This window comes from Natronomonas halophila (genome assembly GCF_013391085.1).
GTDB lineage: Archaea > Halobacteriota > Halobacteria > Halobacteriales > Haloarculaceae > Natronomonas > Natronomonas halophila.
Window position 1 is genome coordinate 2,415,867 of record NZ_CP058334.1, and the last position, 220,539, is coordinate 2,636,405.

Annotated in this window: 227 protein-coding genes and 6 tRNA genes (1 of these 233 cut by a window edge); 146 read left to right on the top strand and 87 right to left on the bottom strand. The window is 64.4% G+C overall.

The features are described 5' to 3' along the window. Positions 1–293: 293 nt before the first annotated feature. On the top strand, positions 294–599 hold the full coding sequence (locus HWV23_RS12880; protein WP_246282685.1) for a hypothetical protein: 306 nt from the start codon (positions 294–296) through the stop codon (positions 597–599). Between the two features lie 152 nt (positions 600–751). Here HWV23_RS12880 and HWV23_RS12885 read toward each other — a convergent pair whose 3' ends face one another. Continuing rightward, positions 752–1,591, bottom strand: a complete 840-nt coding sequence (locus HWV23_RS12885; protein ID WP_178290803.1) for a M48 family metalloprotease — start codon at positions 1,589–1,591, stop codon at positions 752–754. A gap of 284 nt (positions 1,592–1,875) precedes the next feature. Between HWV23_RS12885 and dapA the strand changes: the two genes are divergently transcribed. From dapA to HWV23_RS12900, 3 genes are all read left to right on the top strand, one after another. Then, positions 1,876–2,760, top strand: a complete 885-nt coding sequence (gene dapA / locus HWV23_RS12890; RefSeq protein ID WP_178290804.1) for a 4-hydroxy-tetrahydrodipicolinate synthase — start codon at positions 1,876–1,878, stop codon at positions 2,758–2,760. After that, on the top strand, positions 2,757–3,497 hold the full coding sequence (gene dapB / locus HWV23_RS12895; RefSeq protein ID WP_178290805.1) for a 4-hydroxy-tetrahydrodipicolinate reductase: 741 nt from the start codon (positions 2,757–2,759) through the stop codon (positions 3,495–3,497). Before dapA ends, dapB begins: the two co-directional genes overlap by 4 nt. Positions 3,498–3,575: 78 nt before the next feature. Next, entirely contained in the window at positions 3,576–4,412 is an 837-nt protein-coding gene (locus tag HWV23_RS12900; protein ID WP_178290806.1) for a 2,3,4,5-tetrahydropyridine-2,6-dicarboxylate N-succinyltransferase, read from the top strand. 3 nt (positions 4,413–4,415) lie between these two features. Here HWV23_RS12900 and HWV23_RS12905 read toward each other — a convergent pair whose 3' ends face one another. Beyond that, positions 4,416–4,682 carry a hypothetical protein gene (locus HWV23_RS12905; protein ID WP_178290807.1) on the bottom strand — a complete coding sequence of 89 codons (267 nt, stop codon included), beginning with the start codon at positions 4,680–4,682 and terminating at the stop codon, positions 4,416–4,418. A 711-nt stretch (positions 4,683–5,393) separates the two neighbouring features. Between HWV23_RS12905 and lysA the strand changes: the two genes are divergently transcribed. Then, a complete protein-coding gene (gene lysA, locus HWV23_RS12910; RefSeq protein ID WP_178290808.1) occupies positions 5,394–6,650 on the top strand; it encodes a diaminopimelate decarboxylase in 1,257 nt (418 codons plus the stop codon). A gap of 33 nt (positions 6,651–6,683) precedes the next feature. On the opposite strand, the gene HWV23_RS12915 is transcribed toward lysA, so the two are convergent. Continuing rightward, on the bottom strand, positions 6,684–7,889 hold the full coding sequence (locus HWV23_RS12915) for an MFS transporter (RefSeq protein WP_178290809.1): 1,206 nt from the start codon (positions 7,887–7,889) through the stop codon (positions 6,684–6,686). A 106-nt stretch (positions 7,890–7,995) separates the two neighbouring features. Continuing rightward, positions 7,996–8,904 (bottom strand): DUF7351 domain-containing protein, encoded by a 909-nt coding sequence (locus HWV23_RS12920; protein ID WP_178290810.1) that lies wholly within the window; start codon positions 8,902–8,904, stop codon positions 7,996–7,998. A 129-nt stretch (positions 8,905–9,033) separates the two neighbouring features. Between HWV23_RS12920 and HWV23_RS12925 the strand changes: the two genes are divergently transcribed. After that, positions 9,034–9,447 (top strand): PaaI family thioesterase, encoded by a 414-nt coding sequence (locus tag HWV23_RS12925; protein ID WP_178290811.1) that lies wholly within the window; start codon positions 9,034–9,036, stop codon positions 9,445–9,447. A 3-nt stretch (positions 9,448–9,450) separates the two neighbouring features. On the opposite strand, the gene purB is transcribed toward HWV23_RS12925, so the two are convergent. After that, complete coding sequence (gene purB, locus HWV23_RS12930) at positions 9,451–10,836, bottom strand: adenylosuccinate lyase (RefSeq protein WP_178290812.1); 1,386 nt, start codon at positions 10,834–10,836, stop codon at positions 9,451–9,453. 81 nt (positions 10,837–10,917) lie between these two features. Then, positions 10,918–12,489 carry an acyl-CoA carboxylase subunit beta gene (locus tag HWV23_RS12935; protein ID WP_211693257.1) on the bottom strand — a complete coding sequence of 524 codons (1,572 nt, stop codon included), beginning with the start codon at positions 12,487–12,489 and terminating at the stop codon, positions 10,918–10,920. Between the two features lie 203 nt (positions 12,490–12,692). On the opposite strand from HWV23_RS12935, the gene purH reads away from it, so the two are divergent. The 4 genes from purH to HWV23_RS12955 all read left to right on the top strand — a co-directional run bounded on the left by purH (position 12,693) and on the right by HWV23_RS12955 (position 15,914). Beyond that, positions 12,693–14,264, top strand: a complete 1,572-nt coding sequence (gene purH / locus HWV23_RS12940; RefSeq protein ID WP_178290813.1) for a bifunctional phosphoribosylaminoimidazolecarboxamide formyltransferase/IMP cyclohydrolase — start codon at positions 12,693–12,695, stop codon at positions 14,262–14,264. A gap of 120 nt (positions 14,265–14,384) precedes the next feature. Continuing rightward, entirely contained in the window at positions 14,385–15,368 is a 984-nt protein-coding gene (locus HWV23_RS12945) for a DUF7544 domain-containing protein (protein WP_178290814.1), read from the top strand. Positions 15,369–15,427: 59 nt separating this feature from the next. After that, complete coding sequence (locus HWV23_RS12950; protein WP_178290815.1) at positions 15,428–15,580, top strand: hypothetical protein; 153 nt, start codon at positions 15,428–15,430, stop codon at positions 15,578–15,580. Further along, positions 15,573–15,914, top strand: coding sequence for a DsrE family protein (locus HWV23_RS12955; RefSeq protein WP_178290816.1), 342 nt, complete (start codon positions 15,573–15,575; stop codon positions 15,912–15,914). Before HWV23_RS12950 ends, HWV23_RS12955 begins: the two co-directional genes overlap by 8 nt. Here the strand turns inward: HWV23_RS12955 and HWV23_RS12960 are convergent. The 3 genes from HWV23_RS12960 to HWV23_RS12970 are packed head-to-tail and all read right to left on the bottom strand — an operon-like array spanning position 15,911 to position 18,504. Beyond that, on the bottom strand, positions 15,911–16,678 hold the full coding sequence (locus tag HWV23_RS12960) for an ABC transporter ATP-binding protein (RefSeq protein WP_178290817.1): 768 nt from the start codon (positions 16,676–16,678) through the stop codon (positions 15,911–15,913). The two genes, HWV23_RS12955 and HWV23_RS12960, sit on opposite strands and share 4 nt — an antisense overlap. After that, entirely contained in the window at positions 16,669–17,469 is an 801-nt protein-coding gene (locus tag HWV23_RS12965) for an ABC transporter permease (RefSeq protein ID WP_178290818.1), read from the bottom strand. Before HWV23_RS12965 ends, HWV23_RS12960 begins: the two co-directional genes overlap by 10 nt. Positions 17,470–17,481: 12 nt before the next feature. Beyond that, positions 17,482–18,504: an ABC transporter substrate-binding protein gene (locus tag HWV23_RS12970; protein ID WP_178290819.1), complete on the bottom strand. Its 1,023-nt coding sequence runs from the start codon at positions 18,502–18,504 to the stop codon at positions 17,482–17,484. Between the two features lie 240 nt (positions 18,505–18,744). Here HWV23_RS12970 and HWV23_RS12975 point away from each other — a divergent pair, with 240 nt between their 5' ends. After that, positions 18,745–19,866 (top strand): pyridoxal phosphate-dependent aminotransferase, encoded by a 1,122-nt coding sequence (locus HWV23_RS12975; protein WP_178290820.1) that lies wholly within the window; start codon positions 18,745–18,747, stop codon positions 19,864–19,866. 101 nt (positions 19,867–19,967) lie between these two features. Here HWV23_RS12975 and HWV23_RS12980 read toward each other — a convergent pair whose 3' ends face one another. Beyond that, positions 19,968–20,975 carry a CPBP family intramembrane glutamic endopeptidase gene (locus tag HWV23_RS12980; protein ID WP_178290821.1) on the bottom strand — a complete coding sequence of 336 codons (1,008 nt, stop codon included), beginning with the start codon at positions 20,973–20,975 and terminating at the stop codon, positions 19,968–19,970. A 234-nt stretch (positions 20,976–21,209) separates the two neighbouring features. On the opposite strand from HWV23_RS12980, the gene HWV23_RS12985 reads away from it, so the two are divergent. From HWV23_RS12985 to HWV23_RS12995, 3 genes are all read left to right on the top strand, one after another. After that, the gene (locus HWV23_RS12985; RefSeq protein WP_178290822.1) at positions 21,210–21,419 is read left to right on the top strand and encodes a hypothetical protein; all 210 of its coding nucleotides are present in this window, start codon (positions 21,210–21,212) and stop codon (positions 21,417–21,419) included. Positions 21,420–21,462: 43 nt separating this feature from the next. Continuing rightward, positions 21,463–22,311: a UbiA family prenyltransferase gene (locus tag HWV23_RS12990; RefSeq protein ID WP_178290823.1), complete on the top strand. Its 849-nt coding sequence runs from the start codon at positions 21,463–21,465 to the stop codon at positions 22,309–22,311. 73 nt (positions 22,312–22,384) lie between these two features. Then, positions 22,385–22,879 (top strand): hypothetical protein, encoded by a 495-nt coding sequence (locus HWV23_RS12995; protein WP_178290824.1) that lies wholly within the window; start codon positions 22,385–22,387, stop codon positions 22,877–22,879. A gap of 49 nt (positions 22,880–22,928) precedes the next feature. Here HWV23_RS12995 and HWV23_RS13000 read toward each other — a convergent pair whose 3' ends face one another. The 3 genes from HWV23_RS13000 to HWV23_RS13010 all read right to left on the bottom strand — a co-directional run bounded on the left by HWV23_RS13000 (position 22,929) and on the right by HWV23_RS13010 (position 26,024). Then, complete coding sequence (locus HWV23_RS13000; protein WP_178290825.1) at positions 22,929–24,110, bottom strand: redox-regulated ATPase YchF; 1,182 nt, start codon at positions 24,108–24,110, stop codon at positions 22,929–22,931. Positions 24,111–24,155: 45 nt separating this feature from the next. After that, entirely contained in the window at positions 24,156–24,740 is a 585-nt protein-coding gene (locus HWV23_RS13005) for an HAD family hydrolase (protein WP_178290826.1), read from the bottom strand. 63 nt (positions 24,741–24,803) lie between these two features. After that, the gene (locus HWV23_RS13010; protein WP_425487430.1) at positions 24,804–26,024 is read right to left on the bottom strand and encodes a polymer-forming cytoskeletal protein; all 1,221 of its coding nucleotides are present in this window, start codon (positions 26,022–26,024) and stop codon (positions 24,804–24,806) included. A 132-nt stretch (positions 26,025–26,156) separates the two neighbouring features. On the opposite strand from HWV23_RS13010, the gene HWV23_RS13015 reads away from it, so the two are divergent. After that, positions 26,157–26,354 carry a DUF5800 family protein gene (locus HWV23_RS13015; RefSeq protein WP_178290827.1) on the top strand — a complete coding sequence of 66 codons (198 nt, stop codon included), beginning with the start codon at positions 26,157–26,159 and terminating at the stop codon, positions 26,352–26,354. Here the strand turns inward: HWV23_RS13015 and HWV23_RS13020 are convergent. After that, complete coding sequence (locus HWV23_RS13020; RefSeq protein ID WP_178290828.1) at positions 26,351–27,601, bottom strand: FAD-dependent oxidoreductase; 1,251 nt, start codon at positions 27,599–27,601, stop codon at positions 26,351–26,353. The genes HWV23_RS13015 and HWV23_RS13020 overlap by 4 nt on opposite strands. A gap of 127 nt (positions 27,602–27,728) precedes the next feature. On the opposite strand from HWV23_RS13020, the gene HWV23_RS13025 reads away from it, so the two are divergent. The 3 genes from HWV23_RS13025 (at position 27,729) to HWV23_RS13035 (ending at position 30,238) form a co-directional block, all read left to right on the top strand. Further along, positions 27,729–27,953 carry a hypothetical protein gene (locus HWV23_RS13025; RefSeq protein ID WP_178290829.1) on the top strand — a complete coding sequence of 75 codons (225 nt, stop codon included), beginning with the start codon at positions 27,729–27,731 and terminating at the stop codon, positions 27,951–27,953. Positions 27,954–28,049: 96 nt separating this feature from the next. Further along, complete coding sequence (locus HWV23_RS13030) at positions 28,050–29,228, top strand: threonine synthase (protein ID WP_178290830.1); 1,179 nt, start codon at positions 28,050–28,052, stop codon at positions 29,226–29,228. A 338-nt stretch (positions 29,229–29,566) separates the two neighbouring features. Beyond that, the gene (locus tag HWV23_RS13035; protein ID WP_178290831.1) at positions 29,567–30,238 is read left to right on the top strand and encodes a LysE family translocator; all 672 of its coding nucleotides are present in this window, start codon (positions 29,567–29,569) and stop codon (positions 30,236–30,238) included. Between the two features lie 3 nt (positions 30,239–30,241). Here the strand turns inward: HWV23_RS13035 and HWV23_RS13040 are convergent, their stop codons facing one another. Beyond that, entirely contained in the window at positions 30,242–30,952 is a 711-nt protein-coding gene (locus HWV23_RS13040; RefSeq protein WP_178290832.1) for an HD domain-containing protein, read from the bottom strand. A gap of 208 nt (positions 30,953–31,160) precedes the next feature. On the opposite strand from HWV23_RS13040, the gene HWV23_RS13045 reads away from it, so the two are divergent. After that, positions 31,161–31,766, top strand: a complete 606-nt coding sequence (locus HWV23_RS13045) for a metal-dependent hydrolase (protein WP_178290833.1) — start codon at positions 31,161–31,163, stop codon at positions 31,764–31,766. 134 nt (positions 31,767–31,900) lie between these two features. Further along, the gene (locus tag HWV23_RS13050; RefSeq protein WP_178290834.1) at positions 31,901–32,623 is read left to right on the top strand and encodes a GNAT family N-acetyltransferase; all 723 of its coding nucleotides are present in this window, start codon (positions 31,901–31,903) and stop codon (positions 32,621–32,623) included. A gap of 306 nt (positions 32,624–32,929) precedes the next feature. Here HWV23_RS13050 and HWV23_RS13055 read toward each other — a convergent pair whose 3' ends face one another. The 5 genes from HWV23_RS13055 to HWV23_RS13075 form a co-directional block, all read right to left on the bottom strand. Further along, the gene (locus HWV23_RS13055) at positions 32,930–33,922 is read right to left on the bottom strand and encodes a hypothetical protein (RefSeq protein WP_178290835.1); all 993 of its coding nucleotides are present in this window, start codon (positions 33,920–33,922) and stop codon (positions 32,930–32,932) included. Between the two features lie 97 nt (positions 33,923–34,019). Continuing rightward, positions 34,020–34,126 (bottom strand) — tRNA-Gln (locus HWV23_RS13060). A gap of 42 nt (positions 34,127–34,168) precedes the next feature. Continuing rightward, entirely contained in the window at positions 34,169–34,909 is a 741-nt protein-coding gene (locus tag HWV23_RS17240) for an HNH endonuclease (RefSeq protein ID WP_178290836.1), read from the bottom strand. Positions 34,910–34,966: 57 nt separating this feature from the next. Continuing rightward, complete coding sequence (locus tag HWV23_RS13070) at positions 34,967–35,404, bottom strand: metal-dependent transcriptional regulator (RefSeq protein ID WP_178290837.1); 438 nt, start codon at positions 35,402–35,404, stop codon at positions 34,967–34,969. Then, positions 35,401–35,886: a ferritin-like domain-containing protein gene (locus HWV23_RS13075; RefSeq protein WP_178290838.1), complete on the bottom strand. Its 486-nt coding sequence runs from the start codon at positions 35,884–35,886 to the stop codon at positions 35,401–35,403. The genes HWV23_RS13070 and HWV23_RS13075 overlap by 4 nt, the downstream gene beginning before the upstream one ends. Positions 35,887–36,003: 117 nt before the next feature. On the opposite strand from HWV23_RS13075, the gene HWV23_RS13080 reads away from it, so the two are divergent. Next, positions 36,004–36,993: a DUF7972 family membrane protein gene (locus HWV23_RS13080; RefSeq protein ID WP_178290839.1), complete on the top strand. Its 990-nt coding sequence runs from the start codon at positions 36,004–36,006 to the stop codon at positions 36,991–36,993. 66 nt (positions 36,994–37,059) lie between these two features. Here HWV23_RS13080 and sufD read toward each other — a convergent pair whose 3' ends face one another. The 4 genes from sufD to HWV23_RS13100 all read right to left on the bottom strand — a co-directional run bounded on the left by sufD (position 37,060) and on the right by HWV23_RS13100 (position 43,662). Further along, positions 37,060–38,277: a Fe-S cluster assembly protein SufD gene (gene sufD, locus HWV23_RS13085; protein WP_178290840.1), complete on the bottom strand. Its 1,218-nt coding sequence runs from the start codon at positions 38,275–38,277 to the stop codon at positions 37,060–37,062. 1 nt (position 38,278) lies between these two features. Further along, positions 38,279–39,703, bottom strand: coding sequence for a Fe-S cluster assembly protein SufB (gene sufB, locus HWV23_RS13090; protein ID WP_178290841.1), 1,425 nt, complete (start codon positions 39,701–39,703; stop codon positions 38,279–38,281). Between the two features lie 57 nt (positions 39,704–39,760). Next, a complete protein-coding gene (locus HWV23_RS13095; RefSeq protein ID WP_178290842.1) occupies positions 39,761–40,675 on the bottom strand; it encodes an ABC transporter ATP-binding protein in 915 nt (304 codons plus the stop codon). A gap of 200 nt (positions 40,676–40,875) precedes the next feature. Beyond that, complete coding sequence (locus HWV23_RS13100; protein ID WP_178290843.1) at positions 40,876–43,662, bottom strand: DNA-directed DNA polymerase; 2,787 nt, start codon at positions 43,660–43,662, stop codon at positions 40,876–40,878. A 153-nt stretch (positions 43,663–43,815) separates the two neighbouring features. On the opposite strand from HWV23_RS13100, the gene HWV23_RS13105 reads away from it, so the two are divergent. Together HWV23_RS13105 and HWV23_RS13110 are read left to right on the top strand one after the other, a co-directional pair. Next, a complete protein-coding gene (locus tag HWV23_RS13105) occupies positions 43,816–44,007 on the top strand; it encodes a DUF7331 family protein (protein WP_178291672.1) in 192 nt (63 codons plus the stop codon). A gap of 135 nt (positions 44,008–44,142) precedes the next feature. Then, the gene (locus HWV23_RS13110) at positions 44,143–44,931 is read left to right on the top strand and encodes an NAD+ synthase (RefSeq protein ID WP_178290844.1); all 789 of its coding nucleotides are present in this window, start codon (positions 44,143–44,145) and stop codon (positions 44,929–44,931) included. 18 nt (positions 44,932–44,949) lie between these two features. Here the strand turns inward: HWV23_RS13110 and HWV23_RS13115 are convergent, their stop codons facing one another. Together HWV23_RS13115 and HWV23_RS13120 are read right to left on the bottom strand one after the other, a co-directional pair. Next, complete coding sequence (locus tag HWV23_RS13115; protein ID WP_178290845.1) at positions 44,950–45,483, bottom strand: PH domain-containing protein; 534 nt, start codon at positions 45,481–45,483, stop codon at positions 44,950–44,952. Beyond that, positions 45,480–46,292, bottom strand: a complete 813-nt coding sequence (locus tag HWV23_RS13120; RefSeq protein ID WP_178290846.1) for a hypothetical protein — start codon at positions 46,290–46,292, stop codon at positions 45,480–45,482. Before HWV23_RS13120 ends, HWV23_RS13115 begins: the two co-directional genes overlap by 4 nt. A gap of 208 nt (positions 46,293–46,500) precedes the next feature. Here HWV23_RS13120 and coaBC point away from each other — a divergent pair, with 208 nt between their 5' ends. From coaBC to hpt, 5 genes are all read left to right on the top strand, one after another. Beyond that, positions 46,501–47,664, top strand: a complete 1,164-nt coding sequence (gene coaBC, locus HWV23_RS13125; protein WP_178290847.1) for a bifunctional phosphopantothenoylcysteine decarboxylase/phosphopantothenate--cysteine ligase CoaBC — start codon at positions 46,501–46,503, stop codon at positions 47,662–47,664. Between the two features lie 103 nt (positions 47,665–47,767). Continuing rightward, positions 47,768–48,169, top strand: a complete 402-nt coding sequence (locus tag HWV23_RS13130; RefSeq protein ID WP_178290848.1) for a type IV pilin domain-containing protein — start codon at positions 47,768–47,770, stop codon at positions 48,167–48,169. 57 nt (positions 48,170–48,226) lie between these two features. Then, complete coding sequence (locus tag HWV23_RS13135; RefSeq protein ID WP_178290849.1) at positions 48,227–48,700, top strand: hypothetical protein; 474 nt, start codon at positions 48,227–48,229, stop codon at positions 48,698–48,700. Further along, positions 48,697–50,550, top strand: a complete 1,854-nt coding sequence (locus HWV23_RS13140; protein WP_178290850.1) for a hypothetical protein — start codon at positions 48,697–48,699, stop codon at positions 50,548–50,550. Before HWV23_RS13135 ends, HWV23_RS13140 begins: the two co-directional genes overlap by 4 nt. A 62-nt stretch (positions 50,551–50,612) precedes the next feature. Then, positions 50,613–51,182: a hypoxanthine/guanine phosphoribosyltransferase gene (hpt, locus tag HWV23_RS13145; RefSeq protein WP_178290851.1), complete on the top strand. Its 570-nt coding sequence runs from the start codon at positions 50,613–50,615 to the stop codon at positions 51,180–51,182. 591 nt (positions 51,183–51,773) lie between these two features. Here hpt and HWV23_RS13150 read toward each other — a convergent pair. The 3 genes from HWV23_RS13150 to HWV23_RS13160 form a co-directional block, all read right to left on the bottom strand. Then, positions 51,774–51,848 (bottom strand) — tRNA-Met (locus HWV23_RS13150). A gap of 60 nt (positions 51,849–51,908) precedes the next feature. Next, positions 51,909–52,382, bottom strand: a complete 474-nt coding sequence (locus HWV23_RS13155; RefSeq protein WP_178290852.1) for a GtrA family protein — start codon at positions 52,380–52,382, stop codon at positions 51,909–51,911. Then, complete coding sequence (locus HWV23_RS13160) at positions 52,379–53,137, bottom strand: glycosyltransferase (RefSeq protein ID WP_178290853.1); 759 nt, start codon at positions 53,135–53,137, stop codon at positions 52,379–52,381. Before HWV23_RS13160 ends, HWV23_RS13155 begins: the two co-directional genes overlap by 4 nt. A gap of 92 nt (positions 53,138–53,229) precedes the next feature. On the opposite strand from HWV23_RS13160, the gene HWV23_RS13165 reads away from it, so the two are divergent. Next, the gene (locus HWV23_RS13165) at positions 53,230–55,482 is read left to right on the top strand and encodes a DUF2298 domain-containing protein (protein ID WP_178290854.1); all 2,253 of its coding nucleotides are present in this window, start codon (positions 53,230–53,232) and stop codon (positions 55,480–55,482) included. A gap of 155 nt (positions 55,483–55,637) precedes the next feature. On the opposite strand, the gene HWV23_RS13170 is transcribed toward HWV23_RS13165, so the two are convergent. Next, positions 55,638–55,904 carry an HAH_0734 family protein gene (locus HWV23_RS13170; RefSeq protein ID WP_178290855.1) on the bottom strand — a complete coding sequence of 89 codons (267 nt, stop codon included), beginning with the start codon at positions 55,902–55,904 and terminating at the stop codon, positions 55,638–55,640. Positions 55,905–56,048: 144 nt separating this feature from the next. Between HWV23_RS13170 and HWV23_RS13175 the strand changes: the two genes are divergently transcribed. Genes HWV23_RS13175 through HWV23_RS13205 form a run of 7 tightly spaced genes read left to right on the top strand, consistent with a single transcriptional unit; the run spans position 56,049 to position 59,251 of the window. Further along, positions 56,049–56,330: a 50S ribosomal protein L44e gene (locus HWV23_RS13175; RefSeq protein WP_178290856.1), complete on the top strand. Its 282-nt coding sequence runs from the start codon at positions 56,049–56,051 to the stop codon at positions 56,328–56,330. Positions 56,331–56,332: 2 nt separating this feature from the next. Continuing rightward, on the top strand, positions 56,333–56,506 hold the full coding sequence (locus HWV23_RS13180) for a 30S ribosomal protein S27e (protein WP_178290857.1): 174 nt from the start codon (positions 56,333–56,335) through the stop codon (positions 56,504–56,506). A gap of 57 nt (positions 56,507–56,563) precedes the next feature. Continuing rightward, complete coding sequence (locus tag HWV23_RS13185) at positions 56,564–57,364, top strand: translation initiation factor IF-2 subunit alpha (protein WP_178290858.1); 801 nt, start codon at positions 56,564–56,566, stop codon at positions 57,362–57,364. Positions 57,365–57,378: 14 nt separating this feature from the next. After that, entirely contained in the window at positions 57,379–57,561 is a 183-nt protein-coding gene (locus HWV23_RS13190) for an RNA-protein complex protein Nop10 (protein ID WP_178290859.1), read from the top strand. Between the two features lie 49 nt (positions 57,562–57,610). Continuing rightward, a complete protein-coding gene (locus HWV23_RS13195) occupies positions 57,611–58,366 on the top strand; it encodes a proteasome assembly chaperone family protein (protein ID WP_178290860.1) in 756 nt (251 codons plus the stop codon). A gap of 49 nt (positions 58,367–58,415) precedes the next feature. Continuing rightward, complete coding sequence (locus tag HWV23_RS13200) at positions 58,416–59,045, top strand: J domain-containing protein (RefSeq protein ID WP_178290861.1); 630 nt, start codon at positions 58,416–58,418, stop codon at positions 59,043–59,045. After that, positions 59,042–59,251 carry a hypothetical protein gene (locus HWV23_RS13205; protein ID WP_178290862.1) on the top strand — a complete coding sequence of 70 codons (210 nt, stop codon included), beginning with the start codon at positions 59,042–59,044 and terminating at the stop codon, positions 59,249–59,251. The genes HWV23_RS13200 and HWV23_RS13205 overlap by 4 nt, the downstream gene beginning before the upstream one ends. A gap of 53 nt (positions 59,252–59,304) precedes the next feature. Here HWV23_RS13205 and HWV23_RS13210 read toward each other — a convergent pair whose 3' ends face one another. Beyond that, complete coding sequence (locus tag HWV23_RS13210) at positions 59,305–60,078, bottom strand: DUF7839 domain-containing protein (RefSeq protein ID WP_178290863.1); 774 nt, start codon at positions 60,076–60,078, stop codon at positions 59,305–59,307. A gap of 115 nt (positions 60,079–60,193) precedes the next feature. Between HWV23_RS13210 and HWV23_RS13215 the strand changes: the two genes are divergently transcribed. Beyond that, positions 60,194–60,886 carry a metallophosphoesterase gene (locus HWV23_RS13215; protein ID WP_178290864.1) on the top strand — a complete coding sequence of 231 codons (693 nt, stop codon included), beginning with the start codon at positions 60,194–60,196 and terminating at the stop codon, positions 60,884–60,886. Between the two features lie 70 nt (positions 60,887–60,956). Beyond that, a complete protein-coding gene (locus HWV23_RS13220) occupies positions 60,957–61,100 on the top strand; it encodes a hypothetical protein (RefSeq protein WP_178288266.1) in 144 nt (47 codons plus the stop codon). A gap of 608 nt (positions 61,101–61,708) precedes the next feature. Here the strand turns inward: HWV23_RS13220 and pan1 are convergent. Beyond that, the gene (gene pan1, locus HWV23_RS13225; protein ID WP_178290865.1) at positions 61,709–62,923 is read right to left on the bottom strand and encodes a proteasome-activating nucleotidase Pan1; all 1,215 of its coding nucleotides are present in this window, start codon (positions 62,921–62,923) and stop codon (positions 61,709–61,711) included. A 170-nt stretch (positions 62,924–63,093) separates the two neighbouring features. Here pan1 and HWV23_RS13230 point away from each other — a divergent pair, with 170 nt between their 5' ends. Next, on the top strand, positions 63,094–63,357 hold the full coding sequence (locus tag HWV23_RS13230) for a MarR family transcriptional regulator (RefSeq protein ID WP_178290866.1): 264 nt from the start codon (positions 63,094–63,096) through the stop codon (positions 63,355–63,357). Positions 63,358–63,411: 54 nt separating this feature from the next. Here the strand turns inward: HWV23_RS13230 and HWV23_RS13235 are convergent, their stop codons facing one another. Beyond that, positions 63,412–64,092 carry a hypothetical protein gene (locus HWV23_RS13235; RefSeq protein ID WP_178290867.1) on the bottom strand — a complete coding sequence of 227 codons (681 nt, stop codon included), beginning with the start codon at positions 64,090–64,092 and terminating at the stop codon, positions 63,412–63,414. 54 nt (positions 64,093–64,146) lie between these two features. Here HWV23_RS13235 and HWV23_RS13240 point away from each other — a divergent pair, with 54 nt between their 5' ends. The 4 genes from HWV23_RS13240 to rad50 are packed head-to-tail and all read left to right on the top strand — an operon-like array spanning position 64,147 to position 69,239. Continuing rightward, positions 64,147–64,800 (top strand): helix-turn-helix domain-containing protein, encoded by a 654-nt coding sequence (locus tag HWV23_RS13240; protein ID WP_178290868.1) that lies wholly within the window; start codon positions 64,147–64,149, stop codon positions 64,798–64,800. Between the two features lie 55 nt (positions 64,801–64,855). Beyond that, positions 64,856–65,188: a DUF7966 family protein gene (locus tag HWV23_RS13245; protein WP_178290869.1), complete on the top strand. Its 333-nt coding sequence runs from the start codon at positions 64,856–64,858 to the stop codon at positions 65,186–65,188. Beyond that, positions 65,185–66,579, top strand: coding sequence for a DNA double-strand break repair protein Mre11 (gene mre11, locus HWV23_RS13250; RefSeq protein ID WP_178290870.1), 1,395 nt, complete (start codon positions 65,185–65,187; stop codon positions 66,577–66,579). Before HWV23_RS13245 ends, mre11 begins: the two co-directional genes overlap by 4 nt. After that, entirely contained in the window at positions 66,576–69,239 is a 2,664-nt protein-coding gene (gene rad50, locus HWV23_RS13255; RefSeq protein ID WP_178290871.1) for a DNA double-strand break repair ATPase Rad50, read from the top strand. Before mre11 ends, rad50 begins: the two co-directional genes overlap by 4 nt. On the opposite strand, the gene HWV23_RS13260 is transcribed toward rad50, so the two are convergent. Then, complete coding sequence (locus HWV23_RS13260; protein ID WP_178290872.1) at positions 69,236–69,652, bottom strand: DUF7346 family protein; 417 nt, start codon at positions 69,650–69,652, stop codon at positions 69,236–69,238. The two genes, rad50 and HWV23_RS13260, sit on opposite strands and share 4 nt — an antisense overlap. Continuing rightward, positions 69,652–70,074, bottom strand: coding sequence for a DUF7322 domain-containing protein (locus HWV23_RS13265; protein ID WP_178290873.1), 423 nt, complete (start codon positions 70,072–70,074; stop codon positions 69,652–69,654). The genes HWV23_RS13260 and HWV23_RS13265 overlap by 1 nt, the downstream gene beginning before the upstream one ends. Positions 70,075–70,179: 105 nt before the next feature. Between HWV23_RS13265 and HWV23_RS13270 the strand changes: the two genes are divergently transcribed. Together HWV23_RS13270 and HWV23_RS13275 are read left to right on the top strand one after the other, a co-directional pair. Further along, positions 70,180–71,550, top strand: a complete 1,371-nt coding sequence (locus HWV23_RS13270; protein WP_178290874.1) for a geranylgeranyl reductase family protein — start codon at positions 70,180–70,182, stop codon at positions 71,548–71,550. A gap of 7 nt (positions 71,551–71,557) precedes the next feature. Next, entirely contained in the window at positions 71,558–72,148 is a 591-nt protein-coding gene (locus HWV23_RS13275) for a DUF6517 family protein (RefSeq protein ID WP_178290875.1), read from the top strand. Here the strand turns inward: HWV23_RS13275 and HWV23_RS13280 are convergent. The 3 genes from HWV23_RS13280 to HWV23_RS13290 are packed head-to-tail and all read right to left on the bottom strand — an operon-like array spanning position 72,114 to position 73,771. Continuing rightward, the gene (locus tag HWV23_RS13280) at positions 72,114–72,860 is read right to left on the bottom strand and encodes a tRNA (adenine-N1)-methyltransferase (protein WP_178290876.1); all 747 of its coding nucleotides are present in this window, start codon (positions 72,858–72,860) and stop codon (positions 72,114–72,116) included. The two genes, HWV23_RS13275 and HWV23_RS13280, sit on opposite strands and share 35 nt — an antisense overlap. Further along, on the bottom strand, positions 72,857–73,261 hold the full coding sequence (locus HWV23_RS13285; RefSeq protein ID WP_178290877.1) for a nascent polypeptide-associated complex protein: 405 nt from the start codon (positions 73,259–73,261) through the stop codon (positions 72,857–72,859). Before HWV23_RS13285 ends, HWV23_RS13280 begins: the two co-directional genes overlap by 4 nt. 48 nt (positions 73,262–73,309) lie before the next feature. Further along, the gene (locus HWV23_RS13290) at positions 73,310–73,771 is read right to left on the bottom strand and encodes a PUA domain-containing protein (RefSeq protein ID WP_178290878.1); all 462 of its coding nucleotides are present in this window, start codon (positions 73,769–73,771) and stop codon (positions 73,310–73,312) included. A gap of 118 nt (positions 73,772–73,889) precedes the next feature. Between HWV23_RS13290 and HWV23_RS13295 the strand changes: the two genes are divergently transcribed. The 6 genes from HWV23_RS13295 (at position 73,890) to HWV23_RS13320 (ending at position 78,530) form a co-directional block, all read left to right on the top strand. After that, a complete protein-coding gene (locus tag HWV23_RS13295; protein ID WP_178290879.1) occupies positions 73,890–74,069 on the top strand; it encodes a hypothetical protein in 180 nt (59 codons plus the stop codon). A 64-nt stretch (positions 74,070–74,133) separates the two neighbouring features. Next, on the top strand, positions 74,134–75,129 hold the full coding sequence (gene sppA / locus HWV23_RS13300; RefSeq protein WP_178290880.1) for a signal peptide peptidase SppA: 996 nt from the start codon (positions 74,134–74,136) through the stop codon (positions 75,127–75,129). Between the two features lie 49 nt (positions 75,130–75,178). Beyond that, on the top strand, positions 75,179–76,306 hold the full coding sequence (locus HWV23_RS13305; RefSeq protein WP_178290881.1) for a DUF373 family protein: 1,128 nt from the start codon (positions 75,179–75,181) through the stop codon (positions 76,304–76,306). A gap of 43 nt (positions 76,307–76,349) precedes the next feature. Further along, positions 76,350–77,069, top strand: coding sequence for a diphthine--ammonia ligase (locus HWV23_RS13310; RefSeq protein ID WP_178290882.1), 720 nt, complete (start codon positions 76,350–76,352; stop codon positions 77,067–77,069). Positions 77,070–77,237: 168 nt separating this feature from the next. Continuing rightward, entirely contained in the window at positions 77,238–78,209 is a 972-nt protein-coding gene (locus tag HWV23_RS13315) for a nucleotidyltransferase family protein (RefSeq protein ID WP_178290883.1), read from the top strand. Positions 78,210–78,239: 30 nt separating this feature from the next. Then, complete coding sequence (locus HWV23_RS13320; protein WP_178290884.1) at positions 78,240–78,530, top strand: transcriptional regulator; 291 nt, start codon at positions 78,240–78,242, stop codon at positions 78,528–78,530. Positions 78,531–78,555: 25 nt separating this feature from the next. Here HWV23_RS13320 and dnaJ read toward each other — a convergent pair whose 3' ends face one another. After that, positions 78,556–79,701: a molecular chaperone DnaJ gene (gene dnaJ / locus HWV23_RS13325; protein ID WP_178290885.1), complete on the bottom strand. Its 1,146-nt coding sequence runs from the start codon at positions 79,699–79,701 to the stop codon at positions 78,556–78,558. Positions 79,702–79,825: 124 nt separating this feature from the next. Here dnaJ and HWV23_RS13330 point away from each other — a divergent pair, with 124 nt between their 5' ends. Both HWV23_RS13330 and HWV23_RS13335 read left to right on the top strand, forming a co-directional pair. Next, entirely contained in the window at positions 79,826–81,565 is a 1,740-nt protein-coding gene (locus HWV23_RS13330) for a Rieske (2Fe-2S) protein (protein ID WP_178290886.1), read from the top strand. A 39-nt stretch (positions 81,566–81,604) separates the two neighbouring features. After that, positions 81,605–81,763: a DUF7557 family protein gene (locus HWV23_RS13335; protein ID WP_178290887.1), complete on the top strand. Its 159-nt coding sequence runs from the start codon at positions 81,605–81,607 to the stop codon at positions 81,761–81,763. A gap of 141 nt (positions 81,764–81,904) precedes the next feature. On the opposite strand, the gene dnaK is transcribed toward HWV23_RS13335, so the two are convergent. Further along, the gene (gene dnaK / locus HWV23_RS13340; RefSeq protein ID WP_178290888.1) at positions 81,905–83,860 is read right to left on the bottom strand and encodes a molecular chaperone DnaK; all 1,956 of its coding nucleotides are present in this window, start codon (positions 83,858–83,860) and stop codon (positions 81,905–81,907) included. Between the two features lie 186 nt (positions 83,861–84,046). Further along, on the bottom strand, positions 84,047–84,694 hold the full coding sequence (locus HWV23_RS13345; protein ID WP_178290889.1) for a nucleotide exchange factor GrpE: 648 nt from the start codon (positions 84,692–84,694) through the stop codon (positions 84,047–84,049). 122 nt (positions 84,695–84,816) lie between these two features. On the opposite strand from HWV23_RS13345, the gene HWV23_RS13350 reads away from it, so the two are divergent. Genes HWV23_RS13350 through HWV23_RS13360 form a run of 3 tightly spaced genes read left to right on the top strand, consistent with a single transcriptional unit; the run spans position 84,817 to position 86,865 of the window. Further along, positions 84,817–86,169, top strand: coding sequence for a DEAD/DEAH box helicase (locus tag HWV23_RS13350; protein ID WP_178290890.1), 1,353 nt, complete (start codon positions 84,817–84,819; stop codon positions 86,167–86,169). Positions 86,170–86,206: 37 nt separating this feature from the next. After that, positions 86,207–86,554, top strand: a complete 348-nt coding sequence (locus tag HWV23_RS13355; protein WP_178290891.1) for a hypothetical protein — start codon at positions 86,207–86,209, stop codon at positions 86,552–86,554. 44 nt (positions 86,555–86,598) lie between these two features. After that, positions 86,599–86,865, top strand: a complete 267-nt coding sequence (locus tag HWV23_RS13360; protein ID WP_178290892.1) for a DUF7538 family protein — start codon at positions 86,599–86,601, stop codon at positions 86,863–86,865. A gap of 323 nt (positions 86,866–87,188) precedes the next feature. Here the strand turns inward: HWV23_RS13360 and HWV23_RS13365 are convergent, their stop codons facing one another. Beyond that, entirely contained in the window at positions 87,189–89,108 is a 1,920-nt protein-coding gene (locus HWV23_RS13365; RefSeq protein WP_178290893.1) for a beta-CASP ribonuclease aCPSF1, read from the bottom strand. 217 nt (positions 89,109–89,325) lie between these two features. Here HWV23_RS13365 and HWV23_RS13370 point away from each other — a divergent pair, with 217 nt between their 5' ends. The 15 genes from HWV23_RS13370 to nth all read left to right on the top strand — a co-directional run bounded on the left by HWV23_RS13370 (position 89,326) and on the right by nth (position 107,520). Beyond that, positions 89,326–89,805: a DUF7984 family protein gene (locus tag HWV23_RS13370; protein ID WP_178290894.1), complete on the top strand. Its 480-nt coding sequence runs from the start codon at positions 89,326–89,328 to the stop codon at positions 89,803–89,805. An 85-nt stretch (positions 89,806–89,890) separates the two neighbouring features. Continuing rightward, positions 89,891–90,373 carry a cupin domain-containing protein gene (locus HWV23_RS13375; RefSeq protein ID WP_178290895.1) on the top strand — a complete coding sequence of 161 codons (483 nt, stop codon included), beginning with the start codon at positions 89,891–89,893 and terminating at the stop codon, positions 90,371–90,373. 60 nt (positions 90,374–90,433) lie between these two features. Further along, the gene (locus tag HWV23_RS13380; protein WP_178290896.1) at positions 90,434–91,009 is read left to right on the top strand and encodes a DUF4382 domain-containing protein; all 576 of its coding nucleotides are present in this window, start codon (positions 90,434–90,436) and stop codon (positions 91,007–91,009) included. Between the two features lie 79 nt (positions 91,010–91,088). After that, entirely contained in the window at positions 91,089–91,817 is a 729-nt protein-coding gene (locus HWV23_RS13385; protein WP_246282688.1) for a DUF4382 domain-containing protein, read from the top strand. Positions 91,818–91,892: 75 nt separating this feature from the next. Further along, the gene (locus tag HWV23_RS13390; RefSeq protein ID WP_178290898.1) at positions 91,893–92,579 is read left to right on the top strand and encodes an AzlC family ABC transporter permease; all 687 of its coding nucleotides are present in this window, start codon (positions 91,893–91,895) and stop codon (positions 92,577–92,579) included. Next, on the top strand, positions 92,576–92,896 hold the full coding sequence (locus HWV23_RS13395; RefSeq protein ID WP_178290899.1) for an AzlD domain-containing protein: 321 nt from the start codon (positions 92,576–92,578) through the stop codon (positions 92,894–92,896). The genes HWV23_RS13390 and HWV23_RS13395 overlap by 4 nt, the downstream gene beginning before the upstream one ends. Before the next feature lie 144 nt (positions 92,897–93,040). Next, a complete protein-coding gene (locus HWV23_RS13400) occupies positions 93,041–93,262 on the top strand; it encodes a DUF2061 domain-containing protein (RefSeq protein WP_178290900.1) in 222 nt (73 codons plus the stop codon). 73 nt (positions 93,263–93,335) lie between these two features. Beyond that, positions 93,336–94,796: a proline--tRNA ligase gene (gene proS / locus HWV23_RS13405; protein WP_178290901.1), complete on the top strand. Its 1,461-nt coding sequence runs from the start codon at positions 93,336–93,338 to the stop codon at positions 94,794–94,796. Positions 94,797–95,041: 245 nt separating this feature from the next. Then, on the top strand, positions 95,042–95,557 hold the full coding sequence (locus tag HWV23_RS13410; RefSeq protein ID WP_178290902.1) for a GNAT family N-acetyltransferase: 516 nt from the start codon (positions 95,042–95,044) through the stop codon (positions 95,555–95,557). 145 nt (positions 95,558–95,702) lie between these two features. Beyond that, positions 95,703–100,232: a glutamate synthase large subunit gene (gene gltB / locus HWV23_RS13415; protein WP_178290903.1), complete on the top strand. Its 4,530-nt coding sequence runs from the start codon at positions 95,703–95,705 to the stop codon at positions 100,230–100,232. A gap of 514 nt (positions 100,233–100,746) precedes the next feature. Beyond that, entirely contained in the window at positions 100,747–104,058 is a 3,312-nt protein-coding gene (locus HWV23_RS13420) for a M14 family metallopeptidase (protein WP_178290904.1), read from the top strand. Between the two features lie 61 nt (positions 104,059–104,119). Further along, positions 104,120–105,115, top strand: a complete 996-nt coding sequence (locus tag HWV23_RS13425) for an NAD-dependent epimerase/dehydratase family protein (RefSeq protein ID WP_178290905.1) — start codon at positions 104,120–104,122, stop codon at positions 105,113–105,115. Between the two features lie 66 nt (positions 105,116–105,181). Next, a complete protein-coding gene (locus HWV23_RS13430) occupies positions 105,182–106,240 on the top strand; it encodes an NAD(P)-dependent glycerol-1-phosphate dehydrogenase (protein ID WP_178290906.1) in 1,059 nt (352 codons plus the stop codon). Between the two features lie 91 nt (positions 106,241–106,331). Then, on the top strand, positions 106,332–106,787 hold the full coding sequence (locus tag HWV23_RS13435) for a hypothetical protein (RefSeq protein ID WP_178290907.1): 456 nt from the start codon (positions 106,332–106,334) through the stop codon (positions 106,785–106,787). 49 nt (positions 106,788–106,836) lie between these two features. Further along, a complete protein-coding gene (gene nth / locus HWV23_RS13440) occupies positions 106,837–107,520 on the top strand; it encodes an endonuclease III (RefSeq protein ID WP_178290908.1) in 684 nt (227 codons plus the stop codon). A 27-nt stretch (positions 107,521–107,547) separates the two neighbouring features. Here nth and HWV23_RS13445 read toward each other — a convergent pair whose 3' ends face one another. Next, positions 107,548–108,030 carry a DUF7321 family protein gene (locus HWV23_RS13445; RefSeq protein ID WP_178290909.1) on the bottom strand — a complete coding sequence of 161 codons (483 nt, stop codon included), beginning with the start codon at positions 108,028–108,030 and terminating at the stop codon, positions 107,548–107,550. 111 nt (positions 108,031–108,141) lie between these two features. On the opposite strand from HWV23_RS13445, the gene HWV23_RS13450 reads away from it, so the two are divergent. From HWV23_RS13450 to HWV23_RS13485, 8 genes are all read left to right on the top strand, one after another. Continuing rightward, positions 108,142–109,047 (top strand): DUF7319 domain-containing protein, encoded by a 906-nt coding sequence (locus HWV23_RS13450; RefSeq protein WP_178290910.1) that lies wholly within the window; start codon positions 108,142–108,144, stop codon positions 109,045–109,047. 136 nt (positions 109,048–109,183) lie between these two features. Then, on the top strand, positions 109,184–109,840 hold the full coding sequence (locus HWV23_RS13455; protein ID WP_178290911.1) for a halocyanin domain-containing protein: 657 nt from the start codon (positions 109,184–109,186) through the stop codon (positions 109,838–109,840). Between the two features lie 2 nt (positions 109,841–109,842). Continuing rightward, entirely contained in the window at positions 109,843–110,241 is a 399-nt protein-coding gene (locus HWV23_RS13460; RefSeq protein ID WP_178290912.1) for a DUF7318 family protein, read from the top strand. Positions 110,242–110,244: 3 nt separating this feature from the next. Continuing rightward, on the top strand, positions 110,245–111,090 hold the full coding sequence (locus HWV23_RS13465) for a QcrA and Rieske domain-containing protein (protein WP_178290913.1): 846 nt from the start codon (positions 110,245–110,247) through the stop codon (positions 111,088–111,090). Between the two features lie 2 nt (positions 111,091–111,092). Further along, a complete protein-coding gene (locus HWV23_RS13470; protein WP_178290914.1) occupies positions 111,093–111,896 on the top strand; it encodes a cytochrome b in 804 nt (267 codons plus the stop codon). A gap of 2 nt (positions 111,897–111,898) precedes the next feature. After that, a complete protein-coding gene (locus HWV23_RS13475) occupies positions 111,899–112,657 on the top strand; it encodes a cytochrome b family protein (protein ID WP_178290915.1) in 759 nt (252 codons plus the stop codon). A gap of 51 nt (positions 112,658–112,708) precedes the next feature. Continuing rightward, positions 112,709–113,095 (top strand): DUF7315 family membrane protein, encoded by a 387-nt coding sequence (locus HWV23_RS13480; protein ID WP_246282689.1) that lies wholly within the window; start codon positions 112,709–112,711, stop codon positions 113,093–113,095. Then, positions 113,088–113,351, top strand: a complete 264-nt coding sequence (locus HWV23_RS13485) for a DUF7314 family protein (protein WP_178290916.1) — start codon at positions 113,088–113,090, stop codon at positions 113,349–113,351. Before HWV23_RS13480 ends, HWV23_RS13485 begins: the two co-directional genes overlap by 8 nt. A 203-nt stretch (positions 113,352–113,554) precedes the next feature. Here HWV23_RS13485 and HWV23_RS13490 read toward each other — a convergent pair whose 3' ends face one another. Together HWV23_RS13490 and HWV23_RS13495 are read right to left on the bottom strand one after the other, a co-directional pair. Further along, positions 113,555–113,992 (bottom strand): DUF7313 family protein, encoded by a 438-nt coding sequence (locus tag HWV23_RS13490; protein WP_178290917.1) that lies wholly within the window; start codon positions 113,990–113,992, stop codon positions 113,555–113,557. A 70-nt stretch (positions 113,993–114,062) separates the two neighbouring features. Further along, entirely contained in the window at positions 114,063–115,124 is a 1,062-nt protein-coding gene (locus tag HWV23_RS13495) for a polyprenyl synthetase family protein (RefSeq protein WP_178290918.1), read from the bottom strand. Positions 115,125–115,241: 117 nt separating this feature from the next. Here HWV23_RS13495 and HWV23_RS13500 point away from each other — a divergent pair, with 117 nt between their 5' ends. From HWV23_RS13500 to HWV23_RS13510, 3 genes are all read left to right on the top strand, one after another. After that, positions 115,242–115,961 (top strand): NAD(+)/NADH kinase, encoded by a 720-nt coding sequence (locus HWV23_RS13500; protein WP_178290919.1) that lies wholly within the window; start codon positions 115,242–115,244, stop codon positions 115,959–115,961. 51 nt (positions 115,962–116,012) lie between these two features. Beyond that, the gene (locus HWV23_RS13505; RefSeq protein WP_178290920.1) at positions 116,013–117,071 is read left to right on the top strand and encodes a M42 family metallopeptidase; all 1,059 of its coding nucleotides are present in this window, start codon (positions 116,013–116,015) and stop codon (positions 117,069–117,071) included. 463 nt (positions 117,072–117,534) lie between these two features. Then, on the top strand, positions 117,535–118,146 hold the full coding sequence (locus HWV23_RS13510; protein WP_178290921.1) for a halocyanin domain-containing protein: 612 nt from the start codon (positions 117,535–117,537) through the stop codon (positions 118,144–118,146). 6 nt (positions 118,147–118,152) lie between these two features. Here HWV23_RS13510 and HWV23_RS13515 read toward each other — a convergent pair whose 3' ends face one another. Both HWV23_RS13515 and HWV23_RS13520 read right to left on the bottom strand, forming a co-directional pair. Then, positions 118,153–118,647: an SRPBCC family protein gene (locus tag HWV23_RS13515; RefSeq protein WP_178290922.1), complete on the bottom strand. Its 495-nt coding sequence runs from the start codon at positions 118,645–118,647 to the stop codon at positions 118,153–118,155. A gap of 38 nt (positions 118,648–118,685) precedes the next feature. After that, a complete protein-coding gene (locus HWV23_RS13520) occupies positions 118,686–119,627 on the bottom strand; it encodes an ArsA family ATPase (RefSeq protein WP_178290923.1) in 942 nt (313 codons plus the stop codon). A gap of 85 nt (positions 119,628–119,712) precedes the next feature. On the opposite strand from HWV23_RS13520, the gene HWV23_RS13525 reads away from it, so the two are divergent. The 3 genes from HWV23_RS13525 to HWV23_RS13535 all read left to right on the top strand — a co-directional run bounded on the left by HWV23_RS13525 (position 119,713) and on the right by HWV23_RS13535 (position 121,847). Beyond that, positions 119,713–120,495, top strand: coding sequence for an FAD-binding protein (locus HWV23_RS13525; protein WP_178290924.1), 783 nt, complete (start codon positions 119,713–119,715; stop codon positions 120,493–120,495). Positions 120,496–120,566: 71 nt separating this feature from the next. Next, entirely contained in the window at positions 120,567–120,905 is a 339-nt protein-coding gene (locus tag HWV23_RS13530) for a 2Fe-2S iron-sulfur cluster-binding protein (RefSeq protein ID WP_178290925.1), read from the top strand. A gap of 81 nt (positions 120,906–120,986) precedes the next feature. After that, positions 120,987–121,847 carry a rhomboid family protein gene (locus HWV23_RS13535; RefSeq protein WP_178290926.1) on the top strand — a complete coding sequence of 287 codons (861 nt, stop codon included), beginning with the start codon at positions 120,987–120,989 and terminating at the stop codon, positions 121,845–121,847. Here the strand turns inward: HWV23_RS13535 and HWV23_RS13540 are convergent, their stop codons facing one another. From HWV23_RS13540 to HWV23_RS13550, 3 genes are all read right to left on the bottom strand, one after another. Further along, complete coding sequence (locus HWV23_RS13540) at positions 121,848–123,290, bottom strand: amidase (protein ID WP_178290927.1); 1,443 nt, start codon at positions 123,288–123,290, stop codon at positions 121,848–121,850. It lies immediately after the preceding gene. Positions 123,291–123,372: 82 nt separating this feature from the next. Continuing rightward, entirely contained in the window at positions 123,373–123,876 is a 504-nt protein-coding gene (locus HWV23_RS13545; RefSeq protein WP_178290928.1) for a DUF8162 family protein, read from the bottom strand. A gap of 76 nt (positions 123,877–123,952) precedes the next feature. After that, positions 123,953–126,256 carry a heme-binding protein gene (locus HWV23_RS13550; RefSeq protein WP_178290929.1) on the bottom strand — a complete coding sequence of 768 codons (2,304 nt, stop codon included), beginning with the start codon at positions 126,254–126,256 and terminating at the stop codon, positions 123,953–123,955. 268 nt (positions 126,257–126,524) lie between these two features. Here HWV23_RS13550 and HWV23_RS13555 point away from each other — a divergent pair, with 268 nt between their 5' ends. Further along, on the top strand, positions 126,525–126,770 hold the full coding sequence (locus HWV23_RS13555) for a DUF8028 family protein (RefSeq protein WP_178290930.1): 246 nt from the start codon (positions 126,525–126,527) through the stop codon (positions 126,768–126,770). Further along, positions 126,767–127,024 carry a DUF7123 family protein gene (locus tag HWV23_RS13560; protein ID WP_178290931.1) on the top strand — a complete coding sequence of 86 codons (258 nt, stop codon included), beginning with the start codon at positions 126,767–126,769 and terminating at the stop codon, positions 127,022–127,024. The genes HWV23_RS13555 and HWV23_RS13560 overlap by 4 nt, the downstream gene beginning before the upstream one ends. Positions 127,025–127,105: 81 nt before the next feature. On the opposite strand, the gene HWV23_RS13565 is transcribed toward HWV23_RS13560, so the two are convergent. From HWV23_RS13565 to pyrH, 3 genes are read right to left on the bottom strand one after another with little or no spacing between them, the layout of a single operon-like run. Then, a complete protein-coding gene (locus HWV23_RS13565) occupies positions 127,106–128,887 on the bottom strand; it encodes a site-2 protease family protein (protein ID WP_246282690.1) in 1,782 nt (593 codons plus the stop codon). Positions 128,888–128,941: 54 nt separating this feature from the next. Continuing rightward, a complete protein-coding gene (gene lysS / locus HWV23_RS13570; RefSeq protein WP_178290932.1) occupies positions 128,942–130,591 on the bottom strand; it encodes a lysine--tRNA ligase in 1,650 nt (549 codons plus the stop codon). Next, the gene (gene pyrH, locus HWV23_RS13575; protein ID WP_178290933.1) at positions 130,584–131,270 is read right to left on the bottom strand and encodes a UMP kinase; all 687 of its coding nucleotides are present in this window, start codon (positions 131,268–131,270) and stop codon (positions 130,584–130,586) included. Before pyrH ends, lysS begins: the two co-directional genes overlap by 8 nt. A 90-nt stretch (positions 131,271–131,360) precedes the next feature. On the opposite strand from pyrH, the gene HWV23_RS13580 reads away from it, so the two are divergent. From HWV23_RS13580 to HWV23_RS13590, 3 genes are all read left to right on the top strand, one after another. Then, positions 131,361–132,146 carry a molybdopterin synthase gene (locus tag HWV23_RS13580; RefSeq protein WP_178290934.1) on the top strand — a complete coding sequence of 262 codons (786 nt, stop codon included), beginning with the start codon at positions 131,361–131,363 and terminating at the stop codon, positions 132,144–132,146. Positions 132,147–132,421: 275 nt separating this feature from the next. Then, positions 132,422–132,658, top strand: coding sequence for a DUF7123 family protein (locus HWV23_RS13585; protein ID WP_178290935.1), 237 nt, complete (start codon positions 132,422–132,424; stop codon positions 132,656–132,658). Between the two features lie 90 nt (positions 132,659–132,748). Further along, positions 132,749–133,921, top strand: coding sequence for a site-2 protease family protein (locus HWV23_RS13590; protein WP_178290936.1), 1,173 nt, complete (start codon positions 132,749–132,751; stop codon positions 133,919–133,921). Here the strand turns inward: HWV23_RS13590 and thiL are convergent. After that, on the bottom strand, positions 133,918–134,787 hold the full coding sequence (thiL, locus tag HWV23_RS13595) for a thiamine-phosphate kinase (protein ID WP_178290937.1): 870 nt from the start codon (positions 134,785–134,787) through the stop codon (positions 133,918–133,920). The two genes, HWV23_RS13590 and thiL, sit on opposite strands and share 4 nt — an antisense overlap. 73 nt (positions 134,788–134,860) lie before the next feature. Between thiL and HWV23_RS13600 the strand changes: the two genes are divergently transcribed. From HWV23_RS13600 to HWV23_RS13630, 7 genes are all read left to right on the top strand, one after another. Continuing rightward, positions 134,861–135,874 carry a lysylphosphatidylglycerol synthase transmembrane domain-containing protein gene (locus HWV23_RS13600; RefSeq protein ID WP_178290938.1) on the top strand — a complete coding sequence of 338 codons (1,014 nt, stop codon included), beginning with the start codon at positions 134,861–134,863 and terminating at the stop codon, positions 135,872–135,874. 61 nt (positions 135,875–135,935) lie between these two features. After that, positions 135,936–136,391 (top strand): 30S ribosomal protein S19e, encoded by a 456-nt coding sequence (locus tag HWV23_RS13605; RefSeq protein ID WP_178290939.1) that lies wholly within the window; start codon positions 135,936–135,938, stop codon positions 136,389–136,391. A 497-nt stretch (positions 136,392–136,888) separates the two neighbouring features. Further along, a complete protein-coding gene (locus HWV23_RS13610; protein ID WP_178290940.1) occupies positions 136,889–137,245 on the top strand; it encodes a DNA-binding protein in 357 nt (118 codons plus the stop codon). Then, positions 137,246–137,833 carry a DUF7411 family protein gene (locus HWV23_RS13615; RefSeq protein ID WP_178290941.1) on the top strand — a complete coding sequence of 196 codons (588 nt, stop codon included), beginning with the start codon at positions 137,246–137,248 and terminating at the stop codon, positions 137,831–137,833. Positions 137,834–137,877: 44 nt separating this feature from the next. After that, positions 137,878–138,534, top strand: coding sequence for a potassium channel family protein (locus HWV23_RS13620; RefSeq protein ID WP_178290942.1), 657 nt, complete (start codon positions 137,878–137,880; stop codon positions 138,532–138,534). Between the two features lie 250 nt (positions 138,535–138,784). Beyond that, the gene (locus HWV23_RS13625; RefSeq protein ID WP_178290943.1) at positions 138,785–139,855 is read left to right on the top strand and encodes a putative sulfate/molybdate transporter; all 1,071 of its coding nucleotides are present in this window, start codon (positions 138,785–138,787) and stop codon (positions 139,853–139,855) included. Between the two features lie 139 nt (positions 139,856–139,994). Then, a complete protein-coding gene (locus HWV23_RS13630) occupies positions 139,995–140,477 on the top strand; it encodes a DUF7384 family protein (protein ID WP_178290944.1) in 483 nt (160 codons plus the stop codon). Here HWV23_RS13630 and HWV23_RS13635 read toward each other — a convergent pair whose 3' ends face one another. Together HWV23_RS13635 and HWV23_RS13640 are read right to left on the bottom strand one after the other, a co-directional pair. Further along, positions 140,478–141,260, bottom strand: coding sequence for an SDR family NAD(P)-dependent oxidoreductase (locus tag HWV23_RS13635; RefSeq protein WP_178290945.1), 783 nt, complete (start codon positions 141,258–141,260; stop codon positions 140,478–140,480). It lies immediately after the preceding gene. A 93-nt stretch (positions 141,261–141,353) separates the two neighbouring features. Then, positions 141,354–142,004, bottom strand: coding sequence for a non-canonical purine NTP pyrophosphatase (locus HWV23_RS13640; protein ID WP_178290946.1), 651 nt, complete (start codon positions 142,002–142,004; stop codon positions 141,354–141,356). 124 nt (positions 142,005–142,128) lie between these two features. Between HWV23_RS13640 and HWV23_RS13645 the strand changes: the two genes are divergently transcribed. Beyond that, a complete protein-coding gene (locus HWV23_RS13645; RefSeq protein ID WP_178290947.1) occupies positions 142,129–142,518 on the top strand; it encodes a hypothetical protein in 390 nt (129 codons plus the stop codon). A 163-nt stretch (positions 142,519–142,681) separates the two neighbouring features. After that, positions 142,682–143,326, top strand: a complete 645-nt coding sequence (locus HWV23_RS13650; protein WP_178290948.1) for a hypothetical protein — start codon at positions 142,682–142,684, stop codon at positions 143,324–143,326. Between the two features lie 95 nt (positions 143,327–143,421). Here the strand turns inward: HWV23_RS13650 and aceB are convergent, their stop codons facing one another. Next, a complete protein-coding gene (aceB, locus tag HWV23_RS13655; protein WP_178290949.1) occupies positions 143,422–144,735 on the bottom strand; it encodes a malate synthase AceB in 1,314 nt (437 codons plus the stop codon). 129 nt (positions 144,736–144,864) lie between these two features. Then, entirely contained in the window at positions 144,865–145,932 is a 1,068-nt protein-coding gene (gene aceA / locus HWV23_RS13660) for an isocitrate lyase (protein WP_211693259.1), read from the bottom strand. 352 nt (positions 145,933–146,284) lie between these two features. Here aceA and HWV23_RS13665 point away from each other — a divergent pair, with 352 nt between their 5' ends. Further along, on the top strand, positions 146,285–146,932 hold the full coding sequence (locus HWV23_RS13665; RefSeq protein WP_178290950.1) for a helix-turn-helix domain-containing protein: 648 nt from the start codon (positions 146,285–146,287) through the stop codon (positions 146,930–146,932). A 30-nt stretch (positions 146,933–146,962) separates the two neighbouring features. Here the strand turns inward: HWV23_RS13665 and HWV23_RS13670 are convergent, their stop codons facing one another. Both HWV23_RS13670 and HWV23_RS13675 read right to left on the bottom strand, forming a co-directional pair. Further along, positions 146,963–149,053: a type II secretion system F family protein gene (locus tag HWV23_RS13670; protein ID WP_178290951.1), complete on the bottom strand. Its 2,091-nt coding sequence runs from the start codon at positions 149,051–149,053 to the stop codon at positions 146,963–146,965. Next, positions 149,053–150,918 (bottom strand): type II/IV secretion system ATPase subunit, encoded by a 1,866-nt coding sequence (locus HWV23_RS13675; protein ID WP_178290952.1) that lies wholly within the window; start codon positions 150,916–150,918, stop codon positions 149,053–149,055. The genes HWV23_RS13670 and HWV23_RS13675 overlap by 1 nt, the downstream gene beginning before the upstream one ends. Before the next feature lie 104 nt (positions 150,919–151,022). On the opposite strand from HWV23_RS13675, the gene HWV23_RS13680 reads away from it, so the two are divergent. Then, positions 151,023–152,273, top strand: coding sequence for an archaellin/type IV pilin N-terminal domain-containing protein (locus tag HWV23_RS13680; RefSeq protein ID WP_178290953.1), 1,251 nt, complete (start codon positions 151,023–151,025; stop codon positions 152,271–152,273). Positions 152,274–152,433: 160 nt separating this feature from the next. Here the strand turns inward: HWV23_RS13680 and HWV23_RS13685 are convergent. The 5 genes from HWV23_RS13685 to HWV23_RS13705 form a co-directional block, all read right to left on the bottom strand. After that, positions 152,434–152,505: transfer RNA gene (locus tag HWV23_RS13685), tRNA-Thr, on the bottom strand. 101 nt (positions 152,506–152,606) lie between these two features. Further along, a complete protein-coding gene (locus tag HWV23_RS13690; protein WP_178290954.1) occupies positions 152,607–153,275 on the bottom strand; it encodes a DUF7114 family protein in 669 nt (222 codons plus the stop codon). Positions 153,276–153,321: 46 nt separating this feature from the next. Beyond that, on the bottom strand, positions 153,322–153,756 hold the full coding sequence (locus HWV23_RS13695) for an SRPBCC family protein (RefSeq protein WP_178290955.1): 435 nt from the start codon (positions 153,754–153,756) through the stop codon (positions 153,322–153,324). Positions 153,757–153,805: 49 nt separating this feature from the next. Further along, the gene (locus HWV23_RS13700) at positions 153,806–154,930 is read right to left on the bottom strand and encodes a hypothetical protein (protein WP_178290956.1); all 1,125 of its coding nucleotides are present in this window, start codon (positions 154,928–154,930) and stop codon (positions 153,806–153,808) included. Between the two features lie 85 nt (positions 154,931–155,015). Continuing rightward, positions 155,016–156,332, bottom strand: coding sequence for a cytochrome P450 (locus HWV23_RS13705; RefSeq protein ID WP_178290957.1), 1,317 nt, complete (start codon positions 156,330–156,332; stop codon positions 155,016–155,018). An 82-nt stretch (positions 156,333–156,414) separates the two neighbouring features. Here HWV23_RS13705 and HWV23_RS13710 point away from each other — a divergent pair, with 82 nt between their 5' ends. Together HWV23_RS13710 and HWV23_RS13715 are read left to right on the top strand one after the other, a co-directional pair. Then, positions 156,415–157,131, top strand: a complete 717-nt coding sequence (locus tag HWV23_RS13710; protein ID WP_178290958.1) for an enoyl-CoA hydratase/isomerase family protein — start codon at positions 156,415–156,417, stop codon at positions 157,129–157,131. A gap of 56 nt (positions 157,132–157,187) precedes the next feature. After that, positions 157,188–157,775 (top strand): hypothetical protein, encoded by a 588-nt coding sequence (locus HWV23_RS13715; protein ID WP_178290959.1) that lies wholly within the window; start codon positions 157,188–157,190, stop codon positions 157,773–157,775. A gap of 13 nt (positions 157,776–157,788) precedes the next feature. On the opposite strand, the gene HWV23_RS13720 is transcribed toward HWV23_RS13715, so the two are convergent. Further along, positions 157,789–158,616, bottom strand: a complete 828-nt coding sequence (locus HWV23_RS13720; protein WP_178290960.1) for an NAD+ synthase — start codon at positions 158,614–158,616, stop codon at positions 157,789–157,791. 177 nt (positions 158,617–158,793) lie between these two features. Between HWV23_RS13720 and HWV23_RS13725 the strand changes: the two genes are divergently transcribed. After that, a tRNA-Gly gene (locus HWV23_RS13725) sits at positions 158,794–158,864 on the top strand. A 107-nt stretch (positions 158,865–158,971) separates the two neighbouring features. Here HWV23_RS13725 and HWV23_RS13730 read toward each other — a convergent pair. After that, on the bottom strand, positions 158,972–159,523 hold the full coding sequence (locus HWV23_RS13730) for a hypothetical protein (RefSeq protein WP_178290961.1): 552 nt from the start codon (positions 159,521–159,523) through the stop codon (positions 158,972–158,974). 73 nt (positions 159,524–159,596) lie between these two features. After that, a complete protein-coding gene (locus HWV23_RS13735; protein WP_178290962.1) occupies positions 159,597–160,319 on the bottom strand; it encodes an Nmad3 family putative nucleotide modification protein in 723 nt (240 codons plus the stop codon). A gap of 79 nt (positions 160,320–160,398) precedes the next feature. Between HWV23_RS13735 and HWV23_RS13740 the strand changes: the two genes are divergently transcribed. Beyond that, on the top strand, positions 160,399–161,724 hold the full coding sequence (locus tag HWV23_RS13740; RefSeq protein WP_178290963.1) for an arylsulfotransferase family protein: 1,326 nt from the start codon (positions 160,399–160,401) through the stop codon (positions 161,722–161,724). A gap of 9 nt (positions 161,725–161,733) precedes the next feature. Here the strand turns inward: HWV23_RS13740 and HWV23_RS13745 are convergent, their stop codons facing one another. Continuing rightward, entirely contained in the window at positions 161,734–162,639 is a 906-nt protein-coding gene (locus tag HWV23_RS13745) for an acyltransferase (protein ID WP_178290964.1), read from the bottom strand. 243 nt (positions 162,640–162,882) lie between these two features. Between HWV23_RS13745 and HWV23_RS13750 the strand changes: the two genes are divergently transcribed. The 3 genes from HWV23_RS13750 to HWV23_RS13760 all read left to right on the top strand — a co-directional run bounded on the left by HWV23_RS13750 (position 162,883) and on the right by HWV23_RS13760 (position 165,202). Next, positions 162,883–163,677: a hypothetical protein gene (locus tag HWV23_RS13750; protein WP_178290965.1), complete on the top strand. Its 795-nt coding sequence runs from the start codon at positions 162,883–162,885 to the stop codon at positions 163,675–163,677. A 73-nt stretch (positions 163,678–163,750) separates the two neighbouring features. Further along, the gene (locus tag HWV23_RS13755) at positions 163,751–164,809 is read left to right on the top strand and encodes an aldo/keto reductase (protein WP_178290966.1); all 1,059 of its coding nucleotides are present in this window, start codon (positions 163,751–163,753) and stop codon (positions 164,807–164,809) included. Between the two features lie 69 nt (positions 164,810–164,878). Continuing rightward, on the top strand, positions 164,879–165,202 hold the full coding sequence (locus tag HWV23_RS13760; protein WP_178290967.1) for a DUF5811 family protein: 324 nt from the start codon (positions 164,879–164,881) through the stop codon (positions 165,200–165,202). Between the two features lie 26 nt (positions 165,203–165,228). Here the strand turns inward: HWV23_RS13760 and HWV23_RS13765 are convergent, their stop codons facing one another. Next, positions 165,229–166,401: an NAD-binding protein gene (locus tag HWV23_RS13765; protein ID WP_178290968.1), complete on the bottom strand. Its 1,173-nt coding sequence runs from the start codon at positions 166,399–166,401 to the stop codon at positions 165,229–165,231. A 129-nt stretch (positions 166,402–166,530) separates the two neighbouring features. Here HWV23_RS13765 and HWV23_RS13770 point away from each other — a divergent pair, with 129 nt between their 5' ends. From HWV23_RS13770 to HWV23_RS13835, 14 genes are all read left to right on the top strand, one after another. Continuing rightward, positions 166,531–167,739, top strand: coding sequence for a potassium channel family protein (locus HWV23_RS13770; RefSeq protein WP_178290969.1), 1,209 nt, complete (start codon positions 166,531–166,533; stop codon positions 167,737–167,739). Further along, entirely contained in the window at positions 167,736–168,926 is a 1,191-nt protein-coding gene (locus HWV23_RS13775) for a DUF8167 domain-containing protein (protein ID WP_178290970.1), read from the top strand. The genes HWV23_RS13770 and HWV23_RS13775 overlap by 4 nt, the downstream gene beginning before the upstream one ends. A gap of 37 nt (positions 168,927–168,963) precedes the next feature. Further along, entirely contained in the window at positions 168,964–169,305 is a 342-nt protein-coding gene (locus HWV23_RS13780; RefSeq protein ID WP_178290971.1) for a ferredoxin, read from the top strand. Positions 169,306–169,381: 76 nt separating this feature from the next. After that, positions 169,382–169,466, top strand: a tRNA-Leu gene (locus HWV23_RS13785). Between the two features lie 642 nt (positions 169,467–170,108). After that, positions 170,109–171,974 carry an ABC transporter substrate-binding protein gene (locus HWV23_RS13790; protein WP_178290972.1) on the top strand — a complete coding sequence of 622 codons (1,866 nt, stop codon included), beginning with the start codon at positions 170,109–170,111 and terminating at the stop codon, positions 171,972–171,974. Positions 171,975–172,131: 157 nt separating this feature from the next. Beyond that, complete coding sequence (locus tag HWV23_RS13795) at positions 172,132–173,208, top strand: ABC transporter permease (protein WP_178290973.1); 1,077 nt, start codon at positions 172,132–172,134, stop codon at positions 173,206–173,208. Next, on the top strand, positions 173,205–174,917 hold the full coding sequence (locus tag HWV23_RS13800) for an ABC transporter permease (protein WP_178290974.1): 1,713 nt from the start codon (positions 173,205–173,207) through the stop codon (positions 174,915–174,917). Before HWV23_RS13795 ends, HWV23_RS13800 begins: the two co-directional genes overlap by 4 nt. Then, positions 174,917–176,266 (top strand): ABC transporter ATP-binding protein, encoded by a 1,350-nt coding sequence (locus HWV23_RS13805; protein WP_178290975.1) that lies wholly within the window; start codon positions 174,917–174,919, stop codon positions 176,264–176,266. The genes HWV23_RS13800 and HWV23_RS13805 overlap by 1 nt, the downstream gene beginning before the upstream one ends. Further along, positions 176,263–177,597: an ABC transporter ATP-binding protein gene (locus HWV23_RS13810; RefSeq protein WP_178290976.1), complete on the top strand. Its 1,335-nt coding sequence runs from the start codon at positions 176,263–176,265 to the stop codon at positions 177,595–177,597. Before HWV23_RS13805 ends, HWV23_RS13810 begins: the two co-directional genes overlap by 4 nt. A gap of 6 nt (positions 177,598–177,603) precedes the next feature. Further along, entirely contained in the window at positions 177,604–178,056 is a 453-nt protein-coding gene (locus HWV23_RS13815; RefSeq protein WP_178290977.1) for a DUF7555 family protein, read from the top strand. A 79-nt stretch (positions 178,057–178,135) separates the two neighbouring features. Next, positions 178,136–178,669, top strand: a complete 534-nt coding sequence (locus HWV23_RS13820; RefSeq protein WP_178290978.1) for a DUF7529 family protein — start codon at positions 178,136–178,138, stop codon at positions 178,667–178,669. Between the two features lie 71 nt (positions 178,670–178,740). Further along, the gene (locus HWV23_RS13825; RefSeq protein WP_178290979.1) at positions 178,741–179,271 is read left to right on the top strand and encodes a DUF5813 family protein; all 531 of its coding nucleotides are present in this window, start codon (positions 178,741–178,743) and stop codon (positions 179,269–179,271) included. 172 nt (positions 179,272–179,443) lie between these two features. Beyond that, positions 179,444–181,249 carry an ATP-binding protein gene (locus HWV23_RS13830; RefSeq protein ID WP_178290980.1) on the top strand — a complete coding sequence of 602 codons (1,806 nt, stop codon included), beginning with the start codon at positions 179,444–179,446 and terminating at the stop codon, positions 181,247–181,249. 65 nt (positions 181,250–181,314) lie between these two features. Next, positions 181,315–181,731 (top strand): universal stress protein, encoded by a 417-nt coding sequence (locus tag HWV23_RS13835; protein WP_178290981.1) that lies wholly within the window; start codon positions 181,315–181,317, stop codon positions 181,729–181,731. Positions 181,732–181,939: 208 nt separating this feature from the next. Here the strand turns inward: HWV23_RS13835 and HWV23_RS13840 are convergent, their stop codons facing one another. Beyond that, entirely contained in the window at positions 181,940–182,779 is an 840-nt protein-coding gene (locus tag HWV23_RS13840; RefSeq protein WP_178290982.1) for a KaiC domain-containing protein, read from the bottom strand. 159 nt (positions 182,780–182,938) lie between these two features. Here HWV23_RS13840 and HWV23_RS13845 point away from each other — a divergent pair, with 159 nt between their 5' ends. Both HWV23_RS13845 and mptA read left to right on the top strand, forming a co-directional pair. Beyond that, positions 182,939–183,751, top strand: a complete 813-nt coding sequence (locus HWV23_RS13845; protein WP_178290983.1) for an NAD(+)/NADH kinase — start codon at positions 182,939–182,941, stop codon at positions 183,749–183,751. Between the two features lie 505 nt (positions 183,752–184,256). Next, a complete protein-coding gene (mptA, locus tag HWV23_RS13850; RefSeq protein ID WP_178290984.1) occupies positions 184,257–185,186 on the top strand; it encodes a GTP cyclohydrolase MptA in 930 nt (309 codons plus the stop codon). Here the strand turns inward: mptA and HWV23_RS13855 are convergent. The 3 genes from HWV23_RS13855 to HWV23_RS13865 form a co-directional block, all read right to left on the bottom strand. Further along, positions 185,183–186,574 carry a PAS domain S-box protein gene (locus HWV23_RS13855; RefSeq protein WP_178290985.1) on the bottom strand — a complete coding sequence of 464 codons (1,392 nt, stop codon included), beginning with the start codon at positions 186,572–186,574 and terminating at the stop codon, positions 185,183–185,185. The genes mptA and HWV23_RS13855 overlap by 4 nt on opposite strands. 139 nt (positions 186,575–186,713) lie before the next feature. Beyond that, positions 186,714–187,520, bottom strand: a complete 807-nt coding sequence (locus HWV23_RS13860) for a TrmB family transcriptional regulator (RefSeq protein ID WP_178290986.1) — start codon at positions 187,518–187,520, stop codon at positions 186,714–186,716. Between the two features lie 97 nt (positions 187,521–187,617). After that, positions 187,618–189,237 carry a DUF255 domain-containing protein gene (locus tag HWV23_RS13865; protein ID WP_178290987.1) on the bottom strand — a complete coding sequence of 540 codons (1,620 nt, stop codon included), beginning with the start codon at positions 189,235–189,237 and terminating at the stop codon, positions 187,618–187,620. 111 nt (positions 189,238–189,348) lie between these two features. Here HWV23_RS13865 and HWV23_RS13870 point away from each other — a divergent pair, with 111 nt between their 5' ends. After that, complete coding sequence (locus HWV23_RS13870; protein WP_178290988.1) at positions 189,349–190,371, top strand: hypothetical protein; 1,023 nt, start codon at positions 189,349–189,351, stop codon at positions 190,369–190,371. A gap of 293 nt (positions 190,372–190,664) precedes the next feature. Here HWV23_RS13870 and HWV23_RS13875 read toward each other — a convergent pair whose 3' ends face one another. Both HWV23_RS13875 and secF read right to left on the bottom strand, forming a co-directional pair. Further along, the gene (locus HWV23_RS13875) at positions 190,665–192,263 is read right to left on the bottom strand and encodes a preprotein translocase subunit SecD (protein ID WP_178290989.1); all 1,599 of its coding nucleotides are present in this window, start codon (positions 192,261–192,263) and stop codon (positions 190,665–190,667) included. Next, complete coding sequence (secF, locus tag HWV23_RS13880) at positions 192,260–193,138, bottom strand: protein translocase subunit SecF (RefSeq protein ID WP_178290990.1); 879 nt, start codon at positions 193,136–193,138, stop codon at positions 192,260–192,262. Before secF ends, HWV23_RS13875 begins: the two co-directional genes overlap by 4 nt. Positions 193,139–193,421: 283 nt before the next feature. On the opposite strand from secF, the gene HWV23_RS13885 reads away from it, so the two are divergent. From HWV23_RS13885 to HWV23_RS13900, 4 genes are all read left to right on the top strand, one after another. Continuing rightward, positions 193,422–194,225: an MOSC domain-containing protein gene (locus HWV23_RS13885; RefSeq protein WP_178290991.1), complete on the top strand. Its 804-nt coding sequence runs from the start codon at positions 193,422–193,424 to the stop codon at positions 194,223–194,225. Positions 194,226–194,354: 129 nt separating this feature from the next. Beyond that, positions 194,355–195,353: a thiamine pyrophosphate-dependent dehydrogenase E1 component subunit alpha gene (locus tag HWV23_RS13890; RefSeq protein ID WP_178291676.1), complete on the top strand. Its 999-nt coding sequence runs from the start codon at positions 194,355–194,357 to the stop codon at positions 195,351–195,353. Further along, positions 195,353–196,381: an alpha-ketoacid dehydrogenase subunit beta gene (locus HWV23_RS13895; RefSeq protein WP_178290992.1), complete on the top strand. Its 1,029-nt coding sequence runs from the start codon at positions 195,353–195,355 to the stop codon at positions 196,379–196,381. The genes HWV23_RS13890 and HWV23_RS13895 overlap by 1 nt, the downstream gene beginning before the upstream one ends. Continuing rightward, positions 196,378–196,635: a lipoyl domain-containing protein gene (locus HWV23_RS13900; protein WP_178290993.1), complete on the top strand. Its 258-nt coding sequence runs from the start codon at positions 196,378–196,380 to the stop codon at positions 196,633–196,635. The genes HWV23_RS13895 and HWV23_RS13900 overlap by 4 nt, the downstream gene beginning before the upstream one ends. A gap of 18 nt (positions 196,636–196,653) precedes the next feature. Here the strand turns inward: HWV23_RS13900 and HWV23_RS13905 are convergent, their stop codons facing one another. Beyond that, entirely contained in the window at positions 196,654–197,118 is a 465-nt protein-coding gene (locus HWV23_RS13905; protein WP_178290994.1) for a DUF5812 family protein, read from the bottom strand. A 73-nt stretch (positions 197,119–197,191) separates the two neighbouring features. Beyond that, positions 197,192–197,722 (bottom strand): DUF8056 family protein, encoded by a 531-nt coding sequence (locus HWV23_RS13910; RefSeq protein ID WP_178290995.1) that lies wholly within the window; start codon positions 197,720–197,722, stop codon positions 197,192–197,194. Between the two features lie 113 nt (positions 197,723–197,835). Here HWV23_RS13910 and HWV23_RS13915 point away from each other — a divergent pair, with 113 nt between their 5' ends. Next, complete coding sequence (locus HWV23_RS13915; RefSeq protein WP_178290996.1) at positions 197,836–199,125, top strand: glucose-6-phosphate isomerase; 1,290 nt, start codon at positions 197,836–197,838, stop codon at positions 199,123–199,125. Between the two features lie 11 nt (positions 199,126–199,136). Here HWV23_RS13915 and HWV23_RS13920 read toward each other — a convergent pair whose 3' ends face one another. Beyond that, entirely contained in the window at positions 199,137–199,886 is a 750-nt protein-coding gene (locus tag HWV23_RS13920) for a CPBP family intramembrane glutamic endopeptidase (protein WP_178290997.1), read from the bottom strand. A 99-nt stretch (positions 199,887–199,985) separates the two neighbouring features. Between HWV23_RS13920 and HWV23_RS13925 the strand changes: the two genes are divergently transcribed. After that, positions 199,986–200,117, top strand: a complete 132-nt coding sequence (locus HWV23_RS13925; protein ID WP_178290998.1) for a CopG family transcriptional regulator — start codon at positions 199,986–199,988, stop codon at positions 200,115–200,117. Here the strand turns inward: HWV23_RS13925 and HWV23_RS13930 are convergent. Beyond that, the gene (locus HWV23_RS13930) at positions 200,114–200,569 is read right to left on the bottom strand and encodes an NOB1 family endonuclease (RefSeq protein ID WP_178290999.1); all 456 of its coding nucleotides are present in this window, start codon (positions 200,567–200,569) and stop codon (positions 200,114–200,116) included. The genes HWV23_RS13925 and HWV23_RS13930 overlap by 4 nt on opposite strands. A 6-nt stretch (positions 200,570–200,575) precedes the next feature. After that, positions 200,576–200,815: a PRC-barrel domain-containing protein gene (locus HWV23_RS13935; protein WP_178291000.1), complete on the bottom strand. Its 240-nt coding sequence runs from the start codon at positions 200,813–200,815 to the stop codon at positions 200,576–200,578. Positions 200,816–200,951: 136 nt separating this feature from the next. Between HWV23_RS13935 and HWV23_RS13940 the strand changes: the two genes are divergently transcribed. From HWV23_RS13940 to HWV23_RS13960, 5 genes are all read left to right on the top strand, one after another. Beyond that, complete coding sequence (locus HWV23_RS13940) at positions 200,952–201,455, top strand: plastocyanin/azurin family copper-binding protein (RefSeq protein ID WP_178291001.1); 504 nt, start codon at positions 200,952–200,954, stop codon at positions 201,453–201,455. A gap of 68 nt (positions 201,456–201,523) precedes the next feature. Beyond that, a complete protein-coding gene (gene infB, locus HWV23_RS13945) occupies positions 201,524–203,332 on the top strand; it encodes a translation initiation factor IF-2 (protein WP_178291002.1) in 1,809 nt (602 codons plus the stop codon). 43 nt (positions 203,333–203,375) lie between these two features. Next, a complete protein-coding gene (locus tag HWV23_RS13950) occupies positions 203,376–203,555 on the top strand; it encodes a DUF7987 family protein (protein ID WP_178291003.1) in 180 nt (59 codons plus the stop codon). A 120-nt stretch (positions 203,556–203,675) separates the two neighbouring features. Then, positions 203,676–203,864, top strand: a complete 189-nt coding sequence (locus HWV23_RS13955) for a DUF8015 family protein (protein ID WP_178288268.1) — start codon at positions 203,676–203,678, stop codon at positions 203,862–203,864. A 236-nt stretch (positions 203,865–204,100) separates the two neighbouring features. After that, positions 204,101–205,345: a DNA double-strand break repair nuclease NurA gene (locus HWV23_RS13960; RefSeq protein ID WP_178291004.1), complete on the top strand. Its 1,245-nt coding sequence runs from the start codon at positions 204,101–204,103 to the stop codon at positions 205,343–205,345. Here HWV23_RS13960 and HWV23_RS13965 read toward each other — a convergent pair whose 3' ends face one another. Beyond that, positions 205,346–205,687 (bottom strand): cupin domain-containing protein, encoded by a 342-nt coding sequence (locus HWV23_RS13965; RefSeq protein ID WP_178291005.1) that lies wholly within the window; start codon positions 205,685–205,687, stop codon positions 205,346–205,348. Between the two features lie 101 nt (positions 205,688–205,788). On the opposite strand from HWV23_RS13965, the gene HWV23_RS13970 reads away from it, so the two are divergent. Both HWV23_RS13970 and HWV23_RS13975 read left to right on the top strand, forming a co-directional pair. Continuing rightward, the gene (locus HWV23_RS13970; protein ID WP_178291006.1) at positions 205,789–206,295 is read left to right on the top strand and encodes a DUF5817 domain-containing protein; all 507 of its coding nucleotides are present in this window, start codon (positions 205,789–205,791) and stop codon (positions 206,293–206,295) included. Between the two features lie 54 nt (positions 206,296–206,349). Then, positions 206,350–206,679, top strand: a complete 330-nt coding sequence (locus HWV23_RS13975) for a hypothetical protein (RefSeq protein ID WP_178291007.1) — start codon at positions 206,350–206,352, stop codon at positions 206,677–206,679. A gap of 11 nt (positions 206,680–206,690) precedes the next feature. Here HWV23_RS13975 and hmgA read toward each other — a convergent pair whose 3' ends face one another. Then, complete coding sequence (gene hmgA / locus HWV23_RS13980) at positions 206,691–207,899, bottom strand: hydroxymethylglutaryl-CoA reductase (NADPH) (protein WP_178291008.1); 1,209 nt, start codon at positions 207,897–207,899, stop codon at positions 206,691–206,693. Positions 207,900–207,993: 94 nt separating this feature from the next. Here hmgA and HWV23_RS13985 point away from each other — a divergent pair, with 94 nt between their 5' ends. The 6 genes from HWV23_RS13985 to nadC all read left to right on the top strand — a co-directional run bounded on the left by HWV23_RS13985 (position 207,994) and on the right by nadC (position 215,459). Next, on the top strand, positions 207,994–209,499 hold the full coding sequence (locus tag HWV23_RS13985) for an amidohydrolase (RefSeq protein WP_178291009.1): 1,506 nt from the start codon (positions 207,994–207,996) through the stop codon (positions 209,497–209,499). Between the two features lie 6 nt (positions 209,500–209,505). Beyond that, positions 209,506–211,344 (top strand): rhomboid family intramembrane serine protease, encoded by a 1,839-nt coding sequence (locus HWV23_RS13990; protein WP_178291010.1) that lies wholly within the window; start codon positions 209,506–209,508, stop codon positions 211,342–211,344. A 54-nt stretch (positions 211,345–211,398) separates the two neighbouring features. Beyond that, a complete protein-coding gene (locus tag HWV23_RS13995; RefSeq protein WP_178291011.1) occupies positions 211,399–211,806 on the top strand; it encodes a DoxX family protein in 408 nt (135 codons plus the stop codon). 200 nt (positions 211,807–212,006) lie between these two features. Further along, on the top strand, positions 212,007–213,143 hold the full coding sequence (gene nadA, locus HWV23_RS14000; protein ID WP_178291012.1) for a quinolinate synthase NadA: 1,137 nt from the start codon (positions 212,007–212,009) through the stop codon (positions 213,141–213,143). Positions 213,144–213,145: 2 nt separating this feature from the next. After that, positions 213,146–214,654, top strand: coding sequence for an L-aspartate oxidase (locus HWV23_RS14005; protein ID WP_178291013.1), 1,509 nt, complete (start codon positions 213,146–213,148; stop codon positions 214,652–214,654). After that, positions 214,647–215,459, top strand: a complete 813-nt coding sequence (gene nadC, locus HWV23_RS14010; RefSeq protein WP_178291677.1) for a carboxylating nicotinate-nucleotide diphosphorylase — start codon at positions 214,647–214,649, stop codon at positions 215,457–215,459. The genes HWV23_RS14005 and nadC overlap by 8 nt, the downstream gene beginning before the upstream one ends. Here the strand turns inward: nadC and gpmI are convergent, their stop codons facing one another. After that, positions 215,460–216,974: a 2,3-bisphosphoglycerate-independent phosphoglycerate mutase gene (gene gpmI / locus HWV23_RS14015; protein WP_178291014.1), complete on the bottom strand. Its 1,515-nt coding sequence runs from the start codon at positions 216,972–216,974 to the stop codon at positions 215,460–215,462. A 494-nt stretch (positions 216,975–217,468) separates the two neighbouring features. Here gpmI and HWV23_RS14020 point away from each other — a divergent pair, with 494 nt between their 5' ends. Next, complete coding sequence (locus tag HWV23_RS14020; RefSeq protein ID WP_178291015.1) at positions 217,469–218,071, top strand: FxsA family protein; 603 nt, start codon at positions 217,469–217,471, stop codon at positions 218,069–218,071. Between the two features lie 80 nt (positions 218,072–218,151). Beyond that, a tRNA-Ile gene (locus HWV23_RS14025) sits at positions 218,152–218,226 on the top strand. 186 nt (positions 218,227–218,412) lie between these two features. Here HWV23_RS14025 and HWV23_RS14030 read toward each other — a convergent pair. The 3 genes from HWV23_RS14030 to HWV23_RS14040 form a co-directional block, all read right to left on the bottom strand. Next, the gene (locus HWV23_RS14030; protein ID WP_178291016.1) at positions 218,413–218,844 is read right to left on the bottom strand and encodes a hypothetical protein; all 432 of its coding nucleotides are present in this window, start codon (positions 218,842–218,844) and stop codon (positions 218,413–218,415) included. A gap of 45 nt (positions 218,845–218,889) precedes the next feature. Continuing rightward, complete coding sequence (locus HWV23_RS14035; RefSeq protein ID WP_178291017.1) at positions 218,890–219,915, bottom strand: tyrosine-type recombinase/integrase; 1,026 nt, start codon at positions 219,913–219,915, stop codon at positions 218,890–218,892. A 318-nt stretch (positions 219,916–220,233) separates the two neighbouring features. Next, positions 220,234–220,539, bottom strand: partial view of a GNAT family N-acetyltransferase gene (locus tag HWV23_RS14040; RefSeq protein WP_178291018.1) — the final stretch only. It continues 426 nt past the right edge of the window; the window shows 306 of its 732 coding nt (coding positions 427–732); its start codon lies off the right edge, out of view; the stop codon is at positions 220,234–220,236.

Here is a 220,539-nt window from a genome sequence, read left to right on the forward strand (position 1 = left end):
GCTCACCCTCGATTGCAGGATGCTCCGGTAAGTGCGCAAGCGCGTTCTCACGGGTGATTTTGCATCGTCAATCTGGAAATGTCCCAAATTGGTTGATACAGGCGGTATATGTGGATATCCCGGGGATTTTAGTGAGTTTGACCGTAGTTATAAATGATATGCCCTCCATAAATCGGCGGACGTTTATCGCCAGTTCGAGTGCGGCCCTCGTGGGTGCCAGTGGTTGTACCGCTGTTGGTTCTTTGGAACGGCCTGCCCACACAGTATCAGTATATCTTGGCGATCGTGACAAAATGTATGACGTGACTGTCACGGTCGAAGCCGAGGATGGCAGTGTACTCTTCGAAAATGAGTATCGGCTCTCCGATAGCAACGAAGCCGATGAAGACGCAACGTTTCCAGAATCAACCGATCCAGAAACTGTCATCGTGACCGTCGATGGGACTCGATATGAACACGACTGGCCGGGAACCGATTACCCGCAACTCCCCTGCGAGAGCGGGAATTGGACAGGTGTTGAAGTGTGGGTTGAACAGAGCCCGGATGGAACACCGAGTATTCGAATGGAAGCAAACTGCCAGCACGTTATGATGGACTGATGCTCAATAAGCACACTCGTACTTGCAGCTGATTCAATCAAATACTGGTAGAATAAACGGAGTCATGCTGCTGCATGCAGCCTCTATATTCAGCACGCTATTCCTATCAGGTGCTGAGGGTTTCAACAGTGCCGTATAGAAAGGATTTCGGTTCAGTAGAACTCTTTTTCGACGCTCCGAACCGCCTCGATACGCTTCTCGATGGGCGGGTGGGTTGCGAACAGTTTTTCGAGGCCGCCGCGGTCGCCGCCGAAGATACACAGCGCGGCGACGTCCGAATCGAGGTCCGCATCGCGACCCTTGCCGGCGGCGCTAATCTTCTGGAGGGCACTGGCCATCGCGTCGCCGCCGACGTGGCGGGCCGCGTCGGAGTCGGCGACGTACTCCCGATAGCGGGAGATGGCCAGCACGAACACCATCGTCACCGACTGGACGAGCATGGAGGCCATGTAGCCGATGATGATGTTGCCGATGCCGCCCTCCCGGGAGAAGGCGATGGCGAAGTAAGCCGCCAAGCCGAGCATGGAGGCGATAGACTGGCCCATCACCATCGTGATGACGTCGCGGTTGTCGATGTGGGCGAGTTCGTGGGCGAGGACGGCTTCGAGTTCGTCGTGGCTCAGGGTAGCCATGAGTTCCGTCGAGACCACGACGACGCCGGCGCCACGGCGGCCGACGGCGAAGGCGTTGGGGACGCCCATATCGGCGACCATCAGGCGCGGCTTGTCGAGGTCCATCTCGTCGGCGATGCGCTCGACCGAGCGATGGACTTCGGCGTAGCGGTCCTCGTCCATGTCCTCGGCGCCGGAACTCCGTATCGCGGCCCACTTGCCGAACTTGTACTGGAAGCCGGCGAAGGCGATGGTGCCCAGGAAGACGATGGGCAGGCCGACGCCGTAGACCTGCACGGCGATGATGGCGACGAGCGCGTAGAAGCCGAAGAGCACGCTCCCGACGAATGCCATCCGGGCTTTGAGTCCTAGGTGTCTCATACGTCCGCCGGTTAGGGGTTTTTGGGGATATGGCTTCCGGCCCTAGTGCTAGCAGGGGGCACGGAAAACTCACAATACCTAAGTTGGTTCGCGCCGCGTTGACGCGTATGCGAAGCCACGTGCTCGTCGGTGGGTCGGCAGCGACTACCCGCGAGCACGCCGGTTCGGTCGCTTTCTCGAAAAAAGGCAAACGTCCGTAGTCAGGTCTCCGGCGGGCGTGGCACCCCCGTCGGAGGTCGCCTCCGGACGCACCGCCTTCGACTACCGACTCCCAGACACCACCAATGACACACGACACGTTCACCGGCGTCTTCCCCGCGATGACGACGCCGTTCCACGACGACGAGAGCATCGACCACGAAACCCTCCGCGACCACGCCCAGCGACTCGAAGCCGCGGGCGTCGACGGCCTCGTGCCCGTCGGCACCACCGGCGAATCGGCGACGATGACCCACGACGAACACATCGACGTCGTCGAAACGGTCATCGATGCCGTCGACGACGTGCCCGTTATCGCGGGCTCGGGCTCGAACAACACTCGCGAGGCGCTGGAACTCTCCGAGCGGGCCGCCGACGCCGGCGCCGACGGCCTGCTGCTCATCTCGCCGTACTACAACATCCCCGAACCCGACGGGATGGAGCATCACTTCCGGCAAATCGCGGACGCCGTCGACCTGCCGCAAATCATCTACAACGTTCCGGGTCGAACGGGCCGCAACATCGCCGTCGAGACGGCCGTCTCGCTGTCCGAACACGAGAACATCGTCGGCTACAAGGCCGCAAGCGGCGACCTCAACCGAACCAACGAGGTCATCGAGCGCACCCGCGAGGAGAACTTCGCGGTGCTGTCCGGTGACGACGCACTGACCCTGCCCATCATCGCACAGGGCGGTTCCGGGTGTATCTCCGTCTCCGCGAACGTCGAACCCGAACGGACCGTCGCGCTGGTCGGTGCGGCCCTCGAAAACGACTTCGACCGTGCCCGTGACCTCCAGTACGAACTCGGCGACCTCTTCCGGACGCTGTTCATCGAGACCAACCCCATCCCCATCAAGGAGGCCATGGAGATTCGGGACATCCACTCCTCGACGATGCGCTCGCCGCTGAGTCCGCTCCAGCCCGAGAACCGCGAACGGCTCCGTGAGGTCCTCGACGACCTGGAACGATGAAACTGGTCGTCATCGGCGCGACGGGCCGGACCGGCAGCGAAATCGTCGCCGAGGCCAGCGGCCGCGGCCACGACGTCGACGGTATCGCCCGCTCGGAGGATACCATCGAGGACGTGCGCGTCCACACCAGCGATGCCCTGCCCGACCTGCTCGAAGACGCGGATGCGGTCATCGATTTCACCGTCCCGAGCGCCACGCGGGAGTACGCCGAACTGGTCGCCGAGGCCGGCGTCCCCTACGTCGTCGGCACGACGGGCTTCAACGAGCAGGGCATCGACGCCCTCCGCGAAGCTAGCGAGTCGACGGCCGTCCTCAAGGCCTCGAACTTCGCGAAGGGCGTGCAGGCGCTCATGCGGGTCGTCGAGGCCGGCGTCGAGGCGCTGCCGGAGTACGACATCGAACTCACCGAAACCCACCACAACGGCAAGCGCGACGCGCCGAGCGGCACCGCGAACACCGTCTTGGATGTCATCGACCAAGCCCGCGACGAGGAACTCGACCGAACTCACGGCCGCGAGGGCGAGCATCTGCGCGAGGAGAGCGAGGTGGGCGTCCACGTCCGTCGGGCCGGCAACGTCCGCGGCGAACACGAGGTCATGCTCGCTGGCAACGACGAAGTGCTAACGTTGACCCACCGAGCGGAATCCCGGCGGGTCTTCGCCGCCGGCGCCGTCGACGCCGCCGAATGGCTGGCCGACAAGGAGCCCGGCTGGTACGACTTCGCCGACGCGCTGTAGGCTTCTCTTTTCTACTCCTCCCGCCAGCACGCGCCCGTTCCAACAGAGCCAAGTCCCGCGTTTCCGAGCACACAACTAATGAGTGCGCTCGAAAACGACATCGCCGAACTGCAGCAGCGCAAGGAAGACGGACTGACGGCCGAAGACGTGGGCTCCGAGGAACTCGCGGTCCTCGAAGAGTTCCTGCAGGCCCTCGAAGCCGGCGAGGTTCGCGCCGCCGAGAAACGCGACGGCGAGTGGCAGGCCAACGAGTGGGTCAAGCAGGGCATCCTACTGAACTTCACGCTCCGCGACATCCAGAGCCACAACTACGGCGGCGTCGACTACCACGACGTCCTGCCGCTCCGCGAGACCGAGGACCTCCCCGAACGGGGGACCCGGAACACGCCCGACGGGACGGTCATCCGCCGCGGCGCCTACGTCGGCAGCGACGCGATTCTCATGTCCCCGGCGTTCGTCAACATCGGCGCCCATATCGGCGACGGCACGCTCGTCGACTCCTGTGACACGGTCGGGTCGGCCGCCCAGATTGGCGACGACGTCAAACTCGGCGCGAACACGCTCATCGGTGGCGTCCTCGAACCCGTCGAGGCCGCGCCGGTCATCGTCGAGGACGGCGTCTCCCTTGGCGCCGGCTGTCGGGTCACCTCCGGCTTCGTCGTCGGCGAGAACAGCATCGTCGGCGAGAACACGCTCCTGACCCCGCGCATCCCGGTCTACGACCTCGTCGAGGAGGAAGTCCTCTACGGCGAACTGCCGCCCGAGCGGCGGGCCTTCACCCGGTTCGTGGAATCCAGCGTCGGCGACCACGACCTCTTCGAGGGCGGCGCCTACAAGCCCGCCGTCGTCGCGACTGACGTCGAAGAGGAGACCCTGGAGGCGACCCAGCGCGAGGACGCCCTGCGCGATAACTAAACCTCAGTCGGCGGTTTCTTCGGCCTCTTCGTCGGCTTCTGTCTCGGAGTCGGTGTCTTCGGTTTCGTCCTCAGCGTCGGCTTCCTTGTCTTCGATTTCGATAGTCGTCGCGTCGTTCATGCCATCATCGTCGGCGCCCGTTCCGACCGAGAACTTGAACGCGAAGCGGTCCTCGTCAACGACGGCGCCGACAGCGGCACCAATGGGACCGAGGCTCGCCCCGAGCATCGTGCCGACGGGTTCGGTCTTGTTCCGGTTTTGGTCGCTCATATCCGTTCTTCCGCGTTCCGATGGCTGAAACGTTTCGGTCCGCGTGAGTGTTGCTAGCTGATGGTGGCGTTTCTTTATAAATCGAGCTTGGGAACTGGTCCGACTGCCCCGCGTGCGAAGCCCTCGGCCGGCTGGCGGTCGCTCAGCGACATATTCGACGGACGTAGTTGCGTCGAATAGGGGTCGCTGAGACGACCACGCAAGCGCCAGCCGGCCTCGCCCTTCGATTCCGCCGAGGACCGCAACCACACGCCTCCCCAGCCGACTCCCTCGCTTCGCTCGGTCGTCCCTCGCACGGTGTTGTCCGACCGCCGCTCACGAACGCGTTCGCGGCGGTCGGGCAGCGCGCACCATATTTAAAGGTTCAATTGGCCGGGAGCGCGGGCGGCCGAAGGCCGTCGCGCGACCCGGGGAAGGGCAGGCGCGGTCCTGGTGAACTGAAAGGGCGAGGCGCGCGAGACGCGAACGAAGTGAGCGTCTCGGTATGGCCGAACGGAGAGCGAAGCGACCCGTGAGGCCGCCTGGCGTTCATATAGTCGCTACGCAGGCACTACCCGAGCGAAGCGAGGGTATCCTGCGTAGCGACCGCCAGCGCGCCGAGGGCTTTCCGGTTGTTTGCGGTCAAGAGGCCGCCAAGCTCGGCTTATAAACGAACACCAAACAGTCCTAGAAGCGGAACTCTTGTTATCGACGGTCCCCCGAATAGTGCCAATGAGTGACGCCGATTCGCCTGCCGTCAAGCGCCTCGCCGAGTGGGACGGCGAGCGGCTGGAACGGCTGGCCGAGGAGCACGGCACGCCGCTGTACGTGATGGACCACGACCGCCTGCGGGAGAACTTCGCGCGGTTCGACGCGGCCTTCGATTTCGCCCACGTGATGTACGCGGCGAAGGCGAACACGGGCCGGGAGGTCGTCCGCACGCTCTACGACGCCGGCGCGGACGTCGAGTGTGCGGCCGCCGGGGAACTCGACCGCGCGCTGAAAGCCGGCGTCGCGCCCGAGGACCTCCAGTATACGGCGGTCAATCCGCCGGACGCCGACCTCGATTACGCGGTCGACCTGTGGGAGGACACCCCTGAGCTAACTATCACGGCGGGCGCCGAGATGACGCTGGACCGCCTCGAAGCCCGCGGCTTCGACGGCCGCCTTTCCCTCCGAGTCAATCCGGGCATCGGGACGGGCCACCACGAGAAGGTCGCGACGGGCAAGGACGCGAAGTTCGGCTTACCGTACGACGAGGTACCACGAGTCGCCGAGGAGGCCCGCGAGCGGTTCGATTTCGTCGGCCTGCACGCCCACGTCGGCAGCGGCGTCCTCTCGGAGGACCTCGACGACCACCGACGCGCCCTCGGGAAGGTCGCGGACCTCGCCGAGCGAGTGGGCGACCTCGAATTCCTCGACCTCGGTGGTGGTTTCGGCGTGCCCTACCGCCCCGACGAACCGGCGCTCGACATTGAGGGGGCCGCCGAGATGGTTCGGGAGGTCACCGCCGACGTCGACGCGACCATCGCGCTGGAGCCAGGTCGCTACCTCGTCGCCGACGCCGGCGCCCTCCTCACGCGGGTGAACACCATCAAGCAGACGCCCGAGACGCGCGTCGTCGGCGTCGACGCGGGCCTGACCGACATGATTCGGCCGGCGATGTTCGATTCGTATCATCACATCCGCAACGTCACGGGCGGCGACCGCGAGGCCGTCGAATCGAGCGTCGGCGGCCCGCTCTGTACCAGCGCGGACGTCTTCTGTACCGACCGGCCGATTCCGCGGCCCGAGGCCGAGGACCTGCTGGCTATCGGTAACGTCGGCGCGTACGGTATCAACCTCACCAGTCAGTTCCACTCCCAGCCCCGACCCGCGGAGGTCGCCATCGAGGGGGACGAGGCGCGCGTGACGCGCCGTCGGGAGACCTTCGAGGACCTGACGCGACTCGAAGACGAGGCGCCGGGAACGCGTTCTTCCGAGAAGTAGCGATACCTACTGTCAACGGGTCCGCCTTTTCAGTCAGTCGTCGGCTCTACTTCCGGCAACAGCGCCGCTTTCCGACCGCAGGCGAACCGGGTTCGTCCCGACCCACAGCAGCGCCGCGAGCGAAGCGACGACGATTCCCGCGCGGGGCAGGAACGAAAGCGGCCCCATCGCCTCCGCGACAGGGCCGAAGACGGCCGCACTCACGCCGCTTGCGAGCGTCAGGGTCATCGAGACGCCCGACAGCATCGTCGCGCGACTAAACCCATCGAAACGGTCGTTGAGATACTGGTCCCGGAGCGGGCCGACGACTCGGGCCAGCACCCGTCGAAGGTAGACCACGGGGACCACGAAGGCCGGCACGACCGCGACGAGACCGTACGCGACGCCGACGAGGGGTGCGAGAAGCAGGAAGAACCGCTTCGCGCCGAGCGAGTCCTGCAGCCACCCGGTCGTCCACGTGCCGGCCGCCGAGACCAGTTGGAACGACGCGTAGAGCGCGCCGAATCCGGCCAGCGGCACCCCGGCAGCCTTCAGCGCCGGCTGTTCGAGCCAGCGGGTCATCGACAGCAGCAGATTGAACAGCGCCGTGTAGACGACCAGCCACCGGACCTCCGGCCGGCCCGCCTGCACCCGGAGCATCCGAACCGCTCGTCGGACCGAGAAGGTCGTTTCCTCGTCACCGCGAGTCGCCGGCAGCGCGGCGAGCACCGCGATTCCGACCGCGCTCAGCAGTGCGTTTGCCAGGAACGGCAACGCGGGGTCGACCCAGTACAGCGGCGTGGCCGCCAGCGCACCGCCGGCGGAGGCCAGTAGCGAGGCCGTCTCGCTGCGGCCGCTCACGCGGGCGAACTCGTCGGTCCCATCGTCGCGTCCGTCCAGCAGGTCGTAGAGCCACGCTTCGCCGGCCGCGGAGTGGAACGCGTAGCCGACGCCCCACACCGCGAACAGGGCGACGACCTGCGGTGTGCTTCCGACGGAGGCGTGGAGGCCGAACACGACCGTCGCAAGCAGGTTGCCGGCGCCGAGACTGACCCGTCGGCCGAGTCGGTCGCCGACGTAGCCCGCCGGAATCTCGGCGGCGACCATCGTGAACAGGAACGCCGCGTTCGCGAACCCGAACGTCGCCTCGCCGAAGCCCAACTCCAGCAGGTATACGTAGGCGTACGGTATCCAGAACCCGTTCGCGGTGGTCGCCCGGTAGGCGTAGTAGAGGCGGACCGTTCGGCTGTTCTCTGACACTGATAGGAAGAACAGCCGCTATATAGATGGTTTTTCTGAGAACATAATTTTTGTATGAAATGTTTCAGAACTTTGTTTCTCAAGAAAATTCGACAGGTTTGCGGTGTCACTCGTCTGCCGCGGCTTCGACCGATAGCTCAACCACGTCGAGGGTATCGTCGAACGCGACCGCACAGACGTCGCCGTCGGCACGGAACGTGACCCGGTACCGGAACGGTTCCTCGGAGACGAGGGTGGCGTGGCGGTCGGTCATCGCCTGTTCGACCGCCCAGTACGGCCGCTCGAGGAGCGACGGGTCGCGCTCGCGGAGGAACGCCTCGACGTCCTCGTGCCACAGTGCCAGCATGCCGAAGTAGGAGACGGTCCGCCGGTCGCAGACGGTACAGTCGAAGACCGCCTGCAGGTCGATATCGAGGGTGTCCCGAATCGGTTCGCTGAGTCCCGGCTCCATCGGCCCGGTACAGACCGGACAGACGCCGCGCTTTGCCTGTTCGGTCCGGGTTCGGGCCCACACTTCGTAGGTATCGACGAACTCCGCCGGGTCCCGTCCGCGGGCAGCACTCGGCGGGACGCCGACGTTCAGGACCCGATTATCGCAGTCGCGGCAGTCGATGCGGAACCGGCCACCGACGTACTCACCGCGGAGGTCGGCGGCGCCGCAGTCGTAGCAGGACCCTCGGACGTCGAAGTCCTCCATCTCGGTGTTCTCCGTGTAGATGCCGGCGTTAACCGCGCGAGCGACGCGCTCGCCGGCCTGCGTCAGTCGGTAGCCGTCCTCCGATTTCCGAACGTAGTGCGGGACGAGTTGCTGGCGGTGGTAGTTGAACTTGCCCGTATCCGAGACGTCGACCCGGTCGTACAGGTCCGAAAAGGGAACGGCGTTCCCGCGGCCGGCCTCCCAGAGCACTCGGATGATGTCGAGTCGAAGCGAATCGCCCAGCAGCGAGAAAGCGTCCGCGGCGTCCAGTTTCTCGGCCTCGGGATGGGCATCGAACTCCTCGCGTCGGTCGGTCATCGACGGACGTTCCGGAGCGACGATAATAATACTCGCGCCGCTGCCTCAGTCAAGTTCGTCACCGAAGCGCCGGGCACCAGATACCGCCCCTTCACCAGCGATTTTAAGCCAGTCGGTGCAACGCACCCCATGACCGACGTGAACCGCCGATTTCTGACCGACCACGACCACCTGCAGGACCTCGGTATCGCCATCGAGGCACAGGAGGAGGGATATGTCCGCCTCTCGTTGCCGTTCGACGAGTCGCTCGCGAACCCCGGTAGCGGGGTCATGCAGGGCGGCGTCGTCGCGACGCTTATCGACCACGGGGGCGGTGCCGCGCTTCGGACGACGCTGGACGAGCCCGCCGAGACGCCGCACGCGTCGACCGAACTGAACGTGAGCTACGTTCGTCCTGCCTCGGGTGATTTGACGGCCGAGGCGACGGTCGTTCGCTCCGGGACGTCGATGGCCGTCGTCGAAGTCGAGGTGACGACGGAGTTCGGGGGCGAGGAGAAGACGGTTGCGGTCGGTCGCGTCTCGCTGCATATCGACCGCGAATAGGAGTCAGTCGAGTTCGTCGACCAGTTCGTCGCCGAGGCCGGTGTAGGTCGCGGGGGTCAGAGCGCGCAGTTCTTCCCGAACGGAGTCGTCGACGTCGAGTTCGTCGAACAACTCGCGGAAGTCGGCCAGCGTCGCGCGCTGACCGCGGGTGAGGTCCTTGATGCGCTCGTAGGCCTCGGTGTCACCCTCGCGGCGGAGGATGGTCTGGACGGCCTCGCCGATGACTTCCGGGTTGGCCTCCAGTTCCTCGCGCATGACATCCTCGTTGGGCGCGACCTTCGCGAGGCCGTTTTGGGTCTTGCCGTAGGCGATGAGACAATGGGCGAAGGCGGCGCCGATGTTGCGCTTGACGGTCGAATCCGAGAGGTCTCGCTGGAGGCGCGAAGTGGTGATGTAGTCGCCGAGGAACGTGAGGTCGGAGTTGGCCTTCGTCAGGTTCCCCTCGCTGTTCTCGAAGTCGATGGGGTTGACCTTGTGGGGCATCGTCGACGAGCCCGTCTCCCCTTCGACAGTCTCCTGGCCGAGATAGCGGTCGGAGACGTAGAGCCACATGTCGAGGTCGAGGTCCCGGAGGACGTTGTTGACGCCACGGAGGGCGTCGAAGACCGCCGCGAGGTCGTCACAGGGGTTGACCTGCGTCGAGAGGGCGGTGTGTTCGAGGCCGAGCGACTCGACGAACTCCTCGGAGAAGGCTCGCCAGTCGACCTCGGGGTAGGCGGCGTGGTGGGCGGCGTAGGTGCCGGAGGCGCCCGCGAGTTTGCCCGAAATCTCCTCGGCGGCGGCCTCAAGACGGGCCAGCGCCGTGCCGAGTCGTGAGGCGTAAACGGCCAGTTCCTTGCCGTAGGTGGTCGGCGTCGCGGGTTGGCCGTGAGTACGCGCGAGCATCGGCAGGTCGCGGTACTCGCGGGCTTCAGCAGCCAGCGTGTCCCGAATCTCACGGATTTCAGGGGCCAGTACCTCCTCGACGGCGGGCTTGACTAGCAGGCGATGGGCGAGGTTGTTGGCGTCCTCGCTGGTGAGGCCGAAGTGGACCCACGGGCCCTGCTCGTCCTCGTCGGGCAGGTGCATGCGGATGAAATACTCGACGGCCTTGACGTCGTGGTTCGTCGCCGAATAGCCGTCGTAGCCCTCGGTTTCGAGCCGTTTGATGACGTCGGCGTCCTCGGCGTCGAACTCCTCGTAGAGGGCGCGGAGGTCGGCCCGGATGTCGTCGGCCAACTCCAGCGGCGTCGCATCGAGATCGGCGAGGGCGATGAGGTACTCGACCTCGACTTCGACGCGAGCGCGCATGAGGGCGGCCTCGCTGGCGTAGTCGGTCAGCGGTTCCGTATAGCGGGCATAGCGGCCGTCCAGCGGCGAGACGGCGAAGAGTGGGCCCCGGTCGGTCATACGCGATGGTGGGGCGAGGTGTTGAAAAAGGGTGTCGATACTCGGGGATTAGTTGGCAGTTCTATGCACGAACGTGTGTTGTCACCACGGGTTGATACTGTGTTTCTTCGGCGGCCAGTCCTCCTCGCGCGGTTCGTCGTAGCGGTCCAGCGCGCGGCGAATCCAGCCGTAGGTGTCGGCGGGTTCGATGACGGCGTCCATGCCGACGCCCTCGACGGCGCGGATGGCGTCGGTGCGGTCCTTGTAGAACTCGACCAGTTCCGCGCGCTTGGCCTCGGGGTCCTCGGCGGCCTCGATCTCCCGGCCATGGACCACGTCGACGGCACCCTCGATACCCATCGCGGCCACCTCGGCGGTCGGCCAAACGGCGGTGAGGACGTTCTGGACCGATTCGCCGCCGCCCATGGCAACGTGGCCGAAGCCGTAGCCGCGCCGGAGGACGACGTTGAGGATGGGCACCGTCGCCCGGTTGAGTTCGTAGGGGAGTTTGCCGGCCGCGCGGGCGACGCCGTCCGTCTCGGAGTCGGGGCCGGGGAGGATGCCGGGGACGTCCTCCAGCGTGAGGATGGGGAGGTCGAAAGCGTCGCAGAGGGAGGCGAACCGGGCGGAGGCAATCGAGGCGTCGGCGTCGATGGTCCCCGCCATCGCTCGGGGGTTGTTCGCGATGACGCCGACGGGGTTGCCGTCGATGCGGGCGAAGCCGGTGACGATGTTGCGGGCGAAGTCGGGTTTGAGTTCGAAGAAACTGTCCTCGTCGGTGACGCCCTCGATGATGGCCCCGATGTCGTAGCCCTTCTTCGGGTCGGCGGGCATCACGTCTTCGAGGTCCGTCCGGGTGGCTTCGGAGGGCGGCGCCGCGTCGACCGCGGGAGGCTCGCGGCGGGCGTTCCGCGGCAGATACGAGAGGAACTCGCGGATGCCGTCGAGACAGGCCTCGTCGTCCGGGAAGGCGCGGTCGGCCATGCCCGTCTCGGCGGTCTGGACGTCGACGCCACCTAACTCCTCCTTCGAGAGGTCGACGCCCAACGCGGCTTTCACGAGTGACGGGCCAGCGACGCCGAGCGTGGAGCCGTCGACCATCGGCACGAAATCGGCCATCGCCGAGAAATTGGTCGGCGCGGCGAAGCCGGGGCCCATCATCGCCGAGACGATGGGCACCCACCCCGAGAGTTTCGTCTGCGTGCGGAAGATGCCGCCGTCGCCCTGCGCGGTCGGGCGGGCGTCGAGACCCTCCTGAATCCGGTGGCCGCCGCCGTCGTGCAGGAGGATTAGGGGAAAGCCGCGTTCGAGGGCCAACTCCATGACGCGCCGCATCTTGGCGCCGCCCGTGTGGCCGATGGAGCCACCCTTGACGGTGAAGTCGGTGGCGGCGACGGCGACCGGTCGTCCGTCGACGTCCCCCACGCCAGCAATCACGCCGTCTGCCGGGGCGTCCTCCCGTTCCCAGTCGGCGGTTTCGGGCGTCGTCGGCGCGGGTGCGGCGAGTTGCCCGATTTCGTCGAAGTCCTCACAGAGGTAGTCGACCCGCTCGCGGGCGGTGAGTTTGTCCTGTGCGTGCTGTTTCTCGACGGCCTCGGGCCGGCCTGCGTCCTCGACGGCGCGTTTCGCCTGCCGGACCTTCTCGATGAGGTCCGCCATGCTCTCATCTGTCATGTGGCGACGCTTGGCCCGCTTGGTGTTAACATTGTTTGTCGAGGGCGTGGTACGAGTAGGGTACGTTAAGACTGCTTGTTTAAGCACGTACGTGCATACTAGAACGAGAAGTATCGGTTTTAAAACCATATTTAAGCATGAATGTGCATAGGATACAGCCTACAACCGCAACTACTTTGCCCGCGGCGGGGCGCCTCTTCGATATGAAACTCGCCGGTATGGCCTCGAACCGCGGCCGGAACCTGCTGCATCTCGCGGACGCCGCACCGGGCGGCGCGGAGTTTTCCGTCATCCTCTCCAACGAGGAGGGCGCACCCGTGTTGGAAGACGCTGCCGAGCGCGGCATCCCGACCGAAGTCGTCGAGAAGTCCGACGAGGAATCACGGGCGGAACACGAACGGCGAATCCTCCAGCGCCTCGAAGGCTACGACGTCGACCTCGTCTGTCTGGACGGCTACATGCGCATCCTGACAGAGGAGTTCCTCGACCAGGCGCCGACGACGCTCAACGTCCATCCGTCCCTGCTTCCCTCCTTCCCGGGCATGGACGCCCACGAGCAGGTACTGGAGGCCGGCGTCTCCGTCACCGGCTGTACCGTCCACATCGTCGACGAGACCGTCGATGGCGGCCCCATCGTCACGCAGGAGCCGGTCCCCGTCTACGACGGCGACGACGCCGCTGATTTGAAAGAGCGCGTGCTCCACGAGGCGGAGTTCACCGCCTACCCGCGCGCAGTCAAGTGGTTCGCCGAGGACGCAGTCACCATCGAGGACGGCGACGTTGCCGTCGAGGGCGACGACGGCGGCCAGTTCCCCGCCCGCCGCTTCGTCGGCGAGGACCGCGGCCGCGAACTCCGCTACGGGGAGAACCCCCATCAGGACGCCGCTGTCTACGTCGATGGCTCCGCCGAGGAGGCCAGCGTCGTCGCCGCCGACCAACTCAACGAGGGCGCGAAAGCGCTGTCGTACAACAACTACAACGACGCCGACGGCGCCTTGAGCCTCATCAAGGAGTTCGACGAACCCGCCGCCGCCGTTATCAAGCACACCAATCCCGCCGGCTGTGCGACGGCCGACGACCTCGCGACCGCCTACGAGAACGCGCTGTCGACGGACCCGATGAGCGCCTTCGGCGGCATCGTCGCCCTCAATCGGGAGTGCGACGCCGCCACTGCCGAGCAGATTACCGATTCGTTCAAGGAAGTCGTCGTCGCGCCCGGATACACCGAGGCCGCCCTCGACGTCCTCTTCGAGAAGGACAACCTCCGGGTCCTCGACGTGGGCGACCTCGACGAAATCACCGAGACGCTCGTCGAGAAGGACCTCGTCGGCGGCCGCCTCGTCCAGGAGCGGGACCTCCAGAAACTCACCGCCGACGACCTGGAGTTCGTCACCGACCGCGAACCCACCGACGAGCAGGTCGAGACGATGCTCTTCGCCTGGCAGACTATCAAACACGTCAAATCCAACGCCATCCTCTTCGCGAAGGGCACCGAGACGGTCGGCGTCGGCATGGGACAGGTCTCCCGGGTCGATGCCGTCCGCCTCGCCGCGATGAAGGCCGACGAGCACGCCGAAGGCAAGGATGCCGAGGGGGCTGTCATGGCCTCTGACGCCTTCTTCCCGTTCCCGGACGGCATCGAGGAGGCCGCCGAGGCCGGCATCGAGGCCGTCATCCAGCCCGGCGGCTCCGTCAACGACGAGGACGTCATCGAGGCCTGCAACGAACACGACATCGCGATGGCCTTCACCGGCAATCGCGCGTTCCAGCACTAAGCCGTCCGTCTCAGCCGGCACTCGTAGGCCGACCCCACTTTTAAAACCCGCCGAAGCGCCCTGTCATCATGGCTACTTTTACGCTGATGTTTTATCAGGCCGCTCGTCGAACGCGACGATATGGCCCTCCATGCCGCCCAGAACGTCGGTGATGCGATAGACGCGACGCGCGAGTTCCTCTTTCCGTTCGAGTTGCGTCGCTGGTTGAAACTCGCCGTCGTCGCCCTGTTTATCGGCGGCGGCCTGAACGCCCCGTCGGGACAGTTCGGCGGCTCCGGTAGTACGCCCGACCCCAACGGTGGCGGCGAACTCCCCGCCACGCTTCCGGCCGACTTCGTCACGATTCTCGCCGTCGTCGCAGCGGTCGCCGTCGCCTTCGCGCTGGTGTTCGGTATCATCGGCGCCATCATGGAGTTCGTCTTCGTCGAATCGATTCGCACCGACGAGGTCCGACTCCGCCGATACTGGAGCGACCGATGGCGACAGGGGCTCCGGCTGTTCGGCTTCCGGGTTCTCATCGGTCTGCCCGTACTCGCCCTGTTTTTGGGCTGGGTGGCGCTGTTCTTCGCACCCCTCCTGATGTCCGTCCAGCTCCCCGAGATTTCGGCCGGCGTCTTCCTGCTCGGCCTTCCGGTCCTGCTCGTCGTCGGCGTCGTCGTCGGTGCCGTCTACAGCTTTACGACCCTCTTCGTCGTCCCGCTGATGATACAGAACGACTCGGGCGTGCTGGCCGGCTGGCGTCGACTCTGGCCCTCCATCAAGCGCGAGTGGAAGCAGTACGGGGCCTTCGCGCTCATCGGGGCCGTCCTCACGTTCGTGGTCGGCCTCATCGCCTCGATGGCCGTCGGAATCGCCGCCATCGTTCTCCTCATCCCCTTCGCTATCGTCGGCGTGCTCGTCTACCTGGCCCTCTCGTTTTCGTCGGCCGGAACGGCCCTGATAGCCGTCCTCGCCGTGATTTTCGCCGTCGTCATGTTGGTCGTCTGGGCGCTCGTGCAGGTGCCAATCGTGGCCTATCTCCGTTACTACGCCCTGCTCGTGCTCGGGGATATCGAAGCCGAGTTCGACATCATCCCCGACCAGCGCGAGGCGATTCGGGACTGACGGACGCCGCGGCCGGGGTCCTCGCTGGCCTTATCAGGGCTCCGGTCGATTTTCCCGCTATGACTGACACCGACGATGCCGTTGACGCGTTCCTACAGAAGGCCGACACCGCATACGACGAGTACGACCAGGGGTACGCCGACGCGGACGCGACGCTGCGGCGCCTGAAACGGCACATCGAGGACCTGCGGGAGACCCACGAGGATGACTGAAAAGACCGTCTTCCATCTGCCGGAGGGCGATGAGTCCTACGGCAAGCGCGTCTTCCGGAACGCCGCCAATCTGCTCGCCGACACTACCGTCGATTCGACGGTCGCGGTCGTCGTCAACGGCGGCGGCATCGAGCACGTCCTGACCGACGCGCCAGCCGCCGAGCAGGCTCGGCAGTTGCTCGATGCCGGCGTCGAACTCTGCGTCTGTCAGAACACGCTGGAAGGGACCGACTACGCGGTAGCGGACCTCCTCGATGGGGTCCGCATCGTCTCCTCGGCGATGGCCGAACTGACGCGAAAACAGAACGACGGCTACGCCTATATCAGGCCCTAACTCCGGATGAGGTCGAGAACGCGCTCGTAGTATTCGCCGAACTCGGCGTCCGAACGAGTGCGCGGCCGCGGCAGGTCGACCTCGACGGTTTCGAGGATGCGCCCCGGCTCTTTGGCCATCACGACGATGCGGTCGGCGAGTTTGACCGCCTCCTCGACATCGTGGGTGACGAAAAGCACCGTTTTCTCCGTCTCCTGCCAGATGTCGAGCAGTTCGTTCTGGAGCATCTCGCGGGTCTGGGCGTCGACGGCGCCGAACGGTTCGTCCATGAGCAGGAGTTCGGGGTCGGCCGCCAGCGCGCGGGCGATGGCGACCCGTTGTTTCATGCCGCCGGAGAGTTCCTTCGGGTAGCTCTCGGAGAAGCCTTCGAGGCCGACGAGGTCGACGAGGTGGGCGACGCGCTCGCGGCGCTCGGCCTTCGGTGTTCCCTGTTTTTCGAGGCCGAAGGCGACGTTGCCGCGAACGGTCCGCCACGGGAAGAGGTGGTACTCCTGGAAGACGACGCCCATGTTCGGTGTGGGTTCGTCGACCCGCTCGCCGCTCAGATACACCTCGCCATCGGTGGCCGATTCCAGTCCCGCGATGATGCGGAACAGGGTCGTCTTCCCACACCCGGAGGGGCCGACGATACAGACGAACTCGCCGTCCTCGACGTCGAAGGAGACGTTCTTCAGGGCCTGCACCGGCCCGTTCTGGCCGGAGTACTGCTTGGAGACGCCATCGACCCGGACGCGGGCGTCCAGCGAGGGGTCGTTCAGCGCCATACGAGCACCCTCCGTTGGACGGCCCGGAAGGCCACGTCGACCAGCAGGAACATGAGGCTCAACACGAGGATGTAGGCGATGACTGCGTCGACCTGCAGGTTGTTCGAGGCCCGGAGGATGCGCCGGCCGATGCCGGGGACGCCGAATATTTCGGAGGCGACAACGAGCATCCAACAGCGGCCGATGCCGGTCCGGGCACCGGTCAGGATTTCGGGGGACGCAGCGGGCACGACGACCGACCGCAGGAGTTCGAGGTCGCCATCGACGCCGAGGCTCCGGGCGACGTCCAGCAGGTCGTCGGAGACGCCCTCGACGCCGCCGTAGGCGGCATAGAAGTTGATCCAGAAGCCGCCGACGGCGATGATGAAGGCGGCGCCGGCGTGGTTGATGCCGAACCACGCGATGGCGAAGCCGATGAGCGCCAGCGGCGGGACGGGCCGGAGCAGGCGGACCAGCGGCGCGGAGACGTCGTCGGCGATGGGGCTCCACGCCAGGCCGACGCCGGCGGCGATGCCGAGGACCGTGCCCGCGACGACGCCCGGAATCCAATGGAGGATGCTTTGCTGAATGGCCGTCAGCATCTCGCCGCTTGCGGCCTCCGCGTAGAACGTTTCGGCGACCGCCAGCGGCGACGGCAGGATGTAGGCGGGTTGGAACAGCGACGCCACCCACCACAGCGCGACGAAGCCGGTGATGCCGGCGATACCGAGAAGCGCCCGCTGGGGGTCCAGGTCCTCTATGAAGGACTCGACGGGTTCGTCGTCGAGCCCAACGTCGGTTTCGGTTGCCATCTTCCTTGCTCCTTAGAGGTTCTCGTAGACGCTGTAATCGAAGATGTCGTCGAGCGTCAGTTGCTGGTCGATCTGGCCGTTGTCGTAGGCGAACTCGGCGAAGATTTCCGTCCCGTTCTCGATTTCGGCGGGGTCAGTCACGAAGTTCGAGAGCGGGCTGTCGAGGGCCTGTCGGGCGAGGTCGCGGTCCATGCCGATGCCGCTTTCGACGATGTCGGCCGTCGTGTCGGGGTTCTCGTTGATGAAGTCGGTCGCCCGGACGTGCTGTTCGAGGAACTGGGTCGCGAGGTCGGAGTCGCGGACCTCGTCGCTCATGAGCGTGACGGCGGCGGGCTGCCCGGGCATGATTTCGGCGGCGGTTCGGAACATGCTCACCGGCGAGTCGGTACTCGACACGCGGGTCGGCACCGGTTCCATGATGGAGGTGCCGTTGATTTCGTCGTTGACGATGGCCTGGAAGACGGCGTTCGCGCCGCCGATTTCGGTGATTTCGACGGCCGACTCGGGGTCGACGCCGACTTTATCGGAGAGCCAGTACCGGAGGAGCACGTCGGGCACCGAGCCCTGCGGGAAGGTGCCGAACTGGAACTTCTCGCCTTTCTCCTCTTCCCAGACGCCGAAGGCGTCGGCGCCGTGTTCGTCCCACATCGCCTGCAGGTCCTCGTGGACCATGATGCCCATCGGCTCCTTGATGTTGGTCGCGGTCACCTTCGCGGGCAGGCCGCGGTCGATGACGATCATCGCGGGGACGATGCCGAACATCGCGATGTCGATGTCGCCGCCGCCGTAGGCCTGAATGATGGCGGGGCCGTCGGTGAACTCCCGGCCGTCGATGCTGGCGTCGATTTCGTCGAAGTAGCCCTCGCCTTCCATCACGTAGTACTGCAGGTCGGGGAAGATGGGCATGTGCGCGACGGTTAGTTCGTCGAGGCTGCCACCGCCGTTGCCGCCGCCGAGACAGCCGGCGAGGCCAGCGGTCGCTGCGGCACCGATACCGCCGAGATACGCGCGTCGAGAGGGAGTGAATTCCGTCATTACCGTCGTTAGTCGGTGTGGCCTTATTCCAAGCCAGTTGGCGGTAAGTTCGGCCCGGAGGTACAACGGTTCTCTGTGGGGTTTACGGCCGGATACGGCCCATATCCCGCGGTTTACGTTTACAACCAGGTCTGTGGGTGTCACTGATGGAGGAAACATAAGCCGCTATCTGTGTCAGACGATAGCGTGGTTTCGGCCGGACACGGCAGAATTATGGCGACGGCGGCCCGCCGATTGGCTATGCCACAGTTCTCATCGCGCGTCGAGCAGGTTTCCATCAGCGGCATCCGCGAGGTGTTCGAGGCGGCCGGCGAGGACGCCATCAACCTCGGGTTGGGCCAACCCGACTTCCCGACGCCGGAGCACGCTCGGCAGGCAGCCATCGAGGCCATCGAGGCCGGCGACACGGACGCCTACACGTCGAACAAGGGCACGCTGGAACTCCGGGAGGCAATCGCGGCGAAACACGACCGGGACAACGCCTTCTCCGTCGACCCCAACGATGTCATCGCCACCGCGGGCGGCAGCGAAGCCCTCCATATCGCCATCGAGGCCCACGTCGATGCGGGCGAGGAGGTCATCTATCCGGACCCCGGCTTCGTCTCCTACGAGGCGCTGACCCACCTCGCCGGCGGCGAACCCAACCCTGTCGAATTGCGCGAGGACCTGACGATGGCGCCGGAAGCCGTCGAGGAGGCCATCACCGACGACACCGCCGCCTTCGTCGTCAACAGTCCCGCCAACCCGACGGGCGCCGTCCAGAGCGAGGAAGACATGCGGGAGTTCGCCCGCATCGCCGACGAGTACGACGTGCTGTGTATCTCCGATGAGGTCTACGAGCCGTTCGTCTTCGACGGCGAGCACTACTCGCCGATGGATTTCGCCCAGACGGACAGCGTCGTCGTCGTCAACGCCTGCTCGAAGGCCTACTCGATGACCGGCTGGCGCCTCGGCTGGGTGACCGGCTCCCACGAGCGTATCGAGCGGATGCTCAGAGTCCACCAGTACGCACAGGCCTGCGCCTCCGCGCCGGCCCAATACGCCGCCGAAGCCGCGCTGAACGGACCGCAGGACCACACCAAGGAGATGCGGGAAGCCTTCGAGGAACGCCGCGACATCCTGCTGGAGGGCTTGCAGGACATGGGTCTGGACGTGCCGACGCCGCAGGGGGCCTTCTACGCGATGCCCCGCGTGCCCGACGGCTGGGTCGACGAGGTCATCGACCGCGGCGTCGTCGTCGTCCCCGGCGAGGTCTTCGGCGAGAACGGCGAGGGCCACGCCCGCATCTCCTATGCGACCGACGTCGAGACGCTGAAGGAAGCACTCGAAATCATGCGCGAGGCGACCGAGGCCGTCCAGTAACGAGTCGATACGGTCGGGCGAGCTTTCGCCAGTTATCTACTCCTCTCGCGGTAACCGCTGTGTCCTCGGGCGACCGACCGTTTTGGATGCCCGTCTTCAACTCACTCATCCAGCGTGTCGTCTGTCGGTTTCCAGCGGAGGGTCGGACAGTGGAGGGTTGGAGCGACTCGGAGTGGGCCACGTACGGCGTGGTACCAAGCGACCAGCAGACCGATTCCGAGTACGGCGCCGACCAGTCGGACGAAAACTGCCTCGACAGGAAGCGCAATTGACTCCTGGATGGTCGTGCTACTCGTTAGCCGGAGAAGGCTAGCCGGTTGAACGTTCGTGCCGGCCAATACACCGGCGAAGTTGAAGCCGAAGTGGATGCCGATGGGGACGGACAGATCACCGCTGAACACGTACGCGAGGCCGAGCAAGATGGATATCCCACCGGCCATCCCCCCGTAGGTCGTCCCTTTTCCGGCGGCATGTGTCAGGTAGAACACGCCTGAGGACGCGAGTATGCCGATACCGACAGCCACCCATCGCGGAATCCGCTGAACGCTATCGAGGTCCTCGGTTACGTTGGTGATGAGATATCCGCGGACGAACAGTTCCTCCGGGACGACGAATATCAGTTGGAACACGGCGCCGCCGGCCGCGAGGAAGGGCCAAACAAGGGGGCGATGGGTCCGTACGGTGCCTGCGAACTCGTAGTAGCCCATACGGAGCCCGATGACAATCGAGAGAAGGGTGATGCCCGCGCCGAGTATGGTCCCCCCGACGATGCCATGCCACCAGCCCTGGTCGATTCGTAACCCGAAATCGGTGAGACGCCGCCGGTCGATCACGAGAGCAGCGATGACGGTTGCCAGAGCGAGGCCGACCGCATTCGGGAGTTGTCGCCCGAGCATGTTGATGGTCCGGACGAGCGGGGTATCACCGGAGAGAAGCGTCGGCCGGAACTGGTTTCCTGCCCCTGCCAGCGCGATGAACAACGCGAACGCCAGCGTGAGGCGGATAAGGAGTTGCGGCCGTCGGTCAGTGTCGTTCCAGACGAGGCGGAACGGCCACCGTAACCGCTGGTTCTCGTCACGAAGTACTGTTCGGATGGAGGGCTTTCGCATAGTAGTGGGCGCTAGCCCGTGTTAATAAAGGCCATGGCGCTTCCGAGCGACGTCGGGTTACGGCTCGACGGACGAGCGGGCGCGTTCTCACGGCGAATTCAGTCAGCAGGGCGAACGACACCGCACAGCGGACGTGGCTCGGTTTATGTCGCGCAAATACTAGCTGCGAGACACGATGTAATCGGGAACGTGTACCCACCTTTATTTGGCGAGCGAAGCGAGTGGGGTGATAGCATGGCGAAGTTAGGGCTGGTAACGAACGCGGTCGGACTCGTGATTAGTCTCACAGGAACCGTGTTACTGTTCCTGCATGTGACCGACGAGTACCATTCCGCCATTCAGGACATCGGGTCGATAGCCATCGGATATCTCGGGTTAATCCTCCTCGGAGTATCCGTCTCAGTCACGGGAATCGCACTTCTGCTGAGGGCTAACGTCGATTGACCGTCGCCCGTAGAATAATAGTTCTCCCGGCCATTGATAACACATGGCAATCGCACGCCACGGCACGGGGCTGCGGGCGGACGTGGGCGCACTCGCATCGCAGGTGCATCCGGTGTTCATGCTGCCGCCGCTCGCAGCGTCGGCCTTCGGCGCAGTGTTGGCCGACCGACTCGACGTGCTCTTGCTCGCTCTCCATCTCGTCGCCGCCTTCGCGGGGCTGTACACCGCTCACATCAAGGACGGATACGTCGATTTCCACCAGCGCGGCGAGGACGACGACCACCCGCTGACCGCCCTCGGCTGTCGGGCCGCCTTGGCGGGTGCGACGGCCCTCTTTTTTGCCTGTATGGTGGCTATCGGCCTGCTCGTGAACGTGTGGGCGGCCCTCCTCACACTGCCGGGTTGGATTATCGGCTATCTGCACGCGCCACAACTGGACCTCAATCCCGTCGGTGCGACGGCGGGCTACCCCGCGGGTATCGCCTTCGCCCTCCTCGGTGGTTACTACGTGCAGGCCGAGGCGCTGTCGGCGACCGTCGCCGCCTTCGCAGCCATCTTCTTCGTCGTCCTCGCGGGCATCAAGACCATCGACGACGCGACGGACTACGAGTACGACCGCTCGATTGGCAAGCGAACGGTGGCGGTCGTGTTGGGTCGTGAAACGGCCCGCCGCTTTGCTTACGGATTGATGGGCGCCGGGATGGCCGCGGTCGTCGCGCTCGCTTTCCTCGAGACCTTCCCGCCAGCGAGCGTCTTTGCCCCCGCCGTCTTCGCCGCCGTCGCCGCCTTCGCGTGGCGGGCCGGCGAGGACGACGGCCTCGCGACGAAACTCCTGATTCGAGGTTCGTATCTCTTTCTCGCGGTGCTGGTCGCGGCGGTGTGGATTGGGTGACCCCCTCGGCGGCCGACCGTGCCTCGAAGATGTTCGCCGGAAGAATAATCCGCCGCCGTCCGCGGATAGACGTATGTCCCTCCGTCGATACTTCTGGGTAGTTCGCGCCCTCCTGCTGTTGGTTGGGGTTGGGCTGTTCGCGGCCGGCCTCGACGCCGTCGCTTCGACGTCCCCTTCGCCGCCCGAAAGCGACGGGTTCGTCGAGGGCCTGGCATACATCTTCGCCCTGATTTCGGGCGTTTCCGGTCTGGTCGTCGCTCAAATCGGCTACGCGTTGCCGGCCGGAACCGGGCGGTTCCGCGTCGGGCCGCTGGCTGACCGGGGCGCGGGGGTTCGCAGCGGCGCCGTCGTGGTCCTGTATCTCCTGATAGCCATCGTGATGGTGTACGGCATTCCCGTGGTCGTCCCGGGGGTCACCGAGAGCATGACCTACGCGACAGCGCTCTTCGTCTTCGCTATCGCGGCCGTCGTCGGCGCCGTGGTCACCGGCATCGCAGCCCTCTCCGACATACTACTCGATTTATACCGGCGACACAGTGGGAGCGACGAATCGTCTCCGTCGACGTAGCCCGGATCTTCGACTCCCACAAGCGGTCTCGGAAACGGCTGAGTAATCCTTAGCTCGCCGTCGAGACGATTTTGATGACGTCGCCCTCGTCGAGTTCGTGGTCCTCGCCGATGCGGCGGTTCTCGCGGGCGTCGACGGCGTGGAGGTACCCCTCGCCGATATCGGAGTGGACGGCGAAGGCGAGGTCCTTCGGCGTGGCGTCCTCGCGCAGCAGGAAGGCGTCCGGCAGGACGTTGCCCTGTCCGTCGGTCCACTTCGAGCCGTCCTGCACGGGATAGACCGTGATGCGGTCCAGCAGGTCGTAGATGGCTTCGTTGAGCGACTGCTGGAGGCCCGTGCCGCCCCATTCGGTCATCACGTCGCGGATGCGATTGAGGCCCTCCTCCTGCGAGTCGGAGATATCGCCCGTAATCTCGAAGTCCTCGTCGCCGGGGTCGTAGTCGACAACGCCGGCCTCGACGGCCTGGCGGAGGGCGAGTTCGCCTTCGGCGGTACAGGGGATGACGTGGCCTGCGGCCTCTTCGAGGCGCTCGATGTTCTCCTCGGGCGCGATATCTGCCTTGTTGGCGACGACGACGATTGGCTTGGTGCGCTCGCGGACGAGGCGGGCGAGTTCCTCCTTGTCCTCGTCGCTCCACTCGAAGGGGTCGGAGGTGTAGTCGATTTCCCGGAGGACGGCCATCACGTCGTATTCGGTCGCGCCGACGCCGGTGAGCATCTCGGTGAGGACCTCCTCGAAGTCGAACTCCGGCGAGCGGGACTGCCGCTCGACGGCCTCCCAGTTGCCTTCGATGATGGACGCCAGCCACAGGTCCATCTCCTCCTGAATGAACTCGATGTCCTGAACGGGGTCGTAACTGCCGACCTCGACGGGTTCGCCCTCCGCGTTCGTACCGCCCGAGGCGTCGACGACGTTGAGGATGACGTCGGCGTTCGACAGCGCGTCGAGGAACTGGTTGCCGAGGCCCTTCCCCTCGTGGGCGCCGGGGACGAGGCCGGCCACGTCCAGCAGTTCGATGGGGACGTAGCGCTTGCCGTCGTGGCAGTTCTCGTTGCCGCACCGCTCGTCGCGGTCGAGGCAGGGGCATCGGGTGCGGACGTGGCTGACCCCGCGGTTCGGGTCGATTGTCGTGAAGGGGTAGTTGCCCACGTCCACCTCCGCCATCGTGGCGGCCTTGTAGAACGTCGATTTGCCGGCGTTGGGCTTGCCGGCGAGCGCGACCGAGAGCATACCGACTCTGGGGCGAGGGCGCCGAATTGCCTTTCGGTTGCGCGACTACCAGTCGAGAGCCTCGGGCAGGTCGCCGAACCCGCCGCCGTCGTAGCGGTGGGCCGCCCATCCGACGCCGTCGGCACCCTCCACGTCGTGGTCGCTGTCGCCGACCATCGCGTACCCGTCGGCAGGCAGGCGCTTTTCGGCGGTTCGAAACGGTTCGGCGTCGGGTTTGTGGGCGCCGACCTCGTAGGAGGAGACGACCGTCTCGAAGACACCGGTGAGGCCGCTGGCGTCGAGTTTCGCGCGCTGGACCTCGGGGACGCCGTTGGTCAGCACGCCGAGGCGGTACTCCTCGGCCAGTCGGTCGAGGTCGCCTTCGAGGCCCTCGGTCGGGTAACAGCTCTCGATTTCCCGCCGCTGGAGGGTCTCCGCGAGCGCCTCGGCATCGTCGCCGAAGGCGTCGAATCCTCGTCGGTACGGGTTCGGTTCGCAGTTCCAGAACGCGTCGAAGAACGACTCGCTGTACTCCTCCAGCCACTCGTCGCGGGCCTCACCGCGTACCTCGTTGAACGTCTCGGTCAGGAGGGTCGCGAAATCCGGGGTGTGGAGCAGGGTCCCGTCGAGGTCGAAGAAAATCGCGTTCATTATCGGATGCTGTCGGCGCTATGGTATGTATCAATCGCCGGCGTGAGACGCCCTATCAAGGCATTACTGCTTTTCGGCCTCGGCGATGATGCCCGAGAGGTCGTCGTCGCCGTTCGTGGCGGGGTCGGTGCCGTCGTCGACGTCCCACTCGAAGTCGGCTTCCTCGATGGGGCGGACGGCGGGTTCGGCGTCGGCGTCGAGTTCGCCGTCGCCGAGGCGGACGAAGGCGGCCTCCGGTTCCGGTTCGGGGAGTTCGCCCTCACCGAGCAGGACGACGGCAGGTTCCGGTTCGGCCGTCTCCTCGGGTTCGTGTTCCGTGGCCGTCTCGTCGTCGGCCTCCTCCACGTCGGCGTCGGAGTCCGGTTCGACGGCTTCGAAATCCGCGGGCGCGTTGGTGAAGGTCGTCTCCCCGCGGGCGCGGATGGCGCCGTCGACCTCGGCGGCCTCCGAGAGGGTGCAGTCCTCACAGGAGATATCGCCGCGGACGTGGGCGCCGGGGGCGACGGTCACGTTGCCTCCTTTCGTCGTCACGTCGCCGTGGATGACGGTATTCGGCCCGACGCTGATGTCGTCCTTGGCGCGGAGGCTGCCGAAGATTTCGGTTTCGCTGCCGACATCGATTTCGGTCGCCCGGATGTTGCCGTGCATCCGGCAGTCGTCGCCGATGGTCGCGGGTTCTGAGACGCGCCACGCGTCGTCGTCGATGCGGGCACCACGGGGGATGAGAACGGGGTCGGCGTCGTTGTCGGAGGCGAGGAACTCCTCGGCGACGTCCTCCGCGGCCTCCTCCTCGCCGATACGGAGGAGATGCGAGAGGTAGACGAACAGGAAGACGATGGTCGGCATGGGGTTGCGGATGACGATCCAGCCGTTGGCCTCGAAGCCCTGCTCGATGTCGACGTCGTCGCCGATATCGAGGTCCCCGGAAACGATGAGTTGGCCGGTGATGTGGACCCGCTCGCCGAGGTAGGCGTCCTGACCGACCAGGACGTTGCCCTCGACATCACACCACATGTCGAGGCGGCAGTCGCCGTCGGCCTCGATGTCGCCGCCGAAGCGGACGCGCTCGCCGGCGACGACGTTGCCGCCGCGGACGCCCAACTCGACGACGCTCTGGCCGCCGACGAGGACGTCCCCGTCGGTAACCAGGTCGTGTTCCTGGACGTGGGTACCGTCCGGGACCGCGAGTTCCTCGAGGGGGTCCGACCCAAGCACGGTGTACACCTGCGTGGCGCTCCTATTAAAACCTCCTCGGGCGTCAGACGGCCGGCAGACATTTGTCATTCGAGCGACTACACGCACACGGGGCCGTCGATGCGCCTTTGGGCGCACCCCACGCGACGGGGAGGGGAACGCTCCGTCGCACTTCTCGCGAGCCAACGTGCTACTTATACCGAGGACTCTCCAAACCGCTGTATGACCGTTCTCTCGTTCGATGAACAGGGTGTGGAAGTCATCTACGAAGGCACCGAGTTCCGACTGGAAAAGGACCTCATCGAGGAGGCCGTCCGCAAGGACTACCCCGACGTCACCGACCACGAAGTCCTCCAGATGGTCGAAGACGACCCCTCGCTGTCCGGCGAACCGCGACGCATCAAAGAGATTCTCGACTAACTGTTCAGCACGGCATCCGCGGCCCGCTTGCCGCTCTCCAGAGCACCCTGAATCGACGACCAGCGGGTGTAATCGCCCGCAAGGTAGACCGACCCACCGGGCGTATCGACCGCAGGTAGCGACTCCCGAAAGCCCGGCGGTTGGGCGAACTGCGCGAACTCGATGCGGTCGATATCCACCAGTTCGAACTCACCGAAGTGGTTCTCGGGATACCACGCATCCAGCGCCTCTTGGACCTCCGTGGCCAGTTCCTCGTCGCCCGCGTCCTGCTGGCCGAGGAAGGTCGCGCTGAGTAATTGCTTGTCCTCGGGTGCGTACTCGGGCGCCGCCGCGGACATCGGCGCGATGGTGTTGGGACGGTCGTCTGCCGTGTTCAGCAGAATCCGAGAGCCCGTATCCAGCGTCTGGTGGTCCGGCAGTGAACAGTGGACCGTGACACAACATTTGGCATCGGTCGGCGTCTCCACGCCTGTCAACTCCGCCACTGATTTCGGGTCGGTCGCGACGATGACGGCGTCGGGAAATACCATCTCGTTGCCCGCTTCGACTTTCAGTTTCTCGCCGCGCTCGATGGTCGTGACGGCCTTTCCGGTCTTGACCGTCGCGCCCGCGGCCTCGGCCCGGTCGCGCAACTGGGCGGGAATCGCGCCCATCCCCGCGGCGGGTACGACCGTCCTGCCCTCCGAGAGTGCCTTGAACGTATATTCGAAGACGCCGCTGTCGGTCCCCAACTCGCGGTCGAGGGTGATACCACCGTAAAACGGCTCGGCGAAGTGCTCGATGAAGGCCGGCGAGAAGCCGCGGTCGGCGAGGTATTCACGCACCGTCTTCCCCTCGCCGTCGAGCAGGTTCTCGAACGACTGGCCCTTCAGTTCGCGCTGGAGGCGGAACAGCCGAAGCTTGTCACTCGTCCGGACGTCGCGATTCAGCAGCGTCGGAAGCGCCGCGCTCGGGTCGCCCAACGGGTCGGCCAGCGTCGAGCGGTGGTTCGGCCTGGCGATGGTCGCGCCGGGGGCGAACGTCCGCAAATCGAGGTCGTCAAAGTCCAACTCGCGGCGCGCGGCCGGGTACGCTGTAAAGAGCACCTGAAAACCCCTGTCGAGGGTGAATCCGTCGACCTCACGTGAGCGGACGCGGCCGCCGACACGGGCGTTTTCCTCGAAGAGTTCGACTTCAGCGCCCGCCTCGGCCAGATGGCGTGCGGCGACCAGTCCGGCGAGGCCGCCACCGGCTACGACGACGTGCATAGAACGGGGTTCGGGCGGCAGGCCCATACCCGTTTTCGTCGATTCGCTCGTGGCGAGTGGCCTGTCGCGATTCTCCCGGATAGTGTCAAACGATATAAGTTACTTTGTGAACGAATCGGCTGATACGATGGACGAACTACTCGAAGTCGTCGACATCGTTGCCGACTCAGGGATGGAGGAGGCCATCGCATGGGTCCTGCGTCTCGTCGGCCTCGTCGCGCTTCTGGCGGGACTCGGCCTCTGGCTTCTCACTGAGATGGGCCTGCTCTGGCTCCCGGGGCTGCTGATGCTCGTCGGTATCGTCCTGCTGGTCGCACCCAGCGTACTCCTGTTTTTGGCCGAGTTCGCGTAAGCGACCGCTCCCCCGGCAACCCAACCGGCGTATCGGAACCACACCTCACGACCCGCGAAGGACAGGGCTTTGCCGGGGGCGTCCGAAACTCCACCAATGACGAGTTTCGAGGGCTTCGATTGTACGGACTGCGGGCAGACGGTCACCGACGAGGGCGCCACGCGCTGTCCCGACTGCGACGGCACGCTGGATGCGACCTACGACTACGACGCGGTCGACCTCACGCGCGAGGAACTGGGCGACCGCGACGGCGGCTGGAAACACGGCGAACTGCTGCCGTTCGTCCCCGAGGGCATCGGCGAGGGCGCAACCCCGCTCGTCGAGGCGCCGCGTCTGGCCGACGAACTCGGTGTCGGTCGCGTCCTCATCAAAAACGAGGCGCACAACCCGACGGGCACCGTCACCGACCGCGGGCAAGCGCTCGTCGCCGAGGCCGCCGCCCGCTCCGATGCTGATACGCTCGCCCTTCCGACGACGGGCAATGGCGGCCAGTCCGCGGCCGCCTACGCCGCCCGCGCGGGCCTGCTCTCCCGCGTCTTCGTCCCCAGCCGCACTAACTTCGTCAACAAGGCGATGATAAACGTCCACGGCGGCGACATGCGCGTCGTCGAGGGCCGCTACGGCGACGCACGCGAGGCCTACGAGAGCGAACGAGAGGAGATGCCTGCTGCCGACCGCGAGGACTGGTTCCCCGCCGGCGCCTTCGACTCGCCGTATCGCCACGAGGGCGTCAAGCCGCTCTACTACGAGACCGTCGAGCAACTGGACTGGGAAGCCCCCGACGCCATCGTCGCGCCGGTCGGTCACGGCGCCGTCGCCGCCGGTCTCTGGAAGGCCGCCCGCGAGTTCGCCGACCTCGGACTGGCCGACGACACGCCGCGGGTCTACGCCGCCCAATCCGACGGCTGTGCGCCCGTCGTCGAGGCCATCGACTCCGGCGGGGACCCCGAACCGTGGGAGGTCCCCGACACCGTCGTCGGCAGCCTCGAAATCCCCGACCCCGAGGGCGGCCTGCCCGCCGCCGAGGCCGTCCGTGCAAGCGGCGGCGACGGGGTCGCCGTCGATGACCAAGACGCTCTCGACAGCGCTACCACGGTCGCCCAACACGAGGGTCTCGAAATCAGCATCGCCGCCGGCGTCGCCGCCGCCGGCGCGTGGGACCTCAACGACGCGGGCGCCTTCGACGACGATGACACTATCGTCATCGTCAACACCGGCACCGGCAACAAGGACGCCGACGTGGTGCGGAGTCGGTTGATGAGCCGCGGTATGTAAAATCCCACTCGACGCCCACTTTTTGCACGCTCGGCGCGGCTACGCCGCGCCTCGCGGCAAAAACATGGGGAAAATATGCGCGCCTCCTTCCAGCCGCCGCGCTCCCTGCGGTCGCGCGGCGTTAGTCAGTCGGCGCTACGGCGACTCGACGGCTTCGCCGTCTCGTCGCCGCGGAACCGCCTCGGGGGCGCTTTTCAAGCGCCCCGCTCGGCGGACACTCACTTTGGTCCCTGCTTCCCAAGCTACGCCCAGTAGTTGTCTCGTCGTTCCTAGTTGAAATCATGTCACGACTTCTCACCACGCCATGTTTTTGACCACCCATCGAAAATTGAGGAGCAATGACGCTCGTGTCGACGTTTCTGGCCGGCATCGTCTTCGGGTTGGCGCTGGCAGCGCCTCCGGGGCCGATGAACGCCATCATCGCCGAGGAGTCGGTGCTGCGGGGCTGGGACGCGGGATTCAAAGCCGGCCTCGGAGCGATGACTGCCGATTTGGCCTTCTTCGTGTTGGCGTTCGTCGGCGTCGTCGCCGCCATCGAACGCCTACCGGTGCTGCACGGACTCATGGTCGGCATCGGAGGCGTGCTGATGCTGTATTTCGCCTACGGCGCGGCCACCGACGCCCACCAGACCTTCCGTGCCTCGGACCTTGACGACGAGAGCAAGGGCTTCCGGAAGGCGTTCGTGCTGGCGCTGACGAACCCCTATCAGATTCTCTTCTGGCTGACCGTCGGCGTGGGCCTGCTTGCGCCCGGCCAGGTCGACGTCCTCTCGTATGCGAACGAGGCGCTGGCGGGACTGGTCGTTGTCCAGACGGGACATCCGGCTCTGTTGGTCGGACTGTTCGGCGGTATCGTCGTCTGGATAACGGGCTTTCCGGCGGCGCTGGTGGCGGCCGGCAAGCGGGTCGACGCGCTCGCGCCGGCGGTCGCCTACGGGAGCGCGCTGGTGCTCGCGGGGTTCGGCGTCTTCTTCCTCGTGGATGCGGCGGGAACGCTCACCTCGCTGTGAGCGTTAGATGTCGGGGTCGATGTCCGGCTCCCCGTCGGCTTCGGGGTCGACGCCCGCGATTTCGCCTTCGAGCCACTCCTTGAACCACCGGACGCGCTTGATGCGCTGGTGGGCCATGCTCTCGGCGGTGTCCGAGCGAATGCGCTCGATGGCGTCCTCGCCGCGTTCGAGCACGCGGCCGACCATCTCGTTTGCGTCCATGTGCGTTCGGGCCTCGTAGCCCATCCGAAGCAGCATGAGGGTCGTGCCGTTGGCACCCACCTTGTCGAGCAGGTCGGCTTCCATGAGACACTGGGTTTCGAGGGGCATCTCTTCGAGGTCGCCCTCGTAGGAGTGGTCCTCGACGGCGTTACAGACCTGTTCGACGAACGATTCGGGGTAGTCCGTCCGCGTGTAGAGGTACTCGCGAGCGACGCGAGCGCCGGCCTCCGCGTGGACGTCCTGGTCGGCTTCGAGCTTTGCGATATCGTGGAAGAGGGCCGCAACCCGTGTGACGTCGACGTTAGCGCCTTCCTGCTCGGCGATCTCTGTCGCCAGTTCGGCCACGTTGAGGATGTGGTTGTAGCGGTACTCCGCGGAGTGCCACGGGTACCACCGCATCCGTCCGCCCTCGTCTTCGCCTTCGACGCTGGCGGCGAGATAATCGTGGACGAACTGCTTCATCTCCTCGAACTCGTCGTCGGAGACGGGTGCTTCCCTTATCTCGACACCCATGTATCCACCCCCACGGCGAAAGAGTCGTATGCGTCGGTCATCTTAGTTCAAGAAAGGTTGGTTCGACTTTTTAGCGTTGCGGTGGGCGCATAAACCGATTTCGGCGGTTCCCGGTGGTCTTCGTTTATAAGTAATCGTGTTACCGATGCACGCGGGTTTAAATACTCACCGACGCCCTTATAGCCGCAACTCACCTCTCAGTGTGTGTATGATGCTGCCGACACATGCGTTAGTGGGGCTTGCGCTTGCCGCCCCGCTGGCGCTGTACGCGCCCGAACTTGCCCCAGCAGCGCTTCTGGGCGCGCTCGTGGGGGGTATCCTCCCCGACCTCGATATGTACGCCGGCCACCGGAAGACGCTGCACTACCCGACGTTCTACCCGCTGGCCGCCGTGCCGGCAGTCGTCGCCGCGGTCGTCTGGACGACGCCGCTGACGCTCGCTGTCGTCTTCCTCCTGCTGGCAGCAGCAGTTCACTGCCGGATGGACATCTACGGCGGCGGTCTCGAACTCCGCCCCTGGGAGGGCACCTCAGAGAAGGCCGTCTACGACCACGCCAGCGGCACATGGCTCACCCCCCGTCGGTTCGTCGCCTACGACGGGTCCCGTGGTGACCTCGCCATATCGCTGGCTGTCGGCCTGCCGCTGTTGGTAGTCCTCGACGGCGCCTTCGTGGCCGTCGTCGCCGTCGCCCTCACTATCGCGACGAGTTACGTCCTCCTGCGCCGCTATCTGGCGGAGCTCGCGCCGACCGTCTTCAGTCGCGTTCCCGAACCGCTTGAGGAGTACGTGCCCGAGCGATACCTGCACGACTGAGTTTTTATATCGCGACCACCCTCGCTTCCCCCATCCTTTCGAGGCGGCGGTCGATTCCCGGCATCGGTAAACGTTCGTCCATGATTTGCGGCCAGCGTTCGGTTTTATGACACCCCGGAGTGTAACTGTCTCACATGAAGGTTCGTGAAGCGACGGAAGACGACGGCCCGACGATTCGGTCGATTGCACTCCGCTCGATGGAAGCGTCCTATTCGTTGAGTCCCTCTACTATCGAAACCGCCATCCAACAGTGGTACGGCGTCGATAGCTTCGCGGAGAAACTCGAAGACGACGAGGTCATGCTCCTCATTGCCGAGAAGGACGGCGACCCTGTCGCCTTCTCGGAGAGCGCCCTCGTCGACGACCGCGGTGACATCCACTGGCTCCACGTCGGCGCGATGTACCGTGGAGAGGGAATTGGCCACCAACTCTACGAGGAAACTCGGGAACGCCTCGAAGACAAAGGCGCCGAGACCATCCGCGGGCTCGTGTTGGCGATGAACTCCGAGGGCAACCGGTTCTGGGAGAAGCGGGGCCTCACCAAGGTCGGCGAAGGCACCGTCGAGATCGACGGCACCGCCTACGTCGAAAACATCTACGTCGACAAGGACTCCATCGGGCTCCAGCCCATCGTCGTCGACGACCGGGAACTCTACATCGACCGTAACGACAGCGATAGAGGCTCCGATGGGGCCTTCTACACCGTCTACACCGACGAGGGCCGCGAGACCAAATACGGCTACTACTGCGGCGCCTGCGAGAACCTCGTCACCTCCATGGACTCCATGGGCGGGCTCCAGTGTGACGAGTGTGGCAACCAGTTGAAGCCGACGCGGTGGGACGCTGCGTACATGTAGAAACTTTTTGCACGGCGCCCTGCGGGCGCCGGCAAAAACGTTCATGAAAAAGACACGGCGGCCTTCCCTCAGGAAGACTCGCTTCGCTCACGGCTTCGCCGTTCGCTTCTCGTGGTTCTCGCTCCCTGCGGTCGCTCCGAACCACGCACCGCTCGTCTTCCAACGCTCCCGCTCACTCCGTTCGCGGGACCTCCGGTCAGGCCTTGGTCCCGCGCCTCCCTGCGGTCGGCGCGGCGGAACCGCTCGCGCCCTGTGGGCGCTCGCGGATGCTTTTCGAACTAAAATACCACTAAGCGTAGCCCTGTCTCAGTCCCAATCCGGCTGATACTCGCCCTCAAGCGGCGGCTCCTCGCTCACCCACTCCGCACGGGCCGCGTTGCTCGTGATAGTCCGGGCCGGTTTGCCGTCCTTCTGATAGGTAACGGTCACGTCCGACAGCGAACAGTGGGCGTTGTACCGGAGGCTATCGTCGGGAGTCATATACGACACCTGCTGCCAGTGGTTCTCGGGCGATTCGACCGTGACCTGTAGCTTGATTCCCTCGCCCTCCCCGCGGAAGCGCCAGTGGCCGACCTCGTCGTGGTCGACCTCGTTCGCCCACGGACTCACCGGGAGGACGTGTTTGAGACGGTTGAGGGAGTAAACCTCGCCGTCTACCCGGAAACACAGCGATAGCTTGTCGTCCAGCCGGAGGGCTTCGAGGACGGCTGATTCCTCGTCCTCGAAATCGTTGCATTGCACCCACGTCCAGTCTTCCGGCGGACTCGTCGAGGAGACGGTATGGCCCTGATGGCCCGGCGCGTCGTCGAGTTCGATGGTCCGGTCGCCGACCGTGATTTCGCCGTCCATGAACACCGATTCGTTGCGACTCCAGTGTTTGCCCGTCCCGATGGTCTTCGAGAGAATATCGGTCAGCGTCTCGCTCCGAAGCGGCGTGAACGCGTAGGTATCCGGCTCGTATTCGAGGTCCCACGAGACGTCGTCGATTTCACCCTTGGCCGACGAGGTGGTGAGGACGCTGTCGCCGATGGTCAACTCGAAGGGGTCGCCCTCGGGCCAGACGTCCTCGAAAGCGAAGGCCTCGGAGACGAACGTCGAGTTTTCGGGATTTTCGCGGTCGGTCAGCGCCGCCCACACCCGACCCTCCTGTCGGCCGCTTTCGGTTGACAACAGCGTGTAGCGATACCAGAAGGCGACCGACGCGTCCCGCGGACTCACCAGCGAATACCACACCTCGCGGCCCGGTTCGCCCGCCGCCAGCGGCCAGTCTGCCTCCGGATTGTTCGGGTCGGGTTGCATGGGTCTATCTACCGAGAAATGAATTTGCCGACGATTTATAGTTTGGTGGTGCGGTTGGTGTGAACTATCGAGAGTTAGAAAGTGTCAGTAAATTTAGTAGTCCCGGGCAGATTCGAACTGCCGTCATGGGCTATCCTCTGGAATCTGACATGAATCAGGATTCCATCCAAAGGCCCATATGATTGGCCACTACACCACGGGACTTCACTACGACATTTTCGCCGGGTGCACAATAGGCTTACTTTTTTAGTCACCACTCACGTTGGCGTTCTGTTCAACCACTGCATGACATTGTCGGCAGAGGGAAACGAGATTCAGAAGCTGATGCGCGTCTTGAGCGTCATCGAAACATCGAACGGGGATGAGGTGGTGGACGTCCGGTTCTCGACCCATCTCCTCCATTGTTTGCCCGCATCTCTGACATTCGTAGTCGTCACGCTCCAAAGCCTTCCGGCGAACAGAGCGCCACTTCCCCGTATAATCCGCGCTACCCCCTTTCCATTGATGGTGATTTTCGCCACGCCAGTTTTCGGACATCCACCGAGAGAGGCAACGCCGACTGCAGAATCGTTTTTCACCACGAGCGATATCTGATTTCAAGACCTCACGGACGTCACTACAATAGTCACAGGCCCGCTCGATTCGCTCGGCCCGACGCCAGAATCGAGTTCCTTCGAACGTTCCATCCGCCTTGACACAATCCGAACAGAAGTGGCCCTCCTTATCCGACGGGTAATATTCGAACTCGTCACCACATGCGTTACAGGACGTGGTCTCCTTTGCACCCTTCCAGTTGCCGTTATTCTTGCCTGCGTTCGGCTCGCAATCATCGCAATATACCAGCCGGGCTTTCTCGTCGTAGAACTCTACTCCACATCCCTTGCATTCTCGGTTCGGTAACGATTCGTCATGGACCTTGGCGTGGTGCTGTCGCTTTCCTTGTTCGGTAGCCAGTTTCTTTTCACAGGTTGGACAGGAATGCCCCATAGACGGGCTAACTACCTAATAGAGATTAAACCATATCCGTCCAAAGTGAAAGTAAAACTAATCCGCCGCTTCGGATTCCAGTTCGACGTCGAGCAACTCGCAGGCGTCGGCTTCCGCATCGAAACAGTCGGGACAGCAGTCCTGTCGGTCGATGATTGTGTCGAGGCGTTCGGCGACGGTTTCGTCGATGACGCTTTCGAGTTGTTTGGCTTCGGTGCGGAACTCCTCGACTTCGAGGACCTCCCAGAGGAAGCGTTCGATGATGCAGTAGGTCTGGAGCGCATCGCGGGCCTTGACGATGCCGTCGTCGGTCAGGGAGACGCCCTTGTATTTCTCGTGGTCCGCGAGGTCGCGTTCTTCGAGTTTGCCGATCATCTCGTTTGCGCTCGCGGGACTTACTTCGAGGAGGTCGGCGATGTCCCCGGTCGATGCTGGGCCGTCTTCCTGCTCTTGGATGAGGTATATGGCCTTCAGGTACTGGTCCTGCGTGTTCATGCTCGCTCCTCCATGAGGTCTGTCACTTCTTCGACGCCCTCCTTTTCCTCCTCGCGAATGTCACGGAGGACGGCAAGCAGTTCGTCGCGGTCGATACTGAACTCGATATCCGACTGTTCGACGGCTTCGATGAGGTCGTCGTAGAACTTGTAGGCCGTCTCCTCGTTGCACAACTGGTCGTAGAGGACGCCGTCGAAGTCCGTATCGGACTCGTAGCGGGCGGCCACGAGCGTCTCGATTTCCTCGTAGGCGACGGGGTCGGCGTCGAGTTCGTCGACGAGGGCTTCGAGGCGCTTGCGGTGTTCTTCGGACTCCTCGGCGGCGTGGTCGAGCAGTTCTACGATTTCCTCGCCGAGTTCGTCCTCGTCGAGCGTCTCGTAGTGTTTGTGTGCGCGGGCCTCGACGACCTCTTCGAGGACCATCCCGATCTGGAGGAGTCGCGCGAGTTGGTGGTCCGACGCGACCGGATAGGTGAGGCTCATCGACTCACCCCGCAATCGTCGAATCGTGCGTCGGGCATACTCACGGTTCGGCACCGGGGCGACTTAAGGGGTTCCCTTGCCCCGCCGTTTTTTGCCGCTGCCGGCGAAGAGGGTCGTATGTCAGACGAGCCAGCCGACCGGCTGCGGGAACGCTCCGGTCGGAGCACGGCCGTGCTCTATCTCCTGTTGGATGCTGACCGGCGACTCATCACGACCGGTATCGTCACGCTCGTTTTCGTCGCTACTGCGGGACTCTCGCTTGTCGTTCCCGACGCCGTCGTCGTGCTCCGGGAGACCGACTCGGTCGATACCGCCTTTCAGGCCCTCATCGGCGCGACGGTGACCGGCGTCACGCTCGTACTCACGCTGAACCAGTTGGTCCTGTCACAGGAACTCGGCGCCGTCGGCGACCAGCGCGAACGGATGGACGGCGCGATGACCTTCCGCGATGACATCCGCGACCTGCTCGGCGAGACGCCGTCCGCCGAACCCTCCGCGTTCCTGCAGGAAATCGTCGAGGAAATCGCCGACCGTGCGACGGCGGTCGACGAGTCCGGTCCGCTCGACGAGGACCTCGAATCGATGCTGGGCGGGACGGTTCGGAACGCCGAACTAGTCTCCGATCGGCTTGATGGAGCCTCGTTCGGCGAGTTCGAAGTCGTCCGTGCCGCGCTGGATTTCAACTACTCGTGGAAACTCCACGTCACCCGTCGGGCCCTCGACCGTGATGACCTCCCCGAGGCGACCCGCGAATCGCTGGAGAGCCTCGCCGAGGCGCTCCGCGTGTTCGCGCCCGCTCGCGAACACTTCAAGACCCTCTACTTCCAGGCGGAACTCATCGAACTCTCCCGAACCGTCCTCTATGCGGCCGTCCCTGCGCTCGTAGTGGCTCTCGGCGTCGTTTTCTATGTCGACGTCGGCGCCTTCACCGGTACGCTACTCGGCATCAATACTGGCGTCCTGCTCGTCAGCGCGGCCGCTGCTGTCGTGATTTCCCCGTTTGCGGTATTGCTGTCGTACGTGCTTCGTATCGCGACGATTACCGGTCGGACGCTCTCTATCGGACCCTTCATCCTCCGGGGCGACGGCCCCGAGGCTGGCGACTAAGCGGTGGGCGACGGCGCGAAAGAAAGGAAACGGCACGCTTACTCGCGGGCCATGCAAGGCACTCGATTACTCTCGTGCTTGCAGACGGTCGTGAATGCGACCCTTCAGGTCCTCGCGGAGTTCCTCGACTTCGATTTCCTCGAAGACGGGGACGTAGAAGCCTTCCACGAGCATGTTCCGCGCGGTGCGCTCGGGGAGGGCTCGGGAAGTCATGTAGAACATGTCCTCCTCGGAGACCTGCCCGACCGTCGCGGAGTGGGAGGCCTCGGTATCGTGGTTGTTGATGATGAGTTTCGGCGAGGCGTCGGCCTCGGACTCGTCGGAGAGCATCAGCGTGTTCTCACGCTGGTAGGAGTTGGTGTCCCATGCTTCCCGGCCGACGTCCTGGACGCCCTCGTAGACCGAGCGGGCCTTGTCGTCGATGACACCACGGGTGACGAGGTCGGCCGTCGTGTGCTCGGCGTTGTGCCAGACGCGGGCGCTGACGTCGAAGTGCTGGTCGTTGTGGCCGTAGAAGGCCCCGACGATCTTCGTCTCCGCGGAGTCACCGTTGAGGTGGCTCTCCACGGAGGACTTCGTCAGCTTCGAGCCGACGTTGCACTCGATCCAGCTGGTGGTGGCGTAGGTATCGACGTCGGCCTCACGCAGCGAGTACGTGTAGGTCGTCTCGTCGAGGTCCTGCAGGTCGCCGTACTGGACGTAGCTGTTCTCGGCGGCGATGACCTCCGTGATGCCGCTGTAGTAGCGGTCGCCGTCGACATCCTCGGCGGTCTCCTGCCGTTCGAGGATGGTCACCGAGGAGGACTCCTCGGCGACGACGAGCGTGTAGTTGAACAGCGACCGGGAGGTCATCGTCGTCCGGATCTTCACGTCCTCGGCGTCGACGCCCTCGGGGACGTGGATGACGGTGCCGGTCGTGAACAGCGCCGTCGAAAGCGCCGTCAGGTAGTTCTTCTCGGGGTCGACGACGCTGCCGAAGTACTCCTCCAGCAGGTCGCCGTGCTCCTCGACGGCCTCCGCGAACGGGAGGACGTCGATTTCCTCGGGCCCGACCTGGTCTTTCTCCTCGGTCGCGTCGAGGGGGTCGACCAGTTCCTCGTAGTCGAGGTCCTCGAGGTTCGTCCACTTGCGGCCGGGTGTCTGGATGACGTCCGGGAAGGCCAGTTCGTCGAGCGCCTCGAGGGCGTCGAGTCGCGTCTCCAGCAGCCACTCGGGTTCGCCGAGTTCCTCACTGATCTGGCGAACGGTGGCTTCGTCGATGGATGCGTGTACCTGCGTGGACATATTACCCGAGCGAACCCTCCATTTCGAGTTCGATGAGGCGGTTAAGTTCGACCGCGTACTCGATAGGCAGTTCCTCGGTGATGGGTTCGATGAAGCCGGCGACGATCATCTGCTTGGCGTCGTCGTCGTCCAGTCCGCGCGACTGGAGGTAGAAGACGTCCTCGTCGCCGATTTTGCCGACGGTCGCCTCGTGAGCGACGTCGACCTTCGACTCCTCGATTTCCATGTACGGCATGGTGTCCGAGGTGGATTCGTTGTCGAACATCAGCGCGTCACACTCGACGGCCGTCGAGGAGTTCTCGGCGCCGTCGGCGATGTGGACGAGGCCGCGGTAGTTGGTGCGGCCGCCGTCCTTGCTGATGGACTTGGACTCGATGGTCGACTTCGTGTTCGGCGCGTTGTGGTAGACCTTCGCGCCGGTGTCGATGTTCTGGCCCTCGCCAGCGAAGGCGATGGTGATGTGGTTGTCCGTCGCACCGGGGCCCTTGAGGATGGTACACGGATACAGCATCGTGGCCTTCGAGCCCATGGACCCGGACACCCACTCCATCGTCCCGTCCTTCTCGACGATGGCGCGTTTGGTGTTCAGGTTGTAGGTGTTCTTCGACCAGTTCTGGACGGTCGAGTACTGAACGTGGGCGCCTTCCTTGACGAAGACTTCCACGCCGCCGGAGTGGAGGTTGAACGCCGAGTACTTCGGAGCCGAACAGCCCTCGATGTAGTGAACTTCGGAGTTCTCCTCGGCGATGATGAGCGTGTGCTCGAACTGGCCCATGCCTTCCGAGTTCATCCGGAAGTAGGCCTGAACGGGCATGTTGACCGTCGTGTCCTCGGGGATGTAGACGAACGAGCCGCCGGACCAGATGGCGCCGTGAAGCGCAGCGAACTTGTTGTCACTCGGGGGGACGCACTTCGTCATGAAGTACTCCCGGACGAGTTCTTCGTGTTCCTGGACGGCCTTGTCCATGTCACAGAAGATGACGCCCTTCTCCTCCCACTGCTCCTGCATGTTCTGGTAGACGATCTCCGATTCGTACTGGGCGCCGACGCCCGAGAGGGCGTTCTTCTCGGCTTCCGGAATGCCCAGTTTGTCGAAGGTGTCCTGAATCTCCTCGGGGAGGTCTTCCCAGTTTTCGGCGCCGCCACGGGTCTCGATGTCCGGACGGATGTACGGAACGATCTCGTCGATGTCGACCTCGCTCAGGTCCGGCTGTCCGGGCCAGTCGGTCGGCATCGGCATCTGTTGGAACTGCTCGAGTGCGCGAAGGCGCCGTTCGAGCATCCACTCGGGTTCGTCCTTGTCGTCGGAGATGACCCGAATGGTCTCTTCGGTGAGGCCCTTCTCGGTCTTGAAGGCGGACGACTCCTCCTTCTTGAACTCGAATCGAGCCTCGGTGTCAGTGTCTTGTAGGTCTTCGGAACTCATGGTCGTTGGTGGTGTTTACGTCTGTATGGTTATGAGGTTGTGCGTAACGAGAACCGTTTACGCGGTCTCGTAGACTTCCTCACGGACCCAGTCGTACCCCTTGTCTTCGAGCTGCTCGGCGAGTTCGGCACCGCCGCTTTTGGCGATTTCGCCGTCGAGCATCACGTGGACGTGGTCGGGTTCGACGTAGTCGAGAACCCGCTGGTAGTGGGTAATCTGGAGGATACCGGTGCCCTGCTCGTCGCGGAGGGCGTTGATACCCTTCGAGACGTCCTGCAGACGGTCGATGTCCAGCCCGGAGTCGATCTCGTCGAGGACGGCAATCGACGGTTCGAGGATGGCGGCCTGAAGGACCTCGTTCTGCTTTTTCTCGCCGCCGGAGAAGCCGGCGTTGAGATAGCGGTGGGCGAACTTCTCGTCCATGTCGAGCAGTTCCATCTTCTCCTGCAGGATTTCCTGGAACTCCGCGACGCCGACTTCGCCTTCCTCGACGTTGCCTTCCATCGGCGAGGTGTCGAAGCCTTCGTCGTCTTCCTCGTCTTCGGCTGCTTCCTCGTCTTCGTCCTCGAAGAGTTCCTCGCGCTCTTCGAGTTTGGCGTTGAGCGCGGTCCGGAGGAAGTTGACCATCGTGACGCCCTCGATCTCGGCGGGGTACTGGAAGCCCAGGAAGATACCGAGCGCGGCGCGCTCGTTGGGCTCCAGGTCGAGGAGGTCCCAGGTCAACTGGTCGTCGTCGATGTCGACGCCCTCGAACTCGTCTTCCTCGATGTGGAGGAGGACTTCACCGTCGGTGACTTCGTAGGCCGGGTGGCCGGCGATGACCTTCGCGGTGGTCGACTTCCCGGAGCCGTTCGGCCCCATCAGCGCGTGAATCTCTCCCGAGCTGACTTCGAGGTCGACACCGCGGAGGATCTGTTCGCCGCCCTCCTCGGCGACCTCTGCGTGTAGGTTTTTGATTTCAAGCGTAGCCATAGTTGGTTCTCATAGGAGATGGGGTCGTGAGCGGCATAATGGTTTCGGGTTCAGGGTGATTTGGCTTCAGTATTCGGAAAAATATTTTCGCTTGGAAAAAGTTGACACGGCGTGGGTAAAAATACGGATATCGGGTTCTGCGTCCCTCAGAAGCGCGCTCGCCGAAAATCAGGAGACGGCAGCCGAGTTACCTGAACGGTTTACATATACGAGCCGAGGCCGGTCTGTTCTTGACCGCTTTTGACCTCCTCCCAGGAGATATCCAGCGCCTCCAACACGCGCGCGATGGGTCCCTTCAACGTCTTCTCCAGCATCTTCTCGTAATCCACCTCGAAGGCGTCGGGCACCTGGTCGTCGAACTCGAAACAGATGACGTCCGGGTCCCGCTTGAACTCGCCGTACAACGGGTCTTCGGAGGGGTCTAATCCCATCTCGGATTCGACTTCGCGGAAGAACTCGGGGTGGACCTTCTTGAGGTAGAGCCGTTTCGGCTTCGACCCGCTGGCGAAGTTCGTCCCCAGGAGGAGGTTCGCGTACTTCGCACCCCTGACCTGTGCGGTGTCGGTGTCGTAGTTGTCGAGCTTCTTGCCGATGCCGCCCGGAATCCCGATTTCGTCGAGGCTCACGTCGCCGGCCTGCACGCGCTCGATGACCCCGTGGACGTAGTCCTTGATGTCTTCGGGGTCCTCGCCGGTGACGATCATCTCGAGGACCTGCTTTTGGACTTCCTTCGTAATCGGCGCGATGTCAGAGCGCTTGTACTCGAAGCCCGTGATGTCGAGGTCGTCGACGTCCTTGCCCTCCTTCCAGATGATGTGGCCGGCGTAGCGTTTCTTCTTGCCTGCCTGGAAGAACCGCCGGTAGAGTTTCTCGAACTCGATCTGGAAGCGGTGCTCGTCGGCGTTCAGTTCGGCCGCGAACTCGTCGTAGGCGTCGTTGATGTGCTCCTCTATCTCGAAGGACTGCTCGATGGCTTCGTCCTTGGAGATGTCGTGCTCCAACTCCAGCATGATGCTGTCGGTGTCCCCGTAGATGACCTCCTTGTCGAGGTCGGCGGCGGCCGATTCGGTGAACTCGATGACGTCCCGGCCGGTGGCGGTCACGGCCGCGCCCATCTCCTTGTCGTAGAGGCGGAAGCGGTCCCAGCCCAGCACGCCGTACAGGGAGTTCATGATGACCTTCACCGCGGCCTGCTGGCGGTCGTAGGTGTCGTAGGCGTCGGTTCCGGGTTCGTGCTCGTTGCGGAGGCCCTTCTTTTCCTCCCGCTCGGTGAGGAGTTCGTCGACCATCTCCCGGATCATGCCGTCCGGTTCCTTCCGGAAGTGGGTCCCGTTGGGCGCGACGTATGTCTCGCCGTCGTATTCCGTGGGGTCGACCTTCGTTTCCGGCGAGGCGTTGATGGTCACCATGCACATCGGATAGAGGGATTTGAGGTCCAGCACCGACACCATCTCCTTGACGCCGGTGATGGGGTCGAAGACGGCGCCGCCCTCGTACTCCTCGCTTTCCTGCTGGCCCTTCGAGGGCAGCGCGAACTCGCCGTGAATCTCGTGGAGGACGTACATGTCGACGGCGTCGCCGGGCGTGGTCGCGTCTTCGAGTTTACAGCCGACGAAGGAGGCGACCTCCTCCCAGAACTCGACGATGTTCTGCTTGCGGTCCAACTCGACGCACAACTCGACGTCACGGAGGTTGTATTCGAGCAGGCGCTCGGGGTCGTCCTCCCAGAGGTCGCCGATATCTCCGGTATAGCGTTCCTTGCCGACGCCCAACTCCTCCTCCCCGACGGCGTCCAGTCGGTAGGAATCGAGTTCGGAGAACTGGGTGCGCTGGTAGGCATACAGGAGGTCGAAGACGACGCGACCCTTGATGTTCGGGCCGCCCCACCCGGAGTCCCAGACCTCGTCGACCCGCGAGAGGCGGTCGGATTCGAGGCGGTCGTGGCGGCTCTGGAGGCGGTCGATGCGGTCGATGAGGTAGGGCGCGTCGAAGTCGTCGAAGTTCCAGCCCGTGAGTACGTCGGGGTCCGTCTCGTCGATGTAATCGAGGTAGTCGACGAGCATGTCGGCCTCCTCGCTGAAGGCGCGGATGTCGACGTCGACCTCGCCGTCGCCGAGGGGGTCGTAGCCCTCGACGGCTTCCGGACCGGGGACGCCTTCCGGCGATTCGTAGAGCCAGATGACGTACTCGTCGCGATAGGAGTCGTGGCTGGTCAGACAGATGATGGTCTGTTCGCCGTCCTCGGGGAAGCCGTGGCGGTCGTCGACCTCGATGTCGAGGGTGTGAACGCGGGTGTCGGCCTCCAACTCGACCGCGGAGAGTTCGGTGTGGTGGACTTTCAGGCTGCCGTCGTCGTCCTCACGGACGGGGACGCGAACGCCGCTGGTGACGTCCTTGTCGATGAGCAGGCGGTTCGGGAAGAGGATGTCCGCCTCGTAATGCTCGAAACGGTCCCGGAGTTCACCGACGTCTCGGGGCGTCTGGCCGAAGACCTTGACCAACTCCTCGCCACGGATGGATTCGTAGACGACGGCCTCGCGTTCGTCGTGGGCGCCGATGTCCTGTCCTTCCTCGGCGAGGTGGCCATAGGTCTCGACGCCGGTCAGGCGGTCGTGGTCGAGGCGGGAATCGACGATATCGGCGTCGGTAAGCGGCTTTTCGGCGTCAACGGCGAGGTCCAGTTCCGAGATAGGCGTATAGAAGTAGGGCTTGAAGCCGTAGACGCGAATGTGGACGGTTTCGCGGTTCTCGTCGCGGCCGAAGACGTGGAGGACGGGGTGTTCGTCGTCGCCGCGGCCCTCGATGGTGTAGTCGACCTGCGTGACCGAACACTCGACGTGGCCGTCCGCGTCGGGAAAGCGGTGCTCCGAGACGTCGACGACGGTGGCATCGCCGTCGTCGCTGCCGGCGACGGCGGCGGCTTCCTCGTCGGGGCGCTCGCCGTCGCTCCCGCCGCCACCGAACGCTCCGAGGGTCCCCTGTTTCATGAGATAGCGTCGTTTGTCCCTCCTCGGTAAAAACCCCGATGTTCCCGTTCGTTCACTTAAATTCATCGCCCGACTCAACGCCCGTGTCAAGGTATGACACTGCCACAAGGGCTTTACATAGACCCGTCATACTGCTAACTGGTGACACCCACCATGCCCGACCCTGATGCGACGAGTGAGCAGGACAGTGCGGGCGCCGACGAGCGCCCTGAACCGGTGGTCGCCGACGCCGTCGAAACGACGGAGTCCTACGAGACAGAGGAGGGCGTGGTATTCTACGATGCGGAGAACCCCCTTGCCTGGATGCAGGCCGAAAACGTCGTCGACCTCGACGAACTGGCATAGACCGACTATCCAATTCGCTTCTCGCCGTTCGCTACCGGACCAGAGCCGTCGGTACCGCTGGTGGCGACTTTTAAACCGATAACCGGAACCGCGAACAGCCCCCACGCTTACGGGTCGAGCGGCGGAAGCCCCGCTATGGCCATCGACCCCGGTGTCGCCCGCGACCACGCCGTGTCGTTCCTCCGGGAACGCCTGTCCTCGTCGGGCCTCGACCGCTACGTCATCGGCATCAGCGGCGGCCTCGATTCGACCGTCGCGCTCCATCTCGCCGTCGACGCCGTCGGCGCCGATAGCGTGACGGGCATCGTCCTCCCGGACCACCCCAGCGCTCCCGAGAACATGCAGGACGCCCGGGACCTCTGTAAGACGGTCGACGTTACGTGGCGCGAGGCGAACATCGCCTCGCTGGTCGCCGACTACACCGACCGGATGCCCTACGACGTCGACACCCTCTCGCTCGGGAACCTCCGGGCGCGCACCCGCATGGTCTTCCTCTATCTGGAGGCCAACGTCCACGACGGCCTCGTCGTCGGCCCCGACAACCGCTCGGAGTACCTGCTCGGCTACTTCACGAAGTTCGGCGACGGCGCCGCTGACGTCCGCCCGCTCGGCGACCTTTATAAGACGGAGGTCTACGACCTTGCGAGACACATCGGCGTCGACGAGAGATTCATCGAGAAGACGCCGACTGCGGAGTTGTGGGCCGGGCAAACCGACGAAGGCGAGATTGGGGCGAAGTATGCGGATATCGACCCTTTCCTTCGCGCGTATGTGTATGGTGATAAGGGGGTTGAGGAAGCCGCTGAGACGGCTGACGTCGATATGGATACTGCCGAACGGTTGGCTGAACTGGTCGATGGGAGTGCGCACAAGCGCGATGTGCCGCCGACGGCTTCCATGGCCGACCGAACGCCTCTGGGGTAAGCAGCCGATGGCTACCCGTTAGCGCTGTTGTCGCTTTTCGATTAAGTCCTGTATCTTTCCAGGGTTCGGTATTGAGCTAAAGCGTATGAACCCCAGACTTTGGTTCATGCCGCCCGTAAGGAACTGAACTGTTCCGACGCCGAACAACGACTGAATCCGACTCGTCGTTATCTCCGTCCCGCGAAGCTCCCGTATCGGGAGTTGTCGGCGCTTTACTTTCCCGAATAACCGATATTGATGTACGACGCTGTCGGCGTTGACGATATATCTGGTCCGGTAGAGGATAAGCATAAGCCAGAGATATCTGAGCGAGACCAGAGCGCCGAGCGCGATTGCGACCCAGGCGGCGTTGTCCGACCGCTGTGCGGAGTTGAAGAAATACCCCGCGATTGCGGCGGTTCCCACCACGACGAGTATGAGCTTGATGGCCGTCGGCTTTATCGTCGGATGAGTGCTTTCGCTACCGGTCTCATCGGATGGCTGTTGTCCTCCATCGGCTCGAAGGCGCTGTGCACGATTTTTGCTACGTATCGAGGTACTGTCTCCTGTCATGCTCCTAGTATCAACCGAAGGAACCGGAATATTGGTGCTTGAACGTTGGTCGCAGCCCCGACTCTGAGAAACGTCTCGAGCGGATTATTGCTTGTTAATACGATCGTGTGTCCCCACACGGTGATTAAAAGCGCAAGGAGAGATTCAGCCACGCTTCCTCCGTGATTAATCCGCACATCGAGGTACAGCAAGTAGAGGAAGTATCCGAAGGAGCCGATCCACACGACGAACAGTGCCGCCGGAACCGGCGTGGCCAGCGTTTCGAAAAGCGGGGCTTGGCTATACGAGGCCAAATCGGTTGTTGGTGGTGCGAGTGGAGCGACGCCTTGGGTGATCCCTCCCGTCGTGTATTCCCAGGCGTACGGATCCCGGACGCCGGTCAGTACTCGTAGCCCTCCGTTTCGAATACCGTTCAGAACCAGCGTATACTTCTGTGGCATGGCCGCCTGCGCACTAATATTCAAGATGAGAAAGCCTCCCCCAGCGTACAGTAGTGATTGGACCGACCGGCCTAGACCTGCGGTTTTCGAAAGCGTGACCAAGGCCAGAACGTAGCCGGGTAAGAAGGCGGTGATTAGTACAATGAACTGTGTCAGGACTCCGTATGTGCTCCTGACGGAAGCCCGAATTCCATGCTCGTATCCGCCTATCTGTTGTACGATTAGCGCGACGTTGACCAGAACGAACAGTCCGACGACAGCAAAGTTGCGAAGCGAAGTCCCCAACCCCTGCCGCCGATAGCTGATAATGGCAGTCTTCGGCCTGAAAAACAGGTCCAGAAACTGCTGAAGTTCGCGGGGAAACTCCACGCGTTCACGTCTCATGAATCGGATATATAATTTTTGGACGTCCAACTCCGCAGAGAACCGGATAACCCGCCGATCTTCCTATCAGTAGAGTACAAGTCGGTGTCCGGATGGTGGCAGAGGGTCCAGACAACGCTGTGTCTTTTCGTGCGCGTGCCCGGCTCCTCCTAGAGCCGTTGGTTTTTATCGGAGCACGCCGAAGCCCTCGCCGATGCTTGATGGCGTCAACGTCGCGCTGGGGGTCTCCGGCTCTATCGCGGCGGTAAAGACGGTCGAACTGGCCCACGAACTCCGTCGACAGGGCGCGGAGGTCCGGGCGGTGATGACCGAGGCAGCGCAGGGAATCATCCATCCGTGGGCCCTCGAATTCGCGACTGAGAACCCGGTCGTCACGGAGATTACGGGCTCGGTCGAACACGTCGAGCTATGCGGCTACGACGGGTGGGCCGACGTCCTGCTGTTGGCGCCATCGACGGCCAATACTATCGGCAAGGTCGCGGGCGCCGTCGACGATACGCCCGTCACGACCTGTGCGACGACGGCCCTCGGCGCGGGGATGCCGGTCGTCGTCGCCCCGGCGATGCACGCGCCGATGTACGACCATCCGGGCGTGCTGGAGGCCATCGAAACGCTCGAAGAGTGGGGCGTCGAGTTCGTCGACCCGCGCCTCGAAGAGGGGAAGGCCAAAATCGCCGAGGAGGAAGCTATCGTCCTCGATGTCGCCCGCGCGGTGGGCGCTCGACCGCTCGACGACGAACACGTCGTCATCACCAGCGGGCCGACCAGCGAGTCCATCGACCCCGTACGCGTCATCTCGAACCGCGCCTCGGGGCGGACGGGCCGCGCGGTCGCGAAGGCCTGCTACGTCCGGGGAGCGGACGTGACGCTGGTTCACGACGGCCCGGAAGTTCCCTATGCGGACGTGGTCGCCGTCGAAAGCGCCGCGGAGATGCTGGAGGGCGTGCTGTCGGTCGCCGACGGCGCCGACGGCGCCGACACGCTGGTATCGGCCGCCGCGATTAGCGACTATACCGTCGAGACAGCCCCCGAGAAAATCCGCTCCGGTCAGGACCTCACGCTTGACCTCGAACCGACGCCGAAACTCATCGATTCCGTGCGCGAGGCGTATCCGGACCTCCCCATCGTCGGCTTCAAGGTCGAAACCAGTGGCAACGACGAGGCGATGGTCGAGAAGGCCCGCGAGACGCTTGCCCGTGCGGGACTCGCGTTCGTCGTCGCCAACGACGCCAGCGTGATGGGCGCCGAGACGACCCGCGTGCTCCTCGTTCGCGCCGGGTCGACCGAGGAACACGAGGGAACGAAGGCCGAAATCGGCGGCCATATCGCTGACGCACTCGCCGACGAACTGGCGTAGCCGCGCGTTACGAGTCTCGAAACGAGCCTCGAAACCGCGTTGAGTGCTTTTTGAATGGGTGTCGTCCACCCGGATACGCGGCGGTAACGCCGGGGTGGACGATATGCTCGGACAGGATACTCGGGGCCGCTCACGACTGCTCGGAGCCATCCAACTCGTCTGTCTCGTCATGCTTCTCTCCTTGGTACTCGGCCTCGGCATCTACGGCGTCGCCGGCGGATTGGCCCAGACCGTTCCGGCGACGAACTTCGAGTTCGACTACGACGATTCGGCGGAGACGCTCGTCATCACCCACGCCGGGGGCGACACCGTCGACGCCCGGGCGATTCGACTCACGGGCATCGACGCCGAATGCACTGCCGACGACTGGGGCGGCCGAAAAGTCTCGGCGGGCGATACCTGCCGGGTCGATTCCGTCCCTGCCGATACCGACCTCCGAATCGCATGGGACGGCGTCGGGACGAACACCGCCACGCTCGGCGGCTGGGCGGGCCCGGACGCCTGACGTCACCGGGTGAATCCCTCGCTGGGTTTATATTTACGGCCCCGCTGTGCTGTTGCGATGAGTGGCTCTCACGCCGTCGGGTTCACCGTGTTCGTGGTGCTGGCGGTGACGCTCGTGTCGGGCCCCCTCGTCGGGGTTTCGCTAACCGAGGAGGCGGTGCCCGACGGCGAACCCAGCCACGTAACCGTCGAGGTGGATTCGGCCCCCGAAAGCGCGACGCTGTCGCCGAACCGCCACAACGACGAACTCTATCACCTCCGGGCCGACGCGGTGCACATCACCGCTACCAACGTTTCGGGGCGGCCGACGGTCGTCTATCAACTTCAGGTTCCCGAACTGAACCACACCCGAAGCGTGGGGATGTTCATCGACGAGGCGGGTTCCTACGAGGTTTCCTTCGACCCCTCGAACATCGAGACCGAGCGGGTCGATAAGGACCGATACGAGGGAACGATTACAGTGAAAGCGTTCGATGACGACGGCAGTCGTACGCTGGTCGAACGGACCGTTACCGTCGAGGTCGAGGAATGAACCGCCGCGACCGCCTCCTTCGTGCCGTTTTCGGCGACCGCCTCGGGGTAATCGTCTTTCTCGCTGCACTCCTCGTCTACCTTTCCTGCTGGCGAATCGGCGTCCTGATAAACGATAGTTACACCGTCGCAAACGCCCTCGTCGCCGTTGCCGACGGTCATCTGTATCTCGACGAGGCCGTCTATGGCCCCGGGCTCGATACGCCCGGTGTGGGCAGTCGTGACGGGCAACTCTACGGCCGCAACTACGGCCAGGTATTCCTCAGCCTGCCGCTCCTCTTCGCTATCGAGGCACTCGCAACGGTCGCCGACCTCCGGGTCGCCCTCGCGGGACTCTGGGCGCTCGTCGTCCTCGCGCTCGCGGTTCTCGTCGGCCGTGAACGCGGTATCCACGACCGCGCCGCGTACGCCGGAAGCGCACTCGCACTCGTCGGCTTCGCTGCAATCGTCATCGACGCGACCCCGATCGACCCCAGCGACCACTACCTCATCGCGCTGCAACTGCTGACGATGCTCGCCGCCGCCGGAACCGGCGTCGTCTGCTATCGACTGCTATCGCTGGCCTACGACCGCCGCGTCGGCTTCGTTGCCGGCCTCGGGGTCACGCTCGCCACACCCGTCGGCTTCTGGGCCCAGTTCCCGAAGCGACACGCCTTCGTCGCCTGCTGTGCGGTCGCCGTCATGTACTTCCTCTACCGGAGTCGAGAGGGCAACGGCGTCGATACCCGGTATCGCGCAGCCGCGTACGTCCCCGTTGGAATCGCAGCGTGGGTCAGTGCTGCGGAAGGCGCTATTCTCCTGTTGGCTCTCCTGGCTGTCGACGTACCGACCGGCGGCCGAAGCATCCGGTCGCTGGCGGCCGCCGCGACCGCCTGTGTCCTCGCTAGTCTTCCCATGTTCGTGACGAACCTCTTCGTGAGCGGTAACCCGCTCGAACCGCCGCGGGTGTTGAGCGCCGGCGGGAGCGGTTCGCTCGCGGAGCGTGGCGACCCTAACGATAGTGGGAGTGGTGGGGGAAGTAGTGGCGGTAGCAGCAGCGGTGGGGGAAGTAGTGGCGATAGCGGCAGTGGCGGCGAAACTATTGACGCAATCACCGAAATCATCGATACCGCACTCGGCGTTGGTGACCTCCTACTCGGTCTTTATCAGCGGGGTATCGATATGGTGTTCTCCGAAACGGGGGAACTCTACCACACCTTCATCCGTGGTGGCTACCTCCCCGGTATCGCACAGCAGGACGCCGGCGAGGCGATTCGACTCGCCTTTCTCGAAGCCATGCCGCTGGCTGCCGCACTCGTCGTCGTACCCGTCGTGGCCGCTCGGACCGACCTCGTCGGCCGCGTTCGGGCGGTAGTCGACCATCGCGGACTCACTGGGTTCGGCATCGTCGATGCCTTCGCCGTCGTCTACGGAACCGCGCTGACGCTCATCTATCTGCCACGACTCCCGATACACGCCGCGATCACCGTCCGATACCTGCTTCCGCTGTATCCGATTGCTATCTATGCGCTCGCCCGGCAGCCAGCCGTCCGGCGAGTCATTGACGAGCGATTCCGTCCGCTGTCCTTCGCGTACGCCGGAAGCCTCCTCGTTGGCGGCCAACTACTGGTCCTCTATCTGTGGGCGACCGAGGCCACGCGCGGCGAGGCCGTCCAGACCCACGCACTCGTCAGTCTCGTCGCCGCTGGCCTGCTCGCGGCGTGGATTCTCGCCGATGCGTTCGGCTATCGCGAGGACCGTTTGGGGGCCGTTGCACTCGCCTTCGCGGCGGCCGCGGCGACCGCCTTCGTGGTCCTCGGCGCGCTCTGGCATTTCGCCTTCGTCGGCCCGCAGGCGCTCCCGTTCGTCTGAGACGCCTCCACACTCCGGCCTCTTACCGTCAAGCTTTACCCCGGCCTTCGAGTACCCCGAGCATGGACCAGCTTCAGCAGTCCCTCCTCGACGCGCCGATTATCGAGAAGGACGGCTACCACTACTTCGTCCATCCGATCAGCGACGGCGTCCCGATGCTCGAACCCAGCCTTCTGCGCGAAATCGTCATCAAAATCATCCGCAAGGCGCAACTGGAGGACGTCGACAAAATCGTCACCCCCGCCGCGATGGGGATTCACATCTCGACGGCCGTCTCGCTGATGACCGATATCCCACTGGTCGTCATCCGCAAACGCGAGTACGGCCTCGAAGGCGAGACGCCGCTCTTCCAGGAGACCGGCTACTCCGAGAACCAGATGTTCATCAACGACGTCGACGAAGGCGACAGCGTCCTCGTCCTCGACGACGTGCTCTCGACCGGCGGCACGCTCTCGGCTATCTGCGACGCCCTCGAAGACATCGGCGCCGACATCGTCGACGTCGTCGCCGTCATCAAGAAGGTCGGCGGCGAGAACAAACTCGAAGCATCCCCTTACTCCGCGAAGACGCTCATCAACGTCGACGTCGTCGACGGCGACGTCGTCATCGTCGACGCGAAAGGCGACGACTAACAACCACTTTTTGCACGCTCCGGCGGTTCGGCGCGCTGCAGCGCCGAACCCGCCTCCGCGGTCATCAGATTCCTGCGGAATCTGATGGGCAATCAGACCGCGTCGCGGTCTGATGACGGCAAAAACGTGGGGAAAATATGCGCGAGAGCCTCCAGCCGCCTCCCTTCGGTCGTCGTTAGTCGGCTCTCGCTACGGCGGCTCACTTCGTTCGCCGCCGGGAACCGCCTCGGGGGCCTTCTTCGAAGGCCCCACTCGGCGGATACTAACCTTGATTTCTGCTAAACCTGTCTCAGTAATTCGCTGCGTAGGCTGCTTACGCCGAACACCGTATCGAATACTTGACAGATATATGATGGTGTCCGCGAGCGCTACGCGCTCGCGGTTCTCCGCGCCGAGCGTAGCGAGGCGCGGGACCAAGGCCCGACCGTAGGGAGGGCCGAAATGTCTTTTTCATCGAAGTTTTTGCCGGGTAGCGAGGGACCGTAGGTCCCTCGGACCATACGAGCGGGCCGAAGGCCCGCGAGCAGACGGCCGCAGGCGCCCGTGCAAAAAGTTCGGTGTAGAAAGTTCGATGGGAAACGTCGGGGAGTATAGCGGGAGGTAGATTTGAACTACCGATCTCCGGGTTATGAGCCCGGCGGAATCTCCTGGCTATCCCATCCCGCTACTTTCTCGTAATCCGGTCCGCCCATTAAGGGTTGTGATTGACGTGCCGTCTGTGGAATCCTACCGTGAATCGTGAACCCGCCAGGTAAGCAGGCTCTCGGCGACGTAGTTGACCGCGACGGCACAGCCGATGGCGACCGGGAGTGTAATCAGGGGCCAGACATCGGTATCGGCGACGACAACCGTCACGTCGAGACGAGTGAGGACGTAGACGACGACGAACTGAACCAACAGGCCGGCGGAGCGAACGACGTTGGATTTGACGAGGCGCCGGAACTTCGGCACCAACCCCGCCGCGCCGTGGTCGGCGAACGTCCAGTGGTCGTTGATGAGGAACATGAGGACGATGGCAATCTCGGCGCCGACGAGTTTGGCCCACTCGGCCGGCAGTATCGCACCGAGGGTAAGGGCGGAACTAACCGACAGGTCGACCGCGGCACCGATTGCTCCGACGCCGAGGAACTGGCCCATGCGGACCGGCGCAACCAGGATGTCACGGAGGTCGATGATGAGGTCGATGAGGCGGCGTTTCATTCTCTATCAACGAGCGCGATGTCGTCCTCACGTGCGAGTGCGTCGTGTAGCCGGCTATCCTGCAAGCGCTTGGCGCGGTGACGGGCGACGAACAGTGCCTTGCCCATCGAGAGGCTGGTCCGGACCGGCGAGACGGTCGAACCGGGTTTGTCCTCCCAGCGAATCGGCACCTCCGCGATTTCGAGGTCCAGCGCCGCGGCCATCGCCAGCAGTTCGACGTCCCACGCGAAGCCGGGTTCGTAGATGTGGGTCCGCACGCGCTCCCAGGCGTCGGCGGTGATGGCCTTCGCTCCGCACTGGTAATCGTAGAGTTGTGCCTCCAACAGCCGGCGGGCGAACCACGCGAAACCGTCGCCGAGGAGGCGACGGGCCAGCGTCTGGTGCCCGACGACGTGTGACCCCGGATGTCGGCGGGAGCCCGCGGCCACGTCGGCGTCGTCGAGTCCGTCGACGATTCGGGCGAGTTCCGATGCGGGCGTGCTGCCGTCGGCGTCGGCGAAGGCCAGTCGGTCCGTTTCGAGGGCCTCGAAGCCGGCGGTGATTGCGGCGCCTTTCCCCCGGCGGTAGGGGACCGCGTTGACCACGACGCCGGGGAGGGATGCCGCGGTAATCGACTCGAGTGTTTCCGGGTCGGGGTCGTCGAACTCGACGCGAACCGTTGCCGGGGACAGTTCCTCGACGATATCCTGGAGGTATGCCTCGAGGCGGGCAGGGTCGGGGCGGAAGGCGGGGACGACGACCCCAAGGCGGCTCATGTCCGCCTCTGGCATCCGGGTCAGCAAAAACCGTTCGACTCCGGTGTGACACTTCACAAGAGGTATAGGGGCTGGATTCGGCCATGTTGGTGATGGAATACGGCCTCGTCGCCCTCTGGCTGGCGATGTATCTCATCGTGGGACTCGCGACGCTCCCACTCGCAGCGGCCCTGTTCCCCCGGTTTCAGGACGCCGGCGCTGCCTTCGCCATCCCGGTCGGACTCGGAACCATCGGTATCGTCGGCTATCTGGTCGGCCATCTCGCCTTCGGCTGGCCGGCGCTGCTCGCCGCCCTCGTCGTGCTGCTCGCGGCCAGCGCGTTCGCCGGCGACAACGAACTCGTCGACGAGTACGCCTACGCCGAGGTCGCTGTCGTCTTTGCGGTCGCCTTCGGGTTCCTCGTCGCGATTCGTTCCGTAACTCCGGAAATCGCCCCATTACCGCTCGCTATCGGCGAGAAATTCCTCGATTTCGGCCTGCTCCGGACGTCGCTTCGTGCCGAGGCGCTCCCGCCGGAGGACATGTGGTTCGCCGGCGAGAGCCTGCAGTATTACTACGGCGGCCAGATGCTTACGGCGCTGTTGACGATACTGACCGGCACTGCGCCGCGGTTCGCCTACAACCTCGCGCTGGCGGGGTTTTACGCCTCGCTGGTGACCGCCGCCTACGGACTGGCGGGCGCAATCGCCGACTCCCACGGCGCGCCCCGACGCATCGCGGCCGGCCTCGGTGCCTTCTTCGTCGGTATCGCGGGGAACCTCTATACCGCCGGGCAGGTCCTCGTGTGGCTGCTGCCGGACTCGCTGGTCGCGTCGGTGACTGGCTTCGAGCGGGGCGGTGAGATTCTGTCGTGGAACCCGACGGAGTTCTGGTTCTTCGATACCAGTCGAATCATCCCGGGCACGATAAACGAGTTCCCGCTGTTCGCATGGCTCAACGGCGACCTTCACGCTCACATGCTGACCACGCCGTTCACGCTGCTGGTCGCCGCCCTCTGTTTCAGCTACTGGCAGACGCCGGAACCCGAACGCACGCGACGGCGACTGCTGCTGGCCTCGACTGCCCCAGTCGCGGGCTTTCTCGCCATCTCGAACACGTGGGACTTCCCGATAGCCGCCGGAGTCGTGCTGCTGACGGTCGCCTTCGCGCCGAGCGACCCGGCGACGCTGCTTCCGCCTCGACTGGCCGAGCGCGTCCCCCCGCGTGAGGGCCTTCTCGAAGAGGTACGCCGCGACGGGCTTGCCCTCGCCGGTGCAGTCGCGGTCCTGCTCGTCGGCGGTCTCCTCGTGATTCCGTTCTGGTTCGGAACTGCGAGCACGCGAAGCCTCGGCTTCTTGCCACCGCGGAGTGACCTCGGACCGCTCCTCATCGTCCACGGCGGCTTCCTGTTGGCTTTCGTCCCGTATCTCGCCGGCCGCGTCTATGGGACCGTGACGGTACCACGGAAGCGTCTCGCCGCCGCTGCGGTAATCGGGGCGGTCCTCCTCGTCGCTGTCTGGCTGTCCGGTTTCGCGGCGGTAGCGCTTTTCGGACCGCTACTCGTCGCCGCGTGGTACCTGCTGCGCCGCCGGGCCGATGTCGGGTTCGAGGCGGTGCTGCTGCTCGCCGGCATCGGCCTCGTGCTCATCGTCGAGTTCGCCTACGTCATCGAACCGCAGTACCAGGGGACGGACCTCGAGCGGATGAACACGGTGTTTAAGACCTACATGCAGGTGTGGGTCCTCTGGGCGCCGGCCGCGGGTGTCGCACTCGCGAGGCTGGTGGACCCCTCGAACGCGCTCCCGTCGGTCGATACGCCGGCCTGGCGGTCCGCGGGCGTGGCTATCGCCTGCGCGGTCCTATTGACGACCGGCCTCTATGCTGGGTTCGCGGTTCCGGCACATTTCGGTAACCAGCCGGTCGGTTCCGACGGGCCGACGCTCGACGGGACTGCCTACACGTACGAGCGCTATCCCGACGAAGCAGCGGCTATCGACTGGCTCGACGCTCGCGAGGGTCAACCGACCATCGTAACTGCCGCACCGGGCGGCTATCGGTGGAACCCCGACGAGGGACAGGGCGCATCGGCGCCGGCGAGCCTCACCGGCGTGCCGACCGTCCTCGGCTGGTTCCACGAACGACAGTACCGCGGCGGGGAACCGTACGAGAAGCGCCTCTCTGATGTCGAGACGATTTACGAGGGGTCGACCGTCGAACAGTCGTCGCTCTTCGAGCGCTACGACGTGGAATACGTCTACGTCGGGCCGGCAGAACGCGCACGATACGACCTCGCAATCGAGGACCACCCGGACCTTGCGGTCGCCTTCTGGGAGGGAGATGTCGTCATCTACGAGGTTCAGGGCTGACAGGCGGCGACCGCTTTCGATAGCCCGCGTGCCGCACGACCGCCTCGGCGGGCTATCGGCGAGGGATTAGAGCATACGGCCGCTGGCCGCGGTTTAGTATATAAACTGCCGGACGAAAACAGACGGTAGAACGGGGACGAACGTTGGGGCCGCGCTTAAACGGAGAGTTCGCCCTTGGCCTTGACGACGTCGAGGGCGTCGGCGTCGATGGTGTCGACATCGAGGTGCATCGGGATGTACTGGCGTTTCTCGAACGTCTCGCGTTCGTCCTCGGTGCCGATGGTACACCACAGCTGGACGCGGTCGGGGCCGTGCCATTCGCCCTGCCGGGAGATGTTGAAGCAGACGTGTTCCTCGCCGTCGTAGTTGATGATGGCGTCCTTCCGGATGCCGGGGTCCCCGTGGATGATGAGGTGCTTCATGCGCGGGTGTTTGCAGGAATATGGGTTAAGCGCTTCGAAGGCCGCTATCGGTACTGGCGTCGGTTCGTCGCCGGCAACCGACGCCGGATAGCGGACGCGAAACCAAACCCGTTTTAACCTACGGTGCGTTAGCCGTCGATAACTATGGAAATGCCACGCCGGTTCAACACGTATTGCCCGCACTGCGACGCCCACCACCAGCACGAGGTCGAGAAGGTCCGCTCGGGCCGTTCCTCGGGAACGAAGTGGGACGCTCGCCGAACCCGCCGCGGAAAGGCCGTCATCGGCAACGCCGGTCGCTTCTCTAAGGTGCCCGGTGGCGACAAGCCGACCAAGAAGACGGACCTGAAGTACCGCTGCAGCGACTGTGGCAAGGCCCACCTCCGCGAGGGATGGAGAGCAGGCCGTCTCACCTTCCAGGAGTAAGTATGGCAGGAAGCTTCTTCCGCGTCGAATGCGCGGACTGTGAGAACGAACAGGTCATCTTCGGAAAGGCCGCCAACGAAGTCAACTGCGCCGTCTGTGGCTCGACGCTCGCGACCCCGACGGGTGGCGACGCTGAGTTCCACGGCGACGTCGTCGAGACCGTCGAAGCGCGATAGGACCGAACCGGCGGGCGGAACGGTGCTTTTATTCTTATAAGACGGGTAGCGGTGAGTATGAAATATAGCGGCTGGCCTTCTCCGGGCGAACTTGTCGTCGGACGCGTCGACGAGATAGAGGACTTCGGGGTCTTCGTCGACCTCGAAGAGTACGAGGACAAACGCGGGCTGGTCCACGTCAGCGAGGTGGCCTCCGGATGGATCAAGAACGTCCGGGACCACGTCAACGAAGACCAGATGGTCGTCTGCAAGGTCATCGAAGTCGACCAGGACGCCCAGCAGGTCGACCTCTCCATCAAGGACGTCAACGACCACCAGCGCTCCGAAAAGGTTCAAGAGTGGAAAAACGAACAGAAAGCCGACAAGTGGATGGAAATCGCCTTCGGCGAGGACATCGACGACGACCGGTTCCGCTCGATTGCCAACGAACTCATCGACCAGTACGGCTCCCTTTATAAAGGGTTCGAGGAGGCCGCCATCCACGGCGAGGAGGCGCTCGAATCGACCGACCTCGACGACGATGACATCGACGTCATCGTCGAGACGGCCCGCGAAAACGTTTCGGTCCCCTACGTAACAGTGACGGGCTACGTCGACCTCGAATCCCCCGACGTCGACGGCGTCGAGGACGTCCGCGAGGCCATGCAGGCCGCCGAGGGCAACGGCGAAGTCCCCGAGGAGGTCGAACTCGACGTCACCTACGTCGGCGCGCCCGAGTACCGCATCAAGGTGAAGGCGCCGAACTACAAGACCGCCGAAACCCAACTGGAAGAAAGCGCGGCCCGCGCCCGCGAGGCCATCGAGGCCGCCGGTGGCACCGCCGACTTCCACCGCGAACGCCGCACCGACGAGGAGTGAGGTAGCGACCCCCGATGGCCAAATCCGACATTCGCGTCTGCTCGGCGTGGGAATCGACCCACGACCGCCCGGTCTACACGCTCGGCGAGGAATGTCCCGAGTGTGGCGCCGACGCCGAAAACACCGCGCCCGCGCCGTTCAACCCCGAAGACCCCTACGGCGAGTATCGGCGGCGAGCGCGGCGCCGCGACGAGTAGTTCTCAAACATCGCCGTGTTCTTATGCGGCCGGACCACCAGTACGGTGCATGGACGCCTTCGATATCGAGACCGTTTCCGACCCGGACCTTGAGGACCCCGTCCTCGTCGAGGGGCTGCCCGGCGTCGGCCACGTGGGGAAACTCGCCGCCGAACACCTGCTGGAGGAGTTCGACGGCGAGTTGGTACGCCGCGTTTACTCCGAACACTTCCCGCCGCAGGTGACCGTCGACGAGGGGCGCACGCAGTTGGCCTCCGCGGAGGTCTACGCGCTGCAGGAACCCGAACGGGACTTGCTCGTCCTCACCGGCGACCATCAGGCCGGCGACGGGCCGGGCCACTATCGCCTGACCGAGGGCTTTCTGGACGTCGCCGACGGGTTCGACGTCGACCGAATCTTCGCACTCGGCGGGGTTCCGACCGGCGAACTGGTCGACGAACCGGATGTCATCGGCGCCGCGACGACCGACGAGTTCATTGAGGACCTCGAAGACGTCGGCGTGGAGTTCCGCGAGGACGAACCCGCTGGCGGCATCGTCGGCATCTCCGGCCTCCTGCTCGGCCTCGGCGAGCGCAACGGGTTCGAGGCCGCCTGCCTGATGGGCGAGACCAGCGGCTATCTCGTCGACCCCAAAAGTGCCCGCGCAGTGCTGGAGGTCCTGCAGGAGGCGGTCGGCTTCGATATCGGCTACGACTCCCTCGAGGAACGGGCCGAGGAGATGGAGGAAGTCGTCAAGCGCATCCGCCAGATGGAACAGCAGGGGTCGGCCGCGCCGAGCGAGGAAGACCTCCGATATATCGGATAGCCGCTGTCGCATCGATAAACGTCTTAAGCGATTCTTCCCTAGGGGGCCTGTGCCCGTCGAAGCGCTGCTAACGCTTCCCCGATGGCTCTACCTCGGGGTGTTGCTCGGTGCTCTCCTGAGCGTCGGCGTCGCCGTGACGTTCGTCGTTGCCGCGCGCGTGTTCCCCGACGGAGGAGGCGATACCGGCCGAAGCTTTTCGACGGAGGACCGCCGTCGGGTAGAGATTCGCCGCTATCTGGACGCCATCGGCGAAGGATTCACCGAGGACGTCGCCGTCCACGGCGAACGCGTCGCGTTCTACCTTCCACACCGGGGCGTGGCCGTCACGTTCGATGCCCGAACTTTCTACGCGCTCGACGGAACGCCGACCCACGCGGTGCTGGTCGAACACGAACTACCGGGTATCGCTCTGGGCTCCCGTCTCCCGTTCGAAACGCCCGATATCTCCTTCGGTGAGGACGAAAACGAATCCGAAACCGCCAGCCAGGCCGACCGCCTCACCGAACGCGAACGGGCCGCATATGCCGTCCTCGGCCTCCCGGCGGACGCCGACCGGAACGCGGTCCAGCGGGCCTACCGCAAGCGAATCAAGGAGGTCCACCCGGACCACGGCGGCGACAAGGCCGCCTTCGAACGCGTCCGCGACGCCTACGATACCGCCAAACGACACGCCTCATGACACGAGTTCCAATTACCGACGACGTAATCGAACAGCTCTCGGAAGTCCTCGCCGCCGATATGCTCGACGACGAGCACAACTGGATGGGCGCGAGTTTCGCCGCACAGGACCTCGGCCACGAGGCCCTCGCGGAGTTCATTTACGAAGCCGACGCCGCAACCTACTACGAGGCCCTCCAGCGGGCGAAAGACCGCAACGAAGACTGATGGCCTGATGGCTAAAGTTTCTCTACGAACTCTTAAACGAGATACGAACAGGTTCAGATATCGTCGACTTCGTAGGCGAGGCCGGCATCCCGGAGCGCGTCGGTGACGCGGCCGGCGAGGTCCGTCGTCGCAACGACGACGACGTCGAGGCCACGACTCGCGGCGTCGGCCGCAACTTCGCCCGCAGCGAAGGTCACGTCCGCTTCGGTGTCGGATTTCCGAAGGGCGGCGACGGCTTCGACGCCCGCGGCGGCGACGACGTCGGCCTCGGCGGCCGCAGTGGCGAGCGCTTCGGAACCGTCGGGATAGCTCGACCGGATGGGCGAGACCTGAAAGACGGTTACGTCGCCGGGTTCGAGGTCGATGATGCCGGCGAAGCCGGTGACGCCGACGACCTCGCCTTCGGCGGCGTCGGTCGTGGCGACGCCCGTTGCGGGGCCTTCGTCGCCGGGGTCGGCATGGAGGAGGCCGTCCTCGATGAACAGCGACACCGTCTCCCCCGATTCGATGTCGGCAGTCGCGAAGGCGGCATCCTCCTGCATACTTCCGAGGACGTCCTCGGTGACGTGGTCGGCAAAGCGCTTGACGTCGGAGGCCTGCTGGAAGAGCCAGTCGACGCCCTGCTTGGTGACGCGATACCGCGACCGGGCCTCCTTTTCGACGAGGCCTTCGTCGACGAGTTCGCGGATGTACTCCGAGACCGCTTGGCTCGTCACCCCGACTGCGTCGGCGATTTCCCCCTGATTGACCGCCGGCTGCCGGTCCGCGATTTCGACGAGAACGCGGAACTTCGTCGCGGCCCGCTTGTTGTCGAGCACCTCGACCATACCGACCTCTCGTATCGGTTATTTATAAACCCCGGCGACTCCGGGCGTTTGCGGGGTGCTGGTTGGCCCTCCCAATACCCGTCAGGGATTTGCCGTCTACTCACCAAGCGACGGTATGGACTTCGTGCCGCGTGACCGCGCCGTCTATCTGCCGTCGGCCGACGTGCTCGTCCTCGCGGACCTCCACGTCGGCCGGGACGCGGCCTCGAACGTTCACGCGCGACTCGGCGAGCACGAAGACCTCACCGAGCGATTCGAAGCGCTGCTGGCCCACTACGGCCCCGCCGAAGCGGTCATCGCCGGTGACCTGCTGCATTCCTTCGATGCCCTGCCGACTGGCACCGCCCAGACGGTCCACGAACTCCGTGATATCGCCGCCGAAGCCGACTGTCGCGTCGTCGTCACGCCCGGCAACCACGATTCGATGCTCGGCGAACTGTGGGAGGGCTCGACTCCCGACGAATACCGTCCCTCGGGGGCTGATACCGTGATTACGCACGGCCACGAACCCCCGGAGGCGGATGCCGACTGCTACGTCGTCGGCCACGACCACCCGACCATCGATATCGAGGGCCAGCGGCATCCCTGCTATCTGTACGGCACCGAGCAGTACGACACCGCCGACGTGCTGATGCTGCCGGCCTTCAGCCGCGTGCCTGCGGGGATGCGTATCAACGACATGTCCGCAAGCGATTTCCAGTCGCCTCTCATCAAACGCGTGAACGCGTTCCGGCCCATCGTCCGGGATGAGGTTGCCGACGAGACACACGAGTTCCCGCCGCTCGGCGAGTTCCGGCGCCATTTATAGCGGTCCCCGACCCCGACGCCAAATCGGTCGGTAGCGGTACACATAAGGGATAGCGACCAAATCAGCGCATATGAGCATCTCCGACATCAAGGAACAACACGACCATCCCGCGTGGTTCACCGCCGGGGGGACCGCCGTCGCCTACGTCCTCATCCTCGTCACGATGACGATTCTGCTGTTCGGCCTGCCGTTTGTGGTTTTCTCCCTGCTATAACCCACTTTTTGCACGACGAGCCTGCGGCCGTCTGCTCGCGGGCCTTCGGCCCGCTCGCATGGTCCGAGAGACCTACGGTCTCTCGCTACCCGGCAAAAACTTCGATGAAAAATAGCGCGTACTCCTTCCGGCGGCCTTCGGCCGCCTCCAGTCCGTGTGCGCTACCGGACGCTCACTTCGTTCGCGTCCGGCGTGGTTCGAAAGGCGCTACGCGCCTTTCGTCATGCGAAAAGAGCGCTTTGCGCTCTTTTCAGCAAACCGCCTCGGGGGCGTTCTCAGGAAGACTCGCTTCGCTCATCTTCCAACGCTCTGGTTCGCTACGCTCACGAGACCTTCGAACGCCCCCACCCGGCGGATGCTACAACCAGTTCTGGCGTAGCTATCTACGGTGCGTTCTGGCGTAGCTTCCGAGCCAAAACAAGAGGAGATGTCCGCGAGCGAAGCGAGCGCGGGACCAAGGGCCGACGGTAGCGAGACTCCGAACGAAGTGAGGAGTCTCGTTATGGCGAACGGGGAGCGAAGCGACCCGTGAGCCGAGGGAGGCCCGCCGTGTCTTTTTCATGAAAGTTTTTGCCGCGAGCGCCAGCGGCGCTCGCGTGCAAAAAGTTTCAAGCGAAGGTTTTGGAGACGTCCTCGGTCTCTTCTTCGGTCTGCTTGATCTTCTGCCAGGCGTTCTCGAAGTCCTCCATCCGGACTTCGGTGCGGTCGTCGCGGATGGCGTACATGCCGGATTCGGTACAGATGGCTTTCACGTCGGCGCCGGAGGCGTTGTCGGCCATCTCGGCGAGTTCGCCGAAGTCGACCGTGTCGGCGACGTTCATGTTCCGCGTGTGGATCTGGAAGATCATCTCGCGGCCCTCGTGGTCCGGCTTGGGCACCTCGATAAGGCGGTCGAAGCGGCCGGGTCGGAGGATGGCGCGGTCGAGCATGTCGAAGCGGTTGGTCGCGGCGATAAGCGAAATCTGGCCGCGGTCCTCGAAGCCGTCCATCTCCGAGAGGAGTTGCATCATCGTCCGCTGGACCTCGGCGTCGCCGGAGGTCTTGGAGTCGGTCCGCTTGGCGGCGATGGCGTCGATTTCGTCGATGAAGACGACGGCGGGTTCCTGCTGGCGCGCGAGTTCGAAGAGGTCGCGAACGAGTTTCGCGCCTTCGCCGATGAACTTGTGGACCAGTTCGGAGCCGGCCATCTTGATAAAGGTCGCGTCGGTCTGATTGGCGACGGCCTTCGCGAGCATCGTCTTGCCGGTGCCGGGCGGCCCGTGCAGGAGGACGCCGCTCGGGGGGTCGATGCCCACTTCGTCGAACATTTCGGGGCTCTCGATGGGCAGTTCGACGGTCTCGCGGACCTCTTCCATCTGCTCGTCGATGCCGCCGATGTCGTCGTAGGAGACGTCCGGCGACTGGTCGACCTGCATGACGCGAGCGCGAACGTCAGTCTCGTCGTCGAGTTCCTTGACGATAGAAAGCGAGTTGTTGACCGCAACCCGCGAGTCGGGGCCGAGGTCCTCACGCAGGTCGTCGGTGACCTCGGTGAGGGCTTCCTGGTTGTTGCCGTGCTGTTTGATAATGACGCCCTCGTCCGTGATTTCCTGGACGGTGGCGACGAACAGCGGCGACTGCTTGAGCTTCTTGTTCTCGTGGGTAAGCCGCTCGAGCTTCTGCTGGTATTTGTTGTTCTCCGCGTTGGCGTCGAGGAGTTTGTCCCGCATTTCCTCGTTTTGCTGTTCGAGGATCTCGAGACGCTCCTCCAGCGCCTCCACTTTCTCCTGCTGTGACGCGCCGTCCTCGTAGGGGAGGTCGACGTCGTCAACAGTATCAGTCATCAACAGGTCCGTAGCGGCCGTAGTTATAAGAGACTTCGGGTAGGCTCACCCGCCTGACGTTGCCGAAAACCCCCGGTACGAGGGTTCGACGCTGCGCGATGCGGAATTACTATTGGGTATATTTTTGAATAGTAAGTATTATCACGTGTCATGGGAATACTCCAAGTACCATGAGTGCAACCGAAGTGCAGGCGGAGTCCGAGGCGGTCGGCTGGGAGGCCGTTGCGGACCTGCCGCCGAGCGCCAAGCTGGTCGCGAAGGTCCTCGAATACAACGACCGGCTCACCCAGAGCCAACTCGCCGAGGAGACGATGCTGCCGGCCCGGACCGTCCGCTATGCGCTTACCCGACTCGAAGAGGTCGACGCCGTCGAGTCCCGCTTTTCCTTTACCGACGCTCGCAAGCGCGTCTACGCCCTCGCCGTCGAAAACTGAGCGGCCCACACGATTCGTTCTTTCTGCCGTCTCGCCGTTCACCCCTGTCGGTATTCAGCCCGAGTCAGGCTTGGGGTTCGACCGTCGGTCATCGAATTTCCGCTGCCGCCGGGTAATCGCCCAGACGATTGCCGGCACACCCACGGCCGTCGGCCCGAGCCAGCGTGCCAGCGGCGGGAGCATCGTGAGGTTGACCGTAACGGCCGCGGTGACGGTTGCGATGTAGCCGCCACCCATGAGCGTGATGTGGCGATAGAGCCACGCCATGCGGTCTGTCGGCGGCCGGTAGATACGCCACAGCGCCTGTGCGGCGAGTGCCAGCCCGATGGCGCCGAACACGAGCAGAACGGTCCCGAGGCCGTTCCCCGAACGCAGGTCGTAGCCGCCGAGGACCAGCATCCCGACGCCGAAGAGGACCATCGTCAGATGCAGTGCCCAGTCGACGGGAGCGGCGACCCCCGGGTCGGGCCGCTTTCGGGCGAGTGCGCGATATCCGGCGGCGACGAGATAGCCGGAAAAGACGGCGATGGTAAACAGGAAGTAGTCGCCGTCGACCAGCGCCAGCGGCATCGCCGTCACGACGACGACGGCCATCGACAGTGCGTAGGTTCTGCCCGCCCGGAGGTGTCTCGTGCCGCCCTTTTCGGTCAGGATGGCCGCGAGTCCGGCAAGGAGGGCGATACCACCGGCGGCGATGTGGACCAGCAGCGTCAGCGAGAGGGTCGTGAGTGGCATCCATACGACTGGTTCGGCGAAAAGTGGATATACGTTTGCCCAACATGTTGGTATATGTCCGCCGACCCCTCCCGCGTCGTGGACGCTCGGTTCCGTATCGAACTGCCCGACGACGCGTGGATTTCGGAGGTTTCCCGGGAGTTTCCCACCGCCGACCTCCGCCTGCTCGTGGGGTATCGCACTGAAGACGGGGCGATGGAACTCGGGGAAGTCGTCGCGGATGACCCGACGCCGGTGAGCGAGGCCATCGAATCCCATCCGGCAGTCAACACCTATCAGCGCCTGCACGCGGACGACGAGCGCACGTTAGCCCGATACGAGGCCGATGGATCCGGGTTCTACGAGTTCGTCGAGCGGTCGCCGCTGACACCCGAGTATCCGGTCGTCGTCCGAAACGGCTGGTTTACCGTCGACGTCACCGCGACGCGGGATTCGTTCGACGCGTTCCGGGCGGGTCTGGAGGCCTCCCCGAGGGACTACGAACTGCTCTCGGTGGTCGGCGCCGTCGACGACGAGGGGGTGTTAACCGACAGGCAGCGCGAGGTACTGGAACAGGCGCTGCAGGCGGGCTATTTCGAGGTGCCACGAGGCTGTACCCTCACGGATGTCGCAGCATCGCTCGACGTCGATAAATCGACGGCCAGCGAGATTATCAGGCGGGCCGAGGGCCGCCTCGTCGCGCGGTATTTGAGTTCATCCGGCGTGTGAGCGACCCGACGCCCCGAGGTTTTTATCTGATGCCGGGGCCAGCGCCGTCCACCAGATGACGGCCGACGGTGACGCTATCGATGTCGATACGGACCGGGTGAAAGCCTCCCTGCGGCGTCTCACGGACACCGATGACGCCACCGTTATCGCACGGGCCGACGCGGCCATTGACGACCTCGATAAAGCGGCCGCGTTCGTCGAATCGGTCGGACTCGATAGACTCGAAGCCGCCGTCGAGGCGACCGAGGCACCGACCCGCCGCGAGACGGGCGAACGCGCACTCGAAGCCTTCCGTCGATTTCGCGCGGCGGCATCCGGGGACGGCGTTCACTTTCACCGTGGTCGCGGAACCGATTTAAGAGGCGGTACCGAAGAAAGCACCAGATGACACGGGTGATTCACACCGGCGACACCCACCTCGGCTACCGACAGTACCATCTGCCGGAACGGCGGGAGGACTTCCTCGACGCCTTCCGGCAGGTCGCCGAGGACGCGGTGGAAGACGACATCGACGCCGTCGTCCACGCCGGCGACCTCTTTCACGACCGCCGCCCCGGCCTGCCCGACCTCCTGGGGACGATCGACGTCCTCGAAACGCTCGACGAGGCCGGGGTTCCGTTCCTCGCTATCGTCGGCAACCACGAGACCAAGCGCGACGCCCAGTGGCTGGACCTCTTCGAGGCCATGGGCCTCGCGACCCGTCTCGGCGATGACCCGGTCGTAATCGGGGATACCGCCTTCTACGGGCTCGACTTCGTCCCGCGCGCACAGCGCGATAGCCTCGACTACGAGTTCGAATCCCACGACGCCGACCACGCGGCGCTCGTCTCCCACGGCCTCTTTTCGCCGCTGGTCCCCGACTACGGCAACGTCGAATGGGACGCCGAGGAAGTCCTTGCCGAGGCCAACCGCGAGTTCGACGCGATGCTGCTCGGCGACGAACACGCCCCCACGCGCGAGCAAATCGGGGGCACGTGGGTGACCTACTGTGGCTCCACGGAGCGCGCAAGCGCGAGCGAACGCGACGAGCGAGGCTACAATATCGTCGAGTTCGACGACGGCGTCTCCGACGGAACGTCGGAGGCTCGTCAGACGGAGTCTGACGGTGGCGTTCACATCTCCCGACGGGGCATCGAAACCCGAGAGTTCGTCTTCATCGACCTCGAACTCGGCGAGACGGAGGGCTTCGACCGCGTCCGGGACCGCCTCCGGGAACACGACCTGACTGACGCCGTCGTTCACGTATCGCTGGAGGGCGACGGCGAGGATGTTTCGGCCGCCCGCATCGAGGAGTTCGCCGCCGACGCGGGCGCGCTGGTCGCTCGCGTCAACGACCGACGGGAGGTCTCCGAGGAGACGGACCTCGACGTCGCCTTCGCCGACCCCGATGAGGCCGTTCGCGAGCGCGTGCGTGACCTCGGTCTCAGCGGCGCGGCCCGTGACCTCGATGAGATGATTCGTGCCAGCAAAATCGCCGACTCGAACGTCGCCGACGAGGCCGAAGACCGAATCGCGGACTTACTCGACGACCCGAGCGCCTTCGACTCGGCGCCCGCCGAGGAGACCGAAACCGTCGCCGACCGGATGGGCGATGATGCGTCGGCTGACGGGGCTTCCGAGGAGACGGATGCGGATGTAGAAGCGGAAGCTGACGAGACACCGGAACCGAGCGACGAACCTCCCGCTGAGGAACCGACTCCTGACCCCACCGACGGGGATGGCCAACAACCACCGGCCGCACAGGGTGAAGACCAGGCCTCGATGGAGGATTACCTATGAGGTTCGACCGGATTCGCCTACAGAACTTCAAGTGCTACGCCGATAGCGACCTCTCGCTGCGCTCGGGCGTGACGGTCATCCACGGCGTCAACGGCAGCGGGAAATCCTCCCTGCTTGAGGCGTGTTTCTTCGCCCTCTACGGCACCGACGCCATCGATGGCACGCTCGATGACGTCATCTCGAACGACGCCGAGGAAATGACCGTCGAACTGTGGTTCACCCACAACGGCGCCGAATACCGCGTCGAACGTGAGGTCAAACTCCGCGGCGACAGCGCCCAGACCACGACCTGTCTGCTGGAAACCCCTGAGGGAACCATCGAGCAGGTCACCGACGTCGAAAACCACATCGAGAGCCTCCTGCGGATGGACGCCGAGGCGTTCGTCAACTGCGCGTACGTCCGGCAGGGCGAGGTGAACAAACTCATCAACGCCTCGCCGAGCGACCGACAGGACATGATCGACGATCTCCTCCAACTCGGCAAACTGGAGGAGTACCGCGAACGGGCGAGCAAGGCCCGCGTCGGCGTCGGCCGCGTCCGAGACGACAAACAGGGTGCGCTCTCACAGGTCGAAGAGCAGATCGCCGAGAAGGAAGAGCAGAACCTCCACGAACGGCTCAATGGCCTCAAAAGCGACCTCGCAGAGATAAACGAAGACATCGAGGAGAAAACCGAACAGCGCGATGCGGCCAAAGAACGCCTCGAGGAGGCGAATGCCATCCTCGAAGAGTTCGAACAGCGCCGCGAGGAAATCGCGGACCTCGAAACCGAAATCGAGGAGCTCACTTCGACCATCGCCGACGCCGAAACCGAACGCGAGAAACTGGCCGAGCAGGTCAGGACGCTCCGAGAGGAAGCGGACGAACTGCGGGAGGAGATGGACGAGGCGGTCGCCGAGACTGACCTCGAAGAGGCCGACCCCGATGCCGTCGACGAACGGCTCACGGAACTGGCCGAACGGGCCGACGAGATTCGCGATGATATCGAGGAGCGGCGGCTGGAAGCCCAAGAACACGCTGGTACCGCCGAAACGAAACGCGAGCGGGCCGCGGAACTCCGCGAGCAGGCCAGCGGAGCGGGGGAGGAAGCAGACGCCCTCGAAACCGAAGTCGAGGAGGAGCGCGACAAACTCCGAGAGCGTCGCGAAGACCTCGCGGACCTCGACGAGGAAATCGAGGGGCTGCGCGAGGAACTGGACGAGGCACCGGTTGCTCGCGACGAAATCGACGTCCACCGCGAGGACGTCGGCAAGGAGCTAACCGAAGCGAAAGAGCGGGTCGCGGAACTCACCGCGAGCCTCGAAAACGCCGAGGAGACGGTCGCCGAAGCAGAGCGCCTGCTGGAGGAGGGCAAATGCCCCGAATGCGGCCAACCGGTCGACGACTCGCCGCACGTCGAATCCATCGACGAGGACCGCGAACGGGTCTCGGAACTCGAAACGGAACTCGAAACCGCCGAGGCGCGCGTCGAAGAACTCGAAGAAAAACGCGAGCAGGCCGAAGCGCTGGCCGAAACCGCTTCGGAACTGTCGCGACTCGAAGATTCCCGGGAGAACGCCACCCAACTCATCGACCAGAAGGTCGAATCGGTCGAGGAGAAGGCTGACCGAGTTGAGGAACTCCGCGAGGAAGCCGAAGAGTACGAGGAGGCCGCCGACGAAGCCGACGAAGCGGCCGAGGAAGCGGAATCGAAGGCCGACGAGGCCCGACAGGCTATCGGCGAGTTGAACCAGCAAAAGGCGTCCATCGACGAGTCCCGAGAGCGTCTGGAGCGCATCGAGGAACTGCTCGAAGAAATCGACGACACCGAACAGCGAATCGAGCAGTTGCGCGAGCGCCGGGACAACAAGGAGGAACTCAACGAACAGCGCCGCGAGCGACTCTCCGACAAGCGTGAGCGGAAGGCCGAACTCGAAGACGAGTTCGACGAATCTGCCCTTGAGAAGGCCGAAGCCCAGAAAAAGAAGGCCGAGGGCTATCTGGAGGACGTCGAACCGTATCTGGACGACCAGCGCGAGACGCGCGACGAACTCCAGAACAAAATCGGCGCGGTCGAAAACGAAATCGAGGAACTGGAGAACCTCCGCGAACGGCGCGAGGACCTCCAGCAGACCGTCGACCGCCTCGAATCCCTCTACGACGAGGCCCACGACCTCCAGGAGATGTACACGGAACTGCGGGCCGACCTCCGACAGCGGAACGTCGAGAAACTGGAGGCGATGCTCAACGAGACGTTCGACCTCGTCTACCAGAACGATTCGTACGCGCGCATCGAGTTGGACGGCGACTACGAGTTAACCGTCTACCAGAAGGACGGCACGCCGCTGGACCCCGACCAGTTGTCGGGCGGCGAGCGCGCGCTGTTCAATCTCTCGCTGCGATGTGCCATCTACCGCCTCCTCTCGGAGGGCATCGAGGGACAGGCCCCGACGCCGCCGCTCATCCTCGACGAACCGACGGTCTTCCTCGATTCGGGCCACGTCTCGAAACTCGTGGAACTGGTCGAATCGATGACCGACCACGGCGTCGACCAGATCGTCGTCGTCAGCCACGACGAGGAACTGGTCGGTGCGGCCGACGACCTCATCGCCGTTCACAAGGACCCGACGACGAACCGGTCCTCGGTCGAACGTTCGGCGACCGTCGAGGCGCTGTCCTAATCGCGGAGGCCGGCGAGGCCCTCTTTTCCGCCTTCGGTGAGTCCGTAGCCGCGCTCGCCGTTGACGGTTGCCTCTTCGACCAGCCCCGCGGCCCGTAACTCGGCGAAGGTGCCGTGGATATCGGATTCACAGAGGTCGTAGGCGCCGAGGATTTCCCGAACAGAAAGGGGACCGCGTTCGTCCAGTTCCACGAGAACGCCGAGAGTCTGCTCGGAGTGAACCGCGGTTACGACCTTTCGGACAGGGGAGGGAACGCGTTCGGCGGCCACCGTGAGCGGGGAGTCACCGGTCGCTTCCAGTTCGTCGTTCGGCAGGTACTGCTCGTCGCCGGTTTCGGGGTCACGAACGAGACTCGATTCGTCGGAGCGTTTGACGAGCAGGTACCGCTCGCCCTCGTGTTCGACGGTTCTCATCAGTTGGTGTCCTCCTCGTGGCCGATGTCGGACTCTTCGGTATCTTCCGTGTCTTCAGTCTCTTCCTTTCTTTCGTCGCGTTCCCGGAGTTTTCGTTTGCCTTTCAGATAGAAGCGAACCGTGAAGACGGCCGCTATCGAGCCGACGAGCAGCGCGGGTCCCCCCATCGCCCAATCGCCGCGGAAGTAGACGAGCATCGCACCGATGGAAAGCGCCGCAAGCGCTGTGTTGAGGAAGACGACGGCACCCCAGAAGGCCCGGAAGAGGCCCTCCTCCATGTCGGCGGTCGCGCCGAGTGACTCCTTGACCCGCGAATCGACGTTCGCGGTGGGGTCGGGCGTGTCGGGGCCGAGGTCCTCCGGGTCGAACCCCTCCGGTTCGTCCGGCCAGGCCTCCTCCTCCTCGTCTTCCAGGGGGTTCACAGTCGATGTGACGGCCTGGAGAACGAAAAGTCACGCGACCTTCTCGCCAGTCGACGGACGCGACGTTGGTAAAGAGTTTTGCCGCCGCGGGGATGAGAGACGGGCATGACTACGTTCGAGTACGACGTCGCTATCGTCGGTGCCGGGACAGCAGGGTGTTATGCCGGCGCGACGATCTCGGATGCGGGATACGACGTCGTCATCGTCGAGCGGAAAGACGAGGAGGAAGCGGGCCACATCGCCTGCGGTGACGCGCTCAAGGGAGCGGACAAGTTCCCGAAATCGATACCGAAATCCGAAATCGAGAGCTCCTTTACCAACACCGATGTCGACCACGGCCTCTTCGATATTCCCCGGGAGAACGCGACTCTCGATATCCCGGTTCCGGGTGAACTCGCGGTCATCGACCGCTGGGAGTACGGCCGACAGATAATCGACGGTGCCGAACGCGCCGGCACCGAGTTCCACTACGACACGGTCGTGCAGGACGTCCTTCAGGACGACACCGGTCGCGTCTATGGTCTCAAGGCCATCAAACAGGGCGAGCCGCGAACCTACGAGGCCGACGTCGTCCTCGACGGCGCGGGCGCGCTGTCGATTCTGCAGGACAAGGCCGACTTCGAGGGAACGACCTTCGATACGAACGTCCGCTACTCGCAGTTCTCCTCGGCCTACCGCGAGGTTATCGAAGTCGACGAACCGGTCGAGTGGTCCGACGCGCTGGTCATCAAGCCGACCAAGCGCTCGGCGGGCTATCTGTGGTACTTCCCGCGGACGCCGACCGAGATTAACGTCGGCCTCGGCTTCCAGATGAACGAAGAGCCGATGCAACTGGTCGAGGACCTCCGGGAGGACATCAGCCAGCGGCCGGAACTCAAAAACGCCACCGTCAAGGACAAACTCGGCGCTGCGCTGCCGACCCGACGGCCCTACGATTCGGCGGTCGCACCGGGATTCATGGCTATCGGCGACGCGGCGGCCCACGTCAACCCCATCAGCGGCGGCGGTATCGCGGGCGCCGCCTACGCCGGCCAGTACGCCGGCGAGAAGGCCATCGAGGCTATCGAGGAGGACGACGTGAGCGAGGAGAACCTCTGGGAGTACAACGAGCGTGTGATGGACCACTACGGTGCCCGATATGCGGCGCTGGACGTCTACAACATCTTCGCGACGGCCTACGACCTCGATGACCTGCTGGGCCTGCTGGCGGCGATGCCCGCCGAAAAGCTCTCGGACGCGCTGTATTCGGGGTCGGCCAACGTCGGCCTCGGCCTCAAACTGCAGGTGCTCATCAAGAGTTTCGGCCACTGGGACACGCTGAAGAACCTCTACGACACGAAGAAACTGGCCGACCGCCTGCTGGACCACTACGAGACGTATCCCTCCAGTCCCGAAGGGTTCGCCGACTGGCAGCGCAAGCGGGACCGCATCATGGACGACATCTACGCCGAAACCGGCGCCGAAGCCAAATACTGAGCAGCGAATGCCCGCCCCTGACGCCGTCGACCCACCGGCGATTCCCGAACGCCGACTGCTCGACTCCGGGTGGGCGAAAAAAGAAGAGGTGGTCGAAACCGTCGCCTCGGTGGCGGGTATCACGGTGCGGGCACACACCGCGATTTACGACGATATCGACCTCCGGCGGCGAGTCATCGAGGCGGGCGGCACCGACCGGGTGTGGCGCTTCTTTTTTGCCAGCCGACTGGTCTTTACGCCTTCGCTGAGTTCGAGCATCGTCCGGTTCGCCAAGCCTCGCGTCTTTCGGGAGTCCCGCGAGGGATTCGCCGACCAACTACGGGAGCGGGGCTTCGATGGAGTCAGTATCGGCGAAACGACCGGGATGCACATCGACAGCGATACCACGGGCAAACTGACGACGTACGAGGCGGGTTTCGAGGCTGAAGACCGAACGGTGCCCATCGCTGGCCGGTCGGCAACGTGGTACGACGGAACGTTCTACGTCGCTGGTGACGCCTATCCGACCGAGAACCTCGATGTCGAGTTGTCGACCGAAGAATACGACCGAGAACTGCGGGACCTCATTCGAAGCGTGGGAGAAACCGCGCGAACGTGAGATAGCCGGTGTGGCCGACGCCGGCCGTCGAGGGCCGGGAGCCGCGGTCGTCGAAGTCCATCTGCCGCTGGATGGTTTCGAGCGTCTCGATTTCCGAGAGGCCGGCCTCGCGGGCGGCTTCCGTACACTCACGTGCGGATTCGACGAACGGCGTGTAGGTGGCGACGAAGCCGCCCGAGGCGAGCAGGTCCGGCGCCTGTTCGACGACGGCGGCCGCGTCGGCGGTATCGAGGGTGATGAGGTCGAATGGACCCTCGATGTCGTCCAGTTCTTCGACGATGTCGCCGGTCCGAACGTCGACGCTCTCCGAGACGCCGGCGAGGTCCATGTTCTCGCGGGCGATGTCGGCGAAGTCGGGGTCCTGCTCGTAGGTCGTCACGTCGACGCCGAGGCGGCCGAGATACGCCGACAAGACGCCGGTACCGGTCCCGGCATCGAGGACGCGGTCGCCCGAGGCGACGCCGGTATGGCCGATGACGAGCCCGATATCTCGGGGCATCATCGGCGCGCCGGTTCGTTCGAGATGGTCGAAGAGGTCGGGGCCGCGGAGTCGTCGGACCTCGAACTCCTCGTCGAGATGCGTCTCGAGGACGGTACCGGGCTCGACGTCCTCGGGTATTTCGAGGACGCCGAGGTCGGTCTCCTGTGTCGCGCCGGGTTCGACGAGGAACTCGCGGTTGCCGCGGACGACCAGTACGCGCCGGTCGCTCACTCTGTTTCGAGTTGCTGGACGGCCGCCGCGAGGTCGCCGGTCTCTTCGAGGGCCTCACGCGCCTTTTCCGGGGAGACTTCCGCCCGTCGGGCGACGATTTCGACGTCCTCGTCGGAGAACTCGGGCGTCGACTCGATTTCGGGGTCGCCACCGGCCTCCTCGACTTCCTCGGTTTCCGTACTGCCCTCGCCGCGCGGACGGGTGTCGGGTTCGCCGACGATCTGGTAGGTCTTCTGCCCCTGGGCGTCCATCTCCTGGACGTCCGCGTCGTGGAAGACGAGTTCCTCGTCCTCCGTGCGGATGATGACCTCCTCCGCGTCGATTTCGGTGAGGTCGATACCCATCTGGTTCATCATCTGTTTCATCTTGCGCGGGTTCATCCCGCCGCCTCCTCCAAACATACCCGAACGGAGGGTGCGACGGGGCAAAAAGCCTGATGTTACGCCTCCCTATTCGGCGGGCACGCCCTCGCGGACCTGCACGGCCATGCCCGTGTCGAAATCCGCCATCGCGTCGGCGGACAGTTCCGCCCGCCCGACGGCGATGAGGTGGCCGTCGTAGTGCTCGATAAGGACTTCGTCGCCCGGTCGGACCGCGGGGTCGACGTCGTGGACGAACTTCGCGAAGACGTTCTTCTCGTCGCGGACGAACGGTTCGCTGTCATCGCCAACCACGACGCGATAGGCGGGGGAGTCGAGGGCTGCCTGCAATCGCCGCCCGCCGCCGATACCAAGCGTAAAGCGGCCGTCGGTACCGTAGGAAACGACACGGTCGCCGTCGGCGAGAATCTGCTGCGGCCGGCCGGAACTCGTCCGCTGGACGACGATATCGCCGTCGAACAGCGCCGTCCCCGCGCCGCTCCCGAACTGGTAGTCGGCGATGGTCCGCAACGCGTCGATGTCCCTGCTCATACACCTGCTATCGGCCGTGCGTCGAATACGCCTTTCGAGTCCGTGTCTCTGTGTGATATTCTCACCCGCTGCTTCCGATTCCGCTACACTTAAGCGGGGAAATTACCAACGAGCGTACATGGCAACGGACGTTCGTAAACTCGGGCTCGGTGCGGTCGTACTCCTCGCCAGCAGTATCGCCATCCTCGCGACGGGATCGATTGCGTCGATTCCGAACGTACTCGCTGGAGTCGCGGCACTCGGCCTCGCGGCCGGCGCGCTGCTGGTCGGCCTCTCGGAAGAGGACGCCGCGGTCTAAAATCCGCTTTTTCCGACTTCGCTTATCGCCCATACTTAACAGCCAGCCGTCCGTCCCGTGAGGTATGAATCGACTGGATTCGGTCGGCCGCGCCGCCATCGCGCTCGTCGCGGCGGCGGTCGCCGCGGTCGTTGGCTGGCTGTTGTTCGTCCGAGCACCGGCGGACATCGCCGAACTGGTCGGCGTTCTGCTCGTCATCGTCACCGTCGTTCTCGGACTCCGTGTCGGGAGCAATATCGCCAGTGGGATTCTCCCGGGGTATAACGTCGCCGAGGTAGCGGTCAAGGGGCCGATAACCCGCGACGGCGGCGGATTTCCACCGGGCGCACCGGGCCTTCCGGGTGCCGACGAAATAGTCGACCTCATCGAACAGGCCGACGAGGACGACAACGCCGAGGCACTTCTACTCCGGCTGAATACGCCCGGCGGCGCCGTCGTTCCGAGCGACGATATCCGGCGTGCGGCCGAACGCTTCGACGGACCGACCGTCGCCTACGCGACTGACACCTGCGCCAGCGGCGGCTACTGGATCGCCAGCGGCTGTGACGAACTGTGGGCCCGGGAGGGCAGCATCGTCGGCTCCATCGGCGTTCGGGGCTCGCGGATGACCGCCTCGGAACTCCTCGACAAGGCCGGCCTCGAATACGAGCAGTTCACCGCCGGCGAATACAAGGAAGCGGGCACTCCGTTCTCCGAGATGGACGAGGACGAACGCGAGTACCTGCAGGGGCTTATCGACGACTACTACGACCAGTTCGTCGAGACGGTCGCAGAGGGCCGCAGCATGGATGCCGAAGCCATCCGCGAAACCGAGGCCAAGGTGTTCCTCGGCCAGCAGGCTCACGAGATGGGCCTCGTCGACGATATCGGTACCCACGAGGACGTCGAAGAGCGACTCGAACACCTGCTCGACGAGGACGTCGAAACGACGGAACTGGAACCGAGCCACGGCGTTGCCGAACGACTGCGTGGTGGCGCCGAACGTGTCGCCTTCGCGGCTGGTGCTGGTGTCGCAAGCCGGTTTACCGACGACAACGGCGAGTTCAAATTCCAGGTCTGAGCGGGCCACAGCCTGAAGGCTTTTACTCCGGCGTGAGCAACGCTTCCCTGTGAGTACTCTGGTCGTCTGTGTCGACCGCGAGGGGGGCCTCGGCCCCGATGGCCCAATCGTGGGGTGGGAGGCTATTCAGGCGCTTGTCACGGATGTCGGGGTGAACGACCCCGAGGACAGCCGTGTCAACTGTCTGCTGGAGACGCTTCGCGTCGCGCGTGACCTTCGGGATGGAGGCGAGGAGGCCGTCGTCGCGGTGGTCTCCGGCGGCGGCGATGGCGTCAACAGCGACCGTACGGTCGCCCGACAGACCGACCAGCTCGTTGCGGATTACGACCCCGAATCGGCCATCGTCGTCACGGATTCGGCCAGCGACGAACGCCTGATACCGATAATCGAGAGCCGTGTGCAGGTCGACGCCGTCGACCGGGTCGTCGTCCGGCAGTCCCACGACATCCAGTCGACGTACTACCTGCTCAAACAGTTCTTGGCCGACGAGGAGTTGCGAGGGACCGTGCTCGTGCCCATCGGTGCGGCGCTGCTGGCGTTTCCCGTGCTGTTGTTACTCGCCGACAGTGTCGCCGTTGCGCTGTCGGCTATCGCTGCCGTTATCGGAACCTTCCTGCTGTACAAGGGCCTCGGCATCGACGATTTCGTCTCGACGCTCCCTCGGCGGGTGCAGGACGCGTTCTACTCGGGACAGATGTCGCTCGTCACCTACGTCGTCGGCGCGGGACTGGCGCTCGTCGGCGTCTTCGCGGGCGGGATTAGCGCGACGTCGATGGGAAGTACCAGCGAGCTTCTGGTCGGATTGCGGTTCGTCTTCGACAGCGTGCCGTGGTTCGCGGCGGCGGCGCTGGCGGCCGCCACGGGCCGACTCATCGACGAACTTCTGGCCGAAGAGGGCGTCTCCAGCGCGCTGATGAACCTTCCCTTCGGCGTCATCGCGGTCGGCCTCGTCGTCCGGGGCTTTACCGGCTATTTCCTCGAACGGTCGGACGTAATCGAGGCCTTTTCGATGCCGCCGATAAACGCCGGTCCGGTCTTCGTCGAGGGGTTTACCCTCTCGATTTGGGGCCGCCTCGCACTGTACGTCGCGGCCGGCATCCTCGTGAGCTTTGCCGGCGTCGCCTTCACCTCGCGGATGAGCGAGGCCGACCAGTCGGTCGAGGAATACCCCGAGTGACCGAACCGACGCCCCTATAGCCGCCGCTCGGCTACCGCAGGATATGGATCCGTGGGTGAGCCTCTTTTCGGGGGGTAAGGACTCGTCGTGGGCGCTCTATCGGGCGCTCCAGCAGGACAAGCCGGTCGAACGACTGGTCACGGTCCACCCGGAAGGAGACTCCTTCATGTACCACGTCCCGGCGACGGAGTTGGCGTCGCTGGCCGCCGAGAGTGTCGGGATTCCGCTCGTCGACGTGCATCCCGAGGACTTCGAGGCGGAAGCCAGCATGGACGAGGACAGCGGCGAGCGCGGCGACCGGGAACTCGAACCGCTCGAAGACGCGCTGGTCGACCTTAGCGAGGAACTCGGCGGGATCGACGGCGTAACCGCTGGTGCCGTCGAAAGCAGCTATCAGACGACCCGCATCGAGGGGATGTGCGAGCGGCTGGACGCCGAGCTATTCGCGCCGCTGTGGCAGGAGGACCCCCGCGAACTCGCCGAGGCGATGCTCGATGCCGGCTTCGAGATCACCATCATCCGCGTGGCCGCCTACGGCCTCGACGAGTCGTGGCTCGGGCGAACGCTCGACGCCGAGGCGCTCGCGGAACTCGAAGACCTCAACGACGAATACGGGGTCCATATCCTCGGAGAAGGCGGCGAGTTCGAGACGCTGGTCACCGACGCGCCACACATGGACCGACCCATCGAACTCGAATACGACACCGAGTTCGACGGCTCCCGCGGGACGTTACGGATTACCGACGCGTGGCTGGGCGAGTAGCGAACAGGCGGAACGTTCGACGGTTCGACAGCCCGCGTCCCACACTCCCGCCTCGACGGGCCGCCGGTATCGGTCAGGTCACGGGCGGGATGGCTTCCTTTTTGTTTATAAATGGACGGAGCGTCCGTTACAAAAGACACTTGACCACGGGTTTTGTCGGTTCCTGTAATGAAAGCCGTCGTCCTCGCTGGTGGTTATGCGACGCGTCTGTGGCCGATTACGAAGCACCGTCCGAAGATGCTGTTACCCATCGGCGAAACCACCGTCATCGACCGCATTTTCGAGGCTCTGGAGCGTGACGACCGAATCGATGAGGTCTACGTCTCCACGAACGAGCGGTTCGCCGAGGAGTTCGAGGCTCATCTCGCCGAAAGCGACTTCGAGAAGCCGACCCTCTCGGTCGAGGACACGACCGAGGAATCCGAGAAGTTCGGTGTCATCGGCGCGCTCGGCCAACTCGTCGACCGCGAGGGCATCGACGACGATCTAGTCGTCGTCGCCGGGGACAACCTCATCGGCTTCGACCTCTCGGAGTTCGTCGACTTCTTCGAGGAGAAAGGAACTACCACCATCGCCGCCTACGACGTGGGCGACCGCGAGAAGGCCAAATCCTACGGGCTGGTCGACCTCGAAGACGACCGGGTCGTCGACTTCCAGGAGAAACCCGACGAACCCAAGAGCACGCTTGTCTCCATCGCTTGCTACGGATTCCCGGCCGAATCGATTCGCTTCGAGGAGTATCTCGCGGGCGACAACAACCCGGACGAACCGGGCTGGTTCATCCAGTGGCTCCAGTCCCGGGAGTCGGTACACGCCTTCGTCTTCGAGGAGCCGTGGTTCGACATCGGAACCCCCGAGTCGTATCTGGAGGCGATTGCGTGGGAACTCGACGGCGACAGCGTCATCGCCGAATCGGCGACCGTCGAACGGTCGACTATCGGCGATAACGTTCACGTCATGGACGGCGCCGAAATCGTCGATGCGACGCTGGACCGCTCTATCGTCTTCGAGAACGCGACGGTCGCCGACTGTGAAATCCACGAGACCATCATCGACGAGGGGACTCGCATCGAGAACGTCGACCTCGCGGGCGCGCTCATCGGCGCCCACACGCAGTTGACGAACGGAACCGAGGAGTAGGTTTTAGCCCGTCGACTACCCAGTGCGGGTATGGAGGGCGCAGAGCAAACGACCCGACAGCGAATCGCAGATTTTCTTCGGCACGAATCGGCCGAGGCGAGCACGCTCGCAGCCGAATTCGAGATTACGACGCCATCGGCACTCTCCCATGTCGAACACATCGCTCAGTCGCTGGAGGGGACCGACGAGGAACTGCTCGTTGCACCGCCGGAGTGTCAGGACTGTAGCTTCCACGAGTTCGACGACCTCATCAACCGCCCCTCGCGCTGCCCGGAGTGTAAAAGCGAGAACGTGAGCGACCCCGTCTTCACCATCGAGTAGGGCGCTGGGACGGTGTTCGGAGGGCTCAGAAACTGTTTTTCAACTTCTCGAAGAAGCCCTGCTCGACGTCGATTTCCTCGCCGCCGGCCTCGGCAAAGGCTTCGAGGGCCTCCCGCTGTTCCTCGTTGAGATTGTCGGGCGTGACGACCTGTACCTGCACGTAGAGGTCGCCCTGCCCGCGGCGCTGGAGGCGCGGCATCCCCTTGTTACGGAGGCGGAACGTCTCGCCGCTCTGGGTGCCCGCGGGGATATCCATCTCGACGGTGCCGTCGAGCGTCGGGATTTCGACGGTGTCGCCGAAGACGGCCTGCGGGAAGGAGATCGGGTGATGATACTGCAGGTCGTCGCCGTCACGGTCGAACTCCTCGTGGTCCTCGACCTTGATTTCGACCAGTAGGTCTCCCTTCGGTCCGCCGTTCTCGCCGGGGGCACCCTCGCGGTCCATCCGGAGGGTCTGGCCGCTCCGGATGCCGGCCGGAATCTCGACTTCGAGGGTGGATTCCTCCTGAACGTGGCCCTCGCCGCGGCAGGTCGAACACGTCTCCGAATAGATGGTCCCCTCGCCGTCACACTGCGGACAGGTCTGGGTCTGCTGGACGCGGCCGAGCGGCGTCTGCCGGACGGTGCGCTGCTGTCCTTGACCGTTACAGGCCGAACAGGTGCGGGCGTCGGCGTCCGGCGGGTGGCCCGCGCCGTCACAGTCCGGACAGCGCTCGGGCCGGTTGACGGTGAGTTGCTTCGTGACGCCCTCGAAGGCGTCTTCGAGGTCGATGGTAAGACGGGTCCGGAGGTCCGCGCCCTGCTGGGGACCGGAGCGGGAGCCGCCACCACCGAAGAACTGCTCGAAGATGTCGTTCATGCCGCCGCCACCGCCAGCGCCGCCGAAGGGGCCACCGCCCATGCCCCCCATGCCGCCGGCGCCGCCCTCGGTCGCGCCGTGTTTTTCGGCTTCCTGGAAGCGTTCGTGGCCCATCTGGTCGTACATCTGCCGCTTTTCGTCGTCCGTCAGGACCTCCTTGGCCTTCTTGGCCTTCTTGAACTTCTCCTCGGCGTTCGGATCGTCGGAGACGTCCGGGTGGTATTCGGTGGCTTTCTCGCGGAAGGCCTGCTGTATCTCCTCTTCGCTCGCGTCTCTGTCGACGCCCAGCACCGAGTAGAAGTCCTCGCTCATTCGTTGAAAGGGCCTAATCGGTTGAGACACTTGAAAAGAACGGGTCGCGGCCCACAGATGACATATCGAATACAAAACAGCAGTTCAGGGAATCGTTAACACTCCGTACGCCGTTCGTCTTCCCATGTCCGCCGAGCACTACGTCCCGGTCTGTGAGCTCGCTGACCTCGAAGCCGAGGGCCGACAGGTCGTCCAGGAGAACGGTCAGGCAATCGCGCTGTTCTTCCACGAGGAGGAGGTCTACGCCGTCGACAACCGCTGTCCGCATATGGGCTTTCCGCTCGCCCGCGGGACCGTCGACGAGGGAATTCTCACCTGCCACTGGCACCACGCCCGGTTCGAGTTGGAAAAGGGCGACACCTTCGACCCGTGGGCCGACGACGTCCAGACGTTCCCGGTCGAGATTCGCGACGACGAGGTCTATCTCGACCCCGACCCCGAACCGACCGTCCCGCCCGCGACGCGCTGGCGGAACCGCCTTGCGGACGGCCTGCAGGAAAACCTCTCGCTCGTGCAGGCGAAGTCGGTTATCGGTCTGGATGACTACGGCGACGGCTTCTATACGCCCGTCGAGACGGCGGTCAACTTCGGCACGAAGTACCGCGCCTCCGGGTGGGGCCGCGGCCTGACGACGCTGTCGTACATGGCGGAACTGTACGACGACGTCGGCGGCCGCGACAAGCGTCGGGCCATGTTCGCCGGCGTCCGAGAGGTGGCCGACAACGTCGCTGGCGAGGCGCCGCGGTTCCAGCAGTACTCCTTCGAGAACCGCGACCTCTCGAAGGAACGTCTCAAATCGTGGTTCCGGGAGAACTGCGAGGTGCGGGACGCCGACGGCGCCGAGCGGACACTGTTGACAGCCATCGACGCGCTCCCGCCGGAGGACGTCGTCGAGATCCTGGTTGCGGCGGCAACCGACCACCTCTACATGAACAGCAGCCACACGCTGGATTTCATCAACAGCGCGCTGGCGACTCTGGACCATCTCGGCTGGGAGGAGCACGCTGAGTCCGTCCTCGCGTCGACGGTGCCGCAACTCACCGAAGCGGGCCGCTCGGAGGAACTCTCCTCGTGGCGCCAGCCGGTCGACATCGCCGAACTCTGCTTCGATGCCCACGACCGGCTCGACTCGCTCGTGGCAGCCGGCGAGGGGAAGACGTGGGACGAACCTGACGGCTTCATCGAGACCATGCTGTCCGACGACGCCGAGGCTATCATCGACGCGCTCTGTGATGCCATCGCCGACGGCGCCACACAGGAGGAACTGACCGACGCCGTCGCCCGCGCGGCGACCCGGCGGGTGGCTTACTTCGCGACGAACAACGAGTTCGGCGACTGGGACACTGTCCATCACACGTTCGTCTACGCTCACGCGGCCCACGAACTGGCCCACCGGACCGACGCCACGGAAGTCTATCGGGCCTGCTTCGATGGCGCGATGAGCGTCTACCTCGACCGCTTCCTCAATAGCCCTCGCGCTCCCGAACCGACGCCCGGTGATACGGGCCGCGACCCCGAAGAAATCCGCAGCGACCTGCTGGAGGCCTTCGACCGGCAGGGGGATGTCAACCGCGCGGGTCGACTCGTGGCCGAACACTTCGAGGCCGACGGCGACCCCGCGGACCTCAAGCGCATCCTCGGCCGCGGCCTGCTCCGAGAGGACGCGGACTTCCACACGTTCCAGAACGTCTCCGGGTCCTTCCGCCGATTCGACGCGCTGGAAGACGACGAAGAGCGCCGCTACGCGCTCGTCGCCGGTGCCCGATATCTCGCGGCCCACACGCCGACCAACCGAGAACACGAACAGACGTTCTCCATTGCCACCCGCCTCCACCGCGGCGAACGACTCCACGAGGCCGAGTAGGCCACGGGTTTATATGTCCACGAAGCGAACGGTTCCGATATGCCCGAAGTCCACCTCGACGCCGAAACCGTAGAGAAACTCGACGGGCTCCGACGTGATGACGAGTCCTACGACGAACTCATCAACGAACTCATCAATATCTACGAGGCCGGCGAGCGCACCCTCGCCCACGGTGGCGACCACGTCAGTTCGGAATAACGGCGTCATTGCGGCTTGCAGTCCCGATTTCTCCCGATTCATTAGGCCGTCCAGCGACATGCTAGTCGCTGCGCTATCAGGGTATCGAAACCGCAAAAAACCGCTGAAGGGAGGACTCGTGCTCCCTACGGTCGCGTCTCGCTATTCTTCGTCGTCTTCGTCGACGTCCTCGAAGTCGGCGTCGACGAACTCCTCGTCGTCGCCGTCGGCACCGGCAGCGCCGCCGGGGCCAGCGCCACCGGGACCGGCACCGCCCATGCCACCCATGCCGCCCATACCGCCGGCACCACCAGCGCCCGCACCGGCGCCGCCTGCGCCGGCCTGGGCCTCCTGCTGGTACATCTGCTTGCCGATCTCTTGGAGGGCCTCCGAGAGGCTCTCGGTGGCCGCTTCGAGGGCCTCGGTGGCCGCTTCGAGTTCGTCGCTGTCGACCTCGGCGTACTCCTCGAGGGCTTCCTCGATGGCCTCGATTTCGGCCTCGATGTCCTCGCGGGTCTCCTCGTCGACCTGCTCTTCGTTCTCTTCGAGGAGGGTCTCGGCGCGCTGGACCGAGGATTCGGCATCGTTGCGGGCCTCGACGAACTCACGCCGCTTCTCGTCTTCTTCGGCGTGCTTTTCGGCTTCCTCCTGCATCTCCTCGATTTCCTCGTCGGAGAGGCCGACGCCGCCCTCGATGGTGATGTCCTCGCTGTTGCCGGAGCCTTTGTCCTCGGCTTCGACGTTGACGATACCGTTCTCGTCGATGTTGAACGTCACTTCAATCTGGGGCGTTCCGGCGGGCGCCGGCGGGATGCCGGTCAGCTGGAAAGCGCCGAGCAGTTCGTTCTCCTCGGCGATTTCGCGCTCGCCCTGGAAGACACGGATGTTGACCGAGGTCTGGTTGTCCGCGGCGGTCGTGAAGACCTTGGATTCCTCGGTCGGAATGGTCGTGTTCTTGTCGATGAGACGCTCGAAGATGCCGCCCTTGACCTCGATACCGAGGCTGAGGGGCGTCACGTCGAGCAGGACGATGTCGTCGACGTCGCCGGAGAGGACGCCACCCTGAATGGCCGCGCCGAGCGCGACGGCCTCGTCGGGATTGACGTTCTTCTTGGGTTCCTGACCGGCGAGGTCCTCGACTTTCTCTTGGACTTGCGGCATCCGCGTGGAGCCACCGACGAGGATGACCTCGTCGATGTCACCCTTGTCGTAGCCGGCGTCCTGAAGAGCCTGCTCCGTCGGGCCGACGGTCCGCTCGACGAGGTCCGAGGTGAGCGATTCGAACTTCGCGCGAGTGAGTTTCTCTTCGAGGTTGAGCGGGCCTTCGTCCGTCGCGGCGATGAACGGGAGGTTGATGGTGGTCTCCTTCCGCGAGGAGAGTTCGATTTTGGCCTCCTCGGCGGCGTCCTTCAGGCGCTGGAGGGCCTGCCGGTCGTCGCGGAGGTCGATGCCGTGTTCCTCCTCGAAGGAGTCAGCGAGGTAGTCGATGATGGCGTGGTCCCAGTCGTCGCCACCGAGGTCGTTGTCCCCGTTCGTGGCGACGACCTCGTAGACGCCCCCACCGAGGTCGAGAACGGAGACGTCGAAGGTCCCCCCACCGAGGTCGTAGACGAGCACGGTCTGGTCGGATTCGTCGTCGAGGCCGTAGGCCATCGCCGCCGCGGTCGGCTCGTTGACGATGCGTTCGACCTCGAAGCCGGCGATTTCGCCGGCGTCCTTGGTCGCCTGTCGCTGCTTGTCGTTGAAGTAGGCGGGAACCGTGATGACGGCCTTCTCGATATCGTCGCCGAGGTACTCCTCGGCGTCGTGTTTGATTTTCTGGAGAATCATCGCCGAAATCTGCTCGGGCGTGTAGTCCTCGCCCTCGATTTCGACGGTGTAGTCGTCCTCGCCCATGTGCCGCTTGATGGACTGGATGGTCCGCTCGGGGTTCTGGACGGCCTGGTTCTTCGCCGGTTTCCCGACGAGTCGCTCACCGTCGTCCGAGAACGCGACGACCGAGGGCGTGGTTCGCTCACCCTCGCTGTTTACGATAATCTCGGGGTCGCCACCCTCCATGACCGCGAAGGCGGAGTTGGTGGTACCGAGGTCGATACCGAGAATCTTGTTGCTCGCCATGTTGCCCGTAGATACCGGACTGAATCGGTTAAAAGTTGCTAGACACACCGACACAGGGCGCCGGCAGGAGTGCTCGTTCCGGTGGTTTTCGAACCTCCGACCGATCGAATCACCAAATATAAACAGAAGCGCAAAACAAGCCGTCAGAGCGTCCGTCCCGGCGGTTCCCGGCGGCGGAAACTGACCCTACTCCTCGGCGACGGTCACCTGCGCCGGACGCAGGACCTTGCCGGCCATCTCGTAGCCGGGCCGTTGCACGTCGTCGACGGTGCCGGCCGGCTGGTCGCTCTCCACGCGGAGCAGGACCTCGTGGCGCTGGGGGTCGACGTCCGTGCCCGGTTCGGGTTCGATGGGGTCGACGTTCTCGGAGGCGAGCACGTCGTCCAGTTGGCGGAAGGTCGCCTCGACACCTTCGCGGATGTCGGTGCCCTCGTCCTGTTCGAGCGCGCGCTTGAGGTTGTCCCGAACCTCTAGCAGTTCGGTCACGAGGTCCTCGGTGGCTCGCTGGCGTTCCTGCTCGCGGCGTTTCTCCTGTCGCTTCTTGTAGTTCTGGAACTCCGCTTGCTTGCGCTTGAGGCGGTCCTCGAAGTCCTCGCGCTCGGTGCGGGCCTCCTCCAGTTCCAGTTCGAGGTCGCCGACCGCCTCGCGGAGGGTCGCGATTTCCTCGGCGACTTCCTCGGGGTCGCTGTCGGCGACGTGTTCCTGTATCTCGCCGACGTCGACCGTTTCGACGTCGATATCGGCGTCGACACCGCCGAGGCTGACGTCCTCGTCGGCCGCTGCGTCGGCGTCGGCGCCGTTCTCGGAGTGTTCGACTCCCTGCTCCTCGGTCATACATGGAAAGAGCCGTTCGGCGCGTATAAGGATTGAGAAACCTCGCGTGCGGTGCCTCGACTCCCGGTCGCGGACCGCCGCTCGCCCGTCGGAGTTAAACCGTCGCGTCGCCGACTCCGTTTGTGGTCCGGCTTCGATACGACGACGGGACGATACGCGTCGACGGCGAGGGTGCCGACGCGCTCGATGGGCTGTCCTTCGTGACGGCCGACGAGCGCTCACAGAGCCGCCGCGCCCCCGCCTTCCGCTACCCGTTCGTCCGCGATACCTGTTACAACCGGAACCTCCCGGTCGACGACGCCGTCCTCGATACGCCGGACCTGCCCGCCCTCTCGACGGCCTACGAACTCCGCCCGTACCAGCAGGACGCCCTCGACGCCTGGCGCGGCGGCAACGACCGTGGCGTCGTCGAACTCCCGACCGGCAGCGGCAAGACCGTCCTCGCCATCGCGGCCATCGCCGTCCTCGAAACGCCGACGCTCGTGGTCGTCCCGACCATCGACCTGCTGGAGCAATGGCGCGGCGAACTCCAGGCCGAGTTCGGCGACAGGGCCGCCATCGGCCAGTTGGGCGGCGGCACTCAGCAGGTCGAACCCATCACTGTCACCACGTACGATTCGGCCTACCTCCGGGCCGACGAGTTGGGCGACCGCTTCGGCTTCCTGATCTTCGACGAGGTCCACCACCTCGGCGGCGAGGGCTACCGCGATATCGCCCGCCTGATGGCCGCACCCGCCCGCCTCGGCCTCACCGCGACCTTCGAGCGGCCCGACGGCGCCCACGAAGCCATCGAGGAACTCGTGGGGTCGGTCGTCTACGAGCGTTCGGCGGACGAACTGGCCGGCGACCACCTCGCCAACTACGCCATCAAGCGGCTCGAGGTCGACCTGACGCCCGAGGAACGCGAACGCTACGAGGAGCATCAGGGCACCTTCACCGACTACCTCGCCAAATCGAGCATCGAGCTCCGCAGCGGCAGCGACTATCAGGAACTCGTCAAACGCTCCGGGACCGACCCCGAAGCACGGGAGGCCCTGCTCGCCAAGCAGCATGCCCGCGAAGTGATGATGAACGCCGACCGGAAGGTCGAGAAACTGGCCGAGATTCTCGACAGACACGCCGAGGACCGCGTCATCATCTTTACGGCCTACACGGACCTCGTCTACGACCTCGCCGAGCGCTTCCTCATCCCACCGATTACGAACGAGACGGGCGCCGAGGAACGCCGCGAAATCCTCGACCGCTTCCGCCGCGGAGACTACTCGCGGGTCGTCACCGCCAACGTCCTCGACGAGGGCGTCGACGTCCCCGACGCCAACGTGGCCGTCGTCCTTTCGGGGTCCGGCAGCGAGCGGGAGTTCACCCAGCGACTCGGCCGGGTCCTCCGTCCCAAAAGCGACGGTGGGCGCGCCCTTCTGTATGAAGTCGTCACCAGCGAAACGGCCGAAGAGCGAGTGTCGCGCCGCCGACGGTAGCCGATAGCCCTTTTAAATATCCGGACGACTCGGAAGTATGGTCGACAGGTCGCTCTTCGTCAACCGGCGCGTTGCCGTCGCGTTCGTCCTTCAGGTTCTGGGCTACGCCGCGCTATTAGCGGTGTACCCACACAGCGAACTTTCGCCTGTCGTCGAGACGTTGCAGGCCGTCCCGACGATTCTCTTGATTCCCTTCGCGTTTCCCGCCATCCCGGCCTTTCTCCTGACCCTTGCGCTCGGCGGTATCCTCTCACTTATCGGCCTGTCACCACAGTCGCTGCCCGCTCTCCTGCTCGCCCGCGGCGACGTACTGTTCTTTATAAGCGCCTACGCTATCGGCGTCGCCAGCGCGTGGGCGAACCGCCGGGCCGATGAACTGCGGTAGGGAACGACCCCTAATCACATCCCAGAAGCCACCCAAGCCATCCCATGGGCGAGAAGACCACGGCGCTGAGCAAGCAGGAGGGGTGGCGAAGCGAGGGCTACGCTGCGCGGGTCCACTACGAGGGTGCGACCGAGCAGTACAGCATCGAATACTACGAGCCGACCGACCGCGTCATCTACTGGCGAGTCCGCGACGACGATGAGGCGGTGCCGGTCAGCCGAGATTCGGTGCCTGACCCGCTCCGACGGCGTATCCGTGAGGATCTGGCTGAGGTCGGTATCGACCCTGAGGTGGAAGGGGAGATGCTGTAACGCGAAGAAGGGGCCTTGCCGAAGCTAACACTCAATCGGATTTAAATAATCAAGCATCCGCCGAGCGGGGCGCTTGAAAAGCGCCCCCGAGGCGGTTCCCGCTGGCGACCGAAGGGAGCCAGCGTAGCGCCGACTGACTAACGCTCAGCCGACCGTAGGGAGGCTGAGCGGCTGGAAGGAGGGCGCATATTTTCACCACGTTTTTGCCGTCATCAGACCGCGACGCGGTCTGATTGCCCATCAGATTCCTGCGGAATCTGATGACCGCGGAGGCGGGTTCGGCGCCTCGCGCGCCGAACCGCCGGAGCGTGCAAAAAGTGGTTTTACTTGAACCGAAACGTCTCCAGGTTCTTCGGCGCGAAGGTTCGCATGTTGAACTCGTGGTAAAGCGCGGAAGAGAGGTCCTGCACGGAGGATTCGTCGCCGTGGACACACAGCACTTTCTCGGGCCGCGGGTTCATGGTGCGGACGAAGTTCATGAGGCCCTGCCGGTCGGCGTGACCGGAGAAGCCGTCGACGGTTTCGACGTTCATGTTGAGGGTGAGTTTGCCGCGGCTGCCGCCACGGTCGTCCATCGGAATCTCGTCCCAACCGTTCTGAATACGGCGGCCGAGGGTTCCCTGTGCCTGATAGCCGACGAAGGTCATCGTCGAGTCTTCCTCGCTGCCGAGATGCTGGAGCCACGACATGATGGGGCCGCCTTCGACCATCCCGGACGTCGAGAGGACGACACAGGGGCCGCCGTCGGCGACCTCCTGGCGTTCTTCCTCGCCGCCGTCGATGTGGTTGAACTGGTCGGCGAGGAAGGGGTTCTGGTCCTCGTGGAAGATGCGGTCCCGGAGGTCGTCACGGAGGTACTCGGGGTAGGTCGTGTGGATGGCCGTCGCCTCCCATATCATGCCGTCGAGGTGGACCGGGATTTCGGGGATTTCGCCTTTGCGCATGGCCTCTTCGAGGACGAGCATGATCTCCTGTGAGCGGCCGACGGCGAAGGCGGGAATGAGGACCTTGCCGCCGCGTTCGGCGGTCTCGCGGATGACCTTCTTGAGCTCCTCCTCGGAGTCCGTCTGGTCGGTTTGGTAGTCGTTTCGGCCGCCGTAGGTCGACTCCATGACCAGCGTCTCGACGCGGGGGAACTCGTTCGTCGCGCCGTTGAAGAGGCGCGTGTCGTCGTAGTGGATGTCACCGGAGAAGGCGACGTTGTAGAGGCCGTCGCCGATGTGGAAGTGGGTGACTGCGGAGCCGAGAATGTGGCCGGCGTTGTGGAAGGTGAGTTTGAGGTCCGGCGCGATGTCGGTGACGTCGCCGTACTCCAGCGGGATGCAGTGTTTGATGGCCTCCCGGACCTGTTCGGACTCGTAGGGCGGCGCGCGGCCCTCCTTGGCGGCGACGTCGAGGTAGTCCAGCGTCAGCAGGCCCATCAGGTCGCGGGTCGGCTCCGTACAGTAGATGGGGCCGTCGTAACCGTATTTAAAGAGGAGCGGGATGAGCGCGGAGTGGTCGAGGTGGGCGTGGGTGAGCACAACGGCGTCGATGTTCTGGGCGCCCGCGCCGAGGGCCTCGGGCACCTGCAGGTAGGGCACTTCGCCTTCGGCACCGGGCTTGTCACCGCAGTCGATGAGGACGCGCGTTTCGGGCGTGTTGAGGATGAAGGCGGCCCGACCGACCTCGCGGCAGCAGCCGAGGGTGGAGATGCGGACCCACTCGTCGTCGGACATCTCCTCGCGGTGAATCTGTCGACCGACGCGTTCGAGGATGTCCCGACGCTCGTCGCGTTCGTGCTTCAGGAAGTTCCGGACGTTCGAGACCGTCGAGGACTCGATGGGCGGCGTCCGGACGACTTCGGGCGTCCAGCCGACCTCCTGGGTAATCTCCCGGAGGGTCGACCCGTGGCGGCCGATGACCATGCCGGGCTTTTCGGCCTCGATGACGACTTCGCCGGTGTCGGCGTGGAAATCGAGGTCCGTGACGCCGGCTTCCTCGGGGATGACGGCTTCGACCTGCTCGCGGGCCTTCTCCGGTCGGGTGAGCACGTCGGGGTCCGGACGGACGGTGATTCGCTTGCGGAGTTTGGAGGCGAGGCGTCGAACGAGGTCGCCGTCTCCGGCGAACTTCTTGGGGTCGCGGGTGTAGACGACCAGTTCGGGCCCTTCGTATTTCACGTCCGAAATCGAGATGTCGCTCGGGACCTCGTCGGTGATCGTTTCCTTGATATCTTCGAGTTTCCGCTCTACTGCGCTCATATTAGAAATCCTTGGTTGTGGGCTTGCCGGCACTGCGGCGGACTGCTGTCGGCGCTCGCGGACGGACTGTCCGACGGTTGTTGTGACAGCAGGTCATGTGTTTCGACGTAAGGGTTACCTGTCGGCAGGTAACGACCGCGGGAGGTACCGGAAAACCCGCTCGTATTCGGTGCTTACCCACCACTCATATAAAATCCTTCGCAAACGGAAGTAGGATATGTACGTTACAGCCGATACCGTCGCCGACGAACACGAGTGGGTCCGAAGCCGCGAGCAGGTCCCGGCCCTGATAAACGACGTCCGAGGACGCCTCGGCCCGCTGTTCGATACCGAGGTCGGTGAGGTGACCGCCGCCGAATACCAGCAGGAAGTCGACGCCGTCTTCGCCGACGGCGACTGTGCGGTCAACGTCGCGGCGCTCTGTGGCCTGCTCCGGGAACTGGACTGTGAAGGTGATTACCCGGGCTTCGTCGTCGACGAGTTCCTCGGCCGGAAACTCGCCGCGACGATTGCGGGCGGCCAGCCGCTTGCCCTCCTCGCGGAGGCGACCTTCCACTTCGCGGACGTCCACACCCACGGCGAGGAAGGGGAGACGGCGGGCGCCGATGACCTCGATGCCGCACTCGCCGCGGGCTTTCAGACCCGGATGCCGGGCTGGGACTGGACCGCGACGGAAAGTCCTTTCTCGGTCGAGTAGCGAGGACGAAGGCCGGGGCCGACTGCGGCATGTCAACGCTGGCCGCTGAATGTAGACTTTTATCGGATGCTTCCGACCGACGCTCATGGAACGCGTCACTATCGAGGACGTCGAGGCCGAACCGCATCCGATGGGCGTCAACCGCGAGCGCCAACCGGTCACCGACGCCCTCGGCGCCGAGCACATGACGGCCGTCCACTACGAACTCGACCCGGGCGAGCAGTTCTCTGGCGGCCTGCACACCCACCACGACCAGGAGGAACTGTTCTACGTCATGGAAGGCACCGCCACCTTCGAATACGGGACCGACGGCGAGAAGACACCGGTCGAGGCGGGCGAAGTCATTCGATTCGAACCCGGTGAGTTCCAGTGCGGCCGGAACGAAAGCGACGAGCAGGTGGTCGGCCTCGCGCTCGCTGCGCCGGGAAGCCAGCACAACTGGGCGGACCTCGAATCCATGGCGCCCTGTCCGGAGTGCGACGAGGTGACGCCACACGGCGTCGAGGAACCCGACGAATCGTTCGTCATCTTCTGCAAGGAGTGCGGCAACGAGATGCGAATCGCCTGACTGAGGCCAGACACGCGGGAGACGACACGCATTTCAGACACGATACCGACCCTTCGGGGTATGAAGCGACGTGAGTTCCTCGCTGCGGCCGGCGCCGCCGCGGGAACTGCGCTGGCTGGTTGCCTCGGCGGTGCGACCGGGACGCTCGCCACGCGGATAACCCAGCAATCCGGCGACATCGACGACTTCGAAGCCTGTGTCGTCACGATTTCGGAACTCCGCGTCATGACGGGAACGACCGAGGGCGGCACGGCGACCGGAAGCGGACAGACTGCCCAGACCGAAATCCCGACCGTCGAAGGCGAACAGGCCTACGAGGTGGCCGATGCCGAAATCGACCTCGTGCAGGTTCGGGACGGCAACACCGCGCTCATCGACGAGCGGGAACTGGAGACGGGCGACTACCAGTACCTGAAACTGCTGGTCTCGAACGTCGACGCGACGCTCGGGGACGGGAGCGAGGCGGACGTGCAGATGCCGAACGGCGCCCCCCTGAAATTCGACGCGCCGTTCGAAATCCGGGAGAGCACGCGGACGGTCTTTACGGCGAACTTCGCGCCCGTCAAGCGTGACCAGCAGGACGGCTACGTGCTCCGACCGGTCGCCGACGCTGTCGGCGTCTCCTACGAGGAATAACGCGTCCGGCACCGATATCGCAGTTTTTGCGTCAAGTGGCCAGCAGGCATATGAGTCGCTGGAGCGAAACATGTCGTATATGAGACGACGAGATTACCTCGTAGCAACCGGTAGTGCCGTGGCCGTATCGGCCTTCGCCGGATGTATGGGCGGTAACGGCGGCGATGACGGCAACGGCGGAAACGACAGCGGCCTCCTCGCCACGCGCGTGACAGACCAACCCGGCGACATCGACGACTTCGAATCCTGTGTCGTCACCATCACTGCGATTCGCCTCAAGCCTGCCGAGGGAGACGACGAAGGCACCGAAGAGGAAGACACAGAGGGAACTGCCGACGAGACGGCGACGCCGGAAGAAACGCCGACGGAATCCGAAGGCACCGAGACCGAAGGCGACGACGAGGCCGAGGACGAAGTCGTCTACGAGGTCGACGACGTCGAGGCCGACCTCGTGGAACTGCAGGACGGAAACACGAAACTCGTCGACGAGCGGGAAATCGAGACTGGCGAGTACGAGTACATGAAACTGACCGTCAGCGAGGTCAACGGGACGCTCAAGGACGGCGGCGAGACCGAGGTTGACACGCCCGGCAACGCGCCGCTGAAGTTCAACGAGTCCTTCGAGATTCGTGCGAACACGCGGACGGTCTTCACCGCGGACTTCACGCCGGTCAAGCGGGGCCAGCAGAACAGCTACATCCTCCAGCCGGTCGCCTCCGGCGTCGAGGTTAGCTACGAGGACGTCGAAACCGACGACGGGACCGAGAACGGCACCGACCAGCAGACCGAAACGCCGACCGAAGCGTAACTCGCTCCCGCCTCCGCGCTCGCGTTCTTTCGTCGAAAGGCAAGGCCTGTAAGCCAGCCGTGGCTACCGGCGGCTATGCCATCTCGTCGCGGTTCGTTCGGTGCGGGTGCCCGCGCCGTCGTGCCCGTTCTTCTCGGCGTCATCCCCTTCGGCCTCGTCGCCGGGGCCGCGGCGGTCCGTGCGGGCCTTTCCGGGCTGGAGGCCGTCGGCCTGTCGGTCATCGTCTTCGCCGGTGCCTCACAGTTGGCGGCCATCGAACTGTTCGGGCAGGACGCCCACGCCGCCGTCATCGTCGCCACGGCGCTTGTCATCAACCTTCGGATGACGATGTACAGCGCCTCGCTAGCGCCGCATTTCCGTGGGCTTTCGACCCGACTGCGTGCGGGGCTGGCCTACCTGTTGACCGATCAGGCCTACGCCCTCTCGGTGGCCCGCTTTCGGACCGACGAGGACGTCGACCGGGCCTGGTTTTATCTGGGGGCGGCCGCGCCGATATGGGTGGTCTGGGTTATCTGTACCGTCATCGGTATCCTCGTCGGCGCGCGAGTGCCCGACTCGCTGCCGCTGGAGTTCGCCGTTCCGCTGACCTTCCTCGCACTTCTGGTGCCGACGATTACCGACTCGCCGAGTGCGCTCGCGGCGGCCATCGGCGGCACGGCGGCGACGCTCGGTGCCGGCCTGCCGCTGAACCTCGGCCTGATTACGGGCGCCGTCGTCGGCGTCTTCGCCGGCCTGCTCATCGAAACGGGGTGGCAGCGATGACCGCCGTCTGGCCGGCCATCGTCGCTATCGGGGTCGGAACGTTCCTGATTCGGTTTTCCTTCCTCTTTCTCTTCGAGTACGTCTCGGAGGTACCCGAGAGCATCGAGCGGGCGCTTCGGTTCGTCCCGCCGGCGGTGTTGGCGGCGCTCGTCGTCCCCGCCGTCGTCATGGTCGATGGCTCGCTGGCCATCGCTGTCGGCAACGAGCGTCTCATCGCGGCTGGAATCGCCGCCATCGTCGCCTGGCGCACCGAGAACATTTTCGCCACCATCGCCGTCGGGATGGTCGCGCTGGTCGCTCTCCAGAGCCTTATTTAGCCTCTGTGGGGTCTGGCCCCCCGAGTTCGGGTTTCGCTATAGTTCGGGGGGACCGGGTCGGCATCCAGTAATAAACTAATACTGGTTACGTACTGGACGAATGTAAGACGTTATTATTACGTTCTTGCCCTCCAGATCGTTCGTATGGACGCGTTCCGCCGTCGGCCGCACCAGCAACTCTCGCGGGCGGTCGCCAAGACGCTCGGCTATCGCTTCTTCATGGTGTGTATCACCGTCGCCGTCGCCTTCCTCGTCGTCGGTGACGTCGGGGACGCACTGAGTATCGGCCTCGTCGCCAACGTCGTGAAGACGGGGACCTACTTCGTCTACGAGCGGGCGTGGGACCACATCGACTGGGGCGTCTAAGGGGTCGTCTCCCCACGCCACCCGTTCCCGACGATACGCCGGGTTTAATACTCGCCTGCGGGACGTTTGTGGTATGAGCGACGAATCGGGGACACAGGAACTCGGCATCACCGAGTCCAAGGAGCACAGTCCCGGCGAGTGGTACGCGGAAGTCGTCCAGAAGGCCGGTCTCGCGGATTACGCCCCCATGGGCGGCTTTATCGTCACCCGTCCGCGCGGCTACGCGCTGTGGGAGCGCCTGCAGGACCACCTCGACGGCTGGTTCAAGGAGACGGGCGTCCAGAACACCTACTTCCCGATGTTCATCCCCGAGAGCTATCTCGAACGGGAGAAGGACATCGTCGAAGGGTTCGACCCCGAAGTGGCGTGGGTGACCCACGGCGGCCACGACGAACTCGACGAGCGGCTCGCCGTCCGGCCCACAAGCGAGTCCATCATCACGCCCTTTATCGCCGAGTGGGTCCGCAGCCACCGTGACCTCCCGATGCGGCTGAACCAGTGGTGTTCGGTCGTCCGGTGGGAGGCCACCGAGACCAAGCCCTTCTTCCGGACCAAGGAGTTCCTCTGGCAGGAGGGCCACACCGCCCACGCCGACGAGGAAGGCGCCTGGGAGGAGACGATGACCCGCCTCGGTCAGTACGAACGGCTCTACGAGGAGGTCATGGCCATTCCCGGGATGACGGGTCGCAAGCCCGAACACGACAAGTTCCCCGGTGCCGACACCACGACGACCATCGAGGCGCTGATGCCCGACGGCAAGTCCGTGCAGGCCGGCACCTCCCACTACCTCGGGACCTCCTTCGCGGAGGCCTTCGACATCGAGTACACCGACGAGGACGAAAACGAACGGCTCGCCCACACCACCTCGTGGGGCCTCTCGTGGCGCGCACTCGGCGCGCTCATCATGACTCACTCCGACGACCAGGGACTGGTCATCCCGCCCAAACTCGCGCCCACGCAGGTCGTCATCGTCCCCATCTGGCAGGCCGACACCGAGGAGAAAGTCAAGGAGTACGCCGCCGACCTCGCCGCCGAACTCGACGAGGAGTTCCGGGTCGAGTTGGACGACCGCGACGAGCGGAATCCCGGCTTCAAGTTCAACGAACACGAACTCAACGGCGTTCCCCTCCGCATCGAAATCGGCCCCAACGAGGTCGACGACGAGGAGGCCACGCTGGTCCACCGTCCCGACGGCGAGAACGAGGTCGCCGACCGCGAGGGCATCACCGAATCCGTTCAGGACGCCCTCGATACGGTCTACGCCAAACTCTACGCCGACGCCGAGGAGACCCTCGAAAACAACATCCGCGAGGCCCACGGCCGCGGCGAAATCCTCGGCACGCTCGGCAAGCACGGCGGCTACGTCAAGACCGGTTGGTGCGGCGACGAGGACTGCGAAGCCGAAATCAAGGACCAGATCGCCGCCGAAATCGTGATGCTCCCCCTCGAAGAGGACTACGACCCCGTCCACGACACCTGCGGCGTCTGCGGTGAGGACGCCGAGGAGACGGCGTACTTCGCGAAGAGTTACTAAAGCCCACTTTTGCACGTTCGGTGCGGCTTCGCCGCGCCTTGCAGTCATCAGATTCCCGCGGAATCTGATGGGCAATTAGACCGCTACGCGGTCTAATGACGGCAAAAACGTGGGAAAAATATTCGCGCGTTACTCCTTTCGCGCGGATGCTCCGATGTTCCTTTATTAATCGGCCACCGCCCATCGATAGCGGAGGATGTTGTAGCAGTCGGAATTTCGGTATTACTGGGTACTGAGTATCGAATATGAGCGGTTCGTTGGCTCTCCGTCGCTATCGCCCGTCTGACCACGAGCGGGTGCTGGAGCTTCACGAGGCGGCGATGCGGGACGTAGGCGCGTACGTGGACGGAGTTCCAGAACCAGACCTCGACGATATCGAGGGGGCGTACTTCGATTCGGGCGGCGAGTTCCTCGTGGGCACCGTTGACGGCGATATCGTCGCGATGGGCGCGTTCCGACCCGCGGAGGGGTATATAAGCGAATTTCTCGATGGCCTCTCGAATCCGGCGGAACTCAAGCGAATGCGGGTCGACCCAACCCACCAGCGTCGGGGGTATGGACGGCGAGTGTACGAAGAACTGGAGCAGCGGGCACGAAACCGGGGGTTCGACGAGTTCGTCCTCGATACCATGCCCGTCCAGACTGCTGCACGGGCGTTCTACGAATCGGCGGGGTTCGAGCAGGTTCGACGCGAACGCCTCGAACACGACGGCGACACGTTCACCCTTCTGTTCTATCGGCGGCCGCTGGGCGAGGAGTAAGACCCGACGCATGCAGGCGGATTCGGTCGTCTAATGGTCGTCACTCAACCACACACTCTTTGCCTTAAATTACCTTATATGGGGTAAACCCACCATTAGTCTTTGAGGGGAAGCCTCTTATTCCGGTATCGGGCAAGCACAGGTAATGCCTGAGCGAACCGACTCTTCTGCGGGGACGGCCGGCCTCGCGGACCCTGACGACTACCGCGCCAACTGTGGGGTAGGCGTCGTCATGGACCTCGACGGCGGCCGGTCCCACGAGACGGTCGACGATAGCCTCGAACTACTGGAGAACCTCGAACACCGCGGCACCACCGGCGCCGACGAGAACACCGGCGACGGCGCGGGCATCCTCTTCCAGATGCCCCACGAGTTCTTCGCCGATGAAATCGACGGGCTTCCGGACCGCGGCGAGTACGCCGTCGGCTCCATCTTCATGCCGAAGGACCCCGACGCCGCCGCCCACCTGCAGGACATCGTCGAGGACGTCCTCGCGGACCACGGCCTCGACGTCTTCGCGTGGCGCGAAGTCCCGACCGAAAACGACTCCCTCGGCGAGACGGCTGCCGAATCCGAACCCGCCGTCGTCCAGTGTTTCGTCCGCTCCGAACTGGACGAGGACGCCTTCGACCGCGCGCTCTACGTCGGCCGCCGCGACCTCGAAAAGACCGTCGAGGACCGCCGTCCCGACGGCTACGCTCGCTTCTATATCTGCTCGCTGGACCGCGACACGCTCGTTTATAAAGGTCTGCTGACGGCCGAGCAACTGCCGGCGTACTACCCCGAACTCTCCGACGAACGCTTCAAGTCGACCTTCGCGATGGTCCACGCCCGGTTCTCGACGAACACCCTCGGCGCGTGGCATCTCGCCCACCCCTACCGCAACATCATCCACAACGGCGAGTTCAACACGATTCAGGGGAACATCAACTGGATGCGGGCCCGCGAGGACGACCTCGAACACCCCGAGTTCGGCGACGATATCGACACCCTCCGCCCGATTATCAACGACCCCGAACAGTCCGACACCGCGAGCGTCGACAACGCCCTCGAACTCCTGATGGAAGGCGGCCGCGACATGCCGCATGCCCTCCGAATGTTAATCCCCGAGGCCTGGCGCGGCGAGGCCAACCGCGTCCCCGAGGACCGACGCGAGTGGTACGACTACCACGCCTCGCTGGTCGAACCGTGGGACGGTCCCGCCCTCGTCGCGGCGACCGACGGCGAACGCATCGGTGCCGTGCTGGACCGGAACGGCCTCCGACCCTGCCGGTACGACGTGACGACCGACGACCGACTCATCATGGCCAGCGAGGCCGGCGCGCTGGAACCCGATTTCGGCGACATCAAACGCCGTGACCGCCTCCAGCCCGGCCAGCTGTTCGTCGCCGACCCCAACGAGGGACGGGTCATCCCTGACGACGAGATCTTCGACGAACTCGTCGACGAGAAGTACGCCGACTGGGTCGACCAGGAACAGGTCGACATCGACGATATCGCGGATGCCGACGATGCCCTGCCGGAGGGAGACGTCACGGAACTCCGCTCGCATCAGGCGCTGTACGGCTACACCCACGACGAGATGGACCACCTCATCGAGCCGATGGCCCGCGACGGCAAGGACCCTGTCGGGTCGATGGGCGACGACACGCCGCTTTCCGTCCTCTCGCAGTTCAACCGCCCGCTCTTTACGTACTTCAAACAGCTCTTCGCGCAGGTCACCAACCCGCCGCTTGACTACATCCGCGAGGAACTGGTCACCTCTCTGGAGTCCCGCCTCGGCTTCCAGCGCAACCTGCTCGACGAGACGCCGGAACACGCCCGGCAACTCGTCGTCGACTCGCCGGTACTGACCGACGCGAAGACGAAATCCATCAAGGACCTCGACGGTGAGGGCGGCCTCTCCTCGGCGGTCGTCGATATCACCTTCGACCCCGAGACGGACCTCGAAACCGCCGTCGAGAACGTCCGCGAGGAAGCCACCCGGACCGCACGGGAACACGATATCCTCGTGCTTTCGGACCGCGCGGCCGGCGAGGATGCCATCCCGATTCCGGCGCTGCTGGCGACCGGCGGCGTCCACCATCACCTCGTCCGAAACGGGCTTCGGAACCACGTCGGCCTCGTCCTCGAATCGGGTGACCCGCGTGCGGTCCACCACGTCGCCACCTGCATCGGCTACGGTGCCGGCGCTGTCAACCCCTACCTCGCCTACGAGTCCATCACGGACCTCGTTGCCGGCCCCGACGGTGCCGACGAAAACGCGGCCGTTCAGGCCTACATCAAGGCCGTCGAGGACGGCCTGCTGAAGACGATGGCCAAGATGGGTATCTCGACGGTCGAATCCTATCAGGGCGCCCAGATTTTCGAGGCAGTCGGCCTCGATTCGGAGTTCGTCGCCGAATACTTCGAGGGCACCACCGCCCGAACCGAAGGCATCGACATCGAGGACATCGAGGAAGACCTGAAACGCCGCTACGAGGTCGCCTTCGGCGACGACCCGGACCTCGAAATGCAGGGCGAGTACGAACACCGCTCCTCGGGCATGTTCCACGAGTGGAACCCCGAGTCGGTCGGCACGCTCCAGAAGGCCGTCCGACAGGGCGACTACGAGCAGTACCAGGAGTTCGCCTCGATGATGAACGACCAGCAGGAGAACCTCCAGAGCCTTCGGGGCCTGCTGGAGTTCGATTCGGACCGCGACCCGGTCGACATCGACGAGGTCGAACCCGTCGAAGACATCGTCAAACGGTTCTCGACGGCCGCGATGAGTCTCGGGAGCCTCTCGCCGGAAGCCCACGAGAACAACTCCATCGCGATGAACCGCCTCGGCGGCAAGTCCAACACCGGTGAGGGCGGCGAACCGCCCGAACGGTTCAACACCGAAAAGGAGTGTACCGTCAAGCAGGTCGCCTCCGGTCGCTTCGGCGTCACCTCGGATTACCTCACCAACGCCGACGAGATTCAAATCAAGATGGCACAGGGCTCCAAGCCCGGCGAGGGCGGCCACCTGCCCGGCCGGAAGGTCAACGAGATGATCGCCCACGTCCGCTACTCGACGCCGGGTGTCGGTCTCATCTCGCCGCCGCCGCTGCACGACATCTACTCCATCGAGGACCTCAAACAGCTCATCCACGACCTGAAGGCCGCCAACCCGGACGCGGACATCAACGTCAAACTGGTCTCGGAGGCCGGCATCGGGACGATTGCGGCCGGCGTCGCGAAGGCCAACGCCGACGTGGTCCACATCTCGGGCCACTCCGGCGGCACCGGCGCCTCACCCAAAACGTCCATCAAGAACGCCGGCCTGCCGTGGGAACTCGGCCTCGCCGAAGCCAACCAGATGCTCCGGTCGACGGACCTGCGCTCCCGCATCCGCGTCACCGTCGACGGCGGGATGAAGACCGGCTACGACGTCGCCGTCGGCGCCCTGCTCGGCGCCGAGGAGTACGTCTTCGGGACCGCGCCGCTGGTGACTTCTGGCTGTGTGATGGCCCGGCAGTGCCACGAGAACACCTGTCCGGTCGGCGTCGCCACCCAGGACGAGGACCTCCGGAGTCGCTTCCCCGGCGAACCTCAGCACGTCATCAACTACATGACGTTCATCGCGCAGGAACTGCGCGAAATCATGGCTGACCTCGGCTACACGAGCGTCGAGGAGATGATTGGACGCGTCGACGCCCTCAAACAGCGTGAGGACGTCGAACAGGAGAAGGCCAAGAAACTCGACCTCTCGTCGATTCTCGCGGAACCCGCCGGCGACCAGCGCACCAAGACCGAACCGCAGACCCACGAAATCGACGAGGCGCTGGACTGGGACCTCATCGACGAGGCCGAGGACGCCATCGAGCACGGCGACCCCGTCCATCTGGACCGCGACATCTCGAACAACCACCGCGCGGTCGGCGCCACGCTCTCGAACCGCATCTCGAAGGCCCACGGCACCGAGGGTCTGCCCTCGGATACCATCACCGTCGACTTCGGCGGCACGGCCGGCCAGAGTTTCGGCGCCTTCCTGCAGGACGGCGTCACCCTCCAGTTGACCGGCACCGCCAACGACTACGTCGGCAAGGGGCTGTCGGGCGGCAAACTCGTCGTGAACACGCCGAACGACGCTCCCTACGAACCCGAGAAGAACATCCTCGTCGGCAACGTCGCCCTCTACGGTGCGACGCAGGGCGAGGCCTACATCAACGGCATGGCCGGCGAGCGCTTCGGCGTCCGCAACTCTGGTGTCAAGGCCGTCGTCGAATCGGTCGGCGACCACGGCTGTGAGTACATGACCGGCGGCGTCGTCGCCTGCCTCGGCGAGACGGGCAAGAACTTCGCCGCGGGCATGTCCGGTGGTGTCGCCTACGTCCTCGACCGCGAGGGCGACTTCGAACAGAAGGTCAACTACGGCATGGTCTCGACCTCGCAGGAACTCGACCAGAAGGACCGCGAGATGCTCCGCCGTCTCATCGAGAACCACGTCGCCTACACCGATTCGGACCGCGCCGAATACATCCTCGACAACTGGGAGGAGGAAGTCGAGAAGTTCGTCAAGGTGCTGCCCGATGCCTACGCGGAAATCATCGAGGACCGCGAGGAGGCGGACGTCCGCAACGACCTCCCCGAAAGCGCGACGCCCGAGGCCGAAACCGACGCGGCCGGGCACGTAGCGAGCGACGACTAACAACCACGTTCTACACCGAACTTTTTGCACGGGTCGGCTTCGCCGACCCGGCAAAAACTTCGATGAAAAAGACACTTCGACCCTCCCTACGGTCGGGTCTCGGTCCCGCGCCTCACTTCGTTCGTCGCGGTGAACCGCTCGCGCCCTGCGGGCGCTCGCGGACATCATTATTTTTTGCTGAGGTAGCCGGCACGAGAACTCAGGTTCGGCCAGCGGATACAGGAACGGAGGTTAGCATCCGCCGAGTGGGGCCTTCGAAGAAGGCCCTCGAGGCGGTTCCCCGGACAAGGGCGTCTCCGGCGCCCGCAGTCCGGTAGCGCCGACTGACTAACGCGAGCCGAAGGCTCGCGGCTGGAAGGAGGCGCGCATATTTTCACCACGTTTTTGCCGCGGAGCCGGGTCTGGCGCCGTAGCGCGCCAGACCGGCGGAGCGTGCAAAAAGTGGGTTCGTTTGGACGGATTTGTCAGAACCTTTTGTAGGGGTTCGGGTTACCTCAGCGTGTGAGTCTCAAGCATGAGTGAAGACCCATTCGACGGGTCGCCGGTCTCTCGCCGGCGATTCATGGCGCTATCGGCAGCCACGGGCGCGGCGCTGACGCTCCCGGCGAACGCGACGGCGGATGCGAGTTCGCCCGCGTTCACGACGGAGTATCAGTACGTCCTGAACCACACGCCGGAGGACCACGCGGTCCCGACGCTGGTACGCTTCTCGGACCCGAGCGGCACGACCGCGATGGAGGGGGCCCTCGACAAGGAGGTCCATACGACGACCAGCCCTGAACCGGCGGGCTACGCGCAGGTGACGACCGCCGAAGCCCAGATGCTGGCGGACCTGCCGAACGCCAGCGAGTTTCAGTTCGCACCGGGGTCGAATCCCTTCTGGCGAATCGGCTACTACCCGATGGGCGTTTTCCCGGAACCGCGACGTTCGGTGGACTACATCGGTTTCGAGCAACTGAAGGACGGCCTCAACGTGCTCGAAGAACGGTATCCGGACAAGATTCGGGTCAAGCGAGTCGGTCAGTCGCCGGGCCACCACAACAACGTCACCGACCGCCCCGACCCCAAGGGGATGTACGTCGCCGAGTTGACGAACTTCGATTCGGAGACGGACTTCGAGGACAAGGAGAAGGTGTTCTTCTCCTGTTCGCTGCACGGGTTGGAGATGGCCGGTCGGGAGACGGGCGCTCGCGTGCTCGAAAACGCGGCCCGTGGCTCCGAACCGGACGTCGACGGCAGCGACGCGAAACTCGAACCGCTGCTGGACGACGTCGTCGTCATCATCGGCTTTACGAACCCCGACGGCTGGGCGGTCCGCAACCCGCAGTACGATTCCGGGTGGCAGGTCGGTGGTCCGGGTACCGGAACGCCACGAGCGCCCGCCGCACCGCTGTACGAGCGCGGGAACGCGGAGGTGTTCGATACGAACCGCCAGTACCCCGCTGTGGGGTACATCAACCCCGCCCACTATCCGGCGGCCCCCGCGAATTACGAGGGCGACGAGCCGGGGTTCGTCAACGAGAAGGTGCCGGACGCCAAGGCCTTCGTCGACTACTTCCAGGATTACGAGAACCTCAACTACGGTGCCGACCTCCACGGCGGTCCCGTCTTCAACAATTTCGTGTTGGGGCTCATCTCGCAGGACCAGTTCAACACGCGGGAACTCCACGAGGTCTACGAGATGTGTCGCAACATCAACGAGACGCTTGCGTCGGCCCTTAGCACGTGGGAAACCGTCGGTCAGGCGCGGGTCGACCTCGTGGGGGACCAGCAGTTCTCCCCGGTCCTGTTCGGCGTCGTCCCCGAGAGCGCCTTCGACTACGCCACCATCTACGACACCATCGGCTACACGGTGTCGGGCGCGTTCCTCGACTGGATGGCCCACCCCGAGCCCATCGGCCTCGACATGACGACGCTGGACTTCGAGATGTCGTTCAACCACATGCTCGGAGGGAACGTCTACAACCCCGAACTGTTCGAGATGGAGGTCACGGGCTATCGCGCGGCCATCCGAACCATCACCCAGTTCGCCGTCAACAACACCGACACGCCGACGACCGACGAGGAGTTCAGCACCGAAACAAAGACCAGCGGCGATACGGTCGCCTACATCACGACCGGCGAGGTCGGGTCCAGCGAGGACGCACTCCGACGGACCGACGGACAGCTCGATTTCGACTACGAGGGAACCGAGTTCTACGAGACCAGCGAAGAGGGCGAACTCGCTGCCGACCTGACGGAGTTCACCTTCGACGTCGAGCGGACGGACATCCATAGCATGGGTGTCCACCTCCACGGGGAGGGCATCGTTGCGGACCTCGACTTAGTCTCGCCGTCCGGCGAAACGGTCTACGAGTTCGAGGGCGTCACCGACGAACGTGTCGGCGGGAAATGCTGCGGCCTGCCGGAGTTCACGGTTAGCGACCCGGAACCGGGAACGTGGTCGCTCCAGATCGCCAACTATCAGGATGCCGGACAAATCGTCGAAATGCAACGCTGGACGCTGGCCGCTCAGGGCGCGCCCGACCCCACGCAGGCCTGGGGCAGCGAGGGATACGAACAGGCGCCCTACGACGTGACTCCCTTCGAGTTCTTCAAGGACTACGAATCCGCCGAAAAGCGTGGCAACCTGCGGAACTTCATCAGGGACGGCGGCTCGGTCGAGCCGGTCACCGTCGACGAGGTCCGGAGCGGCAAACTCGCCGACGAGAACTACGACCACGCGGTCCTCATCCACGACTACGTCTCGCCGAAAAAGCGTATCTCCGGCGGGACCGACAATCAGATGGGAGACATTACCGGAAACGCGTCCGGCGATGTCGTCGACGATTACACCGACGCGCTCGATGACTTCGTCGACAGCGGCGGGAACCTCGTCGTGACCGACACGGGGACGTACGTCCTGCCGGAACTCGACAACGAACTCCTCGATGGGTCGAAAATCAACCGCGAAAGCGACGTCGAGCGGCAGTTCCTCGACGTGGCCCGCTTCACGAGCAAGAACCTCGACCATCCGCTGTTCGACAAGCACGTTCGGGAGATACAGAACCAGCTCTGGAAGGTCCAGCCGCTGGGCTATCAGGTGACCGGCGAGGCACCGATGGACCTCGTCAGCGAGGCGGCTTTCACCGGCGCCGCCACCGACGACGGCGTCGCCTCCATCGCCGGCCGGACGAACAGTCTGGTCGCCGCCGGTTCGATTACCGAGGCCGAGGATTCGGGCCGCGGCATCCACTACATCTCCTCGCTGCTGCCACCGGCCTGGCAGGCGAACCTGCACCCGTTCGGCCTCCAGAACTACACCGTGACGTTCCTCGGCAACATCCTGCTCACTTCGGCGCTCGGCTTCGAGCAGGTCCGGACGGCGGGCGATACGAAACGTCGGTACGGACGCACCGACGGGTGGAACGTCGGCGGCAGCGACCCCACCGACGACCTCACCGCCAGCGGGTCCCGGACGGTCGACAGTAGCGTCGTTACGGGCGAGCAGGCCCACCGGGTCGAACTCACGGTCTCGAACCTCAGCGAGGACGCGGTCATTCGCGACCAGTTCCCCGACGGTTGGGACCTCCTGCCGTGGGCCCAGGGCACGGAAGTCGACGATGGCGTCGTCGAGTTCAGATACAGTGACGACTCTCGGGCCGTTCCGGCCGACGAGGTCGACGGTGGCGACGAGTCGGTCACCTTCACCTACTTCGTCGAACCGCCGGGCGGCGTCCAGAACTCCAACGTCGCGAGCTACGGCCCCGCAATCGCCAAGGTCGGCGAGGAGACGGCTAACTTCGCCGGACAGGACGACGTCGTCTTCGTCGGTGTCGACACATAGCCGCCGATAGCCGACTGGCCGAACCGTCCCCTTTTTCGCCGGCCGGCCCGCAGGCGGTGGTATGAGCGACCACGTCTTCGTTATCGGCGGCACGCGATTCATCGGCCGACACACCGTCGAGGAGTTCCTCGATGCGGGCTACGAGGTCACGATTTTCAATCGCGGCAACCACGACAACCCTTTCGCAGACGACGGCCGCGTCGCCCACATCGAGGGCGACCGGACCAACGAGGGTGACCTCCGACGTGCGGGCCTCGATGTCGCCCCCGACGTCGTCGTCGACTGTGTGGCCTACCAGCCGCGGGACGTTCACGCCGCGACGGACATCTTCAGCGACGTGGACGCCTACGTCTACATCTCCTCGGGGGCGTCCTACGGCGAGGAGCGAATCCCGAAACGGGAGGGCGAAACCGAACTCAATGACTGTTCGCCGGAGGAGGCCATCGACGACACGATGGAGACCTACGGCGCCCGGAAGGCAGAGGGCGACCGCGCGGTCTTTTCGGCCGCCGACCGCGGCGTCAACGCGATGGCCGTCCGGCCGCCGGTCGTCTACGGCCCCCACGATTACACCGAGCGCTTCGACTACTGGATCGACCGTGTCGATAACCACGACACTGTCGTCGTACCTGGCGATGGGACGAACCTCTGGCATCTCGTCTACGTGAAGGACGTCGCCAGCGCGCTGCGAACGGTCGCCGAGGAGGGCACGCCCGGCGAGGCCTACAACGTCGGTGACGGCCACGCGCCCGTGCTGGGTGAGTGGGTCGACCTGATTGCGGATGCGTGTGACACCGACGTCGAGACGGTGTTCGCCAGCGAGCGGGAACTCGGGACCGTCGACCTCTCGCTGGACGATTTCCCTATCTATCGTGACTACCCGCACCTGCTGGAGACGAACAAACTCCGGTCGCTCGGTTGGGAATCGACCGACCACGAGGAGGCGCTGGCCGAAACGGTCGCCGAGCATCGCGAATCCGAGCGAACGGGCCGGGAGAACGGCCCGGACCGCGAGGCCGAGGAGCGACTGCTCGACGTGCTGGGAACGGTGCAGTAGGCGGACCGCTTCCGGCCGACCGCCCGAGGCCAAACGGTTTTACCCCGGCGTTGCGCACTCCCCGGTATGTTCAGCAAATCGACGTGGATTCGCCTCCCGCGGAGCGTCGTGGTCGGCCACGGCGTGCTGGACCGGGCGGTCGAAGTCGTCGACGAACTCTATCTCGACGGGCGACCGCTCATCGTCACCAGCCCCACGCCGGAGGAACTCGCGGCCGACCGCCTCGTGGATGATTTCGAGGCGGCCGGCTTCGAACCGGCAGTTGCCATCGTCGAGGAGGCCTCCTTTTCGGCCGTCGAAGACGTCCTCGAAGCCGCCGACGAAATCGATGCGGGCTACCTCATCGGCCTCGGCGGCGGCAAGCCCATCGACATCGCGAAGATGGCCGCCGACGAACTGAACTGCGGGTTCGTCTCGGTACCGACCGCGGCCAGCCACGACGGCATCGTTTCGGGTCGAGGGTCGGTCCCCGAGGGCGATACCCGCCACTCCGTTGCGGCCCATCCGCCGCTTGCGGTCATCGCGGATACCGAACTCATCGCCAACGCGCCGTGGCGGCTGACGACCGCCGGCTGTGCCGACATCATCTCGAATTACACCGCGGTCAAAGACTGGCAACTCGCCCATCGGCTGAAGAACGTCGAATACAGCGAGTACGCGGGCGCGCTCGCACAGATGACCGCCGAGATGCTCGTCGAGCGCTCGGATTCCATCAAGCGCGGCCTCGAAGAGTCGGCGTGGGTCGTCGTGAAAGCGCTCGTCTCCTCGGGCGTCGCGATGTCGATTGCGGGGTCCTCGCGGCCGGCCTCGGGCGCGGAACACCTCATCTCACACCAACTGGACCGTATCGCGCCCGGGGAGGCCCTCCACGGCCATCAGGTCGGTATCGCCTCCGTCGTCACCGAATACCTCCACAGCGGCGAGGGCGGCGAGTGGAAGCAGGTCAAGCAGGCGCTGGCCAGTATCGACGCGCCGACGACGGCCAGCCAACTCGGCATCGACGACGAACAGTTCATCGAGGCGATGACGACGGCCCACGAGATTCGGGACCGCTATACGATTCTCGGCGACGGTATCGAGGAGGACGCCGCCATCGAGGCGGCGACGACGACCGGCGTCCTCTAACCTCCGTCGCGTGGTTTAACGGCCCCTTCGAGTCCAGGGGCCCCGTGAATAATAGAACGGGTTTATCAGTCCGAACGACATGGTGGGGTGTATGTCCGGTCGGCACCCTTCCGATGACGTCGCTGCCTATCTCGGCGCGCTCTACGAGCGCCACGACGGCTTCGACGTAACCCAGACCACCGTCAGCGTCGGCGCCGACGAGTTCGCCGAGATGAAAGAAGGCGGTGACATCGCCCGCGTTCGGGCCCGAATCGAGGGTCCAGACGGCTTGCTCGCAGTCCCCGACGACGACGGCTGGACGGTACCGCAGGCCATCGTCGACGAACCGACAGAGGCTGTCGCCGACGAAATCGTCCGCGACCAGACCGGCGTCGACCCGAACATCCGGGCGCTGCGGTCGGTATCGCTCGTCTGTCTCCAGTGTGAGGAACTCGGCGACGAAATCTGGGAACTGTCGGCGGTCTTCGAGGGCGACGCCGAATCCGGCACGCCCAGCGAGGAGGCGACGTGGCGCGAGAGCCTGCCCGAACAGTCGGCTGCCTTTTAAGCCACATCTATCCCGACACACCAAAGGGTCGGCCGGCCGCGCTTCCGGTATGGGAACGCAACTCGATTCGCGCGAAGAACAGGTCGTCGAGGTACTCGACCGACTCTACGAGCAGTACCCCGAACCTGAAATCTCGCTGAATTTCTCGAACCGGCTGGAGTTGCTCATCGCCGTCGTCCTCTCCGCGCAGTGTACCGACGAGCGGGTCAACAAGGTCACTGCCGACCTCTTCGAGAAGTACGACGGCCCCGCCGACTACGCCGAGGCCGACGAGGAGGAACTCGCCGAGGACATCAACTCGATTACCTACTACAACAGCAAGGCCGGCTACATCAAATCGGCCTGTCAGGACATCATCGAGAAACACGACGGCGAGGTTCCCGACACGATGTCCGACCTTACGGACCTTGCCGGCGTCGGCCGCAAAACGGCCAACGTCGTCCTCCAGCACGGCCACGAGGTCGTCGAGGGCATCGTCGTCGACACCCACGTCCAGCGCATCTCGCGGCGCCTCGGCCTGACCGAGGAGCAATCCCCCGAGAACATCGAGGAGGACCTGATGGGAATCGTTCCCGCGACCGACTGGCAGGAATACACGCATCTGCTCATCAGCCATGGCCGGGAGACCTGCACCGCGCGGAACCCCGATTGTGAGGACTGCGTGCTTGAGGACATCTGTCCGTCCTCGAAACTCGACCACGACGTCGACCTCGCCGACGGGTCCGAGTGGTAGGGCCGTCTGTGCTCCGCGCGGGAACGCTCAGACGAGGTATATCGAGACGTACCGCGCGAAGCCGGTCAGAAACGCGATAATCCAGCAGAGGGTGTAACCGAAGACGCCGACCCGGAGGCGCCGCCGCCAGAACTGCATGTTCTCGTCGCCGATTTCGTCCAGCAGGACGTCCTCGTCGTATTCGGTATAGAGGTCGTGTTCGTATTTGGCGCGAAAGATACGGACGATACCCGTAAAGCCGAACGCGAGGAAGGCGTAGGCCTGCAGGCCGAAGAAGGCGTGGACGGCGGCGAAGCCGCCGAACTGTTCCAGCAGGCGGGGGAACATCCAGAAGAGAAGCGGACCGGTGGTCAACACCAGCCCCGTGAGGATGAACTTGAGGTGGTAGACGAGGATACCCCACGTAATCTCGTCGTGGTCGATCATGATCCACGCGCCGTAGATGAAACAGGGAAAACTGGCGGCGACGGCGAGGAGGACGACCGTCGCAATCGCGGCTTCCGAGACCATTGCCGGGGGTTCGGGCGGGAGTCGCTTGAGTGTGCCGTGTCCGGTCCGAACGGACGGTCTCGGCAGGTAGGTGTCGGAAAGCGTAAGCCGTTCACACCACTACGGCCAGTAATGGCTGACTCCCGGCAATCCTCGGAGGACGAGTCCGACGGGTCCGCGGACACGGACGCCGGGGCCGACGCCCCCGGGGAGACGGAGGAGCTTTCGACCGAGGAACTCCGCCAGCAGGTCGAAGAACAGTACGATTTCGAGAAGTTCAGTCCGGCGGATATGGCGGAGATGTCCGTCGAGGAGTGGGAGGCGGTCTTCGACCCCGACAGCTGGATTACGGGGTCGGAACTGCTGGACCGCGTCGAGGCGGAACTGCGGCACAACGTCCAGACCCGGCAGGTCTTCGCCGCCGTCGAGCGGGTCGGCGACGGCGAGGACGAACGCGTCGTCGCCTACTCCGACGAGGGCTACGTCATCGTTCGGCCCGACGGGTCGATTCAGGGGACGGGGACGATTCTGCGCGACGTCGAGCCGATGGTCGCGCTCTGTTCGATGGAGGACTACGACGTGCCTGACGTCGACGAGGACGCCGGCCTGCCGCATCCGGAGTCGGTCCCCGAGGCCAGCGGCGATTTCGGCAACCAGATGCTACAGGTCGTCGCCGGCGTGCTCTCGCTGTCGGGGCTGGCGTTCATCGGGTCGTGGCTGGCGAGTCTCGTCGGGGCGCTGGACCTCGGCTTTGCGGGCGCTATCGTCCTGACGCTCGGCATCGTCTTCCTGCTGATGGGCATCGTCCTGTTCGTCACGGTGGCGAACGCCCGGCTCTCCGACCGGATGCGCTCCCAGCAGTACCGCGACCGGTTGCGCGCGGTCGGTGCTGGCTCCGAGGGGCGGCCGTCCTTCCTGCCCGATGAGGCCTTCGAAGCCGGCGGCCGGCAACTGGAGGTCGAAATGGAGCGAGTCCACCGCGAGGCCCTCGCCGTCGAGGACGAATCGGAGCAATCCCGTGAGGAGACGGGCGAATAAGGTGTCTGGCCCGCGGATGCGGCGGTCATGTTGGCGGACGAAACCCCGCCGATAGGCGTTCAAACGGCTGTTTCTTGGTGGCTCGCGCGGCCGCCATCGGTGGGTTTAAGCGGGCACAGGCCTGACGGCCGAACGTATGAGAAGGCGGGAGTTCATGCGTACTGCCGGTGGCGCGACAGTCGCCGCAGGCGCAACTGCGGGCGCGGTCCAGCCGGCCGCCGCTGCCGAAGGAGGAGGCGACTCCGGAGGCGGCGGTGGCGGTCAGGAGCCGGCTTTCGGTTCCTATCTGGACGATGCTCGTGGATACGAAACGACAGAGGACCTCCGAGACCAAGACGAGGTGACCATCACGGTCGGTGCCGGTGAGGGGCTCTCGTTCGACCCGGCCGCTATCTGGGTCTCCCCGGGCACGACGCTTATCTGGGAGTGGTCGGGCAACGGCAGTCACAACGTCGTCGTCAACGAAGGGCCGGCCGGTTTCTCCCACGAGGATATCGTCGGCGAGGAGGGCTACACATACGAATACGAGGTTACCGAGGAGGACGCCGGCATCACGACCTACTACTGCTCGCCCCACGAGGGGCAGGGCATGAAAGGCGGCGTCGCCGTCGGCGACGACGTCGAGACGGTTTCGACCGGCGGCCCCGAGACCAAAGACCCCATCCACTTCGGCGTGCACCCGCACGAGCACTGGGTCGGCGTCTCGGTCATGCTGATGATGTCCGTTTCGCTGGTGTTCACGTTCTTCACGCTCAAATACGGCGAATCGCCGCATACGAGTGGAGGTGACTGAACGTGGCAGACGACAACAGCTACGGTGCGATACACCGGTACGAACCGGCGCGTGAGAGCACGGTCGCAGCGATTACCATCGTCCTGCTGTCGGTGCTTCAGATCGTCCTCGTCGGCCTGTTCGCCTATGGTCTGACGACCGGGTGGGCCGTCGGGACGTCGACTGGGACCGACGCCGGGAACGTCCTGCTTGGACTCATCCTGGCGGCGGTGTTCATCAACCTGTCATTCATCCTCCTGCTGTACCGCAAGGAGTTCCTCCCGGACGTGATGGTCGTCAAGAAGCGACGTCGGAAATGGGAGGACCTCTACGTGCGTGAAGAGGACATGGAAGGTACCCAGGCTGGCGGCGATATGGTCGAGAAACTGAAACGCGCTATCTACCCCTACTACAAGCGATAACCAATGAGCGAAGACAAATATCCGAGCGAATCCGGACGTCGACGGTTCGTCAAAGGCGTCGTCGGTAGTGCTGCACTCTCCGGCGTCGGCGTCGGCGGTGCGGCGACGATCGACCTCGCAACGCAGCCGTCCGGCGGCGGTGGGGGTCCGACCCCCTACGTCGGTATCCAACTGATGGGTGGTCCCGCCCCGCGTGGGATGCCGTACATCCCGATTGAACTGGACGAGGAAGGCTACATCCGCGGCATCTGGCCCGAAGCCGAAACCGTGACCGAGGGCGGGGCGTCCTACGAGGTCGCGGAGACCGAAATCGGCGGCCAGACCTACTCCTCGGAGTGGTTCCAGTACTGCGGGCGTCAGCAAACCGAGGCAGTCGTGCCGAGCGCTGACCGGAACAACTACTTCCTGTCGTCGGCCGACCCGGACTACGAGTGGCAGGCCGATGCACTTTCAGAGGGTGACCGACTCCACGTCGACCACTTCTCGGATTACGAGTCGTGGGGCAACAACATCGGTGACGAGGGCGTCGGCAAGCCAGCCCAGACGACCTGGCGCTCCGAGGGCCTCGATACGGTCCTTCCGGTTACCGTCATCCGGAGTCCCATCATCGAGGAGAAAGCCCAGCAAGGCGGCGAGGTCGGGAACTGGTATTCGGGCGCAGCCGAACAGGGCTTCATCGCGTACATGAACGTCTGTACGCACTTCTGCTGTGTTCCCGGCTACAAAACCAACAGCGACGCACCGAGCTACAACGCGGAAAACGGGGTCTACTGTCAGTGCCACCAGTCGCGTTACGACCCCTTCACCCCGGAGTTCGGGACGTTCACCGCACTCCCCCGACCTGACTAACCATGAGCATCGAACGAAAAGACGAACACGACCACGAAGCGTGGATGGAGGGCAAGGACCTCTCGCCCATCGAGGAGGTCTACCTCACCACGCTCATCTGGATGGACCGTCGGCTCCGCATCGTCGATTACCTCGAGATGCTGGAGGACATGTACTACAAGACGAACCTCCAGATGCCGAAGAGCCACACCGAACAGTACAACCTCGACAACAAGTTCTGGTACTGGTATCCCCTGTACGCGTTAGGGTCGTTCAGTACAATCGCCTATGTGGTAGCCGCCATCTCCGGCGCACTCCTGGGCTTCTATTATGCCCCCTCGACGGCGACGACGGAGGGTGCCCGGACGGTCGCCTACTCGAACGTCCTGTTCATCATGGGCGACCTGAACTTCGGGTTCTTCCTCCGGAGTCTTCACCGCTGGTCCGCACAGGTGATGACCGCCGCGGTCTTCCTACACATGCTCCGTGTCTACTTCACGGGCGCGTACAAGGAGCCGCGTGAACTGAACTGGATTCTCGGCATCGTCCTCATCTCGCTGACGATGGTCTTCGGGTACACGGGCTACCTGCTGCCGTGGAGCCAGCTGTCCTACTGGGCGGGCCAGATCGGCGTCGAAATGGCCCTTTCCATCCCGCTTATCGGCGAGTGGGTCGCACAGCTCATCTTCGGCGGCTTCTCGCTGGGTGAGGCGACGCTACAGCGGATGTACATCCTGCACGTGTTCGTCCTGCCGTTCGTCGTCACGGCCCTCATCGCCATCCACATCGGCATCGTCTGGATGCAGGGCATCGCGGAACCCCACTAACAATGAGCGACAAGGAACCCAAACCCGACGGAGGCATCGTCCCGCAGGACGACCAAGCACCGACCTGGTCCGAGCGGAAAGAGCGTACACAGGGACTGGCTCGACTCACCTACGAGTACTTCGAGCGGTCCCGCCGCGAGGACGAGGAACTGCGTAAGGAATCCGATTACGTCGAGCGTGACGTGCTCGCGTTCCCGACGTGGCCCCACGAGATGATTCGCAATCTCGCGATCACATCGTTCTTCGTCGGCCTGATGTTCTTCATCGCGGCGGCGATTCCCATCGGCGTCCCCGAACCCGCCAACCCCAACTCGACGCCGGCGGTCATCCTGCCGGACTGGTATCTCTACTGGTCGTTCGGCCTGCTGAAGCTGCCGCCGCTGAACCCCGAACTCTCGCTGCTCGGCGGCGAGAAGCTTCTGGCCGACCGGACCTACGGTGTGCTCGCCAACCTCGTGGTCGTCGGCGCCATCGCCATCGTCCCGTTCCTGAACAAGGGCAACGCCCGCCGTCCCGTCGAGGAGCCCTTCTGGGCCTCTATCGGCGTCGGCGGCGTCGTCTTCGCCTTCACCATCGCCGTGCTGGCCGTCAAGAACCTCGTTGCCGGGACGTTCCCGCTTGGCAACCACGAACTGTTCGACCTGACGTTCCTGCTACCCGTCGTCGCCGGTTTCATCACCTACGGGGTGCTGAAGGCGATGCGCGAGGGGTACATGTTCGAACTCAACCGTCGGTACTACCGGCTGCGGCCGCCGAAGTAACCGACCGCCGCTTTCGGCACTTTTAGGCTCGCGCCCGCTGTTTTCCCGGTAATGGCCTCATCCGAGGATTCGACCGACCAGCCGACCGCTCCCGAGTCGTCGGCTGCGGACGATGCCGCCGATGCGAGTGCCGACGGTGCCGCCGACGCCGATGCTCCGGGCGGCCGTGATATCGTCGTCCCGCTGCGGCTCTACAAGACGATTACTGTCTTTTCGACGCTTATCGCCGTCGTCGCTATCCTCGCGGGGTTCGTCCTGCTGGACCGGGGCACCCAGCGTGCGACGGCGAGTCCCGACGAGGTGAGTCTTCCCGTCGTCGCGCTCGGCCTCGGCCTCATCGTCGGGGGAAGTGTGGTCTACGTCTTCTCGACACGGTTCCGGACCGAGGGAATGGGAAAACCTAAAGACGACACCGACGAACCAACCGATAATGGCTGACGAATTCGCAAAGGGACTCGGCATCCTCGCCGGCAGCGGGATGATATGGATCGCTATCTCCACGTGGCTGACGACCGAGAGCTTCGCGGGGACACAGCTCATCGCGCCGCCGCCGCAGGACCCCGGTACCTACGCACAGCTCCTGCTCGTGTTGCGGGACGTCGTGTGGTGGTTCATGATCTTCGGCGTCGTCACCTTCTGGATTCTCATCCCGATGGCCCGACAGGTTCAGTCCTACCGGCAGGAAAGCGCATAACGCTCCGGTCGGCTTTCGCTCGGTTTCTCTCCCGTCTCTCCTCCGTTCGCTGATTTCGCTTCTCGTGGCAGTGTAATTCTCGTGGCGCCTCGCGTGTCCATCGGGGTAACGTGTCAGGAGAGGCCGAGCTATCGGCTTGCGCGTGACAAACAGCATGAAAAGCGGTGACGAACGGAACCGGCCCGGAACCGAGGGGGCCGGCGTTAGACGATGGCGCTCCAGTAGGGTTCGATGAGGAAGAACAGCGCCTGATAGGCGATGTACGCGAGCGCGACCATCGAGGCACCGATGGCGCCCTTCGGGCGCTCGATGTCCCATCCCTGTCGGGCCTCGACCTTGCGGGCCTCGAACTCGAAGAAGTCAGTGAGGAAGAGGCCGACGACCAGCAGCGTCACGATCATACCGGCGTGGCGCTCGACGGTGAGGTAGTAGAAGGCGCCGACGACGAGCAGGAAGTTCGTCGCGACGGCGAGGGGGTGGCGACCGACGGCGTCGGCACCGTCCTCCGACTGGTCGACGATGCGGTTGTATTCGAGGCCGCGGGCGACTATGTTGAGCACGATGAGTGCCAACATCACGTACGCAATGTACGGCGCCACGTACGTGTCGACCGGGCCGAACAGCGTCACCGATGGATCCATATCTGGTCGTGGGTACGGGGCCCATTAATGTGTTTCCAAATTCCGGCTTGGCTGTCGACTGTCGGGAACGTTAGATTTCGCGCTCGACGACGAAATCGGCGAAAGTCGTCAGTTTGGCCTTCGGGCCGGATTCGAGTTCGAGGCCTTCGAGGTGGGCCTTCGACTGTTCTGCCAGTTCGACGGCCACCTCCCGTGCGTACTCGATACTGCCGGCGGATTCGAGAATCTCGATGGCTTCCATGACCTCCTCGTCGGTGTTCTCCTCGGCCCACAGGAGTTCTTCGAGGCGGGCGACCTCCTCGGGGTCGGCGTGTTCGGCGGCGTGGATTACCATCAGCGTCTTCTTGCCCTCGCGGATGTCGTTGCCGATGCCCTTGCCGAACTCGCCGCCTTCCTCCATGGCGTACTCGACGTCGAGGACGTCGTCGGCAATCTGGAAGGCGACGGCCATGTCCTCGGCGTAGTCGGCGACCGCGTCCTCCGCGTCGAGGTTCTCGGTGACGATGGCCGCGAGGCGAGCGACGATGCGACCGAGACAGCCGGTCTTGCAGGCACACATCTCCAGGTATTCGGCCTCGTTGATGCGGACCTCCTTTTCGTTGTGCCAGCAGATGTCCATCCCCTGACCGAGATGCGTCCGGTTGAGTTCGTGCATCAGCATCTCGTAGGCGGCGAGACGGACCTCCGGCGGCAGGTCACCGGGGTTGCGGGTGATGATTTTCAGCGGGAGGAAATACATCGCGTTGCCCGCGTTGAGCGCGACGTCGGTGCCGTGTGTGTGATGGAGCGCGGGTTCGCCGCGGCGGTGGGTCGCGCCGTCCTCGACGTCGTCGACGATGATGGTGCCGTTATGGAGGATCTCCGGGATGATGGCGTACTGAAGGTGTTCTTCGGGTTCCTCGCCGAAGGCATCGACCAGAAGCAAAAACAGGACCGCACGCCACCGCTTGCCGCCGCGGTCGAGCAGGTCCCAGATGGGGTCCGACAGCGCGCGCTGAATCGCCGTCGGTTCGTAGGCGTGTGAGGCGTCGCCGAAGAAATCCGTGAGATACGCGTCGTCGATCTCCCGCGGCAGCACCGACTCGATGGTCTCATCGACGGCCGGCCGCCATTCTTCGAGTACGCTGCGCATATGACGTGGCTTGCGGTGGCAGAATAAAAACCCTCCCGTGCGTCGGCCGTGTGGTCGACCGTACCGCTGCCACGCGACGGTGGCCTTTTTGAATCCCCCGTCCGTTCCTCCGAGCAGATGAGCCGACAGCGCGTTGGTGTCGTCGGGGACGAAACGCTCGCGACGGCGGTTGAGGCCGCCGGCGGCGACCCGCAGGTCACCACACCGGAACAGGTCGAATCCGTGGCGTTCGTCGTCGCCGCCGGCGAAGCCGCGGTCGTCGACCTCGCACGGTCGGGCGTGGACGCCCCCGTCCTACCCATCGAAGCGGGTGAGGGCGTCCGGTCGGTCTCCCGGCCCGCGGCCGACGAAACTATCGAGCGCCTCGTCGGGAGCGACTACCCGACCGAGCGCCACCCGGTGTTGTCGGTGTCGGGGCCCGATACCGACACGCGGGCGGTCTTCGATGTGACGCTCGCGGCCGCGGAACCGGCGCGTATCTCGGAGTTCGCGGTCCGGTCCGGCGGCGAGTCGGTCGCCCGCTTTCGGGCCGACGGCGTCGTCGCCTCGACCCCTGCCGGCAGCGTCGGCTACAACCGCTCGGCGGGCGGGCCGGTCGTCGCTCCCGAGACGGACGTGGTGTCGGTCGTCCCGCTGGCGCCCTTCGCGACCGACGCCGACCACTGGGTGCTGCCCGCCGAGGAAGTAACCCTCTCGGTGACCCGCGACGAGACGCCGGTCGAACTCCTCGCCGACGGCCGCTCGGAGGGCCTCGTCGAGACGGGCGAACCCATCGACCTCGCGTACGCGGGCGCAATCGAAACGTTCGTCGTCCCCGAGAGCGCTCGCTTCTTCTGAACGCCTGCAAGAATTGCAACGGTTTAACTCGCGGCCCGCCGAAGCGCGGATATGGAATCCCAGTTCGACTACGACCTGCTCGTCGAACTCACCGAAGAGCGCGGCGTCCCCGGCTACGAGGACCGCGTTCGACGACTCGTTCGTGAGGAACTCGAACCGCACGTCGACCGCGTCCGCTCGGATGCGATGGGCAACCTCGTCGGCACCATCGAAGGCAGCGAGAACCCGGACTACGACGTCGTCGCCCCGGCACACATGGACGAAATCGGCTTCATGGTCCGGCATATCGACGACGACGGCTTCATCGAACTCGACCCCCTCGGCGGCTGGGACCCCCGCATCCTGCGCGCCCAGCGCGTGACCATCCACGCCGACGACGAGGACCTCTCCGGACTCATCGGCTCGGTCCCGCCGCATACCCTCTCCGAGGAGGAACGCGAAAAACAGCCCGACGTCGATGACGTCCACGTCGACCTCGGCCTCGATGCCGAGGAAGTCGAAGAACGCGTCTCGGTCGGCGACCTCGTCACCATCGACCAGACGACCGACCGCGTCGGCGAGTTCGTCACCGGCAAATCCCTCGACAACCGCGTGTCGGTGCTGGCGCTCATCGAGGCCGCCCGCCGCATCGATGACCCCGACGTGACGATTCACCTCGCCGCGACCACACAGGAGGAGGTCGGCGTCCGCGGCGCCGAGGCCCTCGGCGTTGACCTCGACCCGGACCTCGTCGTCTGTCTCGACACCACCGTCGCCAACGACGTACCCGGCTTCAAAGGCGGCGAATACGTCACCGAAATCGGCGAAGGAGCGGGTATCAAACTCAAGGACTCCAGCGTCATCACGAACCACAAGGTCCACCGCCGTATCCGCGATGTCGCCGAGAACCGCGACATCGACCACCAGTTCGAGGTCCTGCCCGCCGGCGGTACCGACACTGCCGGCCTCCAGCGCACCTCCGGTGCAACCCCTGCCGGCGCCATCTCCTTCCCAACCCGCTATCTCCACACGCCGACCGAGAGCGTCCACGAGGACGACGTCGATGCTGCTATCGACCTCCTCGTCGGCGTCCTCGAGACCGAGGACGGCGAGCACGATTACACACTCTAGCCACTTTTTGCACGCTCCGCCGGTCGCGCGCGCTGCGGCGCGCGACACGGCTCCGCGGCAAAAACGTGGGGAAAATATGCGCGCCTCCTTCCAGCCGCCTCGCTCCGCTCGGCGTTAGTCAGTCGGCGCTACCGGACGCTCGGCCTTCGGCCTCACGTCCGGGGAACCGCCTCGAGGGCGACCTTCGGACGCCCCACTCGGCGGATGCTAACCCAAAGTCCTGTCTCAGCAGGCTGAATCAGGGTATCAGTGCAGGCTACCTCGGCAAGAAATAGGTGGGTGTCCGCGAGGGCGCCCAAGGCGCCCGAGCGGTTCACCGCGCGACCGTAGGGAGCGCGGGACCGAGGCCCGACCATCGGGAGGGCCGAAGTGTCTTTTTCATCGAAGTTTTTGCCGGCGCGCCGCAGGCGCGCCGTGCAAAAAGTTCGAAGGATTGACGACGGGGTGGTCGCAAGGGATGGGTATGAGCACGAACGACATGAGTCGCCGTGGGTTTCTGACGGCGACGGCGGGGACCGCCGCGGCCGGCGCGGCGGCCGGGACGGCGACGGCCCAACAGCAGGTGCCGGATTACGGCGCGTATCTGAACAACGCCAACGGATACACCGACGGCGAGTACACGGACCTGCGCGGCGAGTCGGAAGTCACGATTGCGGTCGGTGCGGGCGACGGCGGCCTCGCGTTCGACCCTGCGGCCGTCTGGATCGACCCCGGCACGACGGTCACGTGGGAGTGGACTGGCAACGGCAGTCACAACGTGGTCACCAACGAAGGTCCCGCTGGCTTCGAGCACTCGGATATCGTCGGTGAGGAGGGTTACACCTACCAGTACGAGTTCACCGAGGAGGACGCCGGCATCACGACCTACTTCTGTTCGCCCCACGAGGGGCAGGGCATGAAAGGCGGTATCGCCGTCGGCGGGGACATCTCCACGGTCGAAGTCGGTGGCGGTCCGCCCATCCAGATTCCGGACCAAGCGTATTCGCTGACGATGGCGACGTTCATCGCGATGGTGACGACGCTCGGACTCGGCTACTTCTTCATGAAGTACGGCGGCGACTACGAGACACAGTAGCGCCGTTCAGGCTGTCTCGATTTCTATCGTTACGTCCCGTCGTTCCCCTTCGAGGTCGTGGACGATGCGTCGCACGACGCGTTCGGCTTCCGCTTGGACTTTCGGCTTGACTTTCTCGATGACCCAGTCCAGCGAGACGAATCTGGGGAGGGAAAGCGCGTTGTCGTCCGCGGAGTCGGGGTGGTATTCGACGCGGAGCGTGACTTCCGTCCCTTCATCGCCGGGTTCGACGAGCCACTGGCCGACGGCGTCGATGTCCTTGATGATACGCCAGTCGATTCGGTGGGGTCGGTCGACGTCGGTCACTCGCGACCGGGCCGTGTAGTCGAGTTTCCACCACGCGAAATCCAGTTCGTATTCGGTGCCGGGGTCGCCGTCGCCGTGCTGTCGAACGTCGGTCAGGTGTTCGGAATAGCGCGCGTAGCCCGGGAAATCCAGGAGGAACTCGTAGACCTCTTCGGGCGGGAGATAGACGACGGTCGTAACCTCGACGGTATCCACGAACGACCAGTTGGGCGTAAGGCCCCTAAGCCTTCGGCTCAGAGACGGTCGGCGATGGTCTCGACGGCCTCCAGACCGTGGACCTCGCCGTGCAGCAAGGGCAGCAGCGTCAGCGGCATATCGAACTTCTCGCGGGCCTCCTCGATGCGTTTCTGCTGGCTCGAATAGCGGGACTGACAGAGGTCACAGTCCGGGGTCGGGTCCTCGATGACCTTGTTGACGACGGCGCGGTCGGCGGGGATGTCGTAGGCGTCGAGTTCCGCGAGCAGGCGCTCGGTTTCGAGGATGGCCATCGTCTCGGGAATGAGGACGGGCCGGAACTCGGTTCGTTCGGGGTCCCGGAGGGCGTCGGCCACGCGGTCCATGCGGTCCTGAAGGTCCTGGAGATCCACGTCGACGTCGTGGTCGGATTCGTCCGCCTCGTCGTCTTCCTCGTTGCCGAAGAAGGTGCGAACGGAGTCGGCGAGCGTGGAAACCTGCGATTTGACGGACATGAGTTTGCCCATCGCTGAACTCATCACGTCGGGGAGTTTGAGCAGGCGGAGGGTGTGGCCGGTCGGCGCGGTGTCGAAGACGATGTACTCGTAGCGGGGGTCGTCCATGTAGTCGACGAAGAGGTCCATGGCGGCGGCCTCGTCGGTACCGGGGGCGACGCCGGCCTCGATGACGTCGTCGAGGTCGCCTTCGTCCAGCGAGATACCGAGGTCGTCGAGTTCGTCGAGCGCGGCGCTGACCTGCCCGCGGTACTGGCCGATGCGCTCTTCGGGGTCGACTTCGACGGCCCACAAATCGAGGTCATCGCGAACGTGGGTCGGTTCGGACCCGACAGACTGGTCGAAGACGTCCGAAAGGGAGTGGGCGGGGTCGGTCGAGATGACGAGCGTGGGATGATCCTCGCGGGCCTTTTTAAGTGCGGTCGCCGCGGCACAGGTCGTCTTGCCGACGCCGCCCTTGCCGCCGTAGAGTACGTACTGCGTCACGGTCGGATGTACGGCGGGGCGGGCTTAAACCGTCTCCCGTTTCGAAACGGCGGGTTTTGTAGGGGGACCGAGCGAAGGCCCGGATATGAGCGACTCCGAAACGGACGAACCACGCGTTGTCGTCGTCGGCGGTGGCGTTGCCGGCCTGACCGCGGGTACCTTCACCGCCCGCGCCGGCTTCGATACCGTCGTCGTCAATCACGGTGAGTCGATTCTGCGTCGAAACGGCCATCTCGAGAACGTGCCGGGCTTTCCGGCGGGTGTCAACCCGCGGCTCTTCCTCGATTTGCTCGAAGAGCAGGCGGGCCGCAACGGCTGTCTCTTCGAGCAGGGCCTCGTCACGAACCTCCAGCCGACCGAGGAGGGTTTCCAGTTGCGCGTCGAGGCCGACGACGAGTTCGACCTCGTGGCCGACTACGTCATCGTCGCCTCGTGGTCCGACTCCGACTATCTGGAAGATATCGAGGACGTCGGTCTCACCAAGCGTGGGTCGAAGACCTACATCCAGATCGACGACGACGGTCGCACCGACGTTGACGGGCTCTATGCGGCCGGTCGCATCGCCGGCAAGGAACACCAGACCGTCATCTGTGCGGGCCACGGCGCGGACGTGGCGCTGACGCTCGTTCACGACTCCGACGTCCCGTTCTATCACGACTGGGTCGCTCCGGAGGGCTACTTCACCGAGCGGGACCGCGAGGTGCCGCCGGGCGTCGAGGAAATCGACGAGGAGGAACGTCGACGCCGCGAGCGGGAGTCGATGGAAATCATGGCCGAAGCGTTTGAGGATTACCATCCCGACGACCCGACGATGCATCCGAGCGTCGTCGAGAAACGGGAAGAGGGGAGCAACGGCGACGACGAGTAGTCTCCTGTCGCTTTCTCGGTGCCAGAATGGTTGGTAAAGAGTTTTGTCGGGGTTGGACGTAGGCCTCACGCATGACCGACTACACCGTCGAGTTCGTCGGGACCGGCGAGGAGATTACGGTCTCCGACAAGGAGACGATTCTCAGCCGGTGCATCGAGGAGGGTATCGCACAGGAGTACTCCTGTCGCGTCGGGATGTGTCTCGCCTGTTCGGCGAAAATCGTCTCCGGTGACGTTGCCCAACCGGCCGCCCGCGGCCTCACCGAGGAGGAAGCCGAGGAGTACGCACTCACCTGTATGGCCCGCCCGCTTTCGGACCTGCAACTCGACCGCGGGAAATACCCCCCGAGCATCGAGGACGACGTTCCCGCCGACCACGACGGCTCCGACGCGGCCGCGGCCGACGACTGACGGCCCGACCGCTCCCGGCGGTATCTTCCCGGCATATCCAGCAATAGACACATTTGCGGCCGAACCGAACTCCACGATACGATGGCACCCGAACGGCGTCCGGCGTCCCACCGCGCGTTCGGGTCCGTGCTGCTCTCGCGGTCGTCGTTTCTCGACGCCGCGCTCATCCTCGCGGTCCCGACGGTTCTCATCGCGGTGTTCGCGCTCCCCGCAAGCGTCCGGGAGACCTACGTGCTCGCATATACGGCGCCGACGCTGGCGACGATGTTCACCTCCCATTTCGTCCACCAGACGCAATCCCACCTCCTGGCGAACCTGCTCGGCTACGGCTTCGTCGTCCCGCTTACGTACCTGCTCTGTGTGCTCAGTGGCCGCCGACAACTGTTCCGCGTCGTCTTCGTCTCGCTGCTGGTGTCGTTGCCCTTCGCCCTTTCGGCACTGAACCTGCTTTTCATCCGCCCCCGTGTCGGCTACGGCTTTTCCGGCGTCGTGATGGGCTATTTCGGATTTTTGCCGCTGGCGCTTTTCGGCTATTTCGAACAGCAGGTCGCCCTCGACGTCGACAGACACCACTCGCCGATACTCTTCTTCCTCGGCATCGCGACGATTTCGGTCGCCGTGACCTCGGCGACCGCCGCGGGGGTCCTCATCGCCGCCGCGGCGCTTGTCATCTGTGGCGTCTATGCCAAGCGACTGTTCGGTTCGGTCGATATCGTCGGCCGCCTCTCGTCGGGACTCCGTGAGACGACGCCCGGCTATGCGGAACTCGGCGCCGTCGGGGTGGTGGTCTTTCTCAGCTACCCCTTCGTCGCCTTCCCGTCGAACCCCATCGGCGACGGCACCGTCGTCAACCTCTATACGCACCTGCTCGGCTTCGCCCTCGGTTTCATCTCGACGTACTCGCTCCGACTGATGACGGGCTTCGGTTTCGACGAAACCTGATTACTCGGGATACTCCCACGGACTGACGTCTTCGAGTGCGGCCGCAATGCGCAGCAACTCGGCTTCGGTGTAGGTTTCGCCGACCAACTGCATGCCGACCGGGAGGCCGTCGACGGGGTCGGCGGGCACGTTGACGACGGGATGGCCGGTCAGGTTCAGCGGCCACGCCATCGTCCAGTCGGTGGGCATGCCGGTCGTCCGTTCGCCGTCGATTTCGGTCGGCATCGGTTCGTCGTGGGTCAGCGGCGGCGTCGCCAGCGTCGGGCAGGCCAGCGCGTCGTACTCCTCGAAGACGCTGTCGATGGCATCGAAGAGGTCGGTCCGCTGGAAGTCGGCCGTCGCGACGTCGATGGCGTCGTTGCTCTGGCCCATTCCGACGAGTGATTGCAGTCCGGTCGGCACGCCGTCGGCATGGTCCTCGAGGAGGTCAATCCCCAGCGAGTCGTTGATTTCGGCGACCGACGTGGCGAAGAACGTCGTCACGGCGAGGCTGTAGGCGTGGGTCAACTCGCCTTTCGGCGGGGTATCGAGGTCGACACGGTCGACGGTCGCGCCCTCGCGTTCGAGGTCGTCCAGTGTCGATTCGAGTGCTTCCCGGACGTCGGGGTCCACCGCGAAGATATCGAGGTCCGGCGAGTAGGCGATATCGAGGTCCGCGGGGTCGGGGGCCTCGGCGACGGCGTCCGCATAACTGTCCTGTTTGGGGACGCTGAACGGGTCCGAGGGGTGTTTGCCGGCTTCCACGTCGAGCATGACCGCGAGGCTCTCGATGTCGCGGGCCATCGGTCCGAGGACGCCGACCGGCGTGTGACCCCGGTAGCCGTTGGTTCGGTTGCCACGCGGGACGAGGCCGTGGCTGGGTTTGACCGAGACGATACCGCAACAGGAGGCGGGATTGCGGAGCGAGCCGCCGACGTCGGACCCGGTCGCCAGCGCGGCGAGACCGTCGGCCAGCGCCGCCGCCGACCCGCCCGAGGAACCGCCGGCGTTGTATTCGGGGTCGAACGGCGTCCCCGTCGGGCCCTGCAGCAGGTTGTCGGTCCGGACCGTATGCCCCAGTTCGGGCGTGTTCGTCGTCCCGACGACGACCGCGCCGGCAGCTTCGAGGCGCTGAATCGTCGGACTCGTCGTGTCGGCGACGTTGTCGGACAGCGGCTTGAGCCCCTTCGTGTTCCGGACGCCGGCTTTCGATTCCGAGAGGTCCTTCATCGCCAGCGGCACGCCCGCAAGCGGCAGGTCGTCGGCCTCGCCGTTTTCGACCTGCTCGCGCACCTCGCGTGCGCGTTCGCGTGCTTCGTCGTCCAGTATCGTCACGAACGAGTTCGTGATTTCGTTGCGTTCCTCGATACGGTCGATGAAGGTGTCGACGATTTCGACCGGGTCGTATTCGCCGTCCCGTACCCCTGCCGCGAGGTCCACTGCGGACTCGTAATGGAGACTCATGGGAACAACACACAGACGGGGCCGAACTAAACGTTGTGCAGTCGTCGGATGGTGCCGGTGTTCGATACCCGACTCGCTTCCGTCAGGGGCCCGACATCACGTCTCCGAACCCCGCGAGGACGGTGAAGACGTACGCGGGTCCGACGAGGAGGACGAGATACCAGGCGAGACTGGCGACGACGAGCAGTACGGTCGACGGCGAGTAGCCGCGTGGGTCCCAGTCGAATCCCTTCTTCGGGAGCACGTACAGGAGCAAAAGCGGCCACAGGACTAGCGAGACGGCCGTCGCGATGACGATGCCGTCGATGCCTGCAGCGTAGAGTTCCGACGCGTCTCCCGGGGAGAAGACGTCACGGCTCAACGAGAGACCGCTTCCGAAAAAGAACCCCCAGACGGCTGCCGGAAGCGGAATCCAGAGGGCGTAGTTCGGAAGCCAATCGGACGGTGGCACCGTTTCGAGGAGTCGCCGAAACCGCTCGGCGAAGAGGAACGGTGACCAGAGGATTCCGATGAACCATCCGTACAGGCCGGCGGCGACAGCGAAGAACACGCCGGTGTGGAGAATCGAGAGTGGCTGGAGGGCCATACACGGGTGGCGCAGGCAACTGATAAGGGCTTTATGCTGTCTCAGTGGCTCCAACCGAGGAAAAAAGAGACGTGGCTTAGGCGAGGAAGACGTGTCGCGGTCGGTCGGCCAGCACGTCGCGGCCCCACTGGACGGTATCGCGGAACGCCTCGGAGCGGAAGAACTCCATGGCTGCCTCCTTGTCCTCCCACTGGCTGGCGATGAACATGTCGTTCTCGTCGTTCTGGTTGACCATGAGGCGGGTGTCGAGGTGACCGTCCAGCTCTCCGAGGGCCTCGCCGACCTCCTCGAAGGTGTCGACGAAGTCCTCGCGATGCTCAGGTTTGACGGTGTAGAACATACCCATCGTGCCGAACCCGGATTCTTCCTCGCCCGCGCGGGCGACGATTTCCGGCAACTCCGACAGGAAACTGCCGGCCTTCTCGGCGGCCTCCTGAGTCTCCCAGATGGAGACGATGGCGGAGCGGTCTCCAGCGTGCTCGTCCGCGTACACTGCGGATTTAACGTGCGTATCGTAGTGGTCGAACCGCTCGCGGAGGTCGGACAGTTCCGCGCGGAGGTCCTCGGGGTCGGCCTCCGAGTAGAGGACCATCGCGTAGACGTCCTCGCCGTGCGGTTGGCCGGCGTAGATGTCGAGGTCGTCGAGTTCGCCGCGGATATCGTCGTCCTCGTCGGTGCCGTGGGACGCGGCGTCGTCACCGCTTGCGTCGTCCCCGTCTTCGGTTTCGAGACTCGTGCCGACGCCCGGACCGGCCCCCGAGAGGTCCGAAAGGAAGCCGGAGGCGGTGTTAGCGGCGCGTTCGTTGGCCCACAGCGAGACGACGGCGGTATCGCCCGCGTCCGCGCGGACGGTCGTCAGGACGTGGGTGTCGTAATGGTCGAAGTTCTCCCGAAGGCCGTCGACCTCCTCGACGAGGTCCTCGGCGGCCGTCGTCGACCGGAACATCAGCGCGTAGCCTGCCGTTGGGTGTTCGTCGAGGTCGATACCGAAGCGGTGGACGCGGCGCGCGAAGTCCTCGGTGTCGATTCCCTCGTGTGGCGGTTCGCCGCCGGTCGGCGGCCCACCGTGGGATTCCTCGGAGTCGGCTTCCGAGCCTTCTTCGGCCGCCGTTTCGGCCTCCGCGGCCGCCGAGAGGTCGGCGCCGACGCCGTCGCCGACGCCCGGCAGGTCCGACAGGAAGCCGGAGGCGGTGTTGGCGGCGCGTTCGTTGGCCCACAAGGAGATGACGGCCACGGAGTCGTCGTCGGTCTCGACGACCGTTTTCACATGCGTATCGTAGTGGTCGAAGTTCCCGCTCAACTCCTCGACTTCCTCGTCGAGGGTCGCCTCGTCGGCGTCGGATTCGAACAGCAGGCCGTAGCCGGCATCGGTGGCGGCGACGTCGATGCCGTAGGTGCCGACCTTCCGCGTGAAGGTGCTGGCGTCGATTTCCTCATGCGGCGCGTCACCGGGCGAGGGTCGGCCGCCGCCACCGGAGTCGCCTTCCCCGTGGCCGGAATCCGCTTCCTCGCGGCCGTGGGACGCGTGGTCCTCGCCGGCGTGGGGACGACCCTCGGCGGCGATATCGAGGGTGTCGCCTTCGAGGTCCTCGTCTGTGGGGACCGCCTCGCCGTCGAAGAAAGCCTCCAGGTCCGTCGGCGGGAACTGCCGGCCGACGTAGAAGTGACCGAACTCCGCGAACTTCGAGGTCGAGGGGTCGAACCGCATCTCGTAGAGGAGATGTTTGATATCGGTCGGGTCGTCGGCAAAGAGCGTGACGCCCCACTCGTGGTCGTCGAGGCCGACGCTGCCGGTGATTATCTGGGTGACCTTGCCGGCGTACTCGCGGCCGATGTCACCGTGGGCCGACATGTACTCCGCACGCTCCTCGAAGGGGAGGTCGTACCAGTTGTGTTCGGGCCCGCGGCGCTTGTCCATCGGGTAGAAGCAGACGTGGTTCCCGTCGGGAATCTCGGGGTAAATGCGCTGTTTCATGTAGTTGCGCATCCCCTCGTCCTCGATATCGTCGAGGCCGTCGGTGAGGTCCTCGTGCATGTAGCCCGAAACCTCGGTCACCGAGACGTACGAGGAGGTCCGTTCGGTGAACTCCGCGAGCGCGGTCGATTCGAACCGGCGCTCGATGCGGTCGAGGTGTTCGAGCGTCGGGCGGAGATGCAGGACCATGAGGTCGGCCTTGTGGCCGACGATAGAGAAGACCGAACTCCCCCCTTCCTCGCTGTCTTCGAGGGCCTCGTGGGCCTGCAGGAACTCGATGCCTTCCTCGATGGCCCGCTGTCTCGTAGCCTGTGGCGCGTTCCGCCACGCCTCCCAGTCGATGCGCCGGAGATCGTGAAGGGCGTACCACCCCTCCTCGGTACCCGGCGGTCGGCGTCGTACCATGGCCCGTGTTTGGAACCCGCGGATAATGGTGTTTTTGAGTTACTCGGCACAGGCTCCGTCCTCCCAGTCGTACTCCTGTCTCTCCCAAAAATCAGCGAATAACGCGTTAAATCGGCTTATAAAACTTCTAACGGATTCTCAAAAAGTCTCTAAGATTCGAAAAAGACGCTGAAAGGTCTCTCAGTCCCTCGAACCGAGACGAATTGAGCGTAAGGCTCTGGTCTTTATATGGTAATGGCGGTCCCAGAGAGAAGCGAGGAGAGCCCATATGTCAAGTGCAACGCCACCCCAATCGTCCCCCGCGACCGCCGAGCTCCATCGGCTGGCCGCAGCTTGTGCCGACAGAGTCGCCACCGGCGTCCGCGCGATGGCCTTCTGGTCCGCCGCGCTACTGCCGCTCGTCATCGTCACCGCGCTGTTCTCCGGCGCGATTGGCATGAATGCCGTCGGAACCGCTCTCGCCGTCAACGCGGCGTGTGCAATCGTCGGACACAGTTACACCCCCAACGCATGAGCACGAACACCTCCACCGTCGAGTCCCCGTATCGATCCCGGAAAGCCGAACGCCTCGCCGAGTACCTCCGCGCGGAAGCCGAGAGAGCCGACAGCGACCTCTACGTCAAGGGCAAGTTCATCGCCGAGGACGTGGACCTCTCGCCGAAGGAAATCGGCGCCCTCCTCTCCCAGCTTCAGGGAAGCGTCCCCGGGCTGGAAATCGAGAAGTGGTCCTACACGTCGGCGACCACCTGGCGCATCGCGACCTGTTAAAACCGACTCCGGGCTCTCACCCGGTCCCCGCGGATTCCCCTCCACCCTCCGCCTTTTAAACACCAGTTAGCCGCAGACCCATCAGGAGAGCAGTTGTGGCACGAACAGCAGGCCGAGCAGGCTGAGTATCATCAACGCGCTGATGGCGGTTGTGATGACGGTCGCGGTCGTTGGCGTTGCCTCGCCGGGCAGCCGTGCTAACACCGCCTCGACACATGACCGGAGGATGTGGCCGCCGTCAAGCGGATACGAGGGAATACAGTTGAAGATGCCGAGGTTGATATTGACCCAGCCGGTCCAGAAGAGGGCGTTGACGAGGCCGAAGACGAGACCCGCGCTCAGCGGCCCGGAGACGGCATAGAAGTTCGTGATAGCGCCGTTGAACCCGGCGAAGTTGTAGCCGAGACTCGGGTCGACGACGCTGGCGAAGGGCAATACGAGGATGACGAACATCCGCGTGATGAAGGTATTAATCGGGTTCTCGCCCAATCCGGCGCCGCCGAGGAACGAGTGGTACTGGTCGGCGGGGTAGGTGTCGATGCCGAAGTCGTTGATGGCGACGCCGCTCGTCCCGCCCTGAATCCCGCCGACGCCGAGGAAGCCGTAGTCACCCCGCGGGTTCTCGTCGAGCGTGACCTGATAGGTGTGACGGGTGCCGTTCCAGGGGTCGGCGCCGTCCGGGTTCTCGTTGTGATAGGCGACGACTTCGACGGTCTGGCCGGGTTCGGTCTCCTCCAGCACCGCCGTCAGCGCCTCGGGGGTCGGCGTCCGCTCGCCGTCGATGCTGTGAATCAACATCGGCTGGTCGGGCGCGCCGCCGTCGGCCCCGAGGGGGTCGTCGCCGGGGACCGTGCTGACGTAGGTACCGATGGGGAAGCGGACCGTCCCGTACATGGTTTCGAGTTCGACGACCTCCGAACCGTTGATGGCGGCCTCGAACTCCGAGCGGGTCTGTACCCGTTCGCCATCGACCACGCGAATGTCGTCGCCGGCCGCCAGTGGCGCGTCGACGACGGCGCGGGTGACGATGAGGTTCCGTTGGACGGTGACCGCCTCGTCGCTCCGCCGGTCGACGGTCACCTCGCGGTCGGCGTCAGCCAGCGCGGCCTCGAAGTCGTCCTCGCCGTCGATTGGTTGGCCGTTGACCGCTGTGATGACGTCGCCGCGCTCGATGCCCGCATCTTGGGCGGCCGACCCCGGCAGGGTCCCGCCGACGGCGACACCCGGGACGACGGTGACGAAACTGGCGACAAGCAGGAAGAGCAGGCCGAAGGCGATGGCCGTCACGAGGAAGTTGTTCGTGACGCCGGCGGCGAACATCCGCGTCTTGCTGCCGCGGTCGGCGGCTTCCTGGCTTTCCTCGTCGGGTTGGACGAAAGCACCCAGCGGGAGGAAGGCAAGAAGCGCGATACCCATCGAGTCGATCTCGATGTCCTCGACCCGGCATAGCAGACCGTGGCCGCCCTCGTGGACGACGAGGCCGACCAGCAGGCCGATGAGGATATCGACCGCTGCCGCCCACGGGAGGAACTGGTTGACACCGGGGATGACCAGGGCGTCCTGCGGGCGGGCGATGGTCGCCGCTTGCGGGTCGGTCACCGCGCTGTAGGCCGAAAAGAGAACGGCGAAGAACGACCCGAACATGATGACGATGGCCATGCCGACGCCGAAGTTGCCCCAGGCGCGCCAGAACCGTTTCGGGCTCGCGAGCCAGTTGAGGAACGCACGGCCCCGCTTCGTGTGGATGGTGAGTATCGGTCCCGACACCCGGAAGGACGGCGGTAACACCCCGCGGGCGTTCAGCGCCATCGCGACCGACGTATAAAGGAGGATACCGACCGCAATCCACAACAGCGTATTCATTATCACGGGTACGGGGCCCGAAGGCCAAAAACCCGACCTTTCGTCGGTGGTCGATTACGCGTCCCGGCGAAGCCGGTCGACGACGAACTCGTCGTCCATCGGGGCGAGGAAGGGGCCGAGTCGCGGGCCCTGTTCCTCGTCGAGGAAGAGCCGATAGCCGGCCTCGAAGAGGTCGCCGACTTCGACATCGTTGTCCTTCGCTGTCTCGTAAATCTCACCCTGCAACGCGTCGGCGTCCGGGGAGTCGCTCTCGATGAACTCCGCGAGGTCGTCCAGTGCGGCTTCCAGTTCGGGGTTGAAGTCCACGTCCGGGAGGTCCTCGGCGAGTCGATAGTTGAACTCGTTGTCGGTGCGGACCGCCCACGCGCGGGCCTTCCCGACCCGTTCGAGCGCGGCGTCGATTTCAGCCTCGCTGGCGCCCTCGGGGATGTGACCGGAGCGTTTGGCCATCTGGACCCGCAGGTCGCGGTTGTCCGTCATCCCGAGGACGGCGGCGAACGTGTAGGGGATGCGAACCGGTTGGGTGTCGGCCACCTCGTCGACGACCATCGGGTAGGCGCGTTCCGCGCGCTCGCGTTCGTCCTCGGTGACCTCGCCGTCGGCGTTGTCGTAGTAGACGGCCTCGAAGCGGTCGAAGTCGTCGACCAGGCGGTCGAGGGAGCCGACGTCGAAGTCCCGCTGTTTCTTCGGGTTCTTGGTGAAGAAATACCGGAGCACGGGGCGTTCGAGCAGTTCCAGCACCTCGTCGACGGTGATGATGTTACCCGACGACGACGAGAGGGCCTCGCCGTTGAGCGTGAACCACTCGTAGACCATCGGCACGGGCGGTTCGAACTCGAAGACCTCGCGGGCGACGGTCTTGCCGGATGGCCACGACCCCTCGGCGTGGTCCTTGCCGAACGGCTCGAAGTCGACGCCGAGGACCTGCCATTGGGCGGGCCACTCGAAGCGCCACGGCATCTTCCCCTCGCGGAAGGTGGCCGTCCCCTCGTGGCCACAGCCCTCGATGACGTCGTCGCCGGCCTCGACGTCTTCACAGACGTAGTCGACCGTCTCGGATTCGAGGTCAACCGCGGTGATGGTCTCGGTGAGGTTGCCGCATTCCTCGCACTGGGCGAAGAAGGGGACGTAGTCCTCGTCGACCTTCTCCTGAAACTCGCTGAGGACGTCGCGTGCGGTTTCGCGGTGTTCGAGGACGTGCCGCACCGCGTCGTCGAACTCGCCGCTCTCGTAGAGGTCGGTGTTCGAGACGACGTCGATGGGCACGCCGATGGCATCCGCCGACCGGGAGAGAAGTTCCGTGAAGTGGGCGCCGTAGGAGTCACAGCAGCCGAAGGGGTCGGGGATGTCAGTGTAGGGCTTGCCGAGGTTGCGGCCGAGTGCGCCAGCGTCGACTTCCCCGAGGCCGACGACGTCCCATTCGAGGTCCGCCAGTCGCCGCGGAAGCTTTCGCAGACGGTCCTTGTCGTCGGTCGTGAATACCTGCCGGACCTCGTGACCGCGGTCCCGAAGCGCCTCGGCGACGAAGTAGCCGCGCATGATCTCGTTGAAGTGGCCGAGATGCGGCACGCCGGAGGGAGAGACGCCGCCTTTGATGATGATGGGTTCCTCGGGGTTTCGTTCCTCTATCTCGTCGGCGACCGCGTCAGCCCAGAAGGCGCGCTGCTTGCCCGTGCCGATGTCGTAGAGGTCGTTGTCACTCATTCGGGACGACCTCGGTGCCGTCGAAGTCGTCACCGTCGACGGCGGCGGCGACGCGTTCGGGTTCGTTGCCGTCGAGCACAACGGTTCGGATGCCGGACCGCTCGATGATTTTCGTCGCGAGCAGGTCGACCGGCGCGTTCGACCCCGCGCTCGTTTCGATGGAGGAAATGACGTCGACGAGTTCGGCCGCGGTCAGTTGGTCGAAGCGCTCCGCGTCCTCGTCGGCGTTCGGGTCCGCCGAGAAGACGCCGGGAACGCTCGTCGCGTAGACCAGCAGGTCCGCTCCGACCATCTCCGCGAGCAGCGCCGAAACGGCGTCGGTGGTGTGGCCGGGGACGGTCCCGCCCATGACCGACACCTCGCCACGGCGGAGGGATGCGCGGGCGGCCTCGTGGGATTCGGCCGGTTCGGGGATGGCCGAACTCTCGAGAGCGGTGATGAGCAACCGGGCGTTCAGACGCGTCACGTCGATACCCAGCGCGTCGAGGTCGTACTCGGTCGCGCCGAGGTCCCGGGCGGTGCCGATGTACTCCCGTGCGACGTCACCCCCGCCGACGACGGCGGCGACCTCGTGGCCGTCGTCGGCCAGTTCGTCGATGACGGCGGCGTGGGCTTCGACCCGGTCGGCCTCCAGGTCGGGCGCCAGCACGCTCCCGCCGATAGAAACGACTATTCTCATTAGGGTCAGGTTGCCCTGTTTCGGTCTTAAGGGTTGTCAAGACCGGACGTCGGCGACACCTACAAGCCCCAGCGGTCGAACTGGTGTGATATGTACGCCTTCGCGGTATCCGGGGCGGACGCCGAGGCAGCGCTCCGGCGTCTCGCGCCCGCGCTCGATGGACGACTCGGCGTGGTTCGCATCGGCGAGGCGGCGGCCGACGGCGGGGTTGCAGCCACCCGCACCGATACGGAATACACGCTCGACGACGGCTGGCGAGCCTCGGGCGATGACCTGTCGCCCGGCGATGCGCTCGACCGACTCGCCCCCGACCACGACTACGCCGCGGTGCTCGGTGCTGTCGAGGCTCGCGTCCCGACGCTGGTCGTCGACGGAGAGGGGGACATCGAGGACCCACTCGTCGAGACGTCGGATGCGGACTCCCTCGACATCGAGGCGACGGTCGATGCCATCCACGAAACCGACCCCTACGAGACGCTCGAATCGCTCGTCGCCTCGGTCAAGCGGTCGCCGGAAGCCGAATACTCCGGTGGTATCGCCACGTTTACCGGCCGCGTTCGTCCGAAAGACGACGAGGACGACCCCCGAACGACGGCCCTCGAATTCGAGAAGTACGAGGGTGTCGCCGAGGAGCGAATGCGGACAATCGAGACGGAACTGGAGGACCGAGATGGGGTGCTGGACGTCCGCCTTCACCATCGGACGGGCCGCATCGAGGCTGGCGAGGACATCGTCTTCGTCGTCGTGTTGGCCGGCCACCGCGAGGAGGCGTTCCGAACGGTCGAGGACGGTATCAACCGCCTCAAAGACGAGGTTCCGCTGTTCAAAAAGGAGGTCACCGAGGAGGAAACCTTCTGGGTCCACCAGCGCGATTGACTCGGCGTGCGCGGGCCGGCCCTGTCCTTTACCGGATATTATTTCCGATAAAACTCCGTATCGGCGGCGTTTTCGTTCTGAAACCACCTAGATAATTCGGTAAATTAGAAGAGAGTAAGGAAGTCCCAAACTAGCTTATAAAATTTCTAAAGGAATATGAACTGCTTGTAAAACGTCGATTTCATTCGATTTTGCACCGAATCGAGACGAATCGACCCTAAGATTCCACCCTTTATATACTGGTCTGGGGGGTAAGCGGGAGTGAGGTGTCAGAGATGAGCGCAACGACGCAATCTACGGAGAGCAAGGAGACGCGACTCCGACGCTATCTCCGCCAGCGTGTCGAGGATGGAGAGGTATATATCAAGGGCAAGTTCATCGCCGACGATGTCGACCTCTCGCCGAAGGAGATCGGCGCGCTGATGGTCAAGCTCAAAGACTCCGCGACGGACCTCGAAATCGAGAAGTGGTCCTACACGTCCGCGACCACGTGGCGCGTCGCCCCCGAGTAACGGCCTGACACCGGCCGCCCGCAGGTCCCCGCCCTTCTTCGTTGGCCGGCGTCACGGGATTTATCCCCGACAACCCCCTCCGTTTCGATGATGAGCATTCGCGACCCGGAGACGGACCACGACGGCCCGTCCCCGGAAGCGCTCCTGCCGGCGTTTCGGACCGAGGACGTGGAAGTCAAGGAGGACGGTCGACTCGTCTACTACGGTCGGCCGACCGTCGAGTACCGTCGCATGGAACGTGAACTCTGGCCCCTGTTCCGCGAACACGGCTACGAGGTTCGCCTCGACGTCGTCAACGACGCCGAAAAGGACCCGATAACCGGCGTCGCCATCAACACCGAGCGACAGGCGCTGGTCGCCGAACCCCGTAACGTCGGTGTCGACGGCATCCCGTGGACGAACATCGCCATGCTCGCCGCGACGGTGCTGACGACGCTGTATGCGGGCACCATCTGGTATTACGAACCCGTCAACGGGCCGCTCGACCTGCTCGCCGGGTGGCCATTCGCCGTCGCCGTCCTTGGCGTCCTCGGCGTCCACGAACTCGGCCACTACGTCCTCTCACGATATCACGACGTACAGGCGAGTCTGCCGTACTTCATCCCGGTGCCGACCTTCATCGGTACCTTCGGCGCCGTCATCAAGATGGAGGGCCGCATCCCCGACCGGAAGGCGCTTTTCGATATCGGCATCGCCGGCCCGATTGCGGGGCTTATCGCGGCCGTCGGTGTCGCCATCGTCGGCCTGCATCTCGACCCCGTCGCGGTGCCGCCCGACGTGTTGAACAGCGAAAACGCCATCCAACTGGAAATCGGCTATCCGCTCCTCCTGCAGTTCCTCGCGTGGGCGACGGGCCAGCCGCTCGAGTACAGCGACCCGAGCCTCGTTACGAGCCCCGTCGTCTTCGGCGCCTGGATCGGCTTTTTCATCACGTTCCTCAACCTCCTGCCGGTCGGCCAACTCGACGGCGGCCACATCATCCGGGCGATGGCCGGCGACCGCTCCGAGACCATCGCTGCGCTCGTCCCGATGGTGCTTTTCGGCCTCGCGGGCTACCTCTATATCTTCGCCAACGTCGGGTTCAACGCTCCCGTTCTCTGGGCGTTCTGGGGCCTCATCGCGCTCGGGTTGGCTTACGTCGGCCCGGCAACGCCGGTCTTCGACGAACCGCTCGACAGAAAGCGGATGGCGCTCGGCATCCTGACGTTCCTCGTCGGGGTGCTTTGCTTCACGCCGGTCCCCTTCGAGATTACCGGCATCTAATGGGTGTAGCCCCGGTCGGGGAGGCCCTCGCCGTCCATCGTGATACCCGACTCGGTCACGGTCCCGATTTTCGTTATCTCGACGGGAGCGGCGGCTTTCGCGTCTTCGACGGCATCGGCCGGGAGCGTACAGACCAACTCGAAGTCCTCGCCGAAATGGGCGCCGAGCTCCCGTCGGTCCGCCGCATCGCGGGCCACCTCGTCGACGGCGGAATCGATAGGAACCGCCTCGGCGTCGATGGCGAACCCACAGTTGCTGGCCTCGGCTAACTGGTGGAGCGAGCGCGCGAGGCCGTCGCTGGAGTCCATCATCGCCGTCGCGTGAGCGCCGAGCACTCGTCCGGCGGCGACTCGTGGCTCGAACCGGAACAGGTCGTTCGCCCGTTCGGTTTCGTCCGCCCGGAACAGTCGGAGTGCGGCCCCGGTCCGGCCGAACGTTCCGGTCACACAGACCGAATCGCCGGGTTCGGTACCGGAGCGATAGACCGGCGAATCGGCGTTCCCGAGGGCCGTCGTCGCGACAGTGAACTCCTCGTGGCCGTCGAGGTCGCCACCGACGTATTCCGCGTCGACCGCCTCGCAGACGTCGGTACACCCGCGAAGGAAGTCGGAAACCTCCTCTTCCCGAAATTCGGGTGCGCCGTAGACGGCCAGCGCTGCGGTCGCGTCGGCGCCCATCGCCGCCACGTCCGACAGCGAGGCCCCGACCGCCCGCCAACCGGCCGTGTATCTGGTCGTTCCGTCCGGGAAGTCCGTCGTCTCGTGGAGCATATCCGTCGTGGCGACGATGTCGCCGACGACCGCACAATCGTCGCCCGCGGCGTCGACGTCCTCGCCGACGAGCGCGAGCGCCGCCCGTTCGTCCATGGTCGACCCGTCGCCCGCGGGCGGCATAGTGGCATCGGTGCGTTGAAACGGTGGCCAGTCGATACCCCGAACGATGCGTCTCGACGTCCGTGCGACCGTCGCTGGGTTCGCCGGCGCGCTGGTCGTGCTCGGGTTGCTGGCGTGGCTGGTCGGCATCGAGGAACTGCTCACCACGCTGGCCATGGCCGACCGCTCGGGTATCGCCGGCGTGCTCGGTGCCGCCGTCGTCTGGCTGGTCGCGTGGGCGCTCGCGCTCGCGACGGTGCTTTCGGCGCTGGATGCGCCGATTTCGGCACCACGGGCTGTCGCCATCTACGCTGGGGTGCTCTTCTCGAACAACGTCACCCCGTTCGGGCAGGCCGGCGGCGAACCGATAAGCGCGCTACTCATCTCCGAATCGGCAGATACCGCCTACGAGAACGCCCTCGCAGCCATCGCCAGCGCCGATTCGATTAACTTCGTCCCCTCGACGGGCCTCGCGCTCATCGGGGTCACGTACTACTCGGTCGCGGCCGCGGCCGGCGACGAACTCCGACTGGCCACCGCCGCTGTCGTCGTGCTGGCGGTCGGCATGCCAATCGCCGGGTTTCTGGGCTGGCGGAACCGCAAGCGAGTAGAGGCCGGCATCGCACGGACGCTGACGCCCGCCGCCAGAGCCATCGGCAAACGAGTTCCGCGACTATCGGCACCGACGCGTCAGGCTATCGAGAACCGGGTGGACGGCTTCTTCCGGTCGCTGGAGGACGTGGCCGGCGACCGGCAATCGCTGGCGGTCGCTATCGGCCTCTCGACGCTCGGCTGGGTCGCTCAGGCCACTGCGCTCTGGTTCGCCCTTTCGGCAATCGGCGTTACCGCCCCGTACGTGGCCGTCCTCGTGGCCGTCCCCGTCGGTGCCATCGCCAGTATCACGCCGCTTCCGGGCGGCCTCGGCGGCGTCGAAGCCGCCCTCATCGGCCTGCTCGTCCCGCTTGCGGGTGTCAGCGCGGCAACCGCGGCCGCGGCAGTAGCCCTCCATCGCGGTGCCATCTACTGGCTGCCGACGCTCATCGGGGGCGGGGTCGCCGCCGCGCTGGCGGCCGACCGTTGATGAGTCACACGGGCAGGATGGACCAACAGCGTTAAAGCCAATCGACGGGAATCGGGACGTAATGACGACACTCTACGACGTGCCCGCCGAGGACCTCATCGAGGCGGTCGCCGAGAAGCTCGAAGACGAACTCGAAGCGCCCGAATGGGCCGAATTCACGAAGACCGGCGCCGGTCGCGAACTGCCCCCCGAACAGGAGGACTTCTGGGCGACCCGCGGCGCCAGCCTCCTCCGTAAGGTCGCCGAGGACGGGCCCGTCGGCGTCCAGCGCCTCCGCAGCGCCTACGGCGACTCCATCAACGGTACGAACCGCTACCGTGTCCGCCCCGAGCACAAAACCGAAGGGTCAGGCAACATCATCCGCACCATCCTCCAGCAACTCGAGGACGCGGGCTACGTCGAGCAGGCTCAGGACAAGGGCCGCGCAGTCACGGGCGAGGGTCGAACCCTCCTCGACGAGACCGCCGAAGAGCTCATCGAGGAGCTCGACCGGCCGGAACTCGAGCGGTACGCATAACCACTTTTTGCACCTCCTTCGCGCGCCTTCGGTGCGCTCAGTCAGCGTGGCGGCTTCGCCGCCACGTTATAAGGTCGCGGCGTAGCCGCGACCCAGGGCAAAAACTTGGGGAAAATATGCGCGCCTCCCTCCAGCCGCGGCCCTGCGGGCCGCGTTAGTCGGTCAGCGCTACGCTGGCTCCCTTCGGTCGCCAGCGGGAACCACCTCGGGGACCTTCTTTGAAGGCCCCACTCGGCGGATACTGTCTTGGATTCTTGTATCAGAACTCTCTGAGTATCTCTTGCATAGGCTACCGCAGCAGAAATGAGGTTGATGTCCGCGAGCGCCGTCAGGCGCGAGCGGTTCCGCCGCGCCGAACGAAGTGAGCGCGGGACCAAGGGCCGACCGTAGGGAGGCCCGCAGTGTCTTTTTCATCGAAGTTTTTGCCGGCGCGCTTCGCGCGCCGTGCAAAAAGTTCGGTCGAAACGATTTTTCGGGTTCACCAGTAACATAGGGGTATGAGTGGCGAACCATCCGACGAGGAACTCGACGAACTTCGAAAGAAGAAGATGGAACAGCTCAAAGAACAGCGCGGTGGGGGCGGCGAGGCCCAGCGAGAGGCTGCGGAAGCCCAACAACAGCAGGCCGAGGCCCAGAAGAAGGCGATGCTCCGCAAGTCGCTGACCGACGGGGCCCGCCAGCGTCTCAATTCGGTGAAGATGTCCAAACCGCAGTTCGGCGAGAAGGTCGAACAGCAGATCGTGGCACTGGCCCAGAGCGGCCGCCTACAGGGCAAAATCGACGAGGAGAAGATGAAAGAACTCCTGCAGGAGATGAAACCCGAGTCCACGAGTTTCGACATCAAACGCCGATAGATGGAGTGCGGACTGCTGTTCAGCGGGGGTAAGGACTCGTCGCTTGCGGCCCTCTTACTCGACGGCTTCTACGACGTGACGCTCGTGACAGCGCACTTCGGCGTCACCGAGGACTGGGAACACGCCCGCGAAGCCGCCGACGCGCTCGGGTTTTCCTTCGAGGAAATCGAGATGGACGGGGCCGTCGCCGACGAGGCCGCCGAGCAGATGCGCGATGACGGCTATCCGCGGCAGGGGATTCAACAGGTCCACGAGGCCGCGCTTGAGGCCGTCGCCGAGGAATACGAAGTCGTCGCCGACGGAACCCGTCGTGACGACCGGGTGCCGACCGTCTCCCGGGCGGTCGCACAGAGTCTGGAGGACCGCCACGGCGTCGATTACGTCGCGCCGCTTTCGGGCTTCGGTCGCGGGGCCGTCGACCGACTCGTCGATACGCATCTCGTCGTCGAGTCGGGACCCAGCGAGGAGGTTCCCAAGGGCGACTACGAGACGGAACTCCGCGAGCGGATTCGCCAGCGATGGGGCGCGGATGTCGTCGACGAGGTCTTCCCGGACCACGAACAGACACGGGTCGTCGGCCGGGCGTAAGTTCGGCGCACATCTTTTTGTCGTGTGGTGGCGTACCACGGAACATGAAGTTCGTCATCGTCGGCTACGGTCGCGTCGGGATGCGCACCGCGAAAATCCTGACCTCGGAGGGCCACGACGTGATTATCGTCGACAACGACCCGGAGAAAGCCGCAGCGGCGCGTGAGGCGGACCTCGAAACCGTCGAAGGTGATGGTGAGGACGAACGGGTACTCGAAGCGGCGGACGTCGCGGCGGCTGACGCCCTCGCTGCATTGTCGGGCGACCTGAACGTCAACTTCACCGCCTGCATGATTGCGAACGGCCACGACTGTCGGACGGTGCTTCGCATCGACGAGGACTACCGGCAGGAGATTTACGAGAAGTACGCGGCCGACGTCGACGAGGTCATCTACCCCGAGCGGATGGGCGCCGCCGGGGCCAAGACGGCGCTGCTCGGCGGGAACCTGAACGTCCTGGCGGACCTCACCGAGCAGTTGACGGCGACGACGTTCGACATTCCGGACGATTCGCCGGTTATCGGCCGGCGGGTGGTCGAAGTCGATTTACCGGGGAACGCCCGACTGTACGCTCACGGCCGCCGAAAAGAGCCGATGACGATTCCGATGCCCCGGACGGAGGTCAAACCCGGCGACCGGGTTGCGCTCATCGCCGAGCAGTCGGCGCTGAACGACGTCGAGTCGATGCTGAAGGGCTGGTAGGGACTCCGCAGTTCAAGAACACGGGCGCGCGATGGGGAGGATGGGGAACTTGAGGCCGTCGATGCGCGCCCATACGTTGGCATGGGGCGATATTACATAAATCCGCGTCAGACGGACGTGTGACCGATGGCGCGCGTCACCGGGAACGCACGGACATCGAAAGGTAACGGAAACCGATTTCTCGCCGTCACGGTCGCAACGCCACGTAGTTACTGAAAAGTGACATGTAGGCGGGCCGCTTTGTTCGTCCATGGCGACAGTCGCGGCGACCGAACGCCGGTTCGCGATGTCGGTCGGCGAGGTGACCGGCGCTATCGGCGACTCGATAACCGTGTTGCCGCTGGTCGTCGCGCTCGGTCTGTTGACGCCCGCGCCGCTGCCACACCTACTCGTGGGCTTCGCCGTTTTTCAGGCAGTCTGGGGCGTTTATTACGGGCTTCCGCTCTCGGTCGAACCAATGAAGGCCCTCGCCGGATTGGCTATCGCCGGCGCTATCAGTTACGGCGACCTCGTGGCGGCAGGGTTGCTCGCGGGGGCATTGTTGCTCGTCGCCGGCCGAACCGGGTTGCTCTCGTCAGTTGCAGTCCACGTCGGCGAACCGGTCGTTCGTGGCGTCCAGTTCGCCGTCGCGTGTCTGCTAGCCGTTTCGGCGTTCGACCTCGTCGTGGCTACGCCGACCGTTGCGGTCGCTGGCTTGGCGGTCGCAGCGGTTGTGGCGCTCGTTTCCCGACGGGCGGTCGCTCTCGCCGTGTTGGCCGTCGGCATCCTGTGGGCAGGGGCGACGGCCGGCGTTCCGATGCCGTCGGTGCCCGACCCCGCGTTGTTCCCGGGCGGGCCGCCGACGCTCTCGGTCGGGGTGATGGAGGGACTCGCTGCCCAGTTGGCGATGACGGTCGGCAACGCCGCCGTCGCCACGTCCCTGCTGCTCTCGGACCTCTACGATGTCGACGTCTCGCCGGACGAACTCGCGGAAAGCATGGGCGTGATGAACCTCGTCGCCGTCCCGCTCGGCGGCGTGCCGATGTGTCACGGCTCCGGCGGTCTCGCTGGCAAGCACGCCTTCGGCGCCCGGACGGCGACGGCGAACCTCGTCGCCGGCGTCCTCTATGCCGGCCTCGCGCTGTTCGCCGGCCTGCTGGTCGCGTTCCCGATGGCGCTTCTCGGGGTCTTGCTCTGTGTGGTCGCGGCGTCGCTCACCCGGGTCGCCTTCGGCGAGACCGACCGCCCGTGGCTGGTCGCGGCCATCGGCGGCCTCGCCGTTCTCACGAACGTCGGCGTGGCGTTTCTCGCGGGCATCGTCTGGTGGCGGTTCCGGGGGTAGCGGGCCCTCCCCGACGACCGGACTTATGTGTCTCACGACCGGATATCCGACCGGATGACGTGGCGTGACCTCTTCGAGCGCGGGGCGGAGTACGACGTGACGTTCGAATCGGTTGGAGCGGCCCTCCGGGAGCACAGGGATGACCGATAGCGGCCACGACCCCGACCACGCGCGCATCGTCGCGGACGCGGGCGTGCTGGCGGCCGACCTCCTCGTCGGCGGCGCCGCACGGGAGGCGCTCGATCACCTCCGGCGGCATTCGTGGCTCGAACTGGTCGTGACTGGCCCGCTTCTCGACGACGCCGAAGCCGTCATCACCGACCTTGCGAACGATGAACTGGCCGCCGACTGGCGAGCGAAAATCGAAGCCGAAGCGGTCGTCGTCGACCAACCCGAGGGCGACCACCCGTCGCTGGCGGCCGCCTACCGGGGCGATGCTGCCCACATCATCAGCCAGGACGGCAGTCTCCAGAGCGTCGAGGCCGGCGCGAACCTGAAGGCCGTCATGGATGTCAGCATCCGGTCGCCCGACGCGTTCGCTCGCGTGTTCGACCCCGAAGGCGTCTACGAACTCCTCTTCGACGACGCGTATCCGGGGCCGGACCGCGACCCCCGCGAGTAATCAGTCGGGCGTGTTGAGCCCCTTCGCGGACTTCCGGGTCAGCCGATTCGGGAGAACGTTCGATACCTTCGTGAGGAGTTTGAACTTCCAGCCAGTGACCACGACCGTTTTTCCGGCTTGCAGGCCGTCGTAGCCCGCTTCGGCGACCATCTCGACGTCCTGCATCTGCCCGCTGCCGAGCGGCGTGTCCTCGTTTTCGGCCCGTTCCTGAAACTCCGTCTCGACGGGGCCGGGACACAGCACCGTCACCGAGACGCCTTCCGGTTCGAGTTCACCCGCCAGTCCCTCCGAGAAGGACTTCATGTACGCCTTCGAGGCGTAGTAGATGGTCATGAACGGCCCCGGGAACCACGCCGCCGTCGAGGAGACGTTGAGAACGCCGCCCTCGCCGCGGTCGGCCATGTCGCCGCCGTAGAGGTGGGTCAACTGCGTCGGCGTCACCATGTTCAACTGCATCTGGTCGAGTTCACGGTCGAGGTCGTTTTCGACGAAGGCGCCCTGTGTGCCGATGCCGACGTTGTTCACGAGGATATCGACCTGAATATCTCGGTCCTGGGTTTCCTCGTACAACTCGTAGGGGGCCTGCCGGTCCGCGAGGTCCAACGGGACGTACTCGGCCGTGATTCCGTGGTCGGCTTCGAGGTCCTCGGCTAGCGAGGCGAGACGGTCCTCGCGGCGGGCGACCAACACGAGGTCGTGGCCGTTGGCCGCGAACTGTTCGGCGAGTGCTTTTCCGATACCCGCCGACGCACCTGTTATCAACGTCGTGCCGTCGACTGTCATGTCGGTCACAGCGGGGCGACTCCCCAAAGGCGTAGGGGCGGCATGCTTGGGGTGCTTAAGAAAAAACGGCCGACAGACCTCGGACTTTTGACGTTACGCGGACCGCCCTTCGAACCACTCGGCGAACTTCGCCAGCGCGCGCCCGCGGTGTGAAATCGCGTTCTTCTGCTCGGCATCCATCTCGGCGAACGTGGTGCCGTCGTGTTCGAAGATGGGGTCGTAGCCGAACCCGCCCTCGCCGCGCGGTTCGACGATGGTGCCCGGCACCGCGCCCGCGAACAGTTTCACGGGGACGTCCCGTTCGTGGACCGTCTCGTCGGTCGTCGCAGTTGCCCGGTCGTCGGCCGCTAAATCCTGTCCGCGGCGGTCGTCCGTATCGACGGGTTCCGGTGACGCCTCGAAGGCCTCGCCGTCGCAGTAGGCGATGACACACCGGAACTGCGCGCTGGTGGCTTCTTCGCGCCGTGCCAGTCGTCCAACGCGCTCGATGCCGAGCGTGTCCTCGACGTACGACGAGTAGGGTCCGGGGAAGCCGTCGAAACCGTCCAGATAGAGGCCGGCGTCGTCGACGATGACCGGTTCGCCGACGTGTTCGTAGGCCCGCCGTGCGCCGTCGGCTGCGACGGCCTCCAGCGAATCGGCCTGAATCTCCGTGTAATCGTAGTCTACCGAGGCCACGTCGTCGCCGAGGTACTCCTCGGCCTCGCGGACCTTCCCCTCGTTCGTCGTCACGTAGTGAAGCATAGCCGTCGCTATCCGCCGGTCGGAAAAAGCCCCACCGATACGCGCTGTCCTCCCAATCACCCGCTGCTCTGTCCCCCGTTATACCCATGATACTTAAGCGGGTGTGAAACGTACACACACCTTAATGAGCGACGGGGACGACGAGATTCGGGACGTGTTGCTCGACTACTCGGACCATCAGGCCGTCCGGAACGTCTTCGGAGCCCACACTGGGCAGGGGTCGGCGTCGCTCCGGGACTACGTCGAGACGATGCGGGCGACCGATGGGGCGGTCGCGCTCGTCGCCAACGACGGCGCCGCCGAAATATACGCACGCTGGGACGGTAGCGGCGGCCGCTACGAACACCTGACCATCTGGCCGCCGTGGACCATCGGCGGCTACGACCACAAGGACGGTTCGGGCCTCGCCGATTTCCTCGACGACAAGGAGAAAGTCCGCCCGACGCCGCACGATTACACGCCGTTTGCCGACGAGGACGCACTGCAGAGCCTGTCACACCGAGTTTGGCCCTGAGACGCTCGTCCGTTATACGTCGACGTGAGCGAACGCCGCTGATTCGGAAACCGAACAGCAGTCTATATTTATAAGAAACATTCGATTACCCGCTGTAGCTTACGCATACGGTCACGTGCACGGTCATGCGTTTATATTGGAGATGAGTGGCGTCTCTCAAAATATGGCGCGTGTTACCAATCACTGGTGGGAACATCTCGAACAGTGGCGAGCGACCGCGTTTCTGGTCGGTGGCCTGATATTCGTGGTGGATACGGCACTCTTGGTCGTTCATATGTATTCGGGGACGGAACCCGCAGCGTTTGGACAGGCCCTCGTCGGCACGAGTTGGACTGCTGCCTTCATCGGCTTGGTCGGCTTCTATCCCAGCCTCACCGACCGGAGTCGCCGGCTGGCCAAAGCCGGACTCGTCTTCGCTGCTATCGGTGGCATAACGATGGCTGCGATGGCCGTCACGATGTTCGGCTATGCGACGGACATCCTGAGCGGTACTCCCTCCAACGTCGCCCTGTACTTCCTCCCGGGAGTGTTCGTCGGCGTCGTCTTGGGATTCGGGTTGTTCGGCGTCGTTAGCCTTCGAACTGATCTCTATTCACGGAACCTCGGCCTGCTCTTCTTGCTGCTGCCGCTAACGTTTCTATTCAACCTTGGCAGCGGAATCGCGGGGTTCAATCCCCTAGCCAAAGTCCTCGGCGTCGTCGTGGTGTTGTCCCTGACGATGCTCGCCATCGGCTACCTCCTCCGGACGGGGAGTGCCTTCGCTAGCCGCGGGGATGTGGAAGCATCGACCGACATGAGTGCGGGATAACGACGGTCGGACCCCTCTCTAACTCTTCAGACGTTCCCGTCGTTTCGACCCCGTCACGGGGTATCGGTCAAAAAAGCGGGTTTGCGAGTGGGGAGTTAGTTACCGACTTCGAGCGCGCGCTCGACGACGTCCTCGCTGTAGAGGTCCGCGAGGTCGTCGTGCTGGTCGGGACGGTTGTGGTAGACGTCCTTGAACAGCTTGATGGGCGTCATGAGGGCCTGATAGGTCGCCTCGTCCCACATGCGGTCCTGTGCGACGTCGACCTGCACGCCGTCGATTTCGACGGTTGCGGACTGGGTCATCGCGATGGCGCCCTTGCCCGCTTCCTTGGCCGCTTCGAACTCCTCCATGGAGTCGACGATGTCGTCCATGCTCGGGACGTAATCGAGGAGGTCGAGCAGTTCCTCGACGAGTTCGTCCTCGGTTTCGAAGAAGTACTCGTCGCCGGCGACTTCGAGTTCGTAGCCGCCGTCCTCTTCCTCGAGGTCGACGGTCTCGCCGGTGTAGACCTGCACGCCGTCCTGGTCTTCGAGTTCGGCCGTGCGGCCGCCAGCGTCGAGGACCCAGTAGCCGGCCGCCGGCGGGAGCGGGCTCTTGTTGGCTTCGACGACCTGGCCGGGCGTCAGCGACCAGATGCCGAGCATACCCATCGCGTTGTTGGCGGTGATGCGGTCGTGGTAGCCCTCGACGTCACGGATGTCGTCGTAGGGGCCGTCGACGGAGATGAGACCCGCCGCGCTCGCGGCGCGGGAGGTGTTGTGGCGGAGTTCCTTCCACTCGGGGAGGCCACCGGTCGGCGTGATGGCGCGCATGTCCTTCGTGTAGTCGACTTCGCCGTCGACGAGCAGGAAGAGGCGCTGGAGGTTGTTCGAGGCCTTGCCCATCTCGTCGCGGAGCTTCTCCATGGCGAGTTCGGCCGAGCCGGACTCAATGATGACGGACATGTTGAGGCTGCCTTCTTCGAGGCCGTGCTCGTTTTCGACGATGGTGATGAACTCGTCGGCTTTCTTCCAGTCGTCGATGTCGCCGACTTCGGGGATGACGAACCCGTCGATGTTCTCGACGGCGCCGTTCGCGGGGTCGGCGATTTCGAGCATGTGCTGGAAGCCCTTGTAGCGCGTCTCGGGGCTGTCGCGGTGCCAGACGACGCGGGGGTGGATTTCGCCGGGGAACTCGTCGCCGTCCTCGGCGACGACTTCGGCGATGTTCTCGGCGCCCTCGTCACGCATGTTCGGCGCGGTGGCGTCCTCGTTGTCCGGGACCCAGACGTCCGGGGCCTGCATGCCGCGGAGGCCGATGGCGCTACGGAGCTTCTTGGCGGAGTCGTCGACACCTTTCTCTGCGGTCGGTGTCGTGAAGAACGTCCGCACGAACTTCCGGCCGTGCGTTCGCTTGTCGAGTTCAGTCATGAATCATCCGTACCGACAACTCCGCCGTTATTAAAGGTGGCCAAAACGGTCTCTATTGGCGGTAGAAGGGTTGAATACAGTAGTTACTGTTCGCGTAAAAAGAAATAAACCGGCGGTTCGGAATGCCGATCAGTCGTCGTCGTTCGACGTCAGCGGGTCGGACTCTTCCTCGGTGAAGCCGGCGGACTTCTCCATCCGCTCCTTGGCTTCGGGGTCGAACTGCGCTTCGATGTCCTGGAAGCGCGAGACGAACGAGAGCTCGTGGTGGCTCTCGGTTTCGTGGCCGAGGTAGCGGTCCTCGAGGTCCCACTGGGCTTCCTCGTCGTTCTCCGCGATGTTGCTCATGTCCTCGTAGACGGCGTGTGCACCGGAGTGCAGGGCGTACAGCGTGATGAAGATGTACTGGTAGCCCAGGTCGCCGAGTTCCTGGAACGTGAGCGGGTCCTCTTCCTCGGACCACGCGAAGGAACTGGAGTAGTTGAAGGCGAGGTCCAGGTCCGGGTGGGTCTCGTGGATGGTTTCGGCGTAGTTGACGGCGTCCTCGCGGGACGGGTCCGGCATCTCGGGCCAGACGAGGTCGACGCCGGCGTCGGCGTAGATGCGACCTCGCTCGAGGTGCTCGTCCCAGTCGCCGTTGGCGGAGCCGTAGGCGTCCGTCCGGGCGATGATGATGGTGTCCTCGGACTGCTTGGCGTCGACGGCGGCGGAGAAACGCGCTTCGGCGTCCTCACGCGAGACGATCTTCTTGCCGGCGATGTGGCCACAGCGCTTCGGGGTCGTCTGGTCCTCGATGTGGACCGCAGCGACGCCAGCCTTCTCGTATTCGCGGACGGCGCGGCGGACGTTGTGGATGCCACCGTAGCCGGTGTCGGCGTCGGCGACGACCGGGAGGTTCGTCGCTTCGACGATGCGCTTTGCGTTCTCGACCATCTCGGTCATCGTGACCATCTCGAGGTCCGGGAAGCCGAACTGGCCCAGGACCGTCGAGTAGCCCGACATGTACGCGGCGTCCAGACCGGCCATCTCGGCCAGTCGGGCGTCAAGCGCGTGGTAGAGACCGGGCGCGAAGGTGAAGTCCTGCTTCTCGAACTTCTCGCGAAGCTCGCGAGCGGCGGGGTTGTCAACGTCTCGAGTAATCGATTCCGTGTTCTGGACGCGGCTTGCGACCTCGTCCACTCCGTCGTTGTCGTGTGCCATGGTTATGTAGGTAGTTACCGTCCTCGAACGATAGCACGTTCGAGACACCGGATTTCGTTCCTGAGTGCACACAGCCCGGTCGCATCAACGCCAGCGTCGTCATATCGAGTACGGCGACACCGAGGCTGCGGGTCACTCATCGTAGGCACCTGAATAGAGCGAGGACTGGTACAAAACCCTTATGAATTATAATGTTAATACTCGTTAGACTGTTTTGACTCCTTAAGGGATTGGGAATATCTAGCAGGAATGTGTGGCGGTGTCGTGGGGGGACATTCTCCCCGCGTGCGCGTAAGAAGACCCGAAGAAGACCGGGGCAACACGTATGGGAACCCCTACCGGAGTGGGTGCCATGCGATATGCGACCGTCGTCATCGACCCCTCGGGCGGCGACTTCCAGCCGACCGACCGGGCGCTCGCCGACGAACCGACGGTCTCCCGAGAATCGGTCCAGCAGGTCAACCTGTTGCGCGACGGGACCGCCGTCTCGCTGTACGCCGTCCGCGGCGACCTCGGCCGTGCCAGAACTATCCTCGCCGAACAGGAGGCCGTCATCGACTACGACGTCTCCGGCGACCGGGAGGGGCTGGCCTACGTCCACTTCCGCCCGACGGGGACCGTCGAGCGGTTGCTCGCGCTCGTTCAGGACAACGAAATCGTCCTCCAGACGCCCATCGACTGCGTCGACGGCGGCGGCTTCCGCGTGACGCTGGTCGGCGACGACGAAACCATCGGCAACGTCGTCGATGCGATTCCGGACCCCCTGTCGGTCTCGCTGGAAGGCATCGGCGAGTACCATCCGGACTCCGAGCAACTCTTCTCCGTGCTTACCGCTCGCCAGCAGGAAATCCTCGATGCCGCCGTCGAGATGGGCTACTACGAGGTCCCGCGGGAGGCGACACACGACGACATCGCCGCCGAAGTCGGCGTCTCCGCCGGTACGGTCGGCGAACACCTCCGGAAGGTGGAGGGCAAAATCCTCTCGTCGCTCGTCGGGTAGGCAACTCGAAAAATCGACTTTCGTGCTCGCTTACAGGAAGCCGAACACGAGCACGGTGAGGAGTACGAGCGCGATACTGTATTTGAGGCCGCTGAAGACGCTGTTGGCGGTCAGTTTTCCGGAGATGACGCCGGTACCGACCGCCTGAATGAGCGCCGAGTGGAAGAACAGCGCTCGATAGATGCCGACGCTATCGCCGCTGATGGTAATCAGCCCCGCCTCGGCGAGTTGGTCTGTGTCGCCGACCTGTTCGACGATGGTGCCGAGGAAGGAGTAATCGAGGATGACGATAACCGCCACGTACACGAGGAATCCGAGGATGACGACGGTCGTGTAGGCCTGCAGTTCCTGGTTGCGGTTACGTTCGAGTCGGTATCGCTGGCGGGTGTCCTCCGCGGTAATCGAGAGGATCTTGTGCAGGTCGCCGGTCGACCGCGTCCCTTCGGCGAGAATCTTGCAGGTCCGGGTCAACTGCGGCACCTGCAGGCGCCCGGCCAGCGACAGCAACGCCTGCCTGACGTCGGCGTTCCACTCGATATCGTTGCGGACCTTGAGGAGTTCCCCGGCCAGCGTCCCCGTGAGGTTTCGCGAGACGAGGTCGAGGCCCTCGCTGAGGGACAGCCCCATCTGGTTGGCGCTGGCGAGGATATCGAGCGTGTCGGGAAGCCGCTTTGCGACGTGGCGCTTGCGGTATTCGGTGAGTTCGTGGAATACCGCAAGCGGGAGCGCGATGATAACGAAGGGAACGACCGCGAGTGCGACGCCGACCTCGTAGGACCGCTCCAGGAAGTCAGTCGGCGCAACGGCCATGTTCGTGGCGAAATAGGCACCCACCGCAGCGGCGACGGGCACCGTAAATAGCAGTGTGTAAAGCGGCTGTCGGCGGAACACCCCGACCGGGTCCGTAAGCAGCGACCGCAATCGCTCCCGAAGGCGGATTCGCCGGAAGGCCTGAAAGCCGGGGTACTTCCGGACGGAGGATTCCGGCCAGGCCGTGTGCTGGCCGCGGTCCGGGTGAATCTCGTGTGCCGGTTGCTTGAACGGCTCGGAGAGCGTCGAGATGAGGACGACGAACCCGATCATCGCCAGCGGCAGGATGACGTAGACGATGAGGAAGAGCATCGACAGCGTCTCCTGCCCGAGGAAGCTCATCATCAGCAGCGTCACGACGAAGAAGAGCGGTGCCGCGACGAACCCGACGATGAACACCTCGCTCAGGAGTTCGAGCGTCTGGAGGAACTTGTCCTGTTCCCTGACCGCCCGGTCGCGATGTTTGTTGGCTTCCTCCCGAAGGAACTCGGTGACGTCGCCCCCCGAGTCGAGCATGGTCAGCATATCGTCGAGGAACTGCTCCATGCTGTCCGACGGCGTGCGGTTTCGGGCGTTCCGCAGCGCGGTAAACAGGTCCGAACCGAACATGTCGACGTCCTTGACGACCGTCTCGAACTCGTGGGCGACCTCGCCGTAGGTCCCCTCGGTTTCGGCCGTCCGCCGGAGCACCGTCACGAAGTCCATCCCGCCGAAGGAGAGGGCGTACATGTAGACGATCGTGTGCGGCAGGGTCACGTTGATGTTCCGCCGCCGCACGTCGACGATGTAACTCGGGTAGTAATATCGGGTAAACCAGGTAATCGCGCCGAAAACGCCCGCGAGGGCGGCGACCAGAACGCCGGTCCCGATGACCTCCTTGTTGGCCGAAACGAAGAGCACGACGTCGCCGAACGGCCCGTTGACCGATGGCGCCCACGGTGCCGACAGTCCCGTGAAGACGCCGGACTGTGCGAAAAGCCACGAGACGAGCAGGCCGATGAGGCCGCCGAGGACGGCGGAAGCAAGCGACAACCACAGCGTGCGCGTGAGATAGACGTCGAAGGTCTTGCCCAGATGCGCCTGATTGAGGTGCCGCTGGAGTTCCGTGTGTTTCTCCTCGCGGGATTTGAAGTAGGTCCGCACGTAGCCGAACTCCTCGCGCAGGAGGTCCTCACGGATACCCGAGATGCGTTCGCTGTCCGGGACGTACTGTTCGGCCTCGTACTCCGGGACCGGAATGCGGTCGTCCGTCTCCGGGTCGGCCTCGAAGTCGATGGGCGTCGAATCCGGGGTCTGTGGCTCGTCGCTCATTACTTCGTGAGGTCGGCCGGGTCGAGTTGGTCACCGTCGATGCGGTCCATCACCGTCTCCCGGTCGGTCATAAACCGGTGGATGACGCGGGCGACGTCCTCGTACCAGGTGATGTCGTTGTCGACCATGTACTGGAGGACCTTCCGGCGGTCCTCGTACTCCTGATTGATTTCGGCGGTCGACCACCCGCGGTCGGCCGCGATGTCGTCGAAGACCGACGAATCGAACTTGGTGTTGAACGCGTCCCGGTCGGCGTCCCAGTCGAAGACGCGATTGATGTGGACGTCGTCGCCCTCGCCGGCCGAGACCAGTTCCGTAATCTGGTCGTTTCGGCGGACCCGCTCGCCTTCGACCATCACCTGTCGCTGGATGGAGATGATATCCAGTTCCTTCAGCATTTGTAGCGGGACGGACAGTGGCTCGTTTTCGAGCCGGTTGATGACGCCGTTTACCGACTCGGCGTGGACCGTCGTGTAGGCGCTGTGGCCGGTTGCCATCGCCTGGAAGAACGTCAGCGCGACGTCCGATTCGGTCCGAATCTCGCCGACGAGGATATACTCCGGCCGCTGTCGGAGCGCTGTCTGCAGTTGCTGGTACATCGTCACCTGCCCTCGACCGGACCCGGTAACAGAGTCCCGGGTCAGGCTCTGAACCCAGTTTTCGTGGGGCAGCGATATCTCCGGCGTGTCCTCGATGGTGACGATTTTGGATTTCTTGGGGATGAAAAACGACACCGCGTTGAGGCTGGTCGTCTTCCCCGACCCCGTCCCGCCGGCGAACAGCAGCGAGCGGTTGTTCTCGATGGCCAGCCAGAGGTAGGCCATCTGCTCGACGGAGAACGTGTCCCAGTTGATGAGGTCGATGGGCGTGTCCGGGACCGACGTGAACTGCCGAATCGTGAAGTTCGGTCCCCGCGTCGAGATGTCGCCGCCGAAACTCAACTGGACGCGCGAGCCGTTCGGCAGCGACGCGTCCACGAGCGGGTTCGACACCGAGATGTGCTTGCCGGACCGCTGTGCGAGCCGGGTCACGAAGGAGATGAGGTCCTCCTTGCCGAAGGTGACGTTCGTGTCCAGGTCGCGGTAGCTGTCGTGGTAGACGAACACCGGGAGGTCCACCCCGTCACAGGAGATGTCCTCGACGGCATCGTCGCGGATTATCGGGTCGACCCGGTCGTAATTGAGGAAATCACGACGCAGGTAGTACAGTATCTTGTACAGCGACGTCTCCGGAAGCGCCGCGGTGTGTTTCTCGACGAGGTCGCTGGCCTCCTGGGAGAACCGCTCTGCTTTCGGCATCTCGCCGTTCGTCTCCTGATACATCAGGCTGTTCCGAAGGACCTTGGTCAACTCCTCGAGGACGTACTCCTCGAAGTCGCTGAGCCACGGTTCAGTGACGTGATACCGCAGTTCGTTTTCGGTGGTATCACGGAGAATCGAGACGTACGCGTACGGTTCGTTCGTCCACTTGCGCTCTATTTCCTCGTGCTCGATGAGATAGCTGAAATCGAAAAAGCGCGACTGCAGGTGTGCCAGCGGCGGCCGGGTATCGAACACCAGGTTCTCCGCCTCCGCGAACGACGTCGTGACGTCGTCGAGCACCGCCGTCACGGTGGGATGGTCGCGGAGCTGCTCTTCGATATCGGGCTCGAACAGTTCCGACTCGTCGTATTCCCGGTCGGTTCCGTCCCCGATGAGCCCGTTGGTCCACTCGAAAAGCGTCCGCTGAATGGACGAGATGGTCTCCTCGAACGTATTTACGGCCCCGTTGCCAGCGACGGCATCGGTTTCGAGGTCACGGTCCGTCGACTCCTCATCTACATCCCCGGATGTAACCCCGGGCTTGTCCTTGCTAACCCCACCCATAAGGGGTCGGTTACTTTTGAACTCACCTAAGTATTTGGGAGGATTATCAGGCTCGCTAGATTGTCCCAAACACTTTAATTGATTCAATAATCAACTATTCAACTATGGGATTTCGGGGGGCCAACCGGGGGCAATCAGAGGTAATCGGGGCGATACTGATTTTCGCCATCATCGTGACGCTAATCGGCATCAATCAGGCGTTCGTCGTTCCGGACGCCAACGCCGACGTCGAGTTCCAGCACAATAACGACGTCCAGCGCGATATGGTCGATTTGCGGAGCGGGACGACCGAAGCCGCGGCGTCGAACGAACCGCGGTCCCGGAGTATCGCGCTCGGGACCGACTACCCGACGCGGTTCGTGGCGGTGAATCCGCCGGCGCCAACCGGGAGCTTTCGGACGACATCCGGTGGCAACATCTCGGCGAGCGGGCTTGACCTCTCGGATATCTGTGGAACGGGCAGTGACGACCCCAGTACGAAGTTCCTCAGATACGAACCGAACTACAACGAATACCAGGACGCCAATCCGATTACCGTCGAGAACACGGTTACCTACCGGGAGACGGGCGGCAATCCCCTTTTCAACACCGGACAGTTCTTCGCTCAGGACTCACAGATTAACATCATCCGATACACCGGTGATTTCGAGGAGACGTCGGCGCGCACGGCCAGCGTCGACCTCATCCCCTCGGCGACCGGCGTCGACGAGGTCAACACGTCCGACGAGAACCTCACGGTGACCCTCCCGAGCAATCTGGAGAGCGACGATTGGGACCGTATCGTCGACACCTCCGGGGTGAATATAAGCGATAACGGCTCCGATGCGGTCGATTTCACGTTCCACAACGACCGGATTTACACTGTCAGATGTACCACGGTCGGCATTAACGAGGACCCGGACGTGAGTCCGGCCGACCTGACAGACGATGGGGGAGACACCGCACAGGGGATTAATCCGAACACGGAGGGTGAGATTGTTTTAGTATCGACTGAGAACGTCTCTGGAAGTGGTCAAGAGGAGGTCTCTATCGACCTTGAGGACAAGACGAACTCAGGCGGAACGGTCAATATCACCGGTGCCCGTTTGAATTTCTACTCTTCAACGAGTACGGGTCACTCCCCTAGTGACGCTGGATTCCTCACTCTCGGTGGTCAGACCTATACGCCCGGTGGTGAGTTCAAACCACTCGGTACAGAAATCGAAATCGATGGAACCGAGACAGTTGAACTGAAGTTCGACGAGACGGTCGAAGGTGACGACTTCTATGTTCTGTCTCTCGAATTCTCGAATGGTGATGTTAATACATACTTCATTTCACATCGGAACTCCAATTCCGGGAATGGAAGTAACTAATCGATAATCGTGAAGTCAACTAAACGATAGCCTATCTCTCCCACTGGATTCCTGTTCTGTATCTCCTCGTTTGTCGATGTAGCTCGTTGAGTTTCTGGAATCACTGACAGCGATATAGGTGCGGGAGCGAGTAACTATAGATGAAACGCCGAAATGAAAAAGCCTAGGCCGGGATTTGAACCCGGGCTCTCGTCCTTACCAAGGACGCGCTTTACCGCTAAGCTACCCAGGCGCGGTGGGGCTGTTGCCCTGCTACCGTCCATCCGTTCGTACAGTACTGCCGTATAAATATGTGGTGAAAACCCGCGGGAGTGCGGTGCAGTAACGTACTGATTATCGGGACTGGTCGGCCGTCGCCGAGCGGTCGGCGGTCGCTTCGCTGACGGTGATGCCGCGGAGTTCCTCGCGGGCGCCCGCAAGCGCCACTTCGGCGTCCGGCAGCGGGGTGGTGTCGAGTTCCTCGGCGAGGCGGTCGGCGTAGGCGATGGCTTCGGCGGGCGGGTCGGGATAGACGAGCGTGGCGCCGGCTTCGACGGCGAGTCGAAGGATGTCGCCTTCGAGCGTGCCTTCGAGGTCCGCGGGGTCGAAGTTCGGGACCTGCCGTCGGGTCTGATTGCGGGCGAAGCGCCGGACCGTTTGAATCGCGGTATCAGAGGCCTCGGTCCGGGCGAGGTGGTAGAATCCGCGGGAGACGAGGACTTCGGAGACGAGCAGTTCGATGTAGCCGTCGGTTCGGTCCTCGGCCGCCCAGATGGCGTTGTCGTGGACGAGCGCGCGGGCGAGGCGGAGGCCCTCGTAGCTGAGTTGGACGCCGACGCCGCGAGTCGCGGCGGCTTCGACGAACTCGTCGCCGCCCAGCGTGCGGGCGGTAAGTACGGTCAACGCACCGGGCGTCATCGAGGCGTCCTGCAGGAGCGAGTCGATGCGCTCGCCCAGCGGGGTTCGCTCGATGTCGCTGGTGAGCTCGAGGGCGGTCGCCCGGACGTTGCTGGCCTCGTCCATACCGATATCTAGGCGTACCGGAGTATATGACTTTGGAAACCCAGGCTTATCCGTCGGTGGGTTCGACTTCGAGTTCGTCTTTGAGCATCGTAAACAGGTTGTCGATTTCGGCGTCGATGCGGCGCTGGAAGAACTTCTCGACGCCGGGGACCTTCCCGTTGACGACAAAGCGGTTCGTGACGCGACAGCCGGTATCGGTCGATTCGAGGATGTGCTCGCCGGTCACCTCCATGACCTTCGAGCGGCCGACGAACTTGACGTACTCGGGGGGATTTCGACGGACGTCCTGTGTTCGGACTTCGACGGTGCCGTTGATGACGGGGATCGGGAGTTCGAGGTTCCAGACGAACTCCTCGCCCTCGTCGCTGTAGCTCTCGACGACGCTTATCGCCTCGGCGCGCTTCGTGGGGTCGGCGATGAGCTCCCACACCTTCTCGATGGGTGCCTCCACCTCGAAGGTACGCTCGACATCGGCCACCATGGGATACCGAAGGGGCCGCGTGGTTATAATCCCCCAGAAACCGGCCCCGTTACATCACGGTAATGAGCATCCCGACTACCGAGGGGGTGTTCGAGACAAGCGCCGTCATTACGACGTGATAGACGGTTCGGGTGTCCGTCGGCCAGTTCGGGAGGTCCCGAATGTGGTTTTTGATGTGGACGAACGATTCCGAGCGACTGATGGCCTCGATGTCCGGTTCGGGCGTGCTGTGGAGGAAGGTCCGATCCATCTGGTCGGCGTGTCGCTCGTGGAGGCGGCGGAGCCGCGCCTGCTTCGTATCGACAATGGCGCGGTGGATGCCGTACTGGCTGCCGACGAACCATGTGAGCACCAGCGGCGTCCCGAGGAGGGTAAATACCCACAGGACGGGGTTCCACGTCACCAGACCGACGCCGCCGGCGATAGCGACCATGGCGAGGCCGATAAACAGCGTATGGAACAGGAACCGGCCGAGCGGCTCGAGGCCGTAGTGTTCGTCCTCCAGCATGGGATTGAGTTGGATAGTGAATTTCGTGACACGAACCGCCAGATATAGCGCGGTAATCGCCACGAACGCCGTCGCAGTAAACAGCGTTATCGTCGCGAAACCGACGATGAACAGGAAGTAGCCGACGGCGAGGAGTTGGCTCGGAAGCGTCGCCGGGAGGGTCGCCGGCAGGACGATACCCAGTGCCAGCGCCCATCCCGTGTAGGTCACGGCAAGCGCGAGCCAGAAGGTCGGGCGATGGCTGCGACCGTTCGGCCCGCTGGCGATGGGTGAGTAAAACGATAGGTGATAGAGTCGCTCGAAGAATCGGCCGAAGAAGCCGTAGTACGTCTCGTCGTCGACATCGAAGGAGGGTCGAACCTTCTCGATGACCGTCGCGAATCGCCGGTCGATAAACAGTGTTGCGAAGACCGTCAGCGCCGTGTTGCAGGCGAGAACGACGAGCATCGGCCCGGTTGCGAGCGGATGGTCGACGCCGTACCAGAACGCGAGGATGCCGCCGGGACCGACGACGAGTAGCGTGAAGACGACGGTGAAGGCGTACGGATTGATTCCGTTTCGAACCAACTGGTTCCAGACGGACACCTCCTCGTGGAACGCTCGAAGGTCCGCCGCCGACGTGATGTCCGGATGTGGCTCGTAGTCGTACAGCCTGTTCGTGCTCATTGTTCCCTCCCCAATCGGATGCCGTATCGTCCCACGGGACTGCCGGCTAAATAGCCGTTTTGGATGCCGGGGCGGGTGCCGCTGGTCATCGTCGTCGGGGAACCATCTTGACGTCCCGCGTTGGCTGGGTGACGATACTCACCGATGGCGAGAGTGGGCTGGAATCGACCGGCTCCAGCCGATAGCGACTCGCGACGGCGGCCAAAAGCAGCGTCGCCTCGGCCATGGCGAAGGCCTCGCCGATACAGCGCCGCGGCCCGCCGCCGAACGGGAAATAGGCGAACCGATGGCGCTCGTCGACCGGCTTTCGCTGCCAGCGCTCGGGTTGGAACGCGTCGGGCGCCTCGTAGCGGTCGGCGTCGTGGTGGATGACCCACTGGGAGAGCAGCATCGATGTATCAGGTGTGAGCCGATAGCCGCCGAGTTCGGTCTCGGTGGTGGGTTCGCGTCCGAGCGCGGGGACCGGCGGGTAGAGGCGGAGCGATTCCTGTAACACGCGTTTCGTGACTTCGAGGTCGGGGCGGTCGGCCGGCGTCGGTGGCCGCCCGCCGAGCACGTCGTCGAGTTCCGCGGCCAGTCGGTCGTCGACGTCTGGGTGGGTGCCGAGCAGATGGAAGGTGAAGGTCAGCGCCGTCGCCGTCGTCTCGTGGCCGGCGAACAGCATCGTCATCACCTCATCGCGGAGTTGCTCGTCGGACATGGCGCCGTCGCCCGCCGCCAAGAGCGTCGATATCAGGTCGTCGCCGGGCCCCTCCGCGCGCCGCCGTTCGATGAGGTCGTAGACCTTCCTTTCGAGTTTCTCGACGGCGGCGTTGTACCGGCGCCACATCGGAATCGGGACCCACTTCGGGACCGCAAACGAGACGGGCTGATTCAACGGATTTCCGGGGGATGTGATGTGCTCGAAGGTTTCGCCGAGGTCCAACCCCTCGTAGTCGATGTCGCTCCCGAATATGGTCTCGAAGAGGATACGGAGCGTCACCTTCCGCAGTTCCTCGCCGATATCGTAGGTGCGGCCGGGTTCGAGGCGGTCGGCGAAAGCCGCCGCGCGGTCGGCCATCGTTTCGGCGTATCGTTCGATGCGCTCGCTGGTGAACGCCGGCTGGATGAGTTGCCGCTGTCGCTCCCAGAGGTCGCCCTCCGAGAGGACGAGGCCGTCGCCGAGGAGTTCCGAGAGGACTTCCCGTCCGACGGAGGCTTTGGTGTACCGCTCCGAAAAGAGCACTTCCTCGACGAGGTCCGGGTCGCTGACGAGCGCGACGTCACCGATACCGACCATATAGAGGGACGCGACCCGGCCGTATCGGTCGGCGACCCGCTCCAGATACGCCCCCTGTCCCCGTGCGAGCGCGAAGGTGTTTCCCACGATCGGCAGTCCGGTCGGCCCCGGCGGCTCTCGCATACCGCACCGTTACGGCAGGAGTTTCAAAGGGGTTCCGCCGGCGAGAGACAACATCCATGGGGCTCACCGCCGACGTAAGGGTATGATTCACACCGAGGACGCCGACGGGTACCGCATCGTCACCCTCGACCGGCCGGAGCAGCGGAACGCCCTCACGCCGGCGGGGCTGGACGCCCTCGAAGACGCCGTCACCGACTGCCCGGAGCCGGTCGTCTATCTTCGGGGTGCCGATGAAGCCTTCTGTGCCGGGGCGGACTTCTCGGTGGTCGCCGACGTGGCCAACGCTGCCGACGCCGACGAGGACGCCGTCGAACCGTTCGTCCGGCGAGGCCAGCGCGTCGCCGACGCCATCGAAACCTCGTCGTCGGTCGTCGTCGCGGGAATCGACGGGCCGGCCCGCGGCGGCGGCGTCGAACTCGCCGCGGCCTGCGATATGCGCATCGCAACGCCCGACGCGACCTTTGGCGAGCCGGGGGTCACCTTCGGCCTCTTTGGGGCGTGGGGCGGGACCGTCCGTCTGCCCGAGATCCTCGGTCTCGGGGACGCGCTGGACTTCTCGCTGTCCGGGCGAGTCATCGACGCCGCGGAGGCGCTCCGCATCGGCCTCGTGTCGCGGGTGGTCGACGACCCTGAATCAGTCGCCGCGTCGCTGACCGAAAACGACCAGCAGGCGCTCGAACTAATCAAGGCGCGCGTGCGGGACCGGGCGCCCAAAGCCGAACAGGAGGACGCAGAGGTGGCCGCCTTCGAGGAACTCGTTGCGGCCCACGCCGACGAACTCCGAGAGTTGAGCGACTGACGGCCCGCTGTGGCACCGTAAAGGTTGAAGCCTTCGGCCGGATAGGGTGGGTACGAATGCCAGAGTGTGAGTATTGTGGGGCCTCCCACGACAGCGAGGAGGCGCATCTGAAGCACCTCAAGGCCGAACACGCGGACGAACTCGGCCCGATAGACAAGCGTCGAATCGGTGATGCCGGCGAGGACGACGGCGGCCTGCCGACCGGCCCCATCGCCCTCGGTGTCGTCATGCTGCTTTCTATCGGTATCGTCGGCTACGTCGTCTTCATCGCCGGCGGCAGCAGCGGTGGCATCGGACAGGCGGGCAGCGCCCACTACCACGGGACGATGGAGATGACCGTCCTCGGCGAGGACGTCGATTTCTCCCAGCAGCAATATCAACTCGAGGACCAGCGGTTCCACTTCGAAGGCGGTGAGGGTACCCGGTGGCACGCCCACGCGACCGGCGTCACCTTCCAGTACGGGATGGAGGCGCTCGGCTTCGAGGTCAACCGCTCGCCGAACACGCTCGTCTACGAGGGCGAAACCTACGTGGACGGCGAGGGCTACGAGGTAATATTCGAAATCAACGGAGAACCGGTCTCCGACCTCGAATACGTGCTTCAGGAGGGTGATTCCATCCGCGTCGTCGTCCGCGAGGCCTGACCGACGGCTGTTTTTAAAGGGGGTCCGGCGCGGGCGGCATTGACCGCTTGTGCTCGCTTTGCTCGTAGAGTTCGACCACGCGCTCGATGGCCTTCTCGGGCAGTCCGAGCGTTCGGACGGTCGCAGTCTTCGAGAAGGGGCCGTCGACGTGGAGCGCGAGAATCGCATCGAGTTCGTCGTAACCCAGTCCCATCTCCTCCTCGTCGGTCTGTCCCTCCCACATCGCTGCCGTCGGCGTCCGGGTCACGAGGTCCTCGGGCACGTTCAAATCACGCGCTAACTGCCGGACTTGACACTTGTAGAGGTTGCCGATGGGGTTGCAGTCGACGGCCTGGTCGCCGTACTTCGTGAAATACCCCGTCGCGGCCTCCGAGCGGTTGCCCGTCCCGAGCACGAGGCGGCTTTCGGCGTTGGCGACGAAATACAGCAGTACCGCGCGCGTCCGCACGCGGACGTTCCCGAGCGCCATTCGGTCCTCGGCGGCACCCTCGGGTGCGGCTTCGACGAACGTATCGACGATGGGGTCGATTTCGACGATTTCGTAGTCGATGCCGAGGTCCTTGGCGACCCGCTCGGCGTCCGTCTCGTCGGCCTCGGGGTTGACGGAACTCGGCAGGAGAATCCCCTTGACGTTCTCCGCGCCCAACGCCTCGACGGCGAGGTAGGCGACCGTCGTCGAGTCGATGCCTCCGGAAAGGCCGATGACCGCCCCGTCGGCGCCCGCCCCGTCGACCGTCTCGGCGATGAAGTCGATGATGTGGTCGCGGCGTTCGGCGAGTTCCGACTCGGAGAACTGCAGGTCGATATTCGTCCCCTCCACCAGTGGGTCGTGTTCCGTCATCACCGAGCGGTTCGGCCGGTCACGACTAATAAGCACCCGTCGGGGCGGGATTTCTGGACGCTCGTGGAGTCGGGACCAAGCGCTACGTTCAAGTGCGGGCGTCGGGTACGTTGGTTTAGCGCCGTTGGTGAGCGACTACGTCGCGAGCCTCGGGGCGTGAGGAGAGAAACGACGAACGCGCCGTTGGTCCAGTGGTAGGACATAGCCTTCCCAAGGCTAGAGCCCGGGTTCAATTCCCGGACGGCGCATTGCGAGGCGCGACTGGAAGGAGCGCCTCGATATTGTGAACGGGGCGCGAAGCGGCCCGTGAACGCATTTCTGTAAGGAAGTAACGTAAAAAGCGGGAGCTCTGTTTTTACTGCTCCGCCGAAACCCGCTCAGTCTCCCGGCCGCTCGCGTCGACGACGTACTCCGTCAGCACCTCGGTCACCGGCTCCCAGCAGCGGTAGAGCCGTCGGGCGAACGCGGCGAGGACGACGAGGCCGACGAGTAGGAAGCCGAGGTGGTACAGGCCGGCGATGTCGAAGGCCCGGAACGTCGGCGTCACGGCGGGGGCGAAGCCGCGATAGGCGACGGTGACGGCGACGAAGCCGACGAGGAGTTTCGCGGCCGCAGCGGCGTTCTCGACGGCGGCGTCGTGGCCGTCGAGCGCCTCCAAGACGGCGCGTTCGACTTCGGGGGCGACCCACAGCAGGGCGCCGACGACCAGCAGGGTCACGACGGCGAGGCCGAGCGCCCACGGCGAGACAGTCAGGCCCGCGAGCAGGCGGTCGATACCCGGCGTGACGGCCAGGAGGCCGACCACGACGAGGAGGCCGACGAGGGCCAGTCCGGCTCGAACGAGCGTCCGAACGGTGGACTCCTCGGGCGCCGAAACGATTTGCAGGCCGCTGTTGTCATCGGTCATATGCACCACGTCGGTAACGGATGGGTTGGTAAATCCTTGCTGGCCACCTGTCGGTCGGCCGAAACGCGGCTTCCTATTTAAATGCCCGCTCGTAGTCGCCGGAATCCCGAATCGCAAGCAGTTCCTCGGTCGCCTCGCGGTCGAACTTCATCGGGCGGCGCCACCACGGCCCCTTCCCGGAGTCGCTGGAGAGGTCCGTCACCAGTCGATTTGCGTCGACGCCCGCCTCGCGACTCGATAGGGGAATCGCTTGGTCGTAGAGTTCCGACCCGGCGCCGTCCCCGTATAAAAGTACCTCCGCGTCGAAGGGGTCGCGCTTGACGTGGGCGTTGTTACTGAAAAGGGCGCGTTCGGCGTCGCTGGCTTCGTGGTAGTCGTCGGCGCTGAGGGGGTCCCGTTCCAGTCGGAAGTGGCCGATGAGGTAGGTGCCCCAATCGGGGGCTATCCAGTCGGCGCGCTGGTCGTCGGCCGTCGAGAGCGTGGCGTAAAAGAAGACGTAGTCGCCGGCATCCAGATCCAGGAGGGGTCGGGCCTTCACGCCGTGGGGGTCGCCGTAGGTGTAGCGCTCGCAGTCGTGGATTCCGGCGAAGGTTGGGTCGAGATGGACCGGCGTGTCGGCGACGTCGCTGACGTCAACCGAAAGGTCGAGGTCGGCGTAGGTCGGCACCGCCGCCTCCTCGCGAATAGAGGCCGATTCGGGGATGGGGACGTACTCGAACCGGCCGTCACCGAAGATGGGGCCGCGAAAGCCGGGTTGGTTCGTGTTGGCACCGACGTTGATGGCGACGCTCCGCATGGGCGGTAGTTCGCGTCCAGCGGGAAAAGCGGCGCGTTCGAACCGGCAAGGCTTTTGGGTTCCGTCGGGTGGGTGAGGTATGCGACGTCGGCGCGTACTCGTCTTCGGCGGTATCATTCTACTTTGTCTCGGCGTGTTGGGCGTGCTGGCTGTCACTGCCGACGACACCGTACAGACCGATGAGGGCGAGCCGTATCCGGGCGAGACGCTCGTCACCGTACAGGCCTACGGCTGGTTCGGCAACCACAACGGCGACGTGTTCATCGTCGACGAGAACGGCGACCGGACCTGGGAATACCAGCCGCCGAACGCTGCCGTCTTCGACGGGGAGTATCTGGACAACGGCAACGTGATGGTCTCCTACGGCCAGCGTGTGCCGAATTCGGAGTGTCCCGAGGAGTACCAGAACACGTCGAACCACGGCGACCACTGTGTCAAGAACGTCGTCGAGGAAATCGACCCCGAAACCAACGAACGGGTGTGGGCCTACACGTGGTACGACGTCTTCATCCATTGGCACGAGGTTCACGACGCCGACCGCCTTGACAACGGCGAGACGGTCATCATCGACATGGGCCGGGACCGCACCTTTACAGTGAATCAGGAAGGCAACGTGACCTGGGAGTGGTCGGCCGTCGAGCACCTCGACGAGGGTAGCGAGTTCTGGAACGAGCACGTCAACGGCACCTCCCGGGAGAGCCACGACTACACCGGCCCGAGTCAGGACTGGTCGCACATGAACGACGTCGACCGACTGGAGAACGGCAACTACCTCATGTCCATCCGGAACTTCGACGTCCTCGTGGAGGTCGACCCTCAGACCAACGACGTCGTCGACGTCATCGGCGACCCCGGCAACCACAGCATCATGTACGAACAGCACGACCCGAACTATCTGGAGGCCCACGACCACGTCATCGTCGCCGACAGCGAGAACAACCGGGTCGTCGAGTACGACGCCGAGACGATGGAGGAGGTCTGGCGCTACGAGGGGCCGTCGACGAGCGACCGACTCCAGTGGCCCCGTGACGCCGACCGCCTGCCGAACGGCGACACGCTCATCGTCGACTCGCGGAACTTCCGGGCCATCGAAGTCGACGAGAACGGCGACGTGGTCTGGGCGCACGACCTCTCGGAGCGCCGGGGCATCATCTACGACGCCGACCGTATCGGCCCGAATCGGAACCTCGACGAAGAACCGGAGGACGTCCCGGCGGGCGATAACCTCGAAAGCCGGGGCCACAGCGGGGTGGTCAGCAACACGGTCGCGTTCGTCGAATCGTGGCTCGGCTTCGTCTTCCCGCCGTGGTTCGGCCTGCCGGGACTGCTCGCGGTCCTCGGCATCCTACTCGGGGGCCTCGGCTTCGCGTGGGAAGGCTATCGCGACTACCGGGACGGAGCGTAGAATTAGCAGTCAGCGGTCGCCGGGCGGCCGGCGGTCCCGCTGGAACTCGTCGAAGCGGTCGAGGTCCTCGGGCAGTTCGTAGGGAATCTTCCGCTCATCGCGCTCGCTGGGATGGTCACCATCGACGGGTTCGGCGACGTCCTCCCAGCCGGGTTTGATGCGGACGCTTTTGGCGGGTGTGCCGACGACGACGTGGTGGGCGGGGACGTCCGACTGGACGACTGCCCGGGAGCCGACGATGGCGTTTTCGCCGACCTTGACGCCGGCCCGGACCATCGCATCGTAGGTCACGCGCGCGTCGTCCTCGATGATGGTATGGAAGTTCTCGACGTCGGTCTGGTCGACGATATCGTGGTCGTGGCTGTAGACGTGGACACCGTCGGAGATGGAGACGCGGTCGCCGATGGTGAGTTGCCCGCGGTCGTCGAGGTGGACGTCGTCGTGGACGACGACGTTGTCGCCGACGGAGATGTTGTGGCCGTAGGTAAAGGAGATGCCCTTGAAAAAGCGGCAGTTGTCACCGCACTCGTCGAAGAGGTGTTTGGCGAGCATCCGCCGAAAACGGAGCGCGAACTCGACGTTGTCGGCCATCGGCGTGGCGTCGAACTGCCGCCAGAGCCACTGGAGGTGCTTCGACTCCTGGAACCGTTCTTCGTCCTTCTCGGCGTAGTATTCGCTTTCCAGCGTCGCGTTGCAGGGGTCGTAGCCCTGCAGGCGGACGCGTTCGGCCGGCGAGACGTCCTCGCCGGCCTGCCAGCGCTCGTAGGCCTCCCGGTCGCCGTGCAGGTCGACGAGGACGTCCTCGACTACCTGACAGGTGTCCTCGTCGCTGGATAACCGACGGTCTACCTCGTCGAGAAACTGTTGGAGGCCCTCTTCGGCCTCCGCCGGCAGAGAGACGTGACGCTTCGTCATTATCGTGGAGAGGGGACGGGGAGGTGTTAGGAATTGTTATTGAGGCAGGCGCATACGGCGGCGCCTTGTCGACTGGTACGGAAACTCGCGTGCGGATAATTCGGCGCTTTAGGCTCTTATACAGTTATTAGAAACTCGGTCTTCAGAGCTGTCATTGTGGTATTAATCCTCTATAATGGAATTCTAACTAAGTCTGTGAGCCACCTCATATAGGTTGGTACCCAGGGTGTCCGGAGGTACAAAATGGAGCGCACACGACTCGGTAAGGCTATGATAGGGATTGTAGAGGATTACGAGCAATGGAGAGCGCCTTTTAAAGAGCATGGGGGAATCACTATGCCTATAACACAGGAGATGGAGACGGATCGGAATAAATCACTCTTCCTAACACTTACGACGGCTCTTAACCGGCAAAGGGATGCGGAAATGCTATATTCGAAGTTCGAACGGTTGTGGTACGATGAACATCGGATTTTTGAACCTGATTTCTTGGTTGGTGAGGATCGATATGACGAACTGGAGCGTCTATTCGTGAAGGAGGGTGTACGTTTCGGGAAAAAGGATGCACAGGCTTGGTATGAGGTTGCTCGAACATTGTTTAGAGACCACGAATCGAACCCGATGTATCTATTTCGGTCGTTCGAATTCGACAGAGAACGGATCGCCCAGCATGTGATAAACGCATCAGGTGATACACGGTTTTATAGTTACAGTTACCCGGTGTTACGAGGAGACAAGGTGCGGCCGATGTGGCTGCGTCTGATAAACAATCAGGTTCATCCGCTCGGTAAGATGGGCGGGGCAGATATTTCGGTCGATTCACACATTATCAGTTTTACCAATAGATTGCTCAAAACGGAGTATACCAGAGCAGGCGAGGATAAAGAGGAGATTCGTCGATTTTGGCGTGACGTCTGTGAGGGGCATCCAATCACGCCTGTCGACATAGACGGTCCGATCTGGTACATCGACCGAGGATGGGAGGATTGGGGAAAGCGGTATTTCGAACGCAAAATACAGGAAAAATCGGCCGCCTAAAATATCCTCCCCCGTATCCCGCCAGGCGAGACGAACCACGAGCGATAAGTGGGCCAACGCCTAACGAAGGGGTATGAACTATCGGACGCTGGGCGACTCCGACGTGGAGGTTTCGGAAATCGGCTTCGGTGCCTGGACGGTCGGCACCGACTGGTGGGGCGACCGCACCGACCAGCAGGCCATCGACATGTTGCAGTACGCCGTCGACCAGGGCATCACCTACTTCGATACGGGCGACGTCTACGGGCACGGCAACTCCGAAGAACTGGTCGGGGAGGCGCTCGCGCCGGTTCGCGACGAGGTCAGCGTCGCGACCAAAATCGGCTACGACTTCTACAACAACCCGCAGGCGGGCCACGGCGAACTGCCCAAGGAGATGAACCGCGAGTACCTCGAAGAGGCCTTCGAGAAATCCCTCGACCGTCTCGACATGGAGAAAGTCGAGATGCTCCAGTTACACAACGCCAACGTCGACGAAATCGACGCCGACGTACTGGAGTTCCTCGACGAGGTTCGCGAGGAGGGCCGCGCTGACGCCATCGGTATCGCGCTGGGGCCGTCTATCGGCTGGCTCGCAGAGGGTGACCTCGGCATCGAGGAGGAGTTCGATTCGGTCCAGCTCGTCTGGAACCTCTTCGAACAGGAAGTCGGCAACCACTTCCTCGAGACTATCGAGCGGACGGGCTCCTCGACGAGCCTCATCCCGCGCGTGCCGCACTCCTCGGGCCTGCTGAACGAGCAGGTCACCCCCGAGACGGAACTCGGCGAGGACGACCACCGCGCCTACCGTCCCGACGAGTGGTACGAGGCGGGCTGGGAGAAGCTAGAGCAGATTCGATTCCTCGAACGCGACGGCGAGCGGACGATGGCCCAGGCCAGCCTCCAGTGGCTGCTCTCCCACGACGAGGTGGCGACGGTCACGCCCACGTTCCGTACTCGCGAGGACATCGACGAGTGGGCTGCCGCCAGCGACGTGCCGCCGCTCTCGGCGGACGAATACGACCGCGTGCAAGAACTCTACGAGAACGACTTCGATATCGACGGCGACGACGGGATGGACGCCCTGCGCTCGTCGGTCGAAGGCGAGGACATCCAGTCCGCCGGCCTCGACAAGAAGTCCGCCGGCAGCTAACTCTGTTAACTAATCGCACACGAGCCGACGGGTTTTTGAAGGCCAACGCTGTAACCGGATTAAGTCCACATGCACGGAAACGCGCCCCACTCCGGCCGCTCCGAACCGACGCCCACCTCCGAGGACCGCCGCGCGCTGCGGCGCGAACTCGTCGATATCGCCTCCTCGACGCGTGACCTCCTCGCCGACGATTTCATCGTCGGTGGCGAAATCGCCGGCGACGACACCGGCCTGCAAGCGCGGGTGGCCGTCCAGCCGCCCGTCGGCTCCGTCGTCTCCGCGGGCTTCGAACTCGGTGACGGCGAGGCCGAAACGCTCGCACAGGAGCTCGCCGCTGGCGCGGTGATGGAAGCCAAAAACGCCGGCCGCGACCACCCGCGCGGCGCACGATAACGTGGTAACGCGGTAACTCCTCGTTTTTACCCGGTTTTCTCCTCTTCGAGTAACTTCTCGACGACGCGTTCGGGTTCGTCGTTGCCGAAGGCCGACTCGACCAACAGGCGGCCGCCCAGTACCGACGGGCTGAGGACGATATCAGCGCCGGCACGGCGGAGTTTGCGCGTGTTCTCCCGGTCGGTCGCCGCGGCGACGATGCGGAGGTCCGGGTTGAGTTCCCGGGCGGTCAGAATCGTCATCGCGTCCTGCGCGTCGTCGTTGGTCGCCGCGATAAGCCCGCGTGCGCGTTCGATATGGAGCCGATGAAGCGGTTCCTCGTCGCTCGGGTCGGCGGTGACGACTTCGAACCCACGGTCACGGAGCCGTTTGGCGTTCTCGGTGTCCTGGGTGATGACGACGGCCTGTTTGTCGCCGAGGCTTTCGAGAATCGGTTCGGTCAAATCGCCGTAGCCGATGACGATGTAGTGGTTCTCCAGCAGGTCGAGTTGTTTGTCGCTCATGTTTCCGAGTGCGGTTGCGAGGCGGGCTTCGATTAGCGGGCCGAGCAGTGTACCGAGGGCGACACCGAAACTGGCCACGCCGGCGACCAGCACGGACATCGAAAAGAGCCGTCCGAACTGGGTGGTGGCGGTGATGTCGCCGTAGCCGACCGTCGAGGCGGTGACGATGGTGAAGTAGAACGCGTCGAGGACGGTGTTGACGCCGTTGAACTCCTCGCGGAGCGCGTAGGTGCCCATAGTGCCGTAGACCTGTACGCCGCCGACGGCCGCCAGCGACGCCAACTGCGTCAGGCTGAGGTCCACGTGCCGGGTGAAATACCGGCGGTTGAGGAGGACGGTCGGCATCGTCAGCACCGACAACACCACCAGCGGATACGAGAAGACGCTCAACTGCGCCAACCCCTGCAGCGCCGTCACCGGCAACAGGACGACGGTCGCGTACCATCCCATCCGATAGCCGCGGCGGAGGCCGTAGGCGCTGAGCAGCATCAGGAAGCCGGTCATCGCGCCGGTGAATCCGGCGGTCCGGGCGACGGCGTCGGGGACGTACGGTGCCAGCGGCCCCGCCACTTCGACGGTGCCGATGTTGATGATGCCGGTGATAACCGAGAGGACGGCGACGATAGTGGTCAGAAACACCGCGGCTTTCGTCCGCAGGAGTCTCGAGGTGTTTTCGTCGTCCGACTCGGCCGCCATGGTCCCGGTGTCGTGGCGCTCCCGATAAAACCCCACGTTCGCGCGGCGCCAGTCCGCCCTTCCGGCGTGGTAAGGGCTGCTTTCCCCGTCCCGGTAGTGGTTTAACCGGGGGCGCCCTTCGGACGCCTCATGCCACAGGCGTTCCCGATAGAGGTCCTCCTCGGGATTTATCTCGGCGTTCTCACCGGAATGTTCCCGGCACTGGTCGCGTGGGCGCTGGGATTCATCTTCAAGTATTTCACCGGGGTGTCGATTCCCGCCTTCGGTGTCGTCGTCCTCGCGCTCGCCCTCGCGGGTATCAACGGCGGGCTGTTGGCGCTGAACGACCCCGCCGTCACCGAGTCGGGCTTCCGTATTGTCGTCGCCCTCCTCGTCGTGCTGATGCTGTCGATGTACGCCCACTCGAAGGGCGACAAGATGGGCGCGGAGTTCCCGCGCCGGCTTTCCTTCAAACGGCTTCGAGAGCGGACGCTCTCCAGTGACGTGGTCGAGTTGGTCGGTTCCCGCGGCGAGGTGAAAGTCGAGGTCGTCGGCGAAGTCATCGACATGGAGGGGTATCCCCCCATCGCCGAGACGACCCGCGAGGCCATCAAGAGCGGCGACTGGCGGTTCCCGGCTGACATTCCCATCTCGGAGTTGGAATCCCGCTTTGCCGAACGGCTGAAGACCGACCTCGACCTCGTCGACGTGTCGGTCCGTATCGACGAACGCGGTCAGGCGACGGTCATCGCCGCGCCGCCGCTGTCGGGCATCTCCAAGCGTGTCCCCGCCGGCAAGCGTGGCGTCTCGCTGGAGGCGCTCGTCCCGACGGGCCTCGCACGCGGCGACGAGGTACTCGTCCTCGCGGAGGGCCTCGCCGTCGAAGGGACGGTCATCGCCGCCAAGTCCGGCAAGAAAGAGGAGACGAAGACCGACGGCGGGACGGTCACCGACAAGGCGGCGTCGGCGCCGGTCCCCGCACCGACGACGACCGGGGGAGAGGGGCGAGTCACGCTCGCGGTCACGCGGTCGGACGCCGAGAAACTCCTCGGCATCCAGCGCGGGAAGCTCGTCGTGAAGGCCCGCGGGACCCGCCGGGAGTTCGAACTCATCTCGCTGCTCCGGCGGGCCGGCAAGCGGTTCCGGAAGTTCACGGTCAAGCCGGACAGCGACCTCGACGGCGTGACGCTGGCGGCGGCGAACGTTCGCGAGACCCACGACGTCGCCGTGCTAGCAGTCAAACGACCCGACGGCTGGGAGGTCGCCCCGCGCGGCAGCGTCGAACTGATGGCGGGCGACGAACTGTTCGTCGTCGGCAAGCGGGAAGCCCTCAACGCCTTCGAGGAGGTGGTCGCATGAGGTCGCCACTCCAGATCGCCGTCGAGGACCTGCTCACCGACATCGTGCTCGGTATCGTCCTCGTGGTGTTGGCGGGCGTACTCGGAATCATCGTCGGCCTCGTACACCGCTGGCAGGTCAACGACCAGGTCCCCGAGGGCCTGTCGGTGTTGGTCGGCCTTAGCGGGGTCGCGCTGTATCTGAACACCTCCGGCGCGCTCGGACAGGTCATCGTCGGTCAGCAGGACCTGCTTGCGCTCGAAACAGCCGTCTTCAACGTGGTCACGTTCTTCGTGGCGGGTCTCGCCGCGATGGCCGGCGGCCGCCTCGGCGACCGGACTGGCATCGGCTTCTTTGCGGTCTCGGGCCGGAAATCCGTCGAGACCGACGTCAGCCGCATCGTCAAGACCGTCGGTCGGGTGACCAGCGTTGAACTCCCGGACGCCATCAACGACATCGACGGCTACGACCCCGTGGACCCGGAAACGAAGCGGAAACTCACGGGACAGACCCTGCTGTTCCCCCGACGACTCACGGTCGAGCAACTCCGCGACCGCATCATCGAGCGGTTGCGGACGGACTACGGCGTCGGCCACGTCGACCTCGATATCGCCGACACGGGCGAAATCGAGTACCTTGCCCTCGGGAGCCGTGAGGCTGGAATCGGCCCGACGCTCCCGCCGAGCAGCGCCGCCGTCGCCATCAAGGCTGACCCGCCGAACAACGCCAGCCCCGGCGATATCGTTCAGGTCTGGACCGCTGGCAGTCCCGAAGCCGAAACAAGCCCACAGCGGATTACGAACGCCGAACTCCGGGGAACTGCCGAGGACGTCGTCACGCTGGCGATGGACGAGGAGGAAGCCAAGACACTCGATACGGAGGCCCGGTATCGCCTCGCGACGCTGCCGGTCGAAGCCCGGGCCGACCGGGAGTTCGCCTCACACCTGCGGACGGCCGCCGAGACGATGGGCGTCGTTACCGTCGGGGAGGGAAGCCCCATCGCCCACAGCGTCGTGGGCGCCCTCGACGTCGCCGTGGTCGCAGTGCGGACGGCGGATGGCGAAATCGAGGCGATACCCAAGCGGACGCGAACGGTCGTGCCCGGCGAGGAGATATACGCCATCGGCCGGCCCGACCGACTTCGCAAACTGGAGGCTGCGGGGGCCGCGGCGAGCGGTGCGGCACCGGAGACGACGGTCGAAGAGTAGTCGTTACACCCAAACCGACTGCCCCCCGAGTAGGGGTATGGCCGACGAGGACGAACCTATCGACCCGAGCGAAATCGGTGAAGGGGATGCACCGCCCGTCGAGGAAGCGCCCTACAAGATAATCTTCGAGGCGAACAAGTGTATTGCGGCGGGCAAATGCGCCGAGGTATCCGGGAACTGGGAGATGGATATCACCACCGGCATCGCCAAGCCGGACGTCTACTTCTTCGACGAGTCGGACCTCGACCACAACGTCCGTGCTGCAGAGGTATGTCCGGCGAAGAAGGACCGCGGGGTCATCCACGTTATCGACCGACGGACGAACGAGGAAATCGCGCCGGACCCGAACGGCGACGGGACGCTTTCGGTCGACTGGTAGGTTCGACCGCCCACCGTAACGCCTTTGCGCGGGACACGCGGACGTGGTGATGCCGAGGCGCGGCCTCGGACGATTCGCGAGGGTGGCCGAGTCAGGACAAAGGCGGCGGACTTAAGATCCGCTCCCGTAGGGGTCCGTGGGTTCGAATCCCTCCCCTCGCACTCGCCGATGCGAACGAACGTGAGCAGCCGTGCGAGTGCGCGGAGGATTTCGAAGCCTACCAGTCGCGCACAGCGAACGAAGTGAGCGAGCACGTCTGGTTTTGGTTCGAATCCCTCCCCTCGCATAGCGAGACTCCGAGCGGTAGCGAGGAGTCTCGAAACGAACGGCGAGCGAAGCGAGCCGTGAGGTTGGGCGACCTGAGCGAAGCGAAGGTCGCCATTAGTGAGCGGCGCAGCGCGCCGCGAACTTGCCGGATTGCGAACGGAGTGAGTGACCTCGGATAATCGACCGACGAGCGAAGCGAACCGTGAGGTTGGGCGGCCTCGCTTCGTTCGAACCGCCTTACTGAGCGACACGATACGCCGTGGACTCTGGTGGATCCCTCCGGTATGGGTCCTGATACCCTAATTCAGGGCGTTTCAGGGCATTCGTCCGGTACGTCGCGCGTGCTGGCGTGAGTTCTTCCTTTCTTGGTTAAAAACGCGCCTTTGGGAAACAATTGCCACTCGATATAGCTTGGCTACCCGGATGTATCACCGCCGCAGCACCGGGGTGGGGCGGAAATCGAGGGGCGGTTCGTCGTCTGTTCTAGCGGTTTTTCCCGCGGATTTATAAGTAATGAGGAAGATGGGGAAGACGAGATGCCAGATAAAGACTCCCTTTCACGGAGAACGTTCCTGAAGGCAACGGGTGGTACCGCCGGTGCCGTCGCGATTGCTGGCTGTGGTGACAGCGGCAACGGAAACGGTAACGGCAACGGTGACGGTGACACGCCGACGCCGACGCCCGAAGACGAGCCCGTCTATACGACGGAAGCCCCGAAGGCTCAGGAAGCCTGGGAGACCGTCGAGAACAACCCCGGTCCCGAAGCCGAGGACATCCGTACCGAGGCGTTCATCGAGATCGAGGAAGCGGTACGCGACGACATGGTCCTCCTCCCGCTGTACCACGAACTCACCGAGTGGTTCTGGTACGACTGGGTCGACATGCCGAAGTTCGGTTCGCTCGGCATCCACCGCCTCCAGCACAACACTACCTCCGTCGACACCTCCTCCGACCAGAAATCCGAGAACGTCCTGGTGATGATCAACGGGACGATGTCGACGATCGACCCCATCCGCTCGGACGACACGGCCTCCGGCCGGGTCATCCAGCAGATGTACGAGAACCTCGTCAACTACATCAACGGGAACCCGGAGATCGAAAACCAGCTGGCCGAGTCCATCGAGGTCTCCGACGACGGCCTGACCTACACCTTCAACCTCAAGCAGGGTGTCACGTACCACGAGGGCGGCGAACTGACTGCCGCCGACGTCAAGTACTCGATCCGCCGCCTCGCCGAATCGTCGAACAGCGTTCGGGCGAACTTCGTTCTCGACAGCGGGTTCCTCGGCGTCGAACACGAGACCGACGACGAGGGCAACGTCGTCCCCGACTCGCTGGCCGTCGAGGCCGTCGACGACTACACCCTCGAAATGACGCTGACGACCCCGCAGCCGGCCGCACTCGACATTCTCGCCTACGACGCCTTCGGCGTGATGCCGGAAGGCACCGTCGGCGATATTGAGGGCTACGACGGCGAGGTCACCGCCGAGGAAATCAACAACTCGTACGCGAACGGTACCGGTCCGTTCCAGTTCGAGGAGTGGTCCGTCGGCGAGCAGGCCGAGGTTACCGCCTTCGGCGACTACCACGGTGATGGTCCGGCACTCGACGGTGTTCGCTGGAGCATCATCGAGGACGACAACGCCCACCAGACGGCGTACGTCGAGCGGAACCTCGACCTGTTCACGATTCCGACCTCGTTCTACAACCCCGACAACGTCGACGCCGAGGAGGACGACCAGGGCCGCGACGTCGGTACCTACGGTCCCCTCGAGAACGGCGACACCGTCAACTATCTCGGTGTCCCCACCCTCTCGGTGTTCTACGTCGCGTTTAACGTTCCGCAGGTGCCGAAGAAGGTCCGCCAGTCCGTCGCGTACGTCACTCACCACCAGGAACTCATCGACCAGGTCTTCAAGGGTCGTGGCGCGCCCGCGTTCAGCTTCACGCCGCCGGGCATGTGGCCCACGGGCCCCGACGGCTACAACCAGTGGGTCGACAACTGGCCCTACTCGCGCAACGAGACGGACCGAGAGTCCGCAACGCAGGCGCTCAACGAGGCCGGCTTCACGGCCGACGACCCCTTCGAGATGACGCTGACGACCTACGACTCGGAGGTTTTCCAGGAGTTCGGCCGCCTCACCCGTGACAAGCTCGACGGGACCGGTATCAGCCTCGAACTCGAGACGGCGCCGTTCAACACGCTCATCAGCCGCGGTGAGGAGGGCGACCTCGAGTTCTACTCGCTGGGCTGGATCTGGAGCTGGGTCGACCCCGCCTACGGCCTGTTCGGGTTCGAACCCGAGAACACCGACACGAGTATCATGCCCACCGAGACGGACGGGTACTACCTCGACTGGCACGTCGGTCTCGAGGACTACGAGAGCGGCGACGGCAGCTAAATAGCGCGTTCCCCGCCTAATTTTTCGGCGGATGCATGGTTAGCCAGACGCCCGCTATACCCGGTGAGCCGCCGCGAAACCACGATGCCTAAGAACCTCCGATGTATATCCACCGAATAGCTCAAAATATGTCGACTGAACGGAGTACTGATACGATATGAGCCGCTGGAGATACTTCTTCAAGCGGCTATTACTCTCGGTGCCCGTCCTGTTCCTCGTGATGACGGTCATTTTCGTCGTCCTCCGGATGGGGCCGCTTGACCCCGTCGCGGCGATGCTTGGTCCAGGGGGGTTATCCGGGGCGAACGCCGAGGCGATACGCGAGAACCTCGGGCTGAACCAGCCACTCTGGCAGCAATATATCGACTTCATCACTGACCTGATTACGTTCAACCTCGGGCAGTCGTGGGTCCTCCACCCCAACCGCACCGTGTTCGAACTGCTCCGTGCGTTCGGACCGCGAACCCTGTGGCTCGGGTTCTGGTCGATTCTCCTGCCGCTGTTTATCGGCATCCCGCTCGGTTTCTACGCGGGGATGAACCCGAACAGTTGGGGCGACTACATCGCCTCCTTCGGCGGTATCATCTGGCTGGCGATGCCGAACTTCTGGCTCGGCATCATGCTGTTGACCGTGCTTCGGCGGACCGACGGCGGCGACGGTCCGCTCGGCTTCGACTGGTATCAGTTCGGGCCGAACACCGACAGCCTCATCGGCGCACCGTCGCTCGACTTCGTCGACGTCAGCAGTTGGGCCGACCTCGGCGTCGTCTCGCTTCCGACCGGCCTCTCCTTCGAGTGGATGACGCTGGCGGTCGCCATCAAGGTCATCCTGCCGGCCGCCATCGTTCTGGGGTCGGCGTCGATGGCCTCGGAACTCCGAATCGGTCGGACGGCCGTTCTGGAAACCATTAATTCGAACTACGTCGAGACGGCCAAGGCCAAGGGCCTCTCGAGTCGCGTCATCGTCTGGAAGCACGTCTTCCGGAACGCGCTGATTCCGCTACTTCCGATTATCACGAACGAGGCGTTCCTGCTCATCGGCGGGTCGGTCATCGTCGAACAGGTCTTCAACATCAACGGCATCGGGAAACTGTTCTTCCAGTCGGCCGTTCAGGGTGACCTGCCGCTTGCCGGAGCGCTCATCTACATCTTCACACTCATCATCATCTTCCTGAACATCGTACAGGACCTGCTGTACACCGTTCTCGATCCACGCGTGGGGTACGACCAATGAGCACTCAGACAGACGACATGACGCTCCGTGAGCGTATCGTTACGAACCCACGTCCGGCGCTGCTGTGGTTCGCCGGACTGGCTCTGCTGGTCGCCGTCGAACTCGGGCGGTTCGCACGCGGCGTCATCGCGTTCGGCGACGCCCTCTGGTTCCTCATTACCGGCCTCGGCAAGGGCCCCGGCTGGGTCGAAGGCAACGTCGCCGGCACGCTCGGGTCCGCGGCCGGCAGTATCGCGTACCTGCTGACGGCGTTGTTGTTCCTGGGACTCGCGGCAATCGTCGTCAAATGGCTGTTCGTCCCGATTTCCATCGTTGACCGACTCGGCATCGAGCGGAGCGCCGGCCAGGAGGAACTCATCGAACGCGGGATCATCGCACTCGGCCTCGGCGTCTTCGCGGCGCTGCTCGTCTGGACGCCCCTCGGCGGCGTTCTCGATATGATTGTCACCGCTATCAAGGGCGGCATCGAGTCGGTTGCCTCGATGCAGACGCTGACCAGTCGCGAGACGATTCCGAATCAGGGGTATCAGGACCCCAACGGAAGCGGCTGGGAAGGGACCTTCATGGGCCTCTCGCCCGCGTGGGCGTGGGCGGTCCGCGTGCTGGTGATTTACGCCTACGCCTTCCTCCTGTTCGGCTGGCTCTGGAAGGGCTACGACGTCTTTCGCGAGCACTACCGCGAGGCCGACTGGACGCCCCGCGACGACAGCATCGACCGTTTCCGGACACACTACTGGGGCATCTTCGGACTCGTAATCGTCTTCGCCTTCGTCGTGATGGCCATCTGGGCGCCCGCTCTCGGCCCCGTCACGGCCGAGGGCAACCTGTACAGCCCGTACGAAAACGAGTTCCAGTACACCGAAAACGGCGAAGTCAAGACGATTACCCACGGCGCGGCCAACATCAACACCCGTTCGCAGGGCGGAGACGCCAACGTCGGGCCGATGAGTTACGACCAGTACAACCGGTGGGCGCCGCTCGGTACCAATCAGGACGGCAAAGACCTCTTTACGTTCGTGGCCTTCGGGGCCAGAACGTCGCTTGTCATCGGTATCACCGCCATCGGTCTCGGGACGCTCATCGCGCTGGTGTTGTCGCTCGTGACGGCCTACTACAAGGGGCTGGTCGACCTCCTGACCATCATCGCGAGTGATACCATCATCTCCATTCCGGCGTTCCTGATGGTGTTGCTGTTATCGGTGGTTTTCCAGGAAGCCAACCATCCGATAGCCAGTATATACGACGGTGGCTTCCTGTTGGCACTCATCTTCGCGGGGGTGTACTGGCCGACGCTGTGGCGGTCCATACGTGGCCCATCCTTGCAGGTCGCCGAAGAGGAGTGGGTCGACGCCGCCAAGAGCTACGGCCAGAGCCCGCTCATGACGATGCGAAAACACATGGCACCATATATCGCGAGCTACATCATGATTTACGCGTCGCTGCTGTTGGGCGGTATCATCATCGCGACCGCCGCGCTTTCCTTCCTCGGGCTCGGCATCAACCCGCCGACCCCCGAGTGGGGGCGTATCGTTTCCTCCGGCCGCTCGTACGTCTCGACGTCGTCGTGGCACATCTCGACGCTGCCGGGCGTCATGATCGTCCTCGTCGTCACCGGGTTCAACGCTCTGGGTGACGGCATCCGAGACGCCATCGACCCCGAAAGCGATATCAGCGGTGGCGACGCCGCCGCCACCGGGGGTGGTGGCTGATGGCGGTCGAACAACGGCGCGAATCCACGAGCAACCGTTCCGAGGCTATCGTGACGGTCCGGAACCTCCAGACCGCGTTCTTCACCGACAAGGAGACCATCCGCGCGGTCGATGGGGTCTCCTTCGACCTCACGCCCGGTGATACGGTCGGTATCGTCGGCGAAAGCGGGTCCGGCAAGAGCGTCACGGCCCGCTCGATTATGGGCCTCATCGAATCCCCGGGCCGCGTCCTCGAAGGGTCGAGCATCCGGTTTAACGACCTCGCGACGGTACGTGAGTTCGCCGAGGAGTTCCCGAACCGGACGGCGGACATCAGTTCGCTGGACGACGAGTACGACCCGGCCGAACTGTTCGGCCGGTCCGAGGTCGACGCGACGCCGCTGGATTTCGGCTACGAATCCGTCGACGAAGCGACGGTGGCGGACTTCGTCGCGGCCGGGTATGGCGACGACCTCGGCTTCGTCGACGAGAACGACTGTGTCTTCGTCACCGAGGGCGACGCCGACTCGCCGCAACACATCGAGGACGGCTTCATCGAAATCTCGCGCCTCAGCGGCGAGGCCCAGCGTGCCATGCGTGGGAGTAAAATCGCGATGGTCTTTCAGGACCCGCTGACCAGCCTCAACCCCGTCTACACCGTCGGCAACCAGATAAAGGAGGCACTCAGTCTCCATCAGAACCTGGAGGGTCAGGAAGCGACGCGGGAGGCCATCCGCCTGCTGGAGGCGGTCGGGATTCCGGACGCGCGGCGACGGGTTCGGGAGTATCCTCACCAGTTCTCCGGCGGGATGCGCCAGCGTGCGGTCATCGCGATGGCGCTGGCCTGTGACCCCGAGGTGCTCATCTGTGACGAACCGACGACGGCCCTGGACGTGACGATTCAGGCACAGATTCTCGACCTGCTCGCCGACCTTCAGGAAGAGCGGGACCTCTCCATCATGTTCATTACCCACGACATGGGGGTCATCGCGGAGGTCACCGACCGCGTCAACGTCATGTACGCGGGCGAAATCGTCGAGACGGCGGGCGTCGAGTCGCTGTTCGATAACCCGAAACACCCCTACACGCAGGGGCTGCTCCGGTCGATTCCGGGCGAGCAAAGCGGCGAACGGCTCGAAACCATCGAGGGCAACGTCCCAACCCCGAACGAACCGGCGACCGACTGCCGGTTCGCGCCGCGGTGTCCGAAGGCCTTCGGTGACTGCGAGGAGGTCCATCCCGTCCCGGTCGAAGTCGACGAGGAAAGCGACGGCCACACCGCCGCGTGTCTCCTCTACCCGGAGGGGATGCCGACCGAGCAAGCCGTCGACTACCACATTCAGAAGGAAACCCGAGGTGAGACGCGATGAGTTCCGACGCTACCCAGACCACGACCACGGCATCGCCCGAAGAGGACGTGATGGTCCGGGTCCGCAACCTGCGGACCTACTACGACGATAGTACGTTCTTCGGCGGCAACCCCGTCAAGGCCGTCGACGGCGTCTCCTTCGATATCAAACGCGGCGAGACCCTCGGGCTGGTCGGCGAATCCGGCTGTGGCAAGAGCACGCTCGGCCGGACGCTCGTCCAACTGGAGAACGCCACCGGCGGCGACATCGAGTTCAACGGGACCGACATCACGACGCTGTCCGGCAAGGAACTGCAGGAATGGCGGCGGAACGCCCAGATGGTCTTTCAGGACCCCGACTCCAGCCTCAACGACCGGATGACCGTCGGCGAAATCGTCCGTGAACCGCTGGACGTCCACGACTGGAAGACGCCGAAGGAACGCCGCCAGCACGTCCGCGAGTTGCTCGAAACCGTCGGCCTCCAGCAGGAACACTACTACCGGTATCCGCACCAGTTCTCCGGCGGCCAACGGCAGCGTATCGGCATCGCCCGCACGCTGACGCTGGAACCGGATTTCATCGTCCTCGACGAACCCGTCTCCGCGCTCGACGTCTCCGTGCAGGCGGAGGTCATCAACCTGCTCGAAGACCTCCAGGACGAGTTCGGCCTGACCTACCTCTTTATCGCCCACGACCTCTCGGTCGTTCGGCACATCTGTGACCGGGTCGCGGTGATGTATCTCGGTCACATCATGGAAATCGGGCCGACCGAGGAACTGTTCACGGACCCGTCGAACCCCTACACCCACGCGTTGCTGTCGGCGATTCCCGAACCGGACCCGACCGCCGAAAAGAGCCGCATCACGCTCCATGGAACGCCGCCGAACCCCCGGTATCCGCCGGACGGCTGTCCGTTCAGCACCCGGTGTCCGGCCCGTATCCGGCCCGACGAATACGAGGATTTGAACGACGAGTTGTGGACGCAGATCAACACGCTCCGGGAGGTGCTTCGCGAACGTGAGCGCGCCGAGCGAACTATCAAGGACCGAGTCGGCGAACTCCTCGGCAAGGAACCGCGCCTCGGGACCGTCGACGAGATTTACGACGAACTCTTCGGGGATATGGACGTTCCCGCGAAGGTCCAGTCGGTACTCGACGATATCGCTGCGGACGTCCGGGACGGCGACGAGGCGGCCGCCCTCGATATCATCCGCGAGGAGTTCGGCAGCGTCTGTGAATCCCAGACGCCCGAATACCACGAGACCAGCGACGCGGGCCGCATCAGCCTCTGTCACCGCCACGACGAGGCGTATCGCTCGCCGGACGAGGTCCTCGAAGACCGCCACCACTGACCGGTGATGGCCCGTGACGACCCCCTCGGCGTTCGCCTCCGGGTCGCGACGCGTGTCTGTCTCGATACCGTCGGCTACGTCGCCGCCGTCGTCGCCGTCGTGACGTGTCTGGCGTTCGTCCTCGGTATCGCGACCGGCGGGGGGTTCGTCCGGATGAAAGCGCTGCTGTTCGTCGCGGGTTTCGGCCTGATGGCTTACGCGACGGTTCGGCTGTGGCCCTCCTCGCCGGAGGACCTCGAACGGAACGTGATGTCCGGCGTCTCGCCGGCCGGCGGCTCGATACCCGCCACGCCGAACGAGACGCGCTTTCAGGCGTTCGTCCGCCGGCTCCCGCCGGTTCGCTGGGTTCGCCCGCCGCCACCGGACCGGCGGCTCTCGCCCGCGGGCAAACTCTTCTGGAGTAGCGTCGCCATCCTCCTGGTGTCGTATCTGATGGAAACCGTCTTCGGCGTCGTCTGAGCCCCGGTCGGCCCGAACCTCCGGTCTCGGCGCCACCACGAGAGTTAAGAGTTATCCGGCTTCTTGTCACAGTACCACCATGGACCCGAATCCCGACCCGAACGACAAGCCGACGGGGGTTCGTCCCCAAACGCCGCCCGAACAGCAGGCCTGGCAGGCGACCCTCGACGACATGGAGGCCATCGAGGCCGAGCGCCGCGAGGACGGATGGGACGTCACGTCGATGTTCTCCATCCACGCCAACCTGAAAAGCGGGGACGTCGGCGACGACGACCGGTTCGGCCTCGCCTTTATCATCCCCGACAACAAGGCCGACTCCTTCGAGGAGGCCTACGAACGAGGCGAGTTCCCCGAATACCTCGTCTACCGCCACGACGTCAAGCAGTCGTCGTTTATCGTCACCGAATACATCGACCCCGAAAGCCAGACGATTATTCTGGTCGCGGGCCGCTACGACAGCCGACACGCCGCCGGCATGGTCCGGTCGGCGCTCGAGGAAGGCCAGTTCTACACCTACGTCCAGACCATCGACGGCACCGTTCTCGGGTCGTTCGAGCACGACGACGTCGAAGCGTTCGTCGAGATTCCGGACGACGACGCCGACCACCGGTAGGCCGTTCGGTCGACAGTTCGGGACGCTCTCCCACGACGCCCTTTTGAACGTCACTCTCCTATTCGGTCGTAATGACCCACGACCTACCGGACCGTGCCGTTCGCGCCTTCGAGGCCCACGAGGCCTTCGAGCGCGACGGCAAGTGGTTCACCGTGACGACGACGAAGTTCGATGGCCGAGTGACCGCCGCCGAAACCGACGACTGGGACCTCGCCTACACGCTCGAAGTCCGCGCGCCGATGCTGTCGGCGGTCACCGCCGATACGGTTGGCTCCGCCGTCGAGGACGGGTGGTTCGACACCTACGACCGCCGCCTCGAAGACACCCACATGGCCGTCCGACAGGACGTCGAATTCACGGACCGCCGCGTCTTCGAGGAATCCGGCGACGCCGTCGCCGTCTTCGAGTTCGAGTGGGGCAACGCCGACCACGTCCCCGACATGGCCAAGGCGATGACCGAATACGTCGAAGGCACCTACATGGAGGGTATCGTCCCCGGCTACGACTACCAACAGCCCGTCTCCGAGATGCTCGCGCAGGCCCGACAGTCCGCCGGCGATGCGGACGGCGACGGGCGGGGAAGCGGACCCATGCCCCTATAAGAAACTTTTAAAACAGGGTTGCCTCCCTGCGGTCGTGCCGTGAACCGCTCGGGGCGTTTTTCAACACCCCGCTCGGCGGATGCTGGTGTCCGTTTTCTTCTCCACCCTCTGTCGGTTCTACTTCCACCGCGCCAAGAGAGGGTTTTTGACTGATGGCGAACACAGAAGAGGTATGTCCGATTTGGGCGATTTCGAGGATTACGAGCCCGACGACGATTCCTCGTCGAGCGGCGGCGACCCCGTCGATACTGACACCGGCGGGGACGAGGACGATTTCGAGGAAGTCGACGTTTCTCCGGCCGGTTCGGACCGCGGCATCGGGACGCTGTCGGCCTCCGAGGGCCTCATCATCAGCGAGGAGGAAGACGACACCTGCCTCCGGGCCTACGTCACCGTCGAGAATCGCTCGGCGGTCCGTATCGGGAGCTATCTCATCGCCTCCTATCCCGACGGCGAACGCCTCTTCTGTCGCATCGTCGCCCTCGAATACGCCCAGGAGTTCCGTTCGGACGACGCCACCGAGATTCACTCCCGACGGGCGATGCGGCAGGACGACATCGACGAGAACGACTACAAGTTCATGGCGTCGCTGGAACCCGTCGCCGTCCTCTACTCGGAAGGTGGCGAACTGAAACGCCGGATGACAGACCGGGTGCCGAAACCCGAAACCGTCGTCCGGCTGGCCGAGGATTCGACCGAAATCAAGACCGGCCTCAAGATTCCCGAGGAGGGCGTCTTTCTGGGCCACCTCTCGGTCGGCGGCGAGAAGGTCCGGACCGCGGCGGAACCGCCGACCATCGACTATCGACTGAAGGACGACTACGAGTCCGGCGACCCGCTGGTTTTCCGGCACACGCTGGTGGCCGGCGGCACGGGGTCGGGGAAGACCCACGGCGCGAAGAACATGCTCCGACAGTATCTGGCCGACGAGCGCCGGTATCCCATTGAGGACGGCCGTGAGGTCTCGCCCGCGGTCATCCAGTTCGACCCGCAGGACGAGTACGCCCAGATGCACGACGACAATCCCGCTATCGACGCCGACTACGAGCGCCGACTGGAGCGAGAAAACGTCGCCTACGGCGGCGTCGACGATACGAAGGCCTTCGTCCCGAAGGTCGGCGATGCAACCTACGCCGCCTCCCATCACCGCGCCGAGCAGGTCGAGTTCACGATTCCCTTCTCGATGGTCTACGACAACCCGTGGCTCATCGCGGGGTCGGCGCTCAACGACAACCAGTACGGCGCGCTGGTGAGTGTCCTCCTGCCGCGATTCAAGAAGCAACACGGGGACTCCGGCACCTACAGCCAGTTCAAATCCTTCCTCGACGACCCGGCGTTGCAGGAGGAACTCGACGAGTCCGGACGGGTCCACGAAGCCACCTTCGACGCCATCAAACGCCGGGTCTACGGCTTCGACGACGTCTTCGACCAGGAGGCCCGCCCAATCACCGACCTCGTCTCGGAGTTCGTCCGCCCCGGCGGCCTGACGACGGTGCCGACCTACCACATCAGCGACTCGCGGGCGACGACGACGGTCGTACTGGCGGTGGCATCGCTGCTCGTCGACGAGAAACTCTCGAACGACCCCGAGTTCGACCGCATCAAGGAGACGCCACTCCTCTTGGGGATGGACGAGGCGCATAACTTCCTGACTGACGCCGACAGCGTGCAGGCCAACAAGGTCATCGGCAAGTTCGCCGACGCCGCAAAGCAGGGCCGAAAGGAACGCCTCGGCCTCTTTCTCATCACGCAGGACCCACAGGACATCGCCGACCCCATCTTCAAGCAAATCAACACGACTATCGTCCTCAACCTCGGCGACGAGGACGCCATCAAAGCGGTCAACATCCCCTCCAATCTGGAGGGGAAGGTCCCCTACATGGAGAAGGGACAGATGGTTGTCTACTCGCCGGACAACTCCGAACCGGTCGAACTTATCGGCCTGCCACGGTGTCTGACCCGACACGGGCGGGACTGAACGCGCCGCGGCCGAACGTATCGTCTGACCAGCCTTTATCGGCCCGCCCCTCGCATCTATCGACCATGCGAGTGCTCGTCCCGATGGACGCATCCAAGCAGTCGTGGAAAGCCTTCGAATACGCCACCGAACAGTTCCCGGAGGCGACGCTCGTCGTGCTCCGCGTCATCGACCCCGTGCAGGCGGGCTACGGGGTCGGAATCGGCGGCGCGGGCGGCGCTGGCCAGTGGCTCGACGCCAAGAAGGAGGCTGCCGAGGAACTGTTCGAGGAAGTCCGCGAGGAAGCCGAGGCGGCCGGCGTCGATATCGAAACGCGCCGGGAAATCGGTCGCCCGGCTCGGACGATTACCGAGGTGGCGGGCGACTGCGACCAGGTGGTTATCGGGAGCCACGGCCGCGAGGGCGTCACGCGGGTCTTACTCGGAAGCGTCGCCGAGAAGGTCGTCCGGCGGTCGCCGGTGCCGGTCACCGTCGTTCGATAAAAGCGTCTGACCGTCGTTCGGTGAGTAGCATCCGCGAGGCGCGCGAAGCGCGCCGAGCGGTTCCGCCGCGCGACCGTAGGGAGGCCCGCCGTGTCTTTTTCATGAACGTTCGGAAGACGCCTCCGGCGTCTTCCGCAGCCCATCAGAAGCGCTTCGCGCTTCTGAGGACGTTTTTGCCGGTCGCCGCAGGCGACCGTGCAAAAAGGTTCTAGAAGATATTCGCCTGCTGGTAGACGGAGATGCCGTCGCTCGTGATTTCGTAGGGTTTGGTCTCCCGGGAGTGGTTGGCGTTCCGGATTTTCTGGATTTCGACGGCCAGTCGGGTCTCGCGGAACTCCGAGCGGACGTACTGGAGGACGAAGACGCCGTCGGTGAGGTATTCGATGATGCCGTGGCGGGAGGCGTAGGGATTGCTCTCGCTTGCCTCGCTTGTCAGCATCGTCGTCACGCCGGCTTCCTTCAGCGCGCGGGTGAAATCGAACACCTCCGTTCGGCGTTCGGCCTGGTTGTCGTACATCATCTCCAGCAGGGAGACCGAGTCGAGGACGAGTCGCTGGGCGTCGAAATCCTCGACCAGTCGCGGCAGGTCGCCCCGAATCGAGGTGAGGCTGTTGGCCATCTCGATGGGGTCGAGGTCGACGACGGCGAGCTCGTCGTTTTCGATGTACTCCTCGAAGGGCCAGCCTTTCTCCTCGGCGGCCTGAATGACGGCATCGCGGCTCTCCTCGAGGGTGAGATATATCGACTTCTCGCCGTTTTCGATGCCTCGCTGGAGGAACTGAAGGCCGAACGTGGTCTTCCCGGTCCCGGCCGCGCCCATGACCACAAGCAGTGATCGCTGGGGGACGCCGCCCTGAACCATCTCGTCGAGGCCTTCGATACCGAGGTCGATGCGGGGGATTTCGGATTCGAATTCCTCTTCGAACCCCTCGCTGCCGCCCTCGCCGCCTTCGAACGCGCTCTCGAAGTCGTCCTCGAACATCTCTTCGTCCTCCTCGAAGGGCTCGTCGTCACCGCTCTCGAACCAATCGTCCTCGTCGCCGCTCATGGTTGCCCTCGATCCGACTCGCGCATACTGGTGTCTACACACGCTCCGACGTTAATGTTACCCGTCTTTCGCGTTCGAACCTCGCCGCGTTCGGCCTGACCCCCGGCAGTCCCCCGGTGTCGCCGGGCTTTTAGTCGGTGGGAATCGAAGCACGCGTCGATGCACGTCGGTATCGTCGCCCAGCGGGACAACCCCCGGGCCGCCGCCCTCGCGGACGAGATTCGCCGGAACGTCGACGCGTCGGTTTCCCTCGACGTCGCAACCGCCGAGAGCCTCGACAGACCGGGTGAGTCCGTCGAAGACCTCGCGGCCTGTGACCTCGTGGTCTCCATCGGCGGCGACGGCACCTTCCTCTTTACCGCCCGCGAGGTGACGCCGACGCCCGTGATGGGCGTCAATCTGGGCGAAGTCGGCTTTCTCAACGTCGTCTCCCCCGAAGACGCCGTCGAGGAGGTCCAGCGCGAAATCGAACGACACCGCGCGGGCGATACCGACTATCAGGAACTCCCGCAGGTCCGCGCGGAGGGCGACGGCTGGCAACTCCCCGCAGCGGTCAACGAGGTGTCGATTCTCGGCCCCCAGCGCGGCCGCAACAACGGCGTCGGCACCGAAATCCGCGTCGCCGGCGACCTCTATTCAGGTGGCCGCGCCGACGGCGTCCTCGTCTCGACGCCCACCGGCTCGACGGCCTACAACCTCAGTGAGGGGGGCCCCCTTGTGACTCCCGACGTGCCTGCTTTCGTCGTCACCGAAATGTGTGCGGAGGGTGGGATGCCCTCCTTGTCGGTGCCGACCGATTCGGAACTCACCATCCGGGTCGAGGAGGCCGACCACGCCTTCGTCGTCGCGGACGGTCGAACCAAGGAGAAGGTCGAACCGCCGACGAACGTCCGCATCCGCCGGGCGGAAAACCGGGTTCGGATTGCGGGGCCGCCGCTGGATTTCTTCGCCGCGCTCGGCAAACTGGAGTAGTCGGTCGAGTATTCACTGTTTCATTTATAAATAGTCAATCGGCCGGGAGGATGGGTCGGCCGCATGGCCGACCATCCGACCCGGGGAAGGGCAGGTGCGGTACGGTCCCTGGTGTCCTCGTGAGCGACCGAAGGGAGGGAACGAGGGCTCGGAAGACGAGCGAAGCGAGTCTTCCGGTGGACTGAAAGGGCGAGGCGCGCGAGACGCGAACGGAGTGAGCGTCTCGGTACGGCCGAACGGCGAACGAAGTGAGCCGTGAGGTCGCTGGCGTTTATCTAGTTGCTAAGCGGGCACTATCCGAGCGACCAGCGGGAGCGAGGATATCCCGCTTAGCAACCGCCAGCGCGCCGAGGGCTTTCCGGCCGTTGTCGGTCTGGTGGTCGTCAAACCCGACTTATAAACAAAATACGGGTTACTCTACTCGAAACCACAGACAAACTACCTTGAATTCATCTAGCTGCCCCTTTCGAAACGCCTAACGGCCGCCACACCGTTTAAATATGTAATGAGTAAGCAGCTGCCGGACGTACAGGCGTCGAGTCCCGACGTGAGCGTGGGACTCAACCGGGTCGGGGTAACGGGCGTCGAGAAGCTCGTGAAGCTCCACCGAGAGGACCAGCGCCCCATCGTGCTGATGGCGGAGTTCGACGTCTTCGTGGACCTGCCGAGTTGGCGGAAGGGCGCGGACATGAGCCGGAACATGGAAGTCGTCGACGAGATGCTCGAAGAGGCGGTCTCCGAGCCCGCGCTTCGGGTCGAGGACATCTGCGGCGATGTTGCCGAGCGCCTGCTGGAGAAACACGAGTACACGACGCAGGCGGAGGTTCGCATGGAAGCCGAGTATATGATTCGCGACGAGACGCCGGCCTCGAACCTGCAGACGCAGGCGACGGCCGATATCATCGCCTCCGCGACCGCGAGCGACGAGGGGACCCGTGAGGAAATCGGCTGTCACGTCGTCGGGATGACCGTCTGTCCGTGTTCGCAGGGGATGAGCGAATCGCGGGCCCGAGACGTACTGCAGGACCTCAACGTCGAACGGGAGACCATCGACGAGTTCCTCGAAGAGGTACCACAGCCGGGCCACTCCCAGCGCGGCCATGCGACGCTGACCGTCGAGACGTCGGGCGACCCGAGCGTGGACCTGCGGGAACTCATCGATATCGCGCGGGATTCGATGAGCGCGCGCATCTACAACCTCGCGAAGCGGCCCGACGAGGACCACATGACCTACGAGTCACATGCGGACGCGAAGTTCGTCGAGGACTGCGTGCGCGCGATGGCCGAGGGGGTCGTCGAGTCGTATCCGAACCTCTCGGACGATGCAATCGTCTACATGGAACAATCCAACGACGAGTCGATTCATCAGCACAACGCCCACGCCGAACGCGCCGCGGAGTTCGGGCAACTGAAGCAGGAAGTAACCGAGGACTAGTCGGCCCGCGGGAGGCGGATGGCGACCCGGTTGCCGCCCTCGTCCGTCGGTTCGAACTTCAGGGAGCCATCCGAGAGGTCGACGATCCAGTAGACGAGCCAGAGGCCGAGGCCGGTGCCGTGGAACATATCGGAGAGTTCCGCGGTACCGAGCAGCGGTTCGAACTCGTAGTCGGGGATTTCTGGGCAGTTGTCGGTGATGACGATTTCGACGTCGCGGCCGACGTTTCGGAGTCGGACGGATATTTCGGCCGTCGTTTCGGCGTGTTTCGCGGCGTTTTCCAGGAGTTCGTAGAGCGCGCGCTGCATCTCCGGGAGCGCGACGGCGACCGCGGTTTCGGGTAACGCCACGTCGATGTCGGCGTCCGGGAACGCCGAGCGCACCGCGTCGACGGCGTCCCGAAGGAGGGCCGTTACGTCGACGCGTTCGGGGGACTCGATGTCGACGATGATGTCGACGATTTCCCGCTCCTTTTCGGCGGTCGCAAGGAGGTTCGTGCCGGTTTCGAGTATCGTCTCCATGTTCTCGGCGATGGTCGGGGAGCCGTTCTCGCGTGCGAGTTCCGCGTGACCGATGATGACGTTCATGTCGTTCCGGAGGTTGTGTCGCAGGAGGTTGTCCATCACCCGGAGTTGGCGCTCGCGGCGCCGGCGGTCGGTGATGTCCCGGGAGAAGCCGACGACGCGGGTCACCTCGCCGTCCTCGACGATGGGTTGGCCCTTGGCCCACACCCACCGCTGGTAGTTCCGGTCCGGATTGACCCGATATTCCATGTCGAACGTCTCGCCGGCCGACAGTCGGGCCATGCTCTCTACGACGCCTTCGCGGTCGTTCGGGTGGATGGCATCCAGAAAGCTCCGTGGGTCGTCCGCGACTGCTTCGGTCGAGAGGCCGTAGACCTCCTCGTAGGCCTCGTTGACGAAGAGCAGTTCCTCCCAGTCGGCGCTGAACATCCAGAGGACGTCCTTGGCGTTGGCCGCGAGGTCCTCGAGGCGTCGCTCGGTCTCCCGGTGGGCGGCCTCCGCTTGCTTCCGGTCGGTGATGTCCCGCGAACTGACGACGTAGCCGTCGAGGGTGGTGTCCTTCCGGTTCAGCATCCGGCTTTCGAGCCAGACCCACGAGCCGTCCTTGGAGCGATGCCGGTATTCGATGGTGTCGGTCATGTCCTCGTCGGCGGTGAGGAGTCGCTCGAAGGTGGCGTGGACGTCCTGCCAGTCCTCGGGGTGGATGTATTCGAAGGTGTTCCGGCCGACGAACTCGTCGGGGGTGTATCCGAGCACTCGCTCGACTGCGGCGTTCGCGTATCTGTAGGTCCCCTCGGAATCGATGACGACGATTTTGTCCTGCGCGAGGTCAAGGAGCGTGGCCAATCGCTCGGCGTCTTCCATGGGGGGTGAATCCCTATTTCACGACGGAGCGTTATTGCGCTTGTGGCTGATTTTCACACAGTCGGACGCTGCGGGCAGACGAATCGGAATGTACTCGCTGGTGGGCAAGGAGAACGTCCCACGAAAGGAACCCGGCGCGTCAGAAGGAGAGTTTCTGGGCCTTCTCCCAGCGGGGTTCGAACTCGGTGCGGACGTTGCCCGCGAACTCGCGGTCCTTGAGGTCTATCATGGCGAAGACCTCCTGACTTTTGAGCGGGTGGGGTACCTCGATGACGACCTCGTTGCGGTCGATGAGCGTGAACGTCCCGGAGACGTTCTCGCTGGTGCGAACCGAGAAGTCGTCGTGTTCGGTCAGCGAGGCCCGGTAGCGTTCGCCGATGGATTCCGGCAGGATGGGCACGAGGTCGGGTCGCATCAACAACTGGACCTCGACGCCGCGTTCGAGCGCGTCGCTCAACTCGTCGAGGATGAGCGTGCCGACCGTATCGATATCGAAGAACTGCTCGGTGTAGGTCGACAGCACCATCACCACGCGGGAATCGGCGGCCGAGAGGCGCTCGACCAGCAGGTCGACGGTCTCCTCGGGGCCGACAGAAGCGGTCCAGAACGTCTCCTCGACGGGTTCGGCGGTTTCGAGTTCGCCGGTCAGTTCGTCGACGATGTCCTCGTACTGGTTGGCCTTCTCGTCGAGTTCCTGCTTTTTGTCCTCCAGCAGGCGGTCCAGCGCCGTGGTCGGTTCGACGGCGACGTACTTCTTGGGCCGGGAGGCGGATTGGGAACGGATGAGGTTGTACTGTTCGATGCTGTTGAGCACGTCGTAGATGCGACCCATGGGGACGTCGCTCACACGCGACAACTCCTTGGCCGTTGTGGGGCCGGTCTTTAAAAGTGCTCGATACGCGCGAGCCTCGTACTCCGAAAGGCCGAGATCTCTGAGGCTTGCCATTATCGTGGCTCTCTCGCCCGGGGGATATAAACACACCGGGGGTTTTCCAATCGTGGAGTTGTTGATTCGCGAGGCGTATCGGAGAAAGGGGTCGGCCTCAGGGTGCGGGGCCGTCGCCGGCCCGGTCGAGCAATTGGTCGGGGGTTTCGGCAGGGCTGGACTCCTCGCCGGCCCGGACGACGACTGCGTCCTCGCGGTCCTCGGGGACGACGACCTTCTCGTGGTCGGCGATGCGGAGCGCGGCCCGATGGAGGTCCGTGCCCGCGGGCGGCGTCCGGACGACGAGCGGGTCGTAGTGGGCGCGAGCGCAGGCGGCGGCGTAGCCCGCGACCTCGACGCCCATGCGGTCGTAGGCGCCCGCGAAGGACGCCAGTGCCGCCGTGGCGGTCTCCATGTATCGGTCCTCGCCGGTCAGGGCCCACAGGTCGATGAGCGCATCGGCCATCTCGGCGTTCGTCTCCAGCGGCCGCAGCGGCCGGTCCAGCAGGCCGGAACCGGTCGGCTCGCCGTCGAGGAAGGAATCGTCGGCGGCGACGAGGCGGTCGATGGCGTCCGCGGCGATTTCCTCGGCCGGTTCGAGCCAGCCGTCGGGGCCGGTCACCTGCGCGGCGGTGGTCAGGCCGCCGAGCAGGCGGGCGTGGTCCGCCAGCAGCCCCGTCTCGCTGTCCTCGCCGTCGAAGTGGGCGACGCGGCCGTCCTCGACGTGTGTTTCGAGGACGTGTTCGAGCGCGCGTTCGGCGTAGCGGGTCGCGCCGTCGTGGTCGGTGACGGCGGCGAAGGACAGCAGGGCCTCGGCGGCCATGCCGTTGCGGTCCGCGAAGACCGTCCCGTCGACGTGCGGGGGTTCGGCGTCCTCGCGGTCCGAGGGGTTCATCGTGTAGTAGTCGTCGTCAGCCGCCTGACTGCCGGCGAAGGCCTCGCCCGTCCACAGGTTCGTCGTCAGGTAGTCGACGGCCCGCTCGGCGGTGCCCTCGTAGGCGTCCTCGCCGGTATACAGGTAGCCGTTGGCGAAGGCGCGCACGAGCGCGGCGTTCTCGTCGGCCAGTTTCTCGCGGTGGGGTTCGCCCCAACTTCGGCTCTCGGCGAACCGATAGAAGCCGCCGTCGTAGGTGTCGTGTAGGTGGGTCCGCACCGCCTCCAGCGTCCGGGTCGCTCGGTCGCGGTCCCGCTTGAGGGCGAACTCGATGGTTCGCGGGAGGGGGAACTTCCCGCCGCTGCCCCAGCCGCCGTACTCCTCGTCGAAGGAGGCCGCGACCTGTTCGACCATGTGGGCTTCGATGTCGGCGGTCACCTCGCCGCTCGGCGGGTTGCTGTCCGAGAGGTTCCGCGGAATACTCCCCGCCGCGGTCCCCTTGGCGTTCCACGACTCGCGGACGCTATCGAGGACGCCGCGAATCGTATCCGGACCCAGGTAGGTCGCGCCGGTCAGTACCTCGCCGTCCGGCGTCAGGAAGACGGTCGTCGGGAAGCCGCCCATGTTGTAGCGTTCGCGGACGCGGGGGTTGCGGTCGACGTCCACGCGGACGGGGACGAAACTCTCGCCGATGTTGGCGGCGAGTTTCGGGTCCGAATACGTCTCCTCGTCCATCTGCTCACACCAGTCACACCACGGCGCGGTCAGGCAGGCCAGTACGGGCTTTCCGGCCCGGTCAGCGACGTCGAAGGCCTCCTGGCCCCACGGCCGCCAGTCGACAAGCGTCCCGTCTCGGAAGGTCATACACCACCTTTCGTGAGCGGGGACGAAAGGGCTTCGAAGCCCCTGTCGACTTATTAACCCTCGGTCATCTTCGGAGATGGAATTTAGTCCGATGCTGGTCGACCCTCGAATATGATATCCCCTCACTTTCGAACGCGGGCTGTGCTCGTCGTCGGCCTCGTGGCCGTCTGTCTTCTCGCTGCTGCCGGTCTCGCACTCGCGGACGACCATACGCGCGAGACGGCACCCTACTACGAGCACGGCAACGAGAGCGCGAACGCCACCGTCGTCTTCCTCGACCAAGAGGACCACTACCCCGGGGCCGAGGAGGGAAGCGTTCGGTATACGGTCCGTGGTGACGAGGCCTTTGCCGATGTCGGTGCCTCCGATGGTTTCAACGCCAGTTGGTTCATCGTCGACGCGCCGTTCGTCGACCACAGCGGTTGCGATATCGAGAACGTCGATACGTTCGGCGTCGACAGGGACGCCGACGGTACCGTCGAGGAAGACCTCATCGAGGCCTCTGTGGGAACAACATTCGAAGACGGTCGAATCACCGTCCGATTCTACGAGGAAAGCGACTTCGGCGGCGACCCCGTCCACATCTACCCCGGGGACCGCATCATTCTCGAAATCGGCGACGAGTCGGCGGGCGGTCCCTGCACCCGGACGACCGAGGAGATGGGCTGGTATACTGCCGACCTCTTCCTGAACGGGTCGGCGTCAGCCGGCGACGGTGCCCAGTATGGCTTCACCGTCGAATCCAACGAAACCTACGTCTGCGAGTGCGACAGCCGCGAGGAAGCCGAGGAGGAACTCGGTCCGGACCCGGCGCCATCCACGGCGACGCCGACGGCCGCAACGGAAACGGCGACACCGACCAAAACCGCGACGCCGACGCCAACTGAAACGCCGACCGACACCCCTACCGTGACCGATACTGCGACACCGCCGGAGAAGAACCTCACCGCGGACCTCACGATTACGCCGCTCGGTGAGATAGAAACGGCAAACGGTACTGACAACCCTATCGGCGCGGCTGGGGCCGACCCTACTCCCGAATCACCGACGCCCGAGGACGGCGTCGGCTTCGGCGGTTTCGCTGCTGTCGTGTCGCTACTGGCGAGCGTCGTTCTGTGGCACCAGCGCCGGTAGAACGTCTGTGCGAACGAGCGCGCACACCTGCCGCTCTCGGTTCGGTGCTTTCAGGTATGGAATAGCGGTCGCTCTTCGGTTTTAGAGCGACGGTTTAGGTCAGACAGCGGCAACTCACGTGGAAACCACGTAAATTGAAAGGTGGCTGTCCAACCGTGCCGTCTGTCTTCTACTCTCTGCTACCGCTACAAAACCCCTCCGGTACCAATCGGGTGCGTGTTAGGGTCGACTCATATTCTCACCGCGGTTTTGCCGAGGGTCGACTCAGGCGACCCCCGTGTAAAAAGTGGGCGTTAGTCCTTGCCCAGCACGAGGATGCGCAGGATGTCCCCGTAGGCGGGCCGCGTAATCAGGACGCCGATGAGGACGCCGATGATGGTGATGATGGCGAAGCCCTGCAGGTCACCCAGCGAGAGGACCGCCAGCGGCGACATGGCGATGATGGTCGTCGCCGCCGCGGCCCCGATGACCCAGAAGGCCTTCTTGAAGCGGGACTCGAAGACTTTGGAGGTCTTTACCTCCCCCTGTTGCATGATTTCGTCCGCGATTATCACGAGGTCGTCGACCCCTGTCCCGATGACCGCGATGAAGCCGGCGATGTGCGAGAGGTCCAACGAGAGGCCGACCACCGCGGAGAACCCGAGCAGGATGTAGACCTCCGCGGCCGCCGTCAGTAGCATCGGCGCCGCGACTTCCGGCTTGCGGTACCGGAGGAAGACGACGAACGCGACCGCGAGGATGGCAGCGAAGCCGGTCGCAAGCGAGAGCGGCTTGAACTGCTGGGCGAGACTCGGCTGGAGGTAGAACGACGTCCCGCGGTTGTCGATGTCCAGCGTCGTCCGCAGCGCGCCCTCACGCATGTTAATTTCGAGTTCGCGGGCTTCCTCCAGCGAGGAGGCGGTCGTCCGGTAGCGGGGGTTTTCGGCCCACGACCCGGAGCGGAACGAACTCGCGAGCCCCTCGTCGACGCCCGCCGCGAAGACGACTTCGCCGTCCAGCGTCGTCAGCAGACAGCGGTCGCCCTGTAGTTCGGGCTTGTTCTCTTCGAGGGACCTGTTGAGGTCGTAGTTCCGACAGTGGGTGCCGCCCTGTCGGTCGAAGCCGAACTCCTGCATCGAATCCTGGAACGCGGGGGCGGCGCCTTCCGAGACCCGAAGCGGGACGTAGGGCGTTCCGCTCTGGTCCTGCTGTGCGGTCCCGATTTCGGCGAAGTCGCTCTGGTCGAGCAGCGAGACGGCGCGGTAGGAGCCGTTCTCGGGATACAGCGCGACGACTTCCACCTGGCCCCGGTCACCGATGATGTCGATGACCTGCGTTCGGTTGGCGCCGGGCACGCGGACGAGCATGAACTGCTGGCCGGGCGAGGAGACCTGCGTCGCCTGCCCGCCGCTGAGGCCCTGCCCGCTGAGGCGGCTGTTGAGGACCTCCTCGACGCCGTTTCGGGTGTCGCCGGTGACGCCCATCCGAACGTTCTCCTCGGTCACGTCGAGGCCGGCTTCCTGCAGTGCGGCCGCGAACTCGGCTTGGGTGATGTTGCCCTCGTAGCGGTCCTTGAACAGTTCGATGGTGTTGCTGTCGGCGCTGGCACGCACGTCACCCGCGCTGACGTTGAGTTCCTGTTGGACGGTTCGCTCGATGGCCTGTTCCTCGTCGCGGGTAATCTCCTCGGAGGCTGTCATCCCGACGAGGGGGGCACGCACCTGCGTCCCGCCGGAGAGTTCGAGGCCGTATTGCAGGTTGGTGTATTCCGAAGAGGACGCCTGTGCGGTCCCGTTGTCCACGTCGTCGCCGCCACCGAGGAGTTCCCCGAACGGGAAGAGCGCGACGGTGCTCACGACGACGAACAGCGCGAGCAGCCAGATCCGCCAGTGTTTCTTGATATGCAGTTTCATTGCGCGATCGCCTCGTATTTGTAGTAGCGAAGCAGGCTCACGTTGAGCAGGTAGGTGTTCATCAGGTCGGCCAGCAGGCCGAAGGCGAGGACGAGTCCGACCTCGGGCAGCAGCGGAATCCCGAACAGACCCGCAACGATGGTCATCACGACCATCGCGGCGATGGAGGTGACCGTCATCGTCACACCGGTCCGCATCGCCCGGGCGGTCGAGGTGTAGAAGTCACCGTGCCGCCGGAGCACGTGGTTGTTCAACAGCAGGTCCGAGTCCACGCTGTAACCGATAAGCATCAGCAGCGCGGCGACGGTCCCGAGCGTCAACTCGATGTTGAACAGTCGCATCAGCGCCAGCGGAATCATGATGTCGGAGAACGCCGACGCCACGACGGCGATGGAGGGGACGAACGTCCGGAACATGAGGAAGACGAGCGCGGCCATCCCGGCGAAGGCGATAGCGAGGCCGAAGATGGCTTGCGTCTGGGAATCGGAGGCGAAACTCGCGCTCCGTTCGCCCTGCTGTTGGACGTCGTAGCCGGCGTCTTCGGCCTGTGTCACAAGGTTTCCGAGGCTCTCGTAGTTCTGTGACTGGAACTCGACGATGTAGGTGTTGCTGGTCGGCGAGCCGACCTGTGTGACGCCTTCGACCGGTTGGTCGAACTGCGATTCGATCTCCGCGGGCGAGTCGTTCGTTCCGTTCGTGTGAATCTGTATCTCCGCACCGCCGGTGAACTCCATGCCGAGTTCGACCGGCGTCCCCGTCATGACCGTCGCGACGGCGAGAATCACCAGCGCGGCCGCCAGTAGTCCGAGCGGTACCGCGACCAACTGGCGGTTGGTGTAGTCGGAATAGTCGACTCTCGGTACCGACAAGTCCATGAATTGCGGTGTGAGTGCCCCGCGAATAAGGGTTATCGTTCGTGCGTCGAAAGGGGCGGCCGCGAAACGGCCCCTGACGGCCGATTTCACCGTGTGTCGGTCTCACACGACTGGGGCGAATTTATGAACCGGGCCGCGGGTGCGGTTGACGTGTTTATTTATAAGTAGAGCGTCCCGAGAGCGCTTCGCCGACCGGCCGGGAAAATCCGTTCAGAAAGCCGGTCGAATTCTCCGAACACGTTCACCGAACGCTTGAAAAGCAATCACTCCCCATACCCGCCAAATGGGAACGCCGACGCTGGAACGCATCATCGTCTATCCGGTCAAGTCGCTTGACCCACACGACACGCTCGAACGGGTCGAAATCCGGCCGGACGGGGGCCTCACCTACGACCGACGGTTCGCGATGGTCGACGCCGACGGCGAGTATATCAACGGCAAGAACGACCAGCGGGTCCACGCACTCCGGTCGTGGTTCGACCCGAAGGCCGGCCGGTTGACGCTCCGGCCGAACGACGGCGACCCGACGGCCTTCGACGTCGAGAACCACGAGGCCATCGAGGCGTGGTTGACCGACTACTTCGAGGAACCGGTCGAACTGAAACACGCCGAACGGAGCGGCTTCCCGGACGACACGCTCGCCTCGGGGCCGACGATTATCTCGCGGGCGACGCTGGAGGAAGTCGCGGGATGGTTCGACGGTATCGACGCCGACGAGATGGAGCGACGACTCCGACCCAACCTCATCATCAGCGGTGTCGAAGCGTTCTGGGAGGACCGCCTATATAAAAGCAAGGAGACGGCCGTCGGCTTCCGAATCGGCGACTGCGAGTTGGTCGGTTCGAACCCCTGTCAGCGCTGTGTCGTGCCGAGTCGCGACCCGGAGACGGGCGAGGAAACCGAGGGGTTCCGAGAGACGTTCATGCAGAAGCGCGAGGCGACGCTTCCCGAGTGGGCTTCGGAGGCGTGGTTCGACCACTACTACCGACTGATGGTCAACACGTTCGTCCCCGAGGGAACCATCGGTACGGAACTGCGCGTGGGTGACGAACTCGAGATACTGGACGAACGGCCGTATCCAGCCTGAAACCGGCACGTCTAGTTTCGGCGAACGTTCTTCTCGTTCGGACGGTTTTCTATCACTTAAGTTTATTAAGAATACGGTCACAGTAGTTTGTGGGGAGGTACCATGACACAAGAACGGGACCTAGAGGAGATGTATTCGGATATGGTAACCGCTCGTCACTACGAGGAGCGGTTACAGGAGGAGTATCTAGAGGGCAAACAACCGAAGTTCGACATTTCGGCGGGCCCGATTCCGGGGGAGTTGCACCTCGCGGCGGGTCACGAACCGGCGGCAGTCGGCGTCTGCCAGCACCTCGAGGACGAGGACACGGTGACGGCACCGCACCGGCCCCACCACATCGCCATCGCGAAGGGGGTCGACCTCAAGCGGATGACCGCCGAGATATTCGGCCGCGAGACCGGCCTCTCGAAGGGGAAGGGCGGGCATATGCACCTGTTCGACCCCGAGGTGAACTTCGCCTGTAGCGGCATCATCGCACAGGGCGCACCGCCCGCGGTCGGCGCGGCGCTCGCTGCCAAGAAGCGGAACAGCGACGCGGTTGCGGTCAGTTACCTCGGCGAGGGTGCCATCAATCAGGGCGGTTTCCTCGAATCGCTCAACCTCGCGGCAGTCCAGAACCTCCCGGTAGTCTTCGTCATCGAGGACAACGACTGGGCTATCAGCATGCCCAAAGGACGGGTTACCGACGTTTCGGACGGCTCCCAGCGCGCCAGCGGCTTCGAGATGCCGGGTGAACGCATCGACCACAACGACCCCGTCGCGGTCTACGAGGCCGCCGAGCGGGCGGTCGGCCGCGCCCGCGCCGGCAACGGTCCGTCGCTCATCGAGGTGCAGGTCCACCGGCGGATGGGCCACTTCATGGGCGACGCACAGGGCTACCGTCCGGACGAGGAGATGGAGAAACTCGACGAACTCGACCCCATCCCGCGCATGGAGGAGCGCCTGCGCGCGGCGGGCCTCGACGACGAGCGCATCGAGAGCCTCCGCGACGCCGCCACCGAGCGCGTCGAGGAGGCCATCGACTGGGCGAAAGACCAGCCACAGCCGGACCCCGAGGACGCCTACGAGGACGTCTTCACGAACCCACCGGAGGGGCCGGCCGCGGCGGAAACCGGAGGTGACGACTGATGGCGAAAGCAAGAGAACCCGAACAGACCGACCGCGAACTGACCATGAGCAGGGCGATGGTGGAGGCCATCGCCACCGAGATGCGCGACGACGAGGAGGTGTTCGTGATGGGCGAGGACGTGGCCGACTACGGCGGCATCTTCGACTCGACGGAGGGGCTTCTGGAGGGGTTCGGCCACGAACGCATCATGGACGTACCCATCAGCGAGACCTCCTTTATCGGCGCGGGCGTGGGGGCCGCACAACAGGGGATGCGCCCGATTGTCGAGTTGATGTTCAGCGACTTCTTCGGCGTCTGCATGGACCAGATCTACAATCAGATGGCGAAGAACACCTACATGTCGGGCGGCGGCGTCTCCGTCCCGATGGTGCTGATGACCGCCGTCGGCGGCGACTACAACGACGCCGCCCAGCACTCCCAGACGCTCTACGGCACCTTCGCGCACCTGCCGGGCATGAAGGTCGTCGTCCCCAGCACCGCCCACGACGCGAAGGGCCTGATGCACAGCGCCGTCCGCGACGACGACCCCGTCGTCTACATGTTCCACAAACGCCTGATGGGCATCGGCTGGATGCCGGCCCCCGACGGCCCGAAGACGGGCGTCCCCGAGGGCGATTACACCATCCCCTTCGGCGAGGCCGACGTCAAACGCGAGGGGTCGGACGTTACCGTCGTCACGCTCGGGTTGCACGTCCACCGGGCCCTCGATGCGGCCGAATCCCTCGCCGATGAGGGCCTCGATGCCGAAGTCGTCGACCTGCGAACGCTCGTCCCGCTGGACATCGAGACGGTCCTCGAATCGGTCCAAAAGACCGGCCGACTCGTGGTCGTCGACGAGGATTACCGTTCGTTCGGTGTCACCGGTGAAATCATCGCCAGCGTCGCCGAGTCGGACCTCGACGCGCTGGATGCCGTCGAGCGCGTGGCGATGCCCGACGTGCCGATTCCGTACGCCCGGCCGCTCGAAAAGGAGGTTCAGCCCGATGCGACCGACATCGAGGAGGCCGTCAGGTCGGTCAACGAATGAGCGGCAATCGCGTTGCCGTCGGGACCGAGGAACTGTGGCCCGACGACGCCGACGAGGACGAGGGCTACGTCGCCAACTGGTTCGTCCGCGAGGGCGCGACCGTCGACGAAGGCGACACCCTCTGTGAGATACAGATAGAGAAGGTCAGCATCGACGTGACGTCGCCCGTCGCGGGCCAACTCGTCGAAATCGTCCTCGGCGAGGACGCGGAGTTCGAGCGTGGTGCGACGGTAGCGTACATCGACCCGGCCTGACCGCTCGCGGTTCGCTTTTTACGGCAAATACCGAACGCTGACGACGCCCGGTTCGCTCCGGATTTCGACCCGGTTGACGTCGAGACGGGCCGCTCGTACGAGGGTCGCCTCGTCGTCGAGGACGTCCTCGACGGCTTCGTCGGTTTCGTCGTCGGGGACGGTCAGCACGTGCAGTTCGCCGGTGCCGGCCCGTTCCTGCGTCGTCAGTTCGCCTTCGGCCTGCTCGGCGGCGATATCACGTTCCTGTTTGGTCGGCGGTTCGGCGCTGTGTTCGACGGTGAGGTTCCGCCTCTCCTCGATTTCGACCAGTTGGTAGGTCACTTCCATCGGCGGTTCGGGGGCGACGGTCCCCTCGACGAAGTCGCCCTCCTCGACGCCGGGGTTGTCGCCGAGGGTGTGGACCTGTCCGCGGTCGATATCCTTCAGAACGGCAGACTCCTCCTCCGCATGAGTAACGAGAAAACGGCCTTCGGTTTCGGTCATGTTCGTCTGAAGGCGCTCGGCCTTTTTCCGCGTTTCGAGGGGCGTTGTGACACACCAGCGCTCGATTTCGGGGCTACCGGGACCAGCGGTGGACGATGTAGATGCCCACGGCGCCCGCAAGCGGCAACAGCCACGAGAGGGATTCGGGCATCGCATAGAGGGCCTCGACGAGGGGAGCGGTCACCCCGGACGGTTCCGGCCGCGTCGTCACCTCACCGTCGATGGTGAACTCGGCGGGCATCGAGGCGACGGCGCCGAGATACAGCGTCACGAGATAGCCGGCGCCCGAGGCCGCAAGCGCGGTATCGTACCGGGTATCGCTGCCCTCCCGGCGGTGGTGGCGGGCGACGAGCAGGATGGGTGCCAGCAGGGGCGCGGTCACCACGAACCCGAGGAAGACGAACACCGACCGGACGAAGGTGACCGTCCCGCCGCTGAGGGTGGCCGTCGTGGCGATACTGACGACCAGCGCGAAGGTGAAAAACACCGCCAGCAGCCCGGCGAGGAGGCCGCCGATGACGGCGTAGGCCCGAAAGAGGCGGGACTCGCTCTGTCGGAACGCGTAGGGCACCGCGCCGAACACGCCCGAATACGCCTCGCTCATTACCGGCCGGTAGGGCCGTCCGGCGAATAAACGGCGTGGTATCGGTCGTCGCGCCCGAAACGGTCGCGGGACACATCGTCAACGCCTTTGTGACGCGCCCCGCGCTGACGCACATGAACGTCGATTTCGGGAACGCGCTGGCGGCCGAGACCAATCGAGGGGTCTCCGAGGACTCCCTCGAACGCCTCGACGAGCGCGTCGCTCGGCTTCACGGGCGCATCGAGCGGGGCATCGAAAATCGGGAGTTCGGCTACGCGAGTCTCGCGCTCCCCGAGGACACCGACCCGGCGGACATCCGGTCGGCCGTCGAGGGATTCGACCCCGAGGCGGTCCTGACCGTCGGCATCGGCGGGTCCTCGCTCGGAGCCGATACGATTACGGCCGCGCTCGGTCTGGACGGCCACTACTCGCTGGATAACGTCGACCCCGCCCATACCAAGCGCCTGCTCGCGGACCTGCCGCTGGAGTCGACGCTGGTCAACGTGGTCTCAAAGTCGGGGACGACGGCGGAGACGCTGGCGAACTTCCTCGTCGTCCGGGAGGCGATGGCGGATGCGGGCGTCGACTGGACCGAACGCACCGTCGTGACGACCGGCGAGGAAGGGCCGCTCAGTGAACTGGCCGACGAACACGACCTGCCGTCGTGTTCGGTTCCCGATGGCGTCCCGGGGCGCTTTTCGGCGCTGTCTCCGGTCGGCCTGCTTCCGGCCGCGGCCCTCGGCGGCGATATCGAGGCCGTACTCGACGGTGGCGCTGCGGGCCGGGAGGCGCTCGAACCGTCGCTGTTCGAGTCGCCGGCCTACGCCTACGGCGCGGTGGCCTACGCCCTCGAACAGCGCGGGGCGACGACGAACGCGTTCGTCCCCTACGCGGAGGCCCTGGAGCCGTTCGCCGAGTGGTTCGCCCAGTTGTGGGCCGAAAGCCTCGGCAAGGACGGCCTCGGGCAGACGCCCGCCCGCGCGCTCGGTGCGACCGACCAGCACTCCCAACTGCAACTCTACCGAGCGGGCCGGGCGGACAAACTCGTCACGCTGGTGCGCCCCCGTGAGCGCTCGGACCTCGACATTCCGGAGACGGACATCGAAGAACTCGCCTATCTCGGCGGCGGCAGCCTCGGTGACCTGCTCGATGCGGAGTTCGAGGCCACCGAGGCGTCGCTGGCGGCGGCCGACCAGCCGAACGTCCGCATCGAAATCGACCGCCTCGATGCCGAGGGCGTCGGCGAGTTGCTCTACGGGATGGAAGCCGCCTGCATCCTCTACGGCGAACTGCTGGAGGTGTCGACGTTCACCCAACCGGCCGTCGAGTGGGGCAAGCGCGCGGCCCGCGGCCTGCTCGGTGGCGGCGACTTCGAGGAGGCCGACGCTGTCGAAGACAAGACGGTTCGCAGCGTCGAGAAGTAGGTAGCACCTTTTCAGAACGCGCCGACGGCTTCGGCGTAGTTACTCCCGAAGACGACGGCGTTGTAGACGCCGTGAGCGATGATAGGAACGAGGAGGTTCCCGGTGTATTCGTAGGCGGCGCCGAGCAGGCCACCGAGGACGAACAGCACGGCCAGCGTCGTCGCGAGTGCGGGGCCGAAGCCGCTGGTGAGGCCGTAGGCGGGAATGTGGACCAGCGAGAACACCGCGGCAGCGACGACGACGCCGCCGGCGGGCGTATCGAGCGCGTCCCGAAGCCGGGTCTGGATGACGCCGCGGAAGAGCAGTTCCTCGGTCGGCCCCGTGATGAGAATCGAGAGGGGAATCAACGGCAGCAGGGCCGCCGGGTTCTCCTCGGCCGACTGGGTAACCGAGTGTTCGGTCGTCGTCAGGCCGAGTTGGTCGATAATCGCCGACGCGAGCGCGAGCGCGCCGAAGAGGACGACCGTCGCGGCGACGGCGAAGCCGAGGTCACGGAGCGTCGGTTTCGAGATGCGGAGGTACGACCACGGCAGGTCGTGGCGGTCCATGTAGAGGGCGGCGACCGCGACGAGGCCGGCACCCTGTGCAATCAGGGCGACGGCGTTCCGTTCCGGGGAGTTCGACGGCAGCGGGACGACCGAACTGACAAGCGAGATGCTGATGACGCCGAGAAGCAGGCCGACGAAAAGCCCCGCGAGCGCGAGGGCGGCCGCCCCGGCGACGGCAACGACCGGCGAGGTGCGGTCGGTGGAGTGACTCATCGCCGGCCCTACGGGAGCGAGGCGAATTAACCTTATCAGTCCGGTGTCGGTCAGTCGTCTGACGAGTTTTTATGCGGGAGTGTCACACACATATTGGGTATGCGTCGCTACACCCTCGTCTGCGACGAAGAGACCGCCGAGCAAATCGAGGGGTTAGCAGTCGAATACGGCCTCACCGAACAGCAGGTCCTCGAACAGCTCGTGGGCGTGGGTATCGAGGAACTCGATTAGGGTCGCTTGCGTTCGAGGTCGCTGCCGCAGATTTCACACCGCTCGCGGTGGTCATCGAAGACCCGGCCACAGCCCTGACACTGGAACTTCCAGTCGCGGCGTTCGTCGATGCCCTCCTGTGCGATGACGTCGACGCTGACGTCGAGTTTCTCCGCGACGTTCTGCATCGCGTAGTCGTCGGTGACGAGCGTGGCGTCGAGTTCGAACGAGGTGGCCAGCAGCCGGATGTCGGTCCGGGAGAGTTCCTCAAGGTCGCCGGTCTCGCGGGCGGCGCGTTCGACGCGTTCGACGGTCGCGGGGTCGGGGATGTGAATCTGCATGCCCGAGCCTTCGAGGGCGTCGAAGCGGTAGCCGGCCTCGTCTTCGAGTTCCTCCCGAACCATCGGGATGGTCGCGATAGACTGGTCAGTCGTGTAGTCGTTAATAAACGCCGACGAGTCGAGAACGTGCATCGAAAATTAGCGGGAGACGACGATGTTGTCCTTGACGGCCTGCACGCGACTGATGGGGATGAGCAGGTTGCCGTGGTCGTCGCGGTCGAACTCCGTCGAGGTGACCCGGTCGGCCGGGTCGACGATGACGTTGTGGAGCGACCCAGTCTTCAGGTCCATCGTGATGTTGTAGAGGGTTCCGAGGTTGGAACCGTCCGATCCCATTACCTCCTTGTCCGAGAGGTTCTCAGCGAGTACTTCGGTCATACGCCCCGCTATACGGGGACCATCTATCAACGTTAGGGTCCGCGGCCGGGTGCGACGCCCCGAAAAGGGGACTCCCCGTCGACTCTGGGGTGGAATTTGGGCCAACGCTGAAGGAAGGACTTCCCATCCGTCGGGTATGGACCGTAGACGCTACCTTCGCGCGTTCGCCGCGGGACCCGCCGCTGTCGCGCTGGCCGGCTGTACCGGCGACGACGGGAACGGGGACGGGACTGAGTCTTCGACCGATGCTCCGACGGACACGCCGACAGCAGACCCGACATCCACCCCAACAGACGAACCGACCGAGACGCCGACTGCCGAACCGAGAGGGACGCCGCCGACGAACCCCGACCAGCGCGTCGCCGTCGGCGATGGTTTCGCGTTCGACCCCGAATCGTTCGAAATCTCGGTCGGTGACACCGTCCTCTGGGAATGGGTCGGCGGGGGCCACAACATCAAATACGACGAGGGAGCGGCTCCTGAAGGCACCGACTGGACGGGCACCGCAGGCAGCCGGACGACGACCTACGGCGAGGGCCATACCCACTGGCACACCTTCGAGACGACCGGCCAGTACGACTATTACTGCGTGCCACACCGGAGTTCGGGCATGCGTGCGTCGTTTACCGTGACGGAGTAACCGCCGCGGAGCGACAGTGAAACCGTTATATGCCGGGGTCGGCTGTACGTTCCTAAAGGGATTCTTCTATGTCTGACGCTGACACCACCGACGCCGGGGATTCGGAGGCGCTGCGGACGCCAATCGTCGCCGTACTCGGCCACGTCGACCACGGCAAGACGAGCCTGCTCGACAAGGTGCGCGGCTCCGCCGTCACCGCCGGCGAGTCGGGCGCGATTACCCAGCACATCGGGGCGACGGCCGTCCCGCTGGATACGATATCGGAGATTGCGGGCGCGCTGGTCGACCCCGACGACTTCGACCTGCCGGGTCTGCTGTTCATCGACACGCCCGGCCACCACTCGTTCTCGACGCTCCGCTCCCGCGGCGGCGCGCTCGCCGACATCGCCATCCTCGTCGTCGACGTCAACGACGGCTTCCAGCCCCAGACGTGGGAGGCGCTGGACATCCTCAAGCGGACGCAGACGCCGTTCATCGTCGCCGCGAACAAGATCGACACCATCCCCGGCTGGAACCCCAACCCCGACATGCCGGTCCAGCAGACGCTGGAAAAACAGAGCGAACGGGCCGAAAGCCGCCTGAACGAGCAGCTCTACGAGATTATCGGCCAACTCTCGGACGAGGACTTCTCGGCGGACATGTACTGGCGGGTCCAGAACTTCCGGAAGAACATCGGCGTCGTCCCCGTCTCCGCCGAGACGGGCGAGGGCGTCCCGGACCTACTGACGGTCATGATGGGCCTCTCCCAGCGCTATCTCAAGGAGGAGATGTCCGTCGACGTCGGCGGCCCCGGCGTCGGGACCGTCCTCGAAGTCAAGGAGGAACGCGGCTTCGGCGCGACTGTCGACATCGTCCTCTATGACGGCACCATCCGCACCGACGACACCATCGTCGTCGGCGGACAGAACGAACCCATCGTCACCGAAGTGCGCGCGCTCCTCCAACCGCAGCCACTGGCCGAAATCCGGACGGAAAAGCAGTTCGAGCAGGTCGACGAGGTCAAGGCGGCCGCGGGTGTGAAAATCGCCGCACCGGACCTCGCGGACGCGATGGCGGGCGCGCCCGTCCGCGTCGTCCGTGACCGGCCCGTCGAGGACGTCATCGAGGAGGTCCAGGCCGAACTCGCCGAAATCGACGTCGTCACCGAAGAGGAGGGCGTCGTCGTCAAGGCCGACACGCTCGGGTCGCTGGAGGCAATCGCTTCGACGCTGAAGGAAGACGAAATCCCCATCGTCCGCGCCGAAGTCGGCGACGTGGCGCCGCGGGACGTCGCCGTCGCCTCGACTGCCGACGAGGACAAACACAAGGCCATCCTCGGGTTCAACGTCGACATGCTGGAGGACGCCGAACGCGAAGCCGAGGAAAGCGACGTCAAACTGTTCACCGACGACGTCATCTACCAGCTCATCGAGGAGTACGAGGACCACGTCGAGACCATCGAACGCGCCCAGCAAGAGCAGGTCCTCGACAAGATTCAGCGGCCCTGCCGGTTCCGTATCCTCGACGACCACACCTTCCGCCAGTCCAACCCCGCCGTCGTCGGCGTCGAGGTCATGTCGGGCACCCTGAAACGCAACTCGCGGGTCGTCAAGTGGGACGGCAACGAACCCGAACGCGTCGGCCAACTCAAATCCCTTCAGGACGCCGGCGATGACGTCGACGAGGCCCGGGCGGGCGAGCAGGTCGCGGCCTCCATCGACGGCCCGACGGTCGGCCGTCAAATCGAGGAAGGCGACGAACTCTGGACCGAGATTCCCGAAAAGCACGCGAAAATCCTCGAACAGGAACTCTCCGACGAGATTCCCTCGGACGAACTTGAGGCGCTGCGGATGTACCTCGACAAACACCGGAAACGGGACCCCTTCTGGGGCAAGTGAAGTCGGACGACGATTTTTTGACGACTTGACGAGAACGGCCAGCATGGTCTCCCGTGAGAACCGAGTCATCGTCGGGTTCGTTCTGGCCGCGATGGTACTCGGGTTCGGCGTCACCGAACTGACGGCCCTCCCGTCCGAAGCCTCACTCGGCATCCTGCTCGTCGTGGGCGTGGTCGCACCGATACTCGTGAACAACTATCTCGATGCTGCGGGTTCGGACTGAACCGCGCGGTTAGCGGCGGCCTTCGCAGGTTTTGCGGGAAGTCACGACGCTTCGTCACCGGCCGCGACAACGCGTATCCCAATAATGAGATTTAATTAGCGGGAGTACGATGGACTTCGTGTGGCGGGGACACCACCGGCGACACCGACGCGGTACGATGGCCTGCTGGCAGCCATGCCCGCGTCGGTTGCCGGTGGCGCCGCGGCCGGGTGGCTGCTGGCGATTCCCCTGACGCTCGGTGTCGGCGTCGGGAGCCTGCTTGCGGCCTGTTTCGTCGCCATCTCGCTTTTCGTGGTGCCGCCGGAGTAGTCGCGTGATGGGTTCTGTGCTGTTCGCTTATAAATAGCGGATGGCTTTTCAACACCTCCGAAGCCCTTAGCCGGCTGGCGGTCGCTAAGCAGGATAGGGCCTGCTTAGCGACCGCCAGCGGGCCGAGGGCTTTCTGACTGTTTGCGGTCGAGATGTCGCCACGCTCTACTCGCCTTCCATCAGAGTCGAATCCTAGCGCCCGACCATTTAACAGGGAGACCGACCGAGAGCCACCAATGACGCTTGACCCGGTCCACTTCGACGGCATCGCGCAGTTGGCGGGCCGCATCAGCCAGCGCGTCGATGCCACGGACCACGACTCCTTCGCGGAGACGGTCTTCGAGGAGTTCCTCGACCCCCTCATGCAGGACGGCCGGCGGGTCATCGAACCGCTCGACGAGGTCCAGCGGCGGCGGGTCGACACCGAGGACGCCGCCCTACAGGAAGCGCCGTTTTCGACCCAGCATGGCCTCGATTCGGGGACCATCAACCCGACGACGTTCACGAACGGCCTCGTGCTCGACGTCGCGCAGGCGGCGATGGCGTCGGTTCCCTCGGACCTCGAACTCCACCGGGCGCGGTCGGTGGTGACGACGGTCCACTCCAACGACGCGACGGTCGACTGCGGCGAGGACGACTGGACGATGTTCGACCGCGGCTACTCCCGGGGGCGCATCATTCAGGCCCCGCGAGTGAACCGCTACGAGGAGGCGGTCGTCCACGCGCTGTCGCTGTATCTCGCCGAGGCCAAACACGCCCAGATGCAGTCGGCGGTGGTCGACGACCTCCTGATTCTGGACGGTCCCATCTACCCCAAGGGCCTGCTCGTCTGGAGCGACCGCCACCCCGAACTGGCGGATTTGCTGGTCGAGGAGAAACTCCCGAGACGGGTCGTCGCGGCCTATATCGACCTCGTCGAGGAGTTTGCCGAGCGCGGCGTCCCGCTCATCGGCTTCGTCAAGAACAGCGGCTCGAAGGCGATTATTCAGGCGGTTCGGGAGGCCGAGCGCGCGCCGTGGGTCGACGATTCGGCCTTCTTCACGCGCGTGCTGGAGCGGACCGACGACGACGGCGAGACGGTGACCGGCGACCTCACCTATACCAACTGGTTCGTCTCCCGGGGCGGCGTCGACCAGCCGATGTCGACCGACGGCGACGCGTTGGGAATCGACCGCGAGCGGGACGTCGAGGACTACGAGGTGACGTTCTTCTGTGTTTTCGACCCGCGCAAGGAGCAACTCTACCGCATCGAGGCGCCCGCGGTCTTCACCCGCGACGAGGAGTTACGGGAGGCGCTGACGATGCAGGTGCTCCGGGACGTCGCCCACGAGAAGGGCCCGCCGATGGCCGTGGCTAAAGCCGACGAACTGGCGCGAATCAGTCGCGAGGAGAAAGCCGCACTGGGGCGGGCCATCGAGGAGCAACTCGACGCCGAGCGCGACCGCAGTTACGACGAGGAGCGGTGGGGACTGGTCACGTAGTTATTCGGCCCAGTCGGGGTTCGGCCGCGGCGGCGCGAAGATATCGACCCCACGGACGACCGTCTCGCCGCGGTTTTCGGCGGCGTGGGGTTCGTCGCCGGGAATCGTAAAGGATTCTCCCGGTCCGACGACCGTCTCCTCGCCGTCGGGGCCGATGAACGTCAACTCGCCCTCGTAGACGAACCCCGTCTGTTCGTGGTGGTGGTCGTGTTCCGGGACGTTCGCGCCCGGTTCGATTTCGAAGGCCTGAATGCTCGTCTTCTCGCCGGTCGCCAACTGCGTGAGGTGTACCTTTTCGACTGCTTCGACCGATTCGCGGTCCGAGAGTCCGACGCGTTCCATACCGGGAGGTGGGCGGCGATAATCTTGAGCGTTCCCCACGGCAGTAACACCCGTCGGGCGGTCGACGTGGGTTTTTATTCGACGACGACGAATCCCGGCGTATGTATTCGGTCGTCGGTTGCAAGGAGTGCCACGCGCTGTGGGTCGTCGAGGGGCGCCCGGAGACGACGAACTGTCCCCGCTGTGAGAAGCGCCACAAGTTCGCGAAACTGAAGGCCTTCGCCGAGACCGAGACCTCCGATGCCGCCGCCCGCGTCCGCAGTTCGATGCTCGCCAAGCGCGCCGACGACGGGGAGTTCGTCGACCCCGCCGAAATCGACCTCGACGGCGTCGGCATCAGCGACGAGGAGTTCCTGACCGCCTCCGGACTGGATACCGACGAGGTCGCTGCAGCCGGCGAACGCGCGGAGGGCGGAGGTGGCGGCTCCCGGAGCCGCAAGCAAATCGTCCGCGACGCCCTCGAAGAACTCGATGAGCCGACGACCGAGGACGTGGTCGCCTACGCCGAAGAGGCGGGCGTCCCGGAATCCTATGTCGAACGCGCCCTCGAAAAACTCAAGCGGGCCGGCGAGGTGACCGAATCCGGCGGCGTCTACCGACCGCTCTGAGGTCCACCGCGGCGAGACGGTTGGGCTTTTAGCCGGCCGTACTGAGACCCCAGTATGAATCGCGACCCTGCGGATTACAGCCGGTTGCTCGTTCTGTTGGTGTTCGTGCCGCTCCTGTTGGCGGATTTGGCGTTCGGCCTGCCCGACGGCGCCTTTGCCGGCGTGGGTGCGCTCGTCTTCGTCGTCGCTGCGGGCATCCACCTCTACGGCGGCGAACGGCAGGCGGCGGTCGGGTGGCTGCTGTTCGGCGCTGCGTTGGGATTGGTCGGTCTCGTGGACGTTCAGCAGGACACGCTGTACCTCTTTGCAGTCGGCGTGCTGTTCGTCGCGGGGCTATTCGCGCTCGGAAGCCAGCGCGTTGCGGACCGATTGGAAGACCAGTAACGGGTCGGGCTTTATCGGCCGAGTTCCTCGTGAGCGCTCGCGAGGTGGTCGGACGCAAGCGCGCCGAGCAGGGAGAGTTCGCCACCGAGGGCTGCGGTGGCGATGACTTCCGCGAGCGCGTCGGCATTCGACCCGGCGGGGTCGCCGCCACCGGAGACGCCGACGACGTCGAGTGCCTCGGCCTGCGTCGGGAGTTTGGTGCCGCCGCCGACGGTGCCGACTTCCAGCGACGAGAAGGTGATGCTGGCATAGAGGTCGCCATCGCGGACGTCGGCGGTCGTGATGGCGTTGCTGCCCTCGACGACCTGTGCGATGTCCTGGCCGGTCGCGAGGAAGGCGGCGGCGACGGTGTTGGCGGCGTGGGCGTTGAAGCCGAGCGCGCCCGCCTTCGCGGAACCGACGAGGTTCTTGCGCGTGTTAGCCTCGACGATGGCCTCCGGCGTCGTCTTGAAGTAGCTCTCGACGGTTTCTCGCGGAATCTCGATGTCAGCCGCCACCGTCCGCCCGCGGCCCTCCACGCTGTTGATTGCGGCGGGTTTCTTGTCGGAACAGAGGTTGCCCGACAGCGCGACGAGTTCGGCGGGCGTTCGGTCGGTGACGACCTCACAGGCCTCTTCAGTGGCGATTGTGGCCATGTTCATCCCCATCGCGTCCTTGGTGTCGTAGGCAAAGCGGAGGAAGACGTTGTCGCCGACGACGTAGGGCGTCACGTCGCGCAACTCGCCGTGGCTGGTCGTCGATTCGGCTGCGGCGGCGAGTTTGTCGACGTTTGCGCGGACCCACGAGGCGACTTCGCTGGCTTCGCCGACGTCCTCGACGCGGAAGACCGGTGCGCGCGTCATGGCGTTTTTGAGGACGCGCGCGGTCGCGCCGTCGGCGGCCCGAATCGCGGCACAGCCACGGTTCACCGAGGCGACGAGCGCGCCTTCGGTCGTCGCCAGCGGGAGGAACTTCGAGCCCTCGACGGCCCCGCCGTCGATGCGGATGGGGCCGACGATGCCCATCGGAACCTGCGCGGCGCCGACCATGTTCTCGATGTTCGGGTTGGCGTCCGCGGCGTCGAAAGTATAGGCGCCGATGGCATCAAGGTCGGCCTCGGTGCGCTCGACGAGGAGGCGGCGGCGGGCGTCGGCGGCCGTTTCGGCGTCGGCGTGCTGTTCGAGTTCGTGTAGCCGCAACTCGCCGTTCTGGACGGCGTCGACGAGTTCCTGAGTGTCCATATCGGCGGGTAGTGGGGCGATGACTAAGGGTTTCCGTCCCGCGGCCGGCCCGCCAGCGGCGGGATTGAAGGCGATGGCGTCCGGCGTTCCCGGTATGACAGACGCCGCGGATCGGATTTTTACGAACGCCGAGGTACATACGCTGGCCGACCCCGACGAGACGTACGAGGCGGTCGCCGTCCGCGATGGCCGCGTCCTCCGGGTCGACTCCGCCTACGAAATCGAATTTCTGGAGGGCGTCGACACCGATATCGTCGACTGCGAGGGTGGCGTCCTCCTGCCGGGATTCATCGACGCCCACACGCACATGGAGGTGGTCGGCCGGCGACTCGTCCACGCCGACCTCGGGGGAGCCGAGAGCCGCGCGGAAGCCCTCGACCGACTCCGCGAGACGCCCGACGAGGAGTGGGTCCTCGGCTACGGCTACGACGAATCGACCTGGGACGACGACCGCTATCTCACCCGCGAGGAACTGGACGGCGTCTCCGAGGACAAGCCCGTCGTCGCTTTCCGCGAGGACCTGCATACGGCCTCGGTCAACTCCGTCGTCCTCGACCGCTATGCAGCGGACCTCCCGGAGGAAGACGTCGAGTACGCGGACGGCGACCCGACCGGCGTCGTCACCGAGGACGCCGCCGAATTCCTGCGGATGGAGACCGCACCGGACCGCGAGGAGACGCGCGAACTCATCGCGGCTGCCCGCGACCACGCCCACGAACTCGGGATTACGGGCGTCCACGACATGGTCCGACAGTCCGATGCACCCGCGGCCTACCGCGAACTGGCCGTCGCCGACGACCTCGACTTGCGGGTACGCCTCTACTACTGGGCTGACCACCTCGATGCCGTCGAGGAGACCGGTCTCGTCACCAACCACGGCGGCGAATTCGTCGAGGTAGGTGGCATCAAGACCTTCACTGACGGCTCGCTGGGCGCCTTGACGGCGAAACTCTCCGAGCCCTACGCCGACGGCGAGGGGACGGGCGAGTGGGTTGTCGACCCCGAGGAGTTGGCCGATATTGCCGAACGAGCCGACGACCTCGGGATGCAACTGGCGGTGCACGCCATCGGTGACGAGGCTATCGAGGTGACCCTCGAAACGCTGCCCGACGACCCCCAGTCGCGACACCGAATCGAACACGCCGAACTCCTGCCGGCGGACCTCGAGGACTTCGACGCCGTCGCCTCGATGCAACCCAACTTCCTGCGATGGGCCCGCGAGGACGGTCTTTACGAGAAGCGGCTTGGTCCCGACCGGACTGCCGACTCGAACCGGTTCTCGGACATCCTCGACGCCGACGTGCCGCTCGCCTTCGGCAGCGACTGCATGCCGGTCGACCCGCTCTACGGAATACAGGAAACCGTCACCGCTCCCGTCGAGAGCCAGCGACTGTCGGTGACCGAGGCGCTCCGTGCGTACACGTCCGGGGCGGCCTACGCCGGCCACGACGAGGACCGATTCGGGACCATCGAGGAAGGCAAGGCCGCTGACTTCGTCGTCCTCGATAAGTCGCCGTGGGACGTTGATCCGGAGGACATCGCCGATATCGACGTGGCGATGACCGTCGTCGACGGCGACGTCGTCTACGGGAGCGAGTGATTCCCGATGTTACCGACGGCAACGCAGGTCGCGCTCGTCGTGGCGCTGGCCGTCGCGTTCGTCTCCATCTGGTATTTCGAGGGCCGAGGCCGGTGGCGGTCGCTGGTCTCGGACCGATTCATCCGCGGTGTGCCGTGGGGGACGTTCGTCGTCGTCGGCATCGTCGTCGCCTTCTACCTGTTCGCACAGGGCGGACTGCGGAACTGGGATTCGCCGGTCATCTACCCCTTCGTCACCTGGTCGTACCTCTACCCGACCGGTCTGCTTACGGCGGGCATCGCCCACGGGAGCCCGGCCCATATCATCTCGAACATGACGGCGACGCTGGCGCTGGCACCCATCGCCGAGTACGCCTGGGGCCACTACGCGCCCTCCCGGCGCGACGAGTACGCGCGGCCGGCCGAGGGCGTCCTCGCGAATCCGTGGGTGCGGGCCGTCGTCGTCTTCCCGGCCGTCCTGCTCGCGGCGGCGTTTCTCACGTCGTTTTTCTCGCTGGGGCCGGGCCTCGGCTTCTCCGGTGCCGTCTTCGCCATCGCCGGGTTCGCGGTGGTGAACTACCCCGTTTCGACGGTCATCGCCGTCGTCGTCGGGGGCGTGTTGCGAACGCTCTATACGGCGTTTGCGACGCCCATCGTGCATGCGACGGTCGAATCCGGCGCACCCTCGCCGCCCGCGTGGGCGGGCATCGGCTTTCAGGCACACATGCTCGGGTTCCTGCTCGGCGTGGTGGCCGGCGCCGCCTTGCTGTGGTGGCGTGACCGCCAGCCATCGGCCGAGCGGGTGTTCTTCGGAACGTTCCTGTTAGCCATCGCGCAGACGCTGTGGCTGGTCGTCTGGGTCGACGGGGAGGTGTACACCCTCTATCGAGGGGCCGGTGTGGCCTTCGTCGCGCTGCTGACGATGGCGGTCACCGTCGCCGCAGCGGGGAGTCGAAAGCCGTTGCCGCGGCCGTTCTCGGAGTTCGGGTGGGTTCCATCGCGGCGCCAACTGGCGCTGGTGTGGCTCGGCGTGCTCTCGTTTTTAAGTGCAGGGACTATCGCCGGTCTCGCAGTCGAGGGCGACCCGCTGTGGTGGGCGGCGGGAATCCTCGTCCCGCTCGCGGTGCTTTCGATACCGGCGGTGGTCGCACTGCTGCCGGAGCGGTGGCTCGGCGGACCGACCAGCGGCCGACAGGCCGGCGTCGTCATCGTCGTGGTCGTGACGCTGGCGGTCGCGCTGCCGAGCATTCCGCTCGGTCTCCTGACTGTCGATGCCGACAGCGCCCCCGATACGGACGGCGTCGACGTGCGCGATTACCACGTCACCTACGCCGAGAACGCGACGCCGGGTCAGGCGTCGCTCATCGACTGGGGCAACGAGACGACGTCGAACAATCAGACCGGCGTCATCATGGTGAGCGACGCCCGCGAGATGTGGACCATCGGGACCCGCGGTGCGGTGCTCGAACACGACGGCAACGACACCATCGTCGTCGGTGGCGTCGGCTGGCGGGAGGAAATCGAGGTCAACCGAACCGGCTGGGACGTCGTCGGCAACGACAGCGCCTACGCGGTCGATTTGACCGTCGACGGCGAGACGACTCGGTCCTTCGCCACCGAACCGAAACGGGCCACCGCGCGTATCGACAACCGAACCGTCGCGGTCGCGCCTCGGCCCGACGGCTTCGAGATACTGGCCTTCCACGACGACGAGCGGGCCGGAACCGCCATGATGCCGCCGGTCAACGAGAGCGTCCGCATCGACGGCGTCCGGTTCGAGACGCGGCCCGGTGAGGACGGCGACCGACTGGTGGCGACCCGCGGGGGCACCGAGATTCAGGTCGCCGAGCGGGAGTCCTACGCGTAGTCGACGCCGGCATCACCATCCCGATTTATAGGCGTTCCGCGCCTTTGTCGGTCCATGACTGACGAGACGGTATCCGACGAAGCGGACGCGTCGAACACGCCGTGGCGGGTCGGCCGCCTGCTGGTCGGCCTCGGCCTCGCGCTGCAGGCGTCGGAGGACTTCCGCGATATGGAGGGAACCATCGAGTACGCCGAATCGGCCGGCGTGCCCGAACCGGACGTGCTGGCGCCGCTGGCCTCGGTGTCGATGTTCCTCGGTGGGCTCGGTGTCGCGTTCTGGCGACTGCCACGGCTGTCGACGGCCGCCGTCACCGGATTTCTCGCCGTCGTGACCCCGACGATGCACGACTTCTGGAACGCCGACGAGGACAGCAAGGAGGGCGAACGCCTCGCCTTCTTCGGCAACCTCACCATGTTGGGCGCGGCGCTGGTCTTCCTCCGCGAAGCGTACCGCCGCGACTGACCGGCTGACGCGACCGTTTTTCCGGGGTTCCTACCTGTCGAACAGCCTGTGTCTCGCCGCTGATAGCTGCGAGAACTCGTCGACCGTTCTTCGTTATGAATCACTATAGTGGCAATATCTTCCTCGCCTGTCTCCTATTGAAGACAAAATTTTATCAAAGATGGGGTCCGTGGGCTAGGACAACCCAAGGTGCACAACTGATGCCCGAAATGGAGACGGTCGACCTCGAGACGGACCTGAGCCTCTTCAAGTACGACAACCTAGAGCAACTTCCACCTGCGTATCGGGAGTTGAGCGAAGAACAACGAACGGAGCGCATCGCGGCCGCCAAGGAGAAACTGGGCGAGGACGTGATTATCCTCGGCCACAACTACCAGCGCCGGGAAATCGTCGAACACGCCGACTTCATCGGCGATTCCTACGAATTGAGCCAGCGGGCCGCCAACGCCGACGCCGAGTACGTAATCTTCTGCGGCGTGACGTTCATGGCCGAATCGGCCGACATCATCACCGACGACGACCAGACGGTCATTCTGCCGTCGATGGAGGCCTCCTGTCCGATGGCGGGGATGGCCGAGGCGCTGCAGGTCGACGCCGCGTGGGCCGAACTCAACGCGGCCGCGGACGATGACTCGAACATCATCCCGATTACGTACATGAACAGCTATGCCGACCTGAAGGCCTTCTGTGCCGAACAGGGCGGCCTCGTCTGTACCTCCTCGAACGCCCACAAGGCCTTCGAGTACGCCTTCGAGCGCGGTGACAAGGTGCTCTTCCTGCCCGACAAACACCTCGGGGGGAACACGGCCCACCGCCTCGATATGGAAGACGCAACGGCTGAATGGGACCCGTGGGACCCCGAATCGAAGGACGCCGACGAGGTGGCCGACGCCGATATCATCCTCTGGGACGGCTACTGTCAGGTCCACGAGCGCTTCACGGAGCAGCACGTTGAGGACATCCGCGCCGACCACGACGACGCCAACGTCATCGTCCACCCCGAGTGTCGCCGCGAAGTCGTCGAAGCCGCCGACGTGGCAGGGTCGACCTCGACCATCTGTGAGACGGTCGAAAACGCCGACCCCGGCGAGACGTGGGCCATCGGCACCGAGATTCACCTCACTAACCACCTCCAGCGGTGGCATCCCGAGGTGAACGTCCTTCCGCTGTGCGGCGACGCCTGTATGGATTGTAACGCCATGCGGCAGGTCGACCCGAACTACCTGACGTGGGTGCTGGAGGAACTGGTCGACGGCAACGAACGCAACGTCATCGAGGTCGCGCCGCGCGAGAAGGACCTCGCGGAACTGGCGCTGGAACGGATGCTGGAGGTCTAACCATGCAGGAACGGACTACCGACCTACTGGTCGTCGGCAGCGGCGTCGCGGGCTGTGCGGCCGCGCTGGCCGGCGCACGGGCGGGCGCCGACGTGACGCTCGCGACGAAAGCCAGCCGGCCCGAGGATTCGACCTCGTACTGGGCGCAGGGTGGCGTCGCGGTCTCTCGGGGCGACCCCGAGGCGTTCAAGCAGGACATCATCGAGGCCAGCGACGGGATTGCGGACCCCGAAGCGGTCGACGTCCTCGTTTCGGAGGCCGACGAAGCCGTTCGGGACGTGTTCGTCGACACCCTTGACGTCGATTTCGACGAAAACGGCGATGGCCCCGACTACTGTCAGGAAGCCGCCCACAGCGAGGCGCGCATCCTCCACGTCGACGCCTCGACGGGCAAGCACGTGCTGGCACCGTTCCTGAACCACCTGCAGGGCCACGAGCGCGTCGAGGTACTGGAGGACACCGCGGCGCTCGAACTCCTGACTCACGAGGGGCGAGTCCACGGTGCGATGCTGGAACGCGACGGCGACTGGGCGCCCTGCTATGCTGGCGCGACGGTACTCGCGACCGGCGGTATCGGTGCGTGCTATCAGCGCTCAACGAACCCGCCGACAGCGACCGGTGACGGCATCGCGATGTCTGCCCTCGCTGGCGCGGACGTCGAGGACATGGAGTACGTGCAGTTCCATCCGACTGCTTTCGCTGGTGGGGACGAGGATGCCGGCCAAGGCACCTTCCTTCTCAGCGAGGCCATCCGCGGCGAGGGCGCGCTCCTCCGAAACGCCAACGACGAACGGTTCATGCCCGACTACCACGAGGACGCCGAACTCGCGCCGCGTGACGTGGTCGCCCGCGCGGTGAAGGCCGAACGCGAACGTACCGGCGAAGTGACGCTGGACGTCTCGCCGCTGGATTTCGAGGGCGAGTTCCCGGACCTCCACGCCGAATGTGAGAATCGGGGCGTCGACCCCACCGACGGGATTCCGGTCGCGCCCGCCGAGCACTTCCTCTGTGGCGGCATCGATGTCGACACTAAGGGTCGGTCCTCGCTGGACCGGCTCTTCGCGGTCGGCGAGTGTGCCCGAACTGGTGTTCACGGCGCGAACCGGCTGGCCTCGACCAGCCTGCTGGAAGCGCTCGTGTTCGGACTTCGGGTGGGGGAGGCCGCCGCCGGCTTCGATGCCGAACGCGTCGAGGCGCCCGAGTTGCTCGATAGCGATCCCGACCTGCCGGAGAGCTTCGCGGCCGAGAAGTTCGTCCGTCTGCGCCGGGTACTGGACGAGTTCGTCGGCATCGAACGCACGCCGGAGGACCTCTCGCGTGCCGCGGGCGTCCTCCGGCGGCTGAAGGGCGAAATCGACGCCTACACCCGAACCCGGACGAGTCGCTCGCTGTACGAACTCCGGAGCGCCTGCGTGAGCGCGCTGCTGGTGACCCGTGCGGCCGCCGAGAACGGCACCTCGCGGGGCTGTCACCACATCGCCGAGGAGGGGACCACCGTTGACGCTGATTGAGCAGTCGCAGATCGAACGTTGGCTCCGGGAGGACGTGGGTCACCACGACGTGACGAACGAGGTACCCGGGGAGACGGACGGCCGACTCGTCGCCAAGGAATCGGGCGTTGTCGCCGGCCTCGATGCCGCCGAAGCGGTCTTCGACTACCTCGGCGTTGACGTCGACGAGTGTGTCGAGGCTGGCCAGCGTATCGAGGCGGGCGACGCCGTGCTTCGAGTCGACGGCCCTACCGCCGACGTCCTCCGAGGCGAGCGTGTCGCGGTGAACATCGCCGGGCACGCTTCCGGCATCGCGACGAAGACGCGGAGAGCCGTCGATGCTGCACGGGAGGTGTCGGATTCAGTCGATATCGCCGGCACTCGAAAGACCACACCCGGCCTCCGCGGCGTCGAGAAACGCGCTCTCGTCGCCGGCGGCGGCGACACTCATCGGCTTGACCTCTCGCATATGGTGATGGTCAAAGACAACCACGTCGCCGAGATGGGGATGGAGGCGGCCGTCGCGCGGTTCCGCGAGCGGGCGTCCTTCGCGACGAAAATCGAGGTCGAAGTCGAACGGCCCGAGCGAGCGGTCGATGCCGCCGAGGCCGGCGCCGATATCGTCCTTCTAGATAACATGACGCCGGCAGAAGTCGAGCGGGCCGTCGCGACACTTCCGGAGGAGACGCTTGCCGAAGCAAGCGGTGGGATTACTGTTGAGGACATTCCCGACTACGCGGCGACGGGTGTCGACGTCATCTCGATGGGTAGTTTGACCCACAGCGCGCCGACGCTGGATTACTCCTTCCGGACCGGCGCCGAGTGATTATTCGAGCAGGCTTTCGCCAGTCATCGCCCCGGGTTTCTCGACGTCGATGAGCGATAGTAGTGTCGGTGCGATATCAGCGAGAGTTCCACCTTCTCGGACCCGCTGGTCGCCGTCGCTGCCGTCGGAGGCAACGTAGATGAACGGGACGGGATTGGTGGTGTGGGCCGTGTGCGGGTCCTCCGCTGTACCCATGTCGTCGGCGTTGCCGTGGTCGGCGGTCACGAGCAGGTGGCCGCCCGCGTCTCGGACGGCCGTTTCGAGCCGCGCGAGTTGTGCGTCGACGGCCTCGACGGCTGCCTTGGCCGCCTCGAAATCGCCCGTGTGGCCGACCATGTCGGGGTTGGCGTAATTGAGCACGAGCACGTCGGGGTCGTGGCTCTCGATACGGCCGATGGCGGTGTCGGTGAGTTCCTCGGCGGACATCGCCGGCTGTTTGTCGTAGGTCGCCACGTCCGGGCTGTCGACGATTTCGCGATGCTCGCCGTCGAATTCCACCTCGCGGCCGCCGTTGAGGAAGTAGGTGACGTGGGCGTATTTCTCGGATTCGGCCATCCGCAACTGGGTGAGATTCTCCGCCGCGAGGACTTCGCCCAGGGTGTTTTCTGGCTCCAGCGGCGGGTAGGCGACGGGCAGGTCAAACGTCTTGTCGTACTCCGTCATCGTCACGAGTTCGATTTCCGGCGGTGAGGTGTCGAACTCCCAGACGGGGTCGATGTCCGCGAGCATCCGCACGAGTTGGCGCGCGCGGTCCGCACGGAAGTTGAAGAAGACGACCGAATCGCTGTCTTCGAGTGCCGGCCGGTCGGCAACGAGCGTCGGTTCGACGTATTCGTCGGTGTCGCCGCGCTCGTAGGAGGCTTCGACGGCTTCGACGGCCGAGTCGGCTTCGTGTGGCGCCTCGCGATTGACGATGGCGTCGTAGGCGCGCTTCGTCCGCTCCCAGTTCTGGTCGCGGTCCATCGCGTAGTAGCGGCCACAGACCGTCGCGACGTCACCCGTCCCGGCCTCGTCGACGACGGACGCCAGTTCCGAGAGGTAGCCTGCGCCGCCTTTCGGTGCCGTATCGCGGCCGTCGGTGAAGGCGTGGGTGACCGCGTCGACGCCCTGCTCGGCGGCGAGTTCGATGAGCGCGTGGAGGTGTTCCTGATGGGAGTGGACGCCGCCGTCGCTGACCAGCCCCATGAAGTGGACGCGGCCGTCGTTGTCGTCGGCGTGCTGTAGGGCGCCGCTGATGGCCTCGTTGTCCGCGAAGGCGTCGGCGGCGATGTCGTCGGTGATGCGGGTCGATTCCTGCTTGACGACGCGGCCCGAGCCGATATTTAAGTGGCCGACTTCGCTGTTGCCCATCTGTCCTTCCGGCAGTCCGACCCGCCGGCCGTGGGTTTCGAGCGTTCCGAAGGCGCCCGTCTCGCGCAAGCGGTCGAAGGTCGGCGTCTCGGCGGCGGCGACGGCGTCGGATTCGTCGCCGTCTCCGAGGCCCCACCCGTCGAGAATGACCAGCGCTGCTCTCATTATCTAAAGGGAGCCCGTCCCCGCACAAGGCCGTGTCGGTGTCTAGGTGGAGAGGATTCGTTACTCAATAACCACTATTCAAAAGGGACCACAACCGCCTCCGAAGCCCTCGGCCGGCTACGGTCGCGCGCCCCACGCTGCGCGCCTCGTCGCTTACTTCGTTCGCTCCTACGGTGCTTGCGGGGTCGTGCTTCCCGTACCCGCCCTCGCCCTTCGATTCCACCAGGTACGGCAACCGCGCCACAAGCCTCCCCAGCCGACTCTCTCAGCCTCGCTACCGCTCGGCTTCGGTCGTCCCTCGCGCGCTGGCTGGCCTGACCGCCGCTCACGAACGCGTTCGCGGCGGTCGGCCAGCGCGCCGAGGGCTTTCCGGCTGTTTGCGGTCACGCAGTCGCCACGCTCGGTTTATAAATAATCGAGAGAAAAGTCGATTCAAAATCATAGTGGCGGGGTGTCTCGGAAACGTTTTCCCGCGGCCGCCGATACTGACTGGCATGGACTTGCGGGTCATCGGCGTCCTGCTGCTCGTGCCGCTGCTGGACGTCATGCTGCTGGTCGTGTTGGCGACGCGTCTCGGACCGGCGGTGACCGTGGCGCTGGTCGTGTTGACTGCCTTCATCGGCCTGCTGTTGGTTCGAGCGGAGGGGCGCCACACGCTCGGGCGCTTGCAGGCGAAAGTCGCCGAAGGGTCCCCGCCGACGAACGAACTGCTGGACGGAGCCCTGCTTCTCATCGCCGGTGCGCTGATGCTCACCCCCGGCCTCGTGACGGACCTCGTCGGCCTGCTGTTCGTGCTGCCGCCGACCCGCTACCCGATTCGCGTCGCCGTCAAGAAGTACGTCGTCACGCCCTACGTCGACGCCAAAACCGGTGGATTCGCCACGGGGAACGTCTATATGGGCGGCTTCCCGAACGACGGTGGCGATAGCGACCCACGCGGCGAGGAGTTCTTCAAACAGGGCGACGGCGGCGCGGTCGATATGGACGACGACGCGTACGAATTCAGCGACGCGGACGACGATACTGGGTCGGATGACGGGTTCACCGACGTCCGGTTCGACGAGGAGTCGGACGACGAGGACCCGCGCGAACCGTAACCGTGGGACGGCGCGCCGAAGGACGACCGAAAAGAAACGTTTAAACAAGTGTCCGCATTACGATGAACTGCGCTGACCTAGGGCCAATAGCTCAGCTAGGTATGAGCGCTCGGCTGATAACCGGGAGGTCCTCGGTTCAAATCCGAGTTGGCCCACTCCCGGCGTGGGCGGCCTTTGGCTGTCCCGCATAGTGGGCTGAACTCCCGTCAGCGCCCAACTTTCGTTGCTTCAACTTTTGATAAGATGCTTCTGTAGTCGGTGAGTTGAACCGAGAAATCCACGCGCCCCTACAACGTCTTCGGGTTTGATTAGTTGAACTGCTAAAAAGCCAATTTGCAGAGTTATTTGTTTAGCTGTGGACGGACATAGGCCTCATATACCGCTACGAAGGTAACAGCGCCAGCCACTTGGCCTAATAGTGTCAGGCTTCTAATCCCTAATTCTGCAACTTGGAGCAGAAAGAGAATAAAAGCGAAGGCCCCAATAGCTTCGATTCCCCGATTCCAAATCCGAGTGAGCAAGTCCTCTGCGGTCGTATCTTCGCTCATTAGCGCTGAACTTTGATGGAATTGGAGGTCTTTCAATTGTTTCTGTAATGCCATAATCGTCTTCTCAGATTCCTTATAACGACCGCGCCAATAATCCGCCTCATTTTCAACATCGGTCGGAGCATCATCCTCAGAAGGGACGCGACCCATTGTCATCATCTTCGTCTGATTCTTCCACCAGTCCGAAGGCTCCTCACGTTGGCCCGTCTCCTCATCTTCACTCATAGACGCGGATATATCTCCTTAGTTTAATAATTGTTTAGGTTATAATTATATATCATCTAAGTAATCTCTACGCTGTTCTGCCTTCTCCTCTTCAGTTCGTCGGTCGTAGTGCTTTTCAAGCACATCGAGGCTCACGTTCATCCGATCACCAACGATTTTCTCGGGAACATCCTCGGAGAGATGGTGCGTGATTGAACCACGCCGAATGGCGTGGGGACTCACACTTGACGGGCACTTACTGGCTTTATTCGTCTCCATCGCCTCACACGTCGCCTTCTGTCGTCCATGCGGGCAATCTCCGGTATAGATACAAGGACGACTGATTCGGTAGATGCTATCCCGTAAGGAAGTCTTCGCGGGTCGTCCTTCGGAAGTGGTGAACAACGGCTTTCGACCAGAATTATCCTCGGCCTCGATGCGATGATACTGGAGGTAGGCATCCAGCGCATCACAAACTTCAGCGTTCAACGTGACGACTCGTTCCCCGTCTTCCTTGTTTTTCAGCCGAGTATCTGACTCAGGACGGTGGTGCAACTCGATTGTCTGGTCTTCGGGATTGTAGTCTGCGAGGTCGATGCTATGAGCCGCACCGATTCGCATTCCTGTGAGCCAAAGTACTTCCACAAGGGCGTGGGTGCGAGTTCCGAACTCGAATTGTCGGAGATAGTCTATCAATTGTTCCGCAGCCTCCGAATCGAGCATCGCGTCACGCCGGTCTTCCGTCTTCGAGAGTGAGGGAAGCAGTATCTTGTCGTGTAGTCCCTCCTCTACGGCGTCGATGTTTGCACACCAGTTGATGAATACCCGAAGGGTAGAGAGCTGAGTGACGAGCGTGACGTTATTAAGATCACCATCGTCCCGACGCCACATCTTGTATCGCTGTAAGTCGCGTCCCGACAGCCCGTTCAAATTCTCTATCTCCTCGACCTCTTCGCACCAATGAATGAAGTGTTTGAGCCGGTAGTGGTGTGCTTGAATCGTATTTGTTGATACCTCGCTTTCCCGCTGGGAAAGATACATCTCCTTAGCTTCAGCTGGACGAATCGGTTCCAGGTTGTTTTTGTTGGTCATCGGTTTTCTTCCTGTAATCACAGGACGTGGGGGGCTGGCCCCAGGCCAATACGTTCCGATGAGCGTCGGCAGATAACCATATGTGCGGTAGAGGGAGAGTCTTGTATTCGGGCAGTTCAAGCCTTCTATCCCTCGTCCTCGGTTTCAAATCCGAGTTGGCCCACTCCCGGTCCGAACGGTCTTTGGCCGTCGGGCATAGTGGGCTGAACTCCCGTCAGCGTATCACTTTCGCTGTTCCAATTTTCCATAGCGGTGGCTCCGAGCACCGTTTGATATCGTCCGCGTAAAATCAATCTCGCAACGCCGTCGCCCGTTCCGTCAGAACGTGTAGGCGAGCATCACTTCGTCGACGTATTCGTCGCCGATGCTGTAGTGGTCCTTGCGGATGCCTTCGGTGTCCCAGCCGCGTGATTCCAGGAACGCGACGGCTTCGTCGTTGGTGGTCGGCACGCTGTTGTAGACTTTCCGATAGCCGTTGGCTTCGGCCCAGTCGAGGGCCCGTTCCATGAGTTTGGTGCCGATTCCGTGGTCCTGATAGTCGCTTTTGACGCCGACGGTCAACTGGGCGGTACTCTGGAGTTTGTCGAGTTGGGGCAAATCGAGATGCGACCAGCCGACCACCTC

Excerpts from the sequence above, each read along its gene's own strand:
- mre11 (WP_178290870.1), top strand. The coding sequence starts at position 65,185 with ATGACACGGGTGATTCACACCGGCGACACCCACCTCGGCTACCGACAG.
- HWV23_RS13245 (WP_178290869.1), top strand. The coding sequence starts at position 64,856 with ATGACGGCCGACGGTGACGCTATCGATGTCGATACGGACCGGGTGAAA.
- HWV23_RS13375 (WP_178290895.1), top strand. The coding sequence starts at position 89,891 with ATGGAACGCGTCACTATCGAGGACGTCGAGGCCGAACCGCATCCGATG.
- sufD (WP_178290840.1), bottom strand. The coding sequence starts at position 38,277 with ATGTCCACGCAGGTACACGCATCCATCGACGAAGCCACCGTTCGCCAG.
- HWV23_RS13750 (WP_178290965.1), top strand. The coding sequence starts at position 162,883 with ATGGAGCGCACACGACTCGGTAAGGCTATGATAGGGATTGTAGAGGAT.
- dnaK (WP_178290888.1), bottom strand. The coding sequence starts at position 83,860 with ATGGCGAGCAACAAGATTCTCGGTATCGACCTCGGTACCACCAACTCC.
- HWV23_RS13210 (WP_178290863.1), bottom strand. The coding sequence starts at position 60,078 with ATGGTCGAGGTGCTCGACAACAAGCGGGCCGCGACGAAGTTCCGCGTT.
- HWV23_RS13070 (WP_178290837.1), bottom strand. The coding sequence starts at position 35,404 with ATGAACACGCAGGACCAGTACCTGAAGGCCATATACCTCATCCAAGAG.
- HWV23_RS13510 (WP_178290921.1), top strand. The coding sequence starts at position 117,535 with ATGAGCACGAACGACATGAGTCGCCGTGGGTTTCTGACGGCGACGGCG.
- HWV23_RS13525 (WP_178290924.1), top strand. The coding sequence starts at position 119,713 with ATGAGCGACTCCGAAACGGACGAACCACGCGTTGTCGTCGTCGGCGGT.
- HWV23_RS13870 (WP_178290988.1), top strand. The coding sequence starts at position 189,349 with ATGATATCCCCTCACTTTCGAACGCGGGCTGTGCTCGTCGTCGGCCTC.
- HWV23_RS13495 (WP_178290918.1), bottom strand. The coding sequence starts at position 115,124 with ATGCGCAGCGTACTCGAAGAATGGCGGCCGGCCGTCGATGAGACCATC.
- HWV23_RS13190 (WP_178290859.1), top strand. The coding sequence starts at position 57,379 with ATGGCCAAATCCGACATTCGCGTCTGCTCGGCGTGGGAATCGACCCAC.
- HWV23_RS13560 (WP_178290931.1), top strand. The coding sequence starts at position 126,767 with ATGAGCACGAACACCTCCACCGTCGAGTCCCCGTATCGATCCCGGAAA.
- HWV23_RS12995 (WP_178290824.1), top strand. The coding sequence starts at position 22,385 with ATGTCCCTCCGTCGATACTTCTGGGTAGTTCGCGCCCTCCTGCTGTTG.
- HWV23_RS13095 (WP_178290842.1), bottom strand. The coding sequence starts at position 40,675 with ATGGCTACGCTTGAAATCAAAAACCTACACGCAGAGGTCGCCGAGGAG.
- HWV23_RS13155 (WP_178290852.1), bottom strand. The coding sequence starts at position 52,382 with ATGAAACGCCGCCTCATCGACCTCATCATCGACCTCCGTGACATCCTG.
- HWV23_RS13205 (WP_178290862.1), top strand. The coding sequence starts at position 59,042 with ATGACACGAGTTCCAATTACCGACGACGTAATCGAACAGCTCTCGGAA.
- nth (WP_178290908.1), top strand. The coding sequence starts at position 106,837 with ATGGGAACGCAACTCGATTCGCGCGAAGAACAGGTCGTCGAGGTACTC.
- HWV23_RS13455 (WP_178290911.1), top strand. The coding sequence starts at position 109,184 with ATGAGAAGGCGGGAGTTCATGCGTACTGCCGGTGGCGCGACAGTCGCC.
- HWV23_RS13650 (WP_178290948.1), top strand. The coding sequence starts at position 142,682 with ATGGCGCGTGTTACCAATCACTGGTGGGAACATCTCGAACAGTGGCGA.
- HWV23_RS13180 (WP_178290857.1), top strand. The coding sequence starts at position 56,333 with ATGGCAGGAAGCTTCTTCCGCGTCGAATGCGCGGACTGTGAGAACGAA.
- HWV23_RS13500 (WP_178290919.1), top strand. The coding sequence starts at position 115,242 with ATGAGCCGACAGCGCGTTGGTGTCGTCGGGGACGAAACGCTCGCGACG.
- HWV23_RS13270 (WP_178290874.1), top strand. The coding sequence starts at position 70,180 with ATGACTACGTTCGAGTACGACGTCGCTATCGTCGGTGCCGGGACAGCA.
- HWV23_RS13290 (WP_178290878.1), bottom strand. The coding sequence starts at position 73,771 with ATGAGCAGGGACATCGACGCGTTGCGGACCATCGCCGACTACCAGTTC.
- HWV23_RS13855 (WP_178290985.1), bottom strand. The coding sequence starts at position 186,574 with ATGGAAGACGCCGAGCGATTGGCCACGCTCCTTGACCTCGCGCAGGAC.
- HWV23_RS12965 (WP_178290818.1), bottom strand. The coding sequence starts at position 17,469 with ATGGCAACCGAAACCGACGTTGGGCTCGACGACGAACCCGTCGAGTCC.
- HWV23_RS13920 (WP_178290997.1), bottom strand. The coding sequence starts at position 199,886 with ATGAGTCACTCCACCGACCGCACCTCGCCGGTCGTTGCCGTCGCCGGG.
- HWV23_RS13275 (WP_178290875.1), top strand. The coding sequence starts at position 71,558 with ATGCCCGCCCCTGACGCCGTCGACCCACCGGCGATTCCCGAACGCCGA.
- HWV23_RS13735 (WP_178290962.1), bottom strand. The coding sequence starts at position 160,319 with ATGCGGAGCGTCGCCATCAACGTCGGTGCCAACACGAACCAACCCGGC.
- HWV23_RS14030 (WP_178291016.1), bottom strand. The coding sequence starts at position 218,844 with ATGAGTGAAGATGAGGAGACGGGCCAACGTGAGGAGCCTTCGGACTGG.
- HWV23_RS13635 (WP_178290945.1), bottom strand. The coding sequence starts at position 141,260 with ATGACAGTCGACGGCACGACGTTGATAACAGGTGCGTCGGCGGGTATC.
- HWV23_RS13335 (WP_178290887.1), top strand. The coding sequence starts at position 81,605 with ATGCCCGAAGTCCACCTCGACGCCGAAACCGTAGAGAAACTCGACGGG.
- mptA (WP_178290984.1), top strand. The coding sequence starts at position 184,257 with ATGAGTAAGCAGCTGCCGGACGTACAGGCGTCGAGTCCCGACGTGAGC.
- HWV23_RS13705 (WP_178290957.1), bottom strand. The coding sequence starts at position 156,332 with ATGCGAGAGCCGCCGGGGCCGACCGGACTGCCGATCGTGGGAAACACC.
- HWV23_RS13620 (WP_178290942.1), top strand. The coding sequence starts at position 137,878 with ATGAAGTTCGTCATCGTCGGCTACGGTCGCGTCGGGATGCGCACCGCG.
- HWV23_RS13600 (WP_178290938.1), top strand. The coding sequence starts at position 134,861 with ATGCGTCTCGACGTCCGTGCGACCGTCGCTGGGTTCGCCGGCGCGCTG.
- HWV23_RS13005 (WP_178290826.1), bottom strand. The coding sequence starts at position 24,740 with ATGAACGCGATTTTCTTCGACCTCGACGGGACCCTGCTCCACACCCCG.
- HWV23_RS13675 (WP_178290952.1), bottom strand. The coding sequence starts at position 150,918 with ATGGGTGGGGTTAGCAAGGACAAGCCCGGGGTTACATCCGGGGATGTA.
- HWV23_RS13160 (WP_178290853.1), bottom strand. The coding sequence starts at position 53,137 with ATGAGCCGCCTTGGGGTCGTCGTCCCCGCCTTCCGCCCCGACCCTGCC.
- HWV23_RS12905 (WP_178290807.1), bottom strand. The coding sequence starts at position 4,682 with ATGAGCGACCAAAACCGGAACAAGACCGAACCCGTCGGCACGATGCTC.
- HWV23_RS13165 (WP_178290854.1), top strand. The coding sequence starts at position 53,230 with ATGGAATACGGCCTCGTCGCCCTCTGGCTGGCGATGTATCTCATCGTG.
- HWV23_RS13475 (WP_178290915.1), top strand. The coding sequence starts at position 111,899 with ATGAGCGACAAGGAACCCAAACCCGACGGAGGCATCGTCCCGCAGGAC.
- secF (WP_178290990.1), bottom strand. The coding sequence starts at position 193,138 with ATGGACTTGTCGGTACCGAGAGTCGACTATTCCGACTACACCAACCGC.
- proS (WP_178290901.1), top strand. The coding sequence starts at position 93,336 with ATGAGCGACGAATCGGGGACACAGGAACTCGGCATCACCGAGTCCAAG.
- aceB (WP_178290949.1), bottom strand. The coding sequence starts at position 144,735 with ATGACTGAACTCGACAAGCGAACGCACGGCCGGAAGTTCGTGCGGACG.
- HWV23_RS13050 (WP_178290834.1), top strand. The coding sequence starts at position 31,901 with ATGAAGGTTCGTGAAGCGACGGAAGACGACGGCCCGACGATTCGGTCG.
- nadA (WP_178291012.1), top strand. The coding sequence starts at position 212,007 with ATGCCCGAAATGGAGACGGTCGACCTCGAGACGGACCTGAGCCTCTTC.
- HWV23_RS13765 (WP_178290968.1), bottom strand. The coding sequence starts at position 166,401 with ATGGCGGCCGAGTCGGACGACGAAAACACCTCGAGACTCCTGCGGACG.
- HWV23_RS13845 (WP_178290983.1), top strand. The coding sequence starts at position 182,939 with ATGCACGTCGGTATCGTCGCCCAGCGGGACAACCCCCGGGCCGCCGCC.
- HWV23_RS13800 (WP_178290974.1), top strand. The coding sequence starts at position 173,205 with ATGAGCACTCAGACAGACGACATGACGCTCCGTGAGCGTATCGTTACG.
- pan1 (WP_178290865.1), bottom strand. The coding sequence starts at position 62,923 with ATGACTGATACTGTTGACGACGTCGACCTCCCCTACGAGGACGGCGCG.
- dapB (WP_178290805.1), top strand. The coding sequence starts at position 2,757 with ATGAAACTGGTCGTCATCGGCGCGACGGGCCGGACCGGCAGCGAAATC.
- HWV23_RS13680 (WP_178290953.1), top strand. The coding sequence starts at position 151,023 with ATGGGATTTCGGGGGGCCAACCGGGGGCAATCAGAGGTAATCGGGGCG.
- HWV23_RS13630 (WP_178290944.1), top strand. The coding sequence starts at position 139,995 with ATGACCGATAGCGGCCACGACCCCGACCACGCGCGCATCGTCGCGGAC.
- HWV23_RS13170 (WP_178290855.1), bottom strand. The coding sequence starts at position 55,904 with ATGAAGCACCTCATCATCCACGGGGACCCCGGCATCCGGAAGGACGCC.
- HWV23_RS13610 (WP_178290940.1), top strand. The coding sequence starts at position 136,889 with ATGAGTGGCGAACCATCCGACGAGGAACTCGACGAACTTCGAAAGAAG.
- HWV23_RS13995 (WP_178291011.1), top strand. The coding sequence starts at position 211,399 with ATGACTGACGAGACGGTATCCGACGAAGCGGACGCGTCGAACACGCCG.
- HWV23_RS14005 (WP_178291013.1), top strand. The coding sequence starts at position 213,146 with ATGCAGGAACGGACTACCGACCTACTGGTCGTCGGCAGCGGCGTCGCG.
- HWV23_RS13860 (WP_178290986.1), bottom strand. The coding sequence starts at position 187,520 with ATGGCAAGCCTCAGAGATCTCGGCCTTTCGGAGTACGAGGCTCGCGCG.
- HWV23_RS13985 (WP_178291009.1), top strand. The coding sequence starts at position 207,994 with ATGACAGACGCCGCGGATCGGATTTTTACGAACGCCGAGGTACATACG.
- HWV23_RS13930 (WP_178290999.1), bottom strand. The coding sequence starts at position 200,569 with ATGCACGTTCTCGACTCGTCGGCGTTTATTAACGACTACACGACTGAC.
- HWV23_RS13540 (WP_178290927.1), bottom strand. The coding sequence starts at position 123,290 with ATGAGTCTCCATTACGAGTCCGCAGTGGACCTCGCGGCAGGGGTACGG.
- HWV23_RS13215 (WP_178290864.1), top strand. The coding sequence starts at position 60,194 with ATGGACTTCGTGCCGCGTGACCGCGCCGTCTATCTGCCGTCGGCCGAC.
- HWV23_RS13130 (WP_178290848.1), top strand. The coding sequence starts at position 47,768 with ATGCTCGGACAGGATACTCGGGGCCGCTCACGACTGCTCGGAGCCATC.
- HWV23_RS13425 (WP_178290905.1), top strand. The coding sequence starts at position 104,120 with ATGAGCGACCACGTCTTCGTTATCGGCGGCACGCGATTCATCGGCCGA.
- HWV23_RS13220 (WP_178288266.1), top strand. The coding sequence starts at position 60,957 with ATGAGCATCTCCGACATCAAGGAACAACACGACCATCCCGCGTGGTTC.
- HWV23_RS13480 (WP_246282689.1), top strand. The coding sequence starts at position 112,709 with ATGGCCTCATCCGAGGATTCGACCGACCAGCCGACCGCTCCCGAGTCG.
- HWV23_RS12950 (WP_178290815.1), top strand. The coding sequence starts at position 15,428 with ATGACTGACACCGACGATGCCGTTGACGCGTTCCTACAGAAGGCCGAC.
- HWV23_RS13360 (WP_178290892.1), top strand. The coding sequence starts at position 86,599 with ATGGGCGAGAAGACCACGGCGCTGAGCAAGCAGGAGGGGTGGCGAAGC.
- HWV23_RS13230 (WP_178290866.1), top strand. The coding sequence starts at position 63,094 with ATGAGTGCAACCGAAGTGCAGGCGGAGTCCGAGGCGGTCGGCTGGGAG.
- HWV23_RS13055 (WP_178290835.1), bottom strand. The coding sequence starts at position 33,922 with ATGCAACCCGACCCGAACAATCCGGAGGCAGACTGGCCGCTGGCGGCG.
- HWV23_RS13135 (WP_178290849.1), top strand. The coding sequence starts at position 48,227 with ATGAGTGGCTCTCACGCCGTCGGGTTCACCGTGTTCGTGGTGCTGGCG.
- HWV23_RS13185 (WP_178290858.1), top strand. The coding sequence starts at position 56,564 with ATGAAATATAGCGGCTGGCCTTCTCCGGGCGAACTTGTCGTCGGACGC.
- HWV23_RS13260 (WP_178290872.1), bottom strand. The coding sequence starts at position 69,652 with ATGAGAACCGTCGAACACGAGGGCGAGCGGTACCTGCTCGTCAAACGC.
- HWV23_RS12990 (WP_178290823.1), top strand. The coding sequence starts at position 21,463 with ATGGCAATCGCACGCCACGGCACGGGGCTGCGGGCGGACGTGGGCGCA.
- HWV23_RS13815 (WP_178290977.1), top strand. The coding sequence starts at position 177,604 with ATGGCCCGTGACGACCCCCTCGGCGTTCGCCTCCGGGTCGCGACGCGT.
- HWV23_RS13355 (WP_178290891.1), top strand. The coding sequence starts at position 86,207 with ATGGTCGACAGGTCGCTCTTCGTCAACCGGCGCGTTGCCGTCGCGTTC.
- HWV23_RS14035 (WP_178291017.1), bottom strand. The coding sequence starts at position 219,915 with ATGACCAACAAAAACAACCTGGAACCGATTCGTCCAGCTGAAGCTAAG.
- HWV23_RS13810 (WP_178290976.1), top strand. The coding sequence starts at position 176,263 with ATGAGTTCCGACGCTACCCAGACCACGACCACGGCATCGCCCGAAGAG.
- HWV23_RS13465 (WP_178290913.1), top strand. The coding sequence starts at position 110,245 with ATGAGCGAAGACAAATATCCGAGCGAATCCGGACGTCGACGGTTCGTC.
- dapA (WP_178290804.1), top strand. The coding sequence starts at position 1,876 with ATGACACACGACACGTTCACCGGCGTCTTCCCCGCGATGACGACGCCG.
- HWV23_RS13040 (WP_178290832.1), bottom strand. The coding sequence starts at position 30,952 with ATGGGTGTCGAGATAAGGGAAGCACCCGTCTCCGACGACGAGTTCGAG.
- sppA (WP_178290880.1), top strand. The coding sequence starts at position 74,134 with ATGAATCGACTGGATTCGGTCGGCCGCGCCGCCATCGCGCTCGTCGCG.
- HWV23_RS12980 (WP_178290821.1), bottom strand. The coding sequence starts at position 20,975 with ATGCGAAAGCCCTCCATCCGAACAGTACTTCGTGACGAGAACCAGCGG.
- HWV23_RS13320 (WP_178290884.1), top strand. The coding sequence starts at position 78,240 with ATGGAGGGCGCAGAGCAAACGACCCGACAGCGAATCGCAGATTTTCTT.
- HWV23_RS13565 (WP_246282690.1), bottom strand. The coding sequence starts at position 128,887 with ATGAATACGCTGTTGTGGATTGCGGTCGGTATCCTCCTTTATACGTCG.
- HWV23_RS13530 (WP_178290925.1), top strand. The coding sequence starts at position 120,567 with ATGACCGACTACACCGTCGAGTTCGTCGGGACCGGCGAGGAGATTACG.
- HWV23_RS13625 (WP_178290943.1), top strand. The coding sequence starts at position 138,785 with ATGGCGACAGTCGCGGCGACCGAACGCCGGTTCGCGATGTCGGTCGGC.
- HWV23_RS13430 (WP_178290906.1), top strand. The coding sequence starts at position 105,182 with ATGTTCAGCAAATCGACGTGGATTCGCCTCCCGCGGAGCGTCGTGGTC.
- HWV23_RS13310 (WP_178290882.1), top strand. The coding sequence starts at position 76,350 with ATGGATCCGTGGGTGAGCCTCTTTTCGGGGGGTAAGGACTCGTCGTGG.
- HWV23_RS13805 (WP_178290975.1), top strand. The coding sequence starts at position 174,917 with ATGGCGGTCGAACAACGGCGCGAATCCACGAGCAACCGTTCCGAGGCT.
- HWV23_RS13865 (WP_178290987.1), bottom strand. The coding sequence starts at position 189,237 with ATGACCTTCCGAGACGGGACGCTTGTCGACTGGCGGCCGTGGGGCCAG.
- HWV23_RS13950 (WP_178291003.1), top strand. The coding sequence starts at position 203,376 with ATGGTCTCCCGTGAGAACCGAGTCATCGTCGGGTTCGTTCTGGCCGCG.
- purB (WP_178290812.1), bottom strand. The coding sequence starts at position 10,836 with ATGACCGACCGGGGCCCACTCTTCGCCGTCTCGCCGCTGGACGGCCGC.
- HWV23_RS13545 (WP_178290928.1), bottom strand. The coding sequence starts at position 123,876 with ATGGCCCTCCAGCCACTCTCGATTCTCCACACCGGCGTGTTCTTCGCT.
- HWV23_RS12970 (WP_178290819.1), bottom strand. The coding sequence starts at position 18,504 with ATGACGGAATTCACTCCCTCTCGACGCGCGTATCTCGGCGGTATCGGT.
- HWV23_RS13990 (WP_178291010.1), top strand. The coding sequence starts at position 209,506 with ATGTTACCGACGGCAACGCAGGTCGCGCTCGTCGTGGCGCTGGCCGTC.
- lysS (WP_178290932.1), bottom strand. The coding sequence starts at position 130,591 with ATGAGTGACAACGACCTCTACGACATCGGCACGGGCAAGCAGCGCGCC.
- rad50 (WP_178290871.1), top strand. The coding sequence starts at position 66,576 with ATGAGGTTCGACCGGATTCGCCTACAGAACTTCAAGTGCTACGCCGAT.
- HWV23_RS13790 (WP_178290972.1), top strand. The coding sequence starts at position 170,109 with ATGCCAGATAAAGACTCCCTTTCACGGAGAACGTTCCTGAAGGCAACG.
- HWV23_RS13025 (WP_178290829.1), top strand. The coding sequence starts at position 27,729 with ATGGACGAACTACTCGAAGTCGTCGACATCGTTGCCGACTCAGGGATG.
- hpt (WP_178290851.1), top strand. The coding sequence starts at position 50,613 with ATGGACCAGCTTCAGCAGTCCCTCCTCGACGCGCCGATTATCGAGAAG.
- HWV23_RS13115 (WP_178290845.1), bottom strand. The coding sequence starts at position 45,483 with ATGACAGGAGACAGTACCTCGATACGTAGCAAAAATCGTGCACAGCGC.
- HWV23_RS13235 (WP_178290867.1), bottom strand. The coding sequence starts at position 64,092 with ATGCCACTCACGACCCTCTCGCTGACGCTGCTGGTCCACATCGCCGCC.
- HWV23_RS13760 (WP_178290967.1), top strand. The coding sequence starts at position 164,879 with ATGCACGGAAACGCGCCCCACTCCGGCCGCTCCGAACCGACGCCCACC.
- HWV23_RS13580 (WP_178290934.1), top strand. The coding sequence starts at position 131,361 with ATGTACGCCTTCGCGGTATCCGGGGCGGACGCCGAGGCAGCGCTCCGG.
- HWV23_RS13905 (WP_178290994.1), bottom strand. The coding sequence starts at position 197,118 with ATGACCGAAACCGAAGGCCGTTTTCTCGTTACTCATGCGGAGGAGGAG.
- HWV23_RS13745 (WP_178290964.1), bottom strand. The coding sequence starts at position 162,639 with ATGACGAAGCGTCACGTCTCTCTGCCGGCGGAGGCCGAAGAGGGCCTC.
- HWV23_RS13710 (WP_178290958.1), top strand. The coding sequence starts at position 156,415 with ATGATTCACACCGAGGACGCCGACGGGTACCGCATCGTCACCCTCGAC.
- HWV23_RS13875 (WP_178290989.1), bottom strand. The coding sequence starts at position 192,263 with ATGAAACTGCATATCAAGAAACACTGGCGGATCTGGCTGCTCGCGCTG.
- gpmI (WP_178291014.1), bottom strand. The coding sequence starts at position 216,974 with ATGAGAGCAGCGCTGGTCATTCTCGACGGGTGGGGCCTCGGAGACGGC.
- HWV23_RS13975 (WP_178291007.1), top strand. The coding sequence starts at position 206,350 with ATGAATCGCGACCCTGCGGATTACAGCCGGTTGCTCGTTCTGTTGGTG.
- HWV23_RS13730 (WP_178290961.1), bottom strand. The coding sequence starts at position 159,523 with ATGACCGATGACAACAGCGGCCTGCAAATCGTTTCGGCGCCCGAGGAG.
- HWV23_RS13385 (WP_246282688.1), top strand. The coding sequence starts at position 91,089 with ATGAGACGACGAGATTACCTCGTAGCAACCGGTAGTGCCGTGGCCGTA.
- HWV23_RS13330 (WP_178290886.1), top strand. The coding sequence starts at position 79,826 with ATGTCCGCCGAGCACTACGTCCCGGTCTGTGAGCTCGCTGACCTCGAA.
- HWV23_RS13140 (WP_178290850.1), top strand. The coding sequence starts at position 48,697 with ATGAACCGCCGCGACCGCCTCCTTCGTGCCGTTTTCGGCGACCGCCTC.
- HWV23_RS13755 (WP_178290966.1), top strand. The coding sequence starts at position 163,751 with ATGAACTATCGGACGCTGGGCGACTCCGACGTGGAGGTTTCGGAAATC.
- HWV23_RS13535 (WP_178290926.1), top strand. The coding sequence starts at position 120,987 with ATGGCACCCGAACGGCGTCCGGCGTCCCACCGCGCGTTCGGGTCCGTG.
- gltB (WP_178290903.1), top strand. The coding sequence starts at position 95,703 with ATGCCTGAGCGAACCGACTCTTCTGCGGGGACGGCCGGCCTCGCGGAC.
- HWV23_RS13820 (WP_178290978.1), top strand. The coding sequence starts at position 178,136 with ATGGACCCGAATCCCGACCCGAACGACAAGCCGACGGGGGTTCGTCCC.
- HWV23_RS13345 (WP_178290889.1), bottom strand. The coding sequence starts at position 84,694 with ATGACCGAGGAGCAGGGAGTCGAACACTCCGAGAACGGCGCCGACGCC.
- HWV23_RS13605 (WP_178290939.1), top strand. The coding sequence starts at position 135,936 with ATGACGACACTCTACGACGTGCCCGCCGAGGACCTCATCGAGGCGGTC.
- HWV23_RS17240 (WP_178290836.1), bottom strand. The coding sequence starts at position 34,909 with ATGGGGCATTCCTGTCCAACCTGTGAAAAGAAACTGGCTACCGAACAA.
- HWV23_RS13470 (WP_178290914.1), top strand. The coding sequence starts at position 111,093 with ATGAGCATCGAACGAAAAGACGAACACGACCACGAAGCGTGGATGGAG.
- HWV23_RS13740 (WP_178290963.1), top strand. The coding sequence starts at position 160,399 with ATGCGACGTCGGCGCGTACTCGTCTTCGGCGGTATCATTCTACTTTGT.
- HWV23_RS13020 (WP_178290828.1), bottom strand. The coding sequence starts at position 27,601 with ATGCACGTCGTCGTAGCCGGTGGCGGCCTCGCCGGACTGGTCGCCGCA.
- HWV23_RS13970 (WP_178291006.1), top strand. The coding sequence starts at position 205,789 with ATGTATTCGGTCGTCGGTTGCAAGGAGTGCCACGCGCTGTGGGTCGTC.
- HWV23_RS13835 (WP_178290981.1), top strand. The coding sequence starts at position 181,315 with ATGCGAGTGCTCGTCCCGATGGACGCATCCAAGCAGTCGTGGAAAGCC.
- HWV23_RS13965 (WP_178291005.1), bottom strand. The coding sequence starts at position 205,687 with ATGGAACGCGTCGGACTCTCGGACCGCGAATCGGTCGAAGCAGTCGAA.
- HWV23_RS13935 (WP_178291000.1), bottom strand. The coding sequence starts at position 200,815 with ATGACCGAAGTACTCGCTGAGAACCTCTCGGACAAGGAGGTAATGGGA.
- HWV23_RS12935 (WP_211693257.1), bottom strand. The coding sequence starts at position 12,489 with ATGACAGATGAGAGCATGGCGGACCTCATCGAGAAGGTCCGGCAGGCG.
- HWV23_RS13645 (WP_178290947.1), top strand. The coding sequence starts at position 142,129 with ATGAGCGACGGGGACGACGAGATTCGGGACGTGTTGCTCGACTACTCG.
- coaBC (WP_178290847.1), top strand. The coding sequence starts at position 46,501 with ATGCTTGATGGCGTCAACGTCGCGCTGGGGGTCTCCGGCTCTATCGCG.
- HWV23_RS13895 (WP_178290992.1), top strand. The coding sequence starts at position 195,353 with ATGGCGAAAGCAAGAGAACCCGAACAGACCGACCGCGAACTGACCATG.
- HWV23_RS13195 (WP_178290860.1), top strand. The coding sequence starts at position 57,611 with ATGGACGCCTTCGATATCGAGACCGTTTCCGACCCGGACCTTGAGGAC.
- HWV23_RS13045 (WP_178290833.1), top strand. The coding sequence starts at position 31,161 with ATGATGCTGCCGACACATGCGTTAGTGGGGCTTGCGCTTGCCGCCCCG.
- HWV23_RS13295 (WP_178290879.1), top strand. The coding sequence starts at position 73,890 with ATGGCAACGGACGTTCGTAAACTCGGGCTCGGTGCGGTCGTACTCCTC.
- HWV23_RS12975 (WP_178290820.1), top strand. The coding sequence starts at position 18,745 with ATGCCACAGTTCTCATCGCGCGTCGAGCAGGTTTCCATCAGCGGCATC.
- HWV23_RS13445 (WP_178290909.1), bottom strand. The coding sequence starts at position 108,030 with ATGGTCTCGGAAGCCGCGATTGCGACGGTCGTCCTCCTCGCCGTCGCC.
- purH (WP_178290813.1), top strand. The coding sequence starts at position 12,693 with ATGAAACTCGCCGGTATGGCCTCGAACCGCGGCCGGAACCTGCTGCAT.
- HWV23_RS13960 (WP_178291004.1), top strand. The coding sequence starts at position 204,101 with ATGACGCTTGACCCGGTCCACTTCGACGGCATCGCGCAGTTGGCGGGC.
- HWV23_RS12920 (WP_178290810.1), bottom strand. The coding sequence starts at position 8,904 with ATGACCGACCGACGCGAGGAGTTCGATGCCCATCCCGAGGCCGAGAAA.
- HWV23_RS13775 (WP_178290970.1), top strand. The coding sequence starts at position 167,736 with ATGAGGTCGCCACTCCAGATCGCCGTCGAGGACCTGCTCACCGACATC.
- HWV23_RS13670 (WP_178290951.1), bottom strand. The coding sequence starts at position 149,053 with ATGAGCGACGAGCCACAGACCCCGGATTCGACGCCCATCGACTTCGAG.
- HWV23_RS13720 (WP_178290960.1), bottom strand. The coding sequence starts at position 158,616 with ATGACGGAACACGACCCACTGGTGGAGGGGACGAATATCGACCTGCAG.
- HWV23_RS13100 (WP_178290843.1), bottom strand. The coding sequence starts at position 43,662 with ATGAAACAGGGGACCCTCGGAGCGTTCGGTGGCGGCGGGAGCGACGGC.
- HWV23_RS12985 (WP_178290822.1), top strand. The coding sequence starts at position 21,210 with ATGGCGAAGTTAGGGCTGGTAACGAACGCGGTCGGACTCGTGATTAGT.
- HWV23_RS13015 (WP_178290827.1), top strand. The coding sequence starts at position 26,157 with ATGACCGTTCTCTCGTTCGATGAACAGGGTGTGGAAGTCATCTACGAA.
- HWV23_RS13770 (WP_178290969.1), top strand. The coding sequence starts at position 166,531 with ATGCCACAGGCGTTCCCGATAGAGGTCCTCCTCGGGATTTATCTCGGC.
- HWV23_RS13105 (WP_178291672.1), top strand. The coding sequence starts at position 43,816 with ATGCCCGACCCTGATGCGACGAGTGAGCAGGACAGTGCGGGCGCCGAC.
- HWV23_RS12900 (WP_178290806.1), top strand. The coding sequence starts at position 3,576 with ATGAGTGCGCTCGAAAACGACATCGCCGAACTGCAGCAGCGCAAGGAA.
- HWV23_RS13555 (WP_178290930.1), top strand. The coding sequence starts at position 126,525 with ATGTCAAGTGCAACGCCACCCCAATCGTCCCCCGCGACCGCCGAGCTC.
- HWV23_RS12885 (WP_178290803.1), bottom strand. The coding sequence starts at position 1,591 with ATGAGACACCTAGGACTCAAAGCCCGGATGGCATTCGTCGGGAGCGTG.
- HWV23_RS13585 (WP_178290935.1), top strand. The coding sequence starts at position 132,422 with ATGAGCGCAACGACGCAATCTACGGAGAGCAAGGAGACGCGACTCCGA.
- pyrH (WP_178290933.1), bottom strand. The coding sequence starts at position 131,270 with ATGAGAATAGTCGTTTCTATCGGCGGGAGCGTGCTGGCGCCCGACCTG.
- HWV23_RS13830 (WP_178290980.1), top strand. The coding sequence starts at position 179,444 with ATGTCCGATTTGGGCGATTTCGAGGATTACGAGCCCGACGACGATTCC.
- HWV23_RS13825 (WP_178290979.1), top strand. The coding sequence starts at position 178,741 with ATGACCCACGACCTACCGGACCGTGCCGTTCGCGCCTTCGAGGCCCAC.
- HWV23_RS13925 (WP_178290998.1), top strand. The coding sequence starts at position 199,986 with ATGCGTCGCTACACCCTCGTCTGCGACGAAGAGACCGCCGAGCAAATC.
- HWV23_RS13410 (WP_178290902.1), top strand. The coding sequence starts at position 95,042 with ATGAGCGGTTCGTTGGCTCTCCGTCGCTATCGCCCGTCTGACCACGAG.
- HWV23_RS13700 (WP_178290956.1), bottom strand. The coding sequence starts at position 154,930 with ATGAGCACGAACAGGCTGTACGACTACGAGCCACATCCGGACATCACG.
- HWV23_RS13030 (WP_178290830.1), top strand. The coding sequence starts at position 28,050 with ATGACGAGTTTCGAGGGCTTCGATTGTACGGACTGCGGGCAGACGGTC.
- HWV23_RS13665 (WP_178290950.1), top strand. The coding sequence starts at position 146,285 with ATGCGATATGCGACCGTCGTCATCGACCCCTCGGGCGGCGACTTCCAG.
- HWV23_RS12925 (WP_178290811.1), top strand. The coding sequence starts at position 9,034 with ATGACCGACGTGAACCGCCGATTTCTGACCGACCACGACCACCTGCAG.
- HWV23_RS13940 (WP_178291001.1), top strand. The coding sequence starts at position 200,952 with ATGGACCGTAGACGCTACCTTCGCGCGTTCGCCGCGGGACCCGCCGCT.
- HWV23_RS12945 (WP_178290814.1), top strand. The coding sequence starts at position 14,385 with ATGGCCCTCCATGCCGCCCAGAACGTCGGTGATGCGATAGACGCGACG.
- HWV23_RS13890 (WP_178291676.1), top strand. The coding sequence starts at position 194,355 with ATGTATTCGGATATGGTAACCGCTCGTCACTACGAGGAGCGGTTACAG.
- dnaJ (WP_178290885.1), bottom strand. The coding sequence starts at position 79,701 with ATGAGCGAGGACTTCTACTCGGTGCTGGGCGTCGACAGAGACGCGAGC.
- HWV23_RS13420 (WP_178290904.1), top strand. The coding sequence starts at position 100,747 with ATGAGTGAAGACCCATTCGACGGGTCGCCGGTCTCTCGCCGGCGATTC.
- HWV23_RS12880 (WP_246282685.1), top strand. The coding sequence starts at position 294 with ATGTATGACGTGACTGTCACGGTCGAAGCCGAGGATGGCAGTGTACTC.
- thiL (WP_178290937.1), bottom strand. The coding sequence starts at position 134,787 with ATGGACGAACGGGCGGCGCTCGCGCTCGTCGGCGAGGACGTCGACGCC.
- HWV23_RS14020 (WP_178291015.1), top strand. The coding sequence starts at position 217,469 with ATGGACTTGCGGGTCATCGGCGTCCTGCTGCTCGTGCCGCTGCTGGAC.
- HWV23_RS13240 (WP_178290868.1), top strand. The coding sequence starts at position 64,147 with ATGTCCGCCGACCCCTCCCGCGTCGTGGACGCTCGGTTCCGTATCGAA.
- HWV23_RS13315 (WP_178290883.1), top strand. The coding sequence starts at position 77,238 with ATGAAAGCCGTCGTCCTCGCTGGTGGTTATGCGACGCGTCTGTGGCCG.
- HWV23_RS13435 (WP_178290907.1), top strand. The coding sequence starts at position 106,332 with ATGTCCGGTCGGCACCCTTCCGATGACGTCGCTGCCTATCTCGGCGCG.
- HWV23_RS13910 (WP_178290995.1), bottom strand. The coding sequence starts at position 197,722 with ATGAGCGAGGCGTATTCGGGCGTGTTCGGCGCGGTGCCCTACGCGTTC.
- HWV23_RS13840 (WP_178290982.1), bottom strand. The coding sequence starts at position 182,779 with ATGAGCGGCGACGAGGACGATTGGTTCGAGAGCGGTGACGACGAGCCC.
- infB (WP_178291002.1), top strand. The coding sequence starts at position 201,524 with ATGTCTGACGCTGACACCACCGACGCCGGGGATTCGGAGGCGCTGCGG.
- HWV23_RS13370 (WP_178290894.1), top strand. The coding sequence starts at position 89,326 with ATGTACGTTACAGCCGATACCGTCGCCGACGAACACGAGTGGGTCCGA.
- HWV23_RS13285 (WP_178290877.1), bottom strand. The coding sequence starts at position 73,261 with ATGTTTGGAGGAGGCGGCGGGATGAACCCGCGCAAGATGAAACAGATG.
- HWV23_RS13690 (WP_178290954.1), bottom strand. The coding sequence starts at position 153,275 with ATGGACGAGGCCAGCAACGTCCGGGCGACCGCCCTCGAGCTCACCAGC.
- HWV23_RS13395 (WP_178290899.1), top strand. The coding sequence starts at position 92,576 with ATGACCGCCGTCTGGCCGGCCATCGTCGCTATCGGGGTCGGAACGTTC.
- HWV23_RS13695 (WP_178290955.1), bottom strand. The coding sequence starts at position 153,756 with ATGGTGGCCGATGTCGAGCGTACCTTCGAGGTGGAGGCACCCATCGAG.
- HWV23_RS13110 (WP_178290844.1), top strand. The coding sequence starts at position 44,143 with ATGGCCATCGACCCCGGTGTCGCCCGCGACCACGCCGTGTCGTTCCTC.
- HWV23_RS13505 (WP_178290920.1), top strand. The coding sequence starts at position 116,013 with ATGGAATCCCAGTTCGACTACGACCTGCTCGTCGAACTCACCGAAGAG.
- HWV23_RS13640 (WP_178290946.1), bottom strand. The coding sequence starts at position 142,004 with ATGCTTCACTACGTGACGACGAACGAGGGGAAGGTCCGCGAGGCCGAG.
- HWV23_RS13450 (WP_178290910.1), top strand. The coding sequence starts at position 108,142 with ATGGCTGACTCCCGGCAATCCTCGGAGGACGAGTCCGACGGGTCCGCG.
- HWV23_RS13010 (WP_425487430.1), bottom strand. The coding sequence starts at position 26,024 with ATGACAAATGTCTGCCGGCCGTCTGACGCCCGAGGAGGTTTTAATAGG.
- aceA (WP_211693259.1), bottom strand. The coding sequence starts at position 145,932 with ATGGCACACGACAACGACGGAGTGGACGAGGTCGCAAGCCGCGTCCAG.
- HWV23_RS13795 (WP_178290973.1), top strand. The coding sequence starts at position 172,132 with ATGAGCCGCTGGAGATACTTCTTCAAGCGGCTATTACTCTCGGTGCCC.
- HWV23_RS13780 (WP_178290971.1), top strand. The coding sequence starts at position 168,964 with ATGGCCGACGAGGACGAACCTATCGACCCGAGCGAAATCGGTGAAGGG.
- HWV23_RS13915 (WP_178290996.1), top strand. The coding sequence starts at position 197,836 with ATGAACGTCGATTTCGGGAACGCGCTGGCGGCCGAGACCAATCGAGGG.
- HWV23_RS13885 (WP_178290991.1), top strand. The coding sequence starts at position 193,422 with ATGGGAACGCCGACGCTGGAACGCATCATCGTCTATCCGGTCAAGTCG.
- HWV23_RS13490 (WP_178290917.1), bottom strand. The coding sequence starts at position 113,992 with ATGGATCCATCGGTGACGCTGTTCGGCCCGGTCGACACGTACGTGGCG.
- HWV23_RS13080 (WP_178290839.1), top strand. The coding sequence starts at position 36,004 with ATGTCAGACGAGCCAGCCGACCGGCTGCGGGAACGCTCCGGTCGGAGC.
- lysA (WP_178290808.1), top strand. The coding sequence starts at position 5,394 with ATGAGTGACGCCGATTCGCCTGCCGTCAAGCGCCTCGCCGAGTGGGAC.
- HWV23_RS13075 (WP_178290838.1), bottom strand. The coding sequence starts at position 35,886 with ATGAGCCTCACCTATCCGGTCGCGTCGGACCACCAACTCGCGCGACTC.
- HWV23_RS13000 (WP_178290825.1), bottom strand. The coding sequence starts at position 24,110 with ATGCTCTCGGTCGCGCTCGCCGGCAAGCCCAACGCCGGCAAATCGACG.
- HWV23_RS13175 (WP_178290856.1), top strand. The coding sequence starts at position 56,049 with ATGGAAATGCCACGCCGGTTCAACACGTATTGCCCGCACTGCGACGCC.
- HWV23_RS13715 (WP_178290959.1), top strand. The coding sequence starts at position 157,188 with ATGCCAGAGTGTGAGTATTGTGGGGCCTCCCACGACAGCGAGGAGGCG.
- HWV23_RS12960 (WP_178290817.1), bottom strand. The coding sequence starts at position 16,678 with ATGGCGCTGAACGACCCCTCGCTGGACGCCCGCGTCCGGGTCGATGGC.
- hmgA (WP_178291008.1), bottom strand. The coding sequence starts at position 207,899 with ATGGACACTCAGGAACTCGTCGACGCCGTCCAGAACGGCGAGTTGCGG.
- HWV23_RS13550 (WP_178290929.1), bottom strand. The coding sequence starts at position 126,256 with ATGGTACGACGCCGACCGCCGGGTACCGAGGAGGGGTGGTACGCCCTT.
- HWV23_RS13615 (WP_178290941.1), top strand. The coding sequence starts at position 137,246 with ATGGAGTGCGGACTGCTGTTCAGCGGGGGTAAGGACTCGTCGCTTGCG.
- HWV23_RS13380 (WP_178290896.1), top strand. The coding sequence starts at position 90,434 with ATGAAGCGACGTGAGTTCCTCGCTGCGGCCGGCGCCGCCGCGGGAACT.
- HWV23_RS13035 (WP_178290831.1), top strand. The coding sequence starts at position 29,567 with ATGACGCTCGTGTCGACGTTTCTGGCCGGCATCGTCTTCGGGTTGGCG.
- HWV23_RS13900 (WP_178290993.1), top strand. The coding sequence starts at position 196,378 with ATGAGCGGCAATCGCGTTGCCGTCGGGACCGAGGAACTGTGGCCCGAC.
- HWV23_RS13390 (WP_178290898.1), top strand. The coding sequence starts at position 91,893 with ATGCCATCTCGTCGCGGTTCGTTCGGTGCGGGTGCCCGCGCCGTCGTG.
- HWV23_RS13365 (WP_178290893.1), bottom strand. The coding sequence starts at position 89,108 with ATGAGCGCAGTAGAGCGGAAACTCGAAGATATCAAGGAAACGATCACC.
- sufB (WP_178290841.1), bottom strand. The coding sequence starts at position 39,703 with ATGAGTTCCGAAGACCTACAAGACACTGACACCGAGGCTCGATTCGAG.
- HWV23_RS13400 (WP_178290900.1), top strand. The coding sequence starts at position 93,041 with ATGGACGCGTTCCGCCGTCGGCCGCACCAGCAACTCTCGCGGGCGGTC.
- HWV23_RS12955 (WP_178290816.1), top strand. The coding sequence starts at position 15,573 with ATGACTGAAAAGACCGTCTTCCATCTGCCGGAGGGCGATGAGTCCTAC.
- HWV23_RS13485 (WP_178290916.1), top strand. The coding sequence starts at position 113,088 with ATGGCTGACGAATTCGCAAAGGGACTCGGCATCCTCGCCGGCAGCGGG.
- HWV23_RS13590 (WP_178290936.1), top strand. The coding sequence starts at position 132,749 with ATGAGCATTCGCGACCCGGAGACGGACCACGACGGCCCGTCCCCGGAA.